This window comes from uncultured Algoriphagus sp. (genome assembly GCF_963974365.1).
In the GTDB taxonomy this organism is placed as follows: domain Bacteria; phylum Bacteroidota; class Bacteroidia; order Cytophagales; family Cyclobacteriaceae; genus Algoriphagus.
The window spans coordinates 1-230,686 of record NZ_CAXBBX010000003.1; the positions used below are offsets into that span (position 1 = coordinate 1).

Sequence of the window (230,686 nt, forward strand, 5' to 3'; positions counted from 1 at the left end):
TAGCCGAGTAATCGACTAGCCTTTTAAACTATCTATTTTTGAGACAGCCTCTTTTCAGTTTTTAGCCTTCGAAAAAAATGAATAGCAAAATAAAACTAAACCCCTTGTCAACTAGCTTTAAAATTCCTATATTAATTTCTTCAGGTTAACCCATAAATCAAAAAGTCATGGAAACCATTTACATAGGCTTATTTTTTATTGCTGTCGCTGTTGCAGTCAGATTCTATCCTGGCGTCTTAGCTGGCTACAATAGTTTATCCAATAGAGAAAAAGAAAATGCTTCAGCTAACGGGTTACCTATTTTTGCTTCTATTGTATTTGGAGCTATGGGGGTGATATCTATCGCTGGCTACCTAGCTTCAATTTGGTTAAATAAACCTTCTTTAAGTGGTATTTGGATATTGGTAACTATTGTAGGTATGATAGTGCTGCTTGTTTTCGGAAACATACTTGCCAATAATCGGGCTAGATAGTGTTCATTAGTCAGCACCCGGATTCTAATAAAAACGAGGCTTAGATTAATTTCTAAGCCCATTTTTATTTATAACAATAATTTTAATTGATCAGGACTGCAGCCGCCGCATCCAAATTCCCGTAGCCATATTCTCCATTTTTGGAAGGATATAGATCTGAAGTAGTGCGCATCTTAGCAAGAACCTGATCCTTACTCCAACTAGGGTTCTTCGCCCAAACCAATGCTGCGATCCCGGAAGCTGTAGCTGTCGCAACGGAAGAGCCACCTACAGTAGATGGCACATTGCTGTAAAGCGCAGTAGTCAAAGGTTTAGTATTCGTTCCTGCCCGCTCCATAACTACCGTGAACTCAACCTGCGAACCAGAATGGCAGGTATCACATCGCTGATATCCACTCCCCTCTTTTACACCAGTTACAGCAACAGTTTCTGACATAGTAGCAGGAAAGATCACTCCTACCCAGTTCGTAAACGTAGTAGAGGTACCTGCTGCCGCAAAGATCAATTTACCGCGATTATTTGCATAGCGGATGGCATCAGCCACTTTCGAATTTGAAAATAAATCCCCTATGGACATGTTTATAATTTTCACATCAGATCTTTTTCCTAAAAGCACTAAAGCCTCAGCGACTCCATCCCTTTCATTTGCAGAATTAAAAATCACATCGCTTGTTCCTCGAACGCTGATCAGGTTTGCGTTATAAGCCACACCTACAGCATTTCCTACTGTATTTCTAGGAGAAGCTACTACTCCAGCCATAGCCGTACCATGACCGCATTGGTCATTTGGACCATCGTACTTTTTCCACCACCAATACCCAGTTTGATAAGTTCCAAACTTCTGAATTGTTCTACCATTCGATCCCCCGCTATTAAAGCCAGCATTCAAGGAAGGTTGATCTGGAGAAAGTCCAGTGTCTATCACGCCAACAGTAATTCCTGCTCCTGTACTTTGCATCCATGCCTGAGAAATACCCATTTGATCATAATTCCAGGAAGATTTGGCGTTAGGACTGATGATCGTAAAATCTTCAGAAGAAATTGACTGTGGTTCATTTTCGCATCCTGAATCACTCGTCACCCTCGCATATTGGTTGTTATCAGCTAAGCTGTAATCAAACTCATATCCACGAGGTTCAAAATAGCGCACCTCACTCATATTTCTCAGGTTGCCCAGCGCTTCCAATTCATAGACTTTTATCTCCAAATACGGCAAATCTTCATGAATCAGAGATTCTTCAATTTTCCTTTGGTTGATTGCAGGACCTTTAGCACTGATTTCTGTGATCATGCCAATGATTTTTCCAGCTGCCTTTTGCATATCAGGATCTTGAACAGTCTCCAGCCCAATCCGTGCATTTGTCAGCTCTTTTCCTGATGCTTGATATCCTATAGTGAGAATAGAATCACTCTGAATCAATGCACTTAAAATCAACTCATCTGACTGATTTACCCAGATAAAATCACCAGTTTCTTGTAAAGATTTCCAGATAATCTGATCGATTTCTGACGAAGGAATTAACTCTACTTGGCTTTCTGCCACCACAGCTTGAGGTATGTCGGGCTGGTTCTCACTACTACAAGATCCAATAACTAGGGCTAAAATAATCAGCCCAAAAATCTGATTGTTTTTTAGATTCTTCATAAAAATTTGGTTTTAAAAATTGATAATCAATAAGTTAAAAAAAAATGTATATATCTACAATGTGTCCGATAGTCTTATTTCCTTCTATAATCCAGACTTGGATAATTCTAATAGCTTACAAATGATGCACAGCGGAGCTCTGAGAAGTCAAATAACGTTCGTGATGACACGAACGATGGCGAAGCGGAGGTCAACTACCGTTGGTGATGTCAGGAACGATGGCTAAGCGGATGTCAACCACTGTTTGTCATGACACGAACGGCAGTGAAATGCTGGTTTTACCCAGTTTTTACCAACTATTTTTGACCATTAAATCAAGTTTTATCCTTAGCATGGCGCCGCACTAAGCCTTCTGACCAAAAACAGAACTATCCAAATACTTTTTGTTACAAAAGCATTTTGGAAAGTTGCTCGCTCAAATAAGCTTTCATCTCCTCTCCCTCTTCTACCTTCACTTCTCCCGGTAATCCAAGTATAAACCTCGCCAACCCTGGCAGCTGTGGAACTTCTCCAATAAAATAATACTGGTTTCTATTTTTGATTGACATAAAAGGTCTCGCATTTGGGTGCTCCTCCATCATCAATTGATAGGCTTTTTTACTCAGTTTCAATTTGACTACAAATTTGCTTTTCCCTGTAAAACCAAACAATTGAGTACCTGGAAGCTGATGTTTACTCTCATTTTTCCAAGAGCTTTGGCTCAAGACCACCTCTCCGATTCGCTCTATCTTAAAGACTTTCATGCTCTTGCTCGCAGGTTCAAAGGCATGAATAGTCTCGTAATTAGCCGAAAAAGCAACAGGCTCAACCAAACGATCACTCGTAGTATCTGAGCTCAAGGAATAATAATCCTTTAGCCAAACTTGCTTTTTTTGCTGAATGCTCTGCCCGATCTCATCCACCAATCTGCCAAGATTTGCTTTGAACAATTGCTCAGTTCCCTGCTTTACCTCAGATCGTACTGCTAGCTTTTTCAGAATAGAATCATGAAGCAAGTTACCTTTGCCTTGACTTTCTATCATCGATCTCAGCCATTGGCTTTCCTCCTGAGAAAAAGTCCCATAATTCAAAGTCTGGTCCATCCCTGGCCTATGCTGAATCTTGTACTTGCTAAATTCTTTCACCACCTCAAAACCCAGTGCTTCCAGCAATTTGAAATAGCGATAGATCGTGCGCTCATCGGTCTCCAAAAGCTCAGCCAGCCTATGAACAGGCTTACCGATATTGCTTTGCAACAGATTAATCAATTTGAAAACACGAAGAATTTTTTGTTGTTCTATCTTTCCTGCCTGGCTCATAGTAGATTGTGTATTTGGAAAGCTAAAAGTAAGGAAAAGAAGAAAGTGATTTTAATAATTGACGTGTATTGTCAGTAAATCTATCTCACAAATTGACTCAAGGAGAATAAAATTCCTTCTATTTTTAACTCAATGAAAAGCTTAAGGCATGATCCATTTTTAAGCAAACCGCAATTTATAGCTTTTGCAATAGGCATTACCTTCCTATTTGCCTACTGGCTCTTTGGCTTCGATGGGATTACCTTCAGCGATGATGTCTATTATTTACTTGCTGGGCAAAAGTTCTGGGAAGGGACAATGGAGGTCAATGATTATCATTTTTCCAGTCGCTGGGGAGCTTATGTACCTTCCGGATTAATTGGGTATTATTTCAAGTTTGATGCCCATATTATCTCACTAATCTCCTTGCTAAGCTATGGACTGACTCTTTTCATGCTCATAAAAGTCCTCTCTAAATCATCGCATTTATGGGTTCTAGTTCTCTGGTTTTGTACCCAAATTTACTTCTTACATTTCCTTACAAAAGTATATCCTGATAGCTTATTGGTTCTTTGGACTACCTTGGTTCCTGTAGCTGCTACTTACAGAAAAAGCAAGCCAATAGTATCCGGTGCATTGCTGGTCTTGGCTTTGTTTATTGGTTTTATCACGAAGGAAACCATCGTTTTTCTAGCTCCTTTTCCTCTTCTCTTGTTCTACTTTGATATAAAAGAAAAGGAATTGAAATGGAGCTTTTATTACAGTTTGATAGGAACGGCATTAGTGCTGGGCATAGCCTACTTAGGGTATTTCTGGATTGCATTCGGAGATCCGCTCCATAGAATCAGCTCCATCAATGCGGGACATTACATATCCGAATACACCTATGCAGATAAGGGATTCTGGTCTATTTTGGAGCGCTTGACTATTCTTCCTATCCAAACTTTTGTAGAGCGGGCATATTGGCCTTGGATGGTTTTTTCCGTTCCAGGAATATTAGCTGGATGGAAAAATGGAAGTACAGCTGCCAAAGCATTCAGCTTAGCCCTCGCATGCCTTATTATAGGTTTTTGGTTTATGAGTTCCACGCTGGCATTCTATAATCCCATCTACCTCAATCCCCGCCACCTCATTATCCTAATTCCACTATTGACATTTTTGATCGCTTCTGGCTGGAAGAATTGGAATGTTAGTGTGAAGTGGAAAAACTACTTAGGCATGCTTTTAGGCATAGGAATAGTGGTTGCGCTAGTGTTGCAAGACTGGAAAATGGCTGCTTTTCATGCTTCATTTTTCCTACCTCTTTATATAAAAAATCAGAAGCTATCTGCAGCACTTTTTGGAATAATCCTACTACTTCCAGCTACTTATTCCATCCAGTATCAAAAGAATCTCAAGCAATACAAAAACCTCATCAACACATTAACTAATCAAGTACAATTATCTGATTCAAAGACAGCTATATACACACATAGTTTCCTGAACTTCAGTAAAGAAGTACTATTTCCTGATGATTCAGTAGCTCAGGGAAAACTAATTCCTCTCTATCTGTTTCCTAAAAATTCCAGCCCTAGCCCAGAGCGTTTGAAAGTTTTGATCTACGATTATTACCAGCATGCATATCCAGAAGAACAAGAAGATGTAGATGCGATTTCAGACTGGCTTGAAAAAAATTATCAGCTTTTGAATACTTATAAAACAGGGAATATAAGCGTGAGTGAGTATGAAAGGAAGTAGGAAGTTGGAGGTAGGAAGCTTAGAGGAAGGAACTTGGAAGTTCTAGAAATTTTGTTCATTTCCATTAAACAACTGCAATTGTCAACTGACTACTACAAACTGTTATTTCTTCTTCTTCCCGGTAGCGAAAATACGGTTCACATTAAAGCCCAATCGAAACTCATCTCCAATAGTACCATTTCCTCCCGCTAAAAGATACTGCTCATTTAATGCCTGAGAGGTCACGAAATACATCTGAAATACATGACCGCCAGCTTCCACATCCCAGCCAATTCCAAAATTATTTCGAAGATCTGTATTCAAATTTGGGATGAATTGTAGCGTTAAAGATGAACGATCTGTTACTTTCAGCTTCCCACTAAACCCGAGAGCCACATACAAATTCTCTGTCCCCTCGATCTGATAAATAGGCCTAGGATCTGTGAAATAAGCCATCATGGGGGTCAGTTGAAAACTGATTTTCGGAGAGAACTTCCTCGCCAGCATTATTTGTCCAAAATAACTCATACGCTCCGAAAAGTTCGGGGAAGGCTCAGGGAGAAAGTCGTATTTCGAAGTATTGACTCCGCCGCCCCCAGCCACGCTAAGCGAGAAGGGCTTGCTTCCATTTTGAGTTTGCTGGAAAATGTGATACCTCCCGAAAACATTATAAACCTTATCTGTACTCGACCTTGATGCCGCCAGAGAGAATTTGTCTGACAATGCAAACTCAAAACTGAATTGAATATTGGCTCCATTATCCAAGCCAAATAGATTTTGAATCCCTCCATCTAGCGTACCAAAAGTGTGCATGATCGCAAAGTGCATGGATTTTTTACTCAGAGGTTCCACAGTCAGCAAATTGATATGGCGTGGGGCATGAAAAATCAGTTCCACTGGTGGATTCGGATTCGCCAGACTTCGCTCCAACTGGGCCAAAAGCGAAAATGGGAGCATCCCAAAGAGAGTCAGGAGTAGCAGTCTATTCATTTCATTTTGGGAGTTAAGGTTGCTTTAATGGTTACTTTCTGATTTTCTGCCAGCTCGTAAAACACCAGCTTGGGAATTGGAATGCTGAAATCAGACAGAAGCAGGTCGAACTCCGCCTCCAATTCCAACTCTCCCTTTGCATTTTTATTGACTGTGCCTTTAACTTCTATTTCTCGCTCCACCCCGTGAATTTTGAAGGTACCAATAGCCGTCACAGGACTTTTTGACCCTATAGAGAGCATGGGAACTGAATTCATTTTCCCCGTAAACTCAGCAAAAGGAAACTCCTCAGTCTCCAAGTAATTATCGCGCATATGCTTGTCACGAAGTCCAATACCAGTTTTCAGCGTATTAAGGTCCAGATAGAAATCCAGAAGATTTTGATCAAGGTCAATCAAGCCCTGCAACTGATCTGAAACACCGTTAAACTCATTCAGGGCTGCTTTGGAAAGGAAATTCACATTTCCGGTCTCTGTGAGATAAGTTTGCGCTTGCCCAACCGTGGTAATGAAATAGAGGAAAAGTAGAAGGCGTTTCATTACTTGGTAATGGTCAAAGAATTGCCACTCAGTGCTGTAGCGTAAGATTGCAACGATTGAGTTGCCGGTCCCTGAAGTACATTTCCGGAGGTATCAAACTGTGACCCATGACATGTACATGTAAACCTGCTATTAGTAAATGTCCAGTTGCGATCACAGGCAGAATGCGTACAAACAGAGGTCATTGCCATGTAGGAACCTCCTACGTTGACTACCAAGGTTTTTGCGCTGATGATCAAAAGCCATCCCCCAGTTGCCGCAAGACCAGTTTGAGCTGTCAAATCAATTTTAACTGTATTTCCAGAAACAACAATTCCGCTGGTATCAGCTCCCATGCCAGGTGTGGAAGTAGGAGGAGAACTTTGTGGATTCTGATCTTCTGAGTCCGAGCAGCCAGTAAAAAATGTCAGGCCAAAAGTTGACATTACAGCAGTCATACCAGCCCGTTCTATAAATGTTCTTCGGGATTGACTTAGGGTTCCTGTTTTAGACTTGATCTGCTCCATAGTTTCCATTTATTGGTAGTTACGATGTAATACCAAAAAATGGATGCCAATGCATCTAGCTTAAAAAATAATAGTTGCTAAATCACAGGAGAAACCGGAAGTCAAATAATTGCAAATTTGAAATTAATTACTAAAAATGCTTTCTATCCAAAATCTCCTTCAGCACAATAGCATCTTTAATAGACTGAGGGTTTTTTAGCATGCGGGCATAGCGGCTTTTGCTCGAGTAAGAGGTATCCGCTTCTACTTCTTTCAAGGAAGGAATTTCTGGAATACCCTTGGAGGTTCGGGTGAGTTCAGATTTAGTTTTCTCAAAGGCACCTTGGTAATGCTGGATCTCATCGTCATCCTCTTCCATTTTCCGGGTAGGAAATCTCTTTACCGCTGGAGCAGGATCTGCTCTCCACTCAGGTCTGGAACTAGTGTCCCCTGCTCGCTCATAAACCACTTCTCTGGGCTGAGCAACTGGTGCGGGCTGCATGATAGGCTTAGCTGGCTCAGGCTGTTTCGGCTTTTGGGCATCACGGATTTCCCGCATCAAATCTTCAAAAGAAACAGGTTTTTGCTGCTCCTCATCAGGCATTTGCTGGTCTTGCCCTTCCTGGTTCTTCTTTTTGCCTTTGGTAGCCTGATAAATAAAATAGGCTAAAACGGCGACGATATAAAGTATATTTCCTAATCCATCCACAGCGGTAAGTTAAATCATTTCGGTAAGTATTACATGTTTTTTAACCGCGGAGTTCACGGAGTAAACCGCAAAGAGCGCAGAGTTTGACGCAGAGCGCACAAACTGATTAATAGAATAATTGATAATTGACCATAGAAATTGATAATATCCAAATCATAAATTGCCGTTCGTGTGACACGAACGGCGGCGTAAGAATAGAAATACACATTTTTATAACCGCGGAGTTCGCGGAGGAATTCACAGAGACCCTAAATCAATTCTTCTCAACTTGATAATTGTCCATTGAATTTGGGAATTGATTATTGATAATGTGATTATCCGCAATGCTGCCAGTTGCCTTAGATTCTTTGCTTATCTGGTCGGAAGACCGATGACCGAAGAATCCCGTACTAACGGGACAGGCTGAAGTGACCTCAATTATAATTTTGAACAAATTCTAGATTGCTTTTCCCTCTTTACTGGTAGAAAAGCGGATATACATAATTGATATTTTCAAATCATGAATTGACCTTCGTGTGACACGAACGGCGGCGGATGCATATTCAAATTTCTTTTTAACTGCAGAGTTCGCAGAGTTTGACGCAGAGACCGCAAAACAATTCTTCACAACTTGAAAATTGCCCATTGAATTTGAAAATTGATTATTGATAATTTCCAAATCATGAATTGACCTTCGTGTGACACGAGCGGCGGCGGATGCGTATTCAAATTTCTTTTTAACCGCAAAGTTCGCGGAGTAAACCGCAAAGAGCGCAGAGTTTGATGCAGAGCGCACAAACTGATTAATAGAATAATTGATAATTGACCATAGAAATTGATAATATCCAAATCATAAATTGCCGTTCGTGTGACACGAACGGCGGCGTAATTGAGACCGCTAATCAATTCTTCTCAACTTGAAAATTGCCCATTGAATTTGAAAATTGATTATTGATAATTTCCAAATCATGAATTGACCTTCGTGTGACACGAACGGCGGCGGATGCATATTCAAATTTCTTTTTAACCGCAGAGATTCGCGGAGTAAACCGCAAAGAGCGCTGAGTTTGACCCATAGACCACTAATCAATTCTTCACAACTTGAAAATTGCCCATTGAATTTGGGAATTGAAAATTTCAAACCCTCTATTTCAAGAGCTCTTCCTTAAATTGCTCATGGAGAAAAACTGCCTACTTAGAACTGACCACGGCAAACTGATTAACCATACCGAACTACTAATTTTAAATTCAAACATTTTAAATTTTAAATTCCTCAATCCTTCCAAACGAAAACTGTTCACTCAAACCCCCAATTCCTTGGACAATGACTCAAATGATCTTATTTTGTTTGATTAATTAATACAATTTCAAAAGGATGCTGCTCAGTAAGCTGGAGATCAAAGGGTTTAAGAGTTTTGGGGATAAAATGGTGATTAACTTCGACAAGGGAATCACCGGTGTGGTTGGGCCAAATGGCTGCGGAAAATCCAATGTGGTCGATGCAATCCGCTGGGTACTTGGCGAGCAAAAAACCCGTATGCTCCGCTCCGACAAGATGGAGAATGTGATTTTTAACGGGACGAAAAACCGTAAAGCTTCCAATCTTGCAGAGGTATCGCTGACTTTTGAGAACACCAAAAACCTACTCCCTACCGAGTACACTTACGTCACGATCACCCGTCGCTATTATAGATCAGGCGACAGTGAATATCAGATCAATGGGGTCACCTGCCGACTGAAGGATATCACCAACCTCTTCATGGACACAGGGATCAATTCGAATTCCTATGCCATCATCGAACTCAAAATGATCGATGAACTCCTGAATGATAAAAATAACTCGCGCAGAGATTTGTTTGAGGAAGCTGCCGGGATCTCCAAATTCAAAAACAGAAAGAAGGAAACTCTTCGAAAACTGCAGGACACAGACGATGATCTGGACCGTGTGGAAGATGTGCTTTTTGAAATAGAAAAGAACCTAAAAAGTCTGGAAAAGCAGGCAAAGCAGGCTGCCAAATACTTTGAGATCAAGAAGGATTACCGAGTAGCAAGTATTAACCTGGCGAAAAAAAGCATAGAGAAATACAGTAAGTCACTGATCGATGCAAGTCAGAAAATTCAAGCTGAAGGGGATAAAAAGCTTCTCCTTCAAACCCAAGTAGCTGAAAAAGAAGCCCTTCTAAGTCAGTTGAAGACTGACTTGATCCAAAAAGAAAAGCTACTTGCAAGTCGCCAAAAAGCACTTAACGAACATGTAAATAAGATCCGCTCCTTTGAGTCGGAAAAGAAAATCAAAAATGAGCGACTCAGATTCCTGGAAGATAGATCCCAGAAACTGAGAGAGCAGATTGACACTGACCGTAAGTCAAATGACCGTGCGGGATTCAGTATCCGTTCCCTTCAGCAGGAAAAAGAATCTGCCGAAAAGATGCTTGCCGAAAAGGAAATGATTGTTTCCGAACTCCGGGAAGCCTACGAAAGTCAGAAGTTAATCCAAGCAGAAAAGCAGCAGGCACAGAAGACAATCAATCAGAATTTTGAAACGCTCAAGGAAAAAGTCTATCAGCTCAGCAAGGACATTGAGATCAAACAGATTCAGCTTTCTACACTTAAGCAGGAACTGGAGCGAACTTCATCCGACGATTCCTCTCAGGAAGCGAGTTTGGTGGATTTTGAAGAAAAACTGATTACCCTGAAAGCCGAACTTGATGAGTCGAGCAAGGGCTATCAGGAAATGAAAGCCAAACAGGAAGATCTTGATCAAAAGATCGAGGATACCAATCGGGTAATCGAAATGATCCGTGAGGAACTCACGCAATCCTCCCGAAAGCTGGATTCCAAAACCAACGAATACAACCTCACCAAGTCATTGGTGGAGAATCTAGAAGGTTTCCCTGAGGCCATCAAATTCCTGAAGAAAAACTCAAGCTGGGGCAGGGATGTCCCCCTCCTCTCCGATCTGCTGACTACCTCGGAAAAGTACAGAGTAACTATAGAGAATTACCTGGACAGCTACATGAATTATTATGTGGTGGACACAGAAACTCAAGCCATAGCTGCTATTCAACTCCTAAGTGATTCCGCACGTGGAAAGGCAAATTTCTTTGTTTTGGAGCATTTTGAGCGCTTCAAGCCTAGCCAAAACAAACTTTTCGCAAATGCGATAGCAGCGACAGAAATTATAGAATTTGACGTCAAATATTCCCGTCTGATCAACTTTATTCTGGATAATGTCTATATAGTGCAAGGCGAGCATAGGGATTTTCCGCAGGATACGGAAGCTGTTTTCATCTCCGAAAGTGGAAAGTACACCAAACGAAAATTCAGTATTTCCGGAGGTTCTGTAGGTCTTTTCGAAGGAAAAAGAATAGGTAGAGCCAAGAACCTCGAGAAGCTGGACAAGGAAATCAAAGATCTAAATAAGAAAGTAAGCAGCACAAGAAATAACCTGGACAACAAGCTGTCTGAACTGATGAAGCTGAAGGAAATCAGCTACAAAAAGACGCTGGAAGAGTGGCAGAATAAGATCAATGCCATCAACCAAGACTTTGTGTCCGTGCGTACCAAGAAGGAGCAACTAGCCGAGTTGCTAAGCTCCAATGCCAATAAGCGGGAGGATATTTTGGATAGAATCGCTTCCATAGAAGAGAGTTTGACTGAGATTCAACCACAGCTTTTTGATGAGCGAGCGGAGTTCGAAGCCATGCACGATGAACTCGAAGAGCTAAATGAATCCTACGAAAAGGAGTCTGCCTTGCTCTCTGAGAAGTCTCAGGCTTTCAATGCGGAAAACATCCTTTATCACCAGCATCTGAACCGGGTGAGCAGTTTGGATCAGGAAATAGAGTTCAAGCAGACTGCCTATGAGGGTTCAAAGGACCGAATTGGCAACTCCCAATCTGAGCTATCTCAGCTGGATACTGAAGTCAAATCTCTTTTGGACAACAATGAAGTCAAGGACGATGAATTGATCGAATTGTACTCGGAGAAGGAAGGCATAGAAAAAGGTGTACAGGAAGCAGAGAAGGACTATTATGCTTCCCGAGGCCAGATAGACGAAACAGATCAACAGATTCGAAGTATTCAGAAAGCCAAGGAAAGTTACGATCAGCTGATCCATGAACTGGAAAATGCAGTCAATGAAATCAAGCTGAAAATGACCGGGATGAAGGAAAGACTCAGCGTGGAGTTTGAGCTGGATCTGGATGAACTGATGGAGGAAAATCCGGAAATTGATGAAGATTTCAGGGAGTTTGCAGAGGACAAATTGCGGGAGCTGGTAAGTAAGCAAAAAGAGAAATTAGAGAAAATCGGACCTATCAACCCAATGGCGATGGAAGCCTACGATGAGATTAAGGTTCGCTATGATTTTATCACTACTCAAAAGGAAGATCTGATCAAAGCCAAGGAGTCCCTAATCACTACGATCAAAGAGATAGACGAGGTAGCCAAGGAAACATTCCTGGATGCCTTTGCCAAGATCAAGGAGAACTTTGTCAAGGTATTCCGTTCACTCTTCACCGAGCAAGATGATTGTGATCTGACGTTGGTAGATCCAAGCAATCCACTGGAATCTGCAATAGAGATTTTGGCGAAGCCTAAAGGCAAGCGTCCTTTAAGTATCAATCAACTTTCCGGTGGAGAGAAAACGCTGACTGCCACATCTCTACTCTTTTCTATCTATTTATTGAAGCCTGCTCCTTTCTGTATTTTTGATGAGGTGGATGCTCCACTTGATGATGCGAATATTGATAAGTTCAATACCATTATCCAGAAGTTCAGTTCCGAATCCCAGTTTATCATCGTGACGCATAATAAGCGCACCATGGCCAGCACGGATATTATTTATGGGATTACCATGATTGAGGCGGGCGTATCAAGAGTAGTTCCAGTGGATTTGAGGGAGTTGGCTTAAATGTAATATCCTCCAGCTAAAGCAGGAGGGAATTGATTATGGAGGCAATTCAATCAGAGAACATCTAAATAGGAATGGGGCTTTATAAGATTCCAAATAAGAAGGTATTTGAATTAGAATGCGGCTTTAGCCCATTCCATTAGAATATACCGAATGCAAAAGGGCTTTAGCCCAATAGTTTTTAGTTAAATCCAGAATATTCAATAGTATTTTATTGAATATAGGAATGTGGTTTTAGACCGTTACTTTTAGAATTATATTTTTCATAGAATTGAATTGGAATGGTGCTTTAGCCCATTCCATTAGGAAATACCGAGTGCAAAATGGGCTTTAGCCCAAATTCTTTTCTCTTAAATTTTTCAATTATGCCTTTTGTAAAAGTTTACATCCACCTTGTGTGGAGTACAAAAAATCGGGTAACCTATTTGACTTCCAAAGAACTCAGATTAAAGGTTTGGAATCATATCCGTGAAAATGTCCATAAAAAAGGAATATTCGTGGATTTCATCAATGGTTATTCCGATCACTGTCATTGTTAGATTTCCTTGGGAATGGATCAAACAAAACAAAAGACAGTTCAGCTTATAAAAGGAGAATCCTCATTTTGGATCAACAAAAACAAGTTGACTCAGGCGAAATTTGAATGGCAAGATGAATATTTTGCGGTTTCAGTATCAGAATCTCAGTTAAATAAGGTCCGAGAATATATCAAAAACCAAGAAGATCACCATCGAAAAAAGACTTCCTTGGAGGAATATGAGGAGTTTATAGTAAAATTTGGTTTTCAGAAATTAACCGATGAATTGGCCTAAAGCCCTCTTTAAATTTCCAATTCTTATTGCCTCCCGCTAAAGCAGGAGGCAATTTAATCAGGCAACATTTGAATAGGAATTCAGTTTATGAATAGGATGGGTTTTTACCCGTCCCTTAATCAATCGGAATCTTTGATCCATTTACAGCAAGCCATTCGTCGAAGTTTTGCAAATCAGGATTCAACTCCTTAGACACTTTTTCGCTACGAGCAGCATTAAAATCCTCATTAAAATCACGTTTAAACTGGAACATATTTCCCAAGTCATCAGCTCCCGGGAAGCCAAAGCTGCGATAGGTATCTGGGCTTACATTATTATAAATCACATTGATATTCAAGGCTTTTGAAAGTTTTGCAGCCATCTCACCGCCACTTAACTTTTCACCCACAATACCAATCATTTCTCCTACAGATCCATTTCCATTTTTGAAAATACCATAGGCACATTTGCCAATATCTTCAGCACCCATACCGCATAGCTTTTTGTCATCCAATGGGAAAGCGATGTAGTAGTTTCCATCCTCGCCTTTTTGTGGACCCATACCGAAATGGATAAAATTATCCCAGAAGAAAGATGTTCTTAATAAAGTAACGGGTAAGCCGGCATCTACCAGGAGTTTGTCGGCAGCACCTTTTCCATCAAAATGTGGCACTTTGTATTTGCCTTGTAGCGTAGGCATTCTGTCGTCATCTAAAGGCACCCAGTTTCTGGTATCTTCCAGCGTTGACCAAATGACATGCTTCAAATTAGCTTCCTTGGCGGCTTTAGCGAAATCAGCTACTTCTTGGTATTCCTTTTCGGCTGAAAAATGTTCCCAGAAAAAAGTAACAAAGAAGGCTCCATAAGCTCCCTCAACCGCCTTTTTAATGCTTGCAGCATCATCAATATCTGCTTCTACTACTTCCGCACCCAATTTTGCCAAAGCTTTTGCTTTGTCTGAATCAGCATTTCTGGTAACAGCCCTAACTTTAAATTCTGAATTGGGATCGGATAAAATAGCCCTAGCAAGCCCTCCGCCCTGTGCTCCTGTGGCACCAAAAACTGTAATGATTTTAGATTTTTCCATAGTTAACTTTTAGTTGTTTTTACCCTAAAAAATTTAGGTTTTGCCCCGTTTTTTTGAGTGGTATCTGGTCTCCACTGTTTATTGTTTGGTATAGGTATTTTTCAGCTTAATTCGGCAGGAACCAGAACTCTGCACCTACTTTTGTATTTAAAAAGCCACTTTAAAGCCTACTTAAGGCTTTTACATGGTTAGGTGTTTTCGCAATCCATTACAAAATCCGGCATAAAGTCATCAAGAAAAATGAGTAAAGCTTAATATTGCTACTTACTCTAGCTTTCGAAGTAGAATTACGCTGAACGTTAGTCTCTCTTGCCCTATCAATCAGTAAAGGGAGAGTTTAGCACTTCTCTTAAATACTTTACAAAAAACTAAGCACCTTTTCTGGATGTATGTCCGGAAATACGATAAAAGTTGGTTGGTTTCCCTAAGCTAAAAGCCTAATACAAGAAAGAAAAAAAATGGAAATTCTCCACCTTATCCAGCGTATTTAAACGCCTCATTTTCTAAATTATACCTACTTTCCTGTTTAGAAAGCTTTAGGTACGAACTACTGCTGTGTTAGAATTGGGATTTCAAGATTGGTGCCAGTGGATTTGACTGGTGATAAGTTGGGGGTAGTTGGACCTTATGTTCCTTAGTGGTAAGTAGGAAGTTGGTAAGTTGGAAGTCGGGAAGTTGGAAAGTTGGAAGTGGGAAGTAGGTAGTCAAAAATTAAACGTTTAAAAGCAATGCTTGATATTATAATTGATACACGCCAAGCAGTCATTACCCCTGGATTTTCGGTAAAGCGTATACTGCCCTATCAGTTGAGAAGAATGGTAGGACCCTTTATTTTTATGGATCATGCAGGTCCGGTAAGTGTTCCAGCCACTGCAAATCTGGACGTGTTGCCTCACCCGCACATAGGGCTTTCTACAGTAAGCTACCTCCTAGATGGAAATGTGACGCATAGAGATAGTCTTGGAGTGGAGCAAGTAATCAAACCCGGGGAAGTCAATTGGATGACAGCTGGAAAAGGGATTTCCCATAGCGAGCGCTTTGAGGATCCCAATGTCTTGGCCGCTGGAGGCCTGGAAATGATTCAAACCTGGGTTGCGCTACCAGAAAAAGACGAGGAATCTGACCCAGCCTTTAAAAATTATGCTGCAGAAGAATTACCTGTCTTCACTGATAAAGGAGTTTGGATGCGGCTGATAGCCGGTGACGCCTATGGTTTGAAATCTGAAGTAAAGACCAGCTCACCACTTTTCTATTTACATGTAGAACTGCAAGCAGAAGCAAGATTTGGAATTCCCACCGGACATAGCGAAAGAGGTGTTTATATCGTGAAAGGAAGTCTGGAGGTGAATGGAGTAAGCTATCCTGCCGGTAAATTATTGGTATTTTCCAAAGGAGTAGATCCATTGATTATTGCAAAGGAAAAAACCACGCTGATGATGCTGGGTGGAGAGCACCTCGGAGAACGATATATCTGGTGGAACTTTGTATCCAGCCGCAAGGAGCGTATTGAGCAGGCTAAGGAAGACTGGAAACAGGGTAGGATTCTTTTACCTCCCAGCGATAATCAGGAATTTGTGCCCCTGCCTGAAGATAAGTCAAAGCCTGCCGGAGGACCAGCTCCCGGGATTCTATCTTAATGTAGCTGCCACCTATCAGCCAACTCTTTGTTAAACCCCTCTCCTTCTTTGGGGTTTGGTTCTCCTTTTCCTGTTGTTATAAACTTATAGAGACTATTTCCAATATAATTATTCCACCCATCATTACACACCTGATAGCATTCATAAGAATCCCTTAGGCCTTGTTGTGTAAAAGTCAATCTCGTTTTTGGGCCTTCTTTGCTTATTTCAAAAACTATCCTGTTGCCTACCCATTCCTTTTCATCATCAATGAAATTGAATTTATTTTCAATTACTTCCCAAACCACCAGCTCACCAGGTTTCAAACTGACTACCCTCATCTTACAGAGATGAATATCCTTATAATGGTAAAACCATTCCTTATTTAGTTCGTCCGTAGGTCCTTCTATTTCCTCGGACCACCAAGCTCTAACATAATTTATGGCTTCGTAAACTTCCTGTGGGCTTTGATCTACTAAAATTGATGTAGTGTAATCCTGATTGTCCATGATAATGTGATGTTACTTTTAAGGTTTGATAATAACTCAACCAACAACTTCATATAGCCATTAAAGCTTCTGCGGTTTTTACAATGAACTTCAGAAGGAAAAGAATTTAGCCAATTGATTAATCAAATTTACATTTCCAAATCACCTACTAAAAGTGTGTATTTAGACATTCTAGGAGGTTGATTTAGACAACTGCTGAATGTAATTTTGACAAATACCTACCATTTCTCATGAAGCATCTCAGCATATTAATCCCCAATGGCCAAAACAATTTGAGTAGTATTGTGGGGCCCTATAAGATCTTCACACGTGCCAACGATTATTTCGAATCAAAGGGAAACAGCCGGCAATTTCAGATCGAATTAATTGGGACTGAGGAGAAGGTAGATTTCTATGAAGGGTTGTTTACAGTCACTCCCCACAAAAAACTTCATCAAATCTCCAAGACTAACTTGATCATCATTCCTTCTTTGAATCATAATTATCAGGAGGCCATCAGCGGTAACCAGGAAATGATCTCTTGGCTTTCTCATCAATACAAATCAGGAACGGAAATCGCCAGTATATGTACCGGGGCATTCTTGCTTGCAAGCACCGGGGTATTAAATGAAAAGAGTTGCTCAACCCACTGGTCAGCAGCTGCAAATTTCAAGGAAATGTTTCCCAAGGTGAATCTTAAGGAAGATCAGTTGATCACGGATGAAAATGGAATTTATACAAATGGTGGCGCTTATTCCTTTCTAAACCTGATGATTTACCTTATCGAAAAGTTTTATGACAAAGAGACTTCGATTCATTGCGCTAAGATTTTTCAAATTGACTTTGAAAGAAACTCCCAATCCGAATTCTCTATTTTTCAAGGATATAAAAAACATGGAGATGTAGACATTCTAAATGCCCAAGCCTTCTTGGAAAAAAACTATGCGGATAAAATTTCCATGGAATCTCTATCTGAAAACCTGAATTTGGGAAGGCGGAATTTTGACCGAAGGTTTAAAAAAGCTACCTCCCTCACTCCAGTTGATTACTTGCAGCGTGTTAAAATTGAAGCTGCCAAAAAGTCCTTTGAACTAAGCCGAAAAAACATCTCTGAGGTGATGTATGAAGTGGGATATAATGACAGCAAAGCCTTTAGAGAAGTTTTCTGCAAACTTACCGGGCTTACACCTCAGCAATATCAAGGGAGGTATTATAGGCGTATCTGATTGATAAAGCTTTTTAAACAAATGGAAAATTTACTTGGCTACTCAACTCATACATAGCTATCAGCAGTAAAATGCCCATTTAATGAATAGCAAAAAAACCGGAGAGGAATCCCCTCCGGCTTAAAAGTAAAAGATAGGATGACAGGTGTCCGGTGTCGCATGCCCGATGCCCGAGGCCCGGTGTTCATTTCCGTTTTTGGGAGGTTATGTCCTTCGTGCTGTTTTATAAGCAGGCGGATTGCGGGCTGGCTGCATGACTTCTTTAATTAAAGCCTGCTCCGCCTCCAGACGGTAAAAGAGCTCCTTCAACTTTGCCAATTCATCCCTTAGCTGCCGGGTATCCTGTATCAGCAACTTGAGAAAGTAAGCAATTATTGAAAGTAGCATCATCGTCACCACTCCCGCCAGGCTTAACAGTAGCTCTGCTCCAGACATGATTCCAGTAGATAAGGAACTTGCTCGGATACGATCTGCAACTCTACTACTTCCCCCCGACCCCATTCCTGCTCCAGCTTTTCCATGAGTTTGAGAAAGGCCAGTTTAGTGAATAGAGGGGTACCATCAGCTCTGTAGCAGCTGACTGGATATATGGAATTGGATTCCAGCTTTTCATCACAGGGAAAACGGGAGAATTTACCTTCTTCTCCAATGCCTATCTCCCAACCTTTTGCCTCGGAATGGGTAGGAACAAGCTCATACACTCCTTCTTCCAGGCACCATATCGGTTCGTGGAGACACGAACCAAGGCGGTTGATACAAGATTTCGGTCTGTGAAGACACAGACCTAGGCTGTGTTCCAACTCATAAACCCCTTCTTCCAGGCAGGTTTTCCCAGTATCAAAGCAGGCCTTGGGAGGCTCACGGGTGAAGCAGAGCTGCTTCTGCCCGAGAAATAATCTCCCAAGGGTAACCGTTGCTTTGTACTTGCGGTGAAGTACCAGTCTCATCTTAAGCCTTCTCTACTCCTACCATCTTGGCGGCATTGTGTGCCCCATTGTTAATGGAGTACTCACTACCATTGACCATTTGCACGAATTCCACGCTTAGCACAAAGGCTCTGTGCGTACCTGGTATCAAGGCTTTGTCTACAGAAAGACTGATTGCAGCAGCCGGATCTATCACCGGTAGCAAATCAGAAACACTGGTCTGAACTGCTCTTGCACCCGTTTCGAAATCCAACCCCACTCCTGTGGCTGAAATCCTTAGATGAGTTGCACCCTTAGGCAAAGCCACAAAGTCCTGTGGGACAAATGCCGGGATGCTTACTCCCCAGGAAGATGGGGAATCTGTGTAAGTGATCTCAAGAAAGAGTGTACTTACCAGGGAACTTGCAGCATTCAGCTCCATGTCCTTTAGAAGATTCCAGTCCCCTGCCCTTACCATACGCTCCCCTCGATTGTTGATAAGATCAGACTGTAGAACTTTCATCATTACCTGAGTAATTCTCAGGTTTAGCCTTCGATCTCCTATCTTGGCGATCACCGAACGCAGTGCGTCACGGAAGAGTTTTGCCGAGGATGCATTGTCGGCGAACTCCTTGAGGTTCTCCCGGGTTCGGGCAAAGCGTGCATCGTTCATGATGCGGCTCTTGCTCACCCCTCCTTTTTCACGGGCCAGATACCCGTCTTTGGTCTTGTAGAAAGAGAGTCTTCCTACTTTTCCATTTAGTGTAATTACTCCTGCTTGTTTTGCCATATGTATATGGGTTTTTAGTGAAACACGCAGGAAAATTCAGGTTTATCACATTGGCTATCAATTGAATGTGCGTTCTGTTCGCAAGCTTCTGAATAGTTGATTTTGTACCTGTGTCGGATGTTGGATGTTGGATGTCGGATGTCGGATGTCGGGTGCCCGGTGTCCGGTGTCCGGTGTAGGATGTCGGTTGAACGATGTAGGATGGCGGGAGGTTTGGGGGTTGTAGGTTTAGTGTACTGAGATCGCGTTACAGGGTCATTTCGACAAGTAAAGGAGATTGTTATACTATTCGAAAGATGCTGATGCGACGAGAAATCTAATTGGAAGTCAGAAAGCAGGTTGGAGCCCAGTCTTGTTCTTGCCCCACCATGTTATGCAGGCCAGGGTTTCGACGGGATTCAGGATTTAGTGGTCCAGCAGCCCTGACGCCTAATCGAGATCCGGAGAAGAAGAAGTGTCGCCATCAAGATTAATCATATCTCAGAGTAGGGATCATTTGGTACAATCGCGAACTCCCCGATTAACCTTTGTGGCTTAACTTAAATTTCCCTCTCTCGATACTTTTGAGACCCTGCCCACAGCAGGCAGTCAAAAGGAACAAATACCAGGTGCAGATATGCAGAAAGCCTTAAATGCCTATGTGGGATAAAAGCAGGTCCGATCAATTCGGAAGTAAAAGAGCGAAGGATAGAACTAAGGAACCTTGAATGTTGACAAAGAAAAACGATAGCTATTTGCTCTACCCTTTTTTTACCTTCAAGAATGAACCTAAGAATTTGATCACTAAAAGACTCACCCTATCTTCATTCTAGTCAATTACCATAATAGAAGTTCTAATAGTTTGAGCTTGGTTCAGCTTATGATTTTTGAAATTAATTATTGTAGCATAGCTTCCATTGGAAACATTTACTCCATTAAATGTACCATCCCACACACAGCTGGATTTTATCTCATTATTAGGCGCATTATCCTCACAGTGATAAATCAATTGTCCCCAACGGTTGAATATTTTTACTTCAATTTCATCGATTAGGTTGTCAGGATATATTTCGAAAAATCTATTTGGATCATTAATCCAGATAGCATTTGGAAATCTCAATTCTGGTTCACATTTCTCTTCTACTACAAATTCTGAGAAGAAGGAACACCCTAGCAAATCTTTTGCTTCCAATTGATATTGACCGGCTTCTTCAGGAATAAAAACACGTTCATTACTTACTCTATTCCCATTGAGCATCCAGCTTACCTCCGTAAACCTGTCTCCTGCTTCGATTTCAACACCTTCATTACTATCTGGGCAAAAAGAATATAAGCTGTTTAATGCTGGAGGATCCGTGGAAGATCGTAGTACCTCAAAATCCGTTCTACCAATCAAGCACCCATTCATATCACTCAGCGTTACTTGATAGCTTCCCTCATCAGATACGATCAATTGCCGGCTATTTTCAAACAGAGCCAGATTTTCTATTCCATTGGAGCTATTCTTGAACCAACTGATAGATAATCCATCGGAGTTGTCTAACAGATCTACAGTCGTTGAACTGTCTTCGCTGCAGAAAGGACGTAGGTCAATTCCAATTTCATTAGGTTGTGTGATTTCTGACTCGAAGGTTTTTACCACTGGACACAAATTAGAGTTCCCCTCTGTTGCCATGACAGAATAAATTCCCGTTTGTATCAATGAAAAACCTCCGTCTTGTCTACGTGTCACACTGGTGCCGTCCGGGGCAGTTAAAGCTAAATTTATATTTGGATCCGAGTCAGGAAACCAAATATACTCCGCACAGGCTATGACTGTATTAGGTACTGTAAATTCCAATTGATCTTTAACTTCAGCAGTTATAGTTATATAACTGATTTGAAAGCTATGTCCTTCACTATCTACAAGATCTAAAGAATAATTTCCAGGAAGCGCTTCAATTATTAATTGAATCTGGGAAAGAAAAGTAGCTTCTTGGTTAACTAGTCCTGTCGAAAGATCAGCAAGCATATAAGAGCCACTTTGTTCCTGTGCCCAAGACAGGGAAACCTGTCCCATTCCGCTTCCCTCAATATCGCAGACAGGTTCCTCAGAGGTTAGCGTATAATCTAAAAATCCTTCCACAAAGGTGAAGCCGGGTAATACTTTGCTATCATTGTCTGAAAAAACAGTTCCAAACTCATCAACTCCAATTGCTTCAGCTAATATTTCCAGAAATTCATTTTCCAGATCCAATGATGTAACTGAATGAATTACTTCATAAGATACTTCCTGCAGCGGGCCCAATTCTGAAATTATCCAATTAGATTCTTGCAGATTTTCATAAACAGACACATTAAACAGCGTATTATCCCCAGGGTTTTTTACAGTGATGGTAAAGATAATTTCTTCTCCTTCAGTAGTGAAATTTTCTACATTAGAGGTAACAGATACCTGTATATCATGATTAATACTGCAGTCTTCGATAGAAATTGAAACTTGCTTTCTTGGACTTTCACACTCTCCTTCTTTAAATTGGCTTACCCAGATTGAATACTGTTTTGGGACAGAAAGATCGATCATAGGAGGAATGATACTTGGTGCAGTACTTGGATCATTATCTTCATAATACAATAAAGTATAACCTGCATCAGGTGAAAAATTAAAAGGAAATGCTTGTGCATTCATACAGTAAGACGAATTCAATATTGCTGGGGGTAAGCTAGAAGCTTTTACAGTATATTCTACAGGAATTCGCAATCCAGTGCAGCTTCCTTGTGGACCTTCAGAGACCCACACCTTTACAGTGCCTACCAAAGCAGTGTTGACATAGTAATTGAACAAAGGAGTTCCACCATACTCTTCAGTAAAAAAGTAAACCTGAAAACCTTCCTGGGAAGGAGTGATAAGATCAGCCAAATCTGTCGGGGTTTCTCGTTGGCAGAATACACGGATATTATCAAACTTGAGGTTAGTATACAATTCAAAGTCCTGACAATTACTTGCTATAAACTCTGCTTTTCCTGAAATAGGAATTTCTAGCGGGCCAAAGATTGCATTTCCTTCACAGGCATCTTCTTTATACCCTTTGACAAAAGGAAGTCCCGAGAAATGCTGGTTTGATATAGTTCCTGTACCAGAGATAGATCCACTTACAGCTAATAATGACTCACAATTATCATTGGCTAGCAGAAAACAATCTTCCGTAAACTTCAGGGTATAACTTAATGAAGCGATGATTTCATCTCGGGAGTTTAGTAATGGAATCACCCCCATATCCCAGACAATGGATCCCGCTATTCCCATAGTAGGATCAAAGGTGACGGTTCCCAAACCATTCGGAGTGATTTCTGCAGCAACAAAGAGTGCATTATAAGGCACTGGAATCACTAGTTTGTTTTGCTCGGTTGCCTCAGTCCCGAAATTTCTAATATCCACCTGTATGGTTACCTCTTCTCCAGGTTTTACGGTGGATGATTCATCCGCAGGAACACCATTTATGCTTATCAGTTTGTTGTTTGCTTCTATATTTGGCGTGTAACTGGTCACCGAAAATGCAAAAGCAAATAAGGAATAAATATCTTGATTGGTGCCGAAACGAAATTTCGCAGAAGATTGATTGTTTGTTATCAGGGAATTGTCAGGATTAGGAACTTCCCAATTGACCAGATCAAGACCCATATTGTTTTTTAAATTTGGAAACCTCTTGTTCTCCACAAGTTCACCATTTTTCATCCGGGAAGGAGTATATATAGAAGAATTGAAGAAGTTATCTGTACTATTGCCCGGATGGCTTAAGCGGCTCCAGTTGCCTGATTGATCCAATATTTCCAAATAGTCCCCTCCTATATTTTTATCACCTTCACCAGCCATAATACCCAGTTTCATTTTTACTGGTCCTTTCTGAATGGCTCCAAATCCTTTGATCTCCAGTTCTCCATTTTGAACCTCTCCTTCCTGAGATTCAATGTATGTGTAACCGTCAAAAATGGTTATATCCCTGAAGTCCATCTTGGAGTTTTCATAAACTACTATAAGTCCCCAGCTCCCATACATCCCTGTTGCATCTGAAGAACCCTCCATCAAGGCCAAATCGGCGACAGTATATGACCCAGCACCATATTCTTTGACAAACTCAGTAACATCTGCATAGCCGACATACAACTCCCTTAGCTCATGATCCGGAAATAGAATAGCATTTCCTGCGGATTGTATCTCCAGATAATCCGCCGCGCCAGGTGGCTTAATTTTCAATTTTCTCTTGTCAAACTCCTGAGTATAGTAAGCTATAGGTGTATATATACCTGAAGTTTCTACCATAATGGAATTGTCACCAGCTATAAATTCATTGTAGTCAGTTGCTAATGAGCGCTTTACTCCATAGAAGCTATAACTCATTCCATTAGCTGTGTCCTTTATTGGCTTAAAGGTTGCTGTGGCTGTCCCATTTTCTTCTTTAATCTGAAGGTCTTCTAATGGTTGCCATCCAGATTGATTAATGTCGTAATCTATTGTATTGTCATTTTTAAAACGGATAATATAGTAATTTTCACCATCCTTTGATACAAATTCATACTGCGGAAAAGGTCTATTATCTGAGTCAAACATTACAGCCACATAGACATTGAATGCTAAATACTCCAATTCTTGTTCGTGTCCAACAGCGTCTTTTTTTCGATCCAAAGTGACTGGATCTAGAAACCCTTCCTTTTTTGTAAGTTCAAATGTCATTCCAGGTGTCTGAACTCTACCTGACCAATAGAGACCTGCATAAACGATATCAGTGCAGTTTGTGTCAGCTCCATTTTCGTCAGAAAAAAGCAAGGTGGCAGATGAGGAATTAAATGTGCCCGGAACCTCGTCAATATCTATAAAAACCATATCCTGGATTGAATTATCTATTGTATCCGAGTAATTTTTTGCGGTAAGGTTGATATTTCCAATTATTGTGAAGTCCCCTCGAATTTGAAAAATATTATTGGGGACGTTAGATGAGCCAATTCGGTGTTTGAATGGAACTCTATAATCATTTTGAGCTTTCAACTCCTGAAAAATTCCAAAAAAAACTAGAATTAAATAAAGGAATATAAACTTTCCAGAGTTAATGTCCGCAATCATTTGTAATGGGTAAATAAAAAAGACTTAGTTTTCGCTCCTGAAAGTAATTCTAATATTTTTAATTCCTAGTTGACTGACTTAGATTTATTTTACACGCTTTTTTCTAATTGGGCGAATGTTGATTCTCCCCTACATCGATAATAAATCTAATTTTGAAAAGGTCCTGCAGGGACGAACTGTAGGTAGCCCAAGGTTTCAACCTTGGGTTAAAAAAGAAGCGTGTTTAACCAGCGCTGGCTCGCAATCGTCTATCGGAGACGATGACGAAGTGCCAGCAAGATGAAAACGGAAATTATTTTGGTAATGGTCTGTGGTCTAAAGTTTTTTTAGCCGTTCGTGAAGACACGAACGGCGGCGAGGGACGGTTAATTCCGGATTGAAAATCCTAGGATATTGGTCCGGGATTACAAATCCCAAACAGCGGCGAGAAATGGTCTGTGTGACACAGACCACGGATGGGGAATTTAAAGTGATGAGAAACCTGGAATTTAGTTAGCATGCCGTAGGTATGCAAGATTGGTAGCACCGGGTTTTAACCCGGTGTATAGGAATATAATAGGTAACCAGCGCTGGCCCATAATCGTCATATGGAAACCAAAACCAAATGCCAGCAAGATGGAAACCGGATCGATTTCGGATTTCGGATTTGAGATGTATGATCTGGTAAAAAGGATTGTTATTGTCGGATTGGAAATCCTACGATAATGGTTCGGGATTACAAATCCCGAACAGCGGCGATTATATTCATTCAACAGCGCTGGCTCGGAATTGTATAGCGGAGATGCGTCGTTTTGCCAGCAAGATGGAAACGGATAATATTTTGGTTTTTACCTGAGGAGATCTCCATTTTTCTACCATTCGTGAGACGCGAACGGTGGCGGAATAATTAATCGGATAAGTTTTTATAAGCTCTAAACATTAATTTTCTTAACCCCTTACTTTTTGAAGGCAAAAAGTAACAAAAACCTTTGCTGAAATAATGCTTCTACGCGCAAGGCCAGCCGCCTGGCCCGCTATTTCAGCCTCCCCACGCGCCTGTAGAATGATAATCCCGTTAGTTTAATTATTTTGATTATCCATGGTACCTTTTCTAATAGGGCGAATGTTGATTCGCCCCTACATCGGAAATAAATGCAAATATTAAATAGTCCTTTAGGGAAGAATTGAGAATTTAAAATGGTTGGATGCCGGGTGACCGGTGACCGGTGTCTGGTGTGGGAGGAATTGAGAATTTAAAATTTAAAATGGATGAAAGTTGTTGGCAGTTGGCGGTTGGCAGGTGTCAGTTGCAGTTCTAGATTGATATGAGGAGCATGCTGAAGGCATGCCATGTGGTAGCCCAGGGTTTCAACCCTGGGTTTAAATGATGTAATCGTTCAACAGCGCTGGCCCATAATCGTCATATGGAAACCAAAACCAGATGCCAGCAAGATGGAAACCGGATCGATATCGGATTTCGGATTTGGGATATGCGATATGGTAATAAAGGAAAGATGTTGTCGGATTAGAAATCCTATGATATTGGTTCGGGATTATAAATCCCGAACAGCGGCGAGATGGGGCCGTTCGTGAAGACACGAATGGCGGCTTAGGCCATGCAGAGAAATTGGATGGCAAATCAGGAGACTTGCACTAGTTGATTCTAAAATCTAGATACTTATGTCTTAATACTTATTAATCAAATACTTATATCTCAATTCTTCCCAGACAAACGGAATCCGAAAACTCGATTTTTCCAGATCGTTCGGAATAAAACGAGAAATAAACATACACTGCTGCATCTTCAATCGAAACCCATGGGAATTGCACATCCTGAAACCCATCTTTTCTATAACCTTCCCCCTGAATACTGAAGACCCGTGGCTCCCTTGTGTCATATATAACCACAAAAGTTTTGTCCCCGTCACGGGCGGAACCATTCCAACTGTTTACTATCCACTCTATTCTGAATTTACCTGGCTCCGCGATGGTAAGTAGTGCACCTCTCACACCTGTAAGATCCCCAGATGACACCAATACTTTTTGTGGTTGCAAAACCGGGAGACCCTCGCTTGGGTAAATGGCATTTTTCAGCAATAGGCTCTTCGCCCGATCAATACCCCTCTTTGTACCGACTTTAAATGCACCAAACCCAATAGCTATCTCCTTTTTCAAGGGGGATAAAAAATCTTGGGCCAAAACAAAGGCTTTCTGATGATAGGTCTGAAGGGAAGAATTGATTCCTGTACCTGCTCCTGGTATTGATCTGATCAAGGTCTCCCCATTGACCTGATAAAAAACCAGATTTCCAACTTTTCCGGAAATCCCACCCAACAAACCATCTGTTACTTTCCCCATATTGATCATTGATTAAATGTTCATAAATATTCTGCTGTATAAAAGAATTTTCAGGTACTTCCAAAACCTAGCAGAGCGCTATGGCTAACCCGGACTTTGGACGACCCTGCAACGATCCATCTACGATGAACCATCGAATGAGCATCGTAGAAGCATCGTAGGAGCATCGTAGAAACATCGTTTTTAATGCGAATCTTCTGATCTATGTAGGGCTTCAACTACCTAATTAGTCTTGACAATTCTACTACCGATTACTAGCTAGATTATGTATTTGCGGATCATCTCTTCTGGTATGCCAGAAAAGAGGGCAAAGTCGGAAATGGTCACAAACTGGTGAGGTTCCTTATTGACGAACACACGAACCTTGTGCAATAAAATCTGGGCATAGCGCTCACTTCTTCCAGTTATAAAAACTACATCCTTTGGATAAATAACCACACGTTTTTTGAACATAATACTCCTCCTTCCATTTAGTGTCCTGCAATATTTCCGTTGATATATTTCTGATACCTCGAGGTCTCAGCAGTCCAGGCTTCGCAGCCTCCTGCCAACAGTAAAAGCCTACGAATCCATTCTTCGCAGTAAGTAAAATTGGTACAAACCTGCCTAGCCAAAGCTAAAATCCTTTTTCGCAGTTGTTTGAGCTCCTGCTGTGCCCAGGTTAGCGCAGATTCTCCCATGGTTTCCATTAGGATAACCAGCTCATTGTTTGGGTCTCCTATTTTCAGCTCCTTTTTGTAAGATGCCAGGTCATTGGACAGGCAGATATGCCTAGCCAGGGAAAAATCGAGCAATTCTGAGATACAACCACGCAGATCTTTACCTTGCCGAATTAGTAGCATAGCCAGGTAAACACCGGATGATTTTGGTCTCATAATTCTATAATCCTGCAATACAGGCGGGATCCCATTTATTTTGATCCGGATCTCCCACTGCAGTGCCTCAATGTATTCCATCCATGCAGTATGCCATTGTTCTCTAGCAAATGCATCCCCATTTTCATCTTCAATTAACTGGTAAAGGAAAATAAGTTCTATACCCAAATTATGTAACCTATTATTGGGATGGGTGGAGTTACCGGCCTTAAGACCTTCCAGAAACTCTATCATGGCACTATCAATCGCTATATCCAGCAGATCATCCAGTAAGAAAAGGCAAAGAAAAAATTTCATGATCAGTTCCAGTCTTTCTGCTTGCTCCTCAGGAAAAAGGTAGGCTGCAAACCAATTGATCTTCTGTAGCCTACAGCGCTCGAGTTCAGCAGGCCCTTCAAATAAACCTGTATTCCAAGCCCAACGGAGAACTTTTTGATCCAAAACCCGGACCGCTGTATTTAATGCTGAAGGGAAGTAACTCTTAACCATCATTTCCCGGAATTTAGTGAATGTTGTACCTCTCTTACGGTGCGCTCAGAACAGGAAAAGTAAGAGGCAATTTTGGCCTGGGATAAGTGAAGTTCTATTCCCGGCATATATTCCAAAAACCTTTTATAGCCCTTTGAGATTCCCTTTGCTTTGATACGACTACGCAGATCCAGCCTTTTGAGGAGTCTATGGTTAATCGCCAAACCCAACTTGGCAAATTCCGGATGATTTTGAATCAAAGTCATTTCAGACTTTTTGGTGAGTTCATAGTACACCACATCTGAAAGACACTTCATATAGTTTTGGGATTTTTCACCCCTGAGGTAGGATTGGAAATCGAAAGCCACGTCAGTAGCCTGAAAAATCTCTGATAGCACAGGGCCATTTTCTGAGTCGAAAAACAAGCCTATAAAACCCTCGAAGATATAGCGGCTACAGGTTTCAATACTTGACGTATCCTTTAAAACCTCATCCCTTTTCCTTTTTCGCAGATCCAGGTAGAGATCAAGTTTGGAGTAATCCAAATTAAGATCCGGAACCAGCGGATCGTAATCTTCTTTCATTTTTGCTAAATAGTCCATATCCCCTCCTTGTAAAAATCATTGATGATAAGATGCTTATGCCCTTGAAAAGCATCGAAAAGTCTGCAATACTATTGCTTATGGAATGTTAAGTTAATGTTAACTAAACCGTAAATACAATAGGTAATTTTTAGTACATGCAAAAAACCTACTCATTTATCGGAAATATTTCCGCTTATCAAGCAATTATTTTTAGATGAAGGAAAATTCTCCTGACACTTTTTGATTTATGTCAATGAGATTTGGGTAAAAGGATATCGAAAAATAGCAAGCTGTAAAGTCTTAGGTCTGTCACACAATACGCTAAAAATGGAATTATCACGCAAAGCTCTTACTGCTATACTGGTCGAAATTATCGCCTGGCTTCTGGCTGCCCTCTTCACTTATACTGCGGTGAGTAAGGTGTATGATTGGAGTGGAACACTGAGGGCAGTAAAGGGACAGGTATTTCCGGATTGGATGAATATACCACTTCTTTATGGCTTACCCATCTTGGAAGTCTCAGTTGCGGTGATATTACTTCTGCCAAAAACCAGAAGCGCCGCTTTGGGGATAAGCTTTCTGCTGATGTCGGTATTTACAGGATATGTTGCCCTGGTACTTACAGGAGTTTTCGGAAGAATACCATTTTCCTGTGGTGGAATATTATCCTCCCTTGACTGGAAAGAGCATCTGATTGTGAATCTGGTATTGACGGCCATTGCCGCAGCAGGCTGGATGATGCAATCCTATTTAATAAACACTAAAAAATCCAACACTACTATGAATTAGCTACTAGGTACAGCCAGTGAATCCACCAGGTGGATGCCCGGCAACAGCAGGGGGTAAAAACAACCGGCCGCCCCTCTCGGAATGACAAGCTGCCCGATTCGTGGTCAGGCAGTTTATCAAAAGCGACCGGAGTTATTACTAAACTTTAATTACAATTTAATGAAATTAAATATCCTTAACCTCCTACGCGGAGGTGTATTTTCGCTTGCTGTGGTAGCCGCTTTTGCGTTTACCACTCCTAGAGGTGATGCTCCAGCTTATGGAACTCCAGACAATGGAGCTACCTGGGTTTTGGTGGATGAACTCGAGATTAACGAGGACTACGAATGTGTTCCTGGCTCACAAGCCTGTACCTACAGCTCTCAGTCGATGTCAAATCCAATCGGTCCAACCAACAAAAAATTCCGATTGATCACTCCTTAATTAATTTTTCAGGGCAAGAGGGATCCTCCTGCCCTGATTTTTTACTAATAGAAACTTAATTCCCTGGCTGGAATAGGCAATACATACTTTTCAGAATTCGGAAGTAATTTATACTCTTGGCCTTCATAATTTCTGGTAAGGGTCGTTTTAAATCTTTCATCATTATTTAACCGCCTCAAATCACTCCACCTAAGACCACGGAATGCCAACTCTTTTCTCCTTTCTTCCAGAATCACCTGCAAAGCTTGAGTCTCATCAGTAAAACTCACAGGAATAAACGCCTCAGAATATCTATTGATCAACAAGGCATTAAGTATCTCAGCCCCTTCCTCAATTCTTCCTTTTCTTACCAGACTTTCTGCCAAGATCAAGTACAGTTCATCTACAGCTAAACCAGAAAATAGTGGTCTTCCTCCATAATAACTACCCCGGAAATTGATATAACCACTGCTTCTCTCGATATAAAATAAAGCCCTTCTCAAATCGCCCTCTTTGTAAAGATCAAGTAAGTCTTCAGAAACCTGAAATCCAGATTGGGAAGAGAAGTAACTAGTTCCCCCTATCCTACTATGCCAGATTACTTCTTGGTTAAATCTGGTAAATGCATAATTTGATGAGGAAGAAAGCTCTTTGTAATCCATGAGTTCATCTCCCAGTTGAAGAGCCTCTTCTGATGCACTTAATGCCAACTCATATTCTTCCCAGGCTAGAAATATTCGCGCCAAGAGAGCCTTCGCTGCCTGCTTGTTTGGACGTGTCGCATAAGCACCAGATATGGGAAGTAATTGGGCGGCAAGTTGTAAATCATCCTGAATAATTTCCTCAATAGATTTCTTATCTCCCAGTTCAGGTTTCAAAACAATTTTAGAAGTTTTACGGACAGGAATTTTTAAGGCTAGGTTTTTACCTTGAAGATTTGGGCCATCCAAAAAGATCGTAGAAAGATTAAAGTAGGCATGTGCTCTATAAAATAAGGCTGCTCCTTTGAGTTCCTCCCACTTGCTACCTCTTTCAGGTATTCTTTCAAGTGATTCTAAAGCCACGTTGGCATTTTGGATCTGGTTATAGCAATCTCTCCAGTCGTACACCAAATCGTCCGGCTGAAACGGCTGGGGCATCCAGAGATAAAACTTCCGCTCCAATAGCTCCATGGAAGATATTGCTGCTTCGCTTGACAAGAATTCATCCCCCATCACTACCGGAATGGTTGGATATGTATTCAGAGAACCTGAGTTATCTAAAAGGGCTTCAATCGCTCCCAATGAATCGGGAGTATCAATTGCTTTAATTGGCTTTTCATCCAAATATTGGTCACAACCACCTAAACAAAAGCAGAAAGTGATCCATAGAAATAGTTTTTTCATGTGCTTATAATTTGATTTTTAATGGCCACATGGAATCTTCGCAGTAGCATAATCATACCTGTGTGTGTCGCTTTGGGTCATGCTCGATTTCATGTCTTTATAATTTGAGTTTTAAAGGCCATCCCGAATAGTCGGGACAGGTTATGGAAACTTGTACCACCGGTTATCATTCCAGTGTGTGATTTTTGAGTCAAGCCTGTCTGCCACAGTCAGGCTCGATTTCATGATAAGAATGATTAAGGTTATAGATCTATTCGTAGACCCAAAGCCGCACTCCGCAAAGGTCTGGATACAGGAAAGTCAGGATCTACAGTATCGTTAGATACCTTCCAGAGAATACCCAAGTTATTCAGGTAAGTAAAGACCTCAATACCACGTACAGGCAAGGTTGGAGACTTGCTTCGATTCCAGGAGTAACCAAGTCGTATATCCTGCAATCGGACATTATCACCTTTCTCCACGAGTGTTGATGAAAACTGATAGAAGCTGGCCCTTTGATTATCAAGCCCATCTGGCTGTGAGGGCACATTGGTAAGCAGTTCATCACCAGGATTTTGCCAGCGTAGTCCGTAGTCAGAATGACTGATCTCTCCTCTGGAAAGCGCTGCATAGTCCACCGAACGGCGACGATAATAATATCCTAGCCTATAAGAAATATTAAGCGATATATTCCAGCCTTTCCAATCCAAGGTGTTTCGTAATGAGCCATATAAGGTGGGACGAGCCGACCCATGAAATTTGAGTGTCTCAGTGGTAGATGAAGCCATAATAGCCGAATAATCATCTGACAACTCTCCATCCAAGTATCCTAAAGGATTTCCATTAGTTGGATCCAACCCTCCCCAGGGATAGGAAAACACAGAAAACAGGGGACGCCCTTCCAGTGGAATCATATTGGAGTTAGCGGCCAAATATTGAGCTGTGGCTCTTGCCCCGTCAAAGTAGGTGACCTTATCCTTCATCCCACTCATAAGAAATTGGGTATTCCACTTAAGCGACCTGTCCAAATTCAGGGAATTCAACAGTAAATCGAATCCTTGCGTTTGGGTTCCTGAAAAATTTCCCCGGTATTGATAGATGCCATTTGAGTCAGGTACTTCTGTTTCTCCGATCAGGTCCTCTCCTACTTTGGAATAAAACTCCAGGGTACCACCGATTCTTCCACTTTTTGATTCAAAGTCAAGTCCCACATTCACTATTCTTATCTTTTCCCAGCGAAGCTCAGGATTTGGAGGATTGGCTATAAAGGCATATCTAAGTCCAGAGACGAATGGGTGGTCATTATAATACATGAGTGTGGTGTACGCGCTTGTCGCTTTGTCCACATTCCCATTGTAACCATAGCTCATCCTCACTTTCAAATAGGGCATTCCCTGCCATCCATAGAAATCTTCCTCACTGAGAATCCAACCCGCTCCTGCACTCCAAAGTGGAATACCACGTTGGTTGGTCTCTACACCAAAGAGATTTGACATATCTTTTCTGGCACTTAAAGTAAGGAGGTACTTTTTACTATAAGAATAGCCCACGTTGGCAAAATAGGAAACGTACCTGTCCAGATTCCCGGAATGGGTACCTCCGTAAGGGATGCTTTGATAACTACCCCAATTCTGATATTGGGGAAATTGACTGGTATAATCCACAGGAGTACTTAGTCCGATAGCATCATCATACCCGTAGTAGATCATCCTATCCGTATAGCTTTCCATATCCCGAAGCTCCCAACCTGCTAAGGCATTGACCTCGTGAGAATTTTTAGTGAAGTTATAGGTAAGGTTTGCCCGTAGATTATGGCTGAAAGAAAGCCCATTGGAATGGGAGAATCTACTTCCTCTAGGCATAAGCAGGGACAAAGTACCATCTTCTCCAGTCTGAGTGAAGCTATTGATCTGGTGACGGACAGCAAAGAGATCTTCCGACTCAATATTCCGCAATTCAGTACTATTATTCCAATATTGATAGTACAACTGTGCATTTAGACCAGGTAGGATTTTGTAATTCAATCCAAGGTTTGCACGGATATCCATTGAAAGACTACGTTCATTTCTTTTTCCTAACTCATTCAAGGGAATTGAACTCCAGTCAAGCAAACCTTTTCCCTGATTTTCTTCCACAAAGCGGGTATTTATCTGTGAAACAACAGCGAGGGGATTACCCTGTGCATCTGCCAATGCTTCATAGGGATATAGGCTAGGAACTCCGGTATCGGCGTAGGATGATCCTCTGGATAGGTAAACTCCTGTGGAAATTTCCAATTTCTCCCGCAATAGCTTCCAGTCCTGACGTGCATTCAGTGTAATTCTACCTGACTCCCTTCCTACCTGTTCACTTTTATTTTGGTCATACCCCCCGGAAAAGTTAAACCTATGTGCTTTGCCTCCTCCAGTTACCTGAAATGCATATTGCTGTAGTATGGCAGGCCTATAGTAATACCTGCTCAGCTCACTGCGGGAATCCTGAGATTCGTATTGTGAAAGCTTGGCATCTGCCTCCTGTTGATTCAATCTACCTTCTCTGGCAGCAAGCAAGGTCTCAACCACGGGAGATAGCGGGCTGTGAGCAGAACTACTGATACGTGAATCATAATAACCGGAATCAAATAGTCTCCGCTCCTGAGCAATAAAATCCCTCATTTGCATCAACGGCAGATAGAATAGATCTGGCTGATTAGTCAAGGTTACATTTGACTGAATGGCTACCTGCATTTCCTGTCCATACCTCCCAGATTTCGTAGTGATTACTATAACACCATTACCTGCCTGGGCACCCCAAATAGAAGCTGCAGCCGCATCTTTCAATACTGTAATGGAGGCAACATCGTTTGGATTGAGATTATCGATATTTCCTTCATAGGGTAAATTATCAATCACTATCAGCGGTTGGGTATTTCCAAATAAGGTGCTTCTACCCCGTATACTGATCGGATCATCTCCTGCTGCAGCTCTGTTGAAGATCAGACCCGGAGTCACATCCTCCATTCTGTCCAGAATACCAGTGCTGACACGTCTATCCACTAAATCCTGATCCAAATAGGAAAAAGAACCTGTGACTCTTTCCTTGGGAATCTTCTGGTAGCCTGTAGAAACTACTTCGACATGATCCAACCCTATCTCCTCAGTTCTAAGTAGGATCTCCAACTTATTCTCCCTGGGAATGCTCACCTGAACTATCTCAGTATGGTAACCTACATAACTGATGGTCAAGCTATAGGACCCCTGAGGAAGGGCTAAGCTGAATTCCCCTTTTTCATCGGCTACAGCAGAGATTTTAAACCCATCTACCAGCACCATAGCACCGGGAAGGCGTAGTTTATTGTTTGCTTCCAGGACTATCCCTGTCAGAATACTATCCTTTTTGATCTGAACCCCATCTACTCTCATAGCTATACCTATAGCCAAGAGGATCAAGACGATTCGGGTGAGGTTAATTAGTTTCTTTTTCATATGTTTATAATTGCTTTTTTTATGGCCATATGGAATCTCGCAGGGTTTATAATCATCCCAGTGTGTGACTTTTTAGTCATGCTCGATTTCATATGATTATAATTTGTTTTTTAAAGGCCATATAGCCTGTCCCGATTTTTCTTCGGGAGAATCTCGCAAGGGTATAATCATCTCTCTGTGTGACGTTCTTCCTCATGCTCGATTTCATGGTGTGATGAGATGTGAAGTGGAAACAGGTTTAGGGCTAGCTAGGTAGGATTCAATCAGCTGTGACCAGCCTTCCAGCGTGGATGGGAAATCGCCAGTACGGAGGATTTTACCTTCCTTATCCAGCAGCAGCTGAGCAGGAAAGGCTTGAATCTGGTATTGCTTTAGAAAGGGATGGGATATCCCTCCGGAAAATAGATTCAGTGAGGTTTCAGCCGTGTAAAGTCCACTTTCCAGACTTTTTTGCCAGCGCTCAACTTCCGAATCCCCGGAAATGGTCACAAAAAGAATCTCAGGATGAGCTTCATAGGCCTGCATTAGTGGTAGGAAGTTGTTTTTGGCAAACTTCAGGCAGGAACCACAGCCGCTAAGCCAGAAATCCAGCATAACCAATTTCCCTTTCCAGGAAATCGGGTATACCTCTGAACCATCTGATGCCATAAGTGGGTAATTGAGTACCTCCCTGCCAGCAATATTTGATTCATATATCTTTTGCAGATATCCTTCCACCCATGGATTCTGCATTCTATCCAAAACAGCTGAAATCAAAGAATCCGCCTCAGAGGTGTTTCTGTATTCCCGAATGAGGTACAGTGCATCCACCTGATCGCGCAAAGATTCGGGAAGAGTGGCACTTAGGTAAAAGAATGAGACAGGCGATACTCTTTCCAGTAGTTTATTCTCTAGGTAGACCGATTCAGTCCATTCTGCTGGAACGACTTTCCAGTCTTGCACAGCTGATATATCTTCCGATTGCATTCCAAACCTGAGTAAGAGTTCCGCCCAATCCATACTTTCAGGTCTGGCTATAGCGATAAACTCCATGGCTTCCTTTCTCAATTTGCCAGTCCAGTAAGCGTGAAGCCATGCATATAGGTCGGGATCCAAATCCTCTTGATGCCGGCTGAGTTCGGATAGTATACTGCTCTCTGGACTGGAAAGCTGTAAGAGTTGGGAGGCCCGTTTAATCCTCTCCTCTTCAGAATCCAGCCAAAGCATCTTGCGGTTCCATCCGGTACGGTATTGCTCCGATATACGGTTATATTCTTCCTGCTTTTCCGGTGAGTCCAGAATCCTCCCTACATCAGATAGAATCATAGCCGGATTGAGATTTGCTTTAGCTGTCCTATCCAGCTCCTGTAAGTGCACCTGCAGCCTAATCTTATCTGCATCAGGACCAGAGAGCAGTAGCTTACCAGTAGACTGATCCCAAAGCACTGCGAGTGAGTCTCCTGCCTGAATCCATATATTCTCCAGAAGGACATGCTGACCATCCCAGAGATGGAATCTGCCTATGGACTCGCTCATAGAAATACGGGATTCGGAAACCTGTTTTCCCTGCGTGCCGGAGAAGAAATTCCCAGCATTCAGCTGTAGCGTATCTTGCTGCAGCCATGAATAATCATAGCGTGTATCCAATTCAAGCTCCCGAATCTCCCAGTGCAATACTGCTGAAGTCTCAGAGGCGGAATTGACCTCCGCACGAATAGTGAAATATGCTTGCTCCCCCATGCGGGCAGAAGGACTCTCGCCCTCCTGCCCTTTTGCAGCGGAGTGATCAACCAAATCAAAAACCTCCGGCAGATTATCGGAGCGGATTTCTCCGCCCCGATGGGTGTCTCCAGTATCAGTGGAGACGTGGGGCATAGACCTATGAAGAAAATCCGCCCCGGGTGAATCAGCAACTTGTGCTGTGGAAGTGCTTCCGTATAGGCATAGCGATGCCAGGAAGCATGTGTATAGATGTTTTTTCATGCTTTTGAATTTTAAGCTGGAAGACGGGAGACGGAAGACGGAAGACCGGTGTCCGGTGTCGGATGTGCGATGTCCGATACTTCGACTTAGCTCAGTGCAAGTGCTGGAAGCAGAAGTAGGCAGTCGCAGTGAGCAGAAGTCAGAAAGCTAAAAGCTAAAGTCAGAAATCTGAAATCCTAACCACCGACCTTCAGGTCATTTTGAAGGAGTTCCGGCTGAGAAATCTCTCAACTCTAACTTCTTGACTCTTGGTACTTTGTACTTGATACTTTGTACTTCTCACAAGACATAGAAATCCCACCTTAGCCTTCTTGGCCAACCACTTGTAGTGAGCTTGTCGAACCAGCAATAATGAATAAGAAATAAACTGAAGTAATGGAGCTGTTGACCTGCTGCAGCAGATGATCTCCATTTTGTCGTCACTGCGATCCCGAGAATCGGGAGAAGCAGTCCCGTATTATTAAGTACTAGCTTCCCTGCAATAACGATAATCGTCACTCCCTGATCTGTATGGATAGTCCCGAGACGCTAGCGGATTCGGGAGCAATCAGAGAGAAAAAGTGTCCCAACCCTTAAATCGGATTCTTGGGCTTCAGAGGATACAGGCGATCTACCGCGGCGATGCCTGAATACTCTAAGGATTGGTCAATAGGTAGAGAGCAAGTATTATCATTCTGAATACCAATCACACACAAGTAAACTCCTGATAAGGAAATCCCGATTTTATGAAGTATGTGATAGGTTCTGGACAATTTATGTCTAACTTTTAACGATGAAAATCATTCCTTATGCTCTCTGTAAGCAGAATCTTCGCTATATTGAACTAAGATTCGCTTACAGGCAAATATTGGGATTTCCAGTAAGTAAAAACCAGTAAAAAAGGCCATTTATCAGTATTCTGAATTCTGCTTCAGTCAAAAAACTTCTAGCATGAAACAACCTCAAAAAATTATGCGGATACTCAGAGAATCACAGGATTTTTCTCAGGAATATGTAGCTGATGTATTAAATATCAACCAAAAGACTTATTCAAATCTGGAATCAGGAAAGTCTAAATTAACAGTAGACCGAATTCAACAACTGGCCGAACTTTATCATGTAAAGCCAGATTATTTTCTTTCAGAAGATCTGCCAGTTATTAATTATAATTCAGGGCCTAACAGTCATGGAGGGAATTTCGAAACCTACAACAACAATTTCGTTGAGCTAGAGTTCGTGAAATCTGTATATGAAAAAATCCTACAAGAGAAAAATAACACAATATCAAATCTCGAAAATCAAGTTGAAAAGCTTACTTCAATTATTCAAGAATTAACAAAGAAAAAATGAGCCATACCGTAATCGGATCCTTTAGAATTAGTCATAATTATGCTCCTGAACACTTGGCAGCTGAACTAGATATTCCTATAGAAGATTATTTAAAAATGGAAAATGGAGAATTATTGCTATCTACTGAGCAGGCAGCAAAACTTGCTGAATTCTATCAAGTTGATCCAGCCTTATTCTTTCTAAAGGGGCTATCAGTAACCAATTACAACCATGGTCCAAATTCACATAGTGGTCCAATTACTACATACAATAACAATTACGGGTTTAAAGAGCTTGTGGAAAAATTAATGATAGAAAATGATGAGTTGAAGAAAGAGTTGCAAAAGTTTAAAAAATAGGTTAGAACACAGCATCAGTGAAATTCATTTTATAATTATTTTACCTGTAGACAAACCTAAAGGAAGTTTAGAGTTTGGGAAACAAGCCTTATATTAATGTTCATAGTCTTAACTCAAAACGCCAGAAATGGGTAACCAAATTAGGTGGTAAGTTAATACTAATATGTGATAGCAAATTAATAATTTTGCTTATTGCTTAATATAAGGCAACTGACACAAGAAAATAAGAGTAAAACAATAAAGAGATACTTTATATCAATTTCAAAACTAGTAATGAAAATAAAAATATTAAGTACAGATTTTGATAAGGTAATATCGAGTTTGTTCATAACTGGCTCAACTAGTTATGACTATTGCCTTAAATATCTTGTTCCATTAGTAGATAAGCTAGATATTCAGAGAACGCTTCAAGACTCTAAATTCTATCAGAGACTTGAGAGAGACTTAATCAAAGGTTGTATAATGCCTCCAATTACCATTGCCTTCATTCAAGATTCATCTAAATCTGTTACGGAAAAAGATGCGGATAAGTTTGTGAATGAAAATATTGAAAAGGCATTCATTTTAGATGGAATTCAAAGATTAAACACACTCAATAGAACAAACACCAAACAAGCAGGAAAGCTTGATCTTGATAGGTGTCTATATCTTAATATTCTAGTTTGTTCATCGATGGACAACCTTCTTTACAGAATGATAACTTTAAATAATGGACAAAAACCTATGTCTGCGAGACACCAGATTGAAATATTAACCAGTAATCTTATTGAGTTCCCCGAATCCGAAATACCTGTTGTAACAGAAAAAGAAAAGAAACAGGTTAAACTAAAAGTGGTATTCAACAAAGATGTTTTTGTTAAGGGGTATCTTGCATTTTTATCTAATTCAACTAACATTGAAAACAAGAAGATAATAGAAGAAAAAATGGATCAACTGATTGCTGACCGAATAATGGACACTGAGATTACTTCTGAAGATATTGAATTTACTGAAATCGTAAAACTGGTGAATCAAATATCGGAAAATGATTTTGTCTACAAATGGCTCAAAAACCAAAATAACTTTATTGGATTTTGTGTCGGTATTAAAAGCTCGTTCGAATATGTGAAAAACATTTCAGAAGATAGATTACAATCCATCTTGAGCAATTATGAGAAGGCATTTTCTTCTTTCAATTATTCACAAATAAAAGTTGGTTTGTACAGGAGAAATCTTAGTTCACATTTCTTTAAAAATTTGCAGAGAATGCAAAGCATGGATGAATTAGAACTGATTGATGAACTTTCCCAAATAGATTAATCTTTGAAATCATGAATGTTGGGAGATTTGAATTCATAGAGAACGTTCAAGCTAGATTTGTCTCAACTATTCCGACAATTCTAGAAATAGATGGTCCGGCTAGAGAAGAACTTATTCTAGTTAGACTACTTACTGGGACGTTGAAAATAAAAGATCAAATTACAGGGAGCCAATTCGTTCAAAAGAATAATTATTCAAAAACAGATTACTCTGAGAATAGAGTTATATCGATGAGGCCAGTTCGCGATTGTTTAGACGTTGGATTGTCTGAAGTCCACTTGAGCCAATATATAACGAACTCTATTCATTACGGTAATAAAAAACTTTTCAAAAATTTTCTTCTTGAGTTATCTCATTTTTTCTTGTGTAAAGAAAACAATTCCCATTTGTCTGGTTTTTTGCATTTATATAGATCATTGGAATTTATATCATACTGCTTCCCCCTATTTTACGCAAGTCGATCAAAAGATTATCATGGAACATTCAATACATTAAAAGGGTATTTTAAGGGTTCAGACGGTGAAAGAGACTTTCTGAAAAAATTCGTTAACGAACATCTTTTTAAAACCGATCCAATTTTAGACATACAATTACATATTCCGATTAATGCTGTCAACCCCATATTGCAGAAACAATTTTATGATGCATTTCTAAAAATACAATCTCAAAATCGTAAACAAATTGAATTGATCAATAGCCTTCCTAATTATGAAATAATCACAAACAGAAAATCATTAATAAGCATAATGATCTCTTTGAGAAACAGAAATTTCCATCTTTTAGAAGGAGACTATAACGACAACCTAACTTCCGAAGAACTTTATGATTTTGATGGCTTTTATTCGAACTTCAATGAAATATTTTTAAATTGGATTGCATTGATTTATTTTAAACTTTTGAATAAAGCTGTTGAATTTGATAAATAATGAGAGTATACCGTTTTATAAAATAGAATTCACACCATTTATACTCTAATCATTTCGACATCAGATTAAAGACAGGAAGAATTTGTTCAACCAAATCCTTTGTTAATTTAGCCATAGGTCTTCTATTAAAGTTCTTCTCATTAAAGTAATTACCAAAATAAAATTGATAAAATTCTTCATTACTTGAAGCCAATGGTTCCAATATAGACTTTAAAGAATTAGCATAAGTAGTATTAAGCATATCACATTTAACCACAAGTTCACCAACGATATCTAGATGGGATTGGTAAATATCCTTTAATTTAAATAAATTTATATTGCCCTCCTTTAAATTGTCCAAAACACGACTGCCACCGAAAATTTTTCTATATCGATCAAAAGGTGACATATATATCATATTATCCTTAAAAATTAAAGAAAAATTCTCAGGATCACTTTTGTTCGGTTTTAAGTCTTTGATTAATACATTAAATGTGACATCACTGTAAAACCCTTCTAAATATGGGTGTAAATGTGTGTCTAGTTTCATTACATTAGAGCCTTTCAAGGAAGAATTACAATAATAACAAGAAGGAATTAGGTTAAAAAAACTCAAAGCTAAAAATGGATGATGCTTTTGAGAAAAAAAATGATCGAAAGTTGGTCTGATAATCCCTTTTCCTTTCTTACTAATTACTGTGTTTATATAATTTCTATTACAATAAGGACAAGTATTAACATTTAATTCATTAGCTATTTTATAAGCATAATCATCGAATAAGGAAAAATCAATTATACTATTAATTAATAATTTTATATTCGAATCCATCAAAGTTGTCAAACCAACACTATTTTTTACATCATTTTCAGTATTAATAGCAGAGTCAGGACGACATAAGATTAAATCTTCTAAATTTTTATCATCATTTAAATAATTTAGAATATCAAAGATTAGTTGCTCTTGTAAAACTACCCATGGCTCTATATTTGCTCGTAAAACATTAACATATTGAGATTGATTTTCAAGTTTTGAAGTAGCAAGTAATAGTTGATTAGTCAACGTTTTTTTTAAACTACCATGTAATGAGTGCTGTTTCAAATTATTTGAAGCTCCTCTAAAAATAACATTTAATACATTTAAAAAGTAATCACATCTACTCTTTATACTTACCTTAATTTGATTAAAATAATTTCGTGAGATTTTATCTAAATTAACATGTTCAATTTTAATCATTTCCTAATCGCTCTTTTAGCATTCGTAATCTGTCAATTTCCTTATTTCTCATATCAATTATAGAATCTATAACATTATCATCAGATTTACTTGCCACCAATTCAAATAGCTTTGATTGAATAAATGGTTCACCAATTATTTCAATGCGCTTTTTATAATTGTTTTGAAATTCTTCTTTACTAATCCTCTTTGCTATATTTAACTCCTCAATGAGTTGTTCAATTCTTCTTCTCGCAAATTCTCCCATGAGACTGTTTTTGAGAAAAAATGAATTTGTAAATAATTCATGGATATTACTACCAAATGTCTGACTAAAATTTGACTTATCTTCTGGAAGACCATTTTCCTTTAAAAGCATTACATTCTCTAATGGAATATCAGATAAAATAAAAGGGGAATGAGTTATTATTACAATATTGATCGATTTTACGTCTTTCAAATGCAAGGCGGAAATGGCATTCAATAAATTATTCAAAAAAATTCTTTGCATTTCAGGATGTGAGTACAATTCAATCTCCTCTAAAACAATATTTATATAACTATATTTAATCTTATTTGAATTGCCACGAGGCCGTGAAACAGATTCTATATTTGAAATATGATACAAAATAGAGCTAATAGAATAAAGTTGCTGTTTTTGACCTGAGCTTAAAGATTCAAATTCTATTTCATCCTTTCTATTTTCCTTATTTTTATCAGAATCATTCTTATTTTCAAGAAAAATCTTAGTATTGAAAATTGCGGGAGGCAAAAATTCAATATAAGAATTTCCTTTATTTCTAAATTTCTTTATTAAACTTAAATACTCACTAAACTTATAACTACATTGTTTTACATCAATATATTTATATCTTAATAGATTAGCTGCTTGCTTAAATTTTAATACGACATGTGACTTGTCTTTATAAATTTTATCTACCAAAAAATTAATAGGCTTTTGATTAGTCAGGGGGTCTTCAACTTTAGTATCATTAAAATTAATATAATATTTAAAATAAATGCTTATAGCTTTATATATCAAGTATTTTTTTAACTCTAAATAATTTTCTGGTACCTCATATTCAATATTAAATTTTTCTGCTATCCTTGCCCACAAATAATCTTCCGAATACTCTATATCATCTAAACGTATAACTTTCTCCTCTCCCTCAAACACAGAATATTGAATAACCTTTTTTCTGAAATCTTGTTTTCGTAGGGTTAATAAAAATGAATCAAATTCCAATTGATCTAATAAATCATTATAAATAGAATTTGATCCTAACTGAATTAAATTGGTCATTAACCTTGCATGAACTAAATGGTTTTCAGTATTTATATCAATATTACCATGTTTTCTAAAAGGATTTAATACTAAAGGTGTTTGATAACCATCATTCTTGTGAAAAACCTTTTCTAACCATTCCTCATCTTTTCTTTGCATTGGATTATAAGCATAATGCGAATAGTTAGTAACGATAGAGTAAAACAATCCTTCAAAATTACTATGACTTAGTTCAACCTCTTCCAATAAGGCGCCCGTTACTGTTCTCTCTGTATAAACTACTACAGAATCCCCTTCACATAATACTCTATAAATTCTGTCCGTTTTAAAGATCAACTCACCATAAACCCCATCTATCTTTTTTATTTCAACTTTAGGATTACCAATTTTTTTAAAAAATTTGTGCGAAATATTATTTATGATTCTTAACATTAACTCAATAACGGAGCTCTTACCAGATCCATTCTTGCCTACAATTGCCGATACATTTATATCAGGTTTTCCTGTATTAAAAAAATGATCAGGTAACTTACTTTCTCTAATCAATTCATAATTAGGATCAAATCTATATTCAGAAGAAAAATAGTAATACTCTCCTATCTTTAAATTATTTAAAAATGTTTTTTTTAAGTTTTTTAAGGGTCTGATTGCAATTAATTTCATTAGCAAATATTTCTTTTTGATAAAAACCTATTTTTTTTTACATGCATAAAAATTTAAACTTTAAAGCTTTTCAGATAAAAGAAACCCAGTATTATTAAATTCCTAATGACAAAATGGTATATTTTACTTTATGGTATATTTAACCATTATAATCACTTAAACCGAATTTGTAGGTTTATTTTAATCTTCAAAAGATCATCTTTTCTATAAAGCCAGCCGTAGTTATAGTTTTTGCCGGACGCCCTTGGTCTTCCCGGAAATTTGGCATCCTCCCCTGTTGACGGCTGCTCAAACTTTGTGTTATTTAATAAATAGTTTCTAAAAAGATTGAAATCATAGATATGAAAACAGACTATATCCCCGTCTTTCTTAGCGATGATAACACCGCCAAAGGAATCGTATTCTCCAAGCCAAGGCTTTTCGGAAGTCATACCCATAGCAGCTTCCGTTAGGAATCTTTTTAGTTTGTACTCATATAGCTTTTGCTCACTAGCCTCACCACCATAAAAATTCATGGGATCCATCTCTTCTAATATTGCTGATATTTTTGTCAGAGAAGAATCTCTAAATACCCATCTATAATACAATGACCAACCAATTATTTCCGGTAAATCCCCATCAATCATTTTTAGATTTTTCCATAGCTGATTGGATTGGATCTTTTCAAATTTCATTTCACAACCCAGCTGCTGTAATTCTTGAAGACGAAAAGTGAGTTTTGACATTCTACCTTCCGGCTTGTAAGTTCTGGCATTAAAGTCTTCTATCGTCTCTTTTAAACCATCTACTGTAGAGAAAATAAAATTGTTGCCTACGCCAGTATTGAATAAGGTAGAATTTCCGCCGATTAGGGATTTTATGCTAAAACCAAGATCAGTTTCTGTAGCTAGCCTATGATCATAGATTTTTAACTGAATATCTGACTTTACACTACTATCAGCTTTTAACTTATTGATATGAGAAGTTTTTAGAAAATCTTGAACTTCCAAAATTGGGAAGGAACTACCCTTGCCTTTTAGAATTCCATTGTACAGCAATTTGGATATCTCGCTAAAATCAGAGAATGAAAACTCACCAATCTGCTCATTTGACTGATTATTTTTCTTATAAATTTTTATGCTATCATTTCTATCAAACTCAAGATTATATTGACTTTCACTTTTATAAGCCTTTACAATTTCATATACATTGCTGAAATCTTTCTTTAGATTAACATCAGACTGAAAAAGGTTGCCCTCAGCTAGAAGCGTTACTAAAACGTATAATTCGCTCCACTCGCCTTTATTTCCTTTGAGCATTATATTATTTCTTTTATAATCCTTTCCGCAGTAGCCCTGATCGCCGGCACGGCCACTGAATTACCAAATTGTTTGTAAGCTGACGCATCAGCCACAGGGATTACATAGTCATCCGGAAAACCTTGCAGTCTAGCCCATTCTCTGGGAGTCATTTTTCTTATTCCTAGGCGATTTACTTCTCCTTTGATATGTGTGATAGGGGTGAAATCTTCCAGCCTGTCGTCATACACCAGGTTGCGTTCTCTACCCATTCCCCCACAAACAACTGCATTTGCAATCCCATCATCAGGAATGATTTCATACCCAAAGCCGTTTCCCTTACCCTCATGTCTGGCTTTATGCTCCTTGAGGGTTTTTAGGTATTGGTTAGAAAGGTAATATTTCACAGAAACCACGGTTTCTTCCTTGACATCTTCAAAAGAAACCACTTTATCCAAAGGCTCAGGATATTCAAATTCAGAAATCCCTAAATCTTTTCTGAATCCTACAATGAAGATCCTCTCTCTGTTTTGAGGGACACCAAAATTCTTGGCATTCATGATTTGTGGATCAGGAACGTAATATCCTAGATCTTCTCGAAGCACATTTAGAATAGTAGCTAGGGTTCTTCCTTTATCGTGGTTGCGGAGACCTTTTACATTCTCCAGAAAGAAGGCTTTTGGTTTTTTTCTTTTAATGATCTCGGCAACATCAAAAAAGAGTGTTCCTCGAGTGTCTTCGAAACCACCTCTTTTACCTGCAATCGAAAATGCCTGGCAAGGAAATCCTGCACAAAGCAAATCAAAGCCATCAGGTATAAATCTCTTTGTTTCTTCCTTGGTAATATCTCCAAAAGGCACCTCTCCAAAATTGGCTGCGTAAGTTTTCTTAGCCTGTTCATCCCACTCACTGGTAAAAACACACTTTCCTCCCAAACTTTGCATCGCAAGCCTAAATCCACCTATTCCAGCGAATAGATCAATGAATTTGAATTTTGGTTCTTTTGGTTCAGGAAAAGGCACTTTATTTTTAAAATCAAAAAGCATGTATTGAAGTGCTTCCTCTGCTACTTCGTAGGTGATCTCTTCTTCAGGAAATTTATATTCAAGAGCATATTTTACATGCTTGACAGCTTCCTTCTTATAAAACTGCGAAATACCGTTTTTACTATTATGCAAGTAATGGGTAAGGGCTGCTTTCCCATAATCAGAGGGTTCCACTACCCGCACTTTGAACTTCTGGCCAAAAACCTCTTCAATTGATATTTTCTCCTTTAACTTCATTCTTGGTCTATTGAGCATTTTGAAGAGATTCTTTCTCTTCATTTAAATCTAAAAATAAGATAGTCCAAATATATCTAATCTCTAATAACACTCTCCCATCCTATTACAGAATATTAGGACATTGTCACAGATTGTCAATTCTATTATGAATACTTACTGATTTCATCCAGAACCTTTTTGATACTTGCTCCCAACTCCCCCTTCACCTCAAAATCCCAAAACCTCAATACAGTCCAACCTTTTGACTGATAGTAGGAATTGACTTCCTGATCCCGCTGCATATTCCGTTCGATCTTGGCTATCCAAAATTCTTTGTTAGACTTGATAGTATTTTTCCGATTCTCCCAATCATAGCCATGCCAGAAGGAGCCATCTACAAAAATGACGAGTTTGTATTTCTTCAGGCTGATATCCGGCTTACCAAGTAGTGGCTTCTTTGGAGTTTTATATCTCACTCCTGCCTGCCATAAGGCTTTCTTCAAAAGTTTCTCAGGTTTGGTATTCTTCCCTTTAATCTGAGACATTTGAACAGATCTGGCTTCAGTGGTGTAAAAGCCATTCTCCTCGCAGAAATGTGGGATTGCTATTTTGGGTCGTATGTAGGATTTATTCTTATTCAAAGAGTTCTTTGATCTGAATTTCTAAGACATTGGCGAGTTTGGCTATTACCTCCAGTGAAGCATTCCGCTTTCCCTGCTCAATCCCTGATACATAGGATCTATCCAATCCCGAGCCAGAAGCCAACTGTTCCTGAGACATTCCCCTAAGCTTTCTAATTTCTTTTATCCTTAAGCCGAAATTTTCTTTTACGTCCATTGAAGATTTTTACTCTATATTTATGTTGATTATAATCAACATTTTTAAAATATTTATTATCTTAAGATAGCTTCATTTGGTACTAAAAATAACAAAATCTTATGTTCCTAGACTATCTACCTCATCCCCTTCCTGAAAATTGGCTTATTAGCGAAATAGATCAGGACAACGAATACCTGGAATTCCTTGGACATAATGGAGAATTCCTGGTGTCAATCATGAAACATGAATACGACAATCCTAAAAAGCCTTACTACCTAAGCTTAACCCAACTAAAGGGGATTCTTGGACGATTTGATTTTGAAAGTCTGGATTGGCCAGAATGGTTTCAAGCTGAAAAAGAGGCTTTGGAATCAGCATTGAAACTGATGGAATGGATAAACCAGAACTATGGGACTTTTGACCCGGTAACCAATTATGTGCTGGTGTCCTTGGGAACTGAGGAAAGGATAGATTCCATTAGAAGACATTTTGATGGAAGGATTATGGTTCAGGAATTCCAAAACCGCAAGTTGGTATTTAGGGAAGTGAATTTGACATGGGGAGCAGACTCACATGCTGAGGCGGCTTTAAAAGCGATTAATTAGCTATACGAAGCTCAGGCTTTTGATACGGAAGATCTAGTGGTCGGATATCTATGCAATGAAAAATTCCAGTTGATAGATGATCTGAGACCCGCAGTTTTGGATCGGATAAAGAAAAGTACGGTTGTAAATTAAGAAGTCAAGATCTATGAAAGCACTTGAAGAAATCCCCTTTAAGCCCGAGAAAGGTCATTTGGTCAAGTTTCACACGCCATATCCTGAAGAAGACCCAAGTCAGTTGTACTTACTGTTAGAGGTAAAGGATTATGATCATTTTGATACGCCTTGGGCAGATATTCTGGCATTGGGTACAGGATTTTCTTTTCCCTCTATCAATATGGTGAAGCTGGAAGATCTGGAAGTGGTGGAATGGAATACCGAAGAGTTGTTAGGTAATTATGGAGCTGTCCTCAAAGAAGACGGTTCGAAAGTTCCGGGAAAAATCATTCAGATTTCAACTGATGGAAACAATAAAGAACCACTTGGGAATTTAACCATACACGCACTTATCAGGGATGATAAAGGTGAAGAGCACAATGGAAGGTTGTTAATGGATTCTTTGAGGTGATTTGTTTGAAGATGGAATTCCAAAGTATTATACTAATAGATTATTTCCGAAGTCAATTCTATTTTGGTATATCTAATGGAAGATAAGGTATATTCTTTTACGTAATTCCTGCATATTTGTATTGTTAGGTCTGATCAAGCCTCTTTCAGAAATGAAACGTAATCAGATAAAGAATTGGCCCCTATTTAGGGGCCTTTTATATTTAAGAGATCTTTTAGTAATCCTATGTGAATATTGGCAAGGTTTTCATTCTACAGAGAGTTTTTGGCTAAAGTTGGAAGCAGTAGAGATCCACTTATTGGAATGAGCTAAGGGCGCATTCCTATTGAATCGTTAGCTACGGTTTCACCTGAAAATTGGCGTAGTGGCATTCGTATTTTCTATAAATATCAAGCAATCAAAGTGTTTGATCAAAGGAATGAAATAAATATCTGTTTCTTTCTCTTTCCCATACCCGACCAATTTGGTGGGTCCGATAATGGCATCTGGGCTCAGTTCCTTCTTTAAAATTGACGTATCAACAATGGTAGAACTCCCCATTTCAGCGAGTTTATTTTCCCAGAGCTCGTATTCGCTAGACAGCAATTTTTCGGTTTTTAGTTTCTCTATATAATCATGATCTCGATGAATATATTTCTCACCCATATAGGAATAGGTTCCTTGTAATGTCAAAAGCCCTACTGCGTAGTAATCCTCCTTAAACTCCTTTTTGAGATAATAGCCCATCAATCCGATTTCATTATCTGAAATGACTTCTTTGGATATATGAGCATTGTGAGCCCAAACGATGATTTTGTTGTCTGATTGATTGGCTAAATAAGAGATTCTTTCAGCCATTATTTCGTCCCTGCTCTGAATGGGCTGCTTATCCTTAAGATGGACATAATTGATGTAAGAGTTTTTTCCATTGAACAAAATCTCCTCGAGGGAATCAGTCAGTTTTCCTGAAACTTTCAACTGATTTTCAATGGCTAAAATATCATTGTAAATCCCATTTTTGAGATTGATTTCTTTCTTCCCGTCATCAGTTTCACTAGTTGAAATATTCAATTCAAGGTGTTTGAGAAGATTATTCAATTTTATATCCTTCATCGGTGCAACTTTGTCACTCAGCAATTCATAGAAGGCCCAGAGTGAATCATCGCAACCTTTAAATTCTACAGCATACTTAGTTCGATTGTCCTTATACCATTGCAAGAAGGATTTCATTTCTTCAGTCTGGTAAATAGAAAACAGATGTTTCCGCATCAGACTGTCTATTGGACTGGTATCCAATTCCTTGTTAAATACTTCGATATCATCATAGGGACTTTCCAAAACCACCAGATTGAACCCTTTTTCCTGGATCAATCTTTTGGTAATTATTTCTCTGAGTTGATAAAACTCTGAGGTACCATGGGTACTTTCTCCAATTGCCACTATCTTTTTGTCCCCTACTTTGGCGATCAATTCGTCCAAACTTTTATGCCAGGTTTCGGGATTAGAAATGTCCATTTGAACAGAGGATTTTGATAATGCTGAGGATAGGTCTGCCGTATTGAAGTCTTTCAATGTTAACCTCTTGGTTTCTTCTAAGGTCTGAATGTCTTTACCATCAATTTTCACCATAAAATCGTCAAACCAGGCAGTTCCTCCCTTGCCCAAAATCCCTCCAACATAGATATATTTTGCATTGGGTGGATAGGGTACTTTTACTGAATATTCTGTCCAATCACTACTACCTCTGATATGACGATTTTGCATACTTTCAAAAACCAAATGATAACCACTTTTTTCGCCATCAATCCACATGATCAATCCAACATAGTCTTTTACTTTTTCATATTTTATCCTGCCAGTTAGTTCTATTGTGTCTCCAGCATAATTGGCTAGGAATCGATTCATAATGAATCCGAATTTCCCGTTTTCATCTGAGACAACCTTCCCCACAATATTCCCATCGCTTTCTTTTTCCCCTTTTATGATGTCGAAACCACCATATTTATACCAACCCTTAGGCATTGATTGCTCAGCTGAGTCAAACTCATTGAAGTTTAAATTGAACTTGTTTTGGGCAGTAGAGACCAGAGGGGAGCCCAAAATACATAAGAGGAAAAGGTAGAATTTCAAAATGCGCATATTGATTTAGTAGGATGCTGACCACCGATAAAAAATCCTTGATTAACTGATCTTTATTTATTTATAACTCATTGTTAAAAGGCTTTCAAGAAGGATTCGGCTCTAAAGTAGAGAATAGGAAAGGTTAGTTAGTTCCTTTTAAAATCATTTAACTAAAAAGTAGTCCTGCACTTTACCCCATTTCTTTACCAAGCATCGGTAAAGCTATCGGCAGGGTGATTATGAGCTCTAGAATTTAATAAGAGCAGTTTGGCTAAAGCCCGAATAATTGAATGACCCTCTCACTAGGAATGGGCTAAAGCCGCATTCCTAGTGATGGGATAGTGGGATAATGATATTAGGAATGAATAAAAGCCACATTCCTAGTAATGGGATAGTAATTCAGGAATTGCCTTAAACCCTAATTCTATCTCAATGGAGAATTCATGAAATCGGACCCCATCAATTCCCTCCATCTTTAGATGGAGGATATATAAAAATCCGGCAGACAATTTCCGGCTTTAGCCGAATGTTTGAATCCTGTGTTTTTTGGCTAAAGCCGGGGTTGGGGGGATAATCGAAAATAGGAATGGGATTTTGGAATGAATAAAAGGAATGGGCTAAAGCCACATTCCTAGTGATGGGATAGTGGGATAATGATATTAGGAATGAATAAAAGCCGCATTCCTAGTGATGGGGATTTTGGAATAATGTTATTAATGAATTAAAACCGCCCTCCTAGTGATGGGATAGTAATTCAGGAATTGCCTGAAATCTTAATTCTATCTCATTGGAGAATTCATGAAATCGGATTTCATCAATTCCCTCCATCTTTAGATGGAGGATATATAAAAATCCGGCAAACCATTTCCGGCTTTAGCTGAATGTTTAAATCCCGTGGTTTTTGGCTAAAGCCGGGGTTGGCGGGAGAATCGTCTATAGGAATGGGCTAAAGCCGCATTCCTAGTGATGGGATTTTGGAATGAATAAAAGGAATGGGCTAAAGCCGAATTCCTAGTGATGGGGATTCTGAAGACGGGCTTAAGCACCATTCCAGTTTAAGCCATCGGTGTGACGAATTAATAGGAAGGAAAAATGGTATGTATTTACTTGATTATTGGTTTAAAGCGATAGAAAACTTTTGATATTCCTCCTGATGGAGTTCTTCAATTACACTTTCAATTTCCTTTTCCTCCAATAGGGTATAAAGTTCTTTTTTCTGAGAGTAGAAGAGGTTTAAAAGAGTTTCCTGCTCGGAGCCTGCCTTAGGCTTTTTAAGCATCAATTTGAACTTCCCTGATTTGAGACCTTTCGCTTCACTATAGCCCTTCAAAGCCGCGACCAGTATTTCGAATGAATTAAGCGTCAAGCTAATGTTTGTCATAGAATTGGTAAAGTCCACCGTTTCCATAGCCATCACTGCTCCGTTCTGCGCAATTAGATTTACAAAAGTATCACCATTCAGCCCAGGGAGCTGGTAAGGATCCAATTTCAATCCTACATCTGCTTTATCCTTAATAGGATATTTCTTCAGAAGACTTTGGATGTGGGTATGAAAATTTGGTTTTGGATTAACATCAGCCAGATCAGTATCCCCTACCCAGTTTTGATATAATTTCTGAAATGATTCCTCATTGATTTCAAAATTGAGTTCCTGAGCTGAATCAAACAATAGCGAGTTATTGGCGTATTTTTTCAAATACTCAAAGTAGTCTTTGCCAAATACTGGATTCTGAAAATCCACCAAACCTGAATAGGATGGTGATTTTTTGTTTTCGGTATTTACTTTTTCACCAATCTGGGAAAGGGTAGCTTTGGCAAGTTCATAAGAAACTGTTCCAAGAACCTGCTTTACTAATTTGAGTTTTTTCTGGGAATAGGCATACCAAACCTTTTCTGGTGTTATCACCAGCAGGCCAATGAGAACCTTCTCGTTTCCGAAAGATCCCAAGGAATGGAATATGGGCACAAAAAAACTAGTCATATTAACGTAGCCTATCTTTGATCAAATATCTTGCCCTTTGAACACGAGCTTCATCGATCAGGAAGTTGATGAGGCGCTGAGGCAAATGTTTTGGAACTTCCCATTCGACCGGAATTTGAGCATATGCCTGATTGACAATTTCTTCAATGCCGGAAAGGGAGGACAAAGGTAAGAAATTATCAACAATTTGGTGCAAATCCTCTTTGTTCAACAGCTTATAATACTTCTGAAAATAAGGACTTTCCGGCAGTTTATGTGCAACTTCAGGTAGAAAAGAAGGGTTGAGAATTCTCAGTTTGGTCACACCTCCAAAACAAAAAGCATGATCAATGGGAACCCAGGTAAATTTCACCTGCTTATCAATTAGTCGGGCATGTATCAATAGATTATAGTTTGCCAATCCTTCTCTATTTACTCCCCTGTCCACATTATCCACCCACAAATCGAATAATGCTATTTTTATCAAAAGATATGGGTCAATAAACTTTTTAAGTAGGCTTCTTTTAGATATGCCCGTCAGGCTAGTTAGCAATTCTGTGTCTTGCAACCACTTAACAGCCAAGACCCAGGTCTTTTGTCGTAGAAGTCTTTTATTGAAAAATATTTTTTTGCTATCCAGGTGTAGGGGATCCACTTCCATCAGAGCTATTTCTGGACTACGGATACCTAGCCACGACAAGAGATCATGGCTCACCAATTCATAAAAAAGACAGTCTATTTCCTCCCGTTGGAGTTGGGTGAGGTATTTGCAAATGTAAATGTCTCCATCATCTGCTTGAATTTTCAATGGGTGGTGCCCGTCTGTCTCAAGTTCTTCAATAAAAAGTTGGGATTTAATACGACGTACAAGCATTCAAAAACTACAAATAAAAATTTAGAACTCAGTTAAATTAAGCAAATGGCTAATCTTTTCCTAAAAAACGCATAAGGTTCCACTCCTGCCTAAGTTGATCTCTGAGGAGTTTTTTGTTCCAGAAGATTGTGGTTGCCAAGGTTATTTTCATAAAGTGGTTTGTGGAGACACAAACCACGGCAGAAAGATATAATTCTCAATAGGAATGTGCTAAAGCCACATTCCTATTGACTAACAAGGTCAAATAAAAGTCAAAACAGAATCCCATCAATTCCCTCCTGCTTCAGCTGGAGGTTTAAAAATATCCGGCAGACAATTTCCGGCTTTAGCCGAATGATTGAATCTCGTGGATTTTGGCTAAAGCCGGGATTTGGGGGATAATCGAAAATAGGAATGGGCTAAAGCCACATTCCTAGTGATGGGATTTTGGAATGAATAAAAGCCACATTCCTAGTGATGGGAAGCATTCTTTCGTTTTTAGAATAGGAATAAGCTAAGGCGCAATTCCTTTTGAATTAAATAAAGAACATAAATCAAAACAGATCCCATCAATTCCCTCCTGCTTCAGCTGGAGGTAGATGTAGACTACCAGATCGGAAAAGAATCGAATCAATTCACGCCTTTTTTAGATGGTTGTCTATAAAAAACATCTTGTAATGCTTCCCTTATTCCCAAACTGTATAATTTCTGATGATCTCGGGATGGATAGACCCGATTGGAGAGAAAGATGTAGGTGAGCTTATTTTCGGGATCTGCCCATACAAAAGTTCCAGTGAAGCTAGAATGGCCGAAACTAGCTGGGCTTGCCAAAGGGGAAGGATAAGCTTCTGCCAATGGAAGCTCGGAGTTATTGAAGTAAGGTTTATCAAAACCCAATCCACGACGGTTATCGTTTTCTGGAAACTGTACTTCGGTAAATTCTTTTACAGTTTCGGTTGAAATAAGCTGCTGACCATCCACCTTGCCATAATTCTGATATAAAAGCATCAATTTGGCCAAGTCGTCGGCCGTACCGAACAAACCAGCATTGCCAGAAACCCCACCTTTCAGCGCTGCGTTTTCGTCATGAACCCAACCATTTACCAAGCTTTTTCTAAAGAGAGAATCTACTTCGGTGGGAACAATGGCGTTTGGGAAATTTTTCCATGTGGGTAAATATCCTAAGGTATGTGCACCTATGGGTTTGTAGAAATTCTCTTGCAGATAGGTTTGATAGTCCCTTCCTGTGAGTTGCTCGATCAAACTCGGGAAAATCAAAAAAGTGAGTCCCGAATACAGGTACTTCTTTTCGGCTGAGACTTCGGATCGATCGATGATCCGGTTCATCTTCCTTTCAAAACGATTGTTGATATAAATCCCCTCGTATGCTTGGCCTAGGAAACGCTTATTGGATGAATCATGCACAACTCTTTTTTTGATCTTGCCATTTTTCTTTATCACTTCATTCAAAAAAACGATGTAGGGGATTAACCCTGCTTGGTGAGCCAAAATCTCCCGGAGTGTGAGGTCTTTTTTATCTTTTTGCTTTCTCCACGGCTCCCAATAGGTACTAAACGGTTTGTCTAAATCAAGTTTTCCCTCGTCCACCAACTTCATCAAGGCAGGTAAAGGCCCTGCAATTTTGGTCACCGAAGCCAAATCATATAAGTCGTCCAATGCGACAGGCTGAATGCTGTCGTAGGTATGATACCCGTAAGCTTTGTGAAAAATAACCGTATCATTCTTGGCTACTAAAACCTGTGCTCCCGGAAAAGCCAAACTGTCGATTCCCATTTTCATCAGGGAATCAACTTTATGTTGGATGTAAGCTTTATCAAATCCCATTTGAGATGGGCTGGCATGAATCAATTCCCGCTGGGCAAATCCAAGTTGAATCAGGGTGATAATTAAGAAAAATGATATCGAGATTTTTTTCATTCTGGAAGAGTTTGCTTTAAAATTATTGAAAAATAAGCAATAGGAATGGTGTGAAGGGGAATTCGTTTTCATTTGGCTAAAGCCGGGGTTGGGTGGGGAATCGAAAATAGGAATGGGCTAAAGCCACATTCCTAGTGATCGGAGGTAATCTTTCGTTATTAGAATAGGAATTAGCCAATGCGCAATTCCTTTTGAATTTGATGAAAACCATTAGATCGAAACAGAATCGCATCAATTACCTCCTGCTCCAGGGTTGGGGAGATATTTCAAAATAGGAATGCGCTAAGCCGCATTCCTAGTGATGTGTTGGTTTTTCGGCTTTATGCTAATCATTGAATTTCTGGAACCCGTGTTTTAAGATGAATTCCTCATGTTCTTCCTGAAATGATTTCTTTCTATGATGTTGCTCTTGATTCTCGATGTACTTTCTAACTTTCGGAAGAATTGATTCTGATACTGAGACACCATAATATTCATCTTGCCATTCAAATTTCTCGTCAGTCAGTTGGTGTTTATTTATCCAAAAAGATGATTCGCCTTTAACTAACTGCATTATTTTTTGGATAGTTTGATCTGTTCCCAAGGAGATCAGGCAATGACAATGGTCTGAATATCCACTCACGAAGTCGACGAATATCCCTTTCTCCTTAGCATTTTGACGGATGTGGTCCCACACTTTCATTCTTAATTCTCGAGTATTCAGATAAGAAAATCGGTTTTTAGTACTCCATATGAAGTGGATGTAGACTTTGATAAATGGCATGGCTGAAAAATTTAAAAAGGTCAATTAATTTAATCTTTGTCGAGAACAAATACTATAGATCTTTGAATTTGGCTAAAGCCGGGGTTGGGGGGATAATCGTCTATAGGAATGGGCTAAAGCCACATTCCTAGTGATGGGATTGTGGAATCATATGAGCAATGAAATAAAATGCATTCCTAGTGAAGTATTGTGAGATAATGATATTAGGTATGAATAAAAGCAGCATTTCTAGTAATGGGAATCAATCTTTCGTTTTTGGAATAGGAATAAGATAAAGCGATATTCCTTTTGAATTTATGAAGACCATTAGATCGGAAAAAGAATCCTATCAATTCCCTCCTGCTTCAGCTGGAGGTTTTAAAAAAAATCCAATTCAATTCTGCTTAAGCCAATTTTACTTCCTTCTTCCTGCGGGTCGGTCCAAGCGAAATAGACCTTACCACCATGAATTTCCATCTGCGGAAAGCCACTATTTCTGGCTGGATCCATGGTAGTCACTTTTCGGATAGGGAAATCATCGCCTGCTTTATTTACCTTTCGAACATACAGAAAGGTGGAATCATTTTCCATTCCCATCCAGGAAACCAATCCATTTTCCTCATCCAAAAGTGCTACATCTACCCTACCCATGTCGCCGGATTTCCCGATAAGTTGTGGAGCTGAAAAACTTGCTCCAGCATCTGAAGAAAATGCAAGCTTCACCTGCGCGCTTTGGTTTACATCGGTGAACCAGCTTACCAGAACCGTTTTGCCTGAGGCTGCGACTTTTGGACCATTCACCGGACAGCCCTTAATTTCCCAGCCATCTGGAGAGATGATCATAGGCTCAGTCCAACGCCCATCCACCAATCTGGTAATGGCAATATCCCGAATCTCCCGATCGGATCGGTTTCTGTACACTACCACTGGCCCCAGCTCCGTCATCGCAGCGGAGGTCTGACAACAGTCGCAGGTGCGAGCATCCAAAAGCTCGTCCCATAGAACTTTCCCTTCCAAATCCACCTCTCCAGCACGTATGGACATGGCACCATTGTTGCCTCCATGATCATGCCCTTCTCCGCCAGTGTTCCTACCATCTAGCCAAGTAATGAAAAATGTGCTGTCACTGCTTGCTATAGAACTAACAAATCCATGTTCCGTGAAGGTACTATCACGATGCAAAGGAAGTCCGGTATTCCAGCTTGCTTTGCCTTGGGGCAAGACATTTAACTTGACATCATATGCATAGGTATCCGGAGCCGATTTTTGGAGATTATGTACTAATAAGTTTCCCTTGTTTTGGGTAATGGCGGGAAAATCAGCCCAGTTTATAAACCAGTCCGAACCTTCAGTAATGAGCTGGGAACTGCCAAACTGATCCTTTTCGAATTGGGAATAGAAGACCCCATAAGTAGTATCATTGAGCTTCCCTACATAGGAAAGGAGAAGATTTTCTCCATCAGAGTTTAAACTAGGAAACGAGGTGCCTCCAGTTCCAGGAAAATTAAGGATTTCAAACAGAGGTTCAGGCGCTATGTTTTTTTGGCAAGAAAGTAAAAAAATTAGAGGGAGAAGGGAAAGCAGTTGTTTCATCCCTCTAAAGTATGAAATGGGGAATTCAAAATAGGCTTACTAACCAAAGTCAGTTAGATTTTCGAGAATGATTCCAAGAAAATTGATGTATGAAAGCCTGAGTCCTAATAGTTTGCTTTACTCATCACAATCTCTCGTTCTTTTCTTTTTTGACCTTTATTATCCTTCTACGGAAAATTAGATAGATGATAAGAATCACTATCGGAATCACCAGAAAGATAACTAAGTCACTGGTTTCTGATAAGTCTACTGGGCCAGTTGGCTTGGGTACATCTTTTGGCACTTGGGAATATGAGATGCATGGAACAAGGATCAGTGCCAATAGTAGACTGAATACGGTGGAGATATAGTTTAAGAAGTTGTTCATCATTACTGGTATTAGGTTATTTTAAATCAGAAATGTATTCAAACTTAAAATTGGTAAGCGATTATACATAATACCACAAATTTCAATCCGATCATGTGTTTTGGTTTTGAAATCGCAATCTCATCAGCTAACATTCACTCAAGAACCTTTATTTCGTCAAAGAGATTTTTTGAGCTAGATAACAGCTATAGTTTAAAGAGAGTATTGGGTGAATATTTCTACTCTCAGCATATTCACTTGAATGAACTAAGCTAAAACTAGGCTTTGTATAAAACTGAAAATTAGACTTCAATTTCAATTTGAACTATAGCATTCCTGTAGATTCCTAAGAGATCATTAGCATAATTGTCAATTCATAGCAAGCAAGCCAACGCGTTTGATCACTTTTTAGTGAGGTCAACTATTACTATGTACTATGAAGGAATCAGCTTATTTTGAGACTCAGGTTCCATTAATTTTGATATTGGTCTATCAAAAAAGGTGCATCTGGTTTGCCAATAGCCTCATATTTATTAGTAAAAGTTGATTTAACCCTTCTTGATTTGATGAAGTAGGGCAACCAAATAAATAAACCTATGATACCTCTAGCAAGATCTCTTGGGGAGGAAAAAGAACCCAGTTCATGGAAATATTGCTGAAGAACATAAGCCTCAAGAAGTAAAGAAGCCACATTCACAGAAATAAAAATAATATAAAGTTGAGGAGCTCCAGTTCTTAACTTGAAAAAGAAAATTGCTGTAATAATTGAGAAAGCGAAAAGGCCTATTAGAAAAATAAAAGAGATTCCATAATACACTAATAAACCAGTAGTATAACCGCTGACATTTTCCCATGTGGAATCAGAAAAATACCCACCTTCTATCAAGTTATATAGGATCAAAAGTGGAGTTGTTACTAAGGAAATAGCAGGAAACACTAACCAACCTCCTATCCCATCATATTTACTGATTGCTAAAGGTTCTGGATTATATGTAATATAAAGCTGATACCCAAGATAAAAGAAAGCACCTAAAAAAAGCAGACTCGCGAGAATAGCGAAAATACTAGATGAACCACCTGAGTTTGGGCTATGAGTTAAAAAGAAGCTAAGTTCTTCCTTAATTTTGCTTTTGACTTCCAATAATTTGCTTACTTCAGACCCTACAATACTGGATTGTAGTATATTCAATTTATGATTAATTTGAATGATATTGCCCTCTCCGACTATCTCGTTTTCATAGGTTAAGGCATCGGATTCAATTCGGGTTTTATAATCCTCTACTGGCCAATAACTAGGCATAATTAATTTGGTACTTAAGGAAAAGCTTTCCAACTGACCAACATAATAATCCATTTCTCTACTTGGAGATTGAGGGAAATTCAAGCGGGAATTCATTTCTAAAGGGTAAATTTCAGCATAAAGATCTTCTTCATCCTCTTTAGATTTTTCCCAAAAGTCATCTATAGCATATCTTTCAATGGTGGTAACTACATTGGAAATGCTACGGTCAGAATCTAAGAATTCTATGGGCGATACAGATTGGATACCCGGGTATAATCCAGAATAAAAATTTAAGTAGGTTTTAGAAATTTCATCTACAGTACTATTCATAAAATCTGATCTCACCTCATCGGCTCTTCTACCTCTATATTCTGTTTTAATCTGTAAAGTAGCCTTACCTAGCATATCGCTGACAGTGAATATTTCTTCTACTTTTTGACTGGCATTATGAGAAGTTGGAATAGTAAACAGGTCAGTATTTCCAGGCTTCAAAATCAAACCACTTTTGTAATCAGGGAAATAAATATCTGTAAGATTTCCCCCTTGCCCTGAGATAGTAGGATCCACAAAGAAATCCTCTCCATTCCAGGTGTAAGTGACAACACAATGATCAAACGTGGCAGCATTTGCAGAGAAAGCGGCAATATTATCCTTCCACTGCGTATTGACAAGCATGGGATACGCCTCTAACCCCTCATTCCTTAGCAAGGCCACTAGCAATAAGGATTTGTCTTTGCAATCGCCAAACTTCTGATTGAATACTTTTAACGGGGCATTTGGAAGGTAGCCACTCATACCGGACTCTAACCCCAAGTACCTAACATCATCTTGAACATATCGGATAATACCTGTAATCCGAGCGATGTTATCTTTAATTTCTGGAAGTTGCTTAGTTATTACCTGAATATCTTTCTCCGAATAGTTATAAAGAGGTAAGGCCCAATCTACCACTGCCTTCCAGTCTTCGAAAGTTGAATAGGATGTGAGCGGATATAGGGCCGACCAATAAGGAACATTGGTGTCAAAACTGAGGGCTTCCAGTCCGCTGTGTTGCCATTCGTAAATATCTAGACCATTTAACTTAGACTTCTCAGGTTTGTAATTATGGCCTTTTGCATGGATTTGAAGATTTTGTCCTTCTGGCACAAGAACCCTGTAATTAAACAATTCAACTTTGGAATAAAACTTATGATATAAAAATCCTGAATACTGATCCCCATATACAGGATTAAAGCCTTTCAACGTAAAGCTGTAATCAATAATATCATTTTTCTGGACATCTGTGAGATGTAATAAGGCACTGATGGCACCATCATAAATATGCCTATCTGAACTACTCTCTTTTTGTAAAAACTTGAAATCTTGGGGTTTTAGCTTATTGATAGGATTTCCATTTCTATAAATAATGACCTCATGAACTTCCAACTTTTGATAGCTAGGATCATAATCAATTTGAATATCAGAATTTCCTTGGATACCGTCGGGCGTTAAAACCTGCATGGCATACCGTACAAAAACCTCCTTTTTTTGTAGATTCTTTTGTTCTTCAACCAGCAAATAGCGGTACCCTTCCCCAATTTCTATTTCTCGCTGCTCATCAAAATTTACCCCATAAGTCTCTACCCAATCTGGCGCCTTTGTTACGTTGATTTTTTGGGCATGACTCAAATAATTTAGGCTAATAAATATCGATGCGAGTAGAAATATTCTCTTCATAAATCCTATTGGAACTAAAATGATAATGGAAATATACTAGTTTAAACCCCACTTTCTAATACTTTTCAACTTGTAGTCTAAATTTATTTTTTTGATTGATTTAGCTAATTGATTTTTAGACTTATAGATTATTATGATTATCCGCAATGATGCCAGTCACCTTAGATACTTTGCTTATCAGATTGGAAGACCGATGACCGAAGACTCCCGTAGTGGCGGGACAGGCAGAAGTGGCCTCAAATCTTAAGTCTAACAGATCTTACATTGCTTTTGCCACCATACTGATGGAAAAGCGGATATACCTATAGATTATAAAAAACATATCAGAAGAAAGGTGGAAGGGGTTTCAATCCATACTGGTAAATTCTAGGAGTGCATCTGACAGGTGTTTCAAATACTAGTTGCAAACTGAGGACTTTTTACCTCACAGTGCCGAACTAACTACCTTTTTATCATCACACAAAAATAATTATTCCAAGGTATTTTTTAATTAAAACATCAATTAGGACTTCCTATAATGATTTACAACCATTTAATAGAACTACTGGAATAATAGTTGGCTTACGTTTCACTACAACACCCCCACAAACCAACTATGAATAAGACTACCGCCTATGCTTTGCTATTTTGCTTTGCATCGGGTTTAGCCTCAGAAAGCTTAGCAAAAAGTAACGCTGCAACCTTTCTACAGGATACTATCCCCGCTAGAAACACTATCTCTGCCTCTGAATCAACAAACACTATTGTCACAGGAACGGTGAGCGATACAGAAGGAAATTCACTCCCCGGTGCCACTGTTCAACTCAAGGATTCTGACTCTGGAACTATCACTGACGATTCGGGAAAGTACAGCATAACTTTACCAGATACTCAGGATGAGATTGTACTGGTATTTTCATTCCTGGGTTTTCAGTCAAAAGAAATTACCCTTGGCAATCAGACCAAAGTAGACGTCACCCTAACCAATGAGGAACAAGAACTAGATGAAGTCGTGGTGATTGGCTATGGCTCAGCCAGGAGAGCAGATCTTACGGGGGCTGTAGCACAGGTCAATTCCGATGAGCTAAATGCTTTTCCTACAGCCAATGTGCTCCAATCTCTTAACGGTAGAGCGCCAGGCGTACAGGTAATCCAAAACAATGGCGCTCCAGGAGGCGGTGTGTCAGTTAGAATCAGAGGGGCCAACTCTATCCAAGGCGATAATGATCCGCTTTATGTAATAGATGGTTTCCCGTTTTCCGGAAATCCTACCAACCTCAACAATTCAGACATCGCAAGTATAGAGATTCTTAAAGATGCTTCTGCTACAGCAATCTATGGCTCCAGGGGTGCCAATGGAGTTGTGCTGATTACTACCAAAAATGGAAGTGGAGCAGGTACGGTGGTCGAATTTGACGCTGCTTACAGTATACAGAGACTAAGAAATAAGCTTGACCTGATGAATGGAAGTCAGTATGCACAATTGATGAATTTGCAGGCAAAGAATGATGGCTTGGAACCGTATTTCTCCGATTCAGAAGTAAATGCTTTAGGAAAAGGCACAGACTGGCAGGATGAGATTTTCCAGCAGGCCCCCATCAAAAACACTTCCCTAAGCATATCCGGTGGTGGGGACAATACCCAGTTTTTGGTAGGAGGAAGTATCTACCAACAGGACGGAATAATAAAAGGATCTGACTACGACAGATATTCCATCCGATCAACTATTAATCATAAGATTAGTGACAAATTCAAGGTTGATTTTAACAGTACGTTGAGCAAATTAGTCACAGCCCGAAGAGATAGTGAAGGGGGATCCAGAGGTGCAAGTATGATCGGTGCAGCGTTGGTGGCCTCTCCCCTTTCTTCTCCTTATACCTCCGACGGAACCATCAATAATCTGGCAGATGATTTTCCTTTTGTGTCACCGGATCTGATTAACCCATTCTATTTTATCAACGAGCAATCCACCATCATCACGGCAAATGTAATTTTGGCAAATGCAGCAATCAGCTATAATCCTATTCCCGAAATCACAATTAAAATTTCCGGAGGCATAGAAAACCGCGATGATAGAACAGACAATTACCGAAGTAGAAACTTCATCAATAGCAATGGTAGTGCAAGTATTTCCACTACTCAGTACCTGAGTCGACTGAATGAAAATACCATTACCTATGCCGATGTATTCAATGAAAAGCATGATCTGAATGTTTTGGCGGGATTTACTTACCAGGATTTTACCACAAAATTCTTGGCAGGAAGTGGTGCTGGGTTTTTAAGTGATCTCTATGAAACTGATAATCTTGGCGCAGCGGAAACTCCAGGGATTCCTACTTCAGGGTATGCTAACTCCGTTTTGCTTTCTTATTTGGGAAGAGTGAATTATGGCTTTAATAATAAATATCTCATCACAGCATCTTTCCGGGCTGATGGCTCTTCTAGATATAGTGAAGGAAATAAGTGGGGTTATTTTCCTTCTGGAGCTATCGCCTGGAAAGTATCCGAGGAGGAGTTTATGAAAACTCAGGAAGCAATTTCCACTTTGAAAATCAGATCCAGCTGGGGAATGACGGGTTCTCAGGCGATTAGTCCTTATGCTACACTAAACAGACTTTTCCCCGGTTACACAGTCTTTGGAGATGAACTTTACAATTTTCTCGCGCCGGGATCTACACTTCCGGGAGATCTTAAGTGGGAAACAACTGAGCAATTTGACTTGGGATTGGATTTAGGACTTTGGAATGATCGAATCATTTTGGGAGCCGATTATTATATCAAAACCACAGAGGATCTACTCAGTACCGTTCGCTTACCGAGTTCTTTTGGCTACACCACTACGATTGACAACGTGGGCTCCATAGAAAATAAGGGAGTTGAGTTAAGCCTTTTTGCACAGCTATTCTCAGCTGATTTCAGATGGAGTCTGGATGGAAATATTTCCTTCAATCGCAACAAAGTCCTGAGCTTGAACGAGGGTCAGCCTATCCTGACGAATTTCATTAATGTGATAACTATTGCGGATAACTTCTCCATAATGGAAGAAGGAAAGCCGTTGGGACAGTTTTATGGATATCAGGAGGACGGGTATACAGAGTCCGGAGCCATCAAATTTAAAGATTTGAATAATGACGGAGAGATTTCGGAAGAAGACAAAACTTATATAGGAAATCCAAACCCAGACTTCTTTTATGGCTTTAATTCAAACATGACTTACAAGGGTTTCCAACTTGACCTTTTCTTTCAGGGGAGCCAAGGAAACGACATCATGAATGTAAGTGCGATTTCCAGCACGATGGATTACGGACAAGGTTTGAATATGCCTGAGGAGGTATTGACGGATAATTGGACGCCACAGAATCCGGACGCCAAATACCCTAAAATCAGCAGAAACTCCAGCGCGCGTGTGTCTGATAGATTTGTGGAAGATGGTTCTTATTTGAGGTTAAAGAATGTGCTGCTGGCGTATAATTTCCCGTTGAAAAAATCCAAAGGTAATTTCCTGCAAAGCCTCAGAATCTACGCAAGTGGACAAAACCTCTTGACTTTCACCGACTATTCCTGGTGGGATCCTGAGGTAAACAGTAAAGGAAGCGACAATAGATTGGGCATAGATCACTTCAGTTATCCTATCCCGAAATCCTACACAATCGGCCTAAACGCTACTTTTTGACCCTCTCAACCAACCATGCCATGAACGTATTTAAAAACTATAAAAAATTAAATTCCAAGATCTTATTCACAGGATTATTGATGGTGGGAGGAATTGTAAGTTCCTGCAATAGCCTTCTGGAAGAAGAACCTAAGACTATCGTCTCAGAGAATTTCTACCAAAGTAAATCTGATTTTGATGCAGCCACAAACGCAATATATTTTCCACTTCGGATGGTGAGATCAGAACAGGTTGCTGTACTCAGCGCCCACACAGATTGGGGATATGGCAGAGGAAGTCGCGCCCAATACAATGACTTTGACGGCTTCAATCCCACGAACATGAATGCTGCTGCTGAACGATGGAACAGTTTCTATCAAGGAATTCGAAACGCGAATTTAGTCATAGAAAAAGCTCCGCTCAGCGAACTTTTGACAAGGGATGAAATGAATAGCTACCATGCTGAAGCGAAGTTTCTACGTGCGCTCACCTATTTTGATTTGGTCAGAAACTGGGGTGGAGTTCCACTTCGGACTGATTTAAATAGTAACGATAAGGATGTGCCAAAAAGTAGTGAAGAAGATGTCTATGCTTTTATCCTAGCTGATCTGGCAGATGCTGAAGAGAACCTTCCTACGGTCGCCACAGCCCCTGGAAGACCTACCCTATGGGCTGCCAAAACGCTGCTGGCCGATGTATATCTACAACTTGAAGAGTTTGAGATGGCCAAAACCAAAGCGCAGGAAGTGATAGATTCCGGGGAATTCCAGTTAGTCGAAATAACTTCTGTAGATGATCTCCGAGAAAAGATTTTTGGAGCAACTTTAATCAGTTCCAGCGAAGAAGTTTTCTCGTTCAAATTCACCAGACAAACTGGTCAGGGCAATGGACTTCCATGGATATTGAATCATCCAAGCACAGGACTATACAATTTTGGTGGGGCCTATGCTCATTATGGAGATGCTACCAATCCATTTTACAAGGAATGGGAAGATGGGGACCTTCGTAAGGAACTCTGGCAACTTGTGGATTTTGGACTCGGAGATTCCACAATCGTCAATGGAAAATACGCTGAACCTCAAGCCGTGGATAATACAGGAGCAGGTAATGACCTTCCTATTTATCGGTATTCAGAATTACTGCTTATCTATGCCGAAGCTTCTGCACGAGTGGATGGGGTGACTGAAGCCAATCTCGAAGCAGTAAACCAGGTTCACCGAAGAGCATTTGGGCTAGAACCTATGGTTGAATCTGAAAAGGATTATGTCTTGACAACTATAACTTTAGAAGATTTTCTAGATCTAATTCTACAGGAAAAAGCCTATGAGACACAGTTCGAGGGAAAGCGTTGGTTGGATTTGAAAAGAACCGGTAGAGCTGAGGAATTTGTAATGAAAAACAAGGGGATTTCGATCTCAGAAAAGCACTACTTATGGCCTATTCCTTTGGAGGAATTGAACTTCAATGAGGCAATGAGTGCAAGTGATCAAAACCCTGGTTATTAAAAGAATGTGATTATACGAAATCGTGCCAGTAGCATGTATCTAGCCAAAGGGCCTCGAGAAGCTAGGTTACTCGGCCTAGTTTGTGAGATCCACGTACACCGAGCCCGGTTACTGAGCTTGTCGAAGTATGTCGAGGTCTTAAGGATTATAATTTGATTACTAGGGGCTAAAAAGTGTATAATCGTTTAGAAGATTATGATTTTGCGCAATGATGCCAGTCACCTTTGATTCTTTGTTAATCAGGTTAGAAGACCGATGACCGAAGACTCCCGCAGTGGCGGGACAGGCAGAAGTGGCCTCAATTCTTAAGTTTAACAGATCTTACATTGCTTTTGCCATCTTACTGGTAGAAAAGCGGATATACATATAGAAGATTTTTGGCCACTTCCCTTACTATTCAAAGTAACAAGATACTCAAGGCTAGAAAAGGAGGAATTTAGGAATTTCTCCCTTTCTAAAGCTATAGTATGATTATCCGCAAAGATGCCAGTTACCTTTGATTCCTTGTTTATCTGGGCGGCAGACCGACACTTCTGCTATGCTCGGTACAAGTGACCGAAAACTCCCGCACTGGCGGGACAGGCTGAAGCGGCCTCAATTCTATAGTTTAACATATCCTTTTTTGTTTTTGACTCCACACTGGCACAAAAGCGGATGATCATTTTATTAATTCAGCCTATTTGTCGACGGAAAAGAAATCTCATTTCTTTGGGATGAAGGAAATCAAGATCTGATCGAAGCTCTTGGTCTTCATTATAAAAATCCTTGCTCGTGTGGAAATACTCGCAATGAAAGACAGCCTCATCTTCAGCAAATATCCATGGGTGAAGTTGATACTCGCCAGTTGAAAGTTTGTTTAAGGTAATGTTTCTATCATCTACTATAGACCTAATTTGAACAGGGTTTTTGTGGCTATCAAAATCATTTTGGCACAAAGCAAGAGAGAGATCATCACAAAACCTTAGGAACTCATAGCATTGTGCTACTTCTTCTGTCTTTAAGCCCATGTTCAAAATAATTTCCTCATAGGATTTCGTCAGTTCTTCCAGAAATCTTTGAACTTCCAACTCTTTGGATTCTCCGTATAGTTTTTGGAAATGTGCACTAACCATCAAGACTATAAAGCTCGATTTATATTTTGCACTTGTGACCACTGCTTTAGCTTGCTTCAAATCGACTTGTTCTCGCTGACGATAATCTAGCGGAGCTCCTGAGACAGTAAGGTTGTCCCGCTCATTCCATTTGGGTTGGTCATTGTCATGCTCCCCTATGCTTTCCATACCAGCTGCCCAAAACTTCTCAATAGGCCAAAACTTCCGATCCAGTTTCAATCCTATATCCATTGCAAGCAATGCATGGGCTTTATGAAAGATTATTTTCCAACCTTGATCTATTGGACTAACTATCATTACAGAGGTTTTTTAAAGGTTTTCATCATTTTGGAAATGGGCAGAATCAATCCTGCCATTTTCCGTCAAACGATTCCAGATCAGATTTTTGGCTAAAGGAAATAGATGTGCACTTGACTCAAAAAAGTGCATCATATATCCGGCTGTATTTACAAAAATCACCAAGTCTCCTACCTGCGGAAGTTTTTTCAAAGTGATTTTTCGTTTCAGCAGAACGTCTCTTTCCAGACAATATGCGCCAGTGAAGTACACTTCCGCGCTTTGCTCTTCCTCATCATCGCTTTGATATATTACAAAAGGATCCAACATGAAGTCAGCGCTTCCACTGAGCATTTGGGTCATGTTCATTTCCAGACCGACCAACCAATCGCCCCTAGAATCCTTCTTTCTGAAAGCAACTTTAGCAGCAGTGAGCCCAACCTGATCTAACATGGACCTTCCAGGCTCCATCCTTATTTCAATTCCTAGATTCTTGGTCTGCTGCGCCAGCGTATCCCCGGAAGAAGATTTATGAGCTAGAATCTTTCTAAGAAAATCACCTTTTGACAGGTAATTCCAAAATGGATAAGTTTTAAGCTCGCCCAGCAGTGCACCGCCAAATACTTGCAATCCAAAACCTTGGTTGTCAAAAGTAATCGGGTCAATTTTATTACTGATCGCCCGGCGAAGTTGTAAGCTGAAATTATCCCATTCTGTTTCGTACTTGAGGTAGTTCATCAGAATTCCACCACCTATATCTATGAATTCAGTTTGAAAACCTTTCTGGGACAACTGCTTCGATAATGCTAGACACTGGCTCAACGCTATACTTCGCTCTTCTATGGAATAGCCGTTAAGGTGAAAATGCAGCCCTTTGTAGGTGAGTTGATCAAATCGCCCAGACTCTGAGAAATTGTCATCAACGAATGTGCTCAGGGTTTCTATGTCGAATCCAAATCTGCTATAAAGTTTAGTTTCCCGAATTAGAAAACCACTTACACGAAAGGCAATGTTTGCTCTTTTTCCTTCCTCTTTCGCGATTTCTTGTACCTGAATACACTCATCTTCATTATCAAGTACAAGTAAACTTCCGTTTCTAACTGCTTTCTCGATCAGTCCCCTGTTTTTAACCGCTGCTGTTACAATCAAATCCGACCCGGGAATCCCCATTTCCAGACATTGAGAATATTCCTGATAACTGGCAGTGTCTATCCCCATTCCTAGTGAATGAGCCTTTTGAACCACCCCCCTGGTTTTGTTGGCTTTTCTGGCGAAAAAGATTTTGTGTTTCAAACCTGCTTCCTCAAATACCCGATGGTATGATTCATAATTCTCATCCATTACATCCGTTTGATGAATATTTATCGGTGAGCCATGCTTTTCCAGCAGTTGATTCAATACCCCTGTTGCATCCATGAGCTCGTGCATCCAGGAAGATGTGATTGGTGTAAGTGTAGGTAAGTGAGCCATTAGATTGAGTTTAAACGAAGTTGGGTTTCGGGTTCTTCCAGAAGTAACTTTTGAGTTAGATTTCTAGCCCAATCACTTACGAAATCATTCCTCTTTCTGGAAAGAGAATCATTGTCATAAGTGAGTCCTTCTGTAGGAGTACCGGTGAAGGTAATTGTATCAATTGCCCAGCCAGTTTCATCCACTGGATGCCCCTTTTCATTGATAGCCACGCATCCAGGCCTAAAATCCAGACGGCCCTCCAATCGATTCACATACGGAATGATCATTTTTTGCTCTAGCAATGTTTCATAAAGTGGACCTGCGTAGCGATGCAACTGGATTTTGGGAATCCGCGCATCGATGAGGAAGTCTACTGAGACTTGCTCTTCTTTATTCTTTGAGCGTGTAAGCTTTGAGGAGTTGGAAATTTCCGGATTTTTGGAAAAAGAGAAATCTATTAAGCCTTCTTTTGCTATAGCTTCGATTTTTTTCATGTTCTCAATCGGAGGACCATAAGTTATTCTATTCAGATGCCCGGCATATTTTTCGAGGAAAGTTTTCTGGGATTGTGGCTTCAATCCGCCAAAACTGTAAAGCTCATTGAAGAAATCACTGAGGTGTCTCCACACATCTGCAGTAGCTGCAAAAGCACTTTTCTCAATGCCTATCTCAGCTTCCTGAATACTCATTTGAATGAATTCAAGTGTACTATTATTCAATTCCCTGTCCGAAAGAGTTCCTTCCAGAAAGCGATGAAAATCAAACCTCGGAATGTCAGGAAACTGCTCATGAAAGTTTTCAATCTGAAATTCCACTTCTGCATAATCTTTTAAAACTTCCAGCTTCAGCCCTTTTCCTGAAAATAACTTGGAGTAGTAAACAACTGTAAAATCCTGCTCAATAAGAGGTAAAAGTTGGCGCTCGAAGTCATATTTCCCTTCTAAAGTCTCAATAAATTCAACTGACTCCTGAGTGAAATAGAAAGGTGCCAATGAAGATTTGCCAAACGTATTACCTCTTGGAATCATCGGCAATCCTGACTTTGAGAATGGGAAAATTAGCTCAGGTTCCATCCCTGATTTAGTGTAGACCAGACAGCCCCGTCCATCCTCATGAAATACCCCTCCTCTCCCTTCAGTCAATGCTAACACTGCATCGATAAAGGTCAATCCCATTCCTTTAATGGCGACTTTACTCCCAGCAGAGACCTGCTTTAGGCGTGCATCTACCGGATAAATAAAGTCGATATGCCTATCCTGAGTTACTAACTCAGCATCATTGATACAAGGATGGCCCGTTGCTATCAGCAGGTTGTACACTGCATTTATTTCAATCTGAGAGCCATCAGCCAAGGCTTTGTAAAAAATAGAATAACGATTTTCTTCCCTTTCTATCCCTGTTACATCACCTACATGCTTGCAAATGGAGATATGATCTGGACAGTTTTCAACTAACTCATTGAATCCCTCAGCTAAGTATCTTCCCACTGTAGCTCTTGAAGAAAATGTAGCTTCAGTAGCTGTTGGGAACTCATCTTCATGCAGCTTCAACCATTCTACATAAGACTTGGGATGAGGAACTGCAGGTGGAGGATCTTGCTCAGGCCACATGTTGATGTAGGCATTGACATAATTCATTTTCAAGTAAGGAGGCTGAGCAGGATTATAGACTTCTCCAGCGCCAAAGGAGTCTGACTTGTTGAAGAGGTGAATTTCTATTGGAATAGGAACGTCTACTTGCGCTAGATTAGCAAGAAGGCGCTCTAGACCGTAGAGCCCTTTTGGACCTAATCCTACCATAGCTATTCTCATTTTCTCTTGATTCATTGATAATATATTTTGGCAATGTTAATCCGCATGTAAACCAGCATCACTTTTTTGCTTAGCCGACTAGTAGTCTGGATTCCTAAATGCTAGTTTTCCAAGCCTTTTAGAAACTTCATCCCTTTAACTTGAAAAGGAGCAACTATTCTAAAGGATTGAAAGATTAAGGAATCAAACGAGCACAGCTTCTCTAGTATAAATATTCTCTTCCACCCATTTTTCATTATAAATCGTATCTAAATACCTTTCACCGCGGTCACATAAAATCATAGCTACAGAAGCTCCATTCGGCATCTTTGAAGCATATTTTTTTACTGCTGACGTAACAGCTCCTGAAGATCCTCCGCATAGAATCGCTTCTCTATTCATCAACATATGACAACCTGCTACGCATTCTTCGTCAGTGACATGCACCACATCAAAAATTGATTCTGGGTCCAGAAATTGAGATTTTCTTCCTGCTCCATGGCCAGGTATTTTGCGTTCGCCAGCTGGAGTTCCAAAAATCACACTGCCCACCGCATCCACAGCAATTACTTTGGTTTTGAGCTTATTGTTAATGATGTATTCCGCACAGCCCATGAGTGTCCCACAAGTACTGGTAGCAGCAAAGAGGAAATCTGGTGCAGCTCCCAGATCTTTAACGATCTCGTGCATGGTCTGTTTGTGTGCTGCGGGATTTTGTGGATTTCCGTATTGATTTGTCCAAAAACTTCTAGGATTACTTTCTAACATCTCCTGCACTCTATCCAGCCTAGCTTGCAAATAACCTCCTTCTTGGGCTGGTTTGCTTACGAAATTCACTTTACCTCCGTAAGCTTTGATGATTTTTATATTTTGCTTGTTTACCATTGGATCTACCACTACTTCAAGATTCAGCCCGTAATACTTGCAAGTTTGGGCGAGGCCTATGGCCATATTTCCCGAGCTGGATTCTATCACCGTATCGCCCTTTTTCAACTTTCCAGTTTCCATTGCGTCGGTGATCAGTTGTAAGGCTGTGCGATCTTTAATACTTCCTCCGGGATTGAAAGCTTCCATTTTTGCGACAATTCTTAGCTGCTTATCTGGAAATAATCGATTAAGGCGAACTAGCGGTGTATGCCCTACAGTATCCAAAATTCTGGAGTAACAAGGTTGAGATGGGTTGTTCATTTTCCTATTTGGTTAAGCTATGAGATTTAGTTGGTTTAGTTTTACAAGCTATTCCTAACTAAAACCGAACCTTTCAATTCCCTAGAGCTGTGAAGCCCACATATAGTCTATAATCCTTGTCGAAAACCTTCACGTAAGATATTCCCATCCTCACCTAATGATTACTATAATCCCCATTGAGAATGATTCTAAAGGGACTTAAAAATTCACATGTTAAAAAGTCAAAAACTATTTCTTTGAATTTCGAAGCACTAGCCTCACCTATTTCTTTATAATAGAGTGTAGAAATCATACCGAGATGTAGGAAAAATTCACCCCACTCCTTCATTTATTTCTATTCTCCTCCCCAGTGAAGTTGTGTTTGAAAAATTACCCGGAAGGTGCAAGCCTGAAACTTCCAGCAAAAACAAAGGCCCCTAAATCAGTCCCATATCGGGAATCTTTTTTCGCATCTACACGCTACTCATTGCAGAGTGTAACACTGTAATCACTGGTAGGCCACTAATTTTTTTGGCTGAAAGATTGATTTCTATGCTAGTTGGAAAACAAACTTCGAGTGAATTTGAGGTTAAATAAACATCTACAGGGTTTTAGAAAAGCAAAATGAAATCAAAAGAAATACTACTTTCTCTTACGCTATTAGTCGTAGGATCCTATTTTTTCATAGTTGGAATTATAGAAGCTTCTGGCTTTCTAAAACCTCTATCTATCGCTGTACTTCTGACATTGATTTGTATTCCTTTCTGTAGAAAACTAGAAAGCTGGAGGCTTTCTCGCGGCATTTCTGCCTTGGTAAGTGTGATTTTAAGCTTACTGGTATTTATCTCCTTCTTTACAATTATTACCGCTCAAATAGCCAATATATCCGAACGCTGGCCAGAAATTCAGCGAAAAATGCAACCCAAATTAGAAGAGGTACAAGAGACCATAGCCGAAAAAACAGGGGTCAATTTCCAAAAAGAATTTCAGATGCTTTATCCAGCCAGTGAGGTAGAAAGTTCTTCCAATTCCGAAAACGAAAAGCAATCAAGTTCCTCGGCATCCCAAGGAACTTCTGCAGAATCTTCTCCTAAAGAAATGGTCTCGAATGCTTCCGAAGAGATAGGTATGATCGTGATGAATTTTTTCAACTTTATGTCTGGCGCCGTGCTTACATTGGTTTACTTGTTTTTTCTCCTGTTGTATAGAAATAAGGTAAAGCTGTCCGTTTTAAAGTTTTTCAGCAAAGCAAACCGGAAAGAAGCCGAAGAAGTAATGAATCATTCCATAGAGCTGGCATTGAATTTTATCGTAGGAAGAGTGATTTTGATAGCTTTTCTAGCGGTGATTTATAGCATAGGCCTATCCCTATCAGGAATCGAAAATGCCATACTCATCTCTGTCATCGCGGCTATTTTGTCTCTGGTGCCTTTTATTGGGAATATCATAGGTTATGGACTGTCCCTAGTAATGGCAGTTTTTGCAGGAGCCGAGCTTTGGGGGATTGTTGGAGTCAGTATCACCTTTGGACTTGCGCAATTTATAGAAAGCTATATACTAGAACCTTATGTAGTCGGAAGCAAAGTAGAAGTTAATCCACTAATAACCATCGTGGTCGTGATCCTGGGAGGTGCGATATGGGGAATCGTTGGAATGATTTTGAGTATTCCGATTGCAGGGATTTGTAAGATTATTTTTGATTTAATTCCTGCTCTTCAGCCGATTGGCTATGCCTTAGGTGAAAAAGATGTAGAAGGTGCTGATGAGGAAAACTTCCTTAGCAGATGGGGCAAAAAGCTATGGGAAAAAGTCAGTAAATAAAGTTCAGCAAACTACTTCTGTTGATCTCTTTAAATTTTGTGTAGTTGGAACCTACGCGTTCCTCCAAACATATTTTAAAACTGGAGGACTTTTACCTACCTAATTATCAATATTTTAAAACTCGAATCTTAGTCCCTTTGTTGAGCCCATTTGGATAAGGTTTAGGAAACGCAATGGGCTACAAAACCATAAAAAAACTACTGTCAGAAAATAAATCTGACAGTAGTTAACTAGTGATTCCAGAGGAATCAAAAGCACTAAACCCCTATCATAGAACTATTTTTACTTGCCTAGGCCACTTCTCGCTCCAAGGCTAGGTAATGCGTGATTCTTTTATTGGAATCATAAAGAGGAATAATTGAAATAAGGCATTCGTACTCCCTGCCATTTTTCTTATAGTTGGTAATCGTTTCGGAGATTCGCTCTCCTAGAATTAGCCCATTTCGGATTCTGTTCTTCACTTCAGTTCCTGTATTAATCCCTTGAAGAAAGGATGGTTTTTTGCCGAGAGCAAAATCAGGTGAATAGCCTGTCATGTCCTGGAACCCATCATTTACCCAGAGAATTTGTTGATTTATATCAGTCAACACCAGCGTCTGATAGTTGACGGAAAGCTCTTTAGAGAAATCTATCTCCCACTTATTGCTATTTCTTAAAGTGTTGAGATTTTCCAGATCAGAAGATATTTTACTTCGATGATTAAAAATTGGATTGGATATATCCCAGCTCATCAAAGGACTGGTCATGAATTTGGTTAGTATTTTAATTGCCATTAAATGCTAATTCTGTAGACAACTCATTTGTCTGTGTATGCTAATTATGCATTGTAACATGCGAAAGAGTGATTTGTTGGGCGGTTTTATGGCTTTGCTGAAAATAATATTATAGCGAAAGTCACAATCAATTGAGATAGACTGTTGCATGAGCTGGAAAACTTAATCAAGTTGAAAAAAACCAGCAACCTGAACTAGCTCAAGCAGGCAAGTCCTTTCTGAGCATTTCTATATGTTCTATGCCATCCTCATCGTAGACTTCCCCATCAGATTCAAACCCCAGGGATTCATAGAATTTGAGTGCATAAGTTTGAGCACCAATGCGAATTAATCCAGCTCCCAAAAGCTTTTGGCAATAGGTTATGGATAACTCCATCAGAACCTTTCCCAATCCCTTGCCTCTAGCAGAAAGGGAAGTAATCACTCTTCCAATGGAAATTTCCGCATAGGATAAACCTGCTGGCACCAATCTGCTGTAGCCTACCAGTTGCTCATCGGCATACAAAAGTAAGTGCAAGCATTTTTGATCCTTGTCGTCCTGATCCAGAAAAACACAGTTTTGCTCCACCACAAATACCTCACTTCTCAGCTTGAGAAGATTGTACAATTCATCCACAGTAAGTTCCTGAAATGCTTTGACGGTATGGGTTAGATTCATGGGGATAGTTTTTTTTAAGTATTTGTCAAAGGTCTTTGGACTTCGGCAAACCACCAAATATAAACTTAGCGAAAGGTTTGGATACTGTTTGAGGCAACTTGAAAGTAGAGCTACCGCATAAAAAAAGGTCTAGGAATTAACCAGACCTTTAGACTAGTTGAGAATAAATTTTAATACTCCTCAGCTAGAATATCCATGGTAGCTTCAGCCCAATCGACTATTTTCTGGCGCTGCGCATTATCCAAATCTGCCTCAGCATGCATGGTAACATAGATAGGTAAAGGCATGTGCGCCTCCTCTACATTGGAGTAAATATCATCCAAAATAGCCAACTGGTCCATCAGCTCGTAATCAGCCCAAGTAGAAAAGTTGACCTCTTCCCTTCCCACTCGCACATCTTTGGCTACCAACCAAGAGACAGGAGCCACATGGGAATACCAAGGATACTGAGTTGTATTGCTATGGCAGTTGTAACAGGCTGTTTGCAATAAATCTGCCACCTCTCCGTCAACTATCCCAGAGCCCAGCAAATCTCCAGGATTATCATGCTCCACAGGCGGAAGATCTACGGGGACCAATTGAATTGCAAGTATAATCAGGACTATCGCTAGGATGATGTAATGCCAAGCCTTCATTTACTCACCTTTTTTCTTTTTTCCTGCACTCCAATCCATCAGGATTTCCTTCTCTTCGTCAGAGAGTTTACCTTCTGGTCTGTTTTCCAAAAACTTCGCGGGAGGCATATCGCCTTCTGTCAGCACCTCATTGATTTTAGACATAGTCGCCAGTTGCTTGGATTTCTTTTCCGCTTCGAAAAAATCCCAATCCAACTTCTTCTTGCCCTTTTCATTTTTAGAATCAGCATTATGGCAACCGTAGCACTTTTGCTCCACTACAGCTTTCACATTAGCAGGCATTTTTGCATCGAATAGAATAAGATCTGGGTGTTTTTCAGCTTCTGGCTTTTGGGAAGCCTGAAAAAACAAGAGGCCTACAATCGCAGCCACAGGGAGTAAAGCAATTCTTTTCATAGTCATAGGGGTTAGTAAAAGATTATTTTGAATTTAATACGTCTTAGAGATACAATAAGATGATCTACCCATTTTTTTTCTATAAAAATTTGATAAATGGCAAATTTGAAGACTATTCTATGTTTTCGACTGGGGATTGGACTCCTCGACTTGGACAGGCATTCACTAATTTTTCTTTCAAAAAAATTAAATCAGGATCCCCAACTTATTTCTACGCCTATTGTGAGGATTGGTATGCTCTACTAAATCGGATAAAACACAGACTATAAGGGAATAACCTCCTCCGGAAAAACTGCATAAATCTTAGCTCTACTTGCTTTTTTCAACAAATGCAACCCGGTAAGTTGGCCGAAAGCGGGTAGAATCAAGGTCTGCTTATGATGGTAAAAACATGGCAATCGAAAGCTTTGCCTTCCCTTACTTTTGATCAGGACGCCAGGATGAATATGACCCGAAATGGTAAGTTTCTCTTCTCTGGCTTCATTCGTAGGCTCATGTGTCAATAGAAGGTGCTCCCCCACTCCCAGCTCAGCCACTACTTCTATACTTGTTTCCTGCATGATTTCAGGAGCTAAAATATCATGGTTTCCTTTGGTGAGTACAAAGTGAATACTTGGGAATAATTGGATAAAATTCTTCAAATCCTCCCATTCCTTATTCAAGCTGCTATGAAATAAATCTCCCAAAAAAACTACTTTGCTTGGCTCAAGAGAAGTGATTAGTGCATGTAAACGCAGAAAATCTGGTGAGATTTCAGGAAGCGGAATCATAATCCCTTCCTTTCGAAAATGGGAGGCTTTTCCCAGATGAACATCCGCAATCACCAGCATCCGGTGTTTAGGCAAAAAAGCTACTTTCTCAGGCAAAAACTGAATTAACTCCTCTTTGTAATAGAAATCCATGATTCATTTCGGAGCTATTTAAACTCCAACGTGTCTTTAAGTTTGCCTAATCTAGTCTGCCAATCTTCATTGCTGTATCGCTCGCGGAAGGACTCTGCGAAAATAGGAAAAGAAAAGGGAGTAAGCTTGGAAGGAAAGGTCAACTTAATCGCATGCGAACTGATCCGCACGAAGGCTTCAACCATTCGGGCTGATTCCAACTGAAAATCCATCACCTCATCATACGCTTCTCTTAGCAGCAAATTACCGGGATCATAGTCTTCAAACACCGAGAAAAACAAGGCAGAATTTGCCTGTAAATGACGTGTTTTAATGGGTTTACCGGGATAGCCTTGGAAAACCAAACCTGCGATACTAGCAATATCCCTGAATCTACGTCTTGCCATTTCAGTGGTATTGATCCCCAATCGGATATCCTGAAGTAGATCTTCAGTCGTAAAAAGCCCCAATTCCAAGGCTTCCTCAACGGGTATGGGAGAATCTGACAGAAGCTCAAAACCATACTCATTGGTTGCGATGCTGAAGGTTGCCGCTTTAATTTTACTCAATCGATAAGCGATCACAGCCGCCATTCCCTCATGTACAAACTTCCCATCAAAGGGATACACAAAGAGATGATAGCCATACTTGGTTTGTATGCTTTCCATCAAAAGTGTTCCGCCCTCTGGTAGGACGGAAAGCTCTTTTTGTTTTTCAAAAAGTGGCTTAAGGAAATGCAATTCAGAATCTTTTTTGGATATCCGCTGATGCACCATATCCATAGAATGCCGCAAGGCCACTCCAAGATCTGAGGATAGCGGTAGCCTCCCACCCATCCAGGAAGGAATTGCTCCTTTTTTACCCGTACTATTTCTCACCAAAGCCTGCATTTCCCGCACCTTGATCAGCTCCAGATTCCTGCCAGAAAACCAAAAGTTATCACCTGGCTTTAGTCTTGAAATAAACCATTCCTCAATCGTTCCCAGGTATTTCCCGCTCATAAACTTCACCTGCATCATAGAATCACTGACAATCGTACCTATGTTCAGCAGATGTCGATGAGCTATCCTGCGGCTGGTGACTTTAAAAACACCTTCTTCTGCCACCACTTTATGAAATTCATCGTATGCTCCGAGAGATCTGCCTCCTTTAGTGATCATCAGTAGACACTCGTTGAATTCATCTCTGGAAATCGAGGAAAAACAATGGGTGCTCTTCACTTCGTTGAAGGTTTCTTCTGCTTTGAATCCTTCGGAAATGGCAAGGGTAACGAGGTATTGTAGAAGAACGTCGAAGGATCTGATGTAAGGAATTCTCTTTTCCATCATTCCTTCTTTGACTGCATGCTTCAATGAAGCCCCTTCCATGATTTCCAAGGAATGAGTAGGTAGAAAATATACCTTGCTCAATGCTCCGGGCTGGTGTCCACTCCTTCCTGCACGCTGCAGAAATCGGGCTATTCCCTTCGGAGAACCTATTTGCACCACAGCATCGACGGGGCGAAAATCAACTCCAAGATCTAGGCTACTCGTACAGATCACAGCTTTCAGATTTCCTTCATGCAAGGCAGCTTCCACCCAAACACGAATCTCGTTGCTGAGGGAACCATGATGCAGCGCAATCGCTCCAGCCCATTCCGGCATTAACTCCAGCAATTGTCGATACCAGATTTCTGCCTGAGAACGGGTGTTGGTAAAAAGTAAAGTGGATTGGCTTTGCTCTATGATAGGAATAACTTTCTCTGCCATGTGAACGCCCAAATGACCTCCCCAAGGAAAACGCTCCAGGACATCTGGCAACAGTGTTTCTATCTGAATTCTCTTTTTTATAGCCGATTTGATCAGCACACCTGGGTTGCTAGGACCAAGTAAGATCTCCCTAGCTTCATCCAAATTGCCAATGGTAGCTGAGATACCCCAGATTTTCAGCTTAGGATTTAAGGCCTTGAGCCTGCTCAATGCTAGTTCTATCAAAACACCTCTTTTGCTGCCCATCAGCTCATGCCACTCATCCACAATTACAAATTCCAACTCGGAAAAATAGTCTGTGTATCCTTTGCTGGCCATCAGGATATGCACACTTTCTGGAGTTGTCACCAGTGCTTGCGGTGGCTTTTTCTTTTGCTGCTGACGAATCTTAGTCGTAGTATCACCAGTTCTCAATCCTATCTCATAATCGAGCGCAAGATCTTCGCTGACCACGTTGGTGGCATGGTGGATTTCGCTGGAAAGTGCCCGTAAAGGTGTGATCCACAAGCAATGAAGCTTTCGCCCATTCTTGCCTTTTTTCACTTTTCTCTGAATGTAATAGTGATGTAAAACGCCAAACCAGATTGCCATGGTTTTCCCATAGCCAGTTGGGGCATTCAGTAAGCCTGATCTGCCTTTTGCCATGGCTGACCATGTTTTCTGTTGAAAATCATGGGCAGTCCATCCCTCGTTGGAAAACCAAGCATCTGCGAAACTATTCATGGGTTTACCGCTTCTATTAGCTGCAATAAATCGCTTTTGGTATTCGCATCTTTGGGGGATTTATCCTTTCTCCAACGGAGAATTCTAGGAAATCTAAGTGCCACGCCTGACTTATGCCTAGGGCTGGAATTAATTCCTTCGAAAGCTATCTCAAATACATATTCCGGGTTTACACTTCGAACGGGACCGAATTTCTCAATCGTATTTCTCTTTATCCAACTGTCCAAAACTTTGATTTCTGCATCACTTAGGCCAGAATAGGCTTTCGCAAAAGGAACAAGAACATCCCCGTCCCAAACTGCAAAGGTGTAATCTGTATACAAATTGGCTCGCCTGCCATGGCCACTTTGCGCATAGAGTAGCACTCCGTCTATTGTCATTGGATCAGTCTTCCATTTCCACCAGTTGCCACGCTTCCTGCCAGTTTCATAAGGACTATTTTTTCGCTTGAGCATCAAACCTTCGCATTGATAATCACGGGCATTTTCCCGAAATTCTCCAACATCCTGCCAATTAGTAAAGTCCATAGCTTCGGAAAGCAGAAGAACATTTCCTGACTGGCTTTCAATTACATTTTTTAGAATAATCCTTCGATCTGCCAATGGTTTTTGTCTTAAGTCTAGTCCCTGATATTCCAAGATATCAAAACAAACCATGACCAGCGGTGCTTCCTTGAGGTATTTCTGAGAAATGTTTTTTCTACCAATTCTGGTTTGCATCACCTGAAAAGGCAAAGGACTACCATCCCGCCAAGGAATGATTTCACCGTCAAGTACGGTACCGTTTGGTAAGGAACTTTGCAGTGAATGAAACTCCGGAAACTTATCCGTCAACAGCTCCTCTCCTCTACTCCAAACAAAAAGTTCATCGTTCCTAACTATGATTTGCCCACGAATTCCATCCAACTTTTTCTCTATATACCAATCATTACTATCTCCCAAGGTATCTGGCTCTTCATCAAGTGGATAAGCCAGAAAAAATGGATACGGAAGATGGTGTTTATTCAGGTGATTATCTCCTTCAAACATAGAGGACATACTCTCCTCATAGGGATCCCATTTCCCCATCAATTGATGCGCAATAGAAGTCTGCTCTTGGTCCAAGTACTTCGCGAGCGCTTTAATCACGAGTTGCTTGGAAACTCCCATTCTGAAATTTCCTGTGATCAGTTTATTGAAAACAAACCGCTCTTGCACCGGCGTACTCATCCAATAGTAAGTAATTCTTGCTTTTTTCACTTCTGAGGGCAAATCAGTCAATTCCTTTAGAAAATCCAAGGTCTCCCGCAAGGAAGATTCTTGCTCTTGCTGGTGAGTTGGAAGTATCAGAGCTATCGCTTCTGCAAGATCCCCTACCACATGATAAGATTCCTCAAAAAGCCATAAAGGCAAATCTGCTAATTCGGCAGCCCATTCTCTCAGCTCGGAGGTTTTGACTGGTCGTTTTGGACGGTTGCCTATCAAAATAGAAACCGCGAAAATCTTATCCTCCTCCTCAGCATGAGTGAAATAGTCCACCATGGCCATGATTTTCTGATTGGTCTTGGTGGTCTGGTCAATTGCCGTGAAAAGTTGGGTAAAGGCCTTCATGTTTAGTCTAGGTCTCCAGTTACAGGTTCGAATTGGGTTTTAATCTCCACAGCATTGAGATGGTACTTCTCTGTAAGCCATTTGGCGAAGGTATTTTGGTAGCCGTGGGTGACGTAGATGTTCTCTGCTGCTGTGCCTAGCACAGCATCGTTAAGCTGTTCCCAATCGCAATGATCCGATAAAACAAAACCTCTGTCCACTCCTGAACGTCTTCTGGCGCCTCGCAGCTGCATCCATCCGCTGCAAATTGCTATTCTTGAAGGTTTGAATTTACTAATCCAAGGAGTACCTAGCGCTGAAGATGGCGTAATGATCATACTACCTTTGATTGATTTACTATCCATCTCTGGATTCACCCAAGTACCCGGAAAATCGAATCCATTTTTATTAAATGCATTATTGACATTTGCGACCGCTCCATGAAGATATATTTCACCAATACTTTGGTCCAAGTTATGGAGAATAGATTGGGATTTGCCTAACGCATAGGCCACGACTATGGAATTATAGCCCTCCGCTGCATTTTGTCGCCACCATTGGTTGATACTTTCATAAATTTCTGCTGCAGTGGGAAACTTATAAATAGGAAGTCCAAAGGTGGATTCAGTGATAAAATGATGACAGGTAACAGGCTCAAACGGAACACTGAGACCATCAGACATCAATTTATAATCTCCTGAAACCACCCAGATTTCGCCTTTATATTCCAGACGAACTTGGGCAGACCCAATGATATGTCCAGCTGGATGCAGGCTTATTTTTACTCCGTTAATGGAGATTTCCTGACCGAAAGCCAATCCTTGAACAGCGATCTCCTCACCCAATCTTAATTTCAGAATAGGAATGGTATCCAGGTGGCAGAGGTATTTTCGATTTCCTTTTCTGGCGTGATCACTATGGCCATGAGTAATGATGGCCGATTTCACAGGCCTCCAGGGATCTATGTATACATTCGCTTGTGGACAAAAAATGCCCTTATCGGTAAATTCCAGCATGGAAAAGTATTAAACTAGTATGAATCGGTATGGTGAATTACAACTTTTGTACCGACCTGAATGTTTTGCTTGGTGGAAGACATAAGCTGTCAAGCTTACCTTATATTACTGGATGATCCTGGTGAGCTATTGAAAAGTAGACTTGTGTGACAACCGAATTGTAACTTTGAACATACACCTATGAACAAGCAACCTGAATTTTGGCTAAGAGGGGCAATACCTGAATATCAGGCTGAGTTGCAGCCTGTGATTCACGCCATCCTTCAAGCTCAGGAGGAAATCCATAGCCTCATGAAGGATTTTCCAGACAATTTACTTTGGGGGAAACCTGCAGGAATGGCTAGTCCTGCCTTTCATCTGCAGCATATTGCTGGAGTTTTAGACCGCATGGCTACCTATGCAAAAGCAGAAACACTAAGTGCGGAACAATTCGACTATTTGAAAGCGGAAGGAAAGGAAAAGAGTTCTGTAACTACCGAAGCTCTGATTGAACAGCTAGATCAACAGATTGCAGAGTTTCTAGCTTACTTGGCAGAGGTCAAGAACGAGAAGCTGACAGACTATCGGGGAGTTGGGCGAGCTCATTTACCATCCACTGTGGGAGGGCTACTTTTCCATGCTGCTGAGCATATGCAGCGGCATTTCGGACAGCTGCTGGTGACTGTGAAGGTATTATTAGTAAAAAGTACCTAATCGGGGAAGAATAGTTAGTCCTAAAATTAAGCAGTAGCCATTCTCCCCAAAAAGGAAAAGTGTTCAAATCTCAACTAGAATTGCTTAAACAAGCTTGCATAGCTTACCTGGATTCTTCTTGAAGTGCTGCTATATTATTGTCCTTGAAGAATTTATCTCTGTATTCTTGAAACTCCTCTTCAAGGGAAGTGACCAAAGAGAGGTTACTATCCACATTTGACCACATTTCAGGCAATTTTTTCTCCAACATGCTGACGCCGAGATTGATGTTATCTGCTTCAATTTTGGATATTTTTTTCAAAACAGAGAGCTGACTGTTCTTCAAATCATCAAATTCTCTCAGAATCTTATCCATCATTTCTACTTTCTCTAATTTATCCATGATTGCGTTTAATTAAGTTTAAAGGATTTACCTATGTACTTAATATACAACAATTATCGTGCGGGGGGAAATACTAACAACCAGGTAATACCTGTTTCCCTACAATTGTAAGGGCCTTTCCGCATTCAAAAACCCAAGTTAATAGGGCAATTTTCTGAATTCTATTTGATAAGATATGATACTCCAGCGACTTGGAAATTCGGTTACTTAATCTATCCTATGTTGACTTGAGGCGATGCAGGTTAGATTTAATTTTTGAAAAATTAGTACGTATCAAAACATCAAATAAAATTTACTTTTTTCAAGGAATTATTTTTTTGATCTACGCAACAATTACTTCATAATCAATTGAATGATTTTTGAATAGCTTCTCAAAAAGAAACATTCACTCATTACGTTTTTCGTAAAATTTCTATCAAAAAATAAATCTTTTGTAGCGTTTAAGAGAATCTAATCGTTAATCATATAACTAAACCACTACTATTTTGAATAAAACCATTTCTGTGGTTCTTCCCAATTTTAACGGAAAGAACCTCTTAGAAGAATATTTACCCCATACAATAAAAGCTTTAAAACTAGCCGATTGTACCTATGAAATAATTGTTGTGGATGATGCGTCGACCGATAATTCCATTCCTTTTTTGGAAGAGCAATATCCAGATATCATAACTATTAAAAATTTGCAGAACAAAGGTTTTTCCTATTCATGCAATCAAGGGATAGTGGCTGCTAAAAACGACTTGGTTCTACTACTAAATTCTGATGTAAAACTGTCGCCTACTTACTTACAAAAGCTAATTCCATATTTTGATGACGAGGATACTTTTGGAGTCATGGGACAAATTCTCGATAGTTCAGGGGCTAAAATTGAAGTTGCTGCCAAAATCCCAAGATTCAATGGTTATAAACTAAAGTCGGATAAACAAGCAATCCCTAAAGATCTCATTTCACCTAAACTTCCCACCACCTTCCTTTCAGGAGCAAATTGTTTGCTATCACGGGAGAAACTCATGGAGCTGGAGGGATTTGATGAGATCTATTCACCTTTCTATACTGAAGATCTCGATCTCAGCATACGTGCTTGGAAGTTAGGCTGGAAATGTTTTTACGAACACCAAGCCACTTGCCTCCATCTAGGCTCGCATACCACCAAAACCCATTTTCAGAAAGTTAAAATCAAGGAGATCTATTTCAGAAATAGGATGTTTTTTCATGCTATACACCTAAATCGCAAAGACCTAAAGCGCTGGCAAATCCAACTCTTCTTTTTGGAAGTAATCCCAAAACTATTGCTTGGACAATTCTGGATACTGAAATCCTATCTGGGTCTACTCGATCACAAGCATCAAATTCAGAAATCAAGGAGAAAAATAAGAAAGCTCATGATGCAAAATCAAGGGAGAAAAAGCATAGCTGAAGTGACAGGAATTATTAATTCCCTTTTGGTAAACAAAGAGTTAACTATTTTACAATAAGGCTATGCAGATCTATTGGCGATTACTCTCTTTTGCAAAACCCATCGAGAAATACGCAATTCCTTATGTGATTTTTACGATTTTGGCTGTGGTGTTCAATACGCTGAACCTTGCCTTGCTAGCTCCTCTACTCAGCACCTTATTCAAAGAACAAAGTACCGAAGTGCTCAAGCCTGAATCCTGGCTAGACATCATGGATTACTTCAATTATTATGTATATCAGGTTCAGCATCAATGGGGAGCTTATGAAGCCCTTAGATGGGTTTGCCTCTTTATTTTTATTTCAGTCTTACTGAGCAATACATTCCGGTACATATCTCAACGAGTGATCGAAAATTTGAGAATTTATACCCTACTCAACCTTCGGAAATCGGTATTCAATCATGTAATGGACTTGCATGTGGGCTACTTCAATGAGCAAAGAAAGGGGAACATTATCGCTAAGATCACTTCCGATGTGCAGGTAGTGCAATACTCTGTAACCAGTACTCTGCAGGTGCTGTTCAAAGAACCCTTTCAGCTGCTAGCTTACCTTTTTATACTTTTCGCGATTTCATTTAAACTCACGCTATTTGCCATGTTGGTCATTCCGATTTCAGCTTTTGTAATCTCCAAGATTGTAAAAAAACTTAAAGCACAGGCAACCGAAGCGCAAGAAAGGTTTGGATTGATGGTTAGTTACTTGGATGAAGCACTCTCCGGGATTAAGATTATCAAAGCTTTCAATGCTACCAAACGCATCAAAGACAGATTTCATGAGGAGAATGTGAAATTCTCAGAGCTAGGAAGAAAGATGTCCTATAGACAGCAGCTTGGATCTCCTGTGTCGGAGCTCCTGGGCGTAGTGATGGTACTTATCATCGTACTTTATGGTGGTTCCCTTGTCATCAGCAATCAATCTGAACTTAGCGCTTCAGCATTTATTACCTACATCGCTATTTTCTCTCAGATTATGCGACCTGCTAAAGCCATTACAGAATCTTTCAGCACCATCCATGCGGGTATCGCTGCTGGTGAGCGAGTATTGGAACTGATAGATGAAAAAGCCTTAATTCAAGACCAAAAAGCGCCTTTTATACTACGAAACTTGGACAAAGGCATTGCACTGCAAGACGTAAGTTTTTCCTATGGTCATGAAAAAATCCTTAAAAACGTATCGATGGTGATTCCAAGAGGATTTACAGTTGCACTTGTAGGTCCATCCGGTGGAGGCAAGTCCACTTTGATGGATTTGATTCCTAGATTCATAGATCCTCAGGAAGGAAGTATCCGATTTGATGGCATTGATATCAAAGACGTATCAAGTGAATCATTACGCTCAATTATCGGGATAGTGAATCAGGAATCTATCCTTTTCCACGACTCGATAGCCAACAATATTGCTTTTGGAAATCCTGAAGCTTCGGAAGAAGAAATAGTGCAAGCTGCTAAGATTGCCAATGCCCATGATTTTATAAGTAAGACTCCCAAAGGATATGACTCTAATATTGGAGATAGAGGTACCAAACTTTCCGGTGGTCAAAAGCAGCGGCTTTGCATAGCAAGGGCTGTTTTGAAAAACCCTCCTATCCTTTTACTTGACGAGGCCACTTCAGCTTTGGATACTGAGTCAGAGTTTTTGGTACAGGACGCACTGAATAAACTGATGCAGAATAGGACGACGCTGGTGATTGCCCATCGCCTGAGTACCATACAAAATGCAGACCTGATCCTAGTCTTGGATAAAGGTAAGATCATAGAGCAAGGAACTCATTTCGAGCTTTTGGTGCAGGAAGGACTGTATAGCAAACTTATCGATAAACAACAATTCTCGCAGGCATGACTTTATCCAAAACACCACTGATCTCTATAGCCATGTGTACTTACAATGGCGAGAAATACCTGCGCAAGCAGCTGGATAGCTTGGTTAACCAAACCTATCCCCATGTCGAAATTTCAATTTTTGACGATTGCTCCAGTGATGGGACAATTGCTATTATTCTGGAATACATAGAGCTATTTCCTCAGATAAAACTCAAGCAAAATCCCAGCAATCTTGGATATCAAAGGAATTTTGAGGCAAACTTTCAAGCTTGTTCAGGAGAACTAATTGCTCCTTGTGATCAGGATGATATCTGGGATTTGAACAAACTAGAGAAGCTATATGCTATCCTGGATGACAATATATTGGTCTACCACGATTCTGAACTGATAGATGAGAAGGATCAAAGTATGAAATTGAGCATGGGAAGTCGGCTCAATTTTGTAAGAGGAAAAAACCCTTCGCCCTTTCTCTTCTTTAACTGTGTATCCGGTCATAGCATGTTATTTAAAAGAGAACTACTCCAGCATATTTTCCCATTTCCGAAAAAGGGTTTTTATGATCATTGGATGGTTTTTGTGGCTTCGCATTACGGAAGTATAGATTTCACTACGGAGTGCTTAGTGAAATATAGGCAGCATCAACAGAATCTGACGGATATATTGGGTGCAAAGCGCAAGGAAACCAAGCTCCAAACTACTATATCCAGGATACAGCGAGAAAATGATTGGTTGGAAATATGTGCTGAATATGAAAAACAAAGGCAAGGGCCAGGTTTTAATACGCATCTTTTTGAACAGGGAAAAAATCGGGACACTAACTATTTCAATTTTGGATTCGGTTTTACGATATGGAAGCACCAAGATGACTTACTCCATATTCCCAAGCAAAAACCGAAGAGAAGACTTGGATTTGCCATCCGCCAAATCTGGGGAGTTAAAACAAAAACCATTTTCAAATAGCGACTTCCAAGGGCCACAAAAAATCACATTTTGGGAATATTGTTAAGCTTTTAAAGACAACTCATAAACCTATGAAAGTATCTGTAATCATACCTAGTTATAACTACGCTGACTTTTTACCTGAGTGTTTGGAATCTGTTCTGGCTCAGACTTGGCAAGACTGGGAAGTCTTGATTATTGACGACGGTTCTACTGATAATACCAAGAAGGTTGCTGAAAAATACCAGAAAAAAGACTCACGAATTATCTATCACTACCAAGAAAACAAAGGGCTGTCCAATGCAAGAAATACGGGCATAAACCTTAGTAAAGGTGAATACTTACAATTTTTGGATTCGGATGATATGATCAGTCAAGATAAACTCACTTTACAAGTTGCACATCTTGAGCAGAACCCAGATCTATCACTTTCCTACTGCAAAAGCTGGTATTTTCTGGGTACTACTCCAGATCAATTACATTCTGATTTACTTCTCCAAAACAGCACAACTCACCCCGTTCTTGATGGGAAGGGGTATGGAATCCTCCAGGTCCTGACAAAAGGAAATTTCACAGCAGTTTCCAGTCCACTAATCCGCAGGTCAATTATTGAGGAATACAGGCCTTTTCCAGAGTCTGTGACCAATTCCGAAGATTGGTATTTCTGGTTAAAAACAGCGCTTAAGGGACATCACTTCCAGTTTTTAGATAATCCACTGGCATTTACAAAAATACGTGTGCATGGAAAGAGCATGAGCCAAAAAACATTTTCCATGTACTATGGAGAGTTACAACTTAGGAATTGGCTTGATGGCCAACTTCAGCAAATAGAACTTAAGCCTAATGAAAAACAGAATCTCCTGATTTTAAATAAGGTTCAAGAAGAAAAGTTATTTGAACATGCAATGCTCACAGGGCCACTTTGGAATATAGGCCATCTTAAAAAAATGTATGAGCTGGGGGACTTTCAGCGCTTGCTCAAATACCACAAAAAAGCCCGAGAACATCAAAAATCTATTCTTTAGACTAACTATACTAACACCAACCAACTATGAAAATCAATAACCACAGCCCTTTGGTATCAGTAATCATACCTTGTTTCAACCACGAGATGTATTTGGAGGAAGCAGTGAATTCTGTACTTAAGTCAACTTTCAAAGAAACTGAAATTATCATTGTTGATGATGGTTCCACAGATGGTTCTTTTATTAAAGCCCGCGAACTAGCCAAACTGTATCCAGACAAGATTAAGGTTTTTGCTCAAGCAAATGCAGGTCCTTCAGTTGCCAGAAATTTTGCAATTGAAATGGCAAAAGGAACCTATATTTTACCACTAGATGCTGACGATAAAATTGGTAGAAAATACCTTGAAAAAGGAATTAAACAATTAACATCAGATAGAGACACAAAGCTAGTTTATTGCGAAGCAGTAAAATTTGGGCTTAAAACTGGGAAGTGGAACCTTAAACCGTTTTGTCCAGCAGCGCTAGCAAAAGACAATATGATTTTTGTTTCGGCACTATTTAAAAAGGAGGATTGGGCGAAGACTGGAGGATTCGATGAGCGTATGAAATGGGGTTGGGAAGATTGGGAATTTTGGATTAACCTGCTCAAAGATGGAGGAAAAGTTAAAAAATTAGCCTACATAGGTTTTTACTATAGAATTCATAGTATTTCCCGGCGAAAATCTGTCTGTAAAAAGGCGAAGAAAATGACTATTGAGTTATTGAATCAAAAACATGCTGGCTTTCTAAAACAGCATTTGGGCGGCCCAATTCGTAATCCCAGGAGCTGGTCTAAAACAATCAATTTAATTCTCCCCTATTTAACGTTGTTTTCCGCCTATCGATATAGAGAAAACCTTCAAGCACTAAGACTCGAAAAAAAATAAGTCATACTCTAATTCAGTACTCAAATCCTACTAAAACTGACACAATTACTCTTTCGGTAAGGGCATTAAGCTAAGAATCCTATATTTTGTAATCGCTTCTTTAAAAAGAAGTAAATCAACAATAAACCTATTCATTCTAGCAACATGCAGCAGATGCGTTTTTCTAAAAAACTTTCACTTATCTATGGAGTAATACTGGCCTTTTTGGCAAGCTGTACTCCAGAAAAATCCCCTTTTGATGTTTCACCTTCGGATTCTATGGATCCCAAAAGACTGGAGCAGCCCTACCCTTCCATCAGTATTCCCGCAGATGCAGATTTGGAATCGCCAGTTTGGAAAGGGATAGATCTCAGTCCAAAGCCACCAGTCATTCCTGTTTCGGCCAATGAGCAATTGAAATCCTTTGTACTTCAGCCAGGATACAAGCTTGAGCCTATTTTATCCGAACCTCAAATCAGGGAACCTGCAGCTATACAGTTTGATGGAAATGGGCGAATGTATGTCCTCGAACTCAGAACCTACATGCAGGACATCGACGCCAACGGTGAGCTAATGCCAACATCTAGGATTTCTAGATGGGAAGACAAGGATAATGATGGAGTTTATGAAACCAGTGTCATATTCTTGGATAGCCTTGTGTTTCCACGTTATGTAGTTCCTTTTGGAAAAAACACCATTTTATCCATGGAGTCAAATGAAGACAACGTCTACAAATACACCGACACTGATGGAGATGGAAAAGCAGATAAAAAAGAGCTTTTTGCTTCAGGACTAGGGAGGTCAGGAAATGTGGAGCATCAGACTAGCTTTCTCACTTGGACGATGGACAACTGGATGTATAGTACGTATAATTCCCGAAGAATCCGCTGGACGCCGGATGGTGTAATCCAAGAGCCAGCCGGAAACCCTTGGGGTCAGTGGGGAGTAACTCAGGATAATTATGGACAAACTTGGTTTCAAGATGGAGCTGGTGGAGTTCCGCAAAGCTTTCAATTCCCATTGGTTTATGGAAATTTCGGAGTAAAAGGTCAGTACAAAGATGGTTTTAGAGAGCCTTTTAGCTTGATAAAATTGGCTGATTTCCAACCAGGAATGCGAGAAACAAAACCTGACGGCTCACTCAGTAATGTGACCGGATCTGCAGGAAATGACGTTTTCCGTGGAGATAGGTTACCAAAAGAACTGCAAAACAAATACTTCTACGGTGAGCCTGTGGCACGAATAGTACGCCAAGTTAATGTGGAAAAAACTGACGGCTTGTCTTATATCCAAAACCCTTACAGAGAATCTCAGTCAGAGTTTATCCAATCTACCGATCCACTTTTCAGACCTGTGGATATTGCCACTGCTCCTGATGGCACCATGTACATTGTAGACATGTATCGCGGGATTATTCAGCAAGGAAACTGGACTCAAGATGGCAGCTACCTACGCACAAAAATCCAGCAATACCAAATGGATGATGTGGCAGGGAATGGTCGTATTTGGAGATTGACCTACGAGGGAATGGAAAGAAATAAGGAGAAGCCAAAGATGCTGGATGAAACATCTGCAGAACTCGTACGCCACCTAAGCAATCCAAATGGCTGGTGGCGAGACAAAGCTCAGCAGTTGATTATTTTAAATCAGGATAAATCAGTTGTTGGTGATTTAGAAAAACTAGTAAACACTTCAGACAATGAATTGGCTCGAATTCATGCCCTATGGACGTTGGAAGGATTGAATTCTCTAAAGCTTGCCACAGTGAAAAAACTGATGCAAGACCCGAATCCTGAAATTAGAAAACAAGCTTTGAGAGCTAGTGAAACACTCTATAAGTATGGAGAGAAAAGCTTAGCTGCAGACTACAAAGCAATGGTGAAGGACTCAAATAAAGAGGTGGCGCTGCAAGCCTTGCTAAGTGGCTATGTGTTGACAATCGATCAGACCGAGGATTGGATCAATTCTACTTTGAAGGCTGATCCCTCTGAAGGAATCCAGCTAGTCGGAACTCAACTTATAGAGCGCATGGCAAAGGAAAAAGAACTTGCCGCTACTCAATTTGCGCCTGAGGAACTGGCTTTATTCACCAAGGGTAAAACTATTTTTGACAGCTACTGCTCTACTTGCCATGGGCCAAAAGGGCTTGGAACTCCGACTGGTGGAGGTGAGTTGATTGCTCCTGCATTCTCAGGTTCTCCTAGACTGATGGGTCATCCAGAATACGCAGTCAAAACTCTTCTTCATGGCTTGAATGGAGCAATAGATGGAAAAGAGTATGAAGGAGTAATGATTGCAATGGATACCAATGACGATGAGTATATCGCTTCAGTAGTTTCTTACATCCGAAATGACTTTGGGAATAAAGGAAGTTTTGTAAGTCCTGAATACGTTGCTGAAATCAGAAAAGAAACTGCAAGCAAAGAAGACACCTATGATTTCGATGAATTAATTGGTGAAATCCCAAAGGCGCTATCCCTTCAGGATAATTGGAAGGTAACAGCCAGCAGTACCGCATTACAAGGTGTAGGATCGACAAAAGATCCATCTTATGCATTCAGTTATAAAGGTTGGAAAACAGAAACCACACAGAATCCAGGAATGTGGTTCGTAGTGGAACTTCCAAAAGACAGAAACCTCACAGAGATTCAGTTCAATTCTGGAGACAAAGAATTCCCTGAGCATTATACAGTCTCCATTTCTAAGGATGGCAAAAGCTGGAATGAAGTTGCGAATAAGTCCGGTGAAAAAGGAGTAAATACAGCTCAATGGAAATCCAACGAAACTGCGAGATTCCTTAAAATAGAAGCCACAGAAAAAGGTGAAGAACCTTGGGCGATGAGGTCTTTGACGCTTTATGCGAGGTAATACTTTTCCAGAATAGCCAATAAAAAACCTGCAGTCTTAAAACACTGCAGGTTTTTTTTGTATCTATTTCCTATAGTTAGCCTGTCTTTCGACCATCCAACCTGGATATTGCAAAGGCAGAGGATTTACCTTATCAATTTTTCTAAGGTCATCTTCTGTGAGCAAAAGTTGGGTGGAATCAATATTGAGTTTCAACTGATCTAAAGTTTTCGCACCAATTATTGTACTGGTAATCCCTGGCTGCTGACGCACCCAAGCTAAAGCCACTTGCGCAATACTTGCATCATGAATTTTGGCAAGATCTCCCATAACATCTACTAAGTCATATGCTTTTTCCTTGTCAATTGGTGGAAAATCAAACTTTGCTCTTCTGGAATCTGCATCCTCTCCTTCACGGGTAAATTTCCCTGTTAAGAAACCACCAGCAAGTGGACTCCAAGGAAAGATCGCCAGATTATGATCTACTGCCATTGGAACCAATTCATGTTCGATATCGCGGCTTACGGCAGCATAATAATATTGCAGACCGATGAACTTGTGCCACCCTCTATAATGGGCGATTGCTTGAGCTTTGGCCACCATCCATGCCGGCCAATTGCAAATCGCGATATACCGCACCTTGCCCGTTTCGACGATATCATTTAAGGAACGAACGATCTCTTCTAGAGAAGTCAATGGATCTACTCCATGCACATAAAGTATATCCACATAGTCTAATTGAAGCCTTTTTAAACTTGCATCTACCGAATTGAAAATATTGTATCTGGAGAGTCCAGCGCTATTTGGCTTGTTTTTCATTTTTGCCAAAAGCTTCGTTGCAATGACCACTTCATCTCTTGGAACAGAAAGATCGATGAGACTCTGGCCAAGCAACTGCTCGGACTGACCAAAGGAATAGACATTGGCGGTATCGATAAAATTGATTCCCGACTCTATCACAGCTCCCATCATCTCGTTTACTTCGTTTTGCTGCAGTTTGCCAATGTTGGACCACATATCTTCGTCTTGTCCGCCAAAAGTCATTGTGCCAAAGCAAAGTTCGGAAACCTTTAAGCCAGTGTCACCAATAGAATTGTACTTCATAAGTAAAAATGGATTTAGAAATTGTTAATGATTGTGTAAGTAAAACTAAAGCGATCCAAAAACAGTTGCGTCACTCCTTTAATATTTCCTTAAAAGCCATTTGATTCATTCAAAAGGGCAGAAAATCACCTAGACACCACTATCTTTAGGTCAAAATATTCTAAAATGAAATCAAGATTTACCTCCCTATTTTGCCTCTTAATCACTCAACTTACTTTTTCATCTCCACTGGATTTTCAAACTATTCAAGTTATTCCTCTTGGAGGGAATACCTTTCAATCCCAAGGTTCTCAAACCGAAAAAATAAGTAAAGATGGAATCATGAATTGGAAATATTCTGATACTGAGTTTTCCGTCTTTGTCAAATCAGAAACTGAAGAGCCTATTTTTCTTGAACTGGATGTTCTTCCTCAGGAAAATGAAAGTAAGATTAGCATAGAACTTAATGGAAATTCGCAAGACCTGAGCCTCTCCTTCGGACAATACGGATTCATTCCTCTAGGTGATTTCAACTTGGTGAAAGGATATAATGAAATCAAGTTAAAAGGACTTGAGAAATCAGGTTCTGACTTCGTGAAAATCAAGAATATTCAGGTTAAATCTTCAAATGAATTGGCTCTGAACTTTGTCAGAGATGACATCGACAACCGATTTTATTGGGGTCGAAGAGGTCCTTCAGTTCATTTGTCATATTCCCCACCCGAAAACAAGAATTTCAAATGGTTTTACAATGAAGTGACCGTTCCTGAGGGATCAGACCCGATCGGCTCCTACTTTATGGCCAATGGATTCGGTGAGGGTTATTTTGGAATTCAGGTAAATTCTGGGACTGAGCGCAGGATTTTGTTCTCGGTGTGGAGTCCATTTAAAACGGATAATCCTGGAGACATTCCCGATTCCGAAAAAATCAAGTTGCTGAAAAAAGGCAATGAGGTTTACACTGGAGAATTCGGAAATGAAGGATCTGGAGGCCAAAGCTATCTGAAATATAATTGGAAAGCTGGAGAAACCTACAGCTTCTTAAATTCCGTAGAGCCTGATGGTAGAGGAAACACGATTTACACTGCCTATTTCATGGATCCAGAAGTAGGAAAATGGATGCTAATTGCGAGTTTCTCAAGACCCAAAACTGACACATGGTATAAGAGACCACATTCTTTCTTGGAGAATTTTGTTCCAGAATCCGGTCATCTAGAGCGCAGGGCAAGTTATGGCAATCAGTGGCTTTGCGATGCTGAAGGAAATTGGCAGGAATTGACTGACGTAAAATTTACGGGAGACGATATCGCAAAACGAGGCTATAGAATGGATTTCGAAGGAGGAGAAAAAGCAGCACAATTTTTCTTGCGAAATGGAGGCTTTTTCAACGGCGAGGTAGAGCTGAACAGCATGCATCTTAGGAAAGCTAAGGGTATCGCTCCTGAGATTAATTTCAAAGAATTGCCATAGAAAAAGTTGAAGTTACACCTGTAGTCCAAACATAAAAAAAGCACCAGTTTCATTAAAATTGGTGCTTTTGAATATAGAAACTGTTGATCAGTTCAATAGCTATAAGGAATTAGTCTTATGACTTATCTTTCTTATCTTTTTTAAATTCTCCATTTTTCAGAGTCATAGCATCCTGCATATTTGCAGTGATGGCTTCATAAGCTTCACCGTTTCCATCGACATTATCTGGTCCTACTTCTACCAGACCATCTCCATTTCCGTCCGATACAAGGTTAGGATCTACTCCTTCCAAAAACTTGTCTAAGTAGAGTGTCAAATAAAGATCTTGCGCACCTGCTACTTCCACTCCTTGATTGAACATCACATTCACTTCTTCTTCCAGATCAATAGAAACCTCAGCAGGAATACCAAACCAACTCGCCTTTGCGAAAACTGACAAACCATACATTTCGTCATCCACTGGAACTTCCATCGTCTTTACCAAATCAAAATCAAGCTTACCGTAAACGCCGTCATAGGCCATTGCAGTACCGATTATTGGCTCATAAATCACCCCATCTTCTATTAATGTAAGCAATTGAGGAGAATTGTTTCTGATCTGAACTATACTTGGCTTATTGCTGTCTTCAGTAGTTCCTCTCAGGATTAATTTCACATTATCCAAAGACACTTTGATATCTGAGATTTCAAAATTCCCATAAACCAAGTTAGTGGTCCTTGCTCCTGGGTCAGCTTCACTGCTTCCCACTGAAGCTACAATACTCACTTCGCTTTGTGCCAATTCCGGAGTTTCTTCATTTTCAGTACATGCTACTGCAAGGACTCCAGCGGAGACTGCAAGTAGGAGATTTCCAATTTTTCTTGTTGTGTTCATAAGTGTTGGGATTAAGTTGATTAATTTATTTAAGGGGTTGTTTATATAGGGTTATAGCGCTTTCCATTTTACATTTTCAAAATTTCCTTCAGTCACTTGAAACAATGTGTCCACTTGGCTATCCAAAGCAGAAAATTGAAAAGAGCCAGAAAACTCACGTTTTGATAAATCTATTTCTGTAATAGTGAGTTTAATTTCTCCTGTATAAAAGCTACTAGCTTTAAATACACTGTTATCAGATTTGACTGAATTTCGCATCTCTACTGCTCCCTTGGCTCCTTCAAATTTTCCAGCCTTTTCATCTAGTAATACCCAGTTAGAGTAGGTAGAACCTGCAGTGATTTCAGAGATGTCATTTCCAGCCAATTGAAAGCCCAATGCTAGCGCTTTCTTGTCATCCTGAACCCGGATACCGTAGACCGTTAACAAGTAGTAATCTTCAGATTCTTCAAGTTCAGCCTTCAAAAACTCTTTAGCTAAAAAGCCTTTACCTCCTTCAGCTTCAAATGGAATTTCATTCAAATTGGCAATGATAACTCCATCATTATCCTTATCCGGAAAGATGTTCTCCATGAAATCACATCCGAATAGAAGTAGAGGAGTAAATGCTAGATAGCATATGCTTTGAATTTTTCTTTTAGACATTAGAATTACAGTTTTTACCAAAAAGCTCAGAAAGATATTTCATGTACATAAACCCAACATTTTGGGTTATTTTCACACAACAACATGTGGATTTAAGATGCTTAATCAGGAAACAAGGCTATAATTTCACCTAGTAGTTCTCTTTTATGAATAGTAGCTCACACCCTATGCCAGCATAATTTTTAAGGTTAGTTCAAGGACAGTTTCATGAGTTGAGTGCCTTACAAAACAAAAACTAGAGCCGGAAATACTTCTTGTAAAAATTAGTTAGGAAAATATTTGAACAGCTAGTTATTTAGAAACATGAATCACCGATTAAAAAATACTGATCTGGAAATACAGGTAAATCAGACAGGAATGGAGCTTAGCTCAATTAGATCTATTACATCAGGTAAAGAATATCTATGGCAAGGAAACCCGACTTTTTGGGCTGGTCAAGCTCCCGTTCTATTTCCAATTATTGGCGCATTAAAAGATGGCCAAACGCTCATAAGAGGCAAGAAATACAGCATGCCTAAGCATGGGATTGTACGGAATTCTGAAAAGCCTGTATTAAAAGCTAAGAATGAAAATTCCCTACTATTTAGTCTGAAATGGGACGAGGAAAGTCTGAAATACTATCCATTCAAATTTGAATTGGAAATCGAGTTTACACTAGATGGAAAGACATTGGAAGTTGTACATACTATCTCCAATCATGGTGACGAACCTATGTTCTATTCCATTGGAGCCCATCCAGCCTTTAATTGTCCTCTGAACGAAAATGAGGTCTATGAGGATTATTACCTTGAATTCGAGCAGACTGAAAACGATTCAACATGGGAGGTTGAACTTTCAGGCTTGATTGGTTTAGATCAGAAACCAGTTTTAAACAATACCAGTATTCTCCCACTACACAAAAAGATTTTTGAACATGACGCATTGATTTTCAAGCGACTAAAATCAAGGAAAGTCACCCTAAAACATCAAACAGAAGGCAGCATTTTAGCTGTGGATTTTGATGATTTTTACTATTTGGGACTTTGGGCTAAACCTGGTGCTCCCTTTATTTGCATAGAACCTTGGTTGGGAATAGCAGACAGCATAGATTCACAACAAAAGTTTGAAGAGAAAGAGGGTATTATGGAATTGCTCGCTGGCAAAAAGGATGTGAAAACATATTCTATTACAATTTTCGAATAGATCCACATGAACTAGAAAAACGCAGCAAGAGTACTTGCTGCGTTTTTTCACTCATCTTATTTGTCAGCTATAAAGGGAGCTTGCTTTATAAACTGCGCTTCAGATAATTGTTTGATCAGGAAAACAGACAAACTGGTAGCTGAAATCTGATCTCCAGGACAATTTTCAAGAGATACAGCTATCTCTTTATTCTCATCATCCAAAATTATCAACGGTAGTCGAACTAGGGGCCAATTCACCTCGCTTTTCAGTAGCAATTCATATTCAACTTGCTTATCACGTGTGGCTACTGGATAGTTCGCATACATCCACTCAGTGGCAGCTTTTTCATAAGCACTTTTGTTATCATTTTCAGCATCTACATTTATCCCTGATACCAAAACATACCGGCTAATCCTGTGCTTTTTCATTGCCTTTAGGATTACTGTAGTCCCCTCTGAGGAAATCGTGTTTTTACTGGGTGGCAACCCCCAACCCAGCGTGCTAATAACGGCCCCACATCCTTCCAAAAGCTTTGAGACAGATGATTCATCCAAAACGTCTCCTACAATTACTTCGATTTGATGATCAAATTCAGGTGCTCGATCTGGATTTCTGACCAACATTTTTATATGGAAACCATGCTTGACAAGCTCTTTGACTAAGAATTTGCCTGATTTTCCAGTTCCGCCGATTACGGCCATTTTCTTACTAATATTCATGAGGTTCTTTATAAAATGTGATAAAAATATACCCTACACAGTTCCTGAGGGAATGTGTTATTCTACTGCTTTGAGCAGTAGAATGGGTGATTCAGCTATTTTAGAAAGAGATTTTAATAGGTCAAACTTACTACTATTAGGTAGACTTAAAAAGTAAAAGGGAGCTAGATTCTAGCTAGCTCCCTCAATAAATTACTTAGCCCATTCGATGTAATCCCGATTGACTTGGCCATCTTCCACATTTTCATTTGAGTAGATGATGATTCTATATTTGAAAGTTGCCGATTGTCCTTTGTCCAGTTTGAAGTTAAGTTCGTCCTTTCCATCACTTAGGGCTTTTTGTCCAAGTGGATTGGCAGCGAACAAACCATACCCACGTGCATGCCAGTAAGTTGGATAGCCTGGGTTAGATGGGAAGTCAAGGATAGCTACTGAGATATCTTCATCGTTAATTTTTCCTGAGAGACTCACCCAGTTACCTCGGGTTCCCCAGACATCATCACCTTTAATTCCCTCACTGCTTAGATACATTCCTGTGATTCCCTCATTGTTCATCGTAGGTACATCTGTTGCTTTCCCTGAGGCATCAGTGAAGATCTCTGGCTTATTAGAAGGGTGTTCCAATTGCCTAGCGGTACGAAGACCCAGCATACCTTCCTTATTGTCAGTAAGTTTCACCTCTCCATTTGGAGCAGTTAAAGTAGCTATTCTGTCAATCGTTCTTTGATTCTCTTTACCACTAAATATAAATGTGGTATTCTCTGTCAACAGAACCTCGCCTTGGTCATTCATCCAATCTAAACTTACTTCTAAAACCCCTTCTTCGTTACCACTCTTCACTGAATTGATGGATTTATGAACGATATGTCCATACTTAGACTTGTCGGTAATAGCGGAGGAATTATTCCAAAAGTCAAGGCCATTTACATCACCGTAGTTGAACCAAAGTCCCAAATGATGGGGATGATCCACTCGTTCTCCAGGTCTTGGAGTGACGGGCCAGCCTCTGGTGATTGCTGTTCCGTTTGCAGTATTGATTGGATAAAGAACAGGCTTCTCCAAGGAATCCGGATAGATGTATGAAGTGAAAAATTCACCATCAATGATTACATCGACTTTTTTAGCTACCTCATCCTGTATCAGTTGTATTCTATCTTCCATCTGTTCGGGTTCTGATTGTTCTGCTTTTTCCTGAGCACCACCACATGCATAAGACATTGCTGATAAGGCTAATACAGCGGAGTATTTAAAGAGTTTGTGTTGATTATTCATCGTATTTAAATTCTGGATTTAGTGTTTTTGAGTTTTAGTAATGAGCGTATAAATCTAATTATCAGATCATTTTGATTTTTTCAGCGTATTAAATAAAGCCAGTTGTTCTTTAAGAGCAGCTACTCTATCGGCAGGCTCAGTCCGGGCTTCCATCAGGATCCAACCGTCATACTTGATATCATTGAAGAGTTTGAAAAGCTCTGGGTAAGGATAATCCCCTTCATTGAATTCGCGCACGTGAACGGTGTCTCCGAACCACTTTTTCACTGAATTGAAGTTTGCTTCCAAGCCAGGAGGCAACAAATCTTCGGCATTGCAGTTCCAACAGATTTTCACTGCTGGTTCAGTTACCTGATCAAAAATCGCCTTCATAGTAGGAAGCTCCTGAGTCAAATGCCCATGTACTTCCACTCTAACAAATTGCCCATAATCAGCGGCAAACTTTCCAACTTCATTGAAAGACTCAGCGATCTGGGCTATTGTTTTTTCTTTAGGAACATCAGCTGGTAGGTTATTTGGTTTAACCTTAATTCCTGTAGCACCAATATCCTTGCAGAGCTTGATGTATTCCTTGGTGCCCTCTATGTTTTTGCGGAGTACGGTAGGATCAGGACTATGGTATTCGAAATTACTTCCGTATCCCAAGCAAGTCACCTTACTATCCTTAAAAAGTTTTTTCACTTCTGCACGCTCGGCCGCATTAAGGCTTGTTTCCACCCCATGCGCATGCTCGGTGCGAAGTTCCACTCCTAGCACCCCTGCTTTTTCACAGTTTGCAATTAGCGTTGGTAGATCCCAATCTTTCCCCCATTGGTAAGTTACTAAGCCAAACTTCATCCCTGATTTTGCGCTTGCAAGGGCATCTATAGGAAATTGCATCGCTGCTAAACTTAAGCCGGCAGCCATACTCTTTTGCATAAAATCTCGTCTTGAATTGCTCATTGATTCTATATAGTGTGAATTATTAAGTAGTAGAAAGTTGGAATTAGACCTTATTAGGAACTGTGTAAGGGTCACGATAATCTCTGGTCAACATCTTGTTTGCTTCTTTGTCTTTGACAAATTTTTCTTCACTACCATCAAATCGAAGTTCACGACCAGTCAGGTAAGATACATTTGCAATCAATGGAAGTACAGACGACTTGAAGCCTTCTTCAATATCGCAATGTAGGGTCTCATTATTTCCTGCTCTGATTGCATCGAGGAAGTTGGCGTAATGCTCAGCACCACCCGGGGCAGCCAATACTTGGTTATTTGGTGCTGGAGCAGCTCCTTTTTTTGATTGGGCAAAAGGCTCCGCTTCTTTCTCACGAAATGCTTTCCAAGTGCCACCATCCAATTCTAAATACCCTTTGGTACCATAAAAAACATTTCCGATATGGATATCTAAGCTAGATTCACCATTGGTATATCTACCTCGGGTCTCAAATTCGAGCATAGTTCCGTCAGCATATTTGAATGTTGATGTTTGCGTATTTGGAGTTTCCTGAGAGCATTCGTTTGGATCTATACCATAAATTCCTCCAGCGGAATAAACTGAAACTGGGTGCTCATTCTTATTCATTCCCCAGCGAGCTACGTCAAATTGATGCGGCCCTTGGTTGCCAGTATCCCCATTTCCTGTGGCCCAGTGCCAATGCCAGTTGTAGTGCACTTTCTTTTCATTATAAGGAATCATCTCTGCGGGTCCTCTCCAATAGTCGTAATGAAGTGAAGCCGGCGGCGTACTATCTGCCACTTTTCCAAAAGAATCACGTGGTTTGAAGCAAGTCCCTCGTGCCATGTAAACGTCTCCAATTCCTCCTCCGTGGAGGAATTCCATCGCTTCCATCACATTGGCAATTGATCGGTTTTGGAATCCTACCTGAACTCGTCTATCATACTTTCGGGCTGCTTCCACCATTTTTCTGCCTTCCCAGACGTTATGACTGGCTGGCTTTTCTATGTAGACATGCTTTCCAGCCTGACATGCCCAGATCGTGGCCAGCGCATGCCAGTGATTTGGAATTGCCATAGAAAGGGCATCTAATTCCTTATCTTCCAGCACCTTTCTTACATCCCACTCTGTCGATGGCGTAATACCTGTCTTTTCTATAACCACTTTCGATTTCTCTGAGAAATATTGCTCATCAGCATCGCATAGAGTTTTCAACCTCACGTTTCGATTATCCTTCAATGCACACCATTGATTGATATGATTGCTGCCTTGGCCTCGAATTCCCACCACTGCAATATTAATTCGTTCATTTGCTCCAATGATAGAAGCGTATGATTTGGCACTCATGCCCATGCCAGCTATGGCTATTCCGGCGGTACCTAAGAGACTTTTCTTTATGAATTCTCTTCTTTTTTCCATTTGAATTCAGATTATAGGGTTTATTGTAGTTACTAAATAGTGTTATAGATTATTTGTTTTACCCTTAGATAAACAGTATTTCAGCTATGAATTTTTAATCTAAACAATCTCTTTCTAGCAATCAATAGGAATTATTTCTACACCTGAATTACTTGTGCAAACGATTGCTTTTTCTCTATCACTATTTACGGTGATAATTTGATATATCACCATTTACGGTGATATTTTGATTTATCACCATTTACGGTGATATTAGTACTATGATAGCATTGATCACAGGAGATATAATCAATTCCAGAGAGCTGAAAGACCAGAATCTGTGGATAGATCCCTTCAAGAAATTACTTGGCACTTGGGGTCAAACACCTAAGCAATGGGAAATCTTCCGAGGAGACAGTTTCCAACTGGAAATACCAAATGCAGAGGAAAGTCTGCTTGCAGCTTTGCAGATCAAAGCTCTAATCAAAAGTCTGCCCTACCCTGATGAGAGTAAAAGAAGCTCTCCAGTGGATGTGCGAATGGCGATAGGGATTGGTACTAAGTCCTATGATGCAGATAGAATATCCGAAAGCAACGGAGAGGCATTTGTAAGATCAGGTGAGAAGTTTGAGCAACTGAAAAGCGAAATGATCACACTAGCGATCAACTCGCCTTGGTCTGAATGGAACGATGAAATGAATCTTTACCTGAAACTGGCAGGCATACAAATGGACAGCTGGTCGATCTCTTCTGGCGAATTGATGTCCGAAATGCTCACCAACCCAGACCGTAAGCAGGCAGAAATAGGAGAAGTCCTTCACATCAACCAAAACTCAGTGAGTAAGCGATACAAAGCTGCACGGGGAGAGGATATTCTGGCACTCGAGAAATTGTTCAGAAAGAAACTCAAGCAACTGCTCTAATGCTCATCCTGATCAAACTCATACTTGCTCATCTCATTGGAGACTTTCTACTGCAACCCACTTCTTGGGTGAAAGAAAAAGAAAAGCGAAAAGCCTCTTCCGGTAAACTGTATATCCATGTATTAATCCATGGCGCTCTTGTGTTGCTACTTCTTTGGGATCTGAATCGATGGTGCTTCGCAGTATCGCTCATGCTGGTACATTTGCTGATCGATCTAATCAAACTCTACGCTCAGAAGCCAAAGACCAAAACAAGCTGGTTTATCGCAGATCAAGCTTTACATCTACTTAGTGTCTTCATTATCTGGGGGATATTGACTGAGGTTTCTGTGGACTGGCAATCGGTATTCCAAAACCAAAACCTGCTTGGACTGATCACACTAGTACTTTTCCTCACACAGCCAACTTCGATCATCTTGGCTAATTTGCTCAAAAAATGGTCTGACTCTATCCCTTCCCAGCCGGATCAATCCCTTCAAGATGCAGGCAAATACATAGGAATCCTTGAACGACTCTTTGTCTTTTCCTTTATAGCCACGGGACATTGGGAGGCTGTAGGTTTCCTTCTTGCCGCCAAATCGGTCTTTAGATTTGGAGATCTTCGAAAATCAAAAGAGCGAAAACTCACTGAATACATACTAATCGGAACTTTATTAAGCTTCGGCACAGCTATGTTGTGCGGACTAATCTTTTTATCTATTACCAATTAAATGGCCCAAACTAACGAACTGGATTCCATCCAACTCAATTTTTCCTCAAGTGACTTACTGCTGCTTAATCTGGCACTTGCCCTCATTATGTATGGAGTAGCGCTGGATCTGAGATTTGAGGATTTTAAATACTTGGCAAAAAACCCAAAAGGATTCTTTTTGGGTGTATTCTCACAATTTATTCTCTTGCCATTTCTCACGTGGTGTCTAGTCCTAATCATGAAACCATCACCCTCAGTCGCATTGGGAATGTTCCTCGTAGCAGCGTGCCCTGGCGGAAATGTCTCCAATTTCCTCACTAGTCTAGCAAAAGGTAATACAGCCCTTTCGGTAAGTCTGACTGGATTTTCAAGCATACTTTCTATCATCAGCACACCTTTGAATTTCGCGTTATGGGCAGGTTTCTATGCTCCTACCAAGCTATTGCTAAAGGAAATCAGCTTAGACTATGCCGATACTTTCATTACAGTAGCCTTGATACTCGGCGTCCCTTTAATTCTAGGAATAATCACCCATAAGTACGCATCTACTTTTGCCGAGAAAGCATCTAAAATCCTGAAACCCCTGAGCATTCTGATTTTTGCAGCTTTTGTGGTTATCGCATTCGCCGGCAATTTCAATCTCTTTACCAAGTACATTTCCCTGATTTTTATATGGGTACTGGCTCATAATATTGTGGCATTAGGCTCAGGCTTTTTTACCGGCAAAATATTCTAGTTACCTCTGGCAGATGTGAAAACGATGACCATAGAAACAGGGATTCAAAATTCAGGTTTGGGGCTGGTTTTGATCTTTACATATTTTGATGGCCTAGGTGGAATGGCTATTATTACGGCTTGGTGGGGCATCTGGCATTTAATATCAGGCATGACCATCGCAAGTCTTTGGAAATCAAAAGCCTGAAAAACTTACCAAGAAACGCTAAAAAATCAATGCAATATTTAATTAATGAATTCCTTCGCATCCTGGTAAAGATTTCTTTGAAGGGATATTTCAATAAAATAGTTATAGAAGGGAAGGAAAATATACCAAAAAACACGCCCATCCTACTCGTTGCGAACCACCAAAATGCATTGATTGACCCCCTCCTTTTAGCTACTCACACTGGTCTAAAGCCTTCTTTTTTGACTCGGGCGTCCGTCTTTAAAAAATCCTTTGTTGCTAAATTGCTCAATTTCATCCATATGCTACCTGTTTACCGGGTGCGTGATGGTTTTTCAACTATACAGCAAAATCAAACTACGTTTGATCAAACCTATGAGGTACTTCGCGGCAACGGAACTGTAATAATTTTTGCCGAAGGTAGCCATAGCCTCATCCGTAATCTACGCCCATTGAGTAAGGGTTTTACCAGGATTGCTTTTGGCCTGAAAGAAAAATACCCTGAAGTAACACCGGTGATCTTGCCAGTGGCATTGGACTATAGTGCGCATAAGCGATCAGGAAGCATCGCCAGAGTGACTATTGGAAAAGTCATTCCAGTAGATATGCCTGCAGCTAAATCAGGGTTGCTGACAAAATCTGTTCAGGTGGCATTGAAAAATCTGGTAGTAGAGATACCTAATGAAAATTATGATCAACAATTGGAAAACCTGATTGCCCATCAAGTTGATGTGAGTTCTAGAGAAGACGTGGAGTTGTTTTTGGAAACTGGGCAAGTACCAAACCCGGTGAATGAAGTCTCTGGGCTCAAGAATAAGCTGATGAAGATCTTTCACTTTCCATTGTATTGGCTGTGGTTGTTGAAAAAACCGGGAGTCAAAGATCCAGTATTCTCTTCCACATGGAAGTTTTTGATCGGCTTTGCCCTAGCTCCTATTTATTACTTCTTTTTGATTTGGCTGTCGATGGACACTGCTTTGGGAAGTTGGGCTCTGACTTTTCTGATTATGGCGTGGATTACTTTGATTGGAAATAAGAATCCTCAAGAATAAACGGCGGATTGACCAAATATTCTTTGGGTTATTTTGTAACTTTGGTTTACTAGAATAACCCAAAAATAACTAAACCATGAGTCAAGACTTTCTCCCGATTAATGGGACAGATTACGTCGAATTATACGTTGGCAACGCCAAACAATCCGCACTTTACTACCAATATGCCTTTGGGTATAAACTGATTGCCTATGCTGGCCCAGAAACTGGTATCAAGGATAGAGCCTCGTATGTTCTGAAGCAGGGCAAAATCAGATTAGTTCTTACTTCCCCTATTTTCCCCGATGGCCCTATAGCAGAGCATATCCAAAAGCACGGCGATGGCGTGAAAGTATTAGCTCTTTGGGTGGACGACGCGGAGAAATCCTGGTACGAAACCACTTCGAGAGGTGCAACATCTGCCATAGAGCCAAAAACCATCACAGATGAATTTGGTGAAGTTAAAACCGCTTCAATCCATACTTATGGAGAGACAATTCATACGTTTGTCGAGCGAAAAAATTACAATGGAGTCTTCCTTCCAGGTTATAAACCACGAACGAGCACCTATACACCAGAGCCAATCGGCTTGATGTACATAGATCATTGTGTAGGAAATGTGGAGCTTGGTGAGATGAATCGTTGGGTAGAGTTCTATGAAACTGTCATGGGATTCAACTTACTGATGACCTTCGATGACGAAGATATTTCTACCGAATACTCTGCTCTGATGTCTAAGGTTGTTTCAAATGGTAATGGATACATCAAGTTTCCGATCAATGAGCCTGCTGAAGGGAAGAAGAAGTCTCAGATCGAAGAATACCTGGATTTCTACAAAGGTCCAGGTGTACAGCACATGGCGATCGCAACTAATGATATCATAGAAACGGTCTCTCAGCTGAGAAAACGAGGAGTAGAATTTCTGGAGGTCCCTTCCTCCTATTACGACGATTTACTTGATAGAGTAGGCAAAATAGATGAGGATCTACAGCCTTTGAAAGAGCTAAATATTCTGGTCGATCGCGATGATGAAGGCTATTTGCTGCAAATATTTACAAAACCAGTGCAGGACCGGCCTACACTTTTCTTCGAAATAATCCAGAGGAAAGGCGCAAAGTCTTTTGGAAAGGGAAATTTCAAAGCATTGTTCGAAGCAATAGAACGAGAACAGGAGCTGAGAGGGAACTTATAAAATCACAAGCCAACTAGATCTAGTTGGCTTTTTTATTTGATGTTTAAACGCTTCTTTTCCAGTAGTCTATATTTGCCCAAATGGACTCAACTTGCTCGACCTCCAGATTTGAATTAATGTTCTTCGGACAGCTAGCCTTCAGAGGAGCTTAAAGAATTTAATTTGGCTACTGGCCGGATTTCATATAATCATTTTTTATTTTCAGGTAAAAACACCTAATTTCTCTAAATTTTATAAATATCATAAGCAATGCTATCCATCATCAGTAATACCATCAAAGGCGGAATATTTTTTCTTTTCCCAATTGTTTTGATACTCATCTTTTTTGAAAAAATCATTCATATCCTCCAGCCAGTCGCTTCCAAAATCAGTACTGCTTTAGGACTTGAAAGTTCAGCATTAGATTTCCCATACATTATAGCTATCCTGATCATTCTCATTTTTTGCTTTCTAGCTGGAACAGTCGCTAAGCTTGGTGCTGGCAAATGGATGGTTGGATGGATAGAAGATCACATCCTTACGCTTTTCCCTGGTTATCAACTGATGAAAAATACACTTCAGTCTAATGCGGGTCTGGAAAGTGACAAGGAGTTTCCTGTGGTGTTTGTGCCTATAGACGGGTGGATGATCGCTTTTAAAGTGGATACTTTGGCAAATGGAGATATCGTTGTTTTTGTTCCTTCTGCTCCAAATACTTGGGAAGGAAATGTGATCGTTTTTGAAAAAGATAAAGTAAAGGAATCCAAACTTACTCAAAAAGATGCAACACAGATCATGAGAAGACTAGGTGTAGGATCTGCTGAATTATTCGCAAGACATGCCTCGGAATAGCTAGGTAAAGACTTGCATGAGACTTGATATGCTAAATAAAATATCCTAGCAAACAAACTCATGGTCACAGCAACCGAACTCCCGAAGGGCCTCATTTATATCCGAGACTCTCAACCTGGAATCCTTAGAAATAAAAAAGGAAAAGGATTTACTTTTGTGGATCAGAACAATCAAAAAGTGTCTGATGAATCCCATTTGGAGAGAATTGAAGAATTGGTAATTCCTCCAGCATGGAAAGATGTATGGATCAGTCCTAAAAAAAACGGTTATCTACAGGCTACTGGGATTGATGCCAAAGGAAGGAAACAATACATCTACCATAAGAAATGGTCAGAATATTCCTCCAAAATTAAGTATAACGATCTTCTCAAATTTGGGTTTTATTTACCCAAACTGCGAGAGCGCTATGAAAAGGATTTAAGAAAAAGATCTTGGAGTAAAGAAAAAGTCCTGGCACTTGCTACAGCACTTTTAGATGAATTGCACCTACGCGTCGGTAATAAGCACTATACAGAAACGAACAAAACCCATGGCTTAACCACCCTAAGAAGAAAACATCTAAAGGAGGACGGCTCCAATCTTTTGATGAATTATACAGCAAAAAGTGGTAAAGAGCGCTCAGTGGCCTTGACCAATAAACGACTGATCAAACTATTGAAAGATTGCTCTCAGCTTCCTGGGTATGAACTTTTTCGATATAAAGAAGACGAGCATTGGTATACCGTAGATTCCTCTGATTTGAATCAGTACATCAGTCTAGAAGCTCCAGAAGATGATTATTACACCGCTAAATACTTCCGAACCTGGGGAGCTAATTGTCTTTGTATCAAAAATGCCGAGGAAGCAGGGAAACTCTGCGAAGAATCAAGAAAGAAGCCTGAACCTACCCTAATCAAGCTTGTAGCAAAAGAAATGGGACATACAATTGCAGTTTGTAAGAGCTCCTATCTGCATCCAGAAATCCTGTCACATTGCATCAATCCTCAAAAACTGAAGGATTGCTTGCCTAAAGATTTTTCTCCAGAAAGATACAAACCTGAAGAAGTTCAGTTGATGCAAATTCTCTGTACCAAATTAAGCTAATCTCTCTAAAGGGGATTCTGGCATGCTTTTTTGACCTGAATCCACTAAAAGTACAACTAACAAACTATGAGTATAGCAGAAGTATTCGGGTATGATACCCAAAAAGTAGTCGATAAAATAACTGGTAAGCTTAGCGCTTGGATTGATCTCTTAATAGAAAATCTGCCAAATGCAGTTTTAGCCATCATCCTTTTGACACTGGCCATTTTTATTGCCAAATCTGTAAAAAAACTTTCTGCTAGATACATTCATAAACTTGGTACCAATGAAACTATAAGCCGATTCCTAAGCCAATTGATTTTCATAGGAATTCTTGTTTTAGGTGTCATGTTGGCTTTGTCTGCAATGGATTTATCCAAAACAGTTTCTTCGATTCTAGCAGGATTAGGGATTATTGGATTGGCCTTGGGATTTGCATTTCAGGATACCGCAGCCAACTTCATTTCAGGCGTGTACATCACGTTCAATCAACCTTATAAAATTGGAGATATAATTCACACGCATGACGGGCATGAAGGCGCTGTAATAGACATCAATCTACGTGTCACCAAAATAAGAACATACAACGGCCCTATCGTATATGTACCTAATAGGTATTTATTTCAGGAGTGTTTTACTAACCTCAACGAAATAGGAAAGAGGCGAGTACAAATAGAATGCGGTATCAGTTATGGTGAAGATCTGGAACATGTGGAAAAAATCGCATTGGAATCAGCTAGAAACGTATCTTCTCGATTGGAGTCAGAGGAGCCCTCTTTGTTCTGGACAGGATTCGGAGATAGTTCAATCAATTTCACACTTAACATCTGGTGCAGATTCAACGAAAGGAATCTTGACTTTATTCCGGTTCGAAACGAAGCCATTATTTCTCTAAAGAAAGCCTTCGACGCAAATGACATTATGATTCCGTTCCCTATCCGTACTTTGGACTTTGGAATTAAGGGTGGAACCCAACTCAACAAGGAATTGACGGGGCTTTCACAATCTTCCCAAAATGGCTCTAACACTGAAAATGAGAGCTAATGGAAACTAACGAAACTATGGCAAACCTAACTCCTACTCGCTTTAAAATCTCACATATTCCGAGATTGATGCTAGATAGTTTTAAGCAGTGGAACAATGCAGATCCTTGGAGATTAAGTGCTGTTATCGCTTATTATGCAGTTTTATCCTTACCCGCCTTGATGATTATCGTAATCAACACAGTCGGAGCAATATGGGGTGTGGAAATCGTAACTGGGCAGCTGACCACTGAGCTTTCTTCAGCTTTGGGTGCAGAAACTGCTGAGTTCCTACGGGGAATGGTGGAGCAAACCCAGGATAGCGATAAATCTTTCATTGCTTCTGCTATCGGGATTGGAGTACTGATCTTCGGTGCTTCTGGAGTGTTTTTTCATTTGAAAATCTCCATAAATTCCATCTGGGGACTAAAGCAAACCGATGATGTCAAGTGGTATTATACCCTATTCCAGAGAGCAGTCAGTTTTGGGTTTGTATTAGTGCTAGGATTCTTATTGCTGATTAGTTTTGTTTTGACAGCTATGCTTTCTCTATTTAGCGATTTCATCAAAAGTATTCTGCCTGAATTTGTGGTAGTATTCGCTTTCGTGGTTGATTTCGCTATTTCCTATGGGGTAATAGCTGTACTTTTTGCCCTAATTTTCAAATACTTACCTGACGCCAAAATTCAGTGGAAGTCTGTTTGGGTAGGTGCATTTCTGACTTCTTTTCTTTTCTCTATTTCTAAATTTCTTCTGGGGTTGTACTTTGGAGCTGCAGAGCCAGGATCCACTTATGGCGCCGCTGGCTCCATTATTTTGGTTTTGCTGTGGGTTTCCTATTCTTGTTTGATTTTCTTTTATGGTGCTGAATTCACCAAGGTTTTCTCCATAAGGTATGGCTATGGAATTATCCCGAGGAAACACTACTCTCGTGTAAAAAAAAAAGAAGTAGTATTGGACGGTGACTTTATTCCCCCGCCTGAAGATTCATTACCCGAAGGAGAAGCGGATGATTTGGAGGAAGATTTGAAAAAAGAAACCTAATTTTTATAAAACGTATGTGAGAAGGAATATTTGAAAGAGAATTGAATCTTGGTGGCTTGACTTTTAAATCCATCGCTAAAATTTTTTCTATCAATGTAAATCACTTCTGCCGCTGCGATGACATTAGGAAAAGGGTGATACATGAGATTTCCGGAAATATAATTGCCTCTCTGATAGGCTGAAGGTGTGATTTGATCAGCCAAATTGGCACTGGACAAGGACCCGCCTAGTGCAGAAGTGAACTTCTCGCTCCACGTATGATCGTAATATAAGACCACACCTATCTGTGGCATTCCTACACCTTCAACGGGGCGTGAGCTCGGTCCATTTGGGTTGTCTACGACTCCGATCTCTGCAGAAGCATCATCCAAGTAACTTTGGTAAGCCTTCCCGCCTACAAATTGACCACGAATCACTCCTACTTCTCCGATCAGAAGATTGGAGCTTAAATTGACTCCCCATCCCCAAGTATTGCCATTGAGGTCAATCCCATCATCCCGATAGTCATCCCAAACTATTCTACGTAAAATCCCAGCGACTTCTACATATCCCCAATCTCTTCCCATGCGAAATTCGCCGGAAATATCAGGCATAGGAAATCTAAAATTGACACCTTCCAACTCCTGACGGTCAGCATAAATTCCTTCATCAGCGCTGGCTCCAGGTCGTTCTATTGCGAAAGTAAGTCTATTTCTACCTTGTAATGGCATGTAGCGGAGTTGAACATTTCTAAATGCGACCACCCCTGAAGGCCCCCAATATTCTACGGTATTCGGAAAAACGTCTGCATCCTGAAATGGTGATTCTACCTGACCAATACCAAATTTCCCCAATTGCATGTAAGCATATCTAAGGTGAAATGCCGTTTCCCCAGTAGTTTTCCCTACCCCAAAAAGATCAAACTCTAAGAAGGTCAATAACTCACCATATTTGGTGGGGCTTTTAACTTTTACCCCTAATTTGGTTTGTCGAATGGAAAAATAGACGCTTCCATCTCCACCAAACTCATTGGCATAAGAAGGCAATTTAGAAGGGCGCATCACGTCAAACCATAATGGGTCTATCTGTCCAAAGTTGTAACCAATGTCTGTCATCAGATGGCCGTAAATCTCTAGTGATGCTTTGTTCTCTGTTTGAGAATAGGCGACTATAGGTAAGCCGACAAGAAGGCATACAAAAAAAATCTTTCTCATAATAAAATAAAAATTCAGAAAATTTGAGAGGATCCAATTTATACTTTTAACCCTACTTTTGGAAATCTCAAGATCAACTACGGGTTCAATTGAACCTAAACCACATCACCATGGAAGACGATAATTCTGTTTTATTTACTTTTAGATTAACAGGAATTATAGAAGCCGAAGAAGTATTAAGAGGAGAAAAATCCTTTGATATGCTAAAGTATAATTTGAGCTCAGATGCTAAGGCAATACGATCCGATTGTTCAGTGGAATTGTCCATTACCGCAGGTTTGTCAAGACTTAAATAAACACTGGGTGTTTCGCTTCTTACCTCAATAGAACCGTCATCCGTCTCGAGAAATAACGCATGAATGTATGGATATGAAACTCTCGAATCAGAGTCAAAATCTCGTTCTGCCAATAAATCCTTGAGATCCTTCTTCCAAATTCCAAAATGATTCCGTTCATTTTCTCTATTTGCACCCTCACCAATCCACTGGGCATATTTTACTTTCTCTTCAGGAAATGCAAATTCTAATGCGCCTAAATCAGCAAGTGCTTCGTTAGAAAAAATCTCCACCTTTAGTTCGCCATTTGGTAACACCGTCCATGCAAGCTCTTTAGAATTAGACTGGTAGGTGGACTTGATTTGAACTGAACCATCTTTCAGGCGCTTCCACGTTAGTTTTTGAATAGCTGAAGAAAAGAGGCCTTCTTCTATTGTTTGGCTGAAATTGACAAATCTTCGACCAATCTTTACTAGCTCTAGATTACCTTTTTGCTTGCTGAAAATATATAAATTTTCGCCAGCTGCTATTTGAAAATCAACAGTGGATTCTCTCACAAGAATTGGCTGATTTTCTAAAGGCAAGCGCTGTTTAAAGTAGTTTTGGTTTCCTTCTTTAGGCATTCTAATTGGTTCGGACAAAGAATAATTAAGCGCTCCGTCCTTCCCAAACAAGGATAAATTGAGAACGTCTCCTTCTTTCCAATTTGCAGGCAAATCAAGGGATATCTCAGTGTATGGCTCGGCTTCAATATTTTCAAGTGATATTCGATCCGAAAACAGCAGCTGAGCACCATTCCAGGCATCAATTCTTTCAATAGACCATTCCAATTCATAGCCATTCAAATCAGATTTCAGATCTTGATTTACCAATTGAATCTTCCCATCAAAGGACTGTGTGAGGTCAAACGCTTGTACGTATAATGGACCGATGGAAGATACGGATTCATGATCCTTTTGAACATGGGTATCAGTTTGCGCAGCTGAATAGACTATGGAGATAAAATATAGACTCAAAAAGCCAGTCCAACGGACAACACGTTGCTTCATTTGTTTGGGTTTGGAGTTCAAATCGATCTAAAAGTAAATGAATCTGCTTGCTTAAAAAAATACCCACTAACCCCCAATAATGTAGAAAAACGAATTAGAAGTGAAAATTAAAATTCACATCTTCAATACCTAACAAATTAACAGGTGGCATATTTTGTGTTTTTATATATCTTAGAACTTAATCAATTTTTAAAGTATGACTACCATAGACCCTAGCATCCAAGCCAAAGCAAACTCTTGGCTGAGTGGCAATATCGACGAAGATTCGAAAGCCCAAATCCGCACACTTATAGACCAAAACCCTTCTGAGTTAACAGATTCCTTCTACCAAGACCTGGAGTTTGGAACAGGTGGACTTCGAGGACTGATGGGTGTAGGCACAAACAGAATGAATGTGTATACTATCGGAATGGCTACTCAAGGACTGGCAAACTACCTATTGAAATGCTTTCCTGGCGAGACGATACGTGTAGCAATTACCCACGATTGTAGAATTAATAACACACTTTTTGCCACCACCACCGCAAATGTGCTCACAGCTAACGGCATCCATGTATTGTATTTCAAAGAAATGCGACCTACACCGATGCTGTCTTTTGCAGTAAGGCATTTTGACTGCAAAAGTGGAGTGATGATCACCGCTTCCCACAATCCAAAGGAATACAATGGTTACAAGGCTTATTGGGATGATGGTGCCCAAGTAGTGGCTCCCCATGACAAGAATATTATCGATGAGGTAAAAAAGATCACTTCATTTGATGAGGTAAACTGGGATAAAAACGATGCTCTTTTTCAGTATATCGAGGAAGATTTTGACGAGATCTATATGAATCTAGTGAAAGGTTTGAGCCTGTCACCAGATGCTATCCAAACTCAAAAATCCATGCCGATCGTTTTTTCTCCGATTCATGGAGCCTCTGGAAAGATGGTTCCAGCTGCGCTAAAAGCCTTTGGTTTCGAAAATGTAAACATCGTAAAAGAGCAAGCTGAACCCGATGGGAATTTTCCAACCGTCATTTATCCAAATCCTGAAGAGGCAGAAGCATTGACCCTTTCTTTGAAGCTAGGAAAAGAAGTAGGTGCTGAACTAGTGCTTGCTTGCGATCCTGATGGAGACCGGTATGCAGCAGCAGTTCCAAATGCTTCAGGAGAATTTGAGCTATTGAATGGAAATCAAACTGGCGCTTTACTCTCTTACTATTTGCTAAGCAAATGGAAAAGTGCGGGAAAGCTTGATGGCAAACAATTCATGGTAAATACCATAGTTACTACTGAATTGATTGATCGCATTTGTGAAGGCTTTGGCGTGAAATGCTTCTCGGTCCTAACAGGTTTTAAAAATATCGCAGCCATCATCAAGGATCTCGAAGGTAAAGAAACGTTCATCGGCGGAGGAGAAGAGTCTTATGGATACTTGGTAGGTGATTTTGTCCGTGATAAAGACGGAGTAAGTGCCTGCGCCATGGTGGCAGAATTAATTGCTTATTATAAGACTCAAGGCAAAACTGTTTTTGATGTACTTGCTGAAATTTACCAACAATTTGGATTCTATAAGGAATCGCTAATTTCAGTTACTAAAAAAGGTAAGGATGGAGCAGAGCAAATCCAGGCTTTGATGACAGATTTCCGTCATCATCCACCAGCAGAGATGAACGGAATCAAGGTTGCTAAAATCGTGGATGTAAAAGAAAGCACCGTAAAGGATGTGGTATCGGGTAAGACTGAGAAACTAGCTATGGACAAGTCAAACGTGATGCAGTTCTATCTTGCAGATGGAAGTAAAATCTCTGCCAGACCTTCTGGTACCGAGCCAAAAATCAAGTATTACTTCTCTGTAAATGCACCATTGGCAAATACTGCTGACTATAGAAAAGTAGAGGCAGAATTAGTAGAAAGACTTGAAGGTTTGAAGCGCTATTTCAGCTAAAAACCAGGTAGAATTACACATAAAAAAGCACTGAGAAATCGGTGCTTTTTTATTGCCTTTCCCACAGTACATCTGCAAAGTAACCTTCGGAATCCATAAAGTTTTCCTTCACCTCAAAACCGCCCAAAGAGGCTAAATGAGAAATTTCTGACAAGCTATATTTCTTAGAAATCTCCGTAAAAATAGACTCATAAGCTTCAAAATTGAATGTTTGATTCAGAGCGCCTATGTTCACATTCTGAGCTTTTTGCGAGATTAGGTAGCTTCGGCATTCTCCGCTTACCGGATCGTAGGTAGGCCAGTGCGTAAATGAATCCCGGTCAAAATCAGCTTCCAGTTCTCTGTTAAGACGATCAAGCAAGTTCATATTAAACTCTTGAGTCACTCCCTGTTTATCGTGATAGGCATTAAGAATGGTTTGAGGATCTTTTTTTAAGTCGAAACCAATTAAAACCAAGTCTCCTTTTTTAGTACCAACTCTCAGATGGTTAATGATATTCTTGGCTTCATCTACTCCAAAATTTCCCAAATTTGCCCCCATAAATAAAATCAAATTAGGCCTTCCATCCTCCCAAACTTGCTTTTTCAAAGATTCTCGGTAGGTATCCTGGATTGGATTAACTTTCAAATCAGGCAGTTCATTAGCTAGACTTTCTTCTAATTCCTCCAGCACAGAACCTGAGAAATCCACTGGATAATAAGTGAAATCCACTTTCAATTTGCTGAGATACCTCAACAGGATTTTCGTTTTCATCCCATCGCCAGCCCCAAGTTCAATAAGATTAAATGATTGATTAAGAGACAAAATCGGAGCTAAAATCTGCTTATGCTGAGACTCAAGGATTTCATATTCTTTTCGTGTCAAATAATACTCAGGCAAAGCCATAATCTTTTGAAAGAGCTTATCGCCTTTTGAGTCATAGAAATATTTAGAAGGAAGTGTTTTCGGTGTTGAGCTGAGACCAAGCATCACGTCTTGGGCAAAAGTCCCGAAATCTGTGTTTTTTGCATTCATAAATTAAAGTGATTTGGCTAGGCGTATACCCATAAATTGCCATCGGTATTGAGGATGAAAAAAGTTTCTGTAAGTAGGTCTTGAGTGCCCTTCGGAAGTTGCTACCGAAGCGCCGCGAAGTACCATTTGATTGACCATGAATTTACCATTGTACTCTCCAATTGCTCCGGCAGCAACTGTAAAACCTGGATAAGGCAAATAGGCGGAATTAGTCCACTCCCATCTTTTCCCCCATTCAAATAGATTTTGGGCAACTTCCCACTCAAATTCTGTAGGTAACCGCAGCCCTTTCCATGCCGCAAACGCTGAAGCTTCATAGAAATTCACATGGGCTACTGAAGCATTTTTATCGATAGCTTTTAAGCCATTTAAGGTATAGTAATACCAGTCTCCATTTTGCTCTTCCCAATACAGCGGCGCTTTCACTTCGAGCTCTTTCACCCAACTCCAACCCTCATCATGCCAGTATTTGGGATCTTCATACCCACCAGCTTGGATAAATTCGGCGTATTCACCATTCGTAACTAAAGCAGAGGAGATTGAGAAATCATTGATATATACCTTATGAACATTGAGCTCGTTGTCGTAACAAAAATCATTTCCTTCATAGCCAATTTCATAAACTCCAGCTTCAACAGAAACCCAATTTGACTCTTGTTCAGCTCTGTATTCAGAGATGTCCATCACCACGGGATTCAGGGGATTATGCCAGAGGCTAAATTTCAAATCTGTAATCAATAATTCTTGATGTTGTTGTTCGTGATTTATTCCTAGAATTACCAACTCTTGTATTGCAGGAATGTTTTTCTGAATCAGCCTTAACATTGCCTCATCTACATACGCACGATACAATTTGACTTCATCCACAGAAGGCCTAGACATTAATCCGCGTTGATTTCTTGCAGTTCTGGCTCCCAATGAATTGTAATATGAATTGAAGAGAAAATTAAATTGAGGATGTTTTACCACATATTCGGGATCATTTGGCACCAAAATGAACTGCTCAAAAAACCAAGTTGTATGTGCTAAATGCCACTTTGGTGGACTAACCTCCTCCGAAGCTTGGAGGCTATAATCTTCCGTAATTAAGTGGCTACAGAGGTAAAGCGAGTGATTACGGACGCTTTGAAACGATTCTTCTAATGACATCAAACAATTATTTAGATACTACAAGGTAAATGTTTGCAATAATTATTCCTTACCAATGTGAACTAAAGCATCCCCAGTATTGATCACTGGCATATTATTCATTCCTATGATGTATCCATTTGTAGGAGATTTCACAGGAATCTTGACATGACCATAGGGATCAGAAATTCTCGCGAGAATTTGACCTTTTTTCACAGGTTCCCCTACTTTCAAACTTGAATTAAAAATTCCGGATGCTTTGGCTCTTACCCAGTTACTTTCTTTCAGAAAAATGGTTTCCTGGGGTTCAGGCGCTTCTGCCAACATACCAAGGCTAGCCAACATTCTTTTGGTACCATTCACTCCTTCTTCAATCCCATATTCATCCAGCCGCATAGATTCTCCTCCTTCAAAAACCAGGATATGCTTACGTGCTTTGAAAGCTTCCTTACGAAAGGACTTCTCTATATATTTTGAATTGACCACATAATGAGTCCCAAAGGCTTTAGCCAGCTCTACAGCAGCCTTATCCTTATAATCCACCCTCACTTGAGGGAAATTTGTAAGCATACGGCCTCCAGTGTGAAAATCAATTCCAAAATCAATCTGGGGTATGATTTCATTACTTAGTATAAAAGCAATACTTGCTGCCAAAGACCCCTTTTTACTACCCGGGAAACTTCTATTAAGATCTCTTCCGTCGGGAAAAGTTCTACTGTTTGAAAGGAAGCCGTAGATATTCACCAGTGGAATGAAAATCAAAGTTCCTTTCAGGAGTTCAAGTCCTTCATCCACTTCTTCGAGCAATCTTTTGGCTGTCACTACGCCGTTGATTTCATCTCCATGCACACCACCACTGATCAGTACCACCGGACCTTCTTCTTTGGATGATCTAATAAAAATAGGGAGGTCAATTAATGTATGGGTTGGGAGTTTGGCAATAGCAATTTCAATATTCATTGATTGACCAGGTCTTATCCTTACGCCATTAATTAATAATTCTTTCATTTATTACGCTTCAATAGGGTGATTTCATTTCGTATTGGGCCAAAATCTTGCTTATTTCGCAAGGCACTCTAGGCTTATGAATATACAAGAAAACATCTCTCTCAAGGCATACAATACGTTTGGAATTGCAAAAAATGCTCGATTTTTCGTTATAGCAAAATCCATAACTGAACTTAAAGATGCGCTGTCTTGGGCTAAAGATCAGAAGATCAATTCCTTGATTTTGGGAGGCGGGAGTAATATCCTATTAACTCAGGATCAAGATGCATTAGTCATCAAGATAGAGATTGAGGGAATTGTAATCGTTCAGGAAGATGAAGATTTCCTCTGGGTGGAAGTAGGAGCCGGAGTGAATTGGCACCAATTTGTACTTACTTCTATTGACAATAACTGGGCAGGTATCGAAAACCTATCACTAATCCCTGGTACAGTGGGTGCCTCACCCATGCAAAATATTGGGGCATATGGCGTAGAAATCAAGGATGTATTTGCTCGCCTAAAAGCCTTGAACAGAGATTCGCTGAAACTTGAAGAATTCGATGCTGATCAATGTCAATTTGGCTACAGGGAAAGTGTCTTTAAGCACGAACTGAAAGGCAAATACGTTATTTGTTCGGTTACTTTTAAATTAAAAAAGGTACCGGAATTCCATACTGAGTATGGCGCTATTCAAGAAACGCTGCAAGCTTCTGGAATAAAAGAGTTAAGCTTGAGAGCCATCTCGGATGCAGTTATTAAAATTCGTCAATCCAAACTCCCTGATCCAAAAGAAATAGGTAATTCAGGTTCATTTTTCAAAAACCCAACGATTTCTACTCAGCAGTTTGAGGCATTAAGAGATAAATATCCAACTATTCCAGGCTATCCTAATGAAGATGGAGTCAAAGTCCCAGCTGCTTGGCTTATCGAGCAATGTGAATGGAAAGGAAAACGATTTGGTGAAATAGGCGTCCATTCCAAACAACCCCTAGTTTTAGTCAATTACGGCAATGGCGATGGAGAGGAAATCAAAAACCTAGCATTGAAAATTCAACAATCAGTACTCGATAAATTCCAAATAGAAATCCACCCTGAGGTCAATTTCCTTTAAACCAACTGATCGTTGACTTCCAGTGTTTTTTCATATTTATCGACTTGCACACCAAATTTCCTCAAGAAATCCACTCCTTCGTCCGAGCCTATCCCCTTATATTCAGCGTAGGAAAAGAGGTAAATAACTCTCGATATACCCATAGAAAAAATAATTCTAGAACAGGCCAAACAGGGAGAAAGCGTCACAAATAGTGTTGATCCTTCTACTGAAGTGTTGTTTTTGACTGCATAAAGAATGGCATTCTGCTCGGCATGGAGAGCCAAAGAGCAACTTCCCTTACTATCTCGAGCACATCCCCCTTCTGGAAATTCCACATCACAATTGTGAGTCCCAGCTGGCGGACCATTATATCCTATTGAAATAATTCTAGTGTCTTTGGTGAGCACAGCGCCCACATGCTTTTTGATACAATGGGAACGTTTGGCCAAATTAACAGCCAGTTCCATGAAGATATCATCAAAATCAGGTCTAATCATTTCTTATTATTTCGCCAAAATTAGCATTTGATCCTGAAGGCAAGCAAAAATCCGGGAATAATCAGAACAAGTTTTTCGTTAAACAGTAAATTCTAACTTTCTATTTCAATCAACGTTCTGGAAGAAAAAGCAATAAATATGAAGACCCATTCTATAAACACCTACTTATTACCCATTCTAATCATACTGATACTTAGCTCTTGTAGTTCTATCGAAATTTTCAAGGAAAACACGGAAGTGCCTATTAGAAGTCCATATAAATCTTTTGTAATTATAAATAAAGAAGTAGGAATGCGTGGCTTTTCGTCTCAATTCATAGATCAACAAGTTCAAATTCATCTGCAGGAAGCATTGGAAGCTAAAGGCTTGGTATATGATAAAACTGAACCGGAATTAGTAATCAGGTATACATCTAATGAGGATCAAAGAAAAAGAGAAAGCACCCAAAACTATAATCCTTATCCGTATTGGGGATATAGGGTATGGGATCCGTGGATGTACAACCCCTACTACAACAACCGCAGTACTAATTCAAGTACATCAAACTATGAATTAGTACAGGTTATTGTAGACTTTATAGATCAGAAGGAGGATAAGTTGCTCATGACTTTAACTGGAGTGACGGAAGTCAGTAGTCAAAAGTCCAAAAGCAAGAAGGTTTTAAAAACTACAGACAAACTTATTAACTACTTCTTAGTTGAAATTGAAAATACTCAAAAACTGTAAATTGACCTTCTGTTCTGCTGTCTCCAAAAGCCGGTTGCCACTATTACACTACTTGTATTCTCCAAAAATCACTGATGGAGATGGTTGGAATCGATAAAAATTTGTCAAGTGGATAGTCTTATTTGGCTAAATATTTGTTAATTAACAATTACATAGTACTTTTGTAGTAGCTATATTGTATTTCAGCCACTTGTTTTTGCATTTTAATGTTGACGATAGTATTAATAGATGACGACCCGATCAGTACTTTTGTAACTGAAAAACTCATTTCTAGAAATGTGAAGGAGCCTTGTCAGTTTTACAAATACCAAAGCGCCAGAGCTGCTCTCCAAGAAATCTATTCAATTAAGGCTAACTACTTATTTTTAGATCTAAATATGCCTGAAATGACGGGTTGGGATTTTCTGGATAGTTTTAATTCAGATAATAATGAAGCTCAAATTTACATTTTGAGTAGTTCTGTTGACGAAAGAGACATCAACAAAGCCAGTGGCTACAGCGTTGTAAAAGATTATTTATCAAAGCCCTTGATAAAAAAATATATCAAATCGATTTTCAACTGACCCATTAAAGGGTCTTTTTTTTGCTTCACCCACCTAAGGAATTTCTGAACACTTAACTCACTTTAAACAAGTCATTTGATCGTTTAAAACTTGACTGTGGTCTTAGCTTGAAGTCTAATAGGGTTTAAGTAGATAAAAGCTTAAACTAATTAAATAGAAGAATTTTAAAAAAATTGAAAAAAAAATTATTACTCGTGTGGTGCTAATTGTTTTTTTACTTTAATTCGTACCGTTCTATTAATATAAAAACCCCTATCTAAACTACTATGGAGGATTTTGACGACGATTTCGAAGAAGATGATAACTTCAATGATGATGAAGATTTCGGAAATGATTTCGAAGATGAATATGATCTCGACGAAGACAATGAATTTGTCGACGATAATATCATGGATTTCGACGATGACGAAGAAGAAGAGGAAGATTTCGATGATGATCAGTTCGATTAACTAGTTTCCTTTGGTTAATTGGAGTTAAGAAATTATCTTCGAGCAATCTTTAGAAATTCAACAAATTGATCATGATGCTACTTGATGTATTCACGTCTCCACTTGCTGGAGGAGCCCAAACCTTCTTAGTGATTGTATGTGTATTAATCGGTCTAGGAGCCGGGATAACTGCAATAGATACCCGAAGTACTTTTACCAAAAAGAAAAAGGCTGATCATTAATACTTTATATCTTACTTAAAAGGAGGCTAACGCCTCCTTTTTTTATGTCCAATAAAATGACACCTGCTCAAAATTTCCAGAATCACGCAAAGTATTATCCGTTCCATCATTTTTTTATCATGCCTCTCGCCTTACTATTTCTAGGGTGGACCGTGATAAAAATGGATTTTAATGATTCAGATACTATTTCCCAGAGCATTTACCACTTACTGCTTGCACTTATTGTCTTATTAATCTCATATCTACCTCGTATTTATGCATTGAAAAATCAAAATAGAATCATTCGATTAGAGATGAGACAGCGATTCATGGAGCTTGCTGGAACTCCATTTTATGAGAAAGAAAAACAGCTGAGTCCTGCTCAAATTATCGCCTTGAGGTTTGCTGGAGATGATGAGATATTGGACTTGATAGAAAAATCAATTAATGAGAAAACTACTCCTAAAGAAATAAAGAAAAGTATCAAAAACTGGAAAGCCGATCACCACAGAGTTTAGATCTAGGCCAACTCAATGTACTAATGAAAACTCCTTTTTGAGCAAGTATTCGAGATTTTGCTTTGCCTTTTCCTTATATCCTAACTGTGAAAAATCAAGTTCAGGCAATGTCAGCACTTGATCAAATGCCTTTATCCCCTCTTCATTTCCAGAGGTGATTAGGTATATTTTTCTTGATTGATCACGGGCTAGTTTCATCAGTTCAAAACAGGCTTTTCCTTCGTTTGATTGACTATCATATCTTCCTTCACCTGTAACAATTAGGTCAGCCCATTTTACTTTTTCCAGTAATGAAACTTGTTCAAAAAAGTACGTTGAACCAAATTTGATTGTGGTATCAAAATACAAAGACAGCCCTAAGGCAATTCCTCCAGCTGCACCGAAACCGTCTTTATCGATGAAGTCCTTCTTATTTTTTCGAAAGAGTAACTCAACAACTGATTTACAATCTGCTACATAACTATCAAATTCAACCTTTTTAAGACCCTTCTGAGGGCCAAAAACAGGGATTGCTCCTTGATCACCGAAAAAAGTGTTTTTAACATCACAAAGGCATGTAAACTTCACTTTCGATAGCCCTGGTGTCTTTTGGATGTGACGAATTTTAGAAATAAAGTTTGGTGTAAATAAAGTCAATTCCCTACCCTTCTCATCTAAAAAGCTAATACCTAAAGAAGATAATATTCCTAAACCTAAATCCACGGTAGCACTGCCTCCTAGGCCCAACACAATTTCTCGGGCACCTAGCTCAAGTGCATTTCGTATCAGAAGCCCTGTGCCATAAGTAGAAGCGACAAAAGGATTCTTTGTCTCATTTCCTAGCAAAGCAATACCAGAAGCCGCTGAGACATCGATATATGCAATTTTAGCATGAGTATCCCAACCATAGGAACATAAAATAGGCCTGCCGTAGGGATCTAAAGTCCAAAGGTCTCTTTTCTCCAAATCAAGAATTTCCGTCAGAAGCTCACAGGTTCCATCTCCCCCATCAGCGATAGGCAGCAATTCGGTAATAATTCCTGGAAATTCCTGATGAATAATATTTTGAATAATTTCTCCAGACTCACGAGCGCTCATGGTACCTTTGAATGCGTTAGGAGAAATCAGGATATTCATGTTAGGCACTTTTCATTCTCTGAAAATAATCCTTCGCAGCTGCTCTTACTTTAGGAGCCAAATAAATTGTGGAAATCATAGTTGGGACTGCCATAATCGCGTACATACCATCTACCAAACTGATTACTACTTCTAATGAAGCTACCGCTCCTACAACAATCGTGATTAGGTAGAAATAATTGTAGTAATCTGCTCTTTTGGCTCCAAATAAATACCCAAAGCACTTGTGCCCATAGTATGAATACGTGAACATGGTAGACAATGCAAACACTAGAACTGCTATCATTAAAAGATATCTGCCATAATACGGCAGAGCCATATCAAATGCAGCAAGTGTCAACCTCACACCATCTTTCTCAGTTGACTCCCAAACACCTGTGAGCATGATAACCAGCGCCGTAAGTGTACAAACTACTACTGTGTCAATAAATGGCCCAAGCATAGCAATTAATCCTTCTCTGATCGGCTCATTATTCTTGGAAGCTCCATGTACCATGGGTGCGGTACCAATACCAGCTTCATTAGAGAATGCAGCTCTCCTTGCTCCGACTATTATTACGGCACCAACTGCCCCTCCGGCCATAGCCTCTCCAGTAAACGCATCGGTTACGATTTTCAAAAGCATATCGGGAACGTCGCCAATGTATTTGAACACGATGATGATCACGGTGACGAAGTAAAGACCAACCATGAAAGGAACCATTTTGGAGGCTACTGCGGCGATTCTCTTGATTCCGCCAAGAATTACAATTGCAACAAGAACCATCATCGTAATGCCAATAATCCATCGGGTTTTATCTCCCTCATCCAAACCAGCTGGTTCCAGAATAACTGTTCTTAGTACAGCCGTTAATTGATTAGCTTGAAAAATAGCCAGCAAACCTAAAATACCAGCGCCACAAAATATTACGGATAGAAATTTCCACTTCTTCCCCATCCCTTCTTCAATCACATACATAGGCCCACCTTGAATTTGGCCTTCAGAATCTTTTCCTCTGTACATGATAGCTAGGCTACAGGTGTAAAACTTAGTGGCCATACCCACAAATGCGGAAACCCACATCCAGAATATAGCTCCCGGACCTCCCATATTGATCGCAATTGCTACACCACTGATATTCCCTAAACCAACTGTAGCTGCAATTGCTGCTGATAATGCCTGAAAAGAGGATATCTGACCAGGTGCAAGATCATCATCATATTTACCGCTAAGTAATCCCATCGCGTGACCGATTTTTCGAAATGGAACAAAGCCAGAGTGAACCAAAAGAACCAATCCGCCGCCCATTAGGATGACAAGCATCGGTGTTCCCCATATCCAGTTTGCAAAGGAAATAATGTATTCGCCCATTAAAGTTTTCTAGTTATAGTAATCAGACAAGTTGATCGGGTGATTTTAAAATTAACATCCATATTAGGTTCATTTTAATCAAATTCAAAGAATATCGCTTTTCAAGCAATAAAAAACCCGGAGCAAGCCGGGTCTTTAAATTCATTTTGGGTGGTTACCAATTAACTTTCGGGGATCTATAGAACTCTATCCCATTGATATCCCACCGCTTACCTTGTAGAGCAATTCTGGTCTGAAAACTTTCCCAGTTTCTTCTGCTAGGAGAAGACCACGCAACTTCTGCAAGTGCGGCAATTCTTGGGAATGCCATGTATTCCAAATCTGCTCGGTTAGTAATCGTTTCTGTCCAAATCGGTGCTTCAACTCCCAAAATATCGGATTTATTAATACCATCAGCATAGGATGAGGGATCCCAATTATATGAATCATCCAACTCAATGTAAGCAGCCCAATGAAGACCAAGTCGTGAAGTAGAATCATACTGCATGTCTAAATAAGCCCGCTTTGCAGGTGACATCAAAATTTGATTTCCCTGCTCCTTGGCAAGCTTTGCATTTTCTTCCAATGCCCAAAACTGAGCTACAGAACCAGGCATTAATTCAGTTGTTGCTATTTCATCCCAACCAATGCTAGTTTTGCCATACTTGGCAACTATTTCTTGAACACGTTCTACAAAAAATATGTAGTCATTTTTCTCCGTGACATGGGATTCATCACCACCAATATGTATGTAAGGACCAGGAGTCATTTCAACCAACTCTCTTATTACATCCTCTACGAAAGTGTAAGTGATCTCTTTATTCGTAGCAAAAGTGCTGAATCCAACTTCAATACCTGTATATAGTTCTGCCGGCTCAGGGTTTTTGTCCAAAACATCAAAATCTATTTTCCCCTCAGTCATCGTGGCGAAATCTCCATCAGGCAAATTCACACCTGGATTTAACTCTGCATAAGATGCCAGCGCTGCATTGGTATGTCCTGGCATATCAATTTCCGGAACCACTGTGATAAATCGATCAGCTGCGTATTTTACAATTTCCACATAATCTGCCTGCGTATAAAAACCACCTTCTGTACCTCCAACTTCAGTTTTACCACCAATTTCAGTCAGTTTAGGCCAAGATTTAATTTCAATTCTCCAGCCTTGATCATCCGATAAGTGCAAATGAAGGTAGTTGAATTTCAAACTTCCCATTTGGTCGATGTAATGCTTCACATCGCTTACACTGAAAAAATGTCTAGCCACATCCAACATCGCACCACGATAGCCAAACTCCGGTTCATCTTCGATTGTACCGTTTGCAATAACCCATTCAGCATCTACTTTAGAGGTATTTTCGATCTCCACTGGTAAAGCTTTGATCAGGGTTTGTATTCCATAATAGAGTCCTGCTGCTGTAGTAGAAGAGATTTTCACTTGATCGCTACTAATCTCAATGCTATATTTTTCTGAAGACTCACCGCTCAACAAGCTCAATATCAAATCACCGCTAGCTGTACTAACTGGAATTTCAAACCCAGTAGCAGGACGTAATTTATCAGCTAGGAATTCTCCTACCCTCGCCAAATCATCACCTGAACCTACCAATTGAATCGAAGCTCCTGGCTCTAATTCAAAAACTCCAGAGGTGGAAGTTATCGAGGTTGGGATAGGTATTATTCCTGCCTCATCAAGTTTTATTGAATTGGGAGAGTCACAAGAACTAAAAGAAAATACTGCCAAAGCAGCTAATGACCACAATGTATGTTTCATGAGATAAAGATTTGAGTAAACTTAATCTATTTTTTATAAAAAGTTAATTCAACCTAATTGATTTTATAAAGTAAGAGAATAAAAGCTGATTAATGAGCTTAAATAATTGGATGCATATCAATTTTGATGAATGGACTGAAGATTGTGACTTGTTTTTAATAATTTCAAATTTCACTTAGTCTACAAATTAAACCGAATCAATAAGTGTCCTATTGATCAAAAACCCTCTTTAACATAACTATCAATCTCATGAAAAGTGATGGCTCAAATTCCGGGAATTCCCGGAGAAAATTCCTAAAAGGTTCGGCGTTAGCTGCCGCCGGATTTTACATTGTACCCAGAAATGTCTTAGGTGGCCCTGGATTTATAGCACCCAGTGATAAACTTCGAGTAGCAAGTATTGGTGTAGGTGGAATGGGTGGAAGTGATGTCCGTGGCATCACCCGAACAGAAAAAGTTGACTTCATTGCATTGTGCGATGTAGATGATTCCAGAGCCAAAGGCAGTAGAGAGCTACATCCAAAGGCTAACTATTACAAAGATTACCGCGAAATGCTCGATAAAGAAGGTAAAAACATCGATGCAGTTTCAGTATCAACCCCAGATCATACGCATGCAGTAGCAGCAATGGCAGCCATGAAAATGGGGAAACATGTATATGTACAAAAACCACTTGCTCATGATATCTATGAAGCAAGAATGCTCACTCAAGCAGCAGAAAAATATAAGGTAGTAACCCAAATGGGAAACCAGGGTTCGTCTGGAGATGGCGTTAGAAAAATGGTGGAATGGTATGATGCGGGGTTGATTGGAGAGGCCACTAAAGTTTACACTTGGACAAATAGGCCAGTTTGGCCTCAAGGTATACAATGGCCAAAAGAGCCTGTCACTCCTCCTACTGATCTGGATTGGGATCTGTGGCTTGGGACAGCACCTTACAAAGATTATGTAGGCAATCTTGTACCGTTTAACTGGAGAGGTTGGTGGGATTATGGTACAGGCGCTCTAGGAGATATGGCCTGTCATATCATGGAACCTCCATTCCGAGTGCTAGGATTAGGATATCCTAAATCAGCAGAATGTTCTGTGGGATCAGTCTATGTGGGAGAATTTCAAAGAGGATATTTCCCTGAAAGCTGTCCACCATCATCGCATATAACATTGCGCTTTGACAGACCTGGAAAAGAAGACCTTGAATTCCATTGGATGGACGGCGGAATTCAACCGAATAGACCTGAAGAGCTAGCTCCAAATGAGCAAATGGGTGATGGGGGAAACGGGGTAATCATAGAAGGAACCAAGGGAAAAATGATGTGCTCCACCTATGGAATTAACCCTCAGCTTCTTCCTACTTCAAAAACAAAAGATATTAATGTACCTGAAACTCTCTACCGAGTACCTGGAGGTGATAATGGGCATTACAAGAATTGGGTTGAAGCCTGTATCGCCGGTCATGGGTCTGAGGAATACAAAAACTTGAGCTCTCCTTTTTCTATCGCTGGTCCTCTTACCGAATCAGTGTTGATGGGAAATCTAGCCATTAGAAGCTATGACTACAGAGCTCCGAAACCAGACAATGCAAATGAATTTGATTACCCAGGAAGAGGAATCAAGTTGGTTTGGGATGGTCCAAATATGCAGGTGACTAATTTTGAACCCGCCAATCAATTTGTAAAGAGAGATTACAGAGGAGACTTTTCTCTATAAATCTAAAAGGGCTTTGAAAGTTGATTTCAAAGCCCTTTTTTATAAACAATCAATACTTACTAATAATTTTCATATCAAAGTGAGACTGAAAACTCACACTGGCAACTATTTATTGTTCTACTTCTAGTTCAACCCTTCTATTTTTTGATCTTCCAACTTCAGTGGCGTTGGACGCTTTTGGTCTTGTCCCACCCCATCCAGAAATCCGAAGGCTTTCAAAAGGAACTCCCTGAGTAATCAAGAAATCTCTTACACTTCCTGCTCTCTCCAACGATAAAGCTTTATTTAAGCCAGGATCACCAGCACTATCCGTGTGACCATGGATTCTTAGTTTCATTTGCGGATTTTCTACTAGGAATTCAGCCAATTCAGTCAAGGAACTTTTGGTCCCGTCACCTTCTAATTCAGCTGTACCTCTTTTGAAATTCACATTATCCAACAAGATCATGTTTCCAGATTCTGCTTTGGTCATTAGCACAACTGTTGGTTCAGTCGTCTTAAGCTCAGTTAACGATACAGTTTTAGGGAAATAACCACTTGCATTAATCTTAATTTTTCCTACTTGTGCATTCGATAAATCGGACAATAAGATTGAATCAGCAGCTGTTTTAGAAATAAGATTGCCGCCTTCTTTCCAATTGATTGTAAATGGAACCAATGTCTTATTTTTTGCATCAACTACGAACCAAGAAATGGGGCTTTCTTTTGGTTGTGCCATCTCTTCAGTCACTTTTACTTCAAGAAAACCAACTGACGAGGCAGGATAAATTGGGACAATTGAAACAGTTTTTGTCTTGGCGACCGTTGAATTCGGAGCGATTGGTTCGGGATCAGGAGCGGCAAATTCCTCAGGAATTGTCAATGGAATCACGGTTTCGAAAGTCAATAAATCCGCAAAGCCATCGCTATTCTGGGTGCTTGTCCAAACAACCTCTTCTTCATTGATAAACGTGACGGAAACCTCAGAACCGGGAGAACTAACCTGTTCCCATTTTACTGGCTTACTCCAAGTGCCCCATCCTTCACTCATTTGTTTGGCGATAAAAATATCTTTGCCGTTTGCACCTTCATGCATGTTGGAAGAGAAGTATAATTGCTTTGATTTAACATCAAAAAACGGACTCATTTCCTGCCCGGTTGTATTTACAGCTGAACCTATATTTACAGGCTTTGACCATTCTATAGGCCCAATTTTCTCACTAACGTAGATATCTTCATTCCCTTTGGAATCTTTGGCTTTTCCTGAAAGGAAGATTACTTTTCCACCTGAAGCTACTCTCCCCGTCACTTGTCCAGAAAGCCCATCCAGACTGGCCATATTCACCTGACGAAGGAAATTCCAGTCTGTTCCAAATTTCGAATATTGGTAAATCCCAAATCTGGATCCTCCTGTATGATAAACTAGTAGCGTCAGATAATCCTCCAAACCTAAGGAAAAATCATAGCCATCTGTGCTCAGATCGGCACGGTGAACAGCTTCTTCCCAACCGCCAGATTCTGACTTTTTAGTCATCCAGATATCACCTGGGTCAGTGACGCCTCCTACATTATTCGGATGAAAAGCTCGGGTAAATAATAAGGTGTTATCTCCTATCCACACTGGATTGTTATCGTCCTGCGGACTATTGGCACCAGATAGCGACACTACTGTCTGGGCTTGGAGATGGAATGAAATGCAAAAAGCAAGTAGCATTACACCACTTGCTTTTTTAACTACGTTATTGAATTTTCTCATAATTTATTGATCCAGCACAATGGCAAATACCAAAGGTGCTACGATCGTTGCATCAGACTCGATAATGAATTTCGGAGTATCGATTCCTAGTTTGCCCCAAGTGATTTTTTCATTTGGCACAGCACCAGAATACGAACCATAAGAAGTGGTCGAATCAGAAATCTGGCAGAAATAGCCCCAAAGCGGCACATTCTCTCTTTGCAAATCCTGATGCAACATCGGCACCACACATATAGGGAAGTCTCCTGCAATTCCCCCGCCAATTTGGAAAAATCCAATAGTACTTTCGTCAGTTGCGGTATTTGTATACCATTCTGCTAGGTACATCATGTACTCAATTCCACTTCGAACTGTGTGTACATTCTTCACATCTCCAGAGATCACATGACCTGCAAACATATTTCCCAAGGTAGAATCTTCCCATCCTGGAACGATAATCGGAATATTCTTTTTAGCTGCTTCTAGCAACCAACTGTCCTTCGGGTCGATTTGATAAGAATCTTCTAATTTCCCAGAAAGTAGGATTTTATAGAAAAATTCGTGCGGGAAAAATGCCTCTCCAGCTTGGTCAGCTTTCACCCACTCCTCCAAAATCACATTTTCAATTCTTCGCATGGCTTCCATTTCCGGAATACAGGTATCAGTCACACGGTTCATATGTCTTTCTACCAAATCCTGCTCCTGAGCTGGAGTAAGCTCGCGGTAATTAGGAATACGCTCATAATAATCATGCGCGACCAAATTGAACACATCCTCTTCCAAGTTTGCACCGGTACAAGTGATGATTTGGATTTTATCCTGACGAATCATTTCCGCAAGAGAAATACCCAGTTCAGCTGTAGACATTGCTCCAGCTAGAGTTACCATCATTTTACCACCATTGTCCAAATGGCTCTTGTACCCTTCAGCAGCATCAATCAAAGCTGCAGCATTGAAGTGGCGGTAATTATGTTTTAAAAATTCAGTGATTTTCATTCTATAAATTTTCGTTAGAGAGCAGCAAAAATACCCATTTTTTCGCACAAAAAAACCCAGCCTAAGCCGGGTTTTACTAATTGGAGTAGTATTTCAGCTTATTTAGCTGTGTCTGCTGGAGCAGCAGTATATGCTTTATTCAATCCTTCGATTACTGATTCTGTAATATCCAAAGCGTCATTGCCATACCATACAGCACCACCTCTAGTGTAGCTAAGAACTAAAGTAAGATCATTTTCTTCTGCATACTTTTTCAGGTATTCCTGAACTCTATCGTACACATCGCTGTAAAGTGTCGCTTCATCAGCAGATAATTCCTGCATCAAATTATCACGGTATGTCATTAGATTTTGCTCTTTTTTTGCCAAATCTTCCTGCTTAGCTCTCTGCTGATTTACAGTCATGTTTCCACCAGTTTGTTGGAAATTCTGAACTTCCTGTTGGAATCCACTAGCTCTACCTTGAAGATCACCTTCAAATCTCTTTCCTTTTTCCGTTAGCTCTTCTGACTTGGTCTTGAAGTAATCATACTTGTTGATCACGCTATCTGTGTAAACAAAGGCAACATTCAAATCACCTTGTTTAAACTCTTTGGTAGCGCTTTCGCCAGCTGGAGTAGAAGTTGCAGCCTTATCGCAACCGTATAAAAGCACTGTAGCAAGGCTCAATGCACCGATTAGTTTTAGTCCTTTTTTCACTTTGTTGATGTTATTGATTACAAGGGCGCAAATATAAAGAAAGTATTGATTTTACAAGAATCGCACCTTGATCTATGGGGAATTATGAAGGAAGCAATTTAGAAATATTGCTCTTGCGCCAATCGATATACTTGAGTATGTGCATCCACAATCTTGGCAACATTTGGTGAATATCCTCCTCCCATGCAGCACATAATTGGGGATTTGAGTGACTTAGCAAGAGTTAAAACAATCAAATCCCGGTTTTTCACGCCAGTCTGCGTCAAACCTAATCTTCCTAATTTGTCACTCTCTAAAACATCAACTCCAGACTGATAAATAATGAAATCTGGAGTAAATACTTTTACTATGTATTCGAGTTGCGATTGGAGTATCCCTAGATACTCTTCGTCTCTGATTCGATCGGGAACTGGACAATCCAAATCAGAAACTTCTTTATGAATCGGATAATTCCTTGCTCCATGCATACTAAAAGTGAAAACATTTGGGTTACCCCTAAAAATACTAGCAGTCCCATTTCCTTGGTGAACATCTAAATCGATTACCAATACCTTCTTAGCTAATTGATTTTCAATTAAATAATTTGCCGTCACAGCAATATCATTTAACAAGCAAAAGCCCTCTCCTCTATCTGAAAAAGCATGATGGGTACCACCAGCAATGTTCATCGCAATACCAAATTCCAATGCAAAAATGGCTGCTTGAACGGAACCATGTAATATGGTGACTTCCCGATGTACTAGTTCCTTGGATAACGGAAACCCAGTAGCTCGTATTTCAGATTTAGATAAGTCTAATGTCTGAAGTTTATTCCAATATTCTGAGGAGTGTGTATTCAGAATCCACTTTTCATCGAGTGGAACAGGCTCGAAAAAATTCTCTTCCGTTACAATCCCCTCATAAAGCAACTGCTCAGGAAGAAGCTCATATTTCTCCATGGGAAACCTATGTCCATCAGGCAGAGGGTGTTTATAAATGGGTGAAAAGGCAATTTTTAGCATAAAAAAACGCTTGTTATTAGCAAGCGTAGTTGTTGAATTCTAGTTTGAATTGGATCAATCTTCTATATCTTCTTCTTCAGATTGAAATGCATACATGGTGTCATCCAGCTCTAGCGTATCGTCATTAAACTCCTTGATGAAATTAGCAATAACTTTCTCATCTATATGGTCAACATTCAGCCCAGCGTCTACTCCGATTCCGAAGTCATGTCGAGTATCTACATCGACAAACTCTTGGACCTTAACACTCTCCTCTTCTTCGATTTCCATGATAATCTCAGTAATAAACCATCCGATTTCCTCTTCTTCACTGGTCAACTGTTTTAAATTACCGTTTTCATCTTCTTCATAGGAAATACCTTTGAAATTCGGGAATTTCTGTGCTGCCTTATGCTCTGCCAATTCATATACCTCACTAGCATGGTGCAATCTGAGCGTGTATAGCGCAGCATCATATATTACCTCTTTTCCTTGGTACATACCAATAAAATAGAAGTTCACAAACTCTTCAGAGTTCTCTTCGTCAGGAATGATTTTGTATGGTTTTTTGAGCTTCTTAAGCTCGTCCTTTAGCTCTTCAATACGCTGAGGGTCAAAACCTGGATTTGAAAATGACATAGGTCAAAATTTAAAAGAATATATATTTTAAGTGATTAGCAGTTCAATAGTACTAAATCCTATAGTAATATAGTATCAAAATCTAATCGAAATTAATTAAAACAGCAAAGGCTGATAAATAATTTGTTAAAAAATTGTCTGATTCTTAGATTGATAATAGCTTGAATTTCAATAAGAAAGATGAATTTCAGCCTCCAAAGTGCATTTGTAGCCCGAATTTCTAACTAAAATTAAAAAGCGTGGAAGGCAGCAAATTGTTTGAAGAAATCAAAAAATTTAACAAAAAATATACTGAATATCAGACATTTAACTTTAAGCTTAATCAGATGGATTTAGATTGTTTCCAAAAAGAGAATTGATAATACTCAGTACAATGGCGAAAAGAACTGCCCACCAAAACCCGTCGACTTGAAAACCCGGTATAATTTGATCCGCAAGCATGATCATCAACGCATTGATTACAAGTAGAAAAAGCCCAAGTGTCACCACAGTAATGGGTAAAGTCAAAATCACTAAAAGGGGCTTAATAGTAATATTGATCAATATTATGACTGCAGCAAGTATGAATCCAGTCATAAAATTGTCAATGTGAATTCCTGATAAGAAATACTCAGCAATCAACACGGCAATCCCACCCAAAATAATTTTAACAAGGAAGTTTAAAGGTTTATTCGTCTTTTCCATAGAATTGAAATTAAGTAAATAGGCTTACTTTTCTTAAAAACCTGATAAATATCATCTCACAAAAATGGAATGGTTCAGGAAGGAAATTCGTTACTTACCCTAGGTTGCGTTATATTTGTAAGTCAAACTTTAAATCCTAAACCGAGTGATAATTATCCTTTTCTTCTTGATGCATTGGTACTTCTCCTTATTTTGCCAAAGCTTCTTCCTTCATAGGTACGCTGCCCACCAAATGTTCTACATGAATAAATACTGGGAAAAGTTCTTCTACTTTTTTACATGGATGTGGCAAGGGAGTTCATACTTATCTCCTAGGGCTTATGCGATTCTGCACAGAATGCACCATGCCTATAGTGACACCCCAAAAGATCCACACAGTCCTCATCACACTGAAAATTTGTTCACTATGATGTGGAAGACTAAAAATATCTACAACGAATACTTTTCATTTCGATTGAAGCCTGAAGAAAGGTTTTCGAAAGATATTCCTGATTGGAACAAATTTGACAAATTCGCAGATACCATGCTCGTAAGGGTGAGTTGGGGGTTATTGTACGTAGCTATCTATGTGTTATGTATCTCAGTTTTTGATTTGCCTGGCACCCATTGGTGGATGTATTTTCTACTTCCAATCCATTTTCTGATGGGACCTGTTCATGGTGCTATTGTTAACTGGAGTGGCCATAAATATGGCTACGCTAATTTTGACAATAATGATCATTCCAAAAACAGTTTGTTACTAGATGTGTTAATGCTAGGAGAACTGTTTCAAAATAACCATCATAAATTGCCTAATAGACCTAATTTTGCTGTGAAGTGGTATGAGTTTGATCCTACCTACCCTATAGTAAAATTGCTTCATATGACACGGATAATTAAGCTAAGACCTGCTTAAATTCATAGAATAAAAAGCAAGGGAATTAGTATGAACTTTAATTATTTTGGTACAAACGTCGATTCCTTTTAGTTAAAAAAAATTAAAAGTAAAGGTGGTTTTTTTTGCAATTGTGAAACTAAACGAATAATTTTCTAGCAATTAAAACTTAACGCCTTATTTATGAAACCATTAACAAGAGCCGAAGAGGAGATCATGCAGATCCTCTGGGAAATCGAAAGAGGATTTGTCAAAGACATCCTAACACCCATGGTAGACCCTAAGCCTGCTTACAACACTGTTTCCACGATTGTGAGAATTTTGGAACGAAAAGGATTTGTAAGCCACAAGTCTTACGGCAAAAGTCACGAGTACTTTCCGATAGTATCAAAAGATGAGTATCGTTCTTTCATTATTAAAAAGATGTTGGATGGCTATTTCGAAAATTCTTTCGGAAAGCTTACCGACTTTTTCAAAAATGATGAAACTCTGAATACTAAGTCTTATCAGTAATTATTATTGAAAAAGTGAATAAAAAACCTGGTAGCAATACCAGGTTTTTTTATGTTTTAGATTTTCTATCCTAATCAACTTCTTTTAATAATTCTTCTACTGCCTTTTCCAATTGTTGATCCACACCTTGATCAATTTTTCCAGGCATATTTTTCACAATAAACTGCGGTCGGGTTTCATTATTTTCAAGCCACTCTCCTGCTTTGTTTTTCGCAGAAATAGGAACTGCCCCCCAACGTGATCCGTCCGGCAATCCTTCCCATCCTGCAAAAGAACAAGTACCTGGTGTAGGCATTCCAACCGTCTTACCAATATTCAAATCAGTATAGCCGCATGCAAAACAATGACCGTCCGAATAATTGGCTTCATTGAACATCGCAAGTGTAGGCTTAGTCCAACGAGCAGTAGGCTCATACCCTACCGCCCTAGCTTCGGTAGCATAGGTTAAAAACTTTTCTCCAGTAAAAAACATAGCTAAATCTGCTACCAAATCTCCGCCACCGTTAAATCTGGTATCTACTACTACTGCTTCTCTATCGTGATACTTTCCCATCATTTCTTCATAGACATTTCTATACGGGCCATCACTCATCCCTGGAATATGCACATACCCAAGCTTGCCTCCTGATAAGCTATCCACCTCTGCTTGATTCATTTTGACCCAACGCTTATACAGCAACTGATTCTCTGCTCTCAGAGAAATAGGTTTGATTGTTAGTTGCTTTCTTGAGTTAGTCTCAGGATTCAAAAGTTCAATCAACGTGAATGTGTCAGCTTTTCGATTCAAATACTTAGCAAGGTCAGTTTCAGCAGTTAGTTCAATCCCATCGATTTTCTCGATAATCATCCCCTTTTTGATATCCAGATCGGCTTTATCCAATGGTCCACCAGCAATTACCTCTGTGATTTTGATCCCATCATCTTCAAAATCATAATCCCAAAAAACACCAAGAGATGCCGTGGCATCAGCCATATCTATCGATCGAGAATATCGAGAGCCAGCATGTGACACATTCAACTCACCAATCATCTCAGAGATCATCTCAGAAAATTCGTAGCTGTTACCAATGGAAGGAAGGTATTTTTCATAATTAACTTTTGCTGCATCCCAATCGACTCCATGCATGTCTGGCGTATAGAATATCCCTTTGGTACGCATCCACACGTGCTCAAACATATAGGCCATTTCTGCTTCCTTGTCATAGGTCATCTCCCCAGAAATTTTAATAGCCTCTTTCTTCATTCCCTCTGGATTGATCTTGGAAATCGTTCCATTACTAAGTAGGTAAAAGTTTTTCTGCTCCTTATCCCATATTAAGCTAGCAGAATTGGCATCAAGACTAATCTCTTGCTTCGTTTCTTTTGTCCTGAGATTGGTACTCCATAGGTTCATTCCTTTCTCGAATGCTGCCAAGTAATACAGTTTTTCTCCATCCTTTGACAAGACAGCGTCTCCCAAAGAAGAAGAATGTATGGTCAATTTAGCTTTGCGTTCCTCGATCCCATCCCAATCAAACTTCAGGTCTTCAACCTTCTTTTCTTTTTCCTTCTCGTCCTTAGCTTTATCGTCCTTTTCCTCTTTCTTATTCGCTTTTTCGATTTCCTTCATCAAGTCAAAATCCTCCTTGGACATGCTGAATTTATCCCAGGCAGCCTCGTCGAAAAATAATGTGTAAACATCATTTTGGCTTTGCCCACTTGTAGCATAGCTTTTTAATCCGTCTCTGTTGGAGAACCAAAGCATTTGCTTGCCCTCATTCACCCACATTGGATTGTCATCACCGTAACCGCTATTCGTTAGATTTCTCTTTTTTTGCTTTCCAGTTGCATCCAATAAGACAACTTCTGAGTTTGCCATCGTAGGTCTATGCGTAGCCAAAAGCCATTTACTATCAGGCGCCCAAGTAAAGTATTGATCACCATCCCGCATATGAAATAGTTCATCAGGAGTCATCAATGTCACACTAGTATTCGTAGCCAAATCAAGAACTTTCAACGTTCTTCTTCCTTCTACGTAAGCCAATTTTTTTCCATCAGGCGAAAACTTAGGTAGATATGCATCAGACTCCACACTCACCAGAGGCTTCTCCTCAAGCAATGTAGAGGCAAAAAAGAATGGCTCCTCTGCTCTTACTTTTGAAGATTGGTAAATTTGCCATTTCCCATTTCTTTCACTGGCATAAACCAGGGATTTACCATCAGGAGCAAATTCCACGAATCTCTCTTGCTCAGGAGTATTAGTGATTCTCTTCGTCAAAGAACCATCTACAGAAGTCACAAAAACCTCACCTCTGGCTACAAAAGCTATTTCTTTTCCATCAGGAGAAATGGACATTTCCCGTACACCACCATTTATAGAAATGTAATTATCGGAATTAGAGATCGCCTGAGTCTGGATAGATACTGCGACTTTCTTTGGAGTTTCACCTTTGCGCAGCGTATAAAGTTCTCCATCGTATCCAAAACTCATCAATCCATCATCTGAAATACTTAGAAAGCGAACAGGAAAATCCTCAAGTGAAGTTAGCGCTTCAGTTTGAGTTGGATTAGAAACATTCATGGAAAAAACATTGAAGCTCCCATTTGTTTCACTCAAGTAATAAATCTCTGATTCGTCAGGAGAGAAAACTGGATTTCTGTCTTCTCCATAGAAAGTGGTAAGCATCTCATGCGTATTGGTTTTGACATCATACAACCATATATCCCGTGCAATTCCGGATTGATGATGCTTTCTCCATTCATTCTCGCCTCCTTTTTTATCGTGATAAAGCATTTTGCTCCCATCCTTACTGACGGACACGTATTCTGCAGGAATTGTAAATACCTGATCCACTCTACCACCATTTTTTGGGACAGAATATAGCTCAGGCTGTGATCCAGTAGGATATTGTCTATGAGCTGCTATATCCATCCGTTGACTTCCAAAAATAACCGATTGATCATCCGCTGAGAATTCAAAAGGTTGTTCATCATTGGAGTGAAAAGTAAGCCTAGTGGCAGGACCACCTTCGGGGCTCATCGCAAATATGTCAAAGTTGCCATAGCGATCTGAAGCGAAAGCCAAGGTTTTTCCATCTCTACTCCATACAGCTTGGTAATCATGGGCCTCATGAAAAGTAATCTGTCTTGCGGCCCCGCCAGCACTAGGAACTATGTACAAATCACCTTTGAACGTAAACACAATCTGACTACCATCAGGTGAAATAGCCGGATATCTCATCCATTGGGGTGAATTCTGAGCCAAAGTGCTGTGGCCAAATAAGCAACTCAAAAGAATTGCAAAAATCTTAAGTCTAGTAGTCATATGGTTGGGATTTGGCTATTAAAGTAATCAAAATCGCAAATTTTATTTGAGGACATTTTTTGATCGGTACTTTTCCCGGCTATAGGCATTAAAAATACTTCAAAGGATTACAGGTTTGCTTCATTCCTTAGGCTGACAAGACTATATTTGCACCTCGAAAAATCAACTCATTAGATGAATTCATTCATAGAAGAATTACGCTGGAGAGGCATGCTCCAGGACATGACTCCCGATATTGAAGAACACCTTACTAAAGGAATGACTTCTGCCTATCTAGGATTTGATCCGACGGCAGATTCTCTACATATTGGTCACCTGGTCGGAGTGATGACCCTACTACACTTCCAGCGAGCTGGGCACAAGCCATTTGCTTTGGTTGGAGGTGCAACTGGGATGATTGGTGATCCTTCTTTCAAGTCGGCAGAACGTAATCTTTTAGACAAAGCCACTCTGGATCACAATATCTCTTGTATTCAGGATCAATTAGCCAAATTTCTTGATTTTGCTGGTGCTACTTCAAATAAAGCCGAGCTGGTCAATAACTACGATTGGATGTCCAAATTTAGCTTTTTGGACTTTATCAGGGATATCGGCAAGCACATCACAGTGAACTACATGATGTCCAAAGACTCTGTTAAAAGACGTCTGGAAGATGGAAATGGACTTTCTTTTACCGAATTCACCTATCAGCTGATTCAGGGATACGATTTTTATCATTTGTGGAAAAATGAAAATTGCTCTATTCAACTAGGTGGTTCTGACCAATGGGGAAATATCGTAACAGGTACAGAATTGATCAGAAGAATGGGCGGAGGATCTGCCTATGCGCTGACTGTTCCTTTGATCACCAAAGCTGACGGATCGAAATTCGGTAAAACGGAGGGTGGTTCTGTTTGGCTGGATCCAGAGAAAACTTCTCCTTATGCATTCTATCAGTTTTGGCTAAATGTATCTGATGCAGACGCTTCCAAATACATCAGGATTTTCACCATTTTGGATCAGGAAACCATTGTAAAACTTGAAGCTGAGCATGCGGAAGCTCCTCACCTCCGTGTATTACAAAAGGAGATCGCTAAGCAAATCACCACGATGGTTCACGGCGAATCTGAATTAGAAATGGCAGTGAAAGCTTCTGATATCCTCTTCGGTAAATCTTCAACTGATGACTTAGCAGCTTTGAATGAACGTACTTTCTTGCAAGTATTTGATGGAGTGCCACAAGTTCAGGTTAGCAAATCTGACTATTCAGAATTAACGTCGATTTTAGATCTTTTCGGAGAAATTACTCAAGGAGTTGTTTTCGCCTCCAAAGGTGAAGCCCGAAAGATGATTCAAGGTGGGGGAGTTAGTATCAACAAAGAAAAACTCTCTGATCCAAATGCTGACATAAATTTGACTCTTCTTCAAAACAAATACCTTTTGGTACAAAAAGGTAAGAAAAATTATTACATCGTAGAAGTGAAGTAAGTCTATGATAATCACTATAGAAAAGGCCTTAGGATTATCCTAAAGCCTTTTTTTATGAGATTATTCTAAATTATAAAGAATTAAAATCCATTTTTTGACCCAAGTTTAATATCTTTGAATTCGATTTTTAGAAAATGAATATACCCCATGGCAGGAGATAAAAATAAAGAAAAACTCATTTTAGATTCGGCAGTTTCACTTTTCACTTCCAAAGGCTATTTGGCTACTCGAATGGAAGATGTAGCTAAAACAGCTGGAATAAGTAAAGGCCTCACCTATTTCTATTACAAGAACAAAGAGGATCTTTTTATGGCGCTGACTAAAAAAGCCTTTGACCAATTCAAGGATGAATTCCGGGATGTATACCGATCCAAAGGAAAGTCTGGCTTGGAAATGCTAAGTGAACTTTTGGTGAAAATCGTTGTCTTTGCGAAAGCAAATCAGGTCTATTACGATGCCATTCTTAATTTCCTGGATCTTCTGAAGAAGTACAATAATCCAGAAACCCGTAAGCTGATTGATCCCAAAACACTGGAATCTTCACACTTTCAAAAGCTTTTGGAAATTCATCATGAGCCAGCCAAAATCGGAATCATGATGGTGAGCCAAGGTATCAAAGACGGTAGTATTCGTGCAGAATTACAGCCTGAAATCACCTTCTACACAGTTTGGAGCATGATTATAGGCTATGAAAAAATGCTTGGTCCCATAGAATATGAAGGCAAAGACCTTAAAATTCATTCTGGGAATTGGGAGCCTGGATTTCTGCGATTGATGCAGGAAATGCTCAAAGGCACAATCCAAGCAACGAAAAAGACAACTGTCCAAGGAAGCCTTTTCTGAACATGAAAATAGGAAATCTTCTATTGGCTGGACTGATCATTTCAGGATGCCAATCAAAAACGAACGTCGATCTTGTCATCAAGAACGCAACCATATTAAATATCGAAGCAGGTTCTCAAATTGAGAACCGCTTTGTTTTTATAGCAGCTGACAGTATTGTTGAGGTTGGTGATGAGTCACTTATGGAGAAATATAGTGCACTTGAAGATGTCGATGCAGCAGGGAGATTTCTTATGCCAGGATTATGGGACAACCATGTGCATTTTGGCGGAGCTGAATACATAGACGAAAATGAACAGCTCTTACCTCTGTACCTGGCATTTGGGGTGACCACTGTTCGTGATGCTGCTGGAGACATAAGTTTGGAAGTACTTAAATGGCGCGATGAGATCAATAATGGTCAGCGAATTGGACCTAAAATCCTGACTTCGGGACCTAAGCTGGAAGGGATTGAATCTATTTGGCCAGGTGATCTGGAAGTAGGGACTGAAGAAGAACTTGATGCCGCGCTTGACTCTCTGGATAAATTGAATATTGACTTTGTCAAAATCACAGACAACACACTAAAACCAGCACTTTTTCTAAAAGCGGTAGAAAAGGCTACAGCTAGAGGATATAGCGTTTCCGGGCATATTCCAGCAGCATTGACACTGGGTCAGGTTTCCAAGGCTGGGCAAAAAACCGTCGAACATTTGTCCTATATGATGAGGGCTACTACGCCTTTGGAAGCCGAAATATCCAACGGCAGGGCAAGTGGAAAACTTTCAGGATCGGAAGCAGCAGCACTTCAAGCAGATACATATAGCGATTCCGTTGCCTTTGCCAATTTCCAGCAACTTGCAAAGCAAGGAACAGGTGTTGTCCCTACTATTTTGATCAGTTATAATATCGCCTATTTGGATGAAAATGATTTTACCAGTGATACTATTCTCAATTATTTGGGACCAAAACTGAAAGAAAGTTATCAGTGGAGAATTGAAAAAATGGCCGGGGAATCTCCTGAAGTTACCCAATCTAGAAAAGAAAATTTCAAGAAAGTCTCATCCCTCCTACCAATGATCCAAAAATCTGGGATGAAAATCATTGCCGGCACAGACGCCGGATATTTGAATACCTATGATTTTCCAGGGCTAGCCATTCATCTAGAATTACAAAAGTTCGTGGAGTTTGGACTGACTCCTCAGGAAGCATTAGTCGCCTCAGTTATCAATGGTCCAGGTTACTTTGGAATAACCGACTATGAAACCGTAGAAGCTGGAAAGAAGGCAAACCTGATTTTATTGAATAAGAACCCGCTGGAAGATATTTCTGCTACTTTAAGCATTCAGGATGTAATCAAGGATGGAAAAGTTTACACCCGTGAAAAGCTTGATACAATGTTGAATCAGATCAAGATTTGGGTGAGTGAAAAAGAGAGTAAGGAGTAAATCTAACAAGCTCTAAAAGCAAAAGAGGCTATCATAATTGACAGCCTCTTTTGCTTTTACACCTTTTGAAAGAATTACTTAATGTACCTCTCCCATCATTTTTCTAATCATAGGTCTCAGGATGAATAGAAGCGCAGCAGAACCTATTACTGTATATACGATAAGCAAGTACTGATCAGGCATTTGTGCTAAAGCTTCTTCGGTACCACCACTAGCTTCACCTGCAATTAGACCTGCAAACAGATTTCCCAGTGCAATCGACAAAAACCAAATACCCATCATTTGACCACCATATCCTTGTGGTGCCAGTTTGGTTACCAAACTCAATCCCACAGGTGACAAGCTCAGCTCGCCAAATGTGTGGAGCATATAGGTAAGCAAAAGCCAAGTTGGCGCAGCTAGATCACCTGAAGCAGCAATTTTAGTAGCGAAATACATGACAAAAAAACCAATTCCTAAAAACACAAGGCCAAAGGTAAATTTCATTGGAGAACTTGGCTCCAGGTTTCTTCTTCCCAACCACACCCAAAGTGCTCCAAAAATAGGGGCAAAAATGATGATGAATAGAGAATTTACAGACTGGAAATAGCTGGTTGGAATTTTCCAGCCCATAATTGTTCTGTCAGTAAATCGCTCAGCAAACAAATTCAAAGTAGATCCTGCTTGCTCAAAACCTGACCAGAACATAGCAGAGAATAAGAATAAAATCGCAATGACTCCTACTTTGTTTTTATCAGCTTTATTTAATCCACCGAATACAATCACATAGCCTAAATAACTGAAAGCAACAATTGCAATGACTGTTCCTGAAGCTCCTGCAATAGCAGAAGCATCTACAGGAACTAAACCCATCAATAAAATTCCAATAACTGCTACTAAACCAAAACCTACATAGGTAACGATAGATTTTAGCTTTTTCTGATTTGAAATTTCTTCCGGAGAAACCACTACCGGTGGATCGCCAAGTCCTGCTAGAAGTCTACCTGATAGCCTATATTGGATTAGACCAAATACCATCCCCAAACCAGCAAGACCAAAGCCCAAATGCATATCATAAGTGGCTAGGGTACCGCAGGCAATAGGAGCAATAAAACCTCCGATATTAATACCCATATAGAAAATAGAGAAACCGGCGTCACGTTTAGAGCTTCCTTTTGGATAGAGTTGCCCCACGATTGAGCTAATATTTGGCTTCAAAAGGCCAGTTCCTAAAACGATTAGAATCAATCCCAAAAAGAAAGATGTCGTATCCAAAGCACTTAGCTCAGGCTTGATCGAATGATCACCAGTGATCAAAGCCATGATACCAGGAAGAGCCATTGTAAAGTGACCTATTGCAATGATTATCCCTCCATACCAAACGGATTTTTTCAGACCAAAAAGCCTATCTGCAAGCCATCCGCCTGGCAAAGCCAACAAATAAACCCCCATGGTATACAGACCATAAATTGCTCCGGAAGTCTGATCATCAAAGCCTAAGCCACCTTCTGCTATAGCCATTGTCATGAAAAGTATGAGCAAAGCTCTCATTCCGTAATAGCTAAAGCGCTCCCACATTTCTGTAAAGAAGAGCGTCATTAAGCCTTTGGGATGGCCAAAAATAGTAGGGCCGTCAAATTCTGGAGTAAGTTGTTTTTTCAAGGATAGTTTTATTTGGGTGAATTCAATTTTACAATGATAAACCTTTTTAGGGCTTGTTTCCAAAGTTAAAGCCGCTGAATTATAGCCCGCTGCTTAAATTTTACACAATTGGAAAAGAGCTATAACATACCATGACCAACGCCTTGAAAATCTAACAAAATAAACATCTGTTTTTTCAATGCAACCGATTGTATTTAAAAATAAAGCACTTTTTATTGTTTTTTATAACCTGTAATTCAGTAGTTTTGTACAGACAATTTTCAGATTGTAAACCCAAATATTTATGCAGGAACTAGATCTGGCAACCCAGACTTCTCACCTGGCTTTTCTGAGCCCTACTGCTTTCAGAAAAGTTCATTTCAATCTTCCACCAGCGAAACTGGTGGAATTTGCTTTAGCGCGAAATGAGGGAAACCTCACATCCACAGGCGCTTTAATGGCCGATACCGGCAAATTCACTGGTAGATCACCAAAGGACCGCTACATTGTCCTAGATGATAAGACCAGAGATTCAGTCTGGTGGGGAGACATTAACATCCCTTTTGATTCCGAGAAATTCACTTTGCTTTTAGAAAAAATGAAAGCATTTCTTGCGGACAAGGAGCTTTTCGTCAGAGATGCTTATGCCGGAGCTGATGAAAACCATCGACTCAAATTGAAGGTAATTAACACCAAAGCATGGCACAATCTATTCTGCCACAATATGTTCCTCAGGCCTTCTGAGGATGAATTAATGAACTTCGAGCATGACTTCACCATCATTTGCGCGCCAGAATTCGAAGCCAATCCTCACACTGATGGTACCAAAAGTTCAAATTTTGCTATTCTAAATTTAACAGAACGCATCATTTTGATCGGAGGTACTGGGTATGCTGGAGAAATGAAAAAAGGAATTTTCTCTATTCTAAACTTCATACTTCCCCACGACAAGCATATTCTTTCTATGCACTGCTCCGCAAATGTGGGTTCTAATGGTGATACAGCTATTTTCTTCGGGCTATCAGGCACAGGCAAAACTACGCTTTCTGCAGATCCAAATAGGAGTTTAATTGGTGATGATGAACATGGCTGGACGGAAGATGGCATATTCAACTTCGAAGGTGGTTGCTATGCAAAGGTCATAGATCTAACTCGAGAAAAAGAACCTGAAATCTGGGATGCAATTAGATTTGGAGCGATAGTAGAAAATACGAGATTTAAAGGTAATTCTAGAGAGGTGGATTTTGCAGATAGCTCTGTAACTGAAAACACCAGAACCGCCTACCCTATTGATTTTATTCCTAATGCAGTGAATCCCTCAAAAGGTGGCATTCCCAAAAACATATTTTTCTTGACAGCTGATGCATTTGGCGTGATCCCTCCCATATCCAAACTGAATAAAAGTCAGGCTATGTATCATTTCATTTCTGGCTATACGGCCAAAGTTGCCGGCACAGAAATGGGCATCACTGAACCCAAACTGACATTTTCAGCTTGTTTCGGTGCTGCATTCCTTCCACTTCATCCAACTAAGTATGCTACTTTATTTGGTGAAAAAATCGAGAAATATGAGACGAATGTTTGGCTGATCAATACCGGTTGGACCGGTGGACCATATGCAGTTGGCTCGCGAATGAAATTAGCTTACACACGCGCCATGATATCGGCGGCATTGGAAGGGAAATTAGAGCAAGTTCATTACAAAAAGCATCAGGTCTTCGGTTTTGATATACCGCAAGAATGTCCAAATGTACCTTCTCATCTACTTAATCCTAGGCTAACTTGGTCCGATCCTATCGCGTATGATCTACAAGCCAAACAACTAGCGACAGCTTTTAAGGAGAATTTTGAAAAGTTTAAAGACTATGCTTCAGCGGATATTATGATTGGAGCTCCAATCTGTGAATAAAAAATAAGTATAGTAGAAGGTTATTAATCATGCTGAAATGTCGAATTAACCTTTGATTAACAAGGAGTTAAAATTATAAAACCTCCAGTCAACTTTAAAATGTAGTGTTGAATAGAGATCAAAATGTTTTGGTGTATAGATTTTGTGACAAAATATAATGTAAATATTATATTTTTGCCCAGCTTAAAAGATAGACTCCTGATAGGAACTTAACGAAAACCTGATAAAATGAAGACAGCTGAATTGATTACTGAAAAAGGCACAATGAAAGTGGAGTTTTATGATAAAGACGCTCCAATAGCGGTTCAAAATTTCATTGACCTTGCTAACAAAGGATTTTATGATGGATTAACTTTCCACAGAGTAATACCAAATTTTGTGATTCAAGGTGGCTGTCCTAAAGGAAATGGTACCGGTGGCCCTGGATACCACATCAAATGTGAACTAGACGGAGAAAATCAATACCATGATCGTGGGGTACTTTCTATGGCTCATGCAGGTAGAAATACCGGAGGATCTCAGTTTTTCATCTGTCATAGCCGTGATAATACTGCTCATTTGGACAGAAATCACACTTGTTTTGGTAAAGTAGTGGAAGGCTTGGATATCATAGATGAGATCAAAGCTGGAGACAAAATCGAAAAGATCGTAGTTTCTGAATCTTAATTCAGCATTTTCATACCTGCAAATGCCCTCATTAGCATCAAGCTTTTGGGGGCATTTTTTTGCTTTTCCTATAATACTTAAAGGTTGGAATAGTTATTGAATAAGGGTCATTTCTTTTGAAATAGTCTATGAAAACACGCTTTACCCTCCTGATCCTAATTTTCTTCTCCTCACTTTCTATCGCCCAAGCTCAACGCTATGGAACAGCCGTTGGACTCAGGTTTGGTAACAGCAATCAGTTCAGAACTGTAGGATTAACCGCACAACAGCGAATCACAAAGAGGCTTACAATTGAAGCGATACTCCAGTCAGACTTTAAGCTTAATACAACCTTGTCCGCTTTGATGGAGAAACATCATCCTATTATTTCGAAGCGATTTAATTATTACTACGGAGTAGGTGCATCATTAGGGGTTGAGGAAAGCTTCGTAAAAGACTCGGAGACTATGCAAATTCTACACACCTACGGCAATACTACAGCTGGGGTTGATTTGATTGGAGGATTGGAACTCACCGTATTGAATACGGCTATTTCTATTGATTACAAACCCAACATCAACCTAGTTGGGCGTGAAGAATTCTACCGAGGACAAGTCGGTATCTCTGCACGGATGGTTTTGGTGAAAAGTAAAGAGCAGAAAAAAAAGCAGCGGCAGCGCCAAAAGGCAAAAAACAAGTCTCAAAAAGTACCGTTGAATGAGCAAATCAACTCAATCTTTCAAAAGAAGAATTAAGCTTCTTTCGCCTTTAAATAGGCTTTCTCGTGAATATCAGGTCTTTTTACCACGGATCTATACCACTTCATCCGAAGAATCTGCTTCTCTTCTTCTGTAAGGTAAAAATCCGAATGGTTGTACTTCTCTACTTTTTTCACCAACTCATATAAAGAAATTGAAGCGGCTACGGAGATATTGAAACTCTCTGTAAAACCCAGCATTGGTATGTGCACCAAACCATCGACACTCTCCTGAACCTCTGGACTAATTCCATCATGTTCATTACCAAAAACTAGGGCAATCTTCTCATCTGGTTCTAAGTCATGAATTGAAATAGAGCCAGGTAATGGACTAGTTCCATAGATTTTATAGCCTTTATCTCTAAGATTGGAAAAACAATCTTGCACCGCTGAGCCTTCCTTATTGTGATATTTGTGCAAATCAATCCATTGGGAGGCTCCTCGTGTAACAAAAGGATTGACTTTATAGACATTTACCTTTTCGATGACATGGACGTCCTGAATACCAAAACAATCACAAGTGCGCAAGACAGCACTTGCATTATGAGGTTTAAAAATATCTTCCAAAACAACAGTCATGAACCGCGTTCGTTGTGCAAGCACTTTTTCCATCACTGATTTCTTATTATCAGTGATGTATTGGCTGATATAATCCAACCAACCTTGGTCTATAGATTCTAAGTTGCTTTTTTCCATTCAAAAAATAGCGGAGTTAAAACAGTCCCAACTGTTCCTCATCATCTTTTTTCACTGAGAGATCAATAGTAGACCCTACTTCCAAATCATCGTCTTGGTCTGATTCATCATCCTCAGCCTCTGATTCAGTTTCTTTAGATGCTTCAGGTTTCACTGACTCTATTAAGCTCAAGTCTTTCACCTCATAGGTGCTCAATTTATTTCCTAAAGCTTTCCATCCTTTGATATCTATCAGCATATCCAAGTCATATTCCATGACTTCTTCTTCTTTGCCTTTAATCAAAGTGACGCGAACCTGGGGTTGTTTTTCCGAAGAAACCAGCTTCAGGTATGAATTCTTGTGATCAGAAATGAAATTGAAATTCTTATTCAGAGTCGTTGTTTCAATCTGGAATCTCTTTATATAATAACTTTTACTTCCGCCATCAAAGTATATGGCTGACAGAACCTTATCTGGATTAAATTTCTCAATAAGAATCACGTTTGGCGCATCATAGCGATTGGTAGTTTCGAAGCTGGTAAGTTCATAATCACCACTTTTGTAACAAACCAGAATTCTATCATCACCTAAGAAATTCCCTATTAATTTCCCACGTTCATCCGTATTCAATCTTCCTACAATTGGATCGTAGTAAATATTCAATCCTCCCAAAGTAGAGACACCTTCCATCTTCAGTTGAATCTTTCGAATCGGGTGTCTGGTCAAAATATTCCCTCCGGCTCCTCTGCCTTTGATGTCAATAGAAGCAAAATCGAAATCAAACACCTTTACTCTGGCTTTGGCTCCCTGAGTGAGATAGATGGTTATAATCTCCGCCTCACCATTTGCATTGGCTGTCAAATAAAGGGTTTTGCTGCCTTTTGACCCCTTTGTAAGCATGTATTCTTTATCCCGTGTGACGGCAAGTACTTGGAATCGTTTCACCATAGCGCGGCCAGTACCTCCATCTAGGTAGATGAAATTGTACACCATTCGCTCATCACCTTTCCTAAATACAGCTACATGCAGAATGTCTTTCCCCATGAAATTCTTCTCTTGGATCTTGGACACCATGCACACACCGTCTTTGCGAATGACAATGATATCATCCAAATCAGAACAATCACACACGAACTCGTCCTTCTTAAGACCGTAGCCCACAAATCCATCTGCACGATTTACATATAATTTTGCATTGCTTGCCGCAACCACATTTGCCTGAATGGCATCAAAAGTCCTGATTTCAGTTTTACGCTCTCGCCCTTTACCATATTTGGCCAATAGGTTTTCGTAGTAAGCAATAGCATAGTCTGTCAGGTGTCTTAAGTGGTGATTTACCTCTTTCAGCTCATCCTGAAGCCTTTTCATCAACTCATCCGCCTTGAATGTATCAAATTTGGAAATACGTTTGATCTTAATCTCCGTCAATCGAACCAAGTCGTCTGTAGTGATTTCCCTATAGAAATCAGGTTTGTAAGGATCTAAGCCTTGATCAATTGCTTTTAAGACATCATCCCAAGTTGTACACTCTTCTATGTCCCGGTAGATTCTATTCTCAATGAATATTTTTTCGAGTGAGGAGAAAAGTAACTTCTCCATCAATTCACCTTTGCGGATTTCTAATTCGCGCTTGAGCAGCGCTCTGGTTTGCTTGGTATTATATTCAAGAATCTCATTTACTGTCAGGAAAACAGGCGTGTCCTTGATGATCACACAAGCATTCGGCGATATAGAAACTTCACAATCTGTGAATGCATACAAGGCATCAATAGTCACATCAGGCGAAACTCCAGGTGCCAATTGAATCGCGATCTCTACATCCTTAGCAGTGTTATCAACTACTTTCTTGATTTTTATCTTGCCCTTATCATTAGCTTTAAGGATAGAATCAATCAGAGAATCTGTAGTCACACCAAATGGTATATCCTTAATTAATAAGGTTTTACTATCTTCCTCTTCAATTCTTGCTCTAACTTTTACTTTACCACCTCGAAGCCCTTCATTGTACTCTGAGAAATCCGCAAACCCTCCTGTGATAAAGTCTGGAAGCACGTTTGTTTTATTTCCTTTGAGAATCTCAATGGAAGCTAAAATTAACTCACAGAAATTGTGAGGAAGGATCTTCGTAGAAAGCCCTACTGCGATTCCTTCTACTCCTTGTGCAAGTAAAAGTGGGAATTTAACTGGTAGTGTGACTGGTTCACGCTTTCTGCCATCATAAGAAAGTTGCCACTCGGTAGTCTGGGCATTAAACAATACTTCCAGTGCAAATTTCGATAGCCTAGCTTCAATATATCTGGCAGCTGCAGCTCGATCGCCTGTTCGGACATCACCCCAGTTTCCCTGAGTTTCAATCAACAATTCCTTTTGACCCATGTTGACTATAGCATCTCCAATAGAAGCATCACCGTGTGGGTGAAACTGCATGGATTGACCGATGATATTAGCGACTTTATTAAATCGACCATCATCCATTTCCTTCATTGCGTGCAAAATTCTTCTCTGCACAGGTTTCAATCCATCCTCGATAGCCGGAACAGCTCTTTCTAGAATTACATAAGATGCATAATCCAGAAACCATTCCTTGTACATTCCAGTCACTGGGACTGAAGTGTGCAGGGATTCATCTCCGTTCGTAGGTAAATTGTTTTCTTCACTCATATTGTCGTACAGTATCTACAAAGTTGAAAGGTTCACACCCCTTCAAATCAAAATCATTTCTTGTGATCCCACTTTAGCTAATTGTTAGCTAAGCTGCTTCATTATCTTCTTCCGGCTCATCTGCTTTTTTAGGATCTTCAAGCGCCAAATCCTTCTCAATCTTTAAGTTTTTGATAATGAAGTTCTGGCGGTTAGGGGTGTTTTTACCCATGTAGAAAGTAAGCAAATCAACAATCTTGGTCTCCTTATTCAGAATGATTGGTTCCAAGCGAATGTCTTCACCTATAAAACCTCCAAATTCCTCTGGAGAAATCTCTCCCAACCCTTTAAATCGGGTGATTTCAGGCTTATTTCCAAGTTTATGAATCGCGCGTTGTCTTTCTTCGTCAGTATAGCAATAGATGGTTTCCTTCTTATTTCTCACTCGGAAAAGCGGCGTTTCCAAAATGAATAAATGTCCATTTTTCACCAAATCAGGGAAAAATTGCAAGAAATAAGTCATGATCAGCAAGCGAATATGCATACCATCGACATCGGCATCTGTTGCTATTACAATCTTTCTATATCGAAGGTTTTCAATTCCATCTTCTATATTCAAAGCATGTTGTAGAAGGTTGAATTCCTCATTCTCATACACCACTTTCTTAGTCATCCCAAAACAATTCAAAGGCTTTCCTCGCAGGGAAAAAACTGCCTGAGTCTGCACATCACGGGATTTGGTAATAGATCCTGAAGCAGAGTCACCTTCCGTAAGGAAAAGCATAGTATTCGCCTTCACATCATCATTTGCCTTAGGATCGTCGTAGTGCACTCGGCAATCCCTTAGTTTTTTATTATGAAGATTGGCCTTTTTAGCACGCTCATTTGCTAATTTTTTAATTCCGGAAATCTCCTTACGCTCCCGCTCTGACTGTAAAATTCTCTTCAAAAGAGCATCCGCAACAGCAGGATTTTTATGAAGGTAATTATCCAGTTCGGTTTTTAAGAAATCGTTGATAAACGTTCGCACAGTTGGTCCATCTGGTCCTACCGATTGAGATCCTAGTTTGGTTTTAGTCTGGGATTCGAAAACAGGCTCCTGAACTCGAATAGAAATTGCAGCTACGACACTTTGGCGAATGTCAGAAGCATCGTAATCTTTCTTAAAGAATTCTCTTACAGTCTTTACAACCGCCTCTCTGAATGCTGCCAAGTGAGTTCCACCTTGAGTTGTATATTGCCCATTTACGAAGGAATAGTACTCCTCCCCATACTGATTAGAGTGCGTGAGTGCCATTTCTATGTCATTCCCTTTCAGGTGAATGATTGGATAGCGCTGGCTTTCCTCGTCTATTTTATTAGAAAGAAGATCGAAAAGTCCTCGATCTGAAAAGTACTTCTTACCATTATAATTGATCGTGAGACCGGCATTTAGATAAGCATAATTCCAGATTTGGTTTTCCAAGTATTCAGGAATGAAATGATAGTTTTTAAAAATCCCTCCATCAGGAGAAAAAACCACTTTGGTACCATTTCGATCTGAGGACTTAATTATTGGTGCATCATTGACCAAAATTCCCTTTTCGAATTCAGCAACTTTGGTTTCGCCTTCGCGGTAAGCCTGTACTTTGAAAAAATCGGAAAGTGCGTTCACAGCTTTTGTACCCACCCCATTAAGTCCTACTGACTTTTGAAAGGCACCAGAATCATATTTTCCACCTGTATTTATTTTGGACACACAATCGATGACTTTACCAAGAGGAATCCCACGGCCATAATCACGGACTTCCACTTTATGGTCAGAGATTTTGACATCAATAGTTCTTCCGTAGCCCATCATGTGTTCATCGATGGAATTATCCAAAACTTCTTTTACCAATACATAGATCCCATCATCCTGAGCGCTTCCGTCTCCCAATTTACCGATATACATACCCGGTCTTAGTCGGATATGTTCCCTCCAATCCAGGGATTTTATACTGTCTTCTGTGTATTTTACTTCTCCAGCCATAGTTTAATTGATGCTTATTCTGCTCAAGAATTATTTTTAACCTGATTGAATTTCCCTACTAGAATACCAAACAAACCTAACACCCATAGCACAAAAAGGCCTGGAATGAGGTAGAAAAAGAAATTAAATTGACTTGCTGCTATTACTTCCTGATTATTGATGGCATGGGTATAAAATATCAACATTGCTAAGCTCATATTTAGAATTCCACCAAAGGAATAAAACCAAGCCAAATAGTAATCCCGAAACTTATCACCAATAGGAAAAATGCGTATCAATCCTTTGTGGTTTTTGGTTTCAAGCAGTTTTGGAGGCAACAGGACAAACACATTCATAATAATAAATATGGCAATCATTCCATAGAAAAATGTGCCCTTACTTAGCTTTTCCGGCGATAATCCATTTTCATCGTAATTATAGCTGACATTTTCTGGTAACGCAGAGTAGAAATAAAGCAAAAAGAAAATGAAGAGGGTAACACTAAGGAAATAAAAGGCTTTTCCGAATCGGTAATACATAATTGAGGGGAATTGAATGTGCTAATATAAAGGATTTGAGCAAACAGAAACCGACTTCTCGATGTTCCTTTTATCATTATCTTTGACAAGTAGCTTCAGAAAAACACCCAAAATAATGAACCTCAGTCCAGTAGTGATCGCGATCCCGATGTATTTCATCTTGATGGCAATAGAAATGATTGCGCTTAGATTTCAAAAACATCCCGGATATAGACTCAATGATGCCGTGACAAATATCAATTGTGGAGTAATCTCACAAGTCACTGGCGTATTCATCAAAATCCTTTCAATCGGGATTTATACCTTGATTTATCAGCATCTCGCCTTTTTTCAAATCCCCAATAACATCTGGACATTTCTCCTACTCTTCTTCCTTTATGACTTTTGCTATTATTGGGCCCACAGGATGAGCCATGAGATCAATCTTTTCTGGGGAGGACATGTGGTACATCATTCCAGTGAAGAGTACAATCTCTCCGTTGCACTTCGTCAAAGTAGCACACAAACGATATGGACTTTCTTCTTTTACTTTCCACTGGCTCTCTTAGGTTTTGATCCGGTGATGTTGGTTTTGGCATCTGGAATTAATCTATTGTATCAATTCTGGATTCACACTGAAGCAATTGATAGAATGGGGTTCTTGGAAAAATTCATGAATACGCCTTCCCACCACCGGGTCCATCATGGAAGAAACCCAAAGTATATTGATAAAAATCATGCGGGTACATTCATCATATTCGATAAATGGTTTGGCACTTTTCAAGAAGAAGAAGAAAAGCCTACCTATGGCATCACTACTCCGGTAAAAAGCTGGAACCCTGTTTGGGTAAATGTAGCTCATTATTCCACTATGAAGGATGAGCTGAAAATGATTCCCTACTGGTCAGATCGAGTGAAATATCTTTTCAATAAACCAGGTTGGTTGCCCGATTACTTAGGTGGCTACCGAGCCCCGAAAGAGGTGGAATCAGATTATCAAAAATTTGACACCGTTGTCCCGCCCTCATTTAACTGGTATGTTTTAACTCAATATATCTTCGTGTTGTTACTGACAGGTTTCTTTCTCTTCAAAGTCGAATCATTCACTTGGATGCCGAAAGTATTGGTAAGTGCTATCATCATTTGGACGACGGTAAGCTTTTCGGGAGTTTTTGAAAAGAGAGGTTGGTATTTGCCTCAAGAACTGATAAGAATTTTAGCTTTTGTGGGAGTTGTCTTTTTCCTAATTCAATCTCTCCTACCTTTGCCGATTCTAATTGTAGTTCTAAGTACATACACGCTGACGTCCTTCTTTTGGCTCTGGAAAAATCAACAGCTAAAATCTCAAATCCCTTCTATTTCCTTATAGACATGAATAAATCTCTTTTACTTTTCTCTGCCCTTATTCTTTCCGCATCTCTTTCTTGCAGCTCCAAAAGAGATACAGGAAGCATGAATATGGAAAACTGGAAAGCTGACCATTACGGATGTAAGGGATTAAGAATGCAGGATTTAGAAGAGCTAGAGCGACTCAAAAACACATTTCTAGGAGTTGACAATCAAGCTTTGATCAAGACATTTGGACGCCCTGACCGAGTGGAATTGGTGGACAAAAGCCAAACTTTTTTCTTCTACTTCCTTGAGCCAAGCAATGCCTGTGAAGGGGTAGAAATAGAAAAAGAACCCCTAAGAGTTCTTTTTCGCTTGAATGCTATAAGTAAAGTTTCGGAAGTTACTATTACAACCCTGAACCCATAAAACAAAGCGCAGCGGCTCCCAAAGTTCCTGCATTGTTTTCCAAAGTGGCTTTTTTCAGGACCAAATCCTTACCGTAATATTGCGTTAAATATTGCTTGATCGTTCGGTCAAGTGTAGGCATCATAAACTCCAGACCTGCTGAAATCCCACCACCGAAGAAAACATCCGTAACATCTAAAATCCTGATTGCGGATACTATGGCTTCTCCAAGTATTCGAGCTACTTCTTCAAAAACCATTATAGAGACTGGGTTTCCGGCCTTTGCAGTATCCACGAGAAGGTGAGTGCCTAGCTCTGCTCCCACCAATACGCCTGCTTTTTCAGGGTAAGCATCGATCAGACGAGCCATAATATTCAATATCCCTTGTCTACCTATAAGAGTTTCAAGTCTTGCTGCTCCTTTTGATAGCATATGGCCCATTTCCATGGCGTTGCCTCTTGATCCTTTGAACACTTGTCCATCTAGAACCAAGGCACTTCCTATCCCTGTTCCCATAGTGATAAAAAGGAAATTTTGAGGAGGATCATCTTTGCCAAAATAAAACTCTCCGATAGCCGCAGCAGCAGCGTCGTTCTCTAAAGCAAAAGAATGTTTCGGATATTTTGATTCCAAATTCCCCTTCAAGTCAAAACCATTTAAACTTGGGATTGCTGGAATTTCCAAAGGAGTAGTTCTGTCTTTCGAGATCATTCCAGGCAAGCCAATTCCTACTTCCTTAACTTGCGGATACTTTTCGATATACTTGCCCAAACCTGCAATAAATGCAGGCCCAAAACCTTCAGGATGGTCACGATATGAAGTGGTATCTTCCTTTACAAAGTCTAAAATATTGCCTTCTCTGTCAACAAGGCCAATTTTCAAGTGAGTTCCCCCCACGTCCACTCCAAGGAAATGCGCTTCCTGATTTTGCATATTATTAATAGGTTTACGGTTTCAAAAAAGCAAAAGAAAAGTATTACTTCCTATAATCCTTCCCAATCTGCTGGAAAATTTTGAAAACTGCAGGACAAACGAGGGTATTTTTAAGTGAAAGCTCCAAAATACCATGCATTTTTTTACGATCGGTATGTGGATATTCTCTGCAAGCCTTTGGACGATCCTCATAGACCAGGCATTTATTATCTGCTCCCAAAAAAGTACAAGGAGAAGAATTAAGCACAAAATCTCCTTCTTCATCTCGATGTAAATATGCATCGATGAATGCACTGCTTCTCATTCTAAAAACCTTAGCCAATCGATCTATATCAGTATTCAGAAAAATTGGACTCGTAGTTTTACAACAGTTTGCACAGTCCAAACAATCTATTTCTCGAAAGGCTTCCTTATGCAGTTCTCCGAATTTTTCATCCAAAACCTTGGGCTTTACTTTTTTGAGCCTAGCCTTCAATTTTTGATTAGAAGAATATTCTGATTTACTCTCTTTATTGAAATTTTTAAGGTCTATTTTCAAAATACATAAAAGTTAATTAATGAAAATATTCATTTATAGAAAATAAATTCTTTTATAAAAGATAGATTTTCAGTACCTTATACAGGCAACAAACTCTAAAAGCCATGAGAACTCATCCTTCAGAATTATACTTCTATCATAGCCCAGCACAACCTGTAGACAAACAAACCCTCGCATATGCGAAGTCTATAGCTCAATTTGTCAATTCCATTGATATCAGCAAGGAAAAACTAACAGCTACACAATGGAATAGCCTCTTGATCAAATTAAACTTAAGAGCTAAAGACTTGCTAAACCGTGCCCATCCAGACTACCAACGATTCATTGCTGGTAAAAACTGGGATGAAGAAAGCTGGCTGAACATCCTGATCAAATCTCCCAATCTGATCAAAGCTCCCATCGCTACTTTGCGTAATAGGGCGATTATGTGTAGTACACCAACTGATATTTTAAAGCTTAATTCGATGCATTTAGTCTAATACCATCCGGTTCTATTTGAATCATTCTGGCTTTATATAACTGTCCTATGCATTGTTTGAAATGCTTTTTGCTCATGCCTAAGTGTTGCTGAATTTCTTCAGGAGCAGACTTATCATGCAAGGGCATAAAACCTTTAGCTTCTAATATTGCTAGTATTTTTTCTGACCCTTCATCATATTTTATCCGACCAGGAGGCAATAGCTGCAAATCCAGTTTTCCGTCCTCGCGATTTTTTTTGATGTAAACCTTCCTTTTTTCGCCAAGCTCCAGAGGCTGGAAAACTTCATTTTTAAAAAGTAAGCCTTCGTACTCATTATCGATTAGGACTTTGAATCCCAGATCAGTTTCTTCGAAAATTACTCCTTCGAGCTCCTTTCCTTCTTCCCAATCCATTGGAGCCAAGCGCAGAAAATCTCTATACTTATTGACTCCAATTAATCTATTGGTCTTAAAGTCCACACAAACTTTAACTAAGTATTTCTGGCCAACTTCCATATTTCTACCCATTTCTGATTTGGGAACAAATAGATCTTTTGGCAATCCCCAGTCAACAAAAGCTCCAAAAGAGGTGACTTCTTTGGCCTCCAAAACAGCAAACTCGTCCAGAAGTGCAAGAGGTTTTTGCGTCACCGCAACTGGCCGATCCTCGCTATCTGTATATACAAACACTTCGATTTCGTCTCCTTCTTTTTCTTCGCCTTTGAGGTATCCTTTTGGGAGTAAAAGTTCTTCGCCAGAGCTCAAGGCTAAGTAAGCCCCGAAATCCGTGAATCTATTGATGGGTAATTTTGAAATTAAACCTAGTTCCTTCATGTGGCAAAGGTAGCTAATAATCGCAGTTTGAAACTGAACTTTTGTGACAAACAAAGTCGAAGATCGAAAGTTAAAAAATTGGATTTGCTACAAGTCGGGAGTAGCTTTGAGGTCTTCAACTGATAAAAACCGGTGGATCTAAACCCAAATTCTAACTTTAATTTTTAATCATTTATTATGAAAAACATCTCAGTCATTGGTTCTGGTACTATGGGAAACGGCATAGCACACGTATTTGCGCAGCATGGCTATGACGTAAGCCTTATTGATATCAAGCAGGAATTCTTAGATAAAGCGTTAACAACTATCACCAAAAATTTAGATAGACAAGTGGGTAAAGGTTTGGTTAGTGAAGAAGACAAAATCGCAGCTTTAGGTAGAATTCAAACTTTCACAGCATTAGATCAAGGAGTGAAATCTGCCGATTTGGTAGTGGAAGCTGCTACTGAAAATATGGAGATTAAACTGGATCTTTTTCGCCAAATCGACCAATACAGTCCTGATTCAGCTATTCTAGCTAGCAATACTTCTTCTATTTCTATTACAAAAATAGCCGCTGCTACAAAACGTCCTGAGCAAGTGATAGGGATGCATTTCATGAATCCTGTACCAGTAATGAAGCTCGTAGAAGTTATTCGTGGGTACGCAACTTCAGATGAGGTCACTGCAAAGATCATGACTTTGTCCGGTAAACTTTCCAAAGACCCTGTGGAAGTTAATGACTATCCAGGCTTTGTCGCCAATAGAATACTGATGCCAATGATTAATGAGGCGATCTATTCTTTGTTTGAAGGTGTGGCAGGCGTAAGTGAAATTGACACTGTAATGAAACTTGGGATGGCTCACCCTATGGGTCCGTTGCAATTGGCAGATTTTATCGGTTTGGACGTCTGCCTTTCTATTCTTAGAGTCCTTCATGAAGGTTTTGGCAACCCAAAATACGCTCCTTGTCCCCTATTGGTAAATATGGTTCAGGCAGGCTATAAAGGGGTGAAATCCGGAGAGGGTTTTTATAAATACACGGCTGGAAGCAAAGATTCAATCGTGTCTCCTCGCTTTTCAAAATAAGAACTCATGCACATCGCAGTATCTGGAAATATAGGCAGCGGAAAAACTACGCTCACCGAAAAATTGGCCAAACACTATGGCTGGAAAGCTGAATTTGAAGCTGTAGACAACAACCCTTATCTTCCTGATTTCTATGAGGATATGAAAAGATGGGCTTTTCATCTACAGGTCTATTTTCTCAATTCCCGCTTCAATCAAATTAAGAAGATCCAAGAAAGTGACACCCCTACTATACAGGATAGAACAATATATGAAGACTCATACATTTTCGCGGCTAATCTATATAAAAGTCAGCTTTTGACAGAGCGGGATTATGAAAACTATCAAAGCTTGTTTTCGAGTATGATTTCTCATGTGAAAGCTCCAGATCTTTTAATCTATCTAAAAGCGGATATCCCCAAATTGGTAGGTCAAATAGAAAAAAGAGGGAGATCCTATGAGACTACAATGCGAATAGATTACCTGAAAAATCTTAATACGCACTACGAAGAATGGATTGCAAATTATACTGAGGGTAACCTTCTGATAATTGACGTCAATAACCTTGACTTTGTCGAGAATCCTGGAGATTTCTCATTCGTAGTGGAAAAAGTAGAACGGGAAATTTTCGGATTGTTTTCCTAATTTGATTTCATATCAAGAAAAAAAGAGTCCCGCATGTTCGGGACTCTTTTTTGTTTAGGACTGATATTTCCGATTAAACCAATTCAAAAGCATAACACGTTGTTCTTCTTTTGGGTTAATAAGTAATTGGTCCAAGCGCTTCAAAGATCCTCCGGTCATCAGGGTTTCGAAAGGTGTAATTCTAAAAAGTTTGTACCCATGAATCCTAGTCTGCAAGTCAAATTGAGCATCATTATACGCTGTAAGCTTCCATCCTATTGCCCCATTTCCTGAGAAATCTCCTGGCTCACTAGGCTCGCCGAAACAATACTTTGCAACGGGAGGACCATTCCATATTCTTTGTTGCATTCCTACCTTCAGGCATTCTTTCTCATAAGTTCGGCAAAGTCTTTTTTGCGTTTCCGTGAACGGAAAGTTTAACTCAGCATATAGATCCGACCTAAAAGTTACTTGTCTGTACCTGTTAAAATGCAATTCTTCATCATAAACGAAAAGGTTTCTGCCAATTTTAAAATCAAACTTTAGCTTTTGCAACAAAGGAATTTCACCTATGCCAGCAAGGTCAGAATAGATTTCTGAAAGCCAGTTTCTACCTTTTGTGTCTAAATATTTTGGTTCTAATTCCAATTCAAAATCCCGCTCAAAATCTACCTCTCCCTCACGTAAAATAAGGTCGAGTTGGCGAGTCATTAAGTTATCCATTGGGTTGGTTTTATAAAACAGGATTGCGCTGTTAGTCTATGCAATTGAAAGCAAAGGGGGAAATTATCTACTTTTCATCCTTGTCAAGGTCGTCACCTATGCGTTGTTCCAGGTTTCCTTTTGACCCTGGGAATGTAGTTCTCTGGGAAATATCATATCCGATCCAAAACATGATTAACATGAAAATCACAAACAGGACCAAAAAGATCTTTTTATTCCGCTGCATTTGCATTAATATTTAATTCTATGACACGCAAAATTAACCAATCATAAGAATTCTCAGACCATTGTTCATGAAATGTTGAATGAACCTGCCATAAAATTATACTTTTTCAAAATTGTGTTTAATTTTATGAAGACAGGACCAAACGTACTTTTTACTTCCAATACCCTTTTTCATCCGATCATGTATCAATCAATAAGCGAGCAATCAATTTATCAGTACTTTGGCGAAGATGAGCCAGAGATGATTAAAGAGATGATTGAGATAATTCTAGAAACCAACATCAAAGATTTAAGTGAATTAGATAAATTTCACAACCAGAATGATTTCCCAACAATTAAAAAACGATGCCACAAAGCTAAACCTAGCATGAGCTACATAGGAGCTCAAAAAACTCGTAAATTATTGGAAGAAATGGAGAACAATCCTAATGATTTCCTAGTACTCAATAATGACCTACAGACTCAACTATCTACTATAGAAAAGGAACTTAAACTGTTTCTGGAGGATCTAAACTAAATCACAGAATAAAAACCCTAATGAAAATTCAGCGAAAACTACTGTCTTTGGCTTTGCTTTGCATTGTCTTTTTGCAAGCTCATGCGCAGTCAACTTTAAGCGTAGATTACATCATGCGAGATCCTAAGTGGATGGGAACTTTCCCTTCTTCTGCATCTTGGAGTGATGATTCTCAGACGATTTACTTCAGATACAATCAAGCAAATGATCCTGCCGATTCCCTGTACAAACTTACATTAGCCAATAAAGCAGCAATATCAAAAGTGAGCTGGACTGAAATGAGAGCCAATGAGCGAAATGGAGAAGAATTCAATGCAGACAAATCGCTCCGAATATTTCAGGAAGGCAAAAAACTGATGCTTGAGACGATGGCTACTGGCGTGTCAACATTACTATTAGAGTGGCCTGAAAACTTTTCTAATGCTAAGTTCATGGCTAATGAAAACGAAATCTCATTCGCATCTAAGAACAATCTTTATGTGTTCAACAGATCCACCAAAACTGTTAAAAAAGTCACCAACATTTCTACCGAATCTAAGCCAAAAGAAAAATCTAAATCAGCGGAGGAAAAAGTGGCTTGGCTTGAATCTGAAAACCTGGAACTACTGAGTGTGGTGAAAGAACGTAAAGAAAAGGATAAAATGCGTCGCGAATATCGTGATGCTTTTCGCGATTCAGAAGAAGAAGAATTCACTTACTATACGGAAGGTAAAAGCCCTGTGAACCTTCAATTGTCACCTGACGGCAATTACGCCACCTTTTCCATATATACTTCTTCAAGTAATAAGAACACCATAGTTCCTGATTATGTGGATGCATCAGGCTATACCACTGATCTTAATACGAGATCTAAAGTAGGAACAACCCCTACAAAAATGGAAGTTGGGATTTATGATTTGACTCGTGATACAGTTTATTTTATCAGTACGTCGGACCTTCCTGGAATCAAAGATTTGCCGGATTATGTGACAGATTATCCAGATAAAACCTGGAAGGAAGAAGAAAGAGAGGTATCCTTATCGAGTCCATATTTTTCTCCTGATGGAAAAAATGCAATTGTCAATATTGGATCGGCAGACAACAAAGATCGTTGGATCGCTGCAGTTGATCTCCACACAGGAAAATTGAATACACTTGATAGACAGCGTGATGAAGCTTGGATTGCAGGTCCTGGGATTGGAAGATCCTTCTATGGTGGCACGCTAGGGTGGCTCCCTGACAATAAGCACATATACTTCCAGTCAGAAGAAAGTGGATATTCACATCTATATGTGCTAGACATAACTACTGGAGATAAGAAAGCTTTAACTTCAGGGACTTATGAGGTTTTTGACCCCTTTCTCTCTAAGGATAAAAAGTCTTGGTACTTGACTACTTCTGAGGTAGATCCGGGAGAGCGTCATTTTTATAAAATGCCTTTGATGGGGGGAAAAATGCAAAAACTCACTTCCATGACTGGAAATAATGACGTAACTCTTTCTCCTGATGAAAAAAAGCTTGCCATAATCTACTCCTACAGTAATAAGCCCGCTGAGCTTTATCTTCAAGACAATAAAGTAGGAGCAAAAGCTGAGCAACTGACTTCAGGTCAAAGCGATGAATTCAAAGCATACAACTGGAGAGATCCCGAAATCGTACGATTCCCAGCAGAAGATGGAGCGCAAGTTCCGGCTAGATTGTATACTCCTGACCCTGCCAAAAGCAATGGAGCAGCAGTAGTTTTTGTCCACGGTGCAGGCTATTTGCAAAACGTCCACAAATGGTGGAGTAGCTACTTTAGAGAGTATATGTTCCACAACTTACTCACTGATCTAGGTTATACAGTTTTGGATATTGATTACCGTGGATCTGCTGGTTACGGCCGTGATTGGAGAACAGGAATTTATCGTCACATGGGTGGGAAAGATCTATCTGACCAAGTTGACGGGGTAAAATACCTAGTTGCTAATCATGGAGTAGACCCAGAGCGAGTTGGCTTATATGGAGGTAGCTATGGTGGATTTATTACCTTGATGGCACTATTCAATGCTTCTGAAACTTTCAAATCAGGCGCTGCCCTGCGCTCGGTAACTGACTGGGCACATTACAATCACGGCTATACCGCCAACATTCTGAATACTCCAGAAGAAGATCCGATTGCCTACCGTCGTTCCTCTCCTATTTACTTTGCGGAAGGCTTGAAAGGAAATCTACTTATGGCTCACGGAATGGTGGATGTCAATGTTCACTTCCAAGACGTGGTTCGCCTTTCTCAGCGTTTTATTGAGTTAGGAAAAGATAATTGGGAAATGGCAATCTATCCAGTGGAAGATCACGGGTTCGTAGAGCCTAGTTCTTGGACAGACGAATACAAGCGTATTCTAAAGTTGTTTAATAGCACCTTATTGGAAGAGTAAAATTCAATTCTCAGAAAAAAATAGTGGTTGGTCTATCGATCAGCCATTTTTTTTTGTGTGAAAAACAATCTAATGAGATGGGAGAAGATTTTAAAACATTTACTGTGAGGGTAGGAATAGTTTAAGAAAACTAGAAGTTCGCATGTTGCTGAAAGCCTAATTCTAGATTGCGCTCTCAGCGCCCCCTCTGCGGACTTTGCGGTTAAAAAAGAACTTATAAAAAAAGAGTCCCGGACACCCGGGACTCTTTTTGGTAAATACGGACGAAAGATTTTTCGCCTGTACTTTAATTAACTCATCAACAATTCAATAATCTGGGCGGGTGCTTGCACACCTTCAACTTTGTCATCCTCAATCTGTTTTCTCAATTCATATTCCAGTTCGAAGATCAATCCGGATACAAAAACCTTGTCCATTCTCAAATCGCTTTCAAACGAAGCGTATTTTCTTTTTCCTGTCAGGTCGATTCCATATTGATGGAAGACCTTGGAGATTTTGCGTAAATCAGTATAATTTTTCATGTGCTTAAATTTTTTCAAAGGCCACCTAGCCTGTCCCGAGTTTAATTCAGGGGAATCTCACCTAGCATGCTCATCTCGATAAATTTCGAAAAAAGACTTATTCGATTTCAGTGGGTATATAGTTTAAACCCTTGCTAATCTTGCCGACTAGCAAGGGTAATTAATTCAATTTTTGCTTAAACGTATGCGGCAGCTTCTGACTCAAACTCTTCCACATTAGTATCTTCGAGTTCGATGTGCTTCTTCTCTCCTTTACCGATTTTCACCATAAATCTGTCAAATAGATAGTAGATCACAGGAACCACGACCAAAGTCAGGAACATGGAAGAAAGCAAACCTCCGATGATTACCCATGCCAAGCTGTTTTTCCATTCAGCCCCTGCACCAGTTGCCAAAGCAATCGGCATCATACCTATCACCATCGCAATCGTAGTCATCAAAATCGGTCGGAAACGGATCTTCACAGCTTTTTCTAATGCTGCTTTCACCTCTACTCCTTCTTCTTTCAGCTGATTAGTGAAATCGACCAAAAGGATCGCATTCTTCGCTACCAGCCCCATCAGCATGATCAGACCCATGATGGAGAAGATACTTAGCGTTCCTTTCGTAAGTGCCAGAGCAAGCAAGGAACCGATCAATGCCATAGGAAGTGAGAACATCACTACTAGTGGATAGATATATGAATCGTACAATGCAACCATGATCAAATAGATCAAGATGATGGATGCCAATAGCGCGACTCCCAAGGATCCGAAACCTTCACTTTGGTTTTTCATGTCACCGTCATAGTTGATCTGAACTTGTTGTGGAAGTGTCATGGCATCTATCGCTGCAGTCAATTCAGCACCGACTGTACCCGAAGGCACACCTGCTACCTGAGAAGTGATTTTCACGGAAGAAACCCGGTCTCTTCGCTCCAACTTAGTTGGACCTTCTGACTGATTCACTTTTGCAAACTGCTCTAACTTCACCAGTTTTCCGCTTCTATTCAAGAACGTAAGGTTCTGAACATCCGAGATTGATTTCCTGTCAAACTCATTCAGTTTCACCAAAATGTCATATTCGTAATCACCGTCCGTGAATTTGGAATCATCATTTCCATTGAAAGCTACCTGAAGTGCTCCACCCACCATATCCATGGAAAGACCAAGCTCATTCATTTTGTAGCGATCTACTTCTACTCTAATCTCTGGATTACCATCTTCAAGAGAACTCTCGATTTTACGGGTTCCTTTAAGACCAGCAAGAATCGCTTCTATTTTCTCAGAAACTACTCGAATGGAATCCTTATCCGGTCCAGATACAATCACTTGAATCGGTGCATCATTCGCAGTACCCATGATGGAAATCGGAACACCTGTGTACTCTGCTCCTGTGATATTTTCCTCCAAGTAATTCTCTAGTGTTCGTGCATAATCAGGACCTGTCATCGATCTGTGTTCCGGATCCACCAATTTCACCAATATCTCAGAAGTAAAAGGAGAAGACTGAGAACCTGTAAACTGACCAGAAGCTACACCAACAGTCGTAAATACCTCGGTCACTTCCGGTAGGGTTCTTAAGTAATCTTCCACCTCACGAGTCTTAAAGTTGGTTTGCTCCAAGGTTGCATCTTTTGGAAGCTCCAGTCTCAGTAGGAATTCCCCTCTATCACCTTCAGAAACGAATTCCGAACCAATAAAGCCTTTGATCACCAAGAAGAAAGAAGAAATAAAGAGGACGAAAGTGATTGCGAGCAAAGCGACTTTATGCGCAAATCCCCATCTTAAAATTCCAACTAACCAATCCACAAATGAATCCAATCCAGACTCGAACCCATAGACGATTTTTCCAAAGAAGGAATTCTTATCCAAATGCTCCAGCTTCGAGAATCTTGAGGTGAGTAGCGGAATCAACGTAAATGCAACAAGCAATGAAATCAAAGTAGCTGTCGCAACTGTAATACTGAACTGAGCCAAAATACCTCCAATCAAACCTCCGGTCATTGCCAATGGCACGAATACCACGATAATCACCAAGGTGATAGAAACTACTGTTGCCCCAATTTCACGAATACCATCGTAGGAAGCTTGAGCGATAGTTTTACCCATTTCCAGGTGCCGGTAGATATTTTCTATCACCACAATGGCATCATCCACTAGGATACCAACCACGAGTGAAAGTGCTAGCAATGACATGAGGTTCAGGGTAAATCCTGCCAAGAACATGACCGTGAATGTCGCCACAATGGAAGCCGGCACAGCTACCATCACGATAACTGCATTACGGATACTGTGTAAGAACAACAGCATGATCAAAGCCACCAGTACAACTGCAATAATCAAATCAGTAATTACATGATTGGCTGCTTCCAGAGTAAACTCAGAAGTATTTTGGGAGATCTGGAAAGAAACACCTTCAGCAGTATAGGTCTGCTCCAAGATTTGGAGTTCTTGCACTAATACTTCAGAAACTTCCACTGCATTGGCATCGGATTGCTTTTGTACAGTCAAACCAATAGCCGATTTACCGTTAAGTCTGGTAAGAATATCTTCGTCTTTGTAAGAATCGGCTACTTCCGCCACTTCTTTCAGCTGAATCGGTGATTCATCTGATCGATAAGCGATCACCAGATTTTCAATGTCCTGAATGTTCTGGAATTTTCCAGCAAGGCGGATCAACACCTGACCTTCGTTGTCTTTCAATCGTCCGGTAGGAAAATCAAGATTACTGGAATTGATAGTCTGAGCTACAGTTATCGGCGAAATACCATAGGCATCCAGCTTGTTTCTATCCAAGTTTACTTTGATCTCACGTTCAGTACCGCCCAGCATATTCACTTGGGCCACACCTTTGATCTGTGCCAAAGAAGGCTGGATTTTATTTTTCACCAAATCATAAAACTCAGAAGGCTTCAAATCTGAATAAATAGCCAATTGCATAATTGGCAAATCATCCAGATCAAACTTGCCCAAGCTCGGCGGATCAGCGTCTTCAGGTAGATCACCCAAGATCGCGTTGATCTTGCGCTGTGCATCCTGCATGGAATAATCGACGTCTTCTCCAGCTTCCAGCTCTATCGTGATAATAGAAATACTCTCCTGAGAAATGGAATTCATGGATTTGATGCCTTCCAATGAAGCCACCGCATCCTCGATTTTCTTCGTTACAGAAGTTTCCACTTCAGATGGTGCAGCACCGGGATAGATGGTAGAAATGGTCACCACATTGGTTTCCATTTTTGGCAAAAGCTCGTAGGACAATTGCGTGTAGGAAAAAATCCCCAGCAAAGTCAGTACGGTAAACAGTACGACCACCATGGTCGACCGTTGTATTGATATTTTAGTGATTTGCATAGTTTACTGAACTTTCACTTTTGTACCTTCTTTCACATTAATCAAACCTGAAGCAATCACTTCGTCACCAGCTTTCAAACCATCCAAAATCTCTACAGTTCCGTCATCCAATGGGTTGATTTTCACAGGGCGATATACGGCAACACCGTCTTTGATCAAGTAAACTCCCGGATCTTTTAAGCTTCCAGAAATTGATTTTCTATCGATTTTCAACACTTTCTCTTCTTGAGAGAATTTGAATTGAGCCGTTCCAAACATACCTGGCTTGATTTCATCCTGGTTTTTGCTGTTCATGATCAACTCCACTTGGTATTTGAAAGAGGCATCCGCTTTGTCAGAAATGAAGTGAACCTTGCCAGTGAAATCCTGATTGGCCATTGCGTTGACACGCACTGCGATCACATCACCTTTATTTACTTTGGAAATTTCAGTTTCAGTGACGTTCACGGAAAGTTTCAATGGATTTTTGTTGATAATGTCTACCAAAGGCATTCCAGGGCTCACCAATGTTCCCATTTCGTAGTAATCTTCATTGATAAAACCTGCAATAGGAGCAGTCACCTGCGTGTCGTCCAATCTCTTTTTCAAAGCTGAAAGTTGGGCATCGGCTATTTTGAAAGCGTTATCATTTTCTTCCAATTGCTTTTTAGTGATCGCATCCGTAGCTGCTAGATTTTCAAAACGCTTCAAATCTTTCTCAGCTTGATCTCGCCTTAGTTTAGCAATGGTGTATTCAGAACGTATCAATCGATCATCGATTTGTACAATCAAATCGCCTTTACGCACGTAATCCCCTTTTCTTCTTTGGATCTTCACGATCGCACCAGAAGTCTCAGCCATCAATTTCAATTCCTGCGATGGTTCGAAAATCCCGTTCGCTTCAAAATTTCTATTGACGGTCTTCTCCTCCACTTTTTCCACAGTCACTGAGATATACTCACTTGACTTCATGGCAAGGGTGGCCGCTTCGTTCATTTCTTGCTTGTTGTTGTAAAGCGTGAAGGCTACCGCTCCTACACCTACCAGGAGAAGTACTATGATTATTAATTTTTTCATCGTTTCGTTGGTATGAGTTTTCTATTAGAGTAAAAGATTTTTGATTTTTCCAGATGAGTTCAGAATCTCTAATTGAGCGATTCGAACCTGTATGATTTGATTGTTGTAATTGGCTTGCGCTTCACGCTGAGTAGTCTCCGCATCCAGCAAATCAGTCAATGGGCTTAGCCCTTCCTTGTATAGCAAAGTGGTCTCGCTAAGTACATCATTTGCCAAATCCAGGTTACTATCCAGAGATTCCAGTGTACTTAAGGAATTGTAGTATTTGTTCAGTGCATTTTTGTATTCCAAATCTGCAGCATCTTCAGCCTGAAGACGATCGAGGCTTAACTGCTGGGCAGCAACCTTTGACTGGGCGGCTTTGTATTTAGTCTGCATTCCGTCAAAAATCGGAATCTGAAGTTTCACACCAATCAAAAATCCTTGGTACCAAACTTTGTTTTGACTTAGGAAATCGAAACTGTCAGAGAAGGCATTCTTATTGAAATCTGCAAAACCAACCAATTGTGGCTGATGAGCCGCTTTGATATTTTTGTATTCGTATTCGTACAATTTCTCCTGTACTCCCAACACCTGGATATCTTTTCTATCAAAAATGTTAAAATCATTGATTTGAAAATCCTTCACTTTCTGGTTCATGTCCGCAACTGAGTGATCCAAAGTGATCTCCGTATCAACAGGAATTCCCATCAATAACTTCAAGTAACCTTCCTGTTGGTAGATAGCGATATCAAGATTTTCCTGCTCACTTTTGATGGATGTAAGGTTTACCTTCACACGATTGAGATCCACTTTTCTAGCCAAATCATTCTCATATTGAGATTGAAGGATTTTTTCCAAACTTTCCAACTGATCTATATTTGCCCGTAAATTTTCTTTCTGAAGCTCCAATTGAATCACTCCCAAGTAATTCATTGAGATCTCATGAATCACGTCTTCTTCAGACTGCTCAGCCAAAATTCGGTAAAACTCTTCTCCAGTTTTCGCGGCTTTCAAACCAATCAAATAGGAATTGCTGAAGATCAACTGGTTCAATTCAAAACCAGCCTTTAAGGACTGAGGAACGCCAAGAGAAATTACCTGTATGTCATTTGGGTCTCCACCAAAAATCCCGCCTGGCACTGCCTGAGGAAATACGTCCAAGAAATTATTGTACTGACCGTAGGCAGAGAACTGCGGAAGACCTGCTCCTCGGATCTCATTTCGCTGATACTTAGCTTTTTCCTCATCCAGAATCGCCTTTTTCAGCGTTCTGTTGTTTTCCAAACCGATCTCAATACTCTCTTTCAAAGTGAGGGTATCCGGTAGGTTAAATTCTTGCACCATCTCTTGCCCCATTGCCATTGCAGGAGCAATCAAGAAAAATGCATACGTTAAATACTTCTTTAACATGTCGCTGAATAATAGTTAGTTATAAAATATATAGTTGGTTCTGTTTTTTATGAACTTACTGTTCAAATTTTTTTAAGCCTGTTGTCTTTTGAAGCGCTCAAACAAAGCTGGAATCTCCTTTTTGAAGAAGCCTAAAAAATTAGAAAAGTCTTTCATATTGCAGTTGAATTCTGGATTCTTATCCGTTCTAATTTCTAGTACTTCATCTATGAATTTCTGGATCTCAGAAATGTTTTCTAAATCTTTTTGGAAGTCCTCTCTCCAATCGCTCACCTTCAGAGCAAAATATCTTTTACGATCACCTGGACGTGTAGAATAAACACATCTTCCTTTAGCCTGAAGGAAAGTAAGCGCATTACTCACCGCACTTTTACTTACGCTGAGCTGCTCCACTATTTCGTCAAATGAAACCTCACCTTCTTCATGAACCAATAGAAGACCAATAATTCTACCTACCAATGGCTGCATTCCTTTATGCTCGTGAAATACACCAATTCGTTCGATTAATTCTTTATGTCTTTCAGTTAATACCATCTTCTTTCTATTTGGGTTATGGGCTAGTAACGGGACAAAGGTAAACAAAGTTCAGTTAGTTCTGCAAATACAGAACAAAGAAAATGAAAATAATTTCTTAAATGAACTAGAACAATGAAAATTTAGCCTCTTCTATCAAATCACAACTCTATTATTTCCTTTATAAACAATAGCTTCTATCTTACCTTCAATTTTACAAACCCGACCTACCTCAAATGCTACAACTTGTAGAAAATGCCAGGCAGTTTACTTCAAAAATTGCAGTAATTGACCCGAAAAACAGCTATTCCTATCAAGATTTATTAGACCGAAGCCATGGCGTCGCTGATGCTTTGCTTGAAAATCTCTCAGATCTAAAAGAAGCTCGAGTAGCTTTTATGGTTTCTCCAGGTATTGATTATGTAGCTGCTCAATGGGGAATTTGGAGAGCTGGTGGCATCGCAGTTCCACTTTGCATCACCTATCCTCTCCCCTCACTAACTTATGTGATAGAAGATACTAAGGCTGATTACCTGATTGTAGGTCCAGAATATATCCATGTTTTGGAGAGATACAAGTTGCATTCCAGTATCAAGTTTATCGAGATGGATTCAATTCTTCCTAAAGGGAATAATGAATTGCCAGAAATCAGTAAAGACAGAGGAGCAATGATCCTTTATACTTCAGGCACGACATCCCTTCCAAAGGGAGTTTTGACAACTCATGCAATCATTGAAGCCCAAATCAGCATCTTAGTTAATGCCTGGAATTGGTCCTCGGGCGATCATATTCTAGAAATACTCCCACTGCATCATGTTCACGGAATCATCAATGTGCTTTGTTGTGCATTATGGTCAGGGGCAACTGTTCAATTTCTAGATTCCTTTAGTGCCAAAGAAGTTTTTAAGGTAATGCTAGAGGGAAATCTCAACGTCTTCATGGCAGTGCCAACCATCTATTTCAAATTGATTTCTGAATACGAACTCCTACCTCCTGAAGAGCAAAAAGAGTTGTCCAATTCAATGGCAAAATTCCGATTGATGATTTCAGGCTCGGCAGCTTTGCCAGTTTCTGTGATGGAAAAATGGAAGGAAATCTCAGGACATTACCTCCTAGAACGCTACGGAATGACTGAAATCGGCATGGCAATCAGTAATCCTTACGATGGAGAACGAAGAGCAGGCCATATCGGACAGCCTCTTCCAAATGTAGAAATCAGAACCGTGGACGAGCAAAACAAGTTGGTGCCAGGAGGAGAACCAGGAGAAATTCAGGTCAAAGGGCCATGTGTATTTAAAGAATATTGGGGCAAACCCGAGGCAACAGCCAAAAGCTTCACAGAAGACGGCTGGTTCATGACAGGCGATATTGCCGTTTTGGAAAATGGGTATTATCGGATTTTGGGAAGAGATTCCATTGACATCATAAAGTCTGGAGGATATAAAATCTCTGCGCTGGAGATTGAAGAAGTGTTGCGCAAGCATCCAGAAATCAAGGACTGTGGTGTGGTCGGAATTCCAAATGAAGAATGGGGAGAGTTAGTTGTGGCTGCTTTGGTCTGTGATACAGAACCCGACCTAGAGCAACTCAATCTCTGGATGCGAGAGCGAATGCCTTCTTATAAAACCCCTAGAAAGTACATTTTCATTCCAGACTTACCGCGAAACACCATGGGCAAAGTCACCAAGAATGAGTTGAAAAAACTTTTTTGATATGCTTATTTACGGTTTAGCACTTCTTTCTTTTTCTTACCTACTTGGTCAGTGGCTCGGTGAACTCTTAGGTAAACTCATAGGCATCAACTCCAATGTTGGCGGAGTGGGTTTTGCCATGATTATCCTTATGCTTCTGAAAGAATTGTTCGAGAGAAAAGGCTGGTGGCAGTCTGAGATGCTCCTTGGAATTGATTTTTGGAACAAAATGTACATTCCTGTAGTGATCGCAATGGCCGCAAGTCTCAATGTGAAAGCTGCAATTTCCAGTGGGAACTTGGCCATAGTCGCTGGCATTATTCCAGTGATTTTCGCCTTTGCTTTATTTCCTTTTCTCATGAAAGCTTTCAAGCACAACTGAAATGGAAGAGCTTCTGAAGGTTTTTGATAAAAATGCATTGATCGTTGGTTTTCTGGCCGTTGGTATACTTGCTTATTTTTCTGATTTATTTTCTAAGAGAATCTTAAAAGGTCGTATTCCTGGTTCTGCCATTGCCATTTTTCTGGGATTGGTTTTGGGATATATCGGAGGAGTGTTTACCGGTGGGGAAAAAGGATTATCTGATATAGCTGTTTTCCGAGGAGTTGGAGTTTTGGGAGGCTCCATGTTTCGTGATTTCGCTATCGTAGCAACTGCTATGGGCGCAAGTTTTTTACTTATCAAAAAATCTGGCTTCTTAGGATTGGTCTCTTTGATTTTTGGAATCCTACTTTTCTTTATCTCGGGCGTTGCAATGGCTTGGCTTTGGGGGTATCGCGATGCGGTGAGTTTAGCAACTATAGGCGCTGGAGCATGCACTTATATCGTGGGGCCGGTCACTGGAGCGGCATTGGGAGCAAGTTCAGAGGTAATTGCGTTAAGCATTGCTGCAGGAGTAGTCAAGACAATTGCAGTTACCATCTTCACTCCTATCTTGGCAGAAAAAATTAGATTAAATGATCCAGGATCTGCAATGGCTTTCGGTGGAATAATGGGAACATCCAGCGGAGTAGCGGCTGGATTGGCAGCTACAGATCCCAAACTCGTTCCTTATGGTGCTGTGACAGCCACATTTTACACAGGATTAGGCTGTTTGCTTTGCCCTTCGCTGCTTTATTACCTAGTAGAAATTTTGATTTGATTTAGCCCAAATGATCCTTATTCACTGGCTCTCTTAGTAAATCATCACCGAAGATTTTCCTTCTGTGATTCTCACCCCATACATGAAGCGCGCCAATGACATCTTTGAGCGTACCTCCATATTCTGTCATCGTGTACTCCACAGTCACTGGAAAAGTGTCGTAAACTGACCTTTTCACTAAATGATTCAATTCCAAATCCCGAAGTTCTTTAGAAAGCATGCGATCTGTGATCCCAGGAACTTGCCTAGAAATCTCCGAAAAACGCTTATACCCATGGAGCAAAGCCACGATAATCGGAAGCTTCCATTTACCATTTAGTACATCCAAGGCATCCTGAACCGGGCGAATTATCCCAGTGCATTGGCTGTGATTTGATTTATCTAGCTTTTCCATATGGCAAGTTTAAGAAGATTTACGCTAAACTATATCAAAGTATAGTACTATACACTAGTATAGCACTTACAAATGTATAGCTAATTACGATAAGTTTGCATCAAATATTTAAGCAATGAAATCAACCATGATCTATATCCAATCAAAGGAATAGCCTAGCAATGTGAGATTTTATAACCTGCCCCATCTTTTCGGGGGAACCATTAAAAACCAATAAAAACATGACTAACAAAATTATCTATTGGACAGCAACAGGACTTGTAGGACTTATGATGCTATTCAGCGCCTATGCTTACTTCACCGACCCAAATGTGTCAGCAGAATTCACAGCCATGGGCTTCAAGGACTTCTTCCGAATCGAATTGGGCATTGCCAAAATCCTTGGGGCCCTTGTATTGCTTATCCCAGCTGCACCAAAGTTGATTAAAGAATGGGCGTATGCTGGATTTGGGATCACTTTTATCTCGGCTTTCATTGCTCATTCAGCAAATGGAGATCCGGTCAGTGCGATGATTATGCCGTTGGTAGCATTGGGACTATTAGCTGTTTCAAGAATCTTTCAATCCAAAATAGGTTAATTAACCTCACATCTACCAAAGCATTCTAGGAGAAATTCTAGGATGCTTTTTGCTTTTATACCAATCCGCTCTAGCATTGCTAAGAACTATCTGTTGTTTGAATACATTTGTATAGTAAACGATCTCAAAATAATGTCAGAGCTATTTGTCAAAAACATGGTTTGCCCGCGATGTATTTCTTCCGTTAAGGAAGCTTTGGATCAATTGCAACTTCCCTATTCATCTATTGAATTAGGCAAAATAATATGGGAGTCATCACCAAGCATTCAGAAGAAAATGCAACTGGCAGACCTACTCGAAATCAGAGGTTTTGAATTGCTCGAAGAAGGCAAGTCTACACTGATATCACAAATTAAAAGTATCCTCATAGAGCAGATTCAGCACTCCGAAAGTTCTATGTCTGAAAATTTTTCGAGCTTTATCTCAGAAAAACTTAACCATGAATACACCTATCTCAGTAGGCTTTTTTCACAAGTAGAAGGAATCACGATCGAGAAGTACATCACCAAATTGAAGGTGGAACGAGTAAAGGAATTGATTTTTTATAAGGAAAAAAGCCTTTCAGAAATAGCTGATCTCCTCAACTATAGTAGTGTCGCGTATCTCTCTTCACAGTTCAAGAAAGAGACAGGAATGACTCCTTCAGCATTTAAAAAAAACGGTAACGAATTTCGGGTTGGACTAGACAAAATTTAAGAAATAATCCCAAAGGCCAAAGTGTACTATTTTTTTCATATCTAGACTCCTAGTTTTCAAAAATGAAAAGGCATATATTCTCGATATTCTTCATTTTTTTATAAATGTATTGCGCGAAACACAATTTTTATGAAAAAAAAAGTTGGTTTACGTAAAACAATTTAACTAACCCTAAATCATATTTAATTTTTATAGCGTTTAAAAATTCCCTTACTTCGGCAAAATAATAGTAACCCAAGAAAATTTTGTCTTTTTTTAATACAAATGCCCTAGAAAGTCCGTCACTGGAGACTTTATGGTCCGATTTGCGATCAGGAGAAAGATATGCTTTGGAAGCTATTTACAGAAATTTTATTCAGGACTTGTTCAATTTCGGAATGAGTCTTCATGCGGATGAAACCTTAGTTAAAGACGCAATACAAGAAATTTTTATTGACTTGTGGAATTACAGATCCAACTTGTGTAGCGAAGTAAATATCAAACAGTACTTATTCAAATCCCTTTCTAATAGAATTCAGAAAGAACTAGGCAAAAAAGCCCGTAGATCTTCAATCCATTGGATGGCTGACCATGAAATTTTAGTTGATTCCACTGAAGAAGAGTTAATTCAATCTCAACTGGATTCTGAGATTTCTTCCAAGGTGAAGAATGCTCTTGCCAATTTGCCAATTCGGCAGAAGGAAGTGCTACAATATCTCTATTTCGAGAAGCTCAGCTATGAAGACACATCCAAGCTGCTGGATATTAATATTCGTTCTACTTATACCTTGGCCTGGAAAGCCATAAATGCATTAAAAAAAGTTATACTAGTTCTCAGTATTCATTTTTTCTTTTTCACTGGACTGTAAATTCCTCAACAAAAAGGCAAGCTCCTTATCGATTCCTCAATCGATTGCGCTATTTTTTAGAATAAATATAAATGTTAAAAATATTTAAACTTTTGAAGGATAACTTTTAGCCCTTGGCTCCTTAATGTAGTGAATAGACTCATTATGGATAAATTAAATTTCTCAGTAGAAGATTTTGTAATGGACGCTGATTTCCGTGAATGGATTCTTTCTCCTAACGGCAAGAAAAATCTTCAATGGGAGGAATATATTATTAGAAACCCTCAGCAACTAAAAAAAATTACAATTGCTAGGCAGCTCGTGCTGAATATGCCTACCAATGATTATAAGTTAGGGGAAATTCAGGTGGATGACTTGTGGGACAAAATTGACAAGAACCTTGATTCAAATGAGTTAACCACAGAGCCGAAAAGTCTCCCTATACATCCTGAAGCTACTATCTCACGCTATTCGCAGTCAAGAAGAAAATCAAATTACAATGTTCAGTTACTAAAAATAGCCGCGCTATTACTTTTGGCTTTTACACTTGGCCTACTTTATTACACCTTACCTGAAACACAAAAAACTCCAGAAATAAACTGGTTAACCTATACTACGAAGCCTGGTGTGAAGTCTTCTGTGACTCTCAGTGATGGATCTGTAGTAAAACTGAATGCGGGAAGCAGTATACGTTATGTCCAGAATTTTGTAGGTGAAACTAGGGAAGTTTACCTCGAAGGCGAAGCATTTTTTGAAGTAGCACATGATACCATCAAGCCTTTCATAGTACATACCAAGGACATTTCTACTAGAGCGTTGGGTACCTCATTCAATATACATGCGGGGGCTAGTGGGAAGATTGCTATCTCTCTAGTGACTGGTAAAGTGGAAGTCAAATCTCAACAAGTTCCAGAGTTTTTGGATTATCTGGTTCCTGGGGAACAGATCAACACCTATGCTATGGGAAAATCATGGGAAAAAGCAGGTTTTGAGCAAGATGTGGTGCTGGCCTGGCTGAATCAAACGATCATTTTTGACGACACCCCCCTACCCGAGGCTATTAAAATGCTTGAGCAATGGTTTGGTGTGAACATATCCCTAGTGAATTACAATGAGCAAAACCTGACACTTTCTGGTAAATACAAAGGAGAAACGTTAAAGAATATCCTGGAAGGATTAAGCTATACAGCTCGATTTAAGTACGAAATCGATGGCAAAGAAATCAAAATAAATTTCAAACAATAACCCCCTCTTATCTATGCAAAAAGAACAAAAGAATGTAAACGTGAAAAAGACTGAAGATGCGTCAACATCTCCAGTCTGAGGTTTCAGAATGCTTCGTCAAAAGCATTCTGGATTTTAGATCAAACCAATCAAAACAGTTTAAACCAAATTTAAAGTTATGAAAAATGACATACGGTTACGCATTTTAAAAGTGTCTAAGAGATTTTTCCAGCTAATCTTAGTTCAATGCCTTTCCATCACTGTCCTACTTGCCAATCCAGCAGAGGTTCAGACTAAAAGAATGGATGAGGTTCCGGTGAGTATGCATCTGCGTGATGTGACTATCGAAGAAGCTTTCAAACAAATAGAAGAAGCTTCAGGATTTAATTTCGTCTACACTAATAAAGAAGTTAAAGGAGTTGCTAGAGTAGCCATGCAAGTCAACACAAATGTGTTTGATGCACTGGTTTACCTCTCTAGACAATCCAAATTAGAGTTTAAGCAGATTAATGAGAATATCGTAGTTAGAAAAAGAGCTGTGTATGTTCCTGAAACTGCTGTGACTATCGAAGAGGCTGCTGCAATTTCTGTTTCTGGAACGATCGTCGACGAGACTAATATGGCTCTTCCTGGAGTGACAGTAATAGAGAAGGGCACTACCAACGGGACGGTAACAGATATCGACGGTAAATTTTCTCTTGAAGTATCTTCTGGAGAATCCGTTCTAACTTTCTCATTCATTGGTATGGAATCAGTAGAGATGCCAGTGGGAGAAAGAAGAATGTTCAATATTACCATGTTGGATGATATCAAGTCATTGAACGAAGTGGTAGTTATTGGTTATGGTACTCAGACGAAAAAGCAAATTACCTCAGCCGTAGCAAATGTTACCAGCGAAGAATTTGTACAAACAGGTGTACGTTCTCCAATGGAACTAATCCAAGGAAAGGTTGCAGGTTTGAATATTGTTAGAACTCAAGGAAACAACCCTAATGCTGGCACTGACATCCAACTTAGAGGTCTTACATCGGTTTCGGGAACTACCCAACCTTTGATTGTGATAGATGGTATCCCTGGAGGTAATTTGGATCTCTTACAGCAAGATGACATCGCTACGTTTGACGTATTGAAGGATGGATCTGCAGCTGCTATTTACGGTACCAGAGGTAATGCAGGTGTAATCTTAATTACTACCAAAAAAGGTAAGTCTGGCCAGGCTAGATTTGATTACTCCACTTATTTCCAAAGAGAATTTGTGGATAGAAGACCAGACAATCTTACTGCGGCTGAGTATCGTGGTCTAATTGATCAGGGTTTGATCAGTGAAAATAATGACTTAGGATCTTCTACTGACTTATATGATGAGCTTTTAAACAAGGAAAATCTTAGTCAATACCACAACTTTGCCGCATCTGGTGGAAGTGCGAATAGTAATTACCGAGTTTCATTCTTCTTCAATGATGCTGAGGGTATTGCAAAAGAAAATAGCAGAAAGCAGTATGGCGGTAGAATGAGCTTTAGCCAAACAGGTCTTCAGGAAAAGTTGACTTTGGCAACCAATATGGCGGTCAATCTATTTAATGCAAACATGCTTGGTGGTGGCGGAGGTGACTTCGAGCAAGCTATTCAGAGAAACCCAACTGCACCTATCTACAATGCGGATGGCTCCTTTGTAGAAACTGAGGCTTATAACAACTACAACCCGCTTTCAAGATATGCTAACAGAATCAATGAAAGAAATCAGATGAATTTATCCGGTGACGTGAGATTGTCATTGGAAATCATTGAAGGTCTGACAGCATCAGTGTTTGGTGCGCATCAGAGACTGACATACAATGATAGGTATTACCAATCAATGAATGACTTTGCTAACAGACCTTCTTCTGATTACCAAGGAACTGGTTATGCATCAAAATCAAATTACCTGAATTGGAATAATACACTGGAAGCTACAGTGAATTATAAAAAGTCTTTTAATCTGGATCACAGCCTTGATTTTATTGGAGGGTATAGTTACCAATACTTTACGACTGAAACATTCAACGTAAATAATAGCGGATTTACTACCGACGGATTCCTAGATTGGAATTTAGGAGCAGGTTCAGCAATCAATAACACCTTGCTCCCAAGACCTGGAATGGGTTCATTCAAGGATGATAATACCTTGATTGCATTCTTTGGTAGAGCTAGTTACTCCTTCAAAGACAAGTATTTTGCACAAGCCACTTTGAGAAGAGAAGGTTCTTCCAGATTCGGTAAAAATCACAAGTGGGGTAATTTCCCAGCTGTTTCAGTTGGATGGGCTTTGAGTGAGGAAAGTTTCTTAAGTGGCAGTTCAGCTGTAAATAACTTGAAAATTCGTTTAGGTTATGGTGAGACTGGTAACCAGGGAATCGGAAATTATCAATCTCTAGTCACCCTAAGCACTGGTGGTGTATATCCACAGGAAGGTGTATATTATCAGACTTACGGAGCAGCAAGAAATCCTAATCCAGATTTGAGATGGGAAACTAAGAAAGAATGGAATTTAGGGTTTGATTTCTTGCTTTTCAACAATAAGCTAAATGGTTCACTAGATTTCTATACTAGAAACACAGAAGATTTATTGTATGGATATACTGCTCAACAGCCAGCTTTTGTTAAAGGCACTCTATTTACCAATGTCGGTACCATCAATAATAAAGGTATTGAGCTTTACTTAAGCTCTACAATCCTAGAAAAAGGTGATTTCTCTTGGCAAATGGACTTGACTGCAAATACGCAGATCAATGAAATCACTTCACTTTCCAATGATGTATTTACAGTTTCTTGGCTTGAAACAGGAGGACTTCCTAGTCCAGGTAACTTGGGAAATGCTATTAGAGTAGAAGAAGGCGGCGCAGTAGGTAACTTCTATGGTAAGCGTTTCGCTGGTTTCAATGAAGACGGCAAGTGGTTATTCTACAAAGCTGACGGTAGCACAGGAACTGCTGGTGAGATGAGTCAGGAAGATTTGACCATTATTGGAAATGGAGTACCAAAGTACATGGCTTCATGGAATAACGTTTTGAGATACAAAGGGTTTGACCTCACTATATTCTTCAGAGGCAAGTTTGACTTCGACATCTTGAATACAAAAGAGTTGTATTTCGGAAATAAGAGATGGTTGCCAAACAACCTGCTTTCTAGCGCTGTGAATAAAAATGCACAATTGGATGACGATCCACAATACTCTGATTACTATTTGGAAAATGGATCCTTTGTCAAATTGGATAACATCACCTTAGGCTACACATTCAAAGTGGGTGGTAAATATGTGAAAAACCTTCGTGTTTATGCATCTGGACGTAACATCGCTACTTTCAGCGGCTACTCTGGTCTTGATCCAGAACTTCAGGATGCTGGCTTCACCACTGGTATTGACGGCAGAGGATTCTACCCTCGTACCAAAAGCTTCACACTAGGTTTAAATGTTGGATTTTAATTAAGGAAAAATCATGAAATCTAGCATGAGTCAAAACACACAGTTTTTGGCAGATATAATACATGCGAGATTCCATGTGACCGTAAAAAATTAATTACAAACACATGAAAAAATATTTCAATAAAATATCCGCTGCACTCACTCCTATTGCCCTTTTGGCAACGGTATCCTGTACCGATTTGGATGAGACAATATATAGCGAACTATCAAAAGATAATTTCTACAACAGTAAAGTAGAAATCATGCAAGGTGTACTAAGACCATTTACCCATATGCAGGCTTGGCTTGCTCCTACGGGTCAAAGTGGCTACTACTACCATGGCGAGTCAGCTGCTGATCAGATCGCGTGGCCACAAAAAGGCCGTCACGGCTATGATGGAGGTGACCACGTACGGTTGCACCGTCACGAATGGACTCCACAGGAAAACCGTCTGAGAGGCTCTTGGGGTTTGATGTGGGAAGGTCTAGGCTATGTAAACGCTCTTTTGGAGGATTTCGAAGCTGTAGATTATGAAGCAGCAGGTCTTACTCAGGCAGAAATGGAATCTATCATTGCTGAGGTTAAAGTAATGCGTGCATTCCACTACATGAAAATCATGGACATGTGGGGAAATGTACCTATTGTGACTTCAGTTGGTCAACCAACCAATCCTGAAACACGCCCAAGTGCTGAAGTCTTCCAATTTGTAGAAGAAGAGCTTTTGGCAAATGTGGAAAAACTACAACCTCTTTCTCAGGCATTGGTGGGTAGAGTATCAAAAGCAGCAGGCTATGCCATGCTTTCGGAACTTTACCTTAATGCTGAGGTTTGGTCTGGAACTCCTCGCTATGATGACTGCATCACTTACTCTGATAAAGTAATCAACGGAGATGGAGGTAGCTTAATGGGCAATATGAGACTTGATCCATCCATTTTGGGTCCATTTTCTAACCAAAACCAGTTCTCACCTGAGAACATCTTTCAATTCGCATTTAGCCGTGATGGTGGTTTTACTTTCAACTGGGCAGGTTTCTTCTTCGGTTATGGGAATATGTCCCGTGCACTAGATGTCACTTATAGTGGATGGAATGCTTTCGTGGTTATTCCAACTGCGTTTGATGCCTTTGAAGAGAACGACATGAGAAAGCAAGAGTGGTTCTTATTCGGTCCTCAGAAAGATTACAATACTGGAGAGCCTATACTAGGAACGGAAGAATGGGCCGATCAGCCTTTAGTCTATGTGAACACCATACGTAGAAACTCGGAAGGAGCTACTGGGGAAGGCTCAATGACTGAAGGAGAAGAGAATTCTGGTGCTAGATTTAATAAATACAGATCAGGGACATCTTCCGAAGAAGGTACATATTGGGAAAATGACTACGTTATTTACCGTTTGACAGAAATCTACTTCAATAAAGCCGAAGCTTTGATGAGAAAAAATGGTGGAACTGCTAATGCTGAAGCCTTAGCATTAGTAAATGAATCAAGAAAAAGAGCCTATTCTGAAGCAGACTGGTCATCTAAAGCTTATACTGCTAGTACTTTAACTATGGATGAACTACTTGCAGAAAGAGGAAGAGAGTTTATCTTTGAAGGTAAAAGAAGAACTGATTTGATCAGATTCGGTGAATTCACCACTGGAACTTGGTGGGACAAAGATGCTTCGGAACAGACAAGAACACTTTTCCCGATTCCGCACATCCATCTTTCATTGAATCCTAACTTGACTCAAAACCCAGGTTATTAAGTAAACTTACAGTAACCTTATAGTATCAAGAAGTTTTGTAGAGAAGTAAATAGCTTCTCTTCAAAACTTCTTCTTTTGTAAAGACCATCATAACCTATTTGTAATTTATTAACCCTCAAATTCACATGATTTTAAACAAACATGTAGGATTGCTTACCGCTGCTCTAGCACTTCAGCTTAGTATCCTGCAAGCCCAACAAAATCCTGTTAAGCTTGACCTAAATTCCTTTGATGGAAATAAGGGAAGCTGGACAGAAGTGGGAAAAGTCTGGGCTGACCCGACCGTTCCTAATGTACTCCAATCCACCAATGGCGAAGGAGTTTTGGCAAATCTTCCTGCCAAGAAAAAACCTGGTGTTGACATTGTTACCAAAGAAAAATACGGAGATGTAGATCTTTCTTTAGAATATATGGTAGCTCCAGGGTCAAACTCGGGAGTCTATCTTCAGGGAAATTATGAGATTCAAATCCTTGACAGTTGGACCTCTACCACCACCAAACCTGGTGACAATGGCGGAATTTATCAACGCTGGGACGAAAGCAAGCCTGATGGCCAAAAAGGTTACCAAGGGTATGCACCTCGCCAAAATGCTAGCAAAGCGCCAGGCGTTTGGCAGAAATTGGAAGTATCTTTCCAAGCCGCAAAATTCGATGCTAATGGAAATAAAATAGAAAATGCCCGTTTCCTATCAGTAAAACTTAACGGCGTTACTATTCACGAAAATCTTGAAGTCTTCGGGCCTACCCGCGGTTCTATGACGGGTGAAGATGTGGCAGAAGGTCCATTAAGAATTCAAGGTGATCATGGAGCAGTAGCTTTCAGAAATATTGAAATCACCGCTTTCACTACTAAGACTCCTACCGTTTCAGGTGTGAACTATGAAACTTTCCAAGGTTCTTTTAACAACCTGGAAGAACTTACCGGAAAGACTGCAGTAGCAAAAGGATCTGTTGCTTCCCTAAATGAAGTTCCGGCTTCTGTATCTGATGTCAATTTGACTAAATATACTGCAAACCTGAATGTAGCTGAAGCTGGCGAATACCAGATTACACTTCAGGTTCCTGGAGGGCTTTCTGGTTTTGCAGTTGGAAATGAAAGCATTTCTGAACTCTCCAATAGAGGAGTAAGAGTTAGAAAGCAATTGAAAGCGGGAGCTAATCCAATTCAGATTATAGCATCTAAAAACAGAAATTGGTCTGTGGATGGATTCAACTTGGCCATTTCGGGCCCAGGTCTAAGAAGCACTGATCTTCTAGTGTCAGAAGCTGGTGCATACCAAGAAACAGATCCAATTCTAGTAGATGCGGATGCAACTCCGGTTTTGCGAAGCTTTAGAGACATCCCTAATTCAAAAAGATTGAGTCACGTAGTTTCAGTAGCAACTGAGGAACAAGTAAACTACGCCTACGACATGGAAACAGGTACATTGATCCAAGTATGGAGAGGTGAATTCCTAGATGCAACTCCTATGTGGAATAGCCGTGGAAATGGCGTTTCTGTTCCTCGCGGAGCAGTTGTCAACTTGACTACTCCAGCTATCAATGCTGTAAACAGCGATTACTCAGCTTCGGAGGAATTCAGAACAAAAGGTTATCAGCTAATGAACGGTTCTGAAGATGTAGTATTCTCCTACCTTCTTTCTGGGCAAGCTGTGAAAGACGAAATAAAAGTATTGGATTCTGGAAAAGGAATCAACAGAGCTGTTTCCGGTATCAGTAATGGTTTCTATAGAGTAGCAGCAGGAACTGAAATTCAAAAGATCAACAAAGGCTACTATTTATTACCGGAGACTGGTGTTTATCTGGAATACGATGAGGCAGCTTTCGGCGCTCCAGTGACTCATACTACTGATGGTAATGCCGGTATTTTCTTGCCTGCAAAGGGAAACATCGTTTACAATCTTCTCTTTTAATCCAAGGACAGCGCAAAGATGAAAAATATACTAAAAAATAAATTCACAAAAATTGCCTTTGGACTAGCTGCTGCAATTCAGCTGATGCCTGGGCAAGCAAACGCACAGGAATCCCCAAAAGAAGAGGATTTCTTTAAAATCATGCGGGTAACAGCTCCAGAAGGGACTCTTTTGGAAGTTGGAGGTTTGACCGTTTTGCCAAATGGCGATCTCGGTGTAGCTACTCGTAGAGGCGACGTATTTATCGTAGAAAACCCTACCAGCCCTAAGCCTTTTTTCAGGAAATTTGCTTCTGGACTTCATGAAATCTTAGGACTTCATTACGAAGACGGAGCTTTCTACATGGCTCAAAGAGGCGAGTTGACCAAATTGGTTGATACTGATCAAGACGGAACTGCTGACTTATACGAGACAGTTTACGCTTGGCCTATTTCTGCTCACTATCACGAATATAGCTTCGGCCCTAAAGTAGGTCCTGATGGCTCTTTCTTCGTTTCTGCAAACGTTGCTTTTGGCGATCAGGAATGGTGGAGAGGCGAAAGCCGCGTGCCAATGAGAGGCTGGATCATGAAGATCAACCGGGACGGAAGTATGGAACCTTATGCCACTGGAATGAGATCTCCAGCTGGATTGGGAATGCTTGGAGACAAGTTAGTTTATACTGAAAACCAAGGTGATTACATGGGTTCAGGTGGCCTTTGGTTCATCGAGAAGGGTGATTTCACTGGTCACCCAGCAGGATTGGCTTGGACTGGACTTCCAGATTCTCCATTGAAATTGACTACTGAAGAATTCAACAAAGTTGTCGATCCACAAAAAGTACCTAACGGAACAGGTGGGTTTCTAAAGCCGGAGAACGTAATGGACTCTCCATACATCACCATGGCTCAGGCTAAGGAAAAACTTCCTGATTTGAAACTTCCCGCAATTTGGTTACCTCATGGTATCCAGGGTATTTCCAACTCAGAGCCTGTAGTGATTCCAGAAGGAAACTTCGGTCCTTTCGGAGGCCAGGTTCTAGTGGGTGACCAAGGTCAAAGTAAAATCATGCGAGTAATTCTTGAAGAGGTAGATGGCGTGATGCAAGGTGCTTCCATTGATTTCAGATCTGGTTTCCAGTCTGGTATTTTGAGAATGGCTTGGGCTCCGGATAAGTCTTTGTTTATCGGCGAGACCAACCGTGGTTGGGGTTCTGCAGGTGAGGCAAATGAAGGTTTGCAGCGCTTAGTTTGGAATCACAACATTCCGTTCGAAATGAGAACTGTTAAGGCTCAGTCTGATGGTTTCTTGATTGAATTTACTAAGCCTGTAAACAAAGCTTCTGCTGAAGATTTGACTTCTTATGCAGTAGAAAGCTTCACTTATAAGTATTACCCGGTTTACGGTAGCCCTCCTGTTGACAACAAAACCCTGAAAGTTCTAGGTGTGGAAGTGGCAGCGGACGGTATGTCTGCAAGGATTGCCGTGGAAGGATTGAGAAAAGATTATGTACATAAACTTAGCCTCAATGGCGTGAGAGCTGTAGATGGAAGCTTCTCTCTTGTGCACCCAGATGCTTACTATACGCTTCACAATATTCCTGCTGGCGCAAAAATGGTAATCAAAACTCCAGCACCTGAGCCTGTGAAAGAAGTCGCAGTAAAACCAGCTCCGTCTAAAACAGCTCCAGCAAAAGCGGTTGCTTCAGCTATTCCAACTGATGCAGAGATCAAGTCAATCTTAGCGAAAAATACTTGCTCAGCTTGTCACATGAAAGACAAGAAAGTAATTGGTCCAGCATACCAGGATGTAGCTAAAAGAAGATATTCTGACGAAAAAATCGTCGAGTTGATCTACAATCCTCAGCCACAAAACTGGCCTGATTATGCTACCGAAATGCCTCCAATGGCTCAGGTATCCAAAGAAGACGCGATGAAAATTGCGAAGTGGATTAATTCATTGAGATAAGTTACTGGTCGACTGACGACAGTCAACTGTAAACAATAGTATAGTTAAAAAGGCTTAGCGATTCATTTCGCTAAGCCTTTTACTTTTTCATTAATTCCTTATTCTAATATTGCCACTAGATACAATTCCTGATACAGTGTAAGGCGAACCGTTATCTATTTTCAATGAACCTGAGGAGGTACTTTCACCTACTTTAAGATTCCCACTTGATGTTTTCATATCAAAATTAAAATCACTTAAATCCGAAGCAGTTTGAATATCAAAATTCCCAGAAGAACCTTCAAATTTAGTATTGGCACCTAAATATGAACTATCTACAGTATAATTTCCTGAGGAAATTTTCAGTCTGCCTATTTCCTGGACATTGTTTAAATCTCCATTTCCAGAATTCAAAGAGCTATTAACTATTCCATTTATCTTCTCAAAAGAAAACTTCCCACTTGATCCTACGGCATTAATATTCCCATCAAGATTAGTAATTGACGCATTACCGGAAGAAATCTCCAATTCCACATCCCCAGCTAACTCATAGGCATTAATCCTCCCCGAACTTAGTTGTAAATTAATTTCGGGAGCGTTGATGTAACCAAGTTCCAGGTTGCCAGAACCACCTCTAAAGACAAATTCATCAGAAATCACATGGTTAATTTTAATATTTCCGGATCCAGCATCCAAGACCAAATCCATCAGCACTGGACCAGTGAGATTAATATATCCACGACTATTTCCAGATCCGCTGATCCCATTCTTATCCACTTTGATGATCAGCTTATCCTGATCTACGCTGTATTCAATAGAATACTTACCAGCCTTGTTGGACTCCAAAGCTCCAAGAAAGTGGACAGAAGTTCCACTTTCGATCCCTTGATAATTCACATCCAGGAATGATGACTCAATTTCGATAGAAGAAATTCCAGTGAATTCCTCATCAATTGATTGAACTAGCTCCAGATTGGTATCACATGCGGTCATACCTAAGCCGAGTAGACTTAGAGCAAGGAGTCGAAATTTAATTTGTTGGACTTTCATAACTTGACAGTTTTCAGAATAATATATTGGTAAAGGATACTGACTACACTGCTTGCCCACCTTAGTACGCTGGTCAACTTCCTCAGTTCAGATTTTCACAATTCCTTGACAATTATCAAGTAGAGCAACAATGAGTTTTAAGAAAGTTCAGAGGAAAAAACCAAACTAAAATTCTGAAACATCATTGTCTACTTTAGATTATATTGGAATTGAATCAATAGAGACAGATTATTAAACCATCTTTAGCAGATAATTCTAAGACAGCTTAGGTTGTATATACCCCTACTCGATAAATAAAAAAAATGATAGCCAACACTCCAAAACCTCCGTATTACGCTGTGATATTTTCAAATTTAAGAACTGAAATCGAGGAAGGCTATGCGGAAACAGCTTCAGAAATGGTCAGTCTTGCAGAAATGCAACAAGGATATTTAGGACATGAAAGTGTACGAGAAGGCTTAGGAATTACTATAAGTTACTGGGAAAATCTTGATGCTATACGCAACTGGAAACAACAAACAGATCATCTAATGGCCCAAAGAATGGGGAGAGAAAAATGGTATTTAGCATATAAAACTAGAATATGCTTAGTAGAACGCGATTATGATTTTGGATTGTAGGTAGTTGGATCTAGGATATACTTAAAAAGCATATCCTAGACCAATTCCTGCAAATAATGGCCAAAAGCCATTGTTATTAAATATTGGATTAAGGTTTACTTTCCACATAAACCCTCCATCAGTAGGCATCCTTCTATATCCAAAATTCATAACGCCCATCATTGACGGCGAATTATCAATATCTAAGATAAAACTTGTGCCAGAATCAGCAGTACTATTACAGATGTAGTTTCCGTCCTGATCATAATAGCAATCATTGTAGTAATAATTGTTTTCGTTATTAAAGGCTATAAAAGTCACTCCAAAACCCATTTCAAAAAAATGATTGCCTTTGCCATAAAGTTTATTTACCATCACTGGCAGGGAAAAGAAAGAATCTCCTTCTAATGCGTAACCACCAAAACCAACTCTCATTCCCCAAGAGTCCATCCTTTCTTTGTTAAAGCGAAAATCATAATTGAAACTATAAGGTAGTCCGGGCCCTCCCAGTTCTGCATAAATAGATCGTGTCGCCAGCTTAGTATCTGACTCTTGGGCATGTACGAACTGAGTGGTTATTACCAACAGCAATCCTAGGATCAAACGTTTCATAAATGAGTGTTTAAGATATATTAATACGAAATAACGCTAATTGCTCTAAATAGATGGTTAGATTTGATTAAATTTTACTGTTTAATTAGTTTTTAAGATTCAAAAATTATTAGAAAGTCATATGAACAATCTTTTAAAGACAAAAAGAGTAAAAATGACTGTGGCAATGATCTCCTCCTACTTGTCAATATTGATTTTTGTGGCATGTGTTGAAGATCCTGAAATAAATCCTTTTGGAGAATGCGGAGGTCCGCAAAAAGTAAATGCAACTGGTTTAAATCTATTTTACGAGCCATATAATAACAATCAGTATGCAAACGAAACTGATACTGTTAGGGTGGAGAATTTTGGAATTTATTTAAGAATAGATTCTGAACCACTAGCTGATGCATCCTATCCTACTAGTAGTTTTCCAGGCAAAGCATATGCACTTAGCTGTGCGCCGAATTTAGATTTTCAAAATATCACTAGTATTTCGATAACGCTGCTAGCTCCATATGGAGGCAAGGCCGCAGGTACTAATATTACTAGCCTTGTCACAACCCACGAGGATGTGAAATTATCAGACTTACGAGAATTCAAGCATTCTATGGGTCAATATAAACTTACAGTGAATTTGATTCCTGAAAACAACTCTCAATTAAAAACCCGAACTGTTTTGAAGCTTAAAAATGGTACCGACAAAATTATTGAATCAACTTCTCCCGTGCTTTTAACCAATTGATTTCATGCTAAGAAAAATACTACTTGGGATTTTTGCCATTGCCATGGTCCTAGCTATTGTATATATGCTTGGTCCAAAACTACAAGAGCAAGAAATCATCATAGAATTCCCAGAAGTTCCGACCCGGCTTTCAGAGTTGCAGAGCTATGTGGATCTGAGAGAGGATACTGTAATCGGTCTGAAGCCTGGAAATGAAGCTTACATCGTGTGGGCAGACAGTATGAATAAGCATAAAACTCCTTATTCAATTGTCTATATCCATGGATTTGGAGCAAGTCCGATGGAAGGCGATCCTGTTCACCGATTTCTTGCTGCCCATTTCGGAGCCAACCTCTTTGTGACTAGGTTGCCAGATCATGGTATCAAACGCGAAAATGGATTAGAGTACGTAAGTCCACAGGCACTGGCTAATGCTGCTGGTGAAGCATATCAAATCGGGAAAAGTCTTGGAGATGAAGTAATAGTAGTTGGTACCTCAATGGGCGGTGCGTTGACTTTACTTCTTGCCAGTCAACAACCGGACATTAAAGCTGTCACAGTTTATTCCCCAGCTATTCGGGATTATGGTGAAAAGCTTTCTGCATTTTTCTCCCCTTGGATGCAAAAATTAATGCAATGGACGATGATGAAAAACAAAATGATTCATCAGAATAGAGAAGGCGAAAAAGCCATGTACTGGTCAGAAGACTACCACATGAATGTGTACGAAAGTCTGGCAATGATCCTATATGGCAATATGAATGAAGCTACTTTCAAAAAGATACACCAACCCTTGTTTTTGGCTTACTATTACAAGGACAATGAAGCTCAAGACGATGTGGTTTCTGTTCCAAAAATGAAGGAAATGTTTGAGCAGATTTCCACTCCTGCCGCAATGAAACGCGAACAAGCATTTCCAAATACCGGTGATCATGTAATAGGAAGTTCGATCACTTCCGGAGATTGGGAAGGCGTACTTTTCAGCACTATTGACTTTCTGGAAAATGTGGTTAAAATACCTGCCAAGCCAGAATATCAGGAAAAAGTAGATGATCTGATGCAGATACAAGAAACTATTCAGAACATTGATTGACAAATAAGAAAGACCAAGCTGAACACTTGGTCTTTCTTATTTTACTTTTCATTCCTATCTAATTTCTTTCAGAAAAGGTGTAAAACACTGAGTTTTGGTCAAAACTAGCATTTAAACTGCATCGATCTCCCGAGCTATCGGAACGTGTTCGGCCGATCTGTGGACTAAGGCAGGTCTTCTGACCGGTTTAGCAAAGAATCTAAGGTGACTGCAAGCATTGCGTATAACCGATTGACTTTTTATTCAAACTTTCTTCTAAAAGGCTCCGCGGGCAAATTTAGATTATTCACCAAGTTCACTTCCGGGTTGTCTGCCCATGCGTATCGAATTTCGCCAGCTTCTAACCCATCTGGAAGCACAACCTTCACAGACTCTTTGTTAAAGATCATAGCTCCGACTTGTTGAAAATCCCCATTTTCCTTCCCTGCAATAAATCCTTTTAAGGTATCGCCTTCTGTTAATCGTAACCCTTCTCCCACAGACCTAAACTTGATCATCAATTCATTTCCCTGTCGATAAAGAGAATCAAACTGCGGACCAGAGGCAAGGTTTTTCTCACCGAAAGCCACTTTTCTAGCTTGGAGCCAAAGCCTTTCTCCCACATCCTTCTTATTTCTAGGGTGAATATCATTAGCTTCTCCGATATCAATGATCGTAACCATTCCAGTATTCGGAAGCTCCAATGTCTGAGTTTGAGCTTCGCGCAAAAATGCCCAACTACTTTCTGGCTGTACAGCTTTTCTCTCCATGAAATTAGCAAGTTGAACAAAAAGAAATGGGAAATTTCCTAATCCCCAATCATCTCTCCAGTTAGTAATCATCGCCGAGAAAAGTGCTTTGTATTCCTCCGGACGACCTGCATTACTTTCCCCCTGATACCAAATGGCGCCTTTGATCGTATACTTGGTAATCGGAACGATCATCGCATTATACATCATTCCCGGCATCCAATTATACCACTCCACTTTAGGAAGCTGAGATTCTACAGCTGAATTGGAATAGGTCCACGTTCCCTCAAGCGAGGTTTTCTTACCTGATTGAAGTAGATACATTTCATCCGACTTACCAATGCTGGGTTGATTATTCCAGGTATTGATCGCGCGGATAGTCAACACATTAGTGCCTGTGAGTAGCATATCAGAAGGGATTTCCAATTCTGGCAATTCTGTCCCCCAATCCTTATAATGAAGCAATTGACCATTAAGATACACATACGCCATCTGATCTATGTTTGGCAAATGAAGAACAACTCCTGCGGTGTTTGCTACCGTGAATTTCTTTCTCGCCCAAGCGATATGCTGCAAAGGATTGGCCTGAGGAAGGTTGATTTTTCTCCAGTTTGCATCATCATAGCCAAGCTCAGCTACCTTCATTGCCGTTAGAGAATCTGGCTTGCTCACCATAGAATCTCGCTTTTGGCGATTTGCCTCATTTTCTTTCAGCTTAGCATCCCAGCTCTCATTATTTTCTATGACATCGGTCGCCTGCTCATTAAACGAGCCTTCCATTTCTGCCAAGATCTCAGCATCTGTCCATCCTTCCACTGGAGTTCCTCCCCAGTTTGACTCAATGATTCCGACTGGTACTTTCTTTTCTGCATTATTACGTTTCGCAAAAAACCACCCGATAGCCGAAAAATCCTTCATATTGACTGAATCTGCTACTTTCCACTCTCCTCCTACTACATCGTCAAGTTTCACAGCACTATAGGAATTCGGAACTTTAAAAAATCGGATTTGAGGATTGCCACCTTCGGAAAACTCTTTCTCGGCTCCTATCACTTGAGATTTCAGTCTCCATTCCATGTTGGATTGCCCTCCAGCCACCCAAACATCCCCGATATATACATCATTGATTTTTCTCTGATTTACTTCTAATACATACGGACCACCAGCAGGCAATTCCGGCAATTTCAAAAGCCAGGTACTATCTGCTTCTACCGTTCCACTGGTAATGGCTCCAGCCAAACTTACGCGTACATTTTCACCGGGAACTCCTTTTCCCCAAACGTAAATAGTCTCCTCTCGCTGGACAACCATCCCATCTCCAAAGAGCCTAGGCAAAGTCACTTCCGATTCAAACTTCGAAGACTCACAAGAAAATAGGATGAAAAGGGTAAACAATTTCCAGATATGTTTCATAGGGCGTGGTTAATTCTAATCTGAATTTGCCTAAAAATTCTGAAACATCTAAACTTAATTCGAAGGATCAGCTACTGGAGACAAATCACAGGCTAATTATTGGATAATAGCTTCTAGAGAATTGGTTAAATAGGCAAAAGGAGCATTCCAGTTTATAGCAATTTCATTGGAGGCATAGCTGCAGTTTTCGTCTGTATAAGACTCATCTGCAAATGAACTTGTATAAGTACATCCATCCTGCTGACCTGGATTTGGCCCTCCAACTATAAATCCGGGCAATGGCGGCAAATCAGGTCTGGATTCTGCCAATCTGTGATGCGGGTGCAAGGGAGACTTGCTTCCAAACCCTGTAACGTAAGAATATCCAGTCGCATTTCTACCTAATATATAATCCATCGTATCAATCGCCCCATCTAGAAAAACATGCTCATTACTTTGCTTGTAAGCATACAGTAAGAGTATGCCCTGATTTGCTGCCACGGCATTTGAGCCCCAGATAAAATTCTTCACATTAGTTTCAATTGGACTGTGGAATGCAGCGGCTTCTATTCCTTCAAGTTGTGTCCTTGCTGCGGAAAGCAAGTTTATTTTTAGCATAGCCAACCACTCCTGTGGCAATGAAGTTATATTACCTTCATGCCGAAGCAGGGAGTAGTATCCCATCCAAGTTACCTGGTTCCAGGAAGGAAGTCTAAAGCTTTGATCTGCATCAGACAATTCATCCCAGTAAATCAAGTTATGCGTGGTAATAAAAAGTTCTGAAGCCGCCCAAATTCGTTCATCCCTTGCACTAAAATCGCCATATGCACCCGTTACGACATCTGGATCAAAACCCTCGTTCATCTCATCCTGCTTATAGTACACCTCAGGGTTTATTTTTGCCCAGTTCCACGCTTTTTCGGCTGCTTTCAGATAGGTCACTGACTCTTCTGGGGAAAATGCTTTATAAACTCTAGCCGCTTGTGCCATCACCGCTGCAAAATCTAACGTTGCAGTAGTACTTTTTGCTACTAAATACCGCTGTGAAACTGCCATATGTGGCTCGACCATTCCTTCAAATTTGGCCGTAGTCAGTTTATGATACACTCCTCCATCTTCCGGATCTTGCATGGTGATCATCCAGTCCAGATTCCATTTGATCTCATCCAGCAAATCAGGAATTTGATCGCCGGACTCCGGAATATTCAAGTCTAATGTTTGAAAATAATTCGGATAATCTTCATAAAGTGACAAAAGTGTGCCTACTGTGATACCCGAATTGACCACATATTTATTGTAATCCCCAGCATCGTACCAACCCTTTGGTGAGGCCACTACAACACCTGGTTTCCGAGATTCTGACACTGCTGATGGATGTATCATCACCTGATCGTCAGGATGTCCCATAGTCCTAGCCCAAATCCCAGCATGCTCAGCCTCTAACTCTGCACTCGCCCGCTGGTAATAAAATGCCTTAACACTCGCTTTTCCTAGCGCTTGATTTATTTGCGAGTTAATCTCAAAAGAATAGGATTTCCCAACCCCATTTAGCACTAAAACGTACTTTCCAGATTGACTGAAACTGGAAAAGTCAGCTATTCTAGAGGTTAGCCCAGAGCGTGTCTTATTAGTTTCCATTGATAATTCACCTTCATAAACGATAGCATTATTATCCAAATCCCAAATCACAAAATTCTTTACCTCCTCATGATTTAGTATCACTGCTAGTTTCTCCTGATTAGGGTAAAAACCAATTTGATTCAAACGTATTGATTCATCCACTGCCAGACTTTCATCTATCATCGGAGCTTTGCATCCCACAATTAACATTAAGAGAAACAATGCTACTGAAGTAGCACTCATTTTACTTAATTTCCTGATGTATATTGTGTTATTACTCATCGATTCAATTAATATAGATATCTAAAGGCTCCTTTATTGGGGATTCCAATCCAGAGCGTATTATCAAAATTCAAAGAACTGGAAACATTTGATTTCAAATCCATTCCATTGTTTTCCCTGTTTAAAACTTTCCATTCCCCATCTGCACTTTTCCTTAAAATCCATCCTGGATTTGCATCGATTCTTCCGATTTTCAATCTAGCTTCCAATTGATTTCCCAGAAATACCAAATCATATCCAGTACCTTTTTTCAATGCATTTACAGCCTGAATAGGAGATGCTTGAACAATAGCTGGTAAAGCTATTTCTTGGAAAAGCCCATTCTTCAAAGAAAACATCTTCGTTTCCAGATTTTGAGCTTCCACTTTGTTGGCTTTTTCTAGCTCATCAGCAGTAAGAATATCCTGGATTCTAGCTTTGGAAAATGACTTGTGAGAAGGGAACATAGCCTTTTTCTTATACATCTGAGCAGCTAATTCATCTCTGGAAAAGAAAGGGAACTCCTCTCCCATCACCGGAAAAGTCATCAGGGGATCAACTGATCCATTATTGTCAAAATCTTCAAAATAGATCCGAACTGGATTATTATCATCAGTTTGCAGTCTGGAATTCAGTCCCCAATTTCCAGCGATCATTTCAGGCCTTCCATCTCCATCCAGATCCTGAATCAAAATAGCAGACCAAAGTCCTGTTTCTCCACCGGGCAAAAACTCTTCCGAGCGATCTACAACTTTCCCTTCTTTAAAATTCAGAATTCGGATTCTATCAAACTCAGATGCAACAATCAGCTCATCAAGACCGTCCTGATCTAGGTCATAGGATTGGGAAGCCTTGACTCTGGAAATAGTATCGAGAGAAATCGGTGAGAAAGTACCATCGCCTTTATTGATCCATACTTGACTGGAAACTGATTCTGGCCATCTTCCAGGTATATATCCAGCTCCTACAAACAAGTCATCCAGTCCATCTCCATTGGCATCCCAAGAAGAGACAAACTCTGTGGGAAATGTCCCAAAGTCAAAAGAGGATTCGGTGAATACTCCATTTCCCTTATTGATCAAAAGCACATCCTTTTGTCTGGAATCGCTAATTTCTAGGTCAAAATATCCTCCTTTTGCTACATATAAGTCCAGATCAGAATCTCCATCTGTATCCAATGCCACCATTGAGGTAATGGCTGGGTTTTCAGATGAATAAAGCAATTCAAATTTCTCTTTATATCCTCCAACCTCTCTTGGATAGGATTTGATCGATGATCCATCAGATACAATTATTTCCTTTACACCATCACTATTCAAATCCGCTTCAAGCATCGAAACTTTGCTTTCTGAAAGGCTATAGAGCAACTGGCTTTGCCGCTTGTAATCATTCGGAAGAGTTACTTTTTTATCAATCAAAAACTCCCCCAAAGCAACAAAATAGGGTTCTGTTTTAGCTTCAATTCTATATTCTATTTCGGCATCAGCTTCAGAAACTTCCAGAATTTGATTGATGTCGGCATTCTTTATCCTGTTGATTTTGCTGTTTTTCCATCGTACTTCGATTGAATCAACCTTTTCATTGCCTAATCCAAAGTGCAGAATCGCACTCACATTTCCTTGGTAACCTTTGTATATCTGCTGCTCTTGATAGTTGAGTTTACCATTTTGATAGACTGTAACCCGAGCCCCGATTCCATCTTGATTTCCTTCCAGTCCTTTGAGTTTGATTTGAAGAAAATTAGGATTAGAACGATCAGAGGTCATGTTTCTAAAAATCTGAGCAGGTTCATTCAAATTATTGATCACCAAATCCAAATCACCATCAAGGTCCAAATCTGCATAAACGGCTCCGTTTGAATTTCCTGGAGTATCCAGTCCCCAGTTTTTAGATTGATTCTCAAACTGAATTCCGTTGACATTTTTGAAGGCATAATTTCCAACTTTGGTCGCAGGCATTTTCTTGATCAAATCATTGATCCCGGCTCCGGTTACCTTGGAGTTTTGAAGGAATTCATTTCTATAATTGATAAAATCCAGATTCGTAAAATCTTTCAAAAAGCCATTGCTGACGAAGAGATCCGTAAATCCATCGTTGTCAAAATCGGCAAATAATGGTGCCCAACTCCAGTCTGTAGCGCTTATTCCTGCCAGCTGTCCAATCTCAGAAAAAGTACCATCCCCATTATTTAATTGGAGCATGTTTCGCATGAGCTGATGATGAAGCCCAGCTTTCAGAAAGAGGTTGTAATGCTCGTAATTCTCTGGAGAGAAAAGCAACTTTTGTCTGGCATTATCCTCGGGAAGCATATCCAAACTGATCAAGTCCAATTCGCCATCTCTATTAATATCAGCAGCATCCACCCCCATGGTATAAAGACTGGTATGACCAATTCTTTCTTTTAATTGATCGACAAAAGTGCCATCACCCTGATTAATGTATAGATAATCAGGAGCTGAGTAATCATTTCCGAGGTAAATATCTGGAAAGCCATCTCCATTAAAATCTGCTATTGAGGCTCCCAATCCATAACTTAACCCTGTTTCAGTCAAGCCTGATTCCTTGGTCGAGTTCCTAAAAATGCCATTTTCATTCTTATAAATTTTCGAACTGCTCATCGTATCAGCTGAGCTCAGCATGGCCTCGAACGCATTGATATTGAGATTACTGAATAATCTCGGATTATGATTGAGAAGGAGCATGTCCAAATCCCCATCCTGGTCTAAGTCTGAAAAGTATGCTGCGGTACTGAATCCCGGATCATCCAATCCATAGTCAGCAGCCATTTCTTTAAAAAACGGAATTCCTTGTTTGTCTAATCCCTGATTGACAAACAATTGATTTCTTCGCTGCTCTTCTGGCAAATCACCAGAATAACATACATAAATGTCTTTGAGTCCATCACTGTTGATATCAACGATCGCTGTACCTGTAGTCCATGCATTTTCTTTGCCTGAGGTACCTGTAGCCAACGTGATGTCTCGAAATTTCAGGTTTCCCTGATTCAAAAAAAGTTTGTTCTGCCCCTGATTAGCTGTGAAATACAAATCCTCCCAGCCATCATTATTCAAATCACCTACGGCTACACCCCCACCATTATAGAAATATTGATAAGTAAGGATATTTGCAGCTTCAGTTTCCTGGATTTGATTGGTAAAAGTGAGTTTTGTCGAGTCAGCACTAACCTCCTCAAAAAGTGTAGGTATTGATTTATCATTTTCTTTCTGGCAAGCAGAAAATACAAATACAGCTCCCAGTCCAATGACTTGGATTGATTTTACTAGTGTATTCTTTCTAAATGTGAGTTGGGAGATCAAGCTCAGTGATTTATTGATTTTGTAATTTCCCATAATGGGGAAATTGCTCATAATTTATTTGTTCATCGGGCGGGAAGACAGATGAAAGTTGACCGAATTACCCTTACCTGTGGAGTACTATCGCTCAGGATTATTCAGAAAGCTTTTGAAGCCGACTAGGTCATTCTCGATTTATAGCCCATTTTCATTGCAACAAAAGAGAATTTAATTAGCTGAGCTCTCTGTGAAATATTGGCGTTCTCTGCGGTTAAAGAGACTATCTAGGTTTCAGAAAAAACTCCGAGGCAGAACACTCTGCCCCGGAGATTGAATTAATAAACCTCTTATGCTATACTATTTAATTTACTGCTCTAACTACTCGAACATTATCCACTCCTAATACTGCTTGAATATCATTTGAAGTGGTATTGGTAACTACCAATCTCAACTGCTTAACTCCGCCACCGTCTCCTTTCAAGAAGTCACCATAGGTATTCAATCGAGTAGATCCATTTGTTAATCGAGTCATATTAGCTGACAAAGTGTACCAGCTACCATCGGTTTTAGTGATGAAATCACTCATTGGAATGTTATAGCTAAGCTCATTCCCATTAGAATCTGGATACCAGATCTGCATTTCTAATCCTGCTATCGATGCAGAAGTGTTTATTGCCACTTCGAATCTGATATCAAAGCTAGTAGCTGGAGTACTTGGCTCATACCCTTCACCTTCAGGGAAAATTTGAGCTCCACCCCAGTTGGTCAGATTGATAACTTTGTCATTATTCCAACCATAATTAGCTGGAAATGCCTGATTCATACCACCAAAGCTACCTTCTAGGCCTGAGATACCTGGCTGTGACGGTTGGATCATTTCACCGGATATCCCCCATCCCCAGTCCCATGGCCATACTAATGCGCCATTGGTATCAAAATCAGCAACCATGCCTTTTTCAGCATAAATCTGCGTATTTCTATTGGTCGCTGATCCACCTGATTTGGTCACAACTCTGACAGACTGTCCTTCAGAGAAATCGACTCCTTCAGGCACTTTCACTGTAAGGGAAGAACCGGCAGCATTAGTCTCAAAACCAGAAGTAACAAATACATCTTCACCTGGAAAATACACTGTATCCACGAAGTAGAAATATCTACCCAAAAGTGTCAGGTCATCACCAGCTTTAACATACTGGTTTTTCACTTGAAGCACTTGCGGTGCTGGAGGAAGTGTCTGGAATTCCATGATAGCCTCTCCAGCTTTATTTACAAGTCTTAAGGTATTTGGAACACTCGGATCAGTAGCAACTGTAGGAACTGAATCTCCTACGGTTACGATCACTGTGTTATTGGTAACATAAGCCGTGTTCACTCCAAGCGGATAATCGTTAAGATACACTTGCTGAGTACCCAATAGGTTATTTCCCAAAATAGCCAACGTACTACCTAGGGTGGCTGAAGTGAATGCACTGTCAGCTGTGGTAGGATCTGTACTTCGGACACGCTCAATAGTTGGCGGTCCTACATTTATTTCATCTTCATCCTGACATGCTCCCAGCCCGAGTACCAATACTAGTGCTGAAGCTACCAGGAGTGAATGTGAGGATCTTATATTTTTTATGATTTTCATATGTTTAACATTTCAATGTAAGGCCACAAATCAATTTTCTTGGGCAGAGAAATCATACGGTACAGCAGGTTTTCTCAAGTTTGGTGCTCTAGACAATTCCGAAGAAGGAATAGGAATCTTGAAGTTAGATTCGCTCACAGCAAAGTATCTAGGAGATGAATCATCCGCAGGAATCTCAATTTCCCATAGCGTAGGATCAGGAATCTGATCCGCATAAATTCTGAATGTACCACGATCTTGGTTTGAAAGTATGCTATAAGCTTTTGCTGGATCGTAATATTCCAATTTGGTAAACTCATACCAAGCCTGACCTTCCATTGCAAATTCCTTAATCCGCTCTTCGAAGACATCTTGCCAAGTAACAGAAGTAAGCGGACTCACACCTGCTCTCGCTCTTACCATATTCACATATTTCAATGCTTCCGCTGGATTTTTATCCAATACAGCCTCTGCATAAGTCAAGTAAACATCTGCCAATCGAAGGATATACGTGTTGATCTCAGTGCCTTGCTGAACGACTTTTCCATCGTTGTCTTCAGGACGACCTACCACATATTTTTTCACCCAAGCGCGGGAATTGTAATTTCTACTTCCATCTACACTTCTAGCTGGCACTTCCAATTCTTGAGCAGACCCACCTGGAGGAACTTGCGTGATGTAGTTATAATGATCACCTGGGAACATGAATGTGGCTTTTCTTCGCTCATCAAATACAAGGTCATCATACATATCAAGCATCCACTTAGAGGCACCTATATCTCCACCCCATCCGTCACCAAATCCAGTGATTTCAGAACCGAAAGCCAAGAATGCCTGAACGGAGTTTTGTGCTCCCCAAGCTCCTGCTTGTCCAGCGTTGTATACCCACTGAAGTGCAGCAAGTGTCTCTACGTTATTGTTATTAGCAGTTTTGAATAAATCCTCATAGTTATCCATTAAAGAAGCACCAGAGTTATCAATCACTCGCTTAGCATAATAAGCAGCCGAATCAAGGAAGGTTTGATTTCTAGTCCCTCCTACTCCTGCAGCTACTACATACATTTTGGCTAGCATGCCTTCAGCACTCCATTTAGTCAATCTTCCGTTCAAAACAGAACTTTCAGGAAGATTTTCTGTAGCAAATCTGAAGTCTTTGATGATGAATTGCCACACAGTTTCTTCTGTGTTTCTGGCGATAGTAGTATCCTGAAGTAGTGCCGTGTTATTGGTGATAATCGGAACTGGCCCCCAGTTTTGAACCAAGTAAGAGTATGCCAAACCTCTCATGAATCTGCCTTCAGCAATTCCATGATTTTTGATTCGCTCCGTCACATCTTCGCCTGCAAAGGCATTGATGTTATTGATTAAGCTGTTTGATTGTGCGACTACGTTATAGAAAGCTCTCCAAGAAGCGCCGTTTTCGGCAGTTTCACCTGTCGTATTGAATCGTACGTTTTCTAGCTGATAGGATCCTGAGGTAAGTGTACCACCTCTGGCATCGCCAATCCCGTGACTTGCTTTATCATTGTACGCAAACCATACTAAATTATACAGCGGTGCGGAAGCCGACAAAATCTGATCATCAGTCTTGTAGAAGTTGGCATCTACGATCGCATCTAAAGGGGGTCTATCCAAGAAATCCTCCGAACAGCCCACCATTCCTCCAAGAAGCAAAGTTGCTCCAAGGACTAATTTTTGGAATTTCGTGTTTGTTGTCATGTGTTTATAATTTTTGGATTAGAAGTCTACACCTAAGCTGAATGTGTACATTCTCGTCTGAGGATATCTACCGTAGTCCACACCGATCAATTGATTACCAGCTGATACGTTGTTACCAATCGAAGCACCTACTTCAGGATCGTATCCTTTGTATTTGGTGAAAGTGAATGCATTCTGTACACCGAATGCCAATTTTAAACTTCTAACTACATTTTGTTTACCTAGCAATTCATCTGGGAACACATAAGAAAGATTGATGTTTTTAATTCTGACATAAGAACCATCTTCCACATATTTGTCAGAGATCCTAGTTCCATTTCCATTCAGATCAGTGGCAGTGATTCTAGGAATTTCTGTATCCGAATTTGAGATGAAAGGATTACCTGCTTCATCCATTTCGATTCTTGCGTAATCGTATGTTTCCAAAAGCATGTTTCTACCCAAGTTCACGTTGTTAGGGTTGATGTTGAGGAATCTATTGTAATTATAGATATCAACTCCAAGAGCTCCTGTAAACAAGATGTCAAGTGCAAAGCCTTTGTAAGCAAATTGCTGAGTCATACCAAAAGTAAATTTTGGCCAAGGGTTACCAATGAAAGTCTGATCACGCTCATCGATCACACCATCTTCGTTGATATCCTTGTACTTGATGTCACCTACGTAGATACCATTATCACGATCTACTTGGATAGGATTTCCTGAGTTATCTACTGGTCTAGCGCTAGTCTCTACTTCCTCAAGAGATTGGAACAAACCATCTGCCTGATAGCCGTAGAACAACCATGGCGCTTGACCAGGAATTGCTCTTGCAGTAAAGTTGTTCAACCACCACGCTGTACGATCAATGAAAGCCGTCTCAGAGAAAAATTTGGTCACTTCAGTTTTGAAACCTGAGAAGTTGTAATTAGAACTCCAAGAGAATCCACTTGCTCTGTTATCGATGTTGATCGTGTTGATAGTTATACCGTAACCTCTATTTTCAAGAGCTCCAATATTCACAGTAGGAGTACCGATGCTTCCTTCAGCAGATGTACCCATGTACCAAGGTAGCGGATTAGGTAAAAGCAAGTTGTCAGTTTTCTTCAAATAGAAATCACCTTCAATCTGAAGTCTGTTATTAAGCAAGTTCAAGTTGAAACCAAGGTTGACAGTAGAAGTCTCTTCCCATTTCAAGTTTGGATTACCAAATCTTTGAACCAAGAATCCACCACCCCATGGAGTAGGAACACTTGGCGAACTAAGCGGCGCGAAAATTGCACCTGCATCTCCTTGGTTACCCGTAAGGCCAGTTTCAAATCTGATTTTAAACTCATCCATCCAGGTAGCTCCTTGTAAGAAGTTCTCTTCAGAAACTCTCCAGGCTGCTGATACAGAAGGGAAATATCCCCATCTATTCTCAGGACCGAAATTGGCAGAACCATCAGCTCTGAATGCACCCAAAAGGATATATTTCTCATTGAAGGTATAATTTGCTCTCGCAAAGAATGACTCCATAGCCCAGCTATTCGCACCACCGCTGTTAGTAGCTCCTTGTGCAGATCCAAGCCCTAGTTCCTGAAGATCATTGGAAGGGAAATTTACTCTACCAGCATTCAAGTATTCATATTGAGATTCCTGTGCCTCATGAGAGGCCATCAAGTCTAAAGCATGCTTGCCCCAAACTGCGTTGTAGGTAAACATCTGATTCCAGTTCCAATAGAAGCTATTGCTAGATTCTTCAGATAGGGTGTTTGTATCGTTAGTCACTACACCTAGCGTATAGGTTGGAGTGAAGAAGTGACCGTTATTATAATTAACGTTGGCGTTTACCATAGAACGGAACTTCAGCCCTTTCACAATGTCAATTTCTACGTTGAAACCACCTTGGGCACCTCTTCTTTTGTAGCTTCTATCCAATAGATTAGCCAAAGCGATCGGGTTAGCTGGAGTAAACTGCAAGCTTGATCCATTTACAGGATCCGCTCCGCCCCAGGAACCATCAGGATTTGTTACTGGTACGTTAGGAGCCATCTGGATAGCATTGTTGATTACATCAGAGCTACCAGTTGCCAACTGCTCATCCGTATGGAACAATTGCATGTTCAAACCTAGTTTCAACCATTTTCTAGTTTGGTTGTCAATGTTTGTTCTAAAAGAGTAACGATCAAAGGAAGAACCTATCGCTACACCTTCTTGATTGAAGTATTCACCTGAAATGTAAAACTTAGTCTTTTCATCCCCGCCAGAAAGCGTAATGTTATGTTTGTTCAATGGCGCTGTTTTGAAAAGCGCATCTTGCCAGTTAGTTCCTTCACCCAAGAGCGTAGGATCCAAGAATGCGGCTGGAGGATCACCACCAGTAATTTCGCGGATATCATTAGTCATTGTAGCATATTGGCTCAATGACATAACGTCTAGATTTTCTGGCTTATCCTGAAGCGTGTACAGATAATTATAAGTGATTTTGGTGTCACCTGCCTTACCACGCTTAGTAGTAATCATGATAACACCATTTGTGCCTCTAGACCCGTAAATCGCCGTTGCAGAAGGGCCTTGCAACACTTCCATAGATTCAATATCACTTGGGTTCAAACCAGCCAGTGGATTTGTAGAAGAAGTGTTACCATAAGAAACAGCAGCAGGCTGAATCTGAACACCATCAATTACATAGAGCGGTTGGTTGGTACCTCCAATAGAGTTAACACCACGAATGTTTACAGAAATACCTCCTCCTGGAGCACCTGTATTTTGTGTCACATATACACCAGCAGCACGACCCTGAAGGGCTTGCTCTACAGTTGTATTGACTGTACGTTCTATATCTTCAGAAGTCACAGATACCTGTGCTGAGGACATATCACGCTTTTTCATAGTACCGTAACCTACCACTACAACTTCATCCAGAGAAGCCATATCTTCTTCCATGGAGATGTTAATTGTGGATTGATTACCTACTACGACTTCCTGAGCTTTGTAGCCAATAAAGCTAAAAACCAGGACGGATTCAGAAGAAGGAACAGTAATCGAATACGTTCCATCAACTTCAGTTGCTACACCAGTAGTGGTTCCTTTCACCAGCACTGTTACACCTGGGAGAGCAAGTCCATCGCCTACAGCATCCACGGTTCCTTTGACCGTGACCTGAGCTTGAACTACACCTACCAGAAGCATGAGCCAAAGTGGTAATAGTTTTTTCATCATGAGGGGTTTAATTGTAAGAAATTGGTAAGTAGGTATTGAGCAGGAAAAGATTTTCCCGAGGTAAAACTAGGTTTAATAGGTAGTAGTTTTTGCTTAATTCAGTTTGGGTTTTTGTTTAAAAATCATCGTAACAAACACCAAAAACTGAGAAGTATTCCTAGCATCGAACTTGCATTTTCGATACGAATTGAATTGTATAATTCAATAGTAATGGAATGGGATCTGGTTTTTGGGTTTACTGCTTTTGATCCGAATAAATGTAGTTTTAGTACACTAGCTGAAGGGTATTCAAATGTTTTTAATAGGGGTATCAAATGTTAACCTCTCCGAAATCGTTTGCATAAAGCATTTAAAGGCTGTTTTTTTGTTTTTGAAATCATGTTTTTTTTCCATTATAATTCTTTTTTTAACCGCAAAGGACTCAGAGGATAGCGTTGATGTCGCCATTTGAATGGTAGAGTTTCTATTCCTTATAATCCAAATCTCTTCAATCTGCAGAAGTGTTATTCCTTAACATTGCCACACCCTTGCCTTTCTCCGTTCAGTAGTTATCCACTTGAAAGTTGAGTTTGAAAATTGAGCCTTGACAATTTCTCTATGTCTTAATTCAGATTCTTTTCTAGCGCTTTTTTGACCACTTGACCCCAAGGCTTAATCTGTGCTTCTGTCCAGTTTCCTTCTGAGGATGCCGAAGGCAAAACCATAGAGCAGGTCTCATCTTTGTCTGCAATAGACCAAGCCGCCCAAGAGATTTTTCTGCTTTCCATCCAGCTAAGCCAAGCATTCCAAGACGCAGTGTCAATAGGCCCGTCTCCCGTGGCTTCCATACCGGCACACTCAGTTACAAAAATCGGCAAACCATCTTTGAAGGCCTTTTCCGCTCGCTCACGTAAATAGTCCTTATGCGTAGCTGCATAGAAATGTAAAACGTACATGATATTCTCCTGATTCAAAATAGGATTCTGAGCTACGATATGAATGTCCTGACTCCAAGTAGGCGAACCCACCAAGATCAAATTGTCAGGATCATATTTTCTAATTTCAGTGATGATTTCCTCGCTGTAGGCTTTGACTTCTTCCCAAGTCTCGTAATCAGGCTCATTGAAAAGCTCATAGATTACATGGGGACTGTCGCCATAGGTTTGTGCCATCTCTATGAAAAAAGCCTTCGCTTGCTCAGGATATAAATCATGACTATGCCAATCGATGATCACGTACATATCCTCAGCGATAGCAGCGTCCACTACAGCTTTGATTTTCCCGATAGCAAACTCTGGGTTTTCTAGATAGGCATCGGCAGGGTCTACTCCCATCGCAGCACGCACCATATTAGCATTCCAGTCACTTTTCAGGTATTTCACTGCTGAAGTATTGTAAAATCTCGGCCACCAGTTATGCCAGCCAAAGCTCACTCCTCTTAGCATCACCGCTTCGCCAGTACTATCAGTCAGTTTACCATCTGTCACTTTCAATTGGCCAAAGTACTGGACTTCACCGACTGGATCGGGTGTGGTGACTACAGGTGCTGTTGGTATGGGGTCAGGTGCAGAAGCTTCAGTACAGGATGAAAGAATCAAACCTGCGATGACTAGCATTTTTTTCATGGGTTGGGTTATGTTAATTGAAAGACCAATTTTACACAAACCTATTCTCCATCTCGGGTATCAATTGTTTCTGATTAGGGTAATGAACGTTAAATATGTTCGTTCTGTCATCTTTTTCTAGACATGGGTCATCTTTTAATAGACACAATTCAACAAAAAATAGAGCTATGTCTAGAATTCCATGAGCTTTGTCAGCAAAAAGTAGAGCTATGTCTATTATTTCATGAAGTAGATCAGCAAAAAGTAGAGCTCTGTTTACTTTTATCCCTCAAGCTATCGATGAGCGAGTTAGCTAAAAGAGTTCTATTACTCTGTAGCTATTTCTTGTCGCTTAGCGGCATATTCTGATGGAAGCATAGCAAATTCTGCCTTGAAGTGCTTCGCAAAATACTTGGCATTATTGTATCCAACCATGTAGGCGATTTCAGATACGTTCAACTGACTTTTCTCCAACAGTTGTGACGCACGCTTCAAACGGATAAGTCTTATAAATTCAATAGGGCTTTTTCCAGTGATTGACTGGAGTTTTTTGTACAAATGAACTCGGCTCATCCCCAATTCCTTGCTGAGGAATTCTACCGAAAGCTGCGGATCTTCCATGTGTTTTTCAACTACCGCCACTGCTTTTTGAATCAACTGATCGTCAAGCGAGGTGACCTTCACTTCCGATGCATTGATCTGAATCTTGTTTCTATTTTGCTCCTGGATTACATTTCGCTCACGCAAAAGGTTTTTAATACTAAGCTGCAAAATCTCCAGATTAAACGGCTTGGTCAAGTATAGATTGCAACCGCTATCCAAACTTTGAAGCATCGCTTCCTCAGATTTTTTAGCCGTAAGCAAGATCACAGGGATGTGCGAGGTCTTAATATCCCCTTTCACTTTTTGGCAAAACTCCTTCCCATCCATCTGCGGCATCATCAAATCTGAAATAATCAAATCTGGGATGTGCTGCTGCGCCAAATCCCAACCTTGAGCCCCATTATTTGCAGTAAATACTTGATAGGTATCAGTCAAGCAATCCTTCAGGTAATTCCTAAACTCCACATGATCTTCTGCTATCAAAATCACTTCCTTCAGTCCGCCTCCTTCAAGTGCCGCCTCCTCATCATCTTCCTCCCAATTCTCCGGAATAATCAATGCCAAAGGAATACTAAGTGTGAACACAGACCCCATGCCTGGCTCACTCTCCACGGTGATCTCTCCTTTCATAGTTCGTGCAAAATCCTGCACTAAGGACAAGCCAATGCCACTCCCCTGATTCAACTGCTGTCCATGACCTTCTGTGGTATAGAACCTCTCAAAAATCTTATGCTGATCTTCCACCGAAATCCCCACTCCTGTGTCTGATACCGACAGAATCAAAATCCCCTTCTCCTCATTTTCCTGTTGCAGCTCTAGGGCAACCGTAATTGCACCGTCTTCCTGCGTGAACTTAAAGGCATTGGAAAGTAAATTGAAAATGATCTTCTCCAACTTGTCCTGGTCAAAAATAGCTTGTTGACCATGGGTATTGGTCTCAAAACTCAGATGAATATGCTTGTTCTCTGACAATTCATGAAAATCAGCCACGCAATCTTTGATAAATTGGACCACATCGCCTTCTGAAGGATGAAAAGTTAAGCCCCCCTTTTCTACATTTTTCACATCCAGCAGTTGATTGATAAGCTTGAGCAATCTCCTGGCATTGCGCTGAATAATCTTGTATTGGCTAAGCAATCCTGTGTTTTCAGTGCCTGAAATCAAATGCTCCGTTGGAGTCAAAATCAAGGAAAGTGGCGTTCTGAATTCATGGCTGAGATTGGTGAAAAACTTGGTTTTCAAGCGATCCAACTCCTGTACTCGCTTGGCTTCGAGCATTGCTTGCTCACGTTCAAATTTTTCACGTTGACGAGTAAGAAAAGAGTTTCTGAAATAGAAAATAAAAGCCAGAATAGCCATTAGATACAAGAAATATGCAATCGGTGTCTTCCAGAACGGAGCCAGAATTTTAATATCCAAGCTGTACTCATAAGAGCTCCAGCCATCCAAAACTGTCCCCGGCTGCACGATCAAGGTATAATTCCCAGGATCAAGGTTAGTGAAGGTCACTTTTGCCAGGTCATCGTTGAGATAGATCCAATCGTCATTGAAGCCAATCAACTTGTATCTGTACTTGTTTTTTTCTGGGTAAAGGAAATTCAGCGCACTGAAACCAATGGAAAAAATATTCTCATCATGTCTCAATACTAACTTGTCCATATTCTCCAGAGATTTTGGAAGCAGAACTCGGTTGGAAAGCATATCCCCTACTTTCACCTCCTCATTGAAGAGCTGGAAGTCGGTAAATACAACAGCTGGATTGTTACGTTCGAAAGCAAAATTTTCGGATTTGAAAATATTGTAGCCATTTGGTCCACCAAAAATGAATTCGTTATTCCTGGTTTTTAACGCTGCATTTTTGTTGAATAAAGCTGCTTGAAGACCATCTTTCTGATCAAAGTTTTGGAAAGTAATGCTGTATGGATTCTCATTACGATTAACTTCTGCATAGCTTAAGCCCATCTGAGTACTTATCCAGAGATTGCTGTCATTGTCCTCCAGCAAATCAACAAGATAATCTGTAGGAAGCCCTTCCTCCTCACCAAAGTGTACAAATGAGCTATCAGGTTTATTAAAATAGTACAAGCCACTCATACTAGTGACCCACAATACCCCTTCTCTGTCCACAAACAGATCGCTGATATTCGAATCTATGAACCCATTCCCTTGGGTTTCGGAATAAAAAGCATTCTGGCCTGTCTCATAATTCAGCATATTCAGACCGCTTCCACCAGACACCCAAATGTTACCATCTTTGTCTTCCGCGAAGCCTGTGATGTATTGATTATTGGTGAAAAATGGAGCACTCCCAGCTGGGTAATTATGAAATGTCTTCCTGTCTTTTTCCAACATAGAAATCCCTGAACGCAATGTTCCTATCCATATTTTGCCAGTACTGTCCTCAAAAAGTTTCCATATACTTGGCCCGGGAATCCCAGATGTATTTTCAGGCAAATACTGGTAATTTTTAAATTCTTTTCCATCAAAACTTCCCAAGCCATTCAAATAGGTTCCTACCCAGAGAACCCCTTCCCGATCTATAATCAAATCCACAATCACGTCACCAGTTAAGCTTGACGCATTGTCGGGATCATGCTTGAATTGCTTATACGTATTAGTTTTTCTGTTGTGATAAAAAAGCCCTCCGCCGTTTGTACCTATGTATAGGTTTCCTAAACTATCTTCTGCAAAAGCATTGACATCATTGAATGGAAGCGAATTCAGATCAGCGAAATTTTTTCGCACATGTGAAAAGCGCAGTAGACCTTGATGATAGTATGCAACACCTTTCTTATGCGTACCTACCCAGATAATGTCCTCGTTGTCTTTATACAAAGAATAGATCACATTGTGAGGCATAGAATTATCCTGTGAATTCTCCCCCGTCAGATACTTGACAGTTCCTGTAGCCTTATCCAGTACATTGATTCCTCCATGATCTGTTCCCAACCAAATCTGCCCTTTTTTAGATTCTACGATGGCCTTCACCATATTATTGTTCAACCAAAAAGTACCTTGATCTTCCTGATTGGCTTCTATAGTATTCGAAAATCCATCAACTCGAAAAACCCCCAAATCACGCTCAGGATCAAATATCCAGGCATCTCCATCCGAATCAACCATGATTTCATAAGTAGCAACAGCGGGAATTTTCCCTTTTGGAAGCTTCAATGTTTTAGTGACTATCAGGCGATTTGGATCTAGCAAATCAATGATTCCGGAACTGTGGACTACCCAAATCATTCCATCAGGGGCTTCTGCTATGGCTGCAATTTGATTAGAGGAAAGGCTCCCCTTTTCGTTTGTCTTTTGCACATAGCTAGTCTTTCCAGTTTCTTCATCATAAATACTGAGACCTTTGGCTGGGTGGGTAAACCAAAATCTACTTTGGCGGTCCTTCATCAGCATTCCCACTGAATCAGAAGCTAGGTGATAGGTGGAAGAAAAAACCGTAACACCCCTAGAAAATTGCTCGTTTTCAGGATTGTAGATATCATAAATCCCGTTGACATTTTTCACCCAAAGTTTATCCTTTGGCCCTACAAAAATCTTGCTGATGTTATTGTGCGAAATGGATGTGGAATCCTTGGTATTCAAAAAAACTTTAGTGCGCGTACCATCATATCTATATAGACCGTAAGCTGTGCCGTACCACATCATCCCATCTGCATCTCTGATCATGCTCAGAATATTGGAATTGGATAATCCCAGACTTTCATCCAGGTTTCGAAACACCAGCTTCTCTACTTCAGCCTGACCAAAAACTGATCCCGCCCAAAGCATCAAAACACAAGCTATTCCACTTACCACATTTCCTTTCATACACCAGTAACTATGGGGGCCAAATTATGAGAATTAAAGGGAAAATTGTATCTCCATCTCAATTTTTAACAAAACCAGGTACTATTTTACATCAAAAAAGTCCGGTTGACAACTCTCAACCGGACTTTCAGAAATTATTTATAAAAGATATTTAGATAAATCTATTCAATAGATTCTCGAAGTATTCTTGCTTGCCACTAATCTGAAGAGGCTCACCTACTTCAGCAGCATGGTTTCTCAAGTCTTCCAGCGTGAAATTACCTGTTTCGAAAGACTTACCTTTTCCAGAATCAAAGCTAGCATAGCGATTCTTTCTTCTTTCTAGGTAGTCAGATTTCTCCAAGATATCCTGAGCAATCAGCATCCCTCTTGCAAATGCATCCATACTTCCGATATGTGCCAAGAAAAGATCATCCATATCAGTTGAGTTTCTTCTGATTTTCGCATCAAAGTTCACTCCACCGCCTTGGATACCTGCCGAGGTCAATATCACCAACATAGCTTCGGTCATTTCCTGTAAGTTCATCGCAAACTGATCAGTATCCCATCCATTTTGGTAGTCACCTCTGTTAGCATCGATACTTCCAAGCATACCTGCATCCGCACATACTTGTAGCTCATGTTGGAATGTGTGACCTGCTAGAGTAGCGTGGTTCACTTCGATATTCAATTTGAAATCCTTGTCCAATCCATGCTGTCTCAAGAACCCGATTACTGTAGCAGCATCGTAGTCATACTGGTGTTTGGTTGGTTCCATTGGCTTTGGCTCGATGAAGAAGGTTCCTTCGAAACCATTCTTTCTACCATAATCACGAGCTACAGTTAGGAATTGAGCTAAGTGCTCAGTCTCACGCTTCATGTCGGTATTTAACAAAGACATATAACCTTCACGGCCACCCCAGAACACATAGTTTTCACCACCAAGGGCAATAGTAGCGTCAATTGCATTTTTTACCTGCGCTCCTGCATAAGAAACTACATTGAAATCAGGATTGGTAGAAGCACCATTCATGTAGCGGGGATTGCTGAATACGTTGGCAGTTCCCCAAAGCAATTTCACACCAGTTTCCGCCTGCTTTTGCTTAGCATATTCTGTGATGATCTGCATTCTTTTTTCATACTCGGCTAGATTTGCTCCTTCGTCGATCAAGTCAATGTCATGAAAGCAATAGTATGGTGCCCCTATTTTGGTGATGAATTCAAAAGCCGCGTCCATCTTATCTTTTGCACGCTGAATAGGATCAGCAGCCGCATCCCATGGATGTACGATAGTACCTGGGCCGAACGGATCTCCACCAGTTCCGCAGAAGGAATGCCAATAAGCAATAGAAAATTTGAAGTGCTCCTTCATTGTTTTCCCACCGATGATACGATTTTCATCATAAAATCTAAATGCTAATGGGTTATCACTTTCTTTACCTTCGAAAGGGATTTTGTCGATTGACGAGAAATAAGTTTTTGACATTTTACTGAGATTTATTAGGTTTTTATAGGTTTGAAATTTCTTAAGTTTAATATCCGCAATGGTTTCAGGAGCGGATAATCACATTCTTTTTAATCCATTTTTTGGATTGCTTCCAAATGATTTTTCCAAGTGGAATATACTTCTTCGTATTGGTCAAAGAAATGTTCATTTGGCTCCACTGTCTCAAGCAGTTCAAGTCCGTGGAACGCTTCTGCTTCATTGGCATATACTCCTGCCCCAATTCCGGCACCTCTTGCAGCTCCCTGAGCACCATCAGTGTCATATAATTCGAGTACTACTTTATTCATATGAACAAAAGTCTTCCTGAAAACTGGGCTCAGAAACATGTTTGCTTTTCCAGCCTTTACAGTATTGAGGTCAAGACCCATTTCTTGCATGATTCTGAACCCAAAGGTAAGCGCTGAAACAATACCTTCCTGAGCGGAACGAATCATATGTCGTTTATCATGTTTCAAGAGATCTAATCCCATCATATGCGCTCCAACATGCTTATTTTGCATGATACGCTCAGCACCGTTCCCAAAAGGAATGAAAGTCAGCCCTTCTGAACCAATAGGTGCAGAACCGCCAAGATTATTCATTTCATCGTACTCGATATGAGCTGCGCCCATGGTTTTCTTCAGCCAGCTATTCAAAATACCCGTTCCATTCACACAAAGTAATACACCATAAGATGGGTTTGCTTCAGAGTGATTGACATGTACAAAGGTATTAACTCTTGACAAAGGATCATGAAGTGGCTTATCCGCAACTCCATAAACAGTTCCGGAGGTACCAGCAGTAGTAGCTAATTCTCCAGGCTTCAATACCTGAAGCGAGAATGCATTGTTTGGCTGATCTCCAGCACGGTATGAAATAGGCACTCCTTCTTCGATCCCAGTTACCTCGGATGCAAAGGCAGATACTCTTCCTTGTATAGAATAGGAAGGAACTACTTCAGGAATCCATGATTTGGAGATTTGATAGTTGTCTAGAACTTTTTCACTCAAGCCATTTTTCTGAAAATCCCAGAAAATCCCTTCGGATAACCCAGTTTCAGAAGTGCAAATCTCTCCGCTTAATCTCATCGCAATGAAATCTCCCGGAAGCATCATTTTATGAATTTTAGACGCAAGCTCTGGCTCATTTTCTATGACCCAGCGAAGTTTGGAAGCTGTGAAATTCCCGGGGGAATTGAGCAGGTTTTTTAGGCAATACTCTTCTCCAAGCTCTCTAAACGCCTTTTCTCCAATTCCTACTGCCCGACTATCACACCAAATGATAGATGGTCTGAGGACATTTTGATCCTTATCAACGAGAACTAATCCGTGCATTTGATAGGCTATTCCGATTCCTTTAAGTTCGCCTTTTTTCACGGCTGCCTTATTGATCACATAGCGTATTGAATGCTGTACATATTTCCACCAAGTCTCTGGGTCTTGCTCTGCCCAGCCTTTTTCAGGGGAATCTATAATCATTTCCTCTTCAGGAAAAGCTTTTGAAATCAAAGCCTTACCTGTATCTGCATCAAGCAAGGAGGTTTTGACAGAGGAGCTCCCGATGTCAATCCCTAGTAATAAACGTCTCATCTAAAATTATTTTACCAGAATACAATGTATAATGCCGCTGTGATACCAGCGATCAGAACCGCACCAATTTTGAACGTGGTACTTGTCTTGAACAGATCCTTATTGATGTCGATGCTATTTGGATGATTTTTCCCTTTGCCTTCTACCAAGCTAATGATGATCATCAATGCGGCTAAAACTAAGAACACTACTCCCATTCTGTCGAGGAAAGGAAGCGCAGGAAATATAATCTTCAAAAGTACTGACAGCGGAATACTCAAAGCAGCACCTGTCAAAGCGGCATTTGAAGTTGTTTTTTTCCAGAAAACACCAAAGAAGAAAATGGCAAATACACCTGGGCTAATGAAACCAGTATATTCTTGGATAAACTGGAATGCCTGATCAAGTGCTCCTAAAGCCGGAGCGACGATGGAGGCTACAGCAAAAGCAACCAACGCTGTAATTCGTCCAACTTTTACTTGATTGGCTTCAGAAGCGTCTTTCTTGATGTATTTATTATAAATATCCATCGTGAAAATGGTAGATGTACTATTCGCCATAGACGCCAACGATGAAACGATCGCAGCTGTCAATGCTGCAAAGGCAAGACCTTTCAATCCAACTGGTAACAATTGAAGTAAAGTTGGGTATGCTCTATCGGATTTAACAAGACCAGTAACTGGGTCTTTCATAGATTCAATGAACCCTACGTCTATGCCATTGTTTACAATCACATAAGCCGCAATACCCGGAATCACTACGATCAAAGGCATAAGCAATTTCAAGAAACCAGCGAAAATCATCCCCTTCTGAGCTTCATCCAAACTCTTGGCAGCCAAGGCTCTTTGGGTGATGTATTGATTGAATCCCCAATAGCTGAGGTTAGTGATCCACATACCTCCCACCAATACAGAAATTCCAGGAAGATCAAGATATGCGTCGCGCGTTCCTCCAGACCCATCAGGAATCATCATTTCTCCTTTGGATAAAATCATTGAGAAGTGTCCTGGAACTTCTCTTCTTAAAAGACCTAAGCCTTCCCAAGCGTCACCGCCACCTACCATCTGAAGCGCAATGTAAGTAGTCGCAAGACCGCCTGCGATCAAGAAAACCACTTGAATCACATCTGTCCAAGCTACAGCTTTCAGACCTCCATAGATAGAATAAATCATGGCAAATAGCGCCAAACCAGCAATTCCATACCCCATAGGCACATCAAGAATAGTATTTAAACTCAATGCACCTAAATACAATACCGATGTTAGGTTAACAAATACATACAGAAGCAGCCAGAAGATGGCCATTGTAGTTCTTACCCGTGTGTCATAACGATCAAGTAAAAAACCAGGCATGGTATAAATGCCCTTTTTAATATAAACAGGTAGAAAGAAAATAGCGACTACTAATAAAGTCACTGCAGCCATCCATTCGTAAGTGGAAATAGCCAATCCCAATGCAAATCCAGATCCTGACATCCCAATAAATTGTTCGGCAGAAATATTTGATGCGATCAGGGAAGCTCCTACCGCCCACCATGGCAAGGCTTTGGAGGCAAGAAAGTAATCTGAAGAATTTTTTACGTGGCCTTTCTTCTCACGGGAAACAAAAATACCCATCCCGATGATGAGCAAACAATAGCCAATAAAGACGGCTAAATCTAAAGGTTCTAAGAGCATAAATATTAGGTTAGGTTTTGGGCAGTTAGTTTGGGTAAACTACTAATCTTATTAGAATAGGACGATAAAGATAATATTTTCAAGATAAGCTGGATAATAAAAAGTGTCTTATTAAAATTAATCAAATATTAGTTGGAGAAATTCTAAGGGATCAGTCAAAAACTCCGCCCCTCTAAACTCACTTAAGTAGCTGATTCCAGATGAGTTACTTACAAAAACTCGATCTGCAAGTTCCAAATCTGAAATTAAATATTCTCCTTCTTCAAAATGTATTTTTTTTTGATCTAGGATATCCAATATCACTTGGCGACTAACCCCATTGATACAGCTGCAACTTAAAGCTGGAGTAAAAACCATCCCATCCTTTGTCCAGAAAATATTAGCTATGCTAGCTTCAGATATGAAACCACGGTAATCAAGTAAGATCATTTCATCCAATCCTCGTTCAAGTTTTTCTTGATTTGCTAATACATAGGACAATGAATTAAGAGACTTAAATGAGCTCCAAAGTGTGGGGAAAAGTTGGACTTTCGTCGAAACATCAGCTTTCTGCTTCACCGAAGGGGCGGTCTTAAATTCGGTAACTTGAAGGATTTGTTCAATTTCAGAGGTTTCAGGGGTGTATTTTCCAGACCCAGCCCGGGACACGTTCCATCTAATACGTTTTCGTTGATTTGGGAATTCAGCAGCAAACAAATCAAGAAGCTCTTTCTCATTTATCGCTTCCTGATCTAACCCAAGAATTAACATTCCTGACTTCAAACGTTGAATATGTTTGTCAAAAAATCTAATTTCATACCCATTCCAAACCATAGTTTCAAATAATCCATCTCCATAGCTCATTGCGCGATTAGGGAACTTTACTTTCGCATCAGCTGACCAAATTTCATTACCGGATGTTTTTTGAAAGATTGTTTCGATTTCGGTCATAAAAGTGTTCACAATCGGTCATAAGACCATTTTGTAGATAAATTAAGATGTTAAACTATTTAAATATGTGACCATTTAACTAGCATTTAATACAATAAACCTCATTTCTTGTATGAAATACCTAGAACGATTTTACCTTAGCACCAAAATTGGAATAAAAGAACCGGATGGCAAATAAAAGTAGCGTTTTTGATATGATTGGACCTATAATGATTGGCCCATCTTCTTCACATACCGCTGGGGTAGTGAGAATCGCAAGAGCTGCAGTTCGTGTTTTGGGAGGAAAACCTGACGATGCATCTATTACCTTTTACAACTCTTTTGCTAGAACCTACGAAGGGCACGGGAGTGATCGGGCTATTATCGGAGGGTTGATGGACTTTAAAACTGACGATGCAAACATCAAAAATTCACTTGAAATAGCTAAAGAAAATGGATTTACGTATCGTTTTAAATCAATAGGTAATTCATCGATACATCATCCTAATACGATCAAACTTAACCTCAGAAAAGGAGAACGAACGGTAGAAGTGGTAGGTGAAAGCTTGGGTGGTGGAGTGATCAACATTTCAGAAGTAGATGGATTTACAGCTAATTTCTCAGCTGCAGATCATACACTTATTATTAAAGCTAAAGATATCTCAGGGGCAATTGCCTTCATATCAGCAGTAATCGCGCAGGAGAAAGCAAACATTGCCACCATGTCTGTTTCCAGAAAAGGCAAAAATGATCTTGCTTGCCACGTGATAGAAATGGATTCTGGGATCCAAGAAATTACGCTTACCTATTTAAAATCATTATCCTGGATTACCGAATTAATTTATATACCTGACATTGACCTTTAACTACACAATGAGAAAATTCCTACTAGGCTTTGCCTTGGTGACTGGGATTGGTTTTTCATCATTCGCACAAGAAACAGTTACCCCTTCCTTTCCTATTGATTTGGAAACTGCTGTTGAAGTTGCTTTGAAAAACAACCTGACACTAAAAAGAAGTGAACTAAATCAACTCTCTAATGAAGCCACCTTACTTCAAAATCAGGGATCTAGATACCCAAGTCTAACAGCTGGTGGCTCATCTAATTTTAACTGGGGTAGATCCATCAACCCGGCTACCAACTTGTTTGAAACCCAGCGAATCGGTAACATTAACCTGAACGCTTCTTCCAATGCTACTTTATTTAATGGCGGCAGAATTAACAACACGGTAAATCAGACTAAGACTATTTTGGAGCAGGGGCTTTTTAATATTGAAGCTACTAAAAACACCATTACGCTAAATGTGATTAATTATTACGTCAATGTAGTTTTTAATCAAGAGCAAGTAAAAATCTCTGAGAACCAACTCAAAACGACTCAAGATCAATTGGCTCGGACCACTAAATTAGTGGATGCAGGTTCATTGCCATATTCGGATCAGCTGGATCTGCAGGCTCAATTAGCCACAAATAATGTGGATTTGATCAATGCAAAGGCAACCCTGAATGGTTCTTTATTAACTTTGGCACAAGCACTGCAAATCCCTTATACAAGCGATTTTGAAATTGAGAAGCCAGAACTAACTGTGGATGACACATTTATGGTAACTGAGTCATCTTCTACTATTTACCAGACTGCCGTAGAAACCATGCCAGAAATCAAAGCTGCATCACTAGGAGTTCTAAGTGCAGAATATGGAATTAAAATGGCCAAAGCAGGATATTATCCAACGTTATCAATATTTGGAAATTTGGGAACAAACTATGTGGATCTTTATGAAGCAAAATTTGGAGAACAGCTAGACATCAACTTTTCTCAGGCTGCAGGTTTACAATTAAGTGTTCCGATATTCTCTAGAATGAACAATAAAGCAAGCGTTCAGCGTGCAAATGTTCAAAAGAGTTTGGCAGAAGTCGCCGAATTGGAAGCTAAGAACCAATTGAGACAGGACATAGAAACTGCTTTCACAAATGCGTTGGCATCTGAGCAATCTTACCAAGCTTCACTGACTAGAATTACGAGTTTGGAAGAATCATTTAGAATCGCACAGCAACGCTTCGAATTGGGAGCTATAAATTCAGTAGATTTTCAGGTGGCTCAAAACAACCTATTTTCTGCTCAATCTCAACTTGTTTACGACAAATACACCTACATTTTCAGAGTAAAAGTTCTAGATTTTTACCTGGGCAATCCAATTAATCTTAATTAAACCATGGCCAATAAGAAATCAAATAAGCTATTGTATTACCTCTTTGGTGGAATAGTAGTCCTAATTATTTTTGCTGTAATCGCTAAAAATGCTGGATGGATAGGCGGAGCAAAAGAAACTCAAGTAGAAGTAGCCACTGTGAAAAGAGTCTCTATTGTAGAGAAAGTAAGTGCATCTGGAGAGATTCAGCCTGAAGTAGAAGTAAACCTTAGTCCTGATGTGGCAGGTGAGATTATCTCCTTGAATGTAAAAGAAGGTGATTCTGTCGCTTCTGGAATGCTTCTAGTGAAAATCCGACCTGATAACTTCATATCTGCATTGGACAGAACCAAAGCTAACTTCAGTCAGCAGGAAGCTAATCTATCTCAATCCCGTGCTGCCCTTCAGCGGTCTGAAGCGCAATTCACTCAAACGGAGCAAAATTTCAACAGACAAAAGACTTTGTATGAATCAAAGGCTATTTCTGATGCCGATTTTGAACAGGCTCAAGCAGATTTCATCTCTGCCCAAAAAGATTTAGAAGCAGCCAAACAAAGTGTTCGTGCCTCAGAATTCGTAGTGAAAAGTTCTCAGGCATCTGTAGATGAAGCATCTGAAAATCTAAGATTGACCAATGTTTACTCTCCTGTGAACGGGATTGTTTCCAACCTTTTGGTGGAGCAAGGGGAACGTGTAGTAGGAACTCAGCAAATGGCTGGGACTGAAATGTTGACTATTGCGGATCTATCTAAAATGGAAGTTCGTGTCGATGTAAATGAGAATGATATCGTAAGATTGAGCTTGGGAGACACTACTATAATAGATGTAGATGCCTATGCTTACACCAGTAAGACGTTTAAAGGCATAGTGACCAGTATTGCTAACACCGCCAATGCAAAAGCATCTTCAGACGCAGTTACTGAATTCAAAGTGAAAATCAGAATCTTGAATGATTCTTACCAAGATCTAGTTGACGAAGGAAAAAAATACCCTTTCCGTCCAGGAATGACTGCATCTGTTGAGATCCTTACAAACTCCAAAAACAATGCGCTTTCTGTTCCTTTGGCTGCTGTGACCACACGTGAGAGTAAGCAAGACACTTTATTAGCTGGGACCACCCGTGCAAAGGAGTTGGTTTTTATCAATGATGGTGGCGTTGCCAAAATAAAAGAAATCAAAACCGGTATTTCTGATTTTCAGAATATCGAAGTATTGGAAGGCTTAGCTGAAGGAGATCAAATCATCTCAGGACCTTATTTCATTGTAAGTAAAGATCTGAAGGAAGGTGATAAAGTAGCTCCTGTAGAAGGCAAAATCACAGCAATCAAAAAAGATTAATAGTTAGAATTCGAAAGAGTATTCTTTTCACTTTTTAACAATAAAAACCCCTGTGAACTACGTTTCACCGGGGTTTTTATTGTAGCTAGATATCCTAAATCATAAGACTTTATTGCCACTTTTTAAGTTGTGTATAGATCAGGTGCAGCGGAAATCCCATCACGTTGTAATATGAACCTTCTATTCTCTCCACTCCCATAAACCCAAGCCATTCCTGAATTCCATACGCACCAGCTTTATCCATGGGCTTGTATCTATGAATGTAATGCCAGATCTCATCTTCTTCCAGAAACCGGAACGTCACTATCGTCTCATCTTCCAGCGTGATTTGTCTTGTTTTATCTCTAAACGTGACTGCTGTCATCACTGAGTGAGTGGCACCAGAAAGACTTTTCAGCATATCAAAAGCTTCCTCTTCTGAGTTTGGCTTCCCTAGCACATGACCATCAGAAATCACAACTGTATCTGAAGTGATTAAGATCTCGTTTTCAGCCAGCTCGTCGTCAAATGCTTCTGACTTTAACTTAGAAAGGTAAGCTGCTACATATTCTGCTTGTATATCTTTCGGTATTGTCTCATCCACCGAGTTGACTTTCACCTCAAACTCCACTTCCAACCCTTTCAATAACTCCTGACGCCTCGGGGAATTAGAGGCTAGTATAATTTTTTTGCTTTTAAGGTTACTTAAAAAAGGCTCCATATTCGAATTCAAATTCATCTTGTTTAATACTGGCGAATAGTAATCCGCCGAGTGCTTTTGGGTAGAAATAGGTGGATTTCTGTGGCATCACTTCACCACTCCTGCAAACTTCCAATACTTGTGCTAATTCTAATTCCCGAGTAATCACCGCGAAACTTGCTTTACCTAAGCGCACTTCTTGAATGCATCTGGAGAAATTACGTTCGTAAACTAGCTGGTCAGAATTTCTTTGATCCGCCACTGCAATGCCCAAAATCTTCGCAAAAAGCACCTCATGAAGCACTGCAAGATCAAGCTTTCGAATGCTCTCGGGCAAATGCTGGTTGATCTCACTCTCTTTTCCTGCTTTCAAGTGCAAGGTGTAGCTCTCCTCTCCCATTACTAATCCAAAGGTATACTGTTTATGAAAAGCATACGCACCCAATTCCTCAGGATCTGCAAATTTCTTCACAATAAACCATTGATTGATCTTTTCGAGAAACTCTTCTTGTGATAGCTCCAATCCGTAAAACAGCCGATGTGTTGGAAGGATTTTCAGATGATTTCCACTCGTATTTGTGAGATACATCAGGTGATAATCATAGCCTTTCCATTTAGTATCAGGCAGTTTACCCTGCATCGATTTTCTATATTCAATAGCTCCTTCTAGCCTGTGGTGTCCATCAGCAAGAATCACCTGCTTATTTTTTAATACCTGAACAAACTCCCGAATAATCACGGGATCCTGAATCACAGCCATGACTTCGCGCACGCCTTGGTAATCTTCAAGTTCATACAAAGGCGCAGCAATCACCTCATCCATGTATTTCTCGAGCTCTTCCTCAGGATCCACATATAAGCCATGAGTTGGGCTCGCTTGGATTTGTGTTTTACTCAAGAGTTCTATTCTATCATTCACCGCAGACACGATGGTATTCTCATGTCTTAAAATCACTTCATCACTCCAATCATAAGCCTTGATCTGCGCTATAAATCCCTTTCTGCAACGCTCGTCATGCTCTCCCGGAAGTCTGAAGTACTGATAATACACATAAATCCCTGGCAAAGTATCCTGCTCGATGATTCCTTCTCTTTTCCATTTGATGACTGTTTCCAGAGCATTTTGAGCAGGATCACTTCCTTGAGGTACGGAGAGATGAATACTATTTAGCGGATTTTCATAGAGTAACTGCCGCTGTCTTGCTGAAACTACATCAAATAGCGGTGCAGTTAATTCCTCCATTTTAGGCGTCAAAGCTTCAGCATATCGCCAAGCTTTCACTGGTAATATCTCTGCCATGTTACTGAAGCCTATTTCTCCACGCTGATTCCTCCTTGGCTGTTGAATCAGACTGGAAATTTCCCGAAGTCTTGTTCTTAGTAAAAAACTCCACTGCCAAGGCAGAAAGTAATTCCAACTCTGACTCCGAAAACTGCTGATCCAACACTGATGGAGTGAAATAATTCTCTACAAACTTGGTGTCAAAATTTCCGCTTATAAATGCTTCATGCGTGATCGCAAACTTGCAGAATTCTAGTGTAGTCTGAATTCCAACAATCTTATAATCATCGATGGCGCGTACCATCTTTTCAATTGCAGCGGTTCTATTTTCTGCGTGCGTTATCAGCTTCGCAATCATAGGATCGTAATAGATGGGAATATCCATTCCTTCTTCGAATCCATCGTCTACTCTGATTCCAGCTCCTTGTGGCCGCTTATAGGTAGTCAATCTCCCAATATCTGGAAGGAAATTATTTGATGGATCTTCAGCGTAAACACGAATTTCCAGTGAATGTCCGTTAATTTTCAGGTCATCCTGAGAAAATGATAGTGACTTACCCTCAGCCACCAAAATCTGCTCTCGTACTAAATCCTTCCCCGTGATCATTTCTGTGACAGGATGCTCTACCTGAAGTCTGGTATTCATTTCCAGAAAATAGAAGTCCAATTTCTCATCCACAATAAATTCCACCGTACCAGCTCCATAATAATCACATGCTTTCGCCACGCCTACTGCTGCTTCGCCCATAGCCTTTCTCATCTCTGGCGAAACCACCGCTGAAGGTGCCTCCTCTATTACTTTCTGATGTCTTCGCTGAATAGAACACTCCCGCTCAAAAAGGTACACAATATTTCCATGCTGATCTCCCAGTACCTGAATCTCAATGTGCCTGGGAGAAGTAATGTACTTTTCTATAAAAACTGCGCTATCACCAAACGACGATTGAGCTTCGCTCACTGCACGCTGCATTTGCTCTTCAAACTCCTCCTCATTCTCGACTATCCTCATTCCTTTTCCTCCTCCGCCGGCACTGGCCTTGATCAATATTGGATAACCAATCTCTGAGGCTCGAGCTTTGGCCACAGGAATGTCAGAAATTGCTTCTTCTGTACCAGGAACTAAGGGAATATTGTATTTCGCTACTGCCTGCTTCGCTGCAAGCTTAGATCCCATCACTTCGATAGCTTCTGGAGAAGGACCAATAAAAATCAATCCTGCCAGCCTTACTTTTCTAGCAAAATCCGCATTCTCAGAAAGAAATCCATACCCAGGATGAATTGCATCCACTACTAGATCCTTGCACACTTCAATGATCTTCTCCCCCAATAAGTAGGACTTAGCGGATTGGGGAGGACCCAAACATACCGCTTCATCAGCGAAAAGTACATGTGGAGAAAGTCTATCTGCCTCACTATAAACAGCTACCGTTGCTATGCCCATTTCGCGGGCTGTCCGCATAATCCGCAAGCTGATTTCTCCCCTATTTGCAACAAGTATTTTTTTGATTTTTGCCATTATCTCTGGTATTAAAAGCTAATATTTTGGGTTTTGGCTAAATAAAGAAAATATTCTGAGCTTTGTTAAGAATCACTTGTTTCACCAACGATTTTTGTTTGGGAGGCATTTAAGTTTTATTTTTGTCGGATTTTAATGAACAGATCATTAAATCCATTATCACTTAAATTCGAAACGCTTTGGATCTATTTGCAAAATTAAAAATGAACATGGGCCCCTTGGGCAAACACTCTGAGTTTGCAGACGGCTATTTCTCCTTCCCAAAACTTGAAGGGGAAATTGCTCCGAGAATGAAATTTCAGGGGAAGGATGTTCTAACCTGGAGTTTGAATAATTACCTAGGCCTAGCAAATCATCCTGAAGTACGTAAAGCTGATGCTGATGCGGCCGCTGAATACGGTGCCGCTTATCCTATGGGCGCACGTATGATGTCAGGACAAACCACCCTTCACGAGCAATTAGAGGATGAATTGGCAGCATTTGTCAAGAAAGAAAAAGCCTACCTATTGAATTACGGATACCAAGGTATCATGTCGGTGATCGACTCGCTTTTAGACAGAAAAGATGTAGTTGTTTATGATTCTGAATGTCACGCTTGTATCATCGATGCGCTTAGAATGCACTTGGGTAAGCGTTACGTTTTCCCTCATAATGACATTGAAAACTGCGAGAAACAATTAGAAAGAGCCACCAAACTTGCTAATGAAACTGGCGGAGGAATCTTAGTAATTACCGAAGGAGTCTTCGGGATGACAGGAGATCAAGGCAAGTTGAAAGAAATCGTTGAGCTCAAGAAGAAATTTGAATTCAGACTACTAATTGACGATGCGCATGGTTTTGGTACCATGGGTAAAACCGGAGCAGGTACAGATGAAGAGCAAGGAGTTCAGGATCAAGTAGATCTTTACTTCTCCACTTTTGCTAAGTCTATGGCTAGTATTGGTGCCTTCATTGCGGGTGATCCTGAGGTGATTTTGTTCTTGAGATACAACATGCGTTCTCAGATCTTCGCCAAGTCTCTTCCAATGCTTTTGGTAAAAGGTGCCTTGAAGCGTCTTGAATTACTGAGAACTCAGCCTGAGCTTAAAGATAATCTTTGGACAATTGTTAACGCACTTAGAAAAGGCCTTCATGAGAATGGCTTTAGCACTGGGAAATCAAATTCTCCTGTTACCCCAGTAGTACTGAACGGTACTGTCGGTGAAGCTGCTGCCTTGACAAAAGACCTTAGAGAAAACTTCGGTATCTTCTGTTCTGTAGTAATTTACCCTGTGATACCTAAAGGAATGATTATCCTCAGACTGATTCCTACAGCTGTTCATACTTTGGCAGATGTAAAAGAAACGATCACTGCATTTGCTGCAATAAAGGAGAAATTAACCAGCGGTATTTATAAAAATTCCGAGTTTGCAATTTCGGTTGGTGAGTAAAAATAATTCAAAAAAAATGCCCTCTGGATTGATTTAGCAAGTATTTGGGCTATATTGAATTGTAAATAAACTTATCATCAACTCTAAAAACACACTTTTACTATGAGCAAATTTAGTGAAGTAAGCGAACTCGTTAATTCTCTTAAAGACGATTTTGAAAAGTTCTATGACAAGGGAAATCAGGCAGCAGGTACCCGAGTTAGAAAAGGAATGCAGGACTTGAAAAATATGGCTCAGGACATTCGCAAAGAAGTTCAAGACATGAAGAACGCAGGTTGATTCCCAAAACAAAAAAAGGTGACTAATTAGTCACCTTTTTTTATGTGTAATGAAATAAAATGGAGTTTAAAACTCCACTTTATTATTGTCCTCATTGATATCTGCGAGTCTTTTGCTAGGGTCAATCTCGATAGATTTGATGCTATCTGATTTTTTATTAATCGTAATGGTCTTAGTAAGATTAGTCCATGGCCAATCCTGGGAAATCGCTCTGGAAGGAGCTCCAGCTTCAGGAGCTTTTTCACCTCTCATGATTTCCAATGGCAAATAAACCATCTCCGAGGTACCATCCTTGTATGTAATGACCAAATCTATAGGCATTGGCATTAAACCTATTCGCTCTAACGTGATTTCAGTCTCTTCACCTTGGCCTTTTACAGATTTAATTCCATAATCGATCGTTTTGGTAGTATATACAAAGTATTCTTTGTACCAATCCAGTTCCAAGCCGCTCTCTTTCTCCATAATGCGTACAAAATCATTCACATTTGGGTGCTTGAAGCTCCACTTGTTGAAATAGCTATGTATTCCTTTGTCTCTAGCTTCCTCGCCAATAATATAACCCATTTGAGCCATGAATACGGCACCTTTAGAGTAAGCAGCAGCACTGTAAGCTGAATTGGTATTGTAATGATCCGAGTGAGTGCTCATCGGCTCTTCTTTACCAGAACTCACCAATCTATAATACCCTGCATATGAACCTCTAAGCGGGTTTTCGCTAGGACGGAAAATAGCAGAAGAGGTTAGAGAAGCAGCATAGCTGGTAAATCCTTCGTCCATCCATGGGTAAAGCGCCTCATTGGTTGCGATGACACCCTGATACCAGCTATGTCCCAACTCGTGAATCATTACACCTACTAGGCCATTGAGGTTACGACCACCAGTCACCAATGTCGACATTGGATATTCCATACCACCATCTCCGCCTTGAATCACTGAGAACTGCTTGTATGGATATTGACCAAAATGCTCAGACATAAACTCGATAGCCTTAGGAGTATAATCCATCAGTTTTACCCAGTTTTCAGTAACATCATCACCTGGAATATATAAATGATGAACTGTCACGCCACTTTCCATAAGAAATTTATCGTGTCGGTATTTAGGATCTGCGGCCCACATAAAATCATGTACCTTAGGCGCTTTGAAATGCCAAGTCAGGTTCTCTCCTTTTGCAGGAGCTACGTTTACTCCTTCATCTTCATAGCCATGACCTATCTCATTTGGGTTTTGCAAGTAGCCCGTTCCTCCAAGTACATACGTTTTATCAATGGTGATTTTCACATCAAAATCTCCCCAAATACCATAAAATTCGCGACCGATGTAAGGATTCGCATGCCATCCTTGCTCATCATACTCAGACATTTTCGGATACCACTGAGACATAGAATACCTCACTCCTTCACCACTATCTCTTCCTGATCTTCTTATTTGTAGAGGTACTTGACCATTGAAGGACATTTCAAACTTAACATCTGAATTTGGCAAAATCGGCTCTGTAAGTTCTACTTCAAGTATAGTCCCTACTTCACTATATTTCAATGGCTTACCATTCATTGTCAAGCTACTCACGCGTAAGTAACCAATCTCATCTGGCTTCAATTTGCTAATTCTATCTCCAACTCTGCGATCAGGGTCAGCAATACTTCTAGACCGCTCATCCATCATACTACCTGGCTGAAAAGCATTATAGTATAAATGATAAAAAACCCGGTCCAACGTGTCAGGAGAATTATTTGTGTAGATCAATACCTGCGTTCCTTTGTATTGATTGGTTTCGACGTCCATAGTGACGTCCATTTGATAATCAGCAGCTTGTTGGAATCTTCCTGTTTGTGCAAAGATTTCACTGCTAAGTATCATTAAAAGAAAAAGCCCATAAACAGGCTTAGCCAACTTAATATGCATAGTGATTATTTTTTTGACAAAGAAAAGTAAATCCAAAAGCGTTCCAAAACCACCTGTAAAAAACAAGGGCACCAGAATCATTCTGGTACCCTTGTTTAAAATATCAAGTCCTTTAAACTATTTAACTTTCGTAATGCTTATCGTAATACTCCTGATATGCACCGGAAGTCACATGATCAAGCCACTCCTGATTATTCAAATACCAATCGATAGTAATTTCTATCCCCTCTTCAAACTGTAAACTTGGCTCCCAGCCTAGCTCATCTTTGATCTTGGTAGCATCGATGGCATACCGCATGTCATGTCCGGCTCGGTCTTTTACGTAAGTGATCAGTTTCTCAGAAGTTCCAGCATCACGACCTAGCTTCTCATCCATTTTTTGGCAAAGTAACTTTACTATATCAATATTCTTCCATTCATTGAATCCACCAATATTGTAGGTTTCTCCAGCTTTTCCTTGATGAAAAACTGTATCTATAGCTCTCGCATGATCTTTCACAAATAACCAATCACGGATATTTTCCCCTTTACCATATACCGGCAGAGGTTTGTTATTTCTGATATTGTGAATGCAAAGAGGAATCAGCTTTTCAGGAAAATGGTTTGGACCATAATTGTTTGAACAATTCGAGACCACAGTTTTCATTTGATAGGTGTTCGCATAAGCTCTTACAAAATGATCTGATGCTGCTTTAGAAGCTGAATAGGGAGATTGGGGATCGTATGAAGTAGTCTCCAAAAAGAACCCACCATCATGCAAGGAGCCATAAACTTCATCCGTAGAAACGTGGTAAAACAAGTGCTCAGAGAGATTATCCTTCCAGAATTCCTTTGCTGCATTTAACAAATTGACAGTTCCAAAAACATTGGTCCTCACAAAAGCCAATGGATCAGTGATTGATCTGTCTACGTGTGATTCCGCTGCCAGATGTATTACATCTGTGATGTTGTGCTTTGTAAAAATAGCTGCAAGTGCTTCTGCATCCTGGATATCAGCTTTCTCAAAAGCATAATTTGAAGCTCCTTCTACAGCTTTTAAATTCTCAAGATTTCCAGCATAGGTCAACGCATCGAGGTTGACGATCTTATATTGTGGATATTTTTCAACGAAAAGTTGTACAACATGGCTGCCGATAAATCCGGCTCCACCTGTGATCAATATTGATTTGCTCATCTTATTTTTTGTAATAGTCTAAATACCAATCGGTGAAAGATTTCACTCCCTGGTCAATTGGTGTATTTGGTTTGTAGCCTGTATCTCTTACTAAATCAGAAACTTCTGCGTGAGATGAAAGTACGTCTCCTGGCTGCATTGGAAGCAAATTCATTTCGGCTTTTTTGCCCAATCCTTTCTCCACAGCATGTATGTAATCCATCAATAAAACTGGAGCAGAATTCCCAATGTTGTATACTTTGTATGGAGCTACAGAACTTCCCGGATCAGGATTCTGCCCATCAAAATCAACATTTGGACGTGCGGGCCTATCTGCAACTTTGATCACACCTGTCACTATATCATCTATGTAAGTGAAGTCTCGCTTCATTTTGCCATAATTGAACACCTGAATCGGCTCACCTTTCACGATGGCTTCTGTAAACAGGAACAATGCCATATCTGGTCTACCCCATGGACCATAAACCGTAAAGAATCGCAAGCCTGTGGTAGGAATATTGAACAAGTGACTGTAGGTATGCGCCATCAGCTCATTAGACTTCTTTGAAGCTGCATACAAACTGATCGGGTGATCTACTGAATCAGAAGTGGAGAATGGCATCTTCTCATTTGAACCGTAGACAGAACTGGAGGAGGCATAGACCAAATGCTGGACTGGATAAAAGCGACAGGCTTCCAGTATATTCAAGAAAGCGACGATATTACTTTCTATATAAACTTCTGGATTGCTCAAAGAATATCGAACACCCGCTTGAGCAGCCAAATGGATGACTACATCAAACTTTTCTTGTGCAAAAAGATCAAGAAGTGTTTCCTTAACAGCAAGATCCTGCTGGATAAATCTATATGTTGAATTGGTTGTAGATTGGACAATCTGCCCCTTTTCCACTTGCTCTCGATGAATTCCCATATGCTCAAGTCGAGCATATTTCAGATTGATATCGTAGTAATCATTGATTATGTCTAGCCCGACTACCTCATCTCCTCTGTTCAAAAGCTGCTGTGCAACGTGAAAACCAATAAATCCGGCAGTTCCGGTAACCAGGTATTTCATATGATTATGATTTGTCTTTTAAAGGCCAATCTGAATCTAGCATACTAAATAATCATCTCAGGATGTGACATTTCTGTCATGCTTGATTTCATAGGTGAAAATTCAAGTGTTTTGACGCCTAAATATAAGCTATTCCACGCTATCGGCCTCCTTCAAAAGGAACTGGTATTGAGTGAAAATCTCATTTTGAATTTGAGTTCGTTCATAGTTTTGACAAACTTCTTGGTAAAGATTAGCCGCTAACTCTGCTATTTTGTCGCGTTTGACATAGGAAAACTCCATCGCCTCCTTCAAAATTTCCACATTTTTAACAGGAAAAATTAATCCAGTTTTCTGCTGAGTGATTACATCTGTATTTCCAATAATATCTGAACAAATCACTGGAAGTTCCATCGCTCCTGCTTCAAGAAGCACATTTGGAAAACCTTCACGATGTGATGGATGAACTAATACATCTGCCAATGCTAAGTAATGAGCTACATGGTCAGACCAATCAATCTGAACAATTCTAGGGTGATCAGTGATTATTTTAATTGTCTCAGGACTGAGCGGATTTAGATCCTGTTCAAAACTTCCCAGAAGCACAAGTTTGGATTTACCTACGATTTTCGAACTCAAAAAAGCATCAACCAACTCTTCGATTCCCTTGTCTTTGACCAACCTACCAACCGAAAGCATGATAAAATCATCCTCTCCCGGAAGAATCCGCATGGTGGCAGCTACTAAATGGTTTTCCTTCAAAACTCCTCGGTTAAACTTCTCCAAATCCACTCCATTTGAAGACCCTTTACCGATTACTGTCAATTTCTCAGAAGGGCATAGATTATTCTCAATCACAAAGTTTTTTAAGCCAATAGAATTTGGCCAAACATGAGAAGCATAGCTGTAGGTAATCTTCTCCATTTTCTCCAGAAGACTCTTTTTTCCACCTTCAGCAGCCATGTATGGAATCCCCGCCAGCGTGTGGATCCTTACTTTCACACCAGCTAATTTCGCAGCAATCATCCCCAACAATCCCGCTTTTGGGGTATGTGTGTGCACAATATCAGGTTGCTCTTTCTTGATTAACTGATACAATTGCCACAGACATTTTAAATCTTGGAATGGAGTAATTTTACGGGTAAAAGGAATCACCTCATGCCTAACTCCTTCCTCCTTGACTACTTTGGAAACTTCTCTGCCATCGGCACTTACCATCAGTACATCCCAACCCTGCTCCCTCATAAACTTCATTTGACCAGCGAGTAGCAGTTTGAGAGAAATCGGAACGGTGGTTATTCTAATAAGTTTAGGCATCAAAAAGGGTTTCTATCTAAAACGACGAAGGTAAGACTTTTGAGTCTTTTAACCCTGAAAAAATGCAAATGGTATTCCAAAAAGTAGGCTTATAGAATTTCAATTGTTCGAATTTCGACTTTAATTTTTTGATCAGAGCCAACACTTCTTATTTCTTCTGAATAAATAGGCCAACCCCAACCATGAATTACTGAAACATTTTCTACAGTATTTGAAAGTGAACCAACTTCAGCCATCAATCCATTCAATTCTTCCTCCGTGGCTTTTGGCATCATAATTTTCAGTACTAATCTCGTTTCGGAAACTAATTGCTCAGAATTTGCTTCTGAAAGCGATACTATCCTATAATCATTGTCTTCAGGAAAAATTTCTTCCAAAAGGACATAAACCTGGGTTTCCAACCTATTCTTCCCTAATACATTTGGAGAGTTTATAACCCCGGACATTTCCTCTCCAAGTTTGTATTCAGCACCGTGAAAATTAAGAAACTGCAAGACATCCTTAATGCTTTGTGTTTCAATGGAATTCTTGGTTTTATAGCTTGCGAAGGTTTGATCCACCATTTCATTAATCTGAGGGACGTTTCCAAACATCGACTTAAGAGTATCTCCGCTCTTTCTATAAAACTCACTAATATCTTCCCAGTTTGTCACCTCTTGAAAAGCTCCATATTCATCTGTTCGAAATTTAACTAATGAACCCTCCGAAATTGTCATCAACTTTTCCATTAAACTTTGGTATGCAGAATCCCTTTCCCCTAGATTCAATACAAAATCCCGATATGTCCAAGACACTTCATAGCTGTTCTCTGTACTATCCAAAACCTCCATATCTACCACATACGCTATCTCATTCCATTTACTCGTGTCAGTACCTATTATTTCAAATGAAGCTAGCGTAATTTGGTAGGAGTTAGTCTCTTTTAAATCCCAGTAAGCAATTGTTCTCACTGTGGAGTCTTCCATGTTAATCTGTGAATATGCTACCTGAGACATGACCACAAGCATGATCAAGAGAGAAATTTGTCTTTTCATAAACTTTCAAATAGTCCGCAAGAAAGGTAATTTCTCGAATCAAACTACTTCTTCTTTTTTCAAAACTTTAAAAATTCCAAGAAGTACTGCATACAATCGAGTTGTTCTCCATACCTAAAACAGTAATAACTAGTTCAATCCCCTTCTTCCAACTCAAAAATCTCCTCTAGTCTAATTCCAAAGATCTTTGAAATCTTAAGAGCCAAGACAGTGGAAGGCACATACTTCCCAGCCTCAATACTGTTGATAGTTTGCCGGGACACACTGACTTTTTCCGCCAGATCCTGCTGTGTCAAATTATGTCTGGCACGCTCAATTTTTATGGTATTTTTCATTTATGGCAATAGTACTTTCGGTATTCAAACTAATTACAACACATTAATCCTTAATCCTTTGAAGCCATAAACTTCTGATATTGAAATGCTGCGTAGATGTAAGCGTTCAACAAGAACAATACTAAATAGGCTGTGAATATCTCTGAGTTAATACTATCAAAGCGTAGGTAGTTGGTTAGCATTAAAGCACTAATACCCCAAATCAGCCAATAAGAGCCTGTTTGAAATGCCTGAAGTCTGAACGACTTAATCATCTCATCTTCATCTTTCTCTCTGGAAAGATTCAGCAACCCAAAGCCAATTGCCCAGCAACCGTAAATCACTTGGGCAGATTCATCCGGACTTATATC

Annotated in this window: 186 protein-coding genes and 1 pseudogene (1 of these 187 cut by a window edge); 79 read left to right on the forward strand and 108 right to left on the reverse strand. The window is 40.0% G+C overall.

The window, feature by feature from the left end:
- Positions 1 to 167 precede the first annotated feature (167 nt).
- Positions 168 to 473 (forward strand): DUF3784 domain-containing protein, encoded by a 306-nt coding sequence (locus AACZ87_RS04580; RefSeq protein ID WP_339865311.1) that lies wholly within the window; start codon positions 168 to 170, stop codon positions 471 to 473.
- An 82-nt stretch (positions 474 to 555) separates the two neighbouring features.
- Here AACZ87_RS04580 and AACZ87_RS04585 read toward each other — a convergent pair whose 3' ends face one another.
- Both AACZ87_RS04585 and AACZ87_RS04590 read right to left on the reverse strand, forming a co-directional pair.
- On the reverse strand, positions 556 to 2,118 hold the full coding sequence (locus AACZ87_RS04585; protein ID WP_339865313.1) for a S8 family serine peptidase: 1,563 nt from the start codon (positions 2,116 to 2,118) through the stop codon (positions 556 to 558).
- Between the two features lie 386 nt (positions 2,119 to 2,504).
- On the reverse strand, positions 2,505 to 3,416 hold the full coding sequence (locus AACZ87_RS04590; RefSeq protein ID WP_339865315.1) for a WYL domain-containing protein: 912 nt from the start codon (positions 3,414 to 3,416) through the stop codon (positions 2,505 to 2,507).
- A 132-nt stretch (positions 3,417 to 3,548) separates the two neighbouring features.
- On the opposite strand from AACZ87_RS04590, the gene AACZ87_RS04595 reads away from it, so the two are divergent.
- Positions 3,549 to 5,132 carry a hypothetical protein gene (locus tag AACZ87_RS04595; RefSeq protein ID WP_339865317.1) on the forward strand — a complete coding sequence of 528 codons (1,584 nt, stop codon included), beginning with the start codon at positions 3,549 to 3,551 and terminating at the stop codon, positions 5,130 to 5,132.
- Between the two features lie 102 nt (positions 5,133 to 5,234).
- Here AACZ87_RS04595 and AACZ87_RS04600 read toward each other — a convergent pair whose 3' ends face one another.
- The 4 genes from AACZ87_RS04600 to AACZ87_RS04615 form a co-directional block, all read right to left on the reverse strand.
- Positions 5,235 to 6,101: a DUF5777 family beta-barrel protein gene (locus AACZ87_RS04600; RefSeq protein ID WP_339865319.1), complete on the reverse strand. Its 867-nt coding sequence runs from the start codon at positions 6,099 to 6,101 to the stop codon at positions 5,235 to 5,237.
- The gene (locus tag AACZ87_RS04605) at positions 6,098 to 6,640 is read right to left on the reverse strand and encodes a YceI family protein (RefSeq protein WP_339865321.1); all 543 of its coding nucleotides are present in this window, start codon (positions 6,638 to 6,640) and stop codon (positions 6,098 to 6,100) included. Before AACZ87_RS04605 ends, AACZ87_RS04600 begins: the two co-directional genes overlap by 4 nt.
- On the reverse strand, positions 6,640 to 7,155 hold the full coding sequence (locus AACZ87_RS04610) for a Rieske (2Fe-2S) protein (RefSeq protein WP_339865323.1): 516 nt from the start codon (positions 7,153 to 7,155) through the stop codon (positions 6,640 to 6,642). The genes AACZ87_RS04605 and AACZ87_RS04610 overlap by 1 nt, the downstream gene beginning before the upstream one ends.
- A gap of 121 nt (positions 7,156 to 7,276) precedes the next feature.
- Complete coding sequence (locus AACZ87_RS04615; protein WP_339865325.1) at positions 7,277 to 7,834, reverse strand: hypothetical protein; 558 nt, start codon at positions 7,832 to 7,834, stop codon at positions 7,277 to 7,279.
- A 1,354-nt stretch (positions 7,835 to 9,188) separates the two neighbouring features.
- On the opposite strand from AACZ87_RS04615, the gene smc reads away from it, so the two are divergent.
- Positions 9,189 to 12,728: a chromosome segregation protein SMC gene (smc, locus tag AACZ87_RS04620; RefSeq protein WP_339865327.1), complete on the forward strand. Its 3,540-nt coding sequence runs from the start codon at positions 9,189 to 9,191 to the stop codon at positions 12,726 to 12,728.
- 365 nt (positions 12,729 to 13,093) lie between these two features.
- Positions 13,094 to 13,540: pseudogene (locus AACZ87_RS04625) on the forward strand (transposase).
- A 115-nt stretch (positions 13,541 to 13,655) separates the two neighbouring features.
- On the opposite strand, the gene AACZ87_RS04630 reads toward AACZ87_RS04625, so the two are convergent.
- On the reverse strand, positions 13,656 to 14,606 hold the full coding sequence (locus AACZ87_RS04630; protein WP_339865329.1) for an NmrA/HSCARG family protein: 951 nt from the start codon (positions 14,604 to 14,606) through the stop codon (positions 13,656 to 13,658).
- 728 nt (positions 14,607 to 15,334) lie between these two features.
- On the opposite strand from AACZ87_RS04630, the gene AACZ87_RS04635 reads away from it, so the two are divergent.
- The gene (locus tag AACZ87_RS04635) at positions 15,335 to 16,243 is read left to right on the forward strand and encodes a pirin family protein (RefSeq protein ID WP_339865331.1); all 909 of its coding nucleotides are present in this window, start codon (positions 15,335 to 15,337) and stop codon (positions 16,241 to 16,243) included.
- On the opposite strand, the gene AACZ87_RS04640 is transcribed toward AACZ87_RS04635, so the two are convergent.
- Positions 16,240 to 16,731 carry an SRPBCC domain-containing protein gene (locus AACZ87_RS04640; protein ID WP_339865333.1) on the reverse strand — a complete coding sequence of 164 codons (492 nt, stop codon included), beginning with the start codon at positions 16,729 to 16,731 and terminating at the stop codon, positions 16,240 to 16,242. The two genes, AACZ87_RS04635 and AACZ87_RS04640, sit on opposite strands and share 4 nt — an antisense overlap.
- A 230-nt stretch (positions 16,732 to 16,961) precedes the next feature.
- Here AACZ87_RS04640 and AACZ87_RS04645 point away from each other — a divergent pair, with 230 nt between their 5' ends.
- Entirely contained in the window at positions 16,962 to 17,936 is a 975-nt protein-coding gene (locus tag AACZ87_RS04645; RefSeq protein WP_339865335.1) for a helix-turn-helix domain-containing protein, read from the forward strand.
- Positions 17,937 to 18,140: 204 nt separating this feature from the next.
- Here AACZ87_RS04645 and AACZ87_RS04650 read toward each other — a convergent pair whose 3' ends face one another.
- The 8 genes from AACZ87_RS04650 to AACZ87_RS04685 form a co-directional block, all read right to left on the reverse strand.
- Complete coding sequence (locus tag AACZ87_RS04650) at positions 18,141 to 18,371, reverse strand: hypothetical protein (RefSeq protein ID WP_339865337.1); 231 nt, start codon at positions 18,369 to 18,371, stop codon at positions 18,141 to 18,143.
- On the reverse strand, positions 18,347 to 18,883 hold the full coding sequence (locus AACZ87_RS04655) for a hypothetical protein (RefSeq protein WP_339865338.1): 537 nt from the start codon (positions 18,881 to 18,883) through the stop codon (positions 18,347 to 18,349). Before AACZ87_RS04655 ends, AACZ87_RS04650 begins: the two co-directional genes overlap by 25 nt.
- A 1-nt stretch (position 18,884) precedes the next feature.
- A complete protein-coding gene (locus AACZ87_RS04660) occupies positions 18,885 to 19,631 on the reverse strand; it encodes a hypothetical protein (protein ID WP_339865340.1) in 747 nt (248 codons plus the stop codon).
- 808 nt (positions 19,632 to 20,439) lie between these two features.
- Positions 20,440 to 24,471, reverse strand: coding sequence for a gliding motility-associated C-terminal domain-containing protein (locus AACZ87_RS04665; protein ID WP_339865342.1), 4,032 nt, complete (start codon positions 24,469 to 24,471; stop codon positions 20,440 to 20,442).
- A 1,923-nt stretch (positions 24,472 to 26,394) separates the two neighbouring features.
- Complete coding sequence (locus tag AACZ87_RS04670) at positions 26,395 to 27,045, reverse strand: DUF6266 family protein (RefSeq protein ID WP_339865344.1); 651 nt, start codon at positions 27,043 to 27,045, stop codon at positions 26,395 to 26,397.
- A 258-nt stretch (positions 27,046 to 27,303) separates the two neighbouring features.
- Positions 27,304 to 27,498: a hypothetical protein gene (locus AACZ87_RS04675; RefSeq protein ID WP_339865345.1), complete on the reverse strand. Its 195-nt coding sequence runs from the start codon at positions 27,496 to 27,498 to the stop codon at positions 27,304 to 27,306.
- 17 nt (positions 27,499 to 27,515) lie between these two features.
- Positions 27,516 to 28,412, reverse strand: coding sequence for a terpene synthase family protein (locus AACZ87_RS04680; RefSeq protein ID WP_339865347.1), 897 nt, complete (start codon positions 28,410 to 28,412; stop codon positions 27,516 to 27,518).
- Complete coding sequence (locus AACZ87_RS04685; RefSeq protein WP_339865349.1) at positions 28,409 to 28,990, reverse strand: hypothetical protein; 582 nt, start codon at positions 28,988 to 28,990, stop codon at positions 28,409 to 28,411. The genes AACZ87_RS04680 and AACZ87_RS04685 overlap by 4 nt, the downstream gene beginning before the upstream one ends.
- A 309-nt stretch (positions 28,991 to 29,299) precedes the next feature.
- Here AACZ87_RS04685 and AACZ87_RS04690 point away from each other — a divergent pair, with 309 nt between their 5' ends.
- Together AACZ87_RS04690 and AACZ87_RS04695 are read left to right on the forward strand one after the other, a co-directional pair.
- Complete coding sequence (locus AACZ87_RS04690; RefSeq protein ID WP_339865350.1) at positions 29,300 to 29,761, forward strand: MauE/DoxX family redox-associated membrane protein; 462 nt, start codon at positions 29,300 to 29,302, stop codon at positions 29,759 to 29,761.
- 159 nt (positions 29,762 to 29,920) lie between these two features.
- A complete protein-coding gene (locus tag AACZ87_RS04695; RefSeq protein WP_339865352.1) occupies positions 29,921 to 30,184 on the forward strand; it encodes a hypothetical protein in 264 nt (87 codons plus the stop codon).
- 44 nt (positions 30,185 to 30,228) lie between these two features.
- Here the strand turns inward: AACZ87_RS04695 and AACZ87_RS04700 are convergent, their stop codons facing one another.
- The 3 genes from AACZ87_RS04700 to AACZ87_RS04710 all read right to left on the reverse strand — a co-directional run bounded on the left by AACZ87_RS04700 (position 30,229) and on the right by AACZ87_RS04710 (position 36,953).
- Entirely contained in the window at positions 30,229 to 31,548 is a 1,320-nt protein-coding gene (locus AACZ87_RS04700) for a RagB/SusD family nutrient uptake outer membrane protein (protein WP_339865354.1), read from the reverse strand.
- A 242-nt stretch (positions 31,549 to 31,790) separates the two neighbouring features.
- Complete coding sequence (locus AACZ87_RS04705; RefSeq protein WP_339865356.1) at positions 31,791 to 34,991, reverse strand: SusC/RagA family TonB-linked outer membrane protein; 3,201 nt, start codon at positions 34,989 to 34,991, stop codon at positions 31,791 to 31,793.
- Positions 34,992 to 35,195: 204 nt separating this feature from the next.
- On the reverse strand, positions 35,196 to 36,953 hold the full coding sequence (locus AACZ87_RS04710; RefSeq protein WP_339865358.1) for a TlpA disulfide reductase family protein: 1,758 nt from the start codon (positions 36,951 to 36,953) through the stop codon (positions 35,196 to 35,198).
- Positions 36,954 to 37,883: 930 nt separating this feature from the next.
- Between AACZ87_RS04710 and AACZ87_RS04715 the strand changes: the two genes are divergently transcribed.
- The 4 genes from AACZ87_RS04715 (at position 37,884) to AACZ87_RS04730 (ending at position 40,845) form a co-directional block, all read left to right on the forward strand.
- Positions 37,884 to 38,282, forward strand: coding sequence for a helix-turn-helix transcriptional regulator (locus AACZ87_RS04715; protein WP_339865360.1), 399 nt, complete (start codon positions 37,884 to 37,886; stop codon positions 38,280 to 38,282).
- The gene (locus AACZ87_RS04720) at positions 38,279 to 38,620 is read left to right on the forward strand and encodes a helix-turn-helix transcriptional regulator (protein WP_339865362.1); all 342 of its coding nucleotides are present in this window, start codon (positions 38,279 to 38,281) and stop codon (positions 38,618 to 38,620) included. Before AACZ87_RS04715 ends, AACZ87_RS04720 begins: the two co-directional genes overlap by 4 nt.
- A 273-nt stretch (positions 38,621 to 38,893) precedes the next feature.
- Positions 38,894 to 39,919, forward strand: a complete 1,026-nt coding sequence (locus AACZ87_RS04725; protein ID WP_339865364.1) for a hypothetical protein — start codon at positions 38,894 to 38,896, stop codon at positions 39,917 to 39,919.
- 11 nt (positions 39,920 to 39,930) lie between these two features.
- Complete coding sequence (locus tag AACZ87_RS04730) at positions 39,931 to 40,845, forward strand: hypothetical protein (RefSeq protein ID WP_339865366.1); 915 nt, start codon at positions 39,931 to 39,933, stop codon at positions 40,843 to 40,845.
- A 49-nt stretch (positions 40,846 to 40,894) separates the two neighbouring features.
- Here the strand turns inward: AACZ87_RS04730 and AACZ87_RS04735 are convergent, their stop codons facing one another.
- The 6 genes from AACZ87_RS04735 to AACZ87_RS04760 all read right to left on the reverse strand — a co-directional run bounded on the left by AACZ87_RS04735 (position 40,895) and on the right by AACZ87_RS04760 (position 47,361).
- Positions 40,895 to 42,058 carry a hypothetical protein gene (locus tag AACZ87_RS04735; RefSeq protein ID WP_339865367.1) on the reverse strand — a complete coding sequence of 388 codons (1,164 nt, stop codon included), beginning with the start codon at positions 42,056 to 42,058 and terminating at the stop codon, positions 40,895 to 40,897.
- Complete coding sequence (locus tag AACZ87_RS04740) at positions 42,051 to 43,985, reverse strand: AAA family ATPase (protein ID WP_339865368.1); 1,935 nt, start codon at positions 43,983 to 43,985, stop codon at positions 42,051 to 42,053. The genes AACZ87_RS04735 and AACZ87_RS04740 overlap by 8 nt, the downstream gene beginning before the upstream one ends.
- Positions 43,986 to 44,137: 152 nt before the next feature.
- Complete coding sequence (locus AACZ87_RS04745; protein WP_339865369.1) at positions 44,138 to 45,283, reverse strand: HpaII family restriction endonuclease; 1,146 nt, start codon at positions 45,281 to 45,283, stop codon at positions 44,138 to 44,140.
- The gene (locus AACZ87_RS04750; protein ID WP_339865371.1) at positions 45,283 to 46,587 is read right to left on the reverse strand and encodes a DNA cytosine methyltransferase; all 1,305 of its coding nucleotides are present in this window, start codon (positions 46,585 to 46,587) and stop codon (positions 45,283 to 45,285) included. The genes AACZ87_RS04745 and AACZ87_RS04750 overlap by 1 nt, the downstream gene beginning before the upstream one ends.
- A 101-nt stretch (positions 46,588 to 46,688) precedes the next feature.
- The gene (locus AACZ87_RS04755) at positions 46,689 to 47,165 is read right to left on the reverse strand and encodes a very short patch repair endonuclease (protein WP_339865373.1); all 477 of its coding nucleotides are present in this window, start codon (positions 47,163 to 47,165) and stop codon (positions 46,689 to 46,691) included.
- Positions 47,158 to 47,361, reverse strand: coding sequence for a helix-turn-helix transcriptional regulator (locus AACZ87_RS04760; protein ID WP_339865375.1), 204 nt, complete (start codon positions 47,359 to 47,361; stop codon positions 47,158 to 47,160). The genes AACZ87_RS04755 and AACZ87_RS04760 overlap by 8 nt, the downstream gene beginning before the upstream one ends.
- 101 nt (positions 47,362 to 47,462) lie before the next feature.
- Between AACZ87_RS04760 and AACZ87_RS04765 the strand changes: the two genes are divergently transcribed.
- On the forward strand, positions 47,463 to 47,948 hold the full coding sequence (locus tag AACZ87_RS04765; RefSeq protein WP_339865377.1) for a hypothetical protein: 486 nt from the start codon (positions 47,463 to 47,465) through the stop codon (positions 47,946 to 47,948).
- A 145-nt stretch (positions 47,949 to 48,093) separates the two neighbouring features.
- The gene (locus AACZ87_RS04770) at positions 48,094 to 48,513 is read left to right on the forward strand and encodes a hypothetical protein (RefSeq protein WP_339865379.1); all 420 of its coding nucleotides are present in this window, start codon (positions 48,094 to 48,096) and stop codon (positions 48,511 to 48,513) included.
- Between the two features lie 345 nt (positions 48,514 to 48,858).
- Here AACZ87_RS04770 and AACZ87_RS04775 read toward each other — a convergent pair whose 3' ends face one another.
- The 6 genes from AACZ87_RS04775 to AACZ87_RS04800 all read right to left on the reverse strand — a co-directional run bounded on the left by AACZ87_RS04775 (position 48,859) and on the right by AACZ87_RS04800 (position 57,699).
- Entirely contained in the window at positions 48,859 to 50,631 is a 1,773-nt protein-coding gene (locus AACZ87_RS04775) for an erythromycin esterase family protein (RefSeq protein ID WP_339865381.1), read from the reverse strand.
- Positions 50,632 to 51,724: 1,093 nt separating this feature from the next.
- Positions 51,725 to 52,594 carry a hypothetical protein gene (locus tag AACZ87_RS04780; protein WP_339865383.1) on the reverse strand — a complete coding sequence of 290 codons (870 nt, stop codon included), beginning with the start codon at positions 52,592 to 52,594 and terminating at the stop codon, positions 51,725 to 51,727.
- 1 nt (position 52,595) lies between these two features.
- Positions 52,596 to 53,447 carry a HipA family kinase gene (locus tag AACZ87_RS04785; RefSeq protein WP_339865385.1) on the reverse strand — a complete coding sequence of 284 codons (852 nt, stop codon included), beginning with the start codon at positions 53,445 to 53,447 and terminating at the stop codon, positions 52,596 to 52,598.
- 609 nt (positions 53,448 to 54,056) lie between these two features.
- A complete protein-coding gene (locus AACZ87_RS04790; protein WP_339865387.1) occupies positions 54,057 to 55,364 on the reverse strand; it encodes a serine hydrolase in 1,308 nt (435 codons plus the stop codon).
- 325 nt (positions 55,365 to 55,689) lie between these two features.
- Positions 55,690 to 56,127 carry an IS200/IS605 family transposase gene (gene tnpA / locus AACZ87_RS04795; protein ID WP_339865389.1) on the reverse strand — a complete coding sequence of 146 codons (438 nt, stop codon included), beginning with the start codon at positions 56,125 to 56,127 and terminating at the stop codon, positions 55,690 to 55,692.
- 357 nt (positions 56,128 to 56,484) lie between these two features.
- A complete protein-coding gene (locus AACZ87_RS04800; RefSeq protein WP_339865391.1) occupies positions 56,485 to 57,699 on the reverse strand; it encodes a hypothetical protein in 1,215 nt (404 codons plus the stop codon).
- Between the two features lie 185 nt (positions 57,700 to 57,884).
- On the opposite strand from AACZ87_RS04800, the gene AACZ87_RS04805 reads away from it, so the two are divergent.
- Entirely contained in the window at positions 57,885 to 58,049 is a 165-nt protein-coding gene (locus AACZ87_RS04805) for a hypothetical protein (RefSeq protein WP_339865393.1), read from the forward strand.
- Between the two features lie 468 nt (positions 58,050 to 58,517).
- Here the strand turns inward: AACZ87_RS04805 and AACZ87_RS04810 are convergent, their stop codons facing one another.
- Positions 58,518 to 61,043: a DUF3857 domain-containing protein gene (locus tag AACZ87_RS04810; protein ID WP_339865395.1), complete on the reverse strand. Its 2,526-nt coding sequence runs from the start codon at positions 61,041 to 61,043 to the stop codon at positions 58,518 to 58,520.
- A gap of 595 nt (positions 61,044 to 61,638) precedes the next feature.
- Here AACZ87_RS04810 and AACZ87_RS04815 point away from each other — a divergent pair.
- On the forward strand, positions 61,639 to 64,695 hold the full coding sequence (locus AACZ87_RS04815; RefSeq protein ID WP_339865397.1) for a TonB-dependent receptor: 3,057 nt from the start codon (positions 61,639 to 61,641) through the stop codon (positions 64,693 to 64,695).
- Between the two features lie 20 nt (positions 64,696 to 64,715).
- Positions 64,716 to 66,179 carry a RagB/SusD family nutrient uptake outer membrane protein gene (locus AACZ87_RS04820; protein WP_339865399.1) on the forward strand — a complete coding sequence of 488 codons (1,464 nt, stop codon included), beginning with the start codon at positions 64,716 to 64,718 and terminating at the stop codon, positions 66,177 to 66,179.
- 671 nt (positions 66,180 to 66,850) lie between these two features.
- Here AACZ87_RS04820 and AACZ87_RS04825 read toward each other — a convergent pair.
- The 4 genes from AACZ87_RS04825 to sbnA form a co-directional block, all read right to left on the reverse strand.
- A complete protein-coding gene (locus tag AACZ87_RS04825) occupies positions 66,851 to 67,588 on the reverse strand; it encodes a DUF3891 family protein (protein WP_339865401.1) in 738 nt (245 codons plus the stop codon).
- A 12-nt stretch (positions 67,589 to 67,600) separates the two neighbouring features.
- Complete coding sequence (locus AACZ87_RS04830) at positions 67,601 to 69,037, reverse strand: Y4yA family PLP-dependent enzyme (protein WP_339865403.1); 1,437 nt, start codon at positions 69,035 to 69,037, stop codon at positions 67,601 to 67,603.
- Positions 69,037 to 70,845, reverse strand: coding sequence for an FAD/NAD(P)-binding protein (locus AACZ87_RS04835; protein ID WP_339865404.1), 1,809 nt, complete (start codon positions 70,843 to 70,845; stop codon positions 69,037 to 69,039). The genes AACZ87_RS04830 and AACZ87_RS04835 overlap by 1 nt, the downstream gene beginning before the upstream one ends.
- Positions 70,846 to 71,013: 168 nt before the next feature.
- Entirely contained in the window at positions 71,014 to 71,997 is a 984-nt protein-coding gene (gene sbnA / locus AACZ87_RS04840; RefSeq protein ID WP_339865405.1) for a 2,3-diaminopropionate biosynthesis protein SbnA, read from the reverse strand.
- Between the two features lie 603 nt (positions 71,998 to 72,600).
- Between sbnA and AACZ87_RS04845 the strand changes: the two genes are divergently transcribed.
- Entirely contained in the window at positions 72,601 to 73,797 is a 1,197-nt protein-coding gene (locus tag AACZ87_RS04845) for an AI-2E family transporter (RefSeq protein ID WP_339865407.1), read from the forward strand.
- Positions 73,798 to 74,087: 290 nt separating this feature from the next.
- Here AACZ87_RS04845 and AACZ87_RS04850 read toward each other — a convergent pair whose 3' ends face one another.
- The 8 genes from AACZ87_RS04850 to AACZ87_RS04885 form a co-directional block, all read right to left on the reverse strand.
- Positions 74,088 to 74,570 carry a PAS domain-containing protein gene (locus AACZ87_RS04850; protein ID WP_339865409.1) on the reverse strand — a complete coding sequence of 161 codons (483 nt, stop codon included), beginning with the start codon at positions 74,568 to 74,570 and terminating at the stop codon, positions 74,088 to 74,090.
- 199 nt (positions 74,571 to 74,769) lie between these two features.
- A complete protein-coding gene (locus tag AACZ87_RS04855) occupies positions 74,770 to 75,228 on the reverse strand; it encodes a GNAT family N-acetyltransferase (protein ID WP_339865411.1) in 459 nt (152 codons plus the stop codon).
- A gap of 170 nt (positions 75,229 to 75,398) precedes the next feature.
- A complete protein-coding gene (locus AACZ87_RS04860; RefSeq protein ID WP_339865413.1) occupies positions 75,399 to 75,863 on the reverse strand; it encodes a heme-binding domain-containing protein in 465 nt (154 codons plus the stop codon).
- Positions 75,864 to 76,259: a heme-binding domain-containing protein gene (locus AACZ87_RS04865; protein ID WP_339865415.1), complete on the reverse strand. Its 396-nt coding sequence runs from the start codon at positions 76,257 to 76,259 to the stop codon at positions 75,864 to 75,866.
- Positions 76,260 to 76,522: 263 nt separating this feature from the next.
- A complete protein-coding gene (pdeM, locus tag AACZ87_RS04870; RefSeq protein WP_339865417.1) occupies positions 76,523 to 77,161 on the reverse strand; it encodes a ligase-associated DNA damage response endonuclease PdeM in 639 nt (212 codons plus the stop codon).
- Between the two features lie 14 nt (positions 77,162 to 77,175).
- On the reverse strand, positions 77,176 to 79,611 hold the full coding sequence (locus AACZ87_RS04875; RefSeq protein WP_339865419.1) for a ligase-associated DNA damage response DEXH box helicase: 2,436 nt from the start codon (positions 79,609 to 79,611) through the stop codon (positions 77,176 to 77,178).
- A complete protein-coding gene (locus AACZ87_RS04880) occupies positions 79,608 to 81,200 on the reverse strand; it encodes an ATP-dependent DNA ligase (protein WP_339865421.1) in 1,593 nt (530 codons plus the stop codon). The genes AACZ87_RS04875 and AACZ87_RS04880 overlap by 4 nt, the downstream gene beginning before the upstream one ends.
- A 2-nt stretch (positions 81,201 to 81,202) precedes the next feature.
- A complete protein-coding gene (locus tag AACZ87_RS04885) occupies positions 81,203 to 82,195 on the reverse strand; it encodes a ligase-associated DNA damage response exonuclease (RefSeq protein ID WP_339865423.1) in 993 nt (330 codons plus the stop codon).
- Positions 82,196 to 82,375: 180 nt separating this feature from the next.
- Here AACZ87_RS04885 and AACZ87_RS04890 point away from each other — a divergent pair, with 180 nt between their 5' ends.
- Positions 82,376 to 82,888, forward strand: coding sequence for a DinB family protein (locus AACZ87_RS04890; RefSeq protein WP_339865425.1), 513 nt, complete (start codon positions 82,376 to 82,378; stop codon positions 82,886 to 82,888).
- A gap of 103 nt (positions 82,889 to 82,991) precedes the next feature.
- Here AACZ87_RS04890 and AACZ87_RS04895 read toward each other — a convergent pair whose 3' ends face one another.
- Positions 82,992 to 83,270 (reverse strand): hypothetical protein, encoded by a 279-nt coding sequence (locus tag AACZ87_RS04895; protein ID WP_339865427.1) that lies wholly within the window; start codon positions 83,268 to 83,270, stop codon positions 82,992 to 82,994.
- Positions 83,271 to 83,755: 485 nt separating this feature from the next.
- Here AACZ87_RS04895 and AACZ87_RS04900 point away from each other — a divergent pair, with 485 nt between their 5' ends.
- The 6 genes from AACZ87_RS04900 to AACZ87_RS04925 all read left to right on the forward strand — a co-directional run bounded on the left by AACZ87_RS04900 (position 83,756) and on the right by AACZ87_RS04925 (position 92,225).
- Complete coding sequence (locus AACZ87_RS04900; RefSeq protein WP_339865429.1) at positions 83,756 to 84,745, forward strand: glycosyltransferase family 2 protein; 990 nt, start codon at positions 83,756 to 83,758, stop codon at positions 84,743 to 84,745.
- 4 nt (positions 84,746 to 84,749) lie between these two features.
- Complete coding sequence (locus AACZ87_RS04905; protein ID WP_339865431.1) at positions 84,750 to 86,567, forward strand: ABC transporter ATP-binding protein; 1,818 nt, start codon at positions 84,750 to 84,752, stop codon at positions 86,565 to 86,567.
- Positions 86,564 to 87,508, forward strand: coding sequence for a glycosyltransferase family 2 protein (locus AACZ87_RS04910; protein ID WP_339865433.1), 945 nt, complete (start codon positions 86,564 to 86,566; stop codon positions 87,506 to 87,508). Before AACZ87_RS04905 ends, AACZ87_RS04910 begins: the two co-directional genes overlap by 4 nt.
- 71 nt (positions 87,509 to 87,579) lie before the next feature.
- Positions 87,580 to 88,512: a glycosyltransferase family A protein gene (locus tag AACZ87_RS04915; protein ID WP_339865435.1), complete on the forward strand. Its 933-nt coding sequence runs from the start codon at positions 87,580 to 87,582 to the stop codon at positions 88,510 to 88,512.
- A gap of 26 nt (positions 88,513 to 88,538) precedes the next feature.
- Positions 88,539 to 89,378: a glycosyltransferase family A protein gene (locus tag AACZ87_RS04920; protein ID WP_339865437.1), complete on the forward strand. Its 840-nt coding sequence runs from the start codon at positions 88,539 to 88,541 to the stop codon at positions 89,376 to 89,378.
- Between the two features lie 153 nt (positions 89,379 to 89,531).
- Positions 89,532 to 92,225 carry a discoidin domain-containing protein gene (locus AACZ87_RS04925; RefSeq protein WP_339865438.1) on the forward strand — a complete coding sequence of 898 codons (2,694 nt, stop codon included), beginning with the start codon at positions 89,532 to 89,534 and terminating at the stop codon, positions 92,223 to 92,225.
- 63 nt (positions 92,226 to 92,288) lie between these two features.
- On the opposite strand, the gene AACZ87_RS04930 is transcribed toward AACZ87_RS04925, so the two are convergent.
- Positions 92,289 to 93,308: an aldo/keto reductase gene (locus AACZ87_RS04930; RefSeq protein ID WP_339865439.1), complete on the reverse strand. Its 1,020-nt coding sequence runs from the start codon at positions 93,306 to 93,308 to the stop codon at positions 92,289 to 92,291.
- Between the two features lie 165 nt (positions 93,309 to 93,473).
- On the opposite strand from AACZ87_RS04930, the gene AACZ87_RS04935 reads away from it, so the two are divergent.
- A complete protein-coding gene (locus tag AACZ87_RS04935; RefSeq protein ID WP_339865440.1) occupies positions 93,474 to 94,757 on the forward strand; it encodes a DUF3472 domain-containing protein in 1,284 nt (427 codons plus the stop codon).
- A 115-nt stretch (positions 94,758 to 94,872) separates the two neighbouring features.
- Here AACZ87_RS04935 and AACZ87_RS04940 read toward each other — a convergent pair whose 3' ends face one another.
- Entirely contained in the window at positions 94,873 to 95,631 is a 759-nt protein-coding gene (locus tag AACZ87_RS04940; RefSeq protein WP_339865441.1) for a hypothetical protein, read from the reverse strand.
- 51 nt (positions 95,632 to 95,682) lie between these two features.
- Positions 95,683 to 96,276 carry a hypothetical protein gene (locus tag AACZ87_RS04945; protein ID WP_339865442.1) on the reverse strand — a complete coding sequence of 198 codons (594 nt, stop codon included), beginning with the start codon at positions 96,274 to 96,276 and terminating at the stop codon, positions 95,683 to 95,685.
- A 303-nt stretch (positions 96,277 to 96,579) separates the two neighbouring features.
- On the opposite strand from AACZ87_RS04945, the gene AACZ87_RS04950 reads away from it, so the two are divergent.
- On the forward strand, positions 96,580 to 97,458 hold the full coding sequence (locus tag AACZ87_RS04950; protein WP_339865444.1) for an aldose 1-epimerase family protein: 879 nt from the start codon (positions 96,580 to 96,582) through the stop codon (positions 97,456 to 97,458).
- 56 nt (positions 97,459 to 97,514) lie between these two features.
- Here AACZ87_RS04950 and AACZ87_RS04955 read toward each other — a convergent pair whose 3' ends face one another.
- The 4 genes from AACZ87_RS04955 to AACZ87_RS04970 form a co-directional block, all read right to left on the reverse strand.
- On the reverse strand, positions 97,515 to 98,159 hold the full coding sequence (locus AACZ87_RS04955) for an NAD(P)H-binding protein (protein ID WP_339865445.1): 645 nt from the start codon (positions 98,157 to 98,159) through the stop codon (positions 97,515 to 97,517).
- A gap of 192 nt (positions 98,160 to 98,351) precedes the next feature.
- Positions 98,352 to 99,431: a PmoA family protein gene (locus AACZ87_RS04960; RefSeq protein WP_339865447.1), complete on the reverse strand. Its 1,080-nt coding sequence runs from the start codon at positions 99,429 to 99,431 to the stop codon at positions 98,352 to 98,354.
- A gap of 66 nt (positions 99,432 to 99,497) precedes the next feature.
- On the reverse strand, positions 99,498 to 100,349 hold the full coding sequence (locus AACZ87_RS04965; RefSeq protein WP_339865449.1) for a sugar phosphate isomerase/epimerase family protein: 852 nt from the start codon (positions 100,347 to 100,349) through the stop codon (positions 99,498 to 99,500).
- A gap of 67 nt (positions 100,350 to 100,416) precedes the next feature.
- The gene (locus AACZ87_RS04970) at positions 100,417 to 101,787 is read right to left on the reverse strand and encodes a Gfo/Idh/MocA family oxidoreductase (RefSeq protein WP_339865451.1); all 1,371 of its coding nucleotides are present in this window, start codon (positions 101,785 to 101,787) and stop codon (positions 100,417 to 100,419) included.
- Positions 101,788 to 102,047: 260 nt separating this feature from the next.
- On the opposite strand from AACZ87_RS04970, the gene AACZ87_RS04975 reads away from it, so the two are divergent.
- From AACZ87_RS04975 to AACZ87_RS05020, 10 genes are all read left to right on the forward strand, one after another.
- Entirely contained in the window at positions 102,048 to 102,689 is a 642-nt protein-coding gene (locus tag AACZ87_RS04975; RefSeq protein WP_339865453.1) for a hypothetical protein, read from the forward strand.
- A complete protein-coding gene (locus AACZ87_RS04980) occupies positions 102,689 to 103,399 on the forward strand; it encodes a DUF3307 domain-containing protein (protein ID WP_339865455.1) in 711 nt (236 codons plus the stop codon). Before AACZ87_RS04975 ends, AACZ87_RS04980 begins: the two co-directional genes overlap by 1 nt.
- Positions 103,400 to 104,116 (forward strand): bile acid:sodium symporter, encoded by a 717-nt coding sequence (locus tag AACZ87_RS04985; RefSeq protein ID WP_339865457.1) that lies wholly within the window; start codon positions 103,400 to 103,402, stop codon positions 104,114 to 104,116.
- Positions 104,117 to 104,140: 24 nt separating this feature from the next.
- A complete protein-coding gene (locus AACZ87_RS04990; RefSeq protein WP_339865459.1) occupies positions 104,141 to 104,302 on the forward strand; it encodes a hypothetical protein in 162 nt (53 codons plus the stop codon).
- 29 nt (positions 104,303 to 104,331) lie between these two features.
- Positions 104,332 to 105,333: a 1-acyl-sn-glycerol-3-phosphate acyltransferase gene (locus tag AACZ87_RS04995; protein WP_339865461.1), complete on the forward strand. Its 1,002-nt coding sequence runs from the start codon at positions 104,332 to 104,334 to the stop codon at positions 105,331 to 105,333.
- Positions 105,334 to 105,409: 76 nt separating this feature from the next.
- On the forward strand, positions 105,410 to 106,504 hold the full coding sequence (gene hppD, locus AACZ87_RS05000) for a 4-hydroxyphenylpyruvate dioxygenase (RefSeq protein ID WP_339865463.1): 1,095 nt from the start codon (positions 105,410 to 105,412) through the stop codon (positions 106,502 to 106,504).
- A 249-nt stretch (positions 106,505 to 106,753) separates the two neighbouring features.
- A complete protein-coding gene (locus tag AACZ87_RS05005; protein WP_339865465.1) occupies positions 106,754 to 107,335 on the forward strand; it encodes a DUF502 domain-containing protein in 582 nt (193 codons plus the stop codon).
- A gap of 60 nt (positions 107,336 to 107,395) precedes the next feature.
- The gene (locus AACZ87_RS05010; RefSeq protein WP_339865467.1) at positions 107,396 to 108,418 is read left to right on the forward strand and encodes a DNA topoisomerase IB; all 1,023 of its coding nucleotides are present in this window, start codon (positions 107,396 to 107,398) and stop codon (positions 108,416 to 108,418) included.
- Between the two features lie 66 nt (positions 108,419 to 108,484).
- Positions 108,485 to 109,441, forward strand: a complete 957-nt coding sequence (locus AACZ87_RS05015; RefSeq protein WP_339865469.1) for a mechanosensitive ion channel — start codon at positions 108,485 to 108,487, stop codon at positions 109,439 to 109,441.
- A complete protein-coding gene (locus tag AACZ87_RS05020; protein WP_339865471.1) occupies positions 109,441 to 110,463 on the forward strand; it encodes a YihY/virulence factor BrkB family protein in 1,023 nt (340 codons plus the stop codon). Before AACZ87_RS05015 ends, AACZ87_RS05020 begins: the two co-directional genes overlap by 1 nt.
- On the opposite strand, the gene AACZ87_RS05025 is transcribed toward AACZ87_RS05020, so the two are convergent.
- Both AACZ87_RS05025 and AACZ87_RS05030 read right to left on the reverse strand, forming a co-directional pair.
- The gene (locus AACZ87_RS05025; RefSeq protein WP_339865473.1) at positions 110,460 to 111,656 is read right to left on the reverse strand and encodes a DcaP family trimeric outer membrane transporter; all 1,197 of its coding nucleotides are present in this window, start codon (positions 111,654 to 111,656) and stop codon (positions 110,460 to 110,462) included. The genes AACZ87_RS05020 and AACZ87_RS05025 overlap by 4 nt on opposite strands.
- Before the next feature lie 85 nt (positions 111,657 to 111,741).
- Entirely contained in the window at positions 111,742 to 112,980 is a 1,239-nt protein-coding gene (locus AACZ87_RS05030) for a hypothetical protein (RefSeq protein ID WP_339865475.1), read from the reverse strand.
- A gap of 196 nt (positions 112,981 to 113,176) precedes the next feature.
- Between AACZ87_RS05030 and AACZ87_RS05035 the strand changes: the two genes are divergently transcribed.
- Positions 113,177 to 114,907, forward strand: a complete 1,731-nt coding sequence (locus tag AACZ87_RS05035; protein WP_339865477.1) for a phospho-sugar mutase — start codon at positions 113,177 to 113,179, stop codon at positions 114,905 to 114,907.
- Positions 114,908 to 114,956: 49 nt separating this feature from the next.
- On the opposite strand, the gene AACZ87_RS05040 is transcribed toward AACZ87_RS05035, so the two are convergent.
- The 3 genes from AACZ87_RS05040 to AACZ87_RS05050 are packed head-to-tail and all read right to left on the reverse strand — an operon-like array spanning position 114,957 to position 118,058.
- Positions 114,957 to 115,922 (reverse strand): L-histidine N(alpha)-methyltransferase, encoded by a 966-nt coding sequence (locus tag AACZ87_RS05040; RefSeq protein ID WP_339865479.1) that lies wholly within the window; start codon positions 115,920 to 115,922, stop codon positions 114,957 to 114,959.
- 3 nt (positions 115,923 to 115,925) lie between these two features.
- On the reverse strand, positions 115,926 to 117,071 hold the full coding sequence (gene egtB / locus AACZ87_RS05045; RefSeq protein ID WP_339865481.1) for an ergothioneine biosynthesis protein EgtB: 1,146 nt from the start codon (positions 117,069 to 117,071) through the stop codon (positions 115,926 to 115,928).
- Positions 117,072 to 117,113: 42 nt separating this feature from the next.
- Entirely contained in the window at positions 117,114 to 118,058 is a 945-nt protein-coding gene (locus tag AACZ87_RS05050) for a succinylglutamate desuccinylase/aspartoacylase family protein (protein ID WP_339865483.1), read from the reverse strand.
- 76 nt (positions 118,059 to 118,134) lie between these two features.
- Between AACZ87_RS05050 and murB the strand changes: the two genes are divergently transcribed.
- On the forward strand, positions 118,135 to 119,148 hold the full coding sequence (murB, locus tag AACZ87_RS05055) for a UDP-N-acetylmuramate dehydrogenase (protein ID WP_339865485.1): 1,014 nt from the start codon (positions 118,135 to 118,137) through the stop codon (positions 119,146 to 119,148).
- Here murB and AACZ87_RS05060 read toward each other — a convergent pair.
- Positions 119,145 to 119,627, reverse strand: coding sequence for a dCMP deaminase family protein (locus AACZ87_RS05060; protein ID WP_339865487.1), 483 nt, complete (start codon positions 119,625 to 119,627; stop codon positions 119,145 to 119,147). The two genes, murB and AACZ87_RS05060, sit on opposite strands and share 4 nt — an antisense overlap.
- Positions 119,628 to 119,765: 138 nt before the next feature.
- On the opposite strand from AACZ87_RS05060, the gene AACZ87_RS05065 reads away from it, so the two are divergent.
- The 5 genes from AACZ87_RS05065 (at position 119,766) to AACZ87_RS05085 (ending at position 122,083) form a co-directional block, all read left to right on the forward strand.
- A complete protein-coding gene (locus tag AACZ87_RS05065; RefSeq protein ID WP_339865489.1) occupies positions 119,766 to 120,353 on the forward strand; it encodes a DUF4136 domain-containing protein in 588 nt (195 codons plus the stop codon).
- A gap of 206 nt (positions 120,354 to 120,559) precedes the next feature.
- A complete protein-coding gene (locus AACZ87_RS05070; RefSeq protein ID WP_339865490.1) occupies positions 120,560 to 120,916 on the forward strand; it encodes a response regulator in 357 nt (118 codons plus the stop codon).
- 266 nt (positions 120,917 to 121,182) lie between these two features.
- On the forward strand, positions 121,183 to 121,365 hold the full coding sequence (locus tag AACZ87_RS05075) for a hypothetical protein (RefSeq protein ID WP_339865492.1): 183 nt from the start codon (positions 121,183 to 121,185) through the stop codon (positions 121,363 to 121,365).
- Positions 121,366 to 121,436: 71 nt separating this feature from the next.
- Positions 121,437 to 121,586: a hypothetical protein gene (locus AACZ87_RS05080; protein WP_339865494.1), complete on the forward strand. Its 150-nt coding sequence runs from the start codon at positions 121,437 to 121,439 to the stop codon at positions 121,584 to 121,586.
- A gap of 56 nt (positions 121,587 to 121,642) precedes the next feature.
- The gene (locus tag AACZ87_RS05085) at positions 121,643 to 122,083 is read left to right on the forward strand and encodes a DUF6526 family protein (protein WP_339865841.1); all 441 of its coding nucleotides are present in this window, start codon (positions 121,643 to 121,645) and stop codon (positions 122,081 to 122,083) included.
- Positions 122,084 to 122,095: 12 nt separating this feature from the next.
- Here AACZ87_RS05085 and AACZ87_RS05090 read toward each other — a convergent pair whose 3' ends face one another.
- The 3 genes from AACZ87_RS05090 to AACZ87_RS05100 form a co-directional block, all read right to left on the reverse strand.
- Complete coding sequence (locus tag AACZ87_RS05090; RefSeq protein ID WP_339865496.1) at positions 122,096 to 123,199, reverse strand: glycerate kinase; 1,104 nt, start codon at positions 123,197 to 123,199, stop codon at positions 122,096 to 122,098.
- 1 nt (position 123,200) lies between these two features.
- Complete coding sequence (locus AACZ87_RS05095; protein ID WP_339865498.1) at positions 123,201 to 124,550, reverse strand: alanine/glycine:cation symporter family protein; 1,350 nt, start codon at positions 124,548 to 124,550, stop codon at positions 123,201 to 123,203.
- Between the two features lie 154 nt (positions 124,551 to 124,704).
- Positions 124,705 to 126,303, reverse strand: a complete 1,599-nt coding sequence (locus AACZ87_RS05100) for a beta-N-acetylhexosaminidase (RefSeq protein WP_339865500.1) — start codon at positions 126,301 to 126,303, stop codon at positions 124,705 to 124,707.
- A 249-nt stretch (positions 126,304 to 126,552) separates the two neighbouring features.
- Here AACZ87_RS05100 and AACZ87_RS05105 point away from each other — a divergent pair, with 249 nt between their 5' ends.
- Entirely contained in the window at positions 126,553 to 128,010 is a 1,458-nt protein-coding gene (locus AACZ87_RS05105) for a Gfo/Idh/MocA family oxidoreductase (protein WP_339865501.1), read from the forward strand.
- Between the two features lie 109 nt (positions 128,011 to 128,119).
- On the opposite strand, the gene AACZ87_RS05110 is transcribed toward AACZ87_RS05105, so the two are convergent.
- The 6 genes from AACZ87_RS05110 to AACZ87_RS05135 all read right to left on the reverse strand — a co-directional run bounded on the left by AACZ87_RS05110 (position 128,120) and on the right by AACZ87_RS05135 (position 133,721).
- Positions 128,120 to 129,745, reverse strand: coding sequence for an OmpA family protein (locus tag AACZ87_RS05110; RefSeq protein ID WP_339865503.1), 1,626 nt, complete (start codon positions 129,743 to 129,745; stop codon positions 128,120 to 128,122).
- A gap of 3 nt (positions 129,746 to 129,748) precedes the next feature.
- Entirely contained in the window at positions 129,749 to 130,720 is a 972-nt protein-coding gene (locus AACZ87_RS05115) for a deoxyhypusine synthase family protein (protein WP_339865505.1), read from the reverse strand.
- Positions 130,721 to 130,818: 98 nt separating this feature from the next.
- On the reverse strand, positions 130,819 to 131,418 hold the full coding sequence (locus AACZ87_RS05120; protein ID WP_339865507.1) for an OmpH family outer membrane protein: 600 nt from the start codon (positions 131,416 to 131,418) through the stop codon (positions 130,819 to 130,821).
- A 98-nt stretch (positions 131,419 to 131,516) separates the two neighbouring features.
- The gene (locus tag AACZ87_RS05125) at positions 131,517 to 132,419 is read right to left on the reverse strand and encodes a histone deacetylase (RefSeq protein ID WP_339865509.1); all 903 of its coding nucleotides are present in this window, start codon (positions 132,417 to 132,419) and stop codon (positions 131,517 to 131,519) included.
- A 54-nt stretch (positions 132,420 to 132,473) separates the two neighbouring features.
- On the reverse strand, positions 132,474 to 133,037 hold the full coding sequence (locus tag AACZ87_RS05130) for a hypothetical protein (RefSeq protein WP_339865511.1): 564 nt from the start codon (positions 133,035 to 133,037) through the stop codon (positions 132,474 to 132,476).
- 318 nt (positions 133,038 to 133,355) lie between these two features.
- Positions 133,356 to 133,721, reverse strand: coding sequence for a phage holin family protein (locus tag AACZ87_RS05135; RefSeq protein WP_339865513.1), 366 nt, complete (start codon positions 133,719 to 133,721; stop codon positions 133,356 to 133,358).
- A gap of 145 nt (positions 133,722 to 133,866) precedes the next feature.
- Here AACZ87_RS05135 and AACZ87_RS05140 point away from each other — a divergent pair, with 145 nt between their 5' ends.
- Together AACZ87_RS05140 and AACZ87_RS05145 are read left to right on the forward strand one after the other, a co-directional pair.
- Positions 133,867 to 134,616 (forward strand): acyl-CoA desaturase, encoded by a 750-nt coding sequence (locus AACZ87_RS05140; protein ID WP_339865515.1) that lies wholly within the window; start codon positions 133,867 to 133,869, stop codon positions 134,614 to 134,616.
- A 162-nt stretch (positions 134,617 to 134,778) separates the two neighbouring features.
- Positions 134,779 to 135,108: a BlaI/MecI/CopY family transcriptional regulator gene (locus AACZ87_RS05145; RefSeq protein ID WP_339865517.1), complete on the forward strand. Its 330-nt coding sequence runs from the start codon at positions 134,779 to 134,781 to the stop codon at positions 135,106 to 135,108.
- 70 nt (positions 135,109 to 135,178) lie between these two features.
- Here the strand turns inward: AACZ87_RS05145 and AACZ87_RS05150 are convergent, their stop codons facing one another.
- On the reverse strand, positions 135,179 to 138,412 hold the full coding sequence (locus AACZ87_RS05150) for a S41 family peptidase (protein ID WP_339865519.1): 3,234 nt from the start codon (positions 138,410 to 138,412) through the stop codon (positions 135,179 to 135,181).
- Between the two features lie 174 nt (positions 138,413 to 138,586).
- Here AACZ87_RS05150 and tyrS point away from each other — a divergent pair, with 174 nt between their 5' ends.
- From tyrS to AACZ87_RS05165, 3 genes are all read left to right on the forward strand, one after another.
- Positions 138,587 to 139,879 (forward strand): tyrosine--tRNA ligase, encoded by a 1,293-nt coding sequence (gene tyrS / locus AACZ87_RS05155; protein ID WP_339865521.1) that lies wholly within the window; start codon positions 138,587 to 138,589, stop codon positions 139,877 to 139,879.
- Positions 139,880 to 140,026: 147 nt separating this feature from the next.
- Entirely contained in the window at positions 140,027 to 140,722 is a 696-nt protein-coding gene (locus tag AACZ87_RS05160) for a TetR/AcrR family transcriptional regulator (RefSeq protein WP_339865523.1), read from the forward strand.
- A 2-nt stretch (positions 140,723 to 140,724) separates the two neighbouring features.
- Positions 140,725 to 142,149, forward strand: a complete 1,425-nt coding sequence (locus tag AACZ87_RS05165; RefSeq protein WP_339865524.1) for an amidohydrolase family protein — start codon at positions 140,725 to 140,727, stop codon at positions 142,147 to 142,149.
- A gap of 78 nt (positions 142,150 to 142,227) precedes the next feature.
- Here AACZ87_RS05165 and AACZ87_RS05170 read toward each other — a convergent pair whose 3' ends face one another.
- Complete coding sequence (locus AACZ87_RS05170) at positions 142,228 to 143,790, reverse strand: peptide MFS transporter (RefSeq protein WP_339865525.1); 1,563 nt, start codon at positions 143,788 to 143,790, stop codon at positions 142,228 to 142,230.
- Positions 143,791 to 144,073: 283 nt separating this feature from the next.
- Here AACZ87_RS05170 and pckA point away from each other — a divergent pair, with 283 nt between their 5' ends.
- From pckA to AACZ87_RS05185, 3 genes are all read left to right on the forward strand, one after another.
- Positions 144,074 to 145,678, forward strand: coding sequence for a phosphoenolpyruvate carboxykinase (ATP) (pckA, locus tag AACZ87_RS05175; protein ID WP_339865527.1), 1,605 nt, complete (start codon positions 144,074 to 144,076; stop codon positions 145,676 to 145,678).
- 228 nt (positions 145,679 to 145,906) lie between these two features.
- Entirely contained in the window at positions 145,907 to 146,344 is a 438-nt protein-coding gene (locus AACZ87_RS05180) for a peptidylprolyl isomerase (RefSeq protein ID WP_339865529.1), read from the forward strand.
- Between the two features lie 128 nt (positions 146,345 to 146,472).
- On the forward strand, positions 146,473 to 147,078 hold the full coding sequence (locus AACZ87_RS05185; RefSeq protein WP_339865530.1) for a hypothetical protein: 606 nt from the start codon (positions 146,473 to 146,475) through the stop codon (positions 147,076 to 147,078).
- On the opposite strand, the gene AACZ87_RS05190 is transcribed toward AACZ87_RS05185, so the two are convergent.
- From AACZ87_RS05190 to AACZ87_RS05205, 4 genes are all read right to left on the reverse strand, one after another.
- Positions 147,075 to 147,776, reverse strand: coding sequence for an RNA methyltransferase (locus AACZ87_RS05190; RefSeq protein ID WP_339865531.1), 702 nt, complete (start codon positions 147,774 to 147,776; stop codon positions 147,075 to 147,077). The genes AACZ87_RS05185 and AACZ87_RS05190 overlap by 4 nt on opposite strands.
- Positions 147,777 to 147,792: 16 nt before the next feature.
- Entirely contained in the window at positions 147,793 to 150,417 is a 2,625-nt protein-coding gene (locus AACZ87_RS05195) for a DNA gyrase/topoisomerase IV subunit A (RefSeq protein ID WP_339865532.1), read from the reverse strand.
- Positions 150,418 to 150,505: 88 nt separating this feature from the next.
- The gene (locus AACZ87_RS05200) at positions 150,506 to 152,407 is read right to left on the reverse strand and encodes a DNA topoisomerase IV subunit B (RefSeq protein ID WP_283411026.1); all 1,902 of its coding nucleotides are present in this window, start codon (positions 152,405 to 152,407) and stop codon (positions 150,506 to 150,508) included.
- 23 nt (positions 152,408 to 152,430) lie between these two features.
- Positions 152,431 to 152,925: a DNA topoisomerase IV gene (locus AACZ87_RS05205; protein ID WP_283411027.1), complete on the reverse strand. Its 495-nt coding sequence runs from the start codon at positions 152,923 to 152,925 to the stop codon at positions 152,431 to 152,433.
- Between the two features lie 115 nt (positions 152,926 to 153,040).
- Here AACZ87_RS05205 and AACZ87_RS05210 point away from each other — a divergent pair, with 115 nt between their 5' ends.
- On the forward strand, positions 153,041 to 154,273 hold the full coding sequence (locus tag AACZ87_RS05210) for a sterol desaturase family protein (RefSeq protein WP_283411028.1): 1,233 nt from the start codon (positions 153,041 to 153,043) through the stop codon (positions 154,271 to 154,273).
- A 2-nt stretch (positions 154,274 to 154,275) separates the two neighbouring features.
- Positions 154,276 to 154,662, forward strand: a complete 387-nt coding sequence (locus AACZ87_RS05215; RefSeq protein WP_283411029.1) for a hypothetical protein — start codon at positions 154,276 to 154,278, stop codon at positions 154,660 to 154,662.
- On the opposite strand, the gene AACZ87_RS05220 is transcribed toward AACZ87_RS05215, so the two are convergent.
- Complete coding sequence (locus tag AACZ87_RS05220; RefSeq protein WP_339865534.1) at positions 154,643 to 155,575, reverse strand: ROK family protein; 933 nt, start codon at positions 155,573 to 155,575, stop codon at positions 154,643 to 154,645. The genes AACZ87_RS05215 and AACZ87_RS05220 overlap by 20 nt on opposite strands.
- 43 nt (positions 155,576 to 155,618) lie before the next feature.
- A complete protein-coding gene (locus AACZ87_RS05225) occupies positions 155,619 to 156,107 on the reverse strand; it encodes a YkgJ family cysteine cluster protein (RefSeq protein WP_339865842.1) in 489 nt (162 codons plus the stop codon).
- Positions 156,108 to 156,217: 110 nt separating this feature from the next.
- On the opposite strand from AACZ87_RS05225, the gene AACZ87_RS05230 reads away from it, so the two are divergent.
- Positions 156,218 to 156,592, forward strand: a complete 375-nt coding sequence (locus tag AACZ87_RS05230; protein WP_339865535.1) for a glutaredoxin — start codon at positions 156,218 to 156,220, stop codon at positions 156,590 to 156,592.
- Here the strand turns inward: AACZ87_RS05230 and AACZ87_RS05235 are convergent.
- Complete coding sequence (locus AACZ87_RS05235) at positions 156,570 to 157,406, reverse strand: S1-like domain-containing RNA-binding protein (RefSeq protein WP_339865536.1); 837 nt, start codon at positions 157,404 to 157,406, stop codon at positions 156,570 to 156,572. The genes AACZ87_RS05230 and AACZ87_RS05235 overlap by 23 nt on opposite strands.
- A gap of 177 nt (positions 157,407 to 157,583) precedes the next feature.
- Here AACZ87_RS05235 and AACZ87_RS05240 point away from each other — a divergent pair, with 177 nt between their 5' ends.
- Together AACZ87_RS05240 and AACZ87_RS05245 are read left to right on the forward strand one after the other, a co-directional pair.
- Positions 157,584 to 158,474: a 3-hydroxybutyryl-CoA dehydrogenase gene (locus tag AACZ87_RS05240; protein ID WP_283411033.1), complete on the forward strand. Its 891-nt coding sequence runs from the start codon at positions 157,584 to 157,586 to the stop codon at positions 158,472 to 158,474.
- Positions 158,475 to 158,480: 6 nt separating this feature from the next.
- Positions 158,481 to 159,098 (forward strand): deoxynucleoside kinase, encoded by a 618-nt coding sequence (locus AACZ87_RS05245; RefSeq protein ID WP_339865538.1) that lies wholly within the window; start codon positions 158,481 to 158,483, stop codon positions 159,096 to 159,098.
- A 54-nt stretch (positions 159,099 to 159,152) separates the two neighbouring features.
- Here the strand turns inward: AACZ87_RS05245 and AACZ87_RS05250 are convergent, their stop codons facing one another.
- Both AACZ87_RS05250 and AACZ87_RS05255 read right to left on the reverse strand, forming a co-directional pair.
- Positions 159,153 to 159,788 (reverse strand): hypothetical protein, encoded by a 636-nt coding sequence (locus AACZ87_RS05250; RefSeq protein WP_339865540.1) that lies wholly within the window; start codon positions 159,786 to 159,788, stop codon positions 159,153 to 159,155.
- A 79-nt stretch (positions 159,789 to 159,867) separates the two neighbouring features.
- Complete coding sequence (locus AACZ87_RS05255) at positions 159,868 to 160,026, reverse strand: hypothetical protein (RefSeq protein ID WP_339865541.1); 159 nt, start codon at positions 160,024 to 160,026, stop codon at positions 159,868 to 159,870.
- A gap of 126 nt (positions 160,027 to 160,152) precedes the next feature.
- Here AACZ87_RS05255 and AACZ87_RS05260 point away from each other — a divergent pair, with 126 nt between their 5' ends.
- Positions 160,153 to 160,542 (forward strand): Hpt domain-containing protein, encoded by a 390-nt coding sequence (locus AACZ87_RS05260; protein ID WP_283411036.1) that lies wholly within the window; start codon positions 160,153 to 160,155, stop codon positions 160,540 to 160,542.
- Positions 160,543 to 160,562: 20 nt separating this feature from the next.
- Positions 160,563 to 162,938 (forward strand): S9 family peptidase, encoded by a 2,376-nt coding sequence (locus AACZ87_RS05265; protein ID WP_339865542.1) that lies wholly within the window; start codon positions 160,563 to 160,565, stop codon positions 162,936 to 162,938.
- Positions 162,939 to 163,228: 290 nt separating this feature from the next.
- On the opposite strand, the gene AACZ87_RS05270 is transcribed toward AACZ87_RS05265, so the two are convergent.
- From AACZ87_RS05270 to AACZ87_RS05290, 5 genes are all read right to left on the reverse strand, one after another.
- Positions 163,229 to 163,459, reverse strand: a complete 231-nt coding sequence (locus AACZ87_RS05270) for an acyl carrier protein (RefSeq protein ID WP_283411039.1) — start codon at positions 163,457 to 163,459, stop codon at positions 163,229 to 163,231.
- 176 nt (positions 163,460 to 163,635) lie between these two features.
- On the reverse strand, positions 163,636 to 166,794 hold the full coding sequence (locus AACZ87_RS05275) for an efflux RND transporter permease subunit (protein WP_339865544.1): 3,159 nt from the start codon (positions 166,792 to 166,794) through the stop codon (positions 163,636 to 163,638).
- Positions 166,795 to 166,797: 3 nt separating this feature from the next.
- Positions 166,798 to 167,850, reverse strand: coding sequence for an efflux RND transporter periplasmic adaptor subunit (locus tag AACZ87_RS05280; protein ID WP_339865545.1), 1,053 nt, complete (start codon positions 167,848 to 167,850; stop codon positions 166,798 to 166,800).
- 24 nt (positions 167,851 to 167,874) lie between these two features.
- Complete coding sequence (locus AACZ87_RS05285; protein ID WP_339865547.1) at positions 167,875 to 169,242, reverse strand: TolC family protein; 1,368 nt, start codon at positions 169,240 to 169,242, stop codon at positions 167,875 to 167,877.
- A 72-nt stretch (positions 169,243 to 169,314) separates the two neighbouring features.
- Positions 169,315 to 169,776, reverse strand: coding sequence for a MarR family transcriptional regulator (locus tag AACZ87_RS05290; protein WP_283411043.1), 462 nt, complete (start codon positions 169,774 to 169,776; stop codon positions 169,315 to 169,317).
- Between the two features lie 215 nt (positions 169,777 to 169,991).
- Here AACZ87_RS05290 and AACZ87_RS05295 point away from each other — a divergent pair, with 215 nt between their 5' ends.
- Genes AACZ87_RS05295 through madM form a run of 3 tightly spaced genes read left to right on the forward strand, consistent with a single transcriptional unit; the run spans position 169,992 to position 172,588 of the window.
- Positions 169,992 to 171,467 (forward strand): acyl-CoA synthetase, encoded by a 1,476-nt coding sequence (locus AACZ87_RS05295; RefSeq protein ID WP_339865549.1) that lies wholly within the window; start codon positions 169,992 to 169,994, stop codon positions 171,465 to 171,467.
- 1 nt (position 171,468) lies between these two features.
- Positions 171,469 to 171,828, forward strand: a complete 360-nt coding sequence (gene madL, locus AACZ87_RS05300) for a malonate transporter subunit MadL (RefSeq protein ID WP_339865550.1) — start codon at positions 171,469 to 171,471, stop codon at positions 171,826 to 171,828.
- A 1-nt stretch (position 171,829) separates the two neighbouring features.
- Complete coding sequence (gene madM, locus AACZ87_RS05305) at positions 171,830 to 172,588, forward strand: malonate transporter subunit MadM (protein ID WP_339865551.1); 759 nt, start codon at positions 171,830 to 171,832, stop codon at positions 172,586 to 172,588.
- Position 172,589: 1 nt separating this feature from the next.
- Here madM and AACZ87_RS05310 read toward each other — a convergent pair whose 3' ends face one another.
- Complete coding sequence (locus AACZ87_RS05310) at positions 172,590 to 172,982, reverse strand: helix-turn-helix domain-containing protein (protein WP_339865553.1); 393 nt, start codon at positions 172,980 to 172,982, stop codon at positions 172,590 to 172,592.
- 221 nt (positions 172,983 to 173,203) lie between these two features.
- Here AACZ87_RS05310 and AACZ87_RS05315 point away from each other — a divergent pair, with 221 nt between their 5' ends.
- From AACZ87_RS05315 to AACZ87_RS05350, 8 genes are all read left to right on the forward strand, one after another.
- Entirely contained in the window at positions 173,204 to 173,560 is a 357-nt protein-coding gene (locus AACZ87_RS05315; RefSeq protein WP_339865555.1) for a DoxX family protein, read from the forward strand.
- 132 nt (positions 173,561 to 173,692) lie between these two features.
- Complete coding sequence (locus AACZ87_RS05320; RefSeq protein ID WP_339865557.1) at positions 173,693 to 174,256, forward strand: AraC family transcriptional regulator; 564 nt, start codon at positions 173,693 to 173,695, stop codon at positions 174,254 to 174,256.
- Between the two features lie 245 nt (positions 174,257 to 174,501).
- Complete coding sequence (locus AACZ87_RS05325) at positions 174,502 to 175,104, forward strand: sigma-70 family RNA polymerase sigma factor (RefSeq protein ID WP_339865559.1); 603 nt, start codon at positions 174,502 to 174,504, stop codon at positions 175,102 to 175,104.
- Between the two features lie 144 nt (positions 175,105 to 175,248).
- Positions 175,249 to 176,328, forward strand: coding sequence for a FecR domain-containing protein (locus AACZ87_RS05330; RefSeq protein WP_339865561.1), 1,080 nt, complete (start codon positions 175,249 to 175,251; stop codon positions 176,326 to 176,328).
- Between the two features lie 157 nt (positions 176,329 to 176,485).
- Entirely contained in the window at positions 176,486 to 179,770 is a 3,285-nt protein-coding gene (locus AACZ87_RS05335) for a TonB-dependent receptor (RefSeq protein ID WP_339865563.1), read from the forward strand.
- Positions 179,771 to 179,874: 104 nt separating this feature from the next.
- Positions 179,875 to 181,497: a RagB/SusD family nutrient uptake outer membrane protein gene (locus AACZ87_RS05340; RefSeq protein WP_339865565.1), complete on the forward strand. Its 1,623-nt coding sequence runs from the start codon at positions 179,875 to 179,877 to the stop codon at positions 181,495 to 181,497.
- Positions 181,498 to 181,622: 125 nt separating this feature from the next.
- The gene (locus AACZ87_RS05345) at positions 181,623 to 183,410 is read left to right on the forward strand and encodes a DUF1080 domain-containing protein (RefSeq protein ID WP_339865567.1); all 1,788 of its coding nucleotides are present in this window, start codon (positions 181,623 to 181,625) and stop codon (positions 183,408 to 183,410) included.
- A gap of 18 nt (positions 183,411 to 183,428) precedes the next feature.
- The gene (locus tag AACZ87_RS05350) at positions 183,429 to 185,357 is read left to right on the forward strand and encodes a c-type cytochrome (RefSeq protein ID WP_339865569.1); all 1,929 of its coding nucleotides are present in this window, start codon (positions 183,429 to 183,431) and stop codon (positions 185,355 to 185,357) included.
- Positions 185,358 to 185,447: 90 nt separating this feature from the next.
- Here the strand turns inward: AACZ87_RS05350 and AACZ87_RS05355 are convergent, their stop codons facing one another.
- Positions 185,448 to 186,386 carry a DUF4097 family beta strand repeat-containing protein gene (locus AACZ87_RS05355; RefSeq protein WP_339865571.1) on the reverse strand — a complete coding sequence of 313 codons (939 nt, stop codon included), beginning with the start codon at positions 186,384 to 186,386 and terminating at the stop codon, positions 185,448 to 185,450.
- Between the two features lie 302 nt (positions 186,387 to 186,688).
- Between AACZ87_RS05355 and AACZ87_RS05360 the strand changes: the two genes are divergently transcribed.
- Entirely contained in the window at positions 186,689 to 187,006 is a 318-nt protein-coding gene (locus tag AACZ87_RS05360; RefSeq protein ID WP_339865573.1) for an antibiotic biosynthesis monooxygenase, read from the forward strand.
- Positions 187,007 to 187,027: 21 nt separating this feature from the next.
- On the opposite strand, the gene AACZ87_RS05365 is transcribed toward AACZ87_RS05360, so the two are convergent.
- Positions 187,028 to 187,597 carry a hypothetical protein gene (locus AACZ87_RS05365; protein ID WP_339865575.1) on the reverse strand — a complete coding sequence of 190 codons (570 nt, stop codon included), beginning with the start codon at positions 187,595 to 187,597 and terminating at the stop codon, positions 187,028 to 187,030.
- Positions 187,598 to 187,718: 121 nt separating this feature from the next.
- On the opposite strand from AACZ87_RS05365, the gene AACZ87_RS05370 reads away from it, so the two are divergent.
- Positions 187,719 to 188,321, forward strand: coding sequence for a hypothetical protein (locus tag AACZ87_RS05370; RefSeq protein WP_339865577.1), 603 nt, complete (start codon positions 187,719 to 187,721; stop codon positions 188,319 to 188,321).
- 4 nt (positions 188,322 to 188,325) lie between these two features.
- Positions 188,326 to 189,393, forward strand: coding sequence for an alpha/beta fold hydrolase (locus AACZ87_RS05375; RefSeq protein WP_339865579.1), 1,068 nt, complete (start codon positions 188,326 to 188,328; stop codon positions 189,391 to 189,393).
- A 239-nt stretch (positions 189,394 to 189,632) separates the two neighbouring features.
- On the opposite strand, the gene AACZ87_RS05380 is transcribed toward AACZ87_RS05375, so the two are convergent.
- The 12 genes from AACZ87_RS05380 to AACZ87_RS05435 all read right to left on the reverse strand — a co-directional run bounded on the left by AACZ87_RS05380 (position 189,633) and on the right by AACZ87_RS05435 (position 214,842).
- Entirely contained in the window at positions 189,633 to 191,534 is a 1,902-nt protein-coding gene (locus AACZ87_RS05380) for a sialate O-acetylesterase (RefSeq protein ID WP_339865581.1), read from the reverse strand.
- A 96-nt stretch (positions 191,535 to 191,630) separates the two neighbouring features.
- Positions 191,631 to 193,415 carry a glycoside hydrolase family 9 protein gene (locus AACZ87_RS05385; protein WP_339865582.1) on the reverse strand — a complete coding sequence of 595 codons (1,785 nt, stop codon included), beginning with the start codon at positions 193,413 to 193,415 and terminating at the stop codon, positions 191,631 to 191,633.
- Between the two features lie 8 nt (positions 193,416 to 193,423).
- A complete protein-coding gene (locus AACZ87_RS05390) occupies positions 193,424 to 196,762 on the reverse strand; it encodes a VCBS repeat-containing protein (protein ID WP_339865584.1) in 3,339 nt (1,112 codons plus the stop codon).
- Between the two features lie 286 nt (positions 196,763 to 197,048).
- Positions 197,049 to 198,317, reverse strand: coding sequence for a glycan-binding surface protein (locus AACZ87_RS05395; RefSeq protein WP_339865586.1), 1,269 nt, complete (start codon positions 198,315 to 198,317; stop codon positions 197,049 to 197,051).
- Between the two features lie 30 nt (positions 198,318 to 198,347).
- Positions 198,348 to 200,015 carry a RagB/SusD family nutrient uptake outer membrane protein gene (locus AACZ87_RS05400; RefSeq protein ID WP_339865588.1) on the reverse strand — a complete coding sequence of 556 codons (1,668 nt, stop codon included), beginning with the start codon at positions 200,013 to 200,015 and terminating at the stop codon, positions 198,348 to 198,350.
- 18 nt (positions 200,016 to 200,033) lie between these two features.
- The gene (locus tag AACZ87_RS05405; protein WP_339865589.1) at positions 200,034 to 203,192 is read right to left on the reverse strand and encodes a TonB-dependent receptor; all 3,159 of its coding nucleotides are present in this window, start codon (positions 203,190 to 203,192) and stop codon (positions 200,034 to 200,036) included.
- 605 nt (positions 203,193 to 203,797) lie between these two features.
- Positions 203,798 to 204,799 (reverse strand): glycoside hydrolase family 5 protein, encoded by a 1,002-nt coding sequence (locus AACZ87_RS05410; RefSeq protein ID WP_339865591.1) that lies wholly within the window; start codon positions 204,797 to 204,799, stop codon positions 203,798 to 203,800.
- A gap of 306 nt (positions 204,800 to 205,105) precedes the next feature.
- Complete coding sequence (locus AACZ87_RS05415; RefSeq protein ID WP_339865593.1) at positions 205,106 to 209,203, reverse strand: two-component regulator propeller domain-containing protein; 4,098 nt, start codon at positions 209,201 to 209,203, stop codon at positions 205,106 to 205,108.
- Positions 209,204 to 209,354: 151 nt separating this feature from the next.
- Entirely contained in the window at positions 209,355 to 210,668 is a 1,314-nt protein-coding gene (gene xylA / locus AACZ87_RS05420) for a xylose isomerase (protein ID WP_339865595.1), read from the reverse strand.
- 89 nt (positions 210,669 to 210,757) lie between these two features.
- The gene (locus AACZ87_RS05425; protein WP_339865597.1) at positions 210,758 to 212,257 is read right to left on the reverse strand and encodes an FGGY family carbohydrate kinase; all 1,500 of its coding nucleotides are present in this window, start codon (positions 212,255 to 212,257) and stop codon (positions 210,758 to 210,760) included.
- An 11-nt stretch (positions 212,258 to 212,268) separates the two neighbouring features.
- Positions 212,269 to 213,912, reverse strand: coding sequence for a sodium/sugar symporter (locus AACZ87_RS05430; protein WP_339865599.1), 1,644 nt, complete (start codon positions 213,910 to 213,912; stop codon positions 212,269 to 212,271).
- Between the two features lie 117 nt (positions 213,913 to 214,029).
- Positions 214,030 to 214,842, reverse strand: coding sequence for an aminotransferase class IV (locus tag AACZ87_RS05435; RefSeq protein WP_339865601.1), 813 nt, complete (start codon positions 214,840 to 214,842; stop codon positions 214,030 to 214,032).
- A 167-nt stretch (positions 214,843 to 215,009) separates the two neighbouring features.
- Here AACZ87_RS05435 and sdaAB point away from each other — a divergent pair, with 167 nt between their 5' ends.
- Genes sdaAB through AACZ87_RS05450 form a run of 3 tightly spaced genes read left to right on the forward strand, consistent with a single transcriptional unit; the run spans position 215,010 to position 218,349 of the window.
- Positions 215,010 to 215,687, forward strand: a complete 678-nt coding sequence (gene sdaAB / locus AACZ87_RS05440; RefSeq protein WP_339865603.1) for an L-serine ammonia-lyase, iron-sulfur-dependent subunit beta — start codon at positions 215,010 to 215,012, stop codon at positions 215,685 to 215,687.
- A gap of 7 nt (positions 215,688 to 215,694) precedes the next feature.
- The gene (locus tag AACZ87_RS05445) at positions 215,695 to 217,032 is read left to right on the forward strand and encodes a TolC family protein (protein WP_339865604.1); all 1,338 of its coding nucleotides are present in this window, start codon (positions 215,695 to 215,697) and stop codon (positions 217,030 to 217,032) included.
- A gap of 3 nt (positions 217,033 to 217,035) precedes the next feature.
- A complete protein-coding gene (locus tag AACZ87_RS05450; protein ID WP_339865605.1) occupies positions 217,036 to 218,349 on the forward strand; it encodes an efflux RND transporter periplasmic adaptor subunit in 1,314 nt (437 codons plus the stop codon).
- A gap of 109 nt (positions 218,350 to 218,458) precedes the next feature.
- Here AACZ87_RS05450 and AACZ87_RS05455 read toward each other — a convergent pair whose 3' ends face one another.
- From AACZ87_RS05455 to AACZ87_RS05465, 3 genes are read right to left on the reverse strand one after another with little or no spacing between them, the layout of a single operon-like run.
- Positions 218,459 to 219,049 carry a Maf family nucleotide pyrophosphatase gene (locus tag AACZ87_RS05455; protein WP_339865607.1) on the reverse strand — a complete coding sequence of 197 codons (591 nt, stop codon included), beginning with the start codon at positions 219,047 to 219,049 and terminating at the stop codon, positions 218,459 to 218,461.
- A complete protein-coding gene (locus tag AACZ87_RS05460; RefSeq protein WP_339865609.1) occupies positions 219,030 to 220,328 on the reverse strand; it encodes a DUF1015 domain-containing protein in 1,299 nt (432 codons plus the stop codon). The genes AACZ87_RS05455 and AACZ87_RS05460 overlap by 20 nt, the downstream gene beginning before the upstream one ends.
- A 1-nt stretch (position 220,329) precedes the next feature.
- Positions 220,330 to 221,826, reverse strand: a complete 1,497-nt coding sequence (locus tag AACZ87_RS05465) for an acetyl-CoA carboxylase biotin carboxylase subunit (protein WP_339865611.1) — start codon at positions 221,824 to 221,826, stop codon at positions 220,330 to 220,332.
- 179 nt (positions 221,827 to 222,005) lie between these two features.
- Between AACZ87_RS05465 and AACZ87_RS05470 the strand changes: the two genes are divergently transcribed.
- Positions 222,006 to 223,256, forward strand: a complete 1,251-nt coding sequence (locus AACZ87_RS05470; RefSeq protein WP_339865612.1) for an aminotransferase class I/II-fold pyridoxal phosphate-dependent enzyme — start codon at positions 222,006 to 222,008, stop codon at positions 223,254 to 223,256.
- A 102-nt stretch (positions 223,257 to 223,358) separates the two neighbouring features.
- Positions 223,359 to 223,535, forward strand: a complete 177-nt coding sequence (locus AACZ87_RS05475) for a histone H1 (protein ID WP_111611123.1) — start codon at positions 223,359 to 223,361, stop codon at positions 223,533 to 223,535.
- Positions 223,536 to 223,601: 66 nt separating this feature from the next.
- Here AACZ87_RS05475 and AACZ87_RS05480 read toward each other — a convergent pair whose 3' ends face one another.
- The 7 genes from AACZ87_RS05480 to AACZ87_RS05510 all read right to left on the reverse strand — a co-directional run.
- A complete protein-coding gene (locus AACZ87_RS05480; RefSeq protein WP_339865843.1) occupies positions 223,602 to 225,443 on the reverse strand; it encodes a M1 family metallopeptidase in 1,842 nt (613 codons plus the stop codon).
- Positions 225,444 to 225,564: 121 nt separating this feature from the next.
- Positions 225,565 to 226,617 carry a dTDP-glucose 4,6-dehydratase gene (rfbB, locus tag AACZ87_RS05485; protein WP_339865615.1) on the reverse strand — a complete coding sequence of 351 codons (1,053 nt, stop codon included), beginning with the start codon at positions 226,615 to 226,617 and terminating at the stop codon, positions 225,565 to 225,567.
- 1 nt (position 226,618) lies between these two features.
- The gene (locus AACZ87_RS05490; protein ID WP_339865616.1) at positions 226,619 to 227,671 is read right to left on the reverse strand and encodes an NAD-dependent epimerase; all 1,053 of its coding nucleotides are present in this window, start codon (positions 227,669 to 227,671) and stop codon (positions 226,619 to 226,621) included.
- 129 nt (positions 227,672 to 227,800) lie between these two features.
- On the reverse strand, positions 227,801 to 228,967 hold the full coding sequence (locus AACZ87_RS05495; protein WP_339865618.1) for a glycosyltransferase family 4 protein: 1,167 nt from the start codon (positions 228,965 to 228,967) through the stop codon (positions 227,801 to 227,803).
- An 89-nt stretch (positions 228,968 to 229,056) separates the two neighbouring features.
- Positions 229,057 to 230,001 carry a hypothetical protein gene (locus tag AACZ87_RS05500; protein ID WP_339865619.1) on the reverse strand — a complete coding sequence of 315 codons (945 nt, stop codon included), beginning with the start codon at positions 229,999 to 230,001 and terminating at the stop codon, positions 229,057 to 229,059.
- Positions 230,002 to 230,135: 134 nt separating this feature from the next.
- On the reverse strand, positions 230,136 to 230,336 hold the full coding sequence (locus AACZ87_RS05505) for a helix-turn-helix transcriptional regulator (protein ID WP_339865621.1): 201 nt from the start codon (positions 230,334 to 230,336) through the stop codon (positions 230,136 to 230,138).
- A gap of 50 nt (positions 230,337 to 230,386) precedes the next feature.
- Positions 230,387 to 230,686 carry the 3' portion of a hypothetical protein gene (locus AACZ87_RS05510; RefSeq protein ID WP_339865623.1) on the reverse strand. The gene runs 117 nt beyond the window's last position, so 300 of the gene's 417 nt are visible here — the last part of the coding sequence; its start codon lies off the right edge, out of view; the stop codon is at positions 230,387 to 230,389.

What these genes read in the sequence shown, in the direction of transcription:
- AACZ87_RS04580 (WP_339865311.1), top strand. Translation starts at nt 168, where the DNA reads ATGGAAACCATTTACATAGGCTTATTTTTTATTGCTGTCGCTGTTGCA.
- AACZ87_RS04585 (WP_339865313.1), bottom strand. Translation starts at nt 2,118, where the DNA reads ATGAAGAATCTAAAAAACAATCAGATTTTTGGGCTGATTATTTTAGCC.
- AACZ87_RS04590 (WP_339865315.1), bottom strand. Translation starts at nt 3,416, where the DNA reads ATGAGCCAGGCAGGAAAGATAGAACAACAAAAAATTCTTCGTGTTTTC.
- AACZ87_RS04595 (WP_339865317.1), top strand. Translation starts at nt 3,549, where the DNA reads ATGAAAAGCTTAAGGCATGATCCATTTTTAAGCAAACCGCAATTTATA.
- AACZ87_RS04600 (WP_339865319.1), bottom strand. Translation starts at nt 6,101, where the DNA reads ATGAATAGACTGCTACTCCTGACTCTCTTTGGGATGCTCCCATTTTCG.
- AACZ87_RS04605 (WP_339865321.1), bottom strand. Translation starts at nt 6,640, where the DNA reads ATGAAACGCCTTCTACTTTTCCTCTATTTCATTACCACGGTTGGGCAA.
- AACZ87_RS04610 (WP_339865323.1), bottom strand. Translation starts at nt 7,155, where the DNA reads ATGGAAACTATGGAGCAGATCAAGTCTAAAACAGGAACCCTAAGTCAA.
- smc (WP_339865327.1), top strand. Translation starts at nt 9,189, where the DNA reads ATGCTGCTCAGTAAGCTGGAGATCAAAGGGTTTAAGAGTTTTGGGGAT.
- AACZ87_RS04630 (WP_339865329.1), bottom strand. Translation starts at nt 14,606, where the DNA reads ATGGAAAAATCTAAAATCATTACAGTTTTTGGTGCCACAGGAGCACAG.
- AACZ87_RS04635 (WP_339865331.1), top strand. Translation starts at nt 15,335, where the DNA reads ATGCTTGATATTATAATTGATACACGCCAAGCAGTCATTACCCCTGGA.
- AACZ87_RS04640 (WP_339865333.1), bottom strand. Translation starts at nt 16,731, where the DNA reads ATGGACAATCAGGATTACACTACATCAATTTTAGTAGATCAAAGCCCA.
- AACZ87_RS04645 (WP_339865335.1), top strand. Translation starts at nt 16,962, where the DNA reads ATGAAGCATCTCAGCATATTAATCCCCAATGGCCAAAACAATTTGAGT.
- AACZ87_RS04650 (WP_339865337.1), bottom strand. Translation starts at nt 18,371, where the DNA reads ATGTCTGGAGCAGAGCTACTGTTAAGCCTGGCGGGAGTGGTGACGATG.
- AACZ87_RS04655 (WP_339865338.1), bottom strand. Translation starts at nt 18,883, where the DNA reads ATGAGACTGGTACTTCACCGCAAGTACAAAGCAACGGTTACCCTTGGG.
- AACZ87_RS04660 (WP_339865340.1), bottom strand. Translation starts at nt 19,631, where the DNA reads ATGGCAAAACAAGCAGGAGTAATTACACTAAATGGAAAAGTAGGAAGA.
- AACZ87_RS04665 (WP_339865342.1), bottom strand. Translation starts at nt 24,471, where the DNA reads ATGGTTTTTATAGATATTGACGAGGTTCCGGGCACATTTAATTCCTCA.
- AACZ87_RS04670 (WP_339865344.1), bottom strand. Translation starts at nt 27,045, where the DNA reads ATGGGGAAAGTAACAGATGGTTTGTTGGGTGGGATTTCCGGAAAAGTT.
- AACZ87_RS04675 (WP_339865345.1), bottom strand. Translation starts at nt 27,498, where the DNA reads ATGTTCAAAAAACGTGTGGTTATTTATCCAAAGGATGTAGTTTTTATA.
- AACZ87_RS04680 (WP_339865347.1), bottom strand. Translation starts at nt 28,412, where the DNA reads ATGATGGTTAAGAGTTACTTCCCTTCAGCATTAAATACAGCGGTCCGG.
- AACZ87_RS04685 (WP_339865349.1), bottom strand. Translation starts at nt 28,990, where the DNA reads ATGGACTATTTAGCAAAAATGAAAGAAGATTACGATCCGCTGGTTCCG.
- AACZ87_RS04690 (WP_339865350.1), top strand. Translation starts at nt 29,300, where the DNA reads ATGGAATTATCACGCAAAGCTCTTACTGCTATACTGGTCGAAATTATC.
- AACZ87_RS04695 (WP_339865352.1), top strand. Translation starts at nt 29,921, where the DNA reads ATGAAATTAAATATCCTTAACCTCCTACGCGGAGGTGTATTTTCGCTT.
- AACZ87_RS04700 (WP_339865354.1), bottom strand. Translation starts at nt 31,548, where the DNA reads ATGAAAAAACTATTTCTATGGATCACTTTCTGCTTTTGTTTAGGTGGT.
- AACZ87_RS04705 (WP_339865356.1), bottom strand. Translation starts at nt 34,991, where the DNA reads ATGAAAAAGAAACTAATTAACCTCACCCGAATCGTCTTGATCCTCTTG.
- AACZ87_RS04710 (WP_339865358.1), bottom strand. Translation starts at nt 36,953, where the DNA reads ATGAAAAAACATCTATACACATGCTTCCTGGCATCGCTATGCCTATAC.
- AACZ87_RS04715 (WP_339865360.1), top strand. Translation starts at nt 37,884, where the DNA reads ATGAAACAACCTCAAAAAATTATGCGGATACTCAGAGAATCACAGGAT.
- AACZ87_RS04720 (WP_339865362.1), top strand. Translation starts at nt 38,279, where the DNA reads ATGAGCCATACCGTAATCGGATCCTTTAGAATTAGTCATAATTATGCT.
- AACZ87_RS04725 (WP_339865364.1), top strand. Translation starts at nt 38,894, where the DNA reads ATGAAAATAAAAATATTAAGTACAGATTTTGATAAGGTAATATCGAGT.
- AACZ87_RS04730 (WP_339865366.1), top strand. Translation starts at nt 39,931, where the DNA reads ATGAATGTTGGGAGATTTGAATTCATAGAGAACGTTCAAGCTAGATTT.
- AACZ87_RS04735 (WP_339865367.1), bottom strand. Translation starts at nt 42,058, where the DNA reads ATGATTAAAATTGAACATGTTAATTTAGATAAAATCTCACGAAATTAT.
- AACZ87_RS04740 (WP_339865368.1), bottom strand. Translation starts at nt 43,985, where the DNA reads ATGAAATTAATTGCAATCAGACCCTTAAAAAACTTAAAAAAAACATTT.
- AACZ87_RS04745 (WP_339865369.1), bottom strand. Translation starts at nt 45,283, where the DNA reads ATGCTCAAAGGAAATAAAGGCGAGTGGAGCGAATTATACGTTTTAGTA.
- AACZ87_RS04750 (WP_339865371.1), bottom strand. Translation starts at nt 46,587, where the DNA reads ATGAAGAGAAAGAATCTCTTCAAAATGCTCAATAGACCAAGAATGAAG.
- AACZ87_RS04760 (WP_339865375.1), bottom strand. Translation starts at nt 47,361, where the DNA reads ATGGACGTAAAAGAAAATTTCGGCTTAAGGATAAAAGAAATTAGAAAG.
- AACZ87_RS04765 (WP_339865377.1), top strand. Translation starts at nt 47,463, where the DNA reads ATGTTCCTAGACTATCTACCTCATCCCCTTCCTGAAAATTGGCTTATT.
- AACZ87_RS04770 (WP_339865379.1), top strand. Translation starts at nt 48,094, where the DNA reads ATGAAAGCACTTGAAGAAATCCCCTTTAAGCCCGAGAAAGGTCATTTG.
- AACZ87_RS04775 (WP_339865381.1), bottom strand. Translation starts at nt 50,631, where the DNA reads ATGCGCATTTTGAAATTCTACCTTTTCCTCTTATGTATTTTGGGCTCC.
- AACZ87_RS04780 (WP_339865383.1), bottom strand. Translation starts at nt 52,594, where the DNA reads ATGACTAGTTTTTTTGTGCCCATATTCCATTCCTTGGGATCTTTCGGA.
- AACZ87_RS04785 (WP_339865385.1), bottom strand. Translation starts at nt 53,447, where the DNA reads ATGCTTGTACGTCGTATTAAATCCCAACTTTTTATTGAAGAACTTGAG.
- AACZ87_RS04790 (WP_339865387.1), bottom strand. Translation starts at nt 55,364, where the DNA reads ATGAAAAAAATCTCGATATCATTTTTCTTAATTATCACCCTGATTCAA.
- tnpA (WP_339865389.1), bottom strand. Translation starts at nt 56,127, where the DNA reads ATGCCATTTATCAAAGTCTACATCCACTTCATATGGAGTACTAAAAAC.
- AACZ87_RS04800 (WP_339865391.1), bottom strand. Translation starts at nt 57,699, where the DNA reads ATGAAACAACTGCTTTCCCTTCTCCCTCTAATTTTTTTACTTTCTTGC.
- AACZ87_RS04805 (WP_339865393.1), top strand. Translation starts at nt 57,885, where the DNA reads ATGATAAGAATCACTATCGGAATCACCAGAAAGATAACTAAGTCACTG.
- AACZ87_RS04810 (WP_339865395.1), bottom strand. Translation starts at nt 61,043, where the DNA reads ATGAAGAGAATATTTCTACTCGCATCGATATTTATTAGCCTAAATTAT.
- AACZ87_RS04815 (WP_339865397.1), top strand. Translation starts at nt 61,639, where the DNA reads ATGAATAAGACTACCGCCTATGCTTTGCTATTTTGCTTTGCATCGGGT.
- AACZ87_RS04820 (WP_339865399.1), top strand. Translation starts at nt 64,716, where the DNA reads ATGAACGTATTTAAAAACTATAAAAAATTAAATTCCAAGATCTTATTC.
- AACZ87_RS04825 (WP_339865401.1), bottom strand. Translation starts at nt 67,588, where the DNA reads ATGATAGTTAGTCCAATAGATCAAGGTTGGAAAATAATCTTTCATAAA.
- AACZ87_RS04830 (WP_339865403.1), bottom strand. Translation starts at nt 69,037, where the DNA reads ATGGCTCACTTACCTACACTTACACCAATCACATCTTCCTGGATGCAC.
- AACZ87_RS04835 (WP_339865404.1), bottom strand. Translation starts at nt 70,845, where the DNA reads ATGAATCAAGAGAAAATGAGAATAGCTATGGTAGGATTAGGTCCAAAA.
- sbnA (WP_339865405.1), bottom strand. Translation starts at nt 71,997, where the DNA reads ATGAACAACCCATCTCAACCTTGTTACTCCAGAATTTTGGATACTGTA.
- AACZ87_RS04845 (WP_339865407.1), top strand. Translation starts at nt 72,601, where the DNA reads ATGAAATCAAAAGAAATACTACTTTCTCTTACGCTATTAGTCGTAGGA.
- AACZ87_RS04850 (WP_339865409.1), bottom strand. Translation starts at nt 74,570, where the DNA reads ATGGCAATTAAAATACTAACCAAATTCATGACCAGTCCTTTGATGAGC.
- AACZ87_RS04855 (WP_339865411.1), bottom strand. Translation starts at nt 75,228, where the DNA reads ATGAATCTAACCCATACCGTCAAAGCATTTCAGGAACTTACTGTGGAT.
- AACZ87_RS04860 (WP_339865413.1), bottom strand. Translation starts at nt 75,863, where the DNA reads ATGAAGGCTTGGCATTACATCATCCTAGCGATAGTCCTGATTATACTT.
- AACZ87_RS04865 (WP_339865415.1), bottom strand. Translation starts at nt 76,259, where the DNA reads ATGAAAAGAATTGCTTTACTCCCTGTGGCTGCGATTGTAGGCCTCTTG.
- pdeM (WP_339865417.1), bottom strand. Translation starts at nt 77,161, where the DNA reads ATGGATTTCTATTACAAAGAGGAGTTAATTCAGTTTTTGCCTGAGAAA.
- AACZ87_RS04875 (WP_339865419.1), bottom strand. Translation starts at nt 79,611, where the DNA reads ATGAATAGTTTCGCAGATGCTTGGTTTTCCAACGAGGGATGGACTGCC.
- AACZ87_RS04880 (WP_339865421.1), bottom strand. Translation starts at nt 81,200, where the DNA reads ATGAAGGCCTTTACCCAACTTTTCACGGCAATTGACCAGACCACCAAG.
- AACZ87_RS04885 (WP_339865423.1), bottom strand. Translation starts at nt 82,195, where the DNA reads ATGCTGGAATTTACCGATAAGGGCATTTTTTGTCCACAAGCGAATGTA.
- AACZ87_RS04890 (WP_339865425.1), top strand. Translation starts at nt 82,376, where the DNA reads ATGAACAAGCAACCTGAATTTTGGCTAAGAGGGGCAATACCTGAATAT.
- AACZ87_RS04895 (WP_339865427.1), bottom strand. Translation starts at nt 83,270, where the DNA reads ATGGATAAATTAGAGAAAGTAGAAATGATGGATAAGATTCTGAGAGAA.
- AACZ87_RS04905 (WP_339865431.1), top strand. Translation starts at nt 84,750, where the DNA reads ATGCAGATCTATTGGCGATTACTCTCTTTTGCAAAACCCATCGAGAAA.
- AACZ87_RS04910 (WP_339865433.1), top strand. Translation starts at nt 86,564, where the DNA reads ATGACTTTATCCAAAACACCACTGATCTCTATAGCCATGTGTACTTAC.
- AACZ87_RS04915 (WP_339865435.1), top strand. Translation starts at nt 87,580, where the DNA reads ATGAAAGTATCTGTAATCATACCTAGTTATAACTACGCTGACTTTTTA.
- AACZ87_RS04920 (WP_339865437.1), top strand. Translation starts at nt 88,539, where the DNA reads ATGAAAATCAATAACCACAGCCCTTTGGTATCAGTAATCATACCTTGT.
- AACZ87_RS04925 (WP_339865438.1), top strand. Translation starts at nt 89,532, where the DNA reads ATGCGTTTTTCTAAAAAACTTTCACTTATCTATGGAGTAATACTGGCC.
- AACZ87_RS04930 (WP_339865439.1), bottom strand. Translation starts at nt 93,308, where the DNA reads ATGAAGTACAATTCTATTGGTGACACTGGCTTAAAGGTTTCCGAACTT.
- AACZ87_RS04935 (WP_339865440.1), top strand. Translation starts at nt 93,474, where the DNA reads ATGAAATCAAGATTTACCTCCCTATTTTGCCTCTTAATCACTCAACTT.
- AACZ87_RS04940 (WP_339865441.1), bottom strand. Translation starts at nt 95,631, where the DNA reads ATGAACACAACAAGAAAAATTGGAAATCTCCTACTTGCAGTCTCCGCT.
- AACZ87_RS04945 (WP_339865442.1), bottom strand. Translation starts at nt 96,276, where the DNA reads ATGTCTAAAAGAAAAATTCAAAGCATATGCTATCTAGCATTTACTCCT.
- AACZ87_RS04950 (WP_339865444.1), top strand. Translation starts at nt 96,580, where the DNA reads ATGAATCACCGATTAAAAAATACTGATCTGGAAATACAGGTAAATCAG.
- AACZ87_RS04955 (WP_339865445.1), bottom strand. Translation starts at nt 98,159, where the DNA reads ATGAATATTAGTAAGAAAATGGCCGTAATCGGCGGAACTGGAAAATCA.
- AACZ87_RS04960 (WP_339865447.1), bottom strand. Translation starts at nt 99,431, where the DNA reads ATGAATAATCAACACAAACTCTTTAAATACTCCGCTGTATTAGCCTTA.
- AACZ87_RS04965 (WP_339865449.1), bottom strand. Translation starts at nt 100,349, where the DNA reads ATGCAAAAGAGTATGGCTGCCGGCTTAAGTTTAGCAGCGATGCAATTT.
- AACZ87_RS04970 (WP_339865451.1), bottom strand. Translation starts at nt 101,787, where the DNA reads ATGGAAAAAAGAAGAGAATTCATAAAGAAAAGTCTCTTAGGTACCGCC.
- AACZ87_RS04975 (WP_339865453.1), top strand. Translation starts at nt 102,048, where the DNA reads ATGATAGCATTGATCACAGGAGATATAATCAATTCCAGAGAGCTGAAA.
- AACZ87_RS04980 (WP_339865455.1), top strand. Translation starts at nt 102,689, where the DNA reads ATGCTCATCCTGATCAAACTCATACTTGCTCATCTCATTGGAGACTTT.
- AACZ87_RS04985 (WP_339865457.1), top strand. Translation starts at nt 103,400, where the DNA reads ATGGCCCAAACTAACGAACTGGATTCCATCCAACTCAATTTTTCCTCA.
- AACZ87_RS04990 (WP_339865459.1), top strand. Translation starts at nt 104,141, where the DNA reads ATGACCATAGAAACAGGGATTCAAAATTCAGGTTTGGGGCTGGTTTTG.
- AACZ87_RS04995 (WP_339865461.1), top strand. Translation starts at nt 104,332, where the DNA reads ATGCAATATTTAATTAATGAATTCCTTCGCATCCTGGTAAAGATTTCT.
- hppD (WP_339865463.1), top strand. Translation starts at nt 105,410, where the DNA reads ATGAGTCAAGACTTTCTCCCGATTAATGGGACAGATTACGTCGAATTA.
- AACZ87_RS05005 (WP_339865465.1), top strand. Translation starts at nt 106,754, where the DNA reads ATGCTATCCATCATCAGTAATACCATCAAAGGCGGAATATTTTTTCTT.
- AACZ87_RS05010 (WP_339865467.1), top strand. Translation starts at nt 107,396, where the DNA reads ATGGTCACAGCAACCGAACTCCCGAAGGGCCTCATTTATATCCGAGAC.
- AACZ87_RS05015 (WP_339865469.1), top strand. Translation starts at nt 108,485, where the DNA reads ATGAGTATAGCAGAAGTATTCGGGTATGATACCCAAAAAGTAGTCGAT.
- AACZ87_RS05020 (WP_339865471.1), top strand. Translation starts at nt 109,441, where the DNA reads ATGGAAACTAACGAAACTATGGCAAACCTAACTCCTACTCGCTTTAAA.
- AACZ87_RS05025 (WP_339865473.1), bottom strand. Translation starts at nt 111,656, where the DNA reads ATGAGAAAGATTTTTTTTGTATGCCTTCTTGTCGGCTTACCTATAGTC.
- AACZ87_RS05030 (WP_339865475.1), bottom strand. Translation starts at nt 112,980, where the DNA reads ATGAAGCAACGTGTTGTCCGTTGGACTGGCTTTTTGAGTCTATATTTT.
- AACZ87_RS05035 (WP_339865477.1), top strand. Translation starts at nt 113,177, where the DNA reads ATGACTACCATAGACCCTAGCATCCAAGCCAAAGCAAACTCTTGGCTG.
- AACZ87_RS05040 (WP_339865479.1), bottom strand. Translation starts at nt 115,922, where the DNA reads ATGAATGCAAAAAACACAGATTTCGGGACTTTTGCCCAAGACGTGATG.
- egtB (WP_339865481.1), bottom strand. Translation starts at nt 117,071, where the DNA reads ATGTCATTAGAAGAATCGTTTCAAAGCGTCCGTAATCACTCGCTTTAC.
- AACZ87_RS05050 (WP_339865483.1), bottom strand. Translation starts at nt 118,058, where the DNA reads ATGAAAGAATTATTAATTAATGGCGTAAGGATAAGACCTGGTCAATCA.
- murB (WP_339865485.1), top strand. Translation starts at nt 118,135, where the DNA reads ATGAATATACAAGAAAACATCTCTCTCAAGGCATACAATACGTTTGGA.
- AACZ87_RS05060 (WP_339865487.1), bottom strand. Translation starts at nt 119,627, where the DNA reads ATGATTAGACCTGATTTTGATGATATCTTCATGGAACTGGCTGTTAAT.
- AACZ87_RS05065 (WP_339865489.1), top strand. Translation starts at nt 119,766, where the DNA reads ATGAAGACCCATTCTATAAACACCTACTTATTACCCATTCTAATCATA.
- AACZ87_RS05070 (WP_339865490.1), top strand. Translation starts at nt 120,560, where the DNA reads ATGTTGACGATAGTATTAATAGATGACGACCCGATCAGTACTTTTGTA.
- AACZ87_RS05075 (WP_339865492.1), top strand. Translation starts at nt 121,183, where the DNA reads ATGGAGGATTTTGACGACGATTTCGAAGAAGATGATAACTTCAATGAT.
- AACZ87_RS05080 (WP_339865494.1), top strand. Translation starts at nt 121,437, where the DNA reads ATGATGCTACTTGATGTATTCACGTCTCCACTTGCTGGAGGAGCCCAA.
- AACZ87_RS05085 (WP_339865841.1), top strand. Translation starts at nt 121,643, where the DNA reads ATGACACCTGCTCAAAATTTCCAGAATCACGCAAAGTATTATCCGTTC.
- AACZ87_RS05090 (WP_339865496.1), bottom strand. Translation starts at nt 123,199, where the DNA reads ATGAATATCCTGATTTCTCCTAACGCATTCAAAGGTACCATGAGCGCT.
- AACZ87_RS05095 (WP_339865498.1), bottom strand. Translation starts at nt 124,550, where the DNA reads ATGGGCGAATACATTATTTCCTTTGCAAACTGGATATGGGGAACACCG.
- AACZ87_RS05100 (WP_339865500.1), bottom strand. Translation starts at nt 126,303, where the DNA reads ATGAAACATACATTGTGGTCATTAGCTGCTTTGGCAGTATTTTCTTTT.
- AACZ87_RS05105 (WP_339865501.1), top strand. Translation starts at nt 126,553, where the DNA reads ATGAAAAGTGATGGCTCAAATTCCGGGAATTCCCGGAGAAAATTCCTA.
- AACZ87_RS05110 (WP_339865503.1), bottom strand. Translation starts at nt 129,745, where the DNA reads ATGAGAAAATTCAATAACGTAGTTAAAAAAGCAAGTGGTGTAATGCTA.
- AACZ87_RS05115 (WP_339865505.1), bottom strand. Translation starts at nt 130,720, where the DNA reads ATGAAAATCACTGAATTTTTAAAACATAATTACCGCCACTTCAATGCT.
- AACZ87_RS05125 (WP_339865509.1), bottom strand. Translation starts at nt 132,419, where the DNA reads ATGCTAAAAATTGCCTTTTCACCCATTTATAAACACCCTCTGCCTGAT.
- AACZ87_RS05130 (WP_339865511.1), bottom strand. Translation starts at nt 133,037, where the DNA reads ATGTCATTTTCAAATCCAGGTTTTGACCCTCAGCGTATTGAAGAGCTA.
- AACZ87_RS05135 (WP_339865513.1), bottom strand. Translation starts at nt 133,721, where the DNA reads ATGGAAAAGACGAATAAACCTTTAAACTTCCTTGTTAAAATTATTTTG.
- AACZ87_RS05145 (WP_339865517.1), top strand. Translation starts at nt 134,779, where the DNA reads ATGAAACCATTAACAAGAGCCGAAGAGGAGATCATGCAGATCCTCTGG.
- AACZ87_RS05150 (WP_339865519.1), bottom strand. Translation starts at nt 138,412, where the DNA reads ATGACTACTAGACTTAAGATTTTTGCAATTCTTTTGAGTTGCTTATTT.
- tyrS (WP_339865521.1), top strand. Translation starts at nt 138,587, where the DNA reads ATGAATTCATTCATAGAAGAATTACGCTGGAGAGGCATGCTCCAGGAC.
- AACZ87_RS05160 (WP_339865523.1), top strand. Translation starts at nt 140,027, where the DNA reads ATGGCAGGAGATAAAAATAAAGAAAAACTCATTTTAGATTCGGCAGTT.
- AACZ87_RS05165 (WP_339865524.1), top strand. Translation starts at nt 140,725, where the DNA reads ATGAAAATAGGAAATCTTCTATTGGCTGGACTGATCATTTCAGGATGC.
- pckA (WP_339865527.1), top strand. Translation starts at nt 144,074, where the DNA reads ATGCAGGAACTAGATCTGGCAACCCAGACTTCTCACCTGGCTTTTCTG.
- AACZ87_RS05180 (WP_339865529.1), top strand. Translation starts at nt 145,907, where the DNA reads ATGAAGACAGCTGAATTGATTACTGAAAAAGGCACAATGAAAGTGGAG.
- AACZ87_RS05185 (WP_339865530.1), top strand. Translation starts at nt 146,473, where the DNA reads ATGAAAACACGCTTTACCCTCCTGATCCTAATTTTCTTCTCCTCACTT.
- AACZ87_RS05190 (WP_339865531.1), bottom strand. Translation starts at nt 147,776, where the DNA reads ATGGAAAAAAGCAACTTAGAATCTATAGACCAAGGTTGGTTGGATTAT.
- AACZ87_RS05195 (WP_339865532.1), bottom strand. Translation starts at nt 150,417, where the DNA reads ATGAGTGAAGAAAACAATTTACCTACGAACGGAGATGAATCCCTGCAC.
- AACZ87_RS05200 (WP_283411026.1), bottom strand. Translation starts at nt 152,407, where the DNA reads ATGGCTGGAGAAGTAAAATACACAGAAGACAGTATAAAATCCCTGGAT.
- AACZ87_RS05205 (WP_283411027.1), bottom strand. Translation starts at nt 152,925, where the DNA reads ATGTATTACCGATTCGGAAAAGCCTTTTATTTCCTTAGTGTTACCCTC.
- AACZ87_RS05210 (WP_283411028.1), top strand. Translation starts at nt 153,041, where the DNA reads ATGAACCTCAGTCCAGTAGTGATCGCGATCCCGATGTATTTCATCTTG.
- AACZ87_RS05215 (WP_283411029.1), top strand. Translation starts at nt 154,276, where the DNA reads ATGAATAAATCTCTTTTACTTTTCTCTGCCCTTATTCTTTCCGCATCT.
- AACZ87_RS05220 (WP_339865534.1), bottom strand. Translation starts at nt 155,575, where the DNA reads ATGCAAAATCAGGAAGCGCATTTCCTTGGAGTGGACGTGGGGGGAACT.
- AACZ87_RS05230 (WP_339865535.1), top strand. Translation starts at nt 156,218, where the DNA reads ATGAGAACTCATCCTTCAGAATTATACTTCTATCATAGCCCAGCACAA.
- AACZ87_RS05235 (WP_339865536.1), bottom strand. Translation starts at nt 157,406, where the DNA reads ATGAAGGAACTAGGTTTAATTTCAAAATTACCCATCAATAGATTCACG.
- AACZ87_RS05240 (WP_283411033.1), top strand. Translation starts at nt 157,584, where the DNA reads ATGAAAAACATCTCAGTCATTGGTTCTGGTACTATGGGAAACGGCATA.
- AACZ87_RS05245 (WP_339865538.1), top strand. Translation starts at nt 158,481, where the DNA reads ATGCACATCGCAGTATCTGGAAATATAGGCAGCGGAAAAACTACGCTC.
- AACZ87_RS05250 (WP_339865540.1), bottom strand. Translation starts at nt 159,788, where the DNA reads ATGACTCGCCAACTCGACCTTATTTTACGTGAGGGAGAGGTAGATTTT.
- AACZ87_RS05255 (WP_339865541.1), bottom strand. Translation starts at nt 160,026, where the DNA reads ATGCAGCGGAATAAAAAGATCTTTTTGGTCCTGTTTGTGATTTTCATG.
- AACZ87_RS05260 (WP_283411036.1), top strand. Translation starts at nt 160,153, where the DNA reads ATGAAGACAGGACCAAACGTACTTTTTACTTCCAATACCCTTTTTCAT.
- AACZ87_RS05265 (WP_339865542.1), top strand. Translation starts at nt 160,563, where the DNA reads ATGAAAATTCAGCGAAAACTACTGTCTTTGGCTTTGCTTTGCATTGTC.
- AACZ87_RS05270 (WP_283411039.1), bottom strand. Translation starts at nt 163,459, where the DNA reads ATGAAAAATTATACTGATTTACGCAAAATCTCCAAGGTCTTCCATCAA.
- AACZ87_RS05275 (WP_339865544.1), bottom strand. Translation starts at nt 166,794, where the DNA reads ATGCAAATCACTAAAATATCAATACAACGGTCGACCATGGTGGTCGTA.
- AACZ87_RS05280 (WP_339865545.1), bottom strand. Translation starts at nt 167,850, where the DNA reads ATGAAAAAATTAATAATCATAGTACTTCTCCTGGTAGGTGTAGGAGCG.
- AACZ87_RS05285 (WP_339865547.1), bottom strand. Translation starts at nt 169,242, where the DNA reads ATGTTAAAGAAGTATTTAACGTATGCATTTTTCTTGATTGCTCCTGCA.
- AACZ87_RS05290 (WP_283411043.1), bottom strand. Translation starts at nt 169,776, where the DNA reads ATGGTATTAACTGAAAGACATAAAGAATTAATCGAACGAATTGGTGTA.
- AACZ87_RS05295 (WP_339865549.1), top strand. Translation starts at nt 169,992, where the DNA reads ATGCTACAACTTGTAGAAAATGCCAGGCAGTTTACTTCAAAAATTGCA.
- madL (WP_339865550.1), top strand. Translation starts at nt 171,469, where the DNA reads ATGCTTATTTACGGTTTAGCACTTCTTTCTTTTTCTTACCTACTTGGT.
- madM (WP_339865551.1), top strand. Translation starts at nt 171,830, where the DNA reads ATGGAAGAGCTTCTGAAGGTTTTTGATAAAAATGCATTGATCGTTGGT.
- AACZ87_RS05310 (WP_339865553.1), bottom strand. Translation starts at nt 172,982, where the DNA reads ATGGAAAAGCTAGATAAATCAAATCACAGCCAATGCACTGGGATAATT.
- AACZ87_RS05315 (WP_339865555.1), top strand. Translation starts at nt 173,204, where the DNA reads ATGACTAACAAAATTATCTATTGGACAGCAACAGGACTTGTAGGACTT.
- AACZ87_RS05320 (WP_339865557.1), top strand. Translation starts at nt 173,693, where the DNA reads ATGTCAGAGCTATTTGTCAAAAACATGGTTTGCCCGCGATGTATTTCT.
- AACZ87_RS05330 (WP_339865561.1), top strand. Translation starts at nt 175,249, where the DNA reads ATGGATAAATTAAATTTCTCAGTAGAAGATTTTGTAATGGACGCTGAT.
- AACZ87_RS05335 (WP_339865563.1), top strand. Translation starts at nt 176,486, where the DNA reads ATGAAAAATGACATACGGTTACGCATTTTAAAAGTGTCTAAGAGATTT.
- AACZ87_RS05340 (WP_339865565.1), top strand. Translation starts at nt 179,875, where the DNA reads ATGAAAAAATATTTCAATAAAATATCCGCTGCACTCACTCCTATTGCC.
- AACZ87_RS05345 (WP_339865567.1), top strand. Translation starts at nt 181,623, where the DNA reads ATGATTTTAAACAAACATGTAGGATTGCTTACCGCTGCTCTAGCACTT.
- AACZ87_RS05350 (WP_339865569.1), top strand. Translation starts at nt 183,429, where the DNA reads ATGAAAAATATACTAAAAAATAAATTCACAAAAATTGCCTTTGGACTA.
- AACZ87_RS05355 (WP_339865571.1), bottom strand. Translation starts at nt 186,386, where the DNA reads ATGAAAGTCCAACAAATTAAATTTCGACTCCTTGCTCTAAGTCTACTC.
- AACZ87_RS05360 (WP_339865573.1), top strand. Translation starts at nt 186,689, where the DNA reads ATGATAGCCAACACTCCAAAACCTCCGTATTACGCTGTGATATTTTCA.
- AACZ87_RS05365 (WP_339865575.1), bottom strand. Translation starts at nt 187,597, where the DNA reads ATGAAACGTTTGATCCTAGGATTGCTGTTGGTAATAACCACTCAGTTC.
- AACZ87_RS05370 (WP_339865577.1), top strand. Translation starts at nt 187,719, where the DNA reads ATGAACAATCTTTTAAAGACAAAAAGAGTAAAAATGACTGTGGCAATG.
- AACZ87_RS05375 (WP_339865579.1), top strand. Translation starts at nt 188,326, where the DNA reads ATGCTAAGAAAAATACTACTTGGGATTTTTGCCATTGCCATGGTCCTA.
- AACZ87_RS05380 (WP_339865581.1), bottom strand. Translation starts at nt 191,534, where the DNA reads ATGAAACATATCTGGAAATTGTTTACCCTTTTCATCCTATTTTCTTGT.
- AACZ87_RS05385 (WP_339865582.1), bottom strand. Translation starts at nt 193,415, where the DNA reads ATGAGTAATAACACAATATACATCAGGAAATTAAGTAAAATGAGTGCT.
- AACZ87_RS05390 (WP_339865584.1), bottom strand. Translation starts at nt 196,762, where the DNA reads ATGAGCAATTTCCCCATTATGGGAAATTACAAAATCAATAAATCACTG.
- AACZ87_RS05395 (WP_339865586.1), bottom strand. Translation starts at nt 198,317, where the DNA reads ATGAAAATCATAAAAAATATAAGATCCTCACATTCACTCCTGGTAGCT.
- AACZ87_RS05400 (WP_339865588.1), bottom strand. Translation starts at nt 200,015, where the DNA reads ATGACAACAAACACGAAATTCCAAAAATTAGTCCTTGGAGCAACTTTG.
- AACZ87_RS05405 (WP_339865589.1), bottom strand. Translation starts at nt 203,192, where the DNA reads ATGAAAAAACTATTACCACTTTGGCTCATGCTTCTGGTAGGTGTAGTT.
- AACZ87_RS05410 (WP_339865591.1), bottom strand. Translation starts at nt 204,799, where the DNA reads ATGAAAAAAATGCTAGTCATCGCAGGTTTGATTCTTTCATCCTGTACT.
- AACZ87_RS05415 (WP_339865593.1), bottom strand. Translation starts at nt 209,203, where the DNA reads ATGAAAGGAAATGTGGTAAGTGGAATAGCTTGTGTTTTGATGCTTTGG.
- xylA (WP_339865595.1), bottom strand. Translation starts at nt 210,668, where the DNA reads ATGTCAAAAACTTATTTCTCGTCAATCGACAAAATCCCTTTCGAAGGT.
- AACZ87_RS05425 (WP_339865597.1), bottom strand. Translation starts at nt 212,257, where the DNA reads ATGAGACGTTTATTACTAGGGATTGACATCGGGAGCTCCTCTGTCAAA.
- AACZ87_RS05430 (WP_339865599.1), bottom strand. Translation starts at nt 213,912, where the DNA reads ATGCTCTTAGAACCTTTAGATTTAGCCGTCTTTATTGGCTATTGTTTG.
- AACZ87_RS05435 (WP_339865601.1), bottom strand. Translation starts at nt 214,842, where the DNA reads ATGACCGAAATCGAAACAATCTTTCAAAAAACATCCGGTAATGAAATT.
- sdaAB (WP_339865603.1), top strand. Translation starts at nt 215,010, where the DNA reads ATGGCAAATAAAAGTAGCGTTTTTGATATGATTGGACCTATAATGATT.
- AACZ87_RS05445 (WP_339865604.1), top strand. Translation starts at nt 215,695, where the DNA reads ATGAGAAAATTCCTACTAGGCTTTGCCTTGGTGACTGGGATTGGTTTT.
- AACZ87_RS05450 (WP_339865605.1), top strand. Translation starts at nt 217,036, where the DNA reads ATGGCCAATAAGAAATCAAATAAGCTATTGTATTACCTCTTTGGTGGA.
- AACZ87_RS05455 (WP_339865607.1), bottom strand. Translation starts at nt 219,049, where the DNA reads ATGGAGCCTTTTTTAAGTAACCTTAAAAGCAAAAAAATTATACTAGCC.
- AACZ87_RS05460 (WP_339865609.1), bottom strand. Translation starts at nt 220,328, where the DNA reads ATGGCAGAGATATTACCAGTGAAAGCTTGGCGATATGCTGAAGCTTTG.
- AACZ87_RS05465 (WP_339865611.1), bottom strand. Translation starts at nt 221,826, where the DNA reads ATGGCAAAAATCAAAAAAATACTTGTTGCAAATAGGGGAGAAATCAGC.
- AACZ87_RS05475 (WP_111611123.1), top strand. Translation starts at nt 223,359, where the DNA reads ATGAGCAAATTTAGTGAAGTAAGCGAACTCGTTAATTCTCTTAAAGAC.
- AACZ87_RS05480 (WP_339865843.1), bottom strand. Translation starts at nt 225,443, where the DNA reads ATGCATATTAAGTTGGCTAAGCCTGTTTATGGGCTTTTTCTTTTAATG.
- rfbB (WP_339865615.1), bottom strand. Translation starts at nt 226,617, where the DNA reads ATGAGCAAATCAATATTGATCACAGGTGGAGCCGGATTTATCGGCAGC.
- AACZ87_RS05490 (WP_339865616.1), bottom strand. Translation starts at nt 227,671, where the DNA reads ATGAAATACCTGGTTACCGGAACTGCCGGATTTATTGGTTTTCACGTT.
- AACZ87_RS05495 (WP_339865618.1), bottom strand. Translation starts at nt 228,967, where the DNA reads ATGCCTAAACTTATTAGAATAACCACCGTTCCGATTTCTCTCAAACTG.
- AACZ87_RS05500 (WP_339865619.1), bottom strand. Translation starts at nt 230,001, where the DNA reads ATGAAAAGACAAATTTCTCTCTTGATCATGCTTGTGGTCATGTCTCAG.
- AACZ87_RS05505 (WP_339865621.1), bottom strand. Translation starts at nt 230,336, where the DNA reads ATGAAAAATACCATAAAAATTGAGCGTGCCAGACATAATTTGACACAG.